The sequence below is a fragment of the Pseudomonas sp. SK genome, assembly GCF_012975065.1.
Taxonomy (GTDB): Bacteria; Pseudomonadota; Gammaproteobacteria; order Pseudomonadales; family Pseudomonadaceae; genus Aquipseudomonas; species Aquipseudomonas anuradhapurensis.
This window is the reverse complement of record NZ_CP051857.1, coordinates 1313878-1541579: the sequence shown is the minus strand read 5'-3', so window position 1 is coordinate 1541579 and position 227702 is coordinate 1313878. Positions and strand designations below refer to the sequence as shown.

The following is a 227702-nucleotide window of genomic DNA, read 5'->3' as shown; positions in this document are numbered from 1 at the left end:
CAAGGTGCAGGGTGAGGAAGGTGTAGTACGGCCCGTGGCTGAGTTGCATCAACGCCACGCAGGCATAGAACGCGATCACCCCGGGGGCACGCAACTGCTGCAGGAAGCCGCCGGCGCTGCGGCGCTCGCCCTGCTCCAGCGGCTGTGCATTGGGCACCCACAGGCTGGCGGCGACGATCCCGGCCATGATCGTGACCAGGGCCACCGGGTAGATATCCAGGCTCAGCCACTCGAACAGCCGGCCCAGGCCGACCACGGTGAGGATGAAGCCGATCGAGCCCCACAGGCGTACCTGGCTGTAGCGGGCGGTTTGCCCGTGCAGGTGGGCCAGGGTAATGACTTCGAACTGTGGCAGCACCGCATGCCAGAAGAACGCATGCAGGGCCATGACCAGCGCCAGCCAGGCATAGCTCTTGCCGAAGAAGATCAGGGCGAAGGTGGCCAGGGTCGACAGCGCGCCCAGGCGCACGATCAGCAGGCGCTGGCCGGTGCGATCGCCCAGCCAGCCCCACAGGTTGGGGGCGACGCAACGCATCAGCATGGGGATGGCCACCAGCTCGCCGATGCGCGCCGCGGAGAAGCCCAGGTGGTCGAAGTACAGCGCCAGGAACGGGGCGGTGGAACCGAGCAGGGCGAAGTAGAACAGGTAGAAGCTGGACAGGCGCCAGTAGGGGATTGGTTGCTGCATGGGATGCCCTTGTGGGGACCTGTGCCGGCCTCTTCGCGGGCGCGCCCGCTCCCACAGGGAACCCACAGATTCTGAAAGCGTTGATGAACCTGTGGGAGCGGGCATGCCCGCGAAGAGGCCGGTACTGGCGAATCAGAGCTGGCCCAGCACCGGGGTATTCACCTTCACATCGGCATTCTGCGCACGGTGGCGCAGCAGGTGGTCCATCAGTGCAATGGCCATCATCGCCTCGGCGATCGGCGTGGCACGGATACCCACGCACGGGTCGTGGCGGCCTTTGGTGATGACGTCCACCGGGTTGCCGTCGATGTCGATGGAGCGGCCCGGGGTGGTAATGCTGGAGGTTGGTTTCAGCGCCAGGTGGGCAACGATCGGCTGCCCCGAAGAGATGCCGCCGAGGATGCCGCCCGCGTTGTTGCTGAGGAAGCCTTGCGGGGTCAGCTCGTCACGGTGCTCGGTACCGCGCTGGGCCACGCTGGCAAAGCCGGCGCCGATTTCCACGCCCTTGACTGCGTTGATGCTCATCAGCGCGTGGGCCAGCTCGGCATCCAGGCGGTCGAAGATCGGCTCGCCCAAGCCCGGCATCACCCCTTCGGCGACCACGGTGATCTTGGCGCCTACCGAGTCCTGGTCACGACGCAGCTGGTCCATGTAGGCCTCCAGCTCCGGCACCTTGCTCGGGTCGGGGCTGAAGAACGCGTTCTGTTCCACCGACTCCCAGCTCTTGAACGGAATCTCGATCGGCCCCAGCTGGCTCATGTAGCCACGCACGGTGATGCCCTGGGTGGCCAGGTACTTCTTGGCGATGGCACCGGCGGCCACGCGCATGGCGGTTTCGCGGGCCGAGCTGCGGCCACCGCCGCGATAGTCGCGGATGCCGTACTTGTGGTGATAGGTGTAGTCGGCGTGGGCCGGGCGGAACAGGTCCTTGATCGCCGAGTAGTCCTTGGACTTCTGGTCGGTGTTGCGGATCAGCAGGCCGATCGAGCAACCGGTGGTACGGCCTTCGAACACGCCGGAGAGGATCTCCACCTCGTCGGCTTCCTGGCGCTGGGTCGTGTGCCGGCTGGTGCCGGGCTTGCGCCGGTCGAGGTCGTGCTGCAGGTCGGCCAGGGAAATTTCCAGGCCCGGTGGGCATCCATCGACAATGGCGACCAACGCCGGGCCATGGCTCTCGCCAGCGGTGGTGACAGTGAACAGCTTGCCGTAGGTATTGCCGGACATGGACGCTCCGCGAGATCTGCCTGAAGTGAACGAAAGCGGCAGTATACAGATGGATTGCCCGCCTGTGCTGGGCATCGTGAACCCGTGGCAGCGGGTTTACCGGCGAAGAGGCCGAGCCTGCCCTGCACAGGCCGAGAACCTTCCCGTGGACATAGGGTCAAACTGACATCTCCCCACTGTAGTACCGCATGATGTCGCGCCTCGTCGCTTTGTTGTTCCTGCTGTGCACCAGCCTGGCCCAGGCCGCCCCCACCGTGCTGCAACGCCCGATCGACCTCGATACCGGCCAGGGTGTGCTGCACGGCAGCCTGCTGCTGCCACTGCAGGCCACCCCGCCGCCAGTGGTGCTGATCATCGCAGGCTCGGGCCCCACCGACCGCGACGGCAACAACCCGGCCTCGGGCCGGGTCGACAACCTCAAGCGCCTGGCCCTGCTGCTGGCCAACGAACACATCGCCAGCGTGCGCTACGACAAGCGCGGGGTCGCTGCCAGCCAGCCGGCCACCCCCGACGAGCGTGACCTCAGCGTGGAGCGCTACGTGGCCGACGTGGTCGCCTGGAGCCACAAGCTGAAGGCCGACCCACGCTTTGGCCCGCTGATCCTGGTCGGCCACAGCGAAGGAGCGCTGATCGCCAGCCTGGCCGCCGAACAGGCCGGTGCCAGCGCGGTGATTACCTTGGCCGGCAGTGGCCGGCCGCTGGCCGAAGTGCTGCGCGAACAGCTGGCCCAGCGCCTGCCGCCAGCGCAACTGGCCGGTGGCAGCGCCCTGCTCGACCGCCTGCAGGCCGGGCAAACCAGCCTGGAAGTGCCGGCACCGCTGCGCCAGGTGTTCCGCCCCAGCGTGCAGCCCTACCTGATTTCGCTGTTCCGGCAGAACCCGGCCGCGGCGTTTGCCCGCCTGCCCATGCCGGCACTGATCGTGCAGGGGCGCAACGACGTGCAGGTGGACGTGGACGACGCCGAGCGGCTGAAGGCGGCCAAGCCGGATGCCCAGCTGGTGCTGATCGACGGCATGAACCATATGTTGCGCATCAGCCCCAAGGGCATGAGCCAGCAACGCGACAGCTACCTCAACCCCGAGCTGCCGCTGGCGCGCGAACTGGGTGAGCGGATCGTGACGTTCATCCAGCATTTGCCTTCGGCATGAGGTAAACGGGCTCAGGTCTCGGGCATGCCTGCCGATACAGCGGGCATAGCCGAGGACAAGCCCTGATGACCACCACCCCCGCCGCCGCAGAGCCGGCCGAAGAATCCCAGGAAAGCCCGGCCCTGCCCTGGGCCGAGCTGACCATCGAACACTTCCAGCTGCTGCGCCTGGCTGCCCTGCCTACCGATCGCAGCACCGGCGCACGGCCGCTGCGCTTCGTGCAGTTCGGCTATGCCGAGCGCCACGATAAGGCCCACAGCCTGCTGCGCATGGAAATAAAACTGCCAGGCCAGAAGGTGCACAAGGAACAGAACCGCCTGGACATCCGCGTCGACCATGGCGAACGCCTGGTACGCATTGGTGCCGAAACCGGCCTGCAACTGGAACCCTTGAACCGTGGCCTGGGCCGCTTCCTGCTGGCCCAGGCCGTGCAGTGGCTGCAGCGAAAGTGGTCGCATTACCGGGTCGAGGGCATGGCGCTGCCGAGCAAGGATGCGCTGAACGAAGACTCGCGCCTGCGCCGCGACCACTGCCTGCGCGGGGTCGGCATCGAGGTGGAGTATGAAGACGGCCAGCACCTGAAAGGCCGTACCGTGGAAACCACGGTGAGCCAGCTCAAGGGGGCCTGGAACAGCGAGCACGTGCAGCGGGTGGAGATCCTCGATGCGGCCAGCCTGCTGCAGCAGGCGGACCAGCAGTTGCAGGAAAAGGAAGCGCAACTGCGTGAGCGCGACGAACGCGTTGCCAAGTACCAGCGCGAAGACAGCGGCTTGCGCTTTACCATCACCTGCCTGGTGGCCTTTGCGGTGTTCCAGGCGGGGTTGCTGATCTGGATTGCCACGCGCTGACAGCGCGCCGCCTGGCCTTGGCGCTCGGTGGAAATTGGGCCGCTTTGCGGCCCATCGCGACACAAGGCCGCTCCTACAGGAGACCGCGTAGCACCGGGATGACGGTATCCCTGCAGGAGGAATTGGGCCGCTTTGCGGCCCATCGCGCCACAAGGCCGCTCCTACAGGAGACCGCGTAGCACCGGGATGACGGTATCCCTGTAGGAGCGGCCTTGTGTCGCGATGGGCTGCAACGCAGCCCCAATGAATCAGACCCGGGCCTTGAACAGCTGCTGATGCTGGCGGCACTGCTCGGCAGTCAGCATGAACACCCCATGCCCGCCGCGCTCGAATTCCAGCCAGGCGAAGTCCACCTCAGGGTACAACGCCTCGACATGCACCTGGCTGTTGCCCACTTCGACAATCAGCAAGCCCTTGTCGGTCAGGTGGTCGGCCGCTTCGGCCAGCATGCGCCGCACCAGGTCCAGGCCGTCGTTGCCGCACGCCAGGCCCAGCTCGGGCTCATGGTGGTACTCGGCCGGCATGTCGTCGAAATCCTCGGCATCGACATACGGCGGGTTGGACAGGATCAGGTCGAAACGCTGCCCTGGCAAACCGGCAAAGCCATCGCCCTGCACGGTGTACACGCGCCCGTCCAGGCCATGCCGCTCGATGTTCTGGTTGGCCACTTCAAGCGCATCGAACGACAGGTCGGCCAACACCACCTCGGCGTCGGGGAACACATCGGCGGCAACGATACCGATGCAGCCAGAACCGGTGCACAGGTCGAGAATGCGTGCCGGCTCGCTCGCCAGCCACGGTTCGAAGCGTTTCTCGATCAGCTCGCCAATCGGCGAACGCGGCACCAGCACACGCGGGTCGACGATGAACGACATGCCGCAGAACCAGGCCTCGCCCAGCAGGTAGGCAGCCGGCACGCGCTCTTCGATACGGCGCTTCAGCAGGTGCTGCAGGCGCACCCGCTCATCGTCCTCGAGGCGGCAGTCCAGGTAGCTGTCGGCCACCTCCCACGGCAGATGCACTGCGCCCAGCACCAGCAGGCGGGCCTCGTCCCAGGCGTTGTCGGCACCGTGGCCGAAGAACAGGTCGTGCTCGTGGAAGCGGCTGACCGCCCAGCGGATGTAGTCGCGCAGCGTGCGCAGACGGGATGTGATCACGGGGTACTCCTAATTCAGACCGGACAAAAGTCTAACAGCCCCGACCGCACATTTGTTCCCTTGGATCGCCTGCCGGCCGGCCACAGGCCAGTAATCATGCCGCTTGCATTGTCAACCATTCCCATTGGCGCCAAGGCAGGGGAGAATAGGTATACAAAAGCCCTATCCAAGGAGCCCTTGATGTCCGTTCCAACCACGATGTTCCGCCTCACTGGCCGCGATTACCCGCCGGCCAAGCTGAGCCACGCCAGCCTGATCATCATCGATGCGCAAAAGGAGTACCTCAGCGGGCCCCTGGCGCTGTCGGGCATGGACGAGGCCGTGGCCAACATCGCCAGGTTGCTCGACGCCGCGCGCAAGAGCGGCCGTCCGATCATCCATGTTCGCCACCTGGGCACCGTCGGTGGCCGCTTCGACCCACAGGGGCCGGCCGGCCAGTTCATTCCGGGGCTGGAGCCGCTGGAAGGCGAAATCGTCATCGAAAAGCGCATGCCCAACGCGTTCAAGAACACCAAGCTGCACGAGACCCTCCAGGAACTGGGCCACCTGGACCTGATCGTGTGCGGTTTCATGAGCCATTCCAGTGTCAGCACCACCGTGCGCCGGGCCAAGGACTATGGTTACCGCTGCACCCTGGTGGAAGACGCTTCGGCGACCCGCGACCTGGCATTCAAGGATGGGGTGATCCCGGCCGCGCAGATTCACCAGTGCGAAATGGCCGTGATGGCCGACAACTTCGCTTGCGTGGCCCCTACCGCCAGCCTGATCTGAACGCGATAAAGGGCCCCAGGTCGAATTCCGGATATCCACAGAGGAGAGCGGAATGAAGCTCAAAGGCAGTTTCGACGCCAAGCGCCTGCGCCCACGCGAACCGCGTAACTGGGGGGCGCGGCTGGCGGCCGGCCTGGCGGCCCTGTTGGCCACCCTGGGCGTGCTGCTGGCAATGGCCGGTGTCGCCGGCCTGCTGGGCAACTACCCTGCCCTGGCGGAACTCAATGCCAACAAGCCGTTGTCCGGCGTGTTGAGCATGGCTGGCTTGCTGTTGCTGTGGCTGGGCGTGCGCTTCTGGCGCCGCAGCCGCATTCGCCTGCGGCGTGGGCGCGAGCTGAACCTGGCGCCACACCTGATGAAAAAGCACGATTGACCACCACGCTACGTACGCGGCCTGTGTAGGAGCGGCCTTGCGTCGCGAAAGGGCCGCAACGCGGCCCCGCAGATGTAAGCGCGAAGCTGGATTCCCGAGGGGCGCTTCGCCCCCTTTCGCGACGCAAGGCCGCTCCCACAAAAGGCCAGGCAGGCGCGACATGGCTGCATACCGCTCTGCAGTCGCGTAAACTACGCCGCCCATGTGGAGGCATCATGCAAGACGACGATTTTTCCCTGTTCAAGGCCGAAGTGCGCGGTGTGAAGCCGATCCGGCACGACCGCGCCGACGTCGGCAAACCCAAGGCCGACCGCCAGCAGCTGGCCGGCCTGCGCCAGGCGGCGACGGTGCGCAGTGACAAGGCCCTGGTGATCGACGGCATGTCCGACCAGTTCGTCATCGACGTTGGCGCCGAAGACGAATTGCTGTGGCGTCGCGACGGTGTGCAGGAAGGCCAGTTGCGCAAGCTCAAGCTGGGGCAGATTGCGTTCGAAGGCAGCCTGGACCTGCATGGCATGACCGTGGAAAAGGCCCGCGAAACCCTCTGGGACTTCATCGCCGAAGCCACCAGGCTGGAAGTGCGCTGCGTACGCGTTACCCACGGCAAGGCCGCACGCCTGGACGGCAAGCGCCCGATGATCAAGAGCCACGTCAACACCTGGTTGCGCCAGCACCCGCAGGTACTCGGTTTTGCCTCGTGCAGCGCCCGCCACGGCGGCACCGGCGCGGTGTATGTGATGCTCAAGCGAACCATGCTCGAAGGCCGCGACGAATAACGCCGCGCTTGCAGCGCCGCCCTCGCCGCCGTACCCTTCGTTTTTGCGATTTTTTCCCACAGGTAGATCCATGTCCCTGGAACAGAACTACACCGAGATCCTCAGCCAGCTGGGCGAGGACGTCTCCCGTGAGGGCCTGCTCGACACGCCCAAGCGGGCTGCAAAGGCGATGAAATACCTTTGCCGCGGTTATGAGCAAACATTGGAAGAAGTCACCAACAACGCGCTGTTCAGCTCCGACAACAGCGAAATGGTGCTGGTCCGGGACATCGAGCTGTATTCGATGTGCGAACACCACATGCTGCCGTTCATCGGCAAGGCCCACGTGGCTTACCTGCCCAAGGGCAAGGTCCTCGGCCTGTCGAAGGTGGCACGCATCGTCGACATGTACGCCCGCCGCTTGCAGATCCAGGAAAACCTCAGCCGCCAGATCGCCGAGGCCGTGCAGCAGGTCACCGGTGCGGCAGGTGTCGCCGTGGTCATCGAAGCCAAGCACATGTGCATGATGATGCGCGGTGTCGAGAAACAGAACTCGACCATGATCACCTCGGTGATGCTGGGTGAATTCCGCGAAAACGCCGCCACCCGCAGCGAGTTCCTCAGCCTGATCAAGTGATTGGCTGTCGCCCCCAAGCCGACCCTGCGGGTCGGCTTTTTCATGTTCAGGAGTTGCCCATGATCGTCAAAGCCCTGCGGGTTGGCCTCGGCCAGCTCATCGTGTTCGCCGACTGGCTCAGCCGCCCGGCCAAGCGCAAGCGCGACGCCGCCGCCCAGGCCCGCGTCGAACAAGCGGCCAAGGGCCTGGCGCTGTACCAGTTCCATGCCTGCCCGTTCTGCGTCAAGACCCGCCGCACCCTGCACCGCCTGAACGTGCCGGTGGCGCTGCGCGATGCCAAGCACGACCCGGTACACCGCCAGGCCCTGGCAGAAGGCGGCGGCCGAGTGAAAGTGCCGTGCCTGCGCATTGAAGAAGCCGGCAAGGTGACCTGGATGTATGAGTCCAAGGCCATCATTGCCTACCTGGACGAGCGGTTCGCTGCCCTGTAGGAGCGGCCCTGTGTCGCGAAAGGGCCGCAAAGCGGCCCCGACAATCTACGCGGCGAAGCTGCAAACCCGGGGCGCTTCGCCCCCCTTTCGCGACACCAACCGCAGTTCACGGGCAGGCACAGCCTTGGCGCAGGTCAACCCACCATCGGCACATGCCGCGGGTGGCTGCTGACCCGCTCCAGCCAGGCCCTCACTGCCGGGTAATCGGCCAGGTCGAAGCCACCCTGATGCGCCACGTGGGTATAGGCATACAACGCCACATCGGCAATCGAGTACTGCTCACCGACCAGGTACGGCGTCATCTGCAACTGCCGCTCCATCACCCTCAGCGCCTTGTACCCGCCCTTGTGCAGCTTGCGGTACTCCTCCACGCGATCATCCGGCAAACCGAGGTAGAACTGGATGAAACGCGCCACGGCAATGTACGGCTCATGGCTGTACTGCTCGAAGAACTGCCACTGCAACACCTGGGTACGCAGGCGCGGCTCGACCGGCAGGAATTCGCTGCCATCGGCGAGGAAGTTGAGAATGGCATTGGACTCCCACAGGTAGCTGCCGTCTTCCAGCTGCAGTACCGGCACCTTGCCGTTGGGGTTCATGGCCAGAAACTCGGGCGTTTCCGTCTCACCCTTGAGAATGTCCACCGGGTGCCACTCATACGGCCGGCCCAGCAGGCTCAACATCAGCTTGATCTTGTAGCAATTGCCCGACTGGTAGTCGCCATAGACCTTGTACATCGCCCCTTCACTCCCCAAGCAGTTGTGCATTCGCGCCCAATAGTTGGCGACTGTACGGCTAAAAGCAATGGCCGCTGTATGGCAAGGATCAATCTTGCTCGCTGTAGTCTGAAAAAACTGCTTACACCTTTACAAGGATTTTGTTCATGACCGATGCCACTTCCGCTCGCCTGCGGCCACTGGCGGACAGCTCCCCGTCGGCGATTGTCGCCGGCTTCATCGCCATGCTCACCGGCTATACCAGTTCGCTGGTGCTGATGTTCCAGGCAGGCCAGGCGGCCGGGCTGACCAGCGCGCAGATTTCCTCGTGGATCTGGGCGTTGTCGATCGGCATGGCGGTATGCAGCATCGGCCTGTCGCTGCGCTACCGCACGCCAATCACCGTGGCCTGGTCCACCCCGGGTGCCGCCCTGTTGATCACCAGCCTGGGTGGGGTGAGTTATGGCGAAGCGATCGGCGCCTACATCACCTGCGCTGTCCTGGTGCTGATCTGTGGCCTGACCGGCAGCTTCGAGCGCCTGGTCAAACGCATCCCGGCTTCGCTGGCGTCGGCGCTGCTGGCGGGCATCCTGTTCAAGATCGGCAGCGAAATCTTCGTGGCCGCCCAGCACCGCACCTTGCTGGTGCTGGGCATGTTCTTCAGCTACCTGCTGGTCAAGCGCCTGTCGCCGCGCTACTGCGTGCTGGCCGCGTTGCTGGTGGGTACGACATTGTCCGGCGCCCTGGGCCTGCTGGACTTCAGCGGCTTCCGCCTGGAGGCTGCCACGCCGGTGTGGACCACGCCGAGCTTCTCCCTGGCGGCGACCATCAGCATCGGCATTCCGCTGTTCGTGGTGGCCATGACTTCGCAGAACATGCCTGGCGTGGCCGTATTGCGCGCCGATGGCTACCAGGTGCCGGCCTCGCCGCTGATCTCGGCCACCGGCTTTGCCTCGCTATTGCTGGCGCCATTCGGCTCGCACGGGGTCAACCTGGCGGCGATCAGCGCGGCGATCTGCACCGGGCCACATGCCCATGAAGACCCGGCCAAACGCTACACCGCGGCGGTGTGGTGCGGGATTTTCTATGGCATTGCCGGGGTGTTTGGGGCGACCTTGGCGGCACTGTTTGCGGCGCTGCCAAAAGAGCTGGTGCTGTCAATTGCGGCGCTGGCACTGTTCGGCTCGATCATGAACGGGTTGACCGTGGCCATGAGCGAGGCGCGTGAGCGGGAGGCGGCGTTGATCACCTTCATGGTCACGGCTTCGGGGTTGACCTTGTTCTCCATCGGCTCGGCGTTCTGGGGGATTGTGGCGGGGGTACTGACCTTGATGATCCTCAACCCGCGCAGGGCCTGAAGGTATTTGTTGCCTGTACCGGCCTCTTCGCGGGCACGCCCGCTCCCACACTGCCCTCAGGTTCAGTGATACCCCTGTGGGAGCGGGCATGCCCGCTCCCGCACTGCCCTCAGGTCCAGTGATATCCCTGTGGGAGCGGGCATGCCCGCGAAGAGGCCGGTATAGGCAACACAAGCCCCAAGCCCAGATCACAACCTGAAATGCCCCACCATCCCCTTCAGGTCGGTGCCCAACTGCGCCAGCTCGACACTCGACCGGGCATTGTCCTGCATTGCCAGGGCCGCCTGGTCGGCACTGCTGCGAATCTGCGTGACGCTGCGGCTGATCTCTTCGGCCACTGAACTCTGCTGCTCGGCCGCCGCGGCAATCTGCTGGTTCATCTGCTGGATCAACGACACCGCTGCAGCAATGCTGCCCAGCGCGCTTTCGGTCTGCAATGCATCGGCAACTGCCAGGCGCACCAACTCGGTACTGCCCCGGATCTGCGCCACCGACTGCTGGGCATTGCCGCGCAGGCTGGCAACCAAGGTCTCGATCTGCTCGGTAGACTGCCGGGTACGCCGCGCCAGCGCACGCACCTCATCAGCCACCACGGCAAAACCACGCCCCTGCTCACCTGCACGGGCCGCTTCGATAGCCGCATTGAGCGCCAGCAGGTTGGTCTGCTCGGCCACGCTCTTGATCACTTCCAGTACGTCGCCAATGGTGTGAATCTCGGCGCTGAGGCTGTCGATACCGGCGCTGGCGGTTTCCGCCGCCGCCGCCAGCTGCTCGATGCGCTGCATGCTCTGGCGCACCACCTGCTGCCCGGAATCGACCTTTTCGTCCGCAGCCTGGGCCGCCTGGGCCGCCTCCTCGGCGTTGCGCGCGACATCGTGGACGGTGGCGGTCATCTGCTGCATGGCGGTCGCCACCTGTTCGGTTTCGTCCTTCTGGCTACCCACCTCGCGGTTGGTCTGCTCGGTTACCGCCGACAGCGCCTGGGCATTACCGGCCAGTTGCTCGATACCCTGCTGCAAACCGCTGACGATTCCCGACAGGCCCTCGGCCATCTGCTGCATGGCCTGCATCAGCTGCCCTACTTCATCACGGCGTGGCGCCTGGGCGTCGAAGCCCAGCTCACCGGCGGCAATGCGCTGGGCGCGGGCAATCACATGCCTGAGCGGGCCGACCACGGCGCGGGTGATCAGCCAGGCAGCCAGCACACCGACCAGCAGCGCCAGCGCCGTCGCCACGCCAATCGCCACGGCGTTGCGCTGCAGTTCACCCTGCAGCGCCTGCTCCTGCCCCAGGTAGGCCTGGTCGACGCGCCCGGTGACCTGCTCGGCACTGGCCTGCAACTGCGCCTTCAAGCCCTGCTCGCGGGCCAGCTGGTCAGTGTATTCGTTGAGTTTCTCCGAGAAGCTGCCGATGTGCCCCGCCACTTCGCCCAGCACGCTCTGGTAACCAGCATCGCTGACCGCGCCCTGCAGCTGGCCGACCAGGCTGGCGGCCTCGACGGTCTGGGCAATGCGCTCCTGGCTGACGCCTTCTTCACCCTTGCGGCTTTTTTCCAGGCGTACCCGCGCTTCGTCCATGGCCTGCAGCATCAGCCGCGAAACCTGCGCAACTTGCGCGGCCTGCTCCAGGAACTCGCCGCCCTGCTGCCCCTGCGACTGCTTGAGGGTGTACACGCCATCATCGGCCAGCCCGGCCTGCAGCACATCGAGGTTGTTGGCCACGCTGGACACCGACCAGCTGGCCATGTCCAGTGCCAGCTCCTTGGCCTGCACCGCCTCGACAAAGGCCTCGAACGCTTGCCCATAGGCGGTCAGCTCGGCTTCCGTCGCGGCCAGCGCCGGCAGGCCGCGGGCGCGTTCGACCAGGCTCTGCAGGCCGCTGCGCAGGGCCTCGGCCTGCTGTATGTCGGAACGCAGGGCAAACGCCTGCTCGTGCTGGCGCAGGCGCAGCAGGTCGGTATTGAACTGGCCCAGCTGGCGCAAGCTGTCGAAGCGCTGGCTGACACTGTACAGCGCAGCGATGCCAATGGCCGCCACCGCCAGGGTCAGCACCAGCACCAGGGCAAAGCCCAGGCTGAGTTTGCGGGCCATGCCCAGGTTGGCCAGCACACCGTGCTTGCTCGTGCCCATGCCGATTCCCCTTCTGCTGGCGAGGTTATCTGGAAGGCCAAGGGTGGCAACGTTGCCAGCCACTGAACAAGGGCCTGACGCCAGAATAGTGTCAAATAGCTACGACGGTGTCGCTATCAGCTTTGCGGAGGTCGCCCTGCGTGCTGAAGGAAGGCCTGGGCGCGGGCGTCCTGCCCATAGGCGACATTGATGCGCAGCCAGGCGCTGGCAGCGCCCTGGTAATCGAAGGCACTACCTGGCGTGAGCAGCACCGCATGCTGCAGCGCCAGGTGCTCCAGGCAGGCGAAATCGCGGCCCGGCACGCGGGCCCAGACGAACATGCCGCCGTAGGGTTCGCAGAACACCTGCCAGCCCGCCAGTTCCAGCTGGCCAAGCAACCGCGCCATGTGCTGCGCCAGGCGTACGCGCAGACGCTGCATGCTCTTGCGGTAACTGCCATTGGCCAGCATCTGCCCTACTACCTGCTCGGCAAAACGCGAGGTGCCGATACCGCTGACCATCTTCAACTCGGCCAGGCGCGCGACCAATGCCGGGTCGGCGACCAGATAGCCGACCCGCAGCGAGCTGCTGAGGGTTTTCGAGAAGCTGGCCATGTAGATGACCCGCTGCTCACTGTCGAGGGTGGCCAGGCGGGTGGCCGGCCCTTCCTGGAAATCGGCGTAGATATCGTCCTCGATGATGCGCAGGTCATGCTCGCGGGCCAACTCCAGCAGACGGTAGGCGACCTTGGGCGTCAGGCTGGTGCCGGTGGGGTTGTGGTACAGGCTGTTGATGAACAGGCAACGCGGCTTGTGCCTGGCCAGTAGCGCTTCGAGGGTCGCCAGGTCCGGGCCCTCGGCGCCACGGGGCACCGGCAGCATGTGCACCTGGTGCTGGCGCAGCAAGTTGTACAGGTTGTAGTAACCGGGGTTCTCCACCAGTACCGTGTCGCCCGGGCGCAGCAAGGTGCGCACCAGCAGGTCGAGGCCATGGCTGGCACCCTGGGTAGTGAGGATGCGCTCGGGGCCGGCGACAATGCCCTGCTGCGCCAGGCGCTTGTGCAGCTGCTGGCGCAGGCTGGCCAGGCCCAGCGGCGGGCAGTAATCGAACAGGTCCTGCGGGTTGCCGCGGCTGACCTGGCGCACCGCCTGGGCCAGCTCGGTGGTGGCGCGCCAGCTGCTGGGCAGCCAACCGCAGCCCAGCTTGAGCAGTTCGTCATGACCCTCGCGGAATTGCCGCCAGCTACCGTCTGCGGCTTCCCCCCAGGGCTGGGTGTCGTCCGCGGCCAGGCCGGGTTTGCGCTCGGCCACGAAAAAGCCGGTGCCATGCCGCGCCTCCAGCCAGCCGCTGGCAACCAGCCGGTCGTAGGCCTCGATCACGCAGGACGCGCTGACCGCCTGGCTGCGGGCCAGGGCGCGGATCGACGGCAGGCGCGCGCCTGGGCGCAAGCGTTGCCGGTCGATCCAGGTTTGCAGTTGGTCGGTGAGTTGCTGCACCAACGGCGTAGCACTGGTGCGGTCGAGGGTAAGGTGCATGAGGTTGACTGTTTGCCGATTTTGAGCGAACAGTTAAGCATAAATGCGCTGAGGGTGTGTCTGGTGAGTGGAATGGACGCCCATCAGAGTAGGCAGGGCTGGCTCTTTCGCGGGTAGTGCACGGCTCTTGGGTTTGGATGCGAACCCTGTGGGAGCGGTTCACCGGCGAAGAGGACGGCACACACACTACAACACCAGGACCCAACCCATGCCCTTCGCTCCGGCCCGCCTGGCCTTCGCCCTCTGCCTGATCACCCTGGCTGTCAACCTGCCGGCCCCGTTGTATATCGCTTACGCCGACCTTTCCGGCCAGGGCGCCGGTGCCACGGCGGTAGCATTCGCCAGCTATGTGCTCGGCGTTTTGCCCGTGCTGCTGGCCCTGGGTGGCCTGGCCGACCGGGTCGGGCGCCGGCCGCTGATCCTGGCCGCCCTGGCCCTGTCGATGCTCGCCACGGGGCTGCTACTGCTGGCCCCCAGCCTGCACACGCTGGGCCTGGCGCGGGCGTGCCTGGGCCTCGGCACCGCCCTGGCCACCGCCACGGCGACCGCCTACATGGGCGAGCTGATGGGCAGCGAGCACGGCCCTCGCGCCGCCAACTGGGTGACCGCCAGCACCTCGCTGGGTTTTGGCCTGGGCGCAGCGCTGACCAGCCTGTTCCTGCTGCGTGGCCCCAGCCTGACCCCGGGCAGCTTCTACTGGCAACTGCTGCTGGCGGCAGTGGCCATGGCGCTGGTATGGCGCCTGCCGGACCCACGCCCGGCACAGCGCACCCGCATGCTGCGCCTGCCTTGCTACCCGCGTGGCAGCGTCGGCTATGGCCTGGCCATCCTGCTGGCATGGGCCTGCTCGGGGCTGGTCATTGCCTTGTTGCCAGGCATCCTGCGCCAGCATGGGCTAAGTGTCTGGTCGGGGTTCTCGACCTTTTGCGTGATCAGTTGCGGGCTGGTGTTCCAGCCGATGGCGCGGCGTCTGGACAGCCGTACGGCCACGCTGCTGGGGCTGTTGATATTGCCGTGCAGCTATGCCGTGCTGGCCTGGGGAGCAGACAGCGGCAGGCTCGGGGCGGTGTTGCTGGGGGCGGTAGCAGCCAGCAGTGCGTGCTACGGGTTTATCTACCTGGGCGGGTTGGCGGCGGTGAACCAGCTGGCCGGCAGCGAGAAAACCCGGGCCAGTGCCGGGTTCTTTCTGCTGGCCTACCTGGGGTTCAGCTTGCCGGTGATCTTCACTGGCTTGCTGAGTGACCGGCTGGGGTCGGGGTTGGCCTTGCTGGTGTTTGGTGGGGTACTGACAGTGGCATGTGTGGCGCTTGGGCTGGCGTTGCTGTCCGGTTCGGTGAAAACCGCACAGGCGGCACGCTCGGTGTAGGCGCGGCCTTGTGTCGCGAAAGGCGGCGCAGCGCCGCCCCTGCCTCGCCGAATGAATTGCCGCATGAATTGCCGGGGCTGCTGCGCAGCCCATCGCGACACAAGGCCGCTCCTACACCCAGGTTCAGGGATATGGCTGCGCTCAGTGATTGCCCTGCGAGAGCGGTTCAGATCGCCGTCGCCCCACCATCCACCGTCAGGCAGTGCCCGGTGGTAAACGCTGCGCCGTCGCTGCACAAGTACAGTACCGCGCTGGCAATTTCCTCGACCTTGCCAATACGCCCTACCGGGTGCATGGCAGCGGCGAACTCGGCCTTGCGCGGGTCGGCCTGGTAGGCGCGGCGGAACATCTCCGTGTCGATCACCGCCGGGCACACCGCGTTCACGCGGATGCCCTTCTTGGCGTACTCGATGGCCGCCGACTTGGTCAGGCCGATCACGGCGTGCTTGGAGGCACTGTAGATGCTCATTTTCGGCGCCGCGCCCAGCCCTGCGACCGAAGCGGTATTGACGATCGCGCCAGCGCCTTGGGCCAGCAGCAACGGCAACTGGTACTTCATGCACAACCACACGCCTTTGACATTGACGCCCATGATGGCATCGAACTCTGCTTCGCTGCCCTCGGCCAGGCGGCCCTGCTCTATCTCGATACCGGCGTTGTTGAAGGCATAGTCCAGCCGGCCATAGGCGCCAAGCAGGCGCTCGTGCAACTGGCGCACCTCGGCGTCACGGGTAACGTCGCAGGCGATGAACAGCGCCTCGCCACCTGCCGCGCGGATCAACGCCACGGTGGCCTCGCCGCCGACCGCGTCGAGGTCGGCCACCACCACCTTCAGGCCCTGCTGGGCGAACGCCAGGGCGGTTGCCCGGCCGATGCCGGCGGCAGCGCCGGTAACCAGGGCGACCTGGCCGGAAAAGGTCATGCTCATCGCGTGCTCCTGAGAGTGCTGGGTGGGGTGCAAAGCATAGTCAGCCACCGTCTGGCCGGGCAGCATCATCACCCCTCCGGTTGGGCTACCATGCTTGTCAGTGATGTTACGGACCTGCCTCCATCAACAAGGTAGATTTAACGCCCGATTCCTCCACTGCCCACAAGGACCTGCCATGACCCAGACCAACCGCCGCTTCCTGCTCGCCAAACGCCCGGTCGGCGCCGTGCGCCGTGACGATTTCAGCTTCGACAGCGTTGCCGTCGAACAACCCGGCGAAGGCCAGGTACTGGTGCGCAACCTGTACCTGTCGCTGGACCCCGCCATGCGCGGCTGGATGAACGAAGGCAAGTCCTACATCCCACCCGTGGGCCTTGGCCAGGTAATGCGCGCGCTGGGCGTTGGCGAGGTGGTCGCGTCCAACCACCCCGGCTTCAAGCCGGGCGACCATGTCAGCGGCGCCCTGGGCGTGCAGGACTACTTCACCGGCGATGCCCAGGGCCTGCACAAGATCGACCCCAGCCTGGCGCCCCTGCCCCGCTACCTGTCGGCACTGGGCATGACTGGCATGACCGCCTACTTCGCCCTGCTGGAAGTCGGCCAGCCCAAGGCTGGCGACACGGTGGTGATTTCCGGTGCGGCGGGTGCGGTGGGCAGCATCGTCGGGCAGATTGCCAAGATCAAAGGCTGCCGCGTGGTCGGCATTGCCGGCGGTGCCGAGAAGTGCCAGTACCTGAAGGACGAACTGGGCTTTGACGGGGTGATCGACTACAAGGCCGAGGACGTGCTGGCTGGGCTGAAGCGCGAATGCCCGAAAGGCGTCGATGTGTATTTCGACAACGTGGGTGGCGACATCCTCGATGCCGTGCTGACCCGCATCAACTTCAAGGCCCGCATCGTGATTTGCGGCGCAATCAGCCAGTACAACAACAAGGAAGCGGTGAAAGGCCCGGCCAACTACCTGTCGCTGCTGGTGAACCGTGCGCGCATGGAAGGCTTTGTGGTGATGGACCATGCCAAGGACTATGGCAAGGCCGCGCAGGAAATCGCCGGGTGGCTGGCCAGTGGGCAGGTGAAGAGCAAGGAGGATGTGGTGGACGGGCTGGAGACCTTCCCCGAGACGCTGCTGAAGCTGTTCAGTGGGGAGAACTTTGGCAAGTTGGTGCTGAAGGTTTGATTGCGGGGTTGGGCTTGCAGCTGTAGGCCTTGGGAGGATCAGCGCTGGGTAGATCGAGCGCCGCGTGGGCGGCGCTCGATTTCGCCGGCACTAGGGCGCTCAAGGCGAGCACCTCACGCAGGCATCTTACCCACGAATCTCTGCCACCACCGCGGCCAGTGCCTGCGCCGGGTCGGCGGCCTGGCTGATCGGGCGGCCGATCACCAGGTAATCCGAACCGGCATCCAGCGCCTGGCGCGGGGTGAGAATACGGCGCTGGTCATCCTGCGCGCTGCCCGCCGGGCGAATGCCCGGGGTGACCAGCTGCAGCGCCGGGTGCGCCGCCTTCAGCGCCGGGGCCTCCAGCGCCGAGCACACCAAGCCGTCCATGCCGGCCTTCTCGGCCAGCGCGGCCAGGCGCAGCACCTGCTCTTGCGGGTCGATATCCAGGCCGATACCGGCCAGGTCTTCACGCTCCATGCTGGTCAGCACGGTCACGCCAATCAGCAACGGTTGCGGGCCGCTGCGCTTGGCCAGTTCCTCACGGCAGGCCGCCATCATGCGCAGGCCACCGGAGCAGTGCACGTTGACCATCCACACGCCCATCTCGGCCGCCGCCTTCACCGCCATGGCAGTGGTATTGGGGATGTCGTGGAACTTGAGGTCCAGGAACACTTCGAAGCCCTTGTCGCACAGGGTTTCGACAATGCCCGAAGCACTGCTGGTGAACAGTTCCTTGCCAACCTTCACCCGGCACAGCGCAGGGTCAAGCTGGTCAGCCAGCTTCAGGGCGGCCTCACGGGTAGGGAAATCCAGGGCGACGATCAGGGGCGTCTGGCAGGCGGACATGGCAGGGTCTCTTGGCAAGTCGAAAACGGCGCGCATTGTAAACGATGTGACGCAGGCTTTGGGGCCCGCAAGTCACGGAATTGGCCCGGCACGGCCTGGCTCCTATAATTGAACCAACGGAACGGGTAATTGCTCAAATTTCGTACAAGCGCTGCCCATCATCGGTAAAAGGAGAACGACCATGCCCTGGTATGCCTGGCTGATACTCATCATAGCCCTTGGCTCGATCGTCGGCGGGCTGATGCTGCTGCGCGACACGGCGAAGAAACTGCCGCTGACCGAAGAGCAGCTGCGCAAGGTGCATGAGCGCAACGCCGAAGCGGATGCCAAGGATGCGCAAGACCGCTGAAGGGCCAACGCCCAAGAGCGGTCTTGTATCGCGACGGGCTGCACCGGCAGCCCAGGTTCCAGCAGTCCAGCTCAAGCCGAGAGGCTGATGCTGCTGCCAAGCCTACTCCACCATCAGCTTGTCCCGGTTACGCTCCAGCAAGGCGTTGCCAATGCCTTTGATCTCCAGCAGTTCATCCACCGAAGCAAACGGCCCATTGGCCTCCCGGTAGGCCACGATGGCCTCGGCCTTGGCCTTGCCAATGCCGTTCAGCTCCTTCTGCAACGTCAGCGCATCAGCGGTATTCAGGTTCAGCCGCTGCGCTTGCTGGGCCGGTTGCTGGCTTACCATCGGCACCGGCTCGGGCATTCCCGTGGCGCTGCCCGGGGCGGCGCTGACGGAAAAGGACAGGCTGGCGAACAGGGGGAGCAAAAGGTACGACAGAACGTTGTTACGCATGGGGAAGATTCCTTGGGTTGGTCATTTTCCAGCAGCCGGTTTCCTTCGGCTGTGCAATCAACCCTAGCGGCGAAACCCAGACCAAAACAGCCACCACCCGCAGCGAATGATTGCCAAATCAGTCAGCCACCGGCTCAACTTCGCCAACCCAAAAATCGATCACCGTCCGCCAACTTTGCCTGCGGCCCAATAGCATTGGCGGCGTACCCCATCGCCTGTAGGCAAAACCCTGCTGGTCCGTGACTGCCTTTACAGCGGAGGCCGCCCTTATTCCCACAGCCCCCAGCGAACAGGGGCACTCAACCGCACAGTCCATCGGCCAAACTACCGACACCAACTGGCAGCATGCGGCCCGACTGCTAGATTTTTAAGCGTATGGACGCCGTTTGCTTGAAGGACCGAAGCAGCATACCCTGACCCCCGCCGCTCGCCCTCGCACCAAGCCCGTCCAGCTGCCCCACGCTTGCGCACCTGCCCTGCCCGGCCCACTGGCCGACAGCGCCCCCTGTCCAGCAAGAGGATCTTCGCCGTGCCCCTCAAGACCCTCACCGTATTCGGTACCCGCCCAGAAGCCATCAAGATGGCCCCACTGGCCCTGCAGCTTGCCCGCGACGCCCGCTTCGAATCCCGCGTGTGCGTGACCGGCCAGCACCGGCAAATGCTCGACCAGGTACTGGGCCTGTTCGAGATCACCCCCGATTACGACTTGAACATCATGAAGCCCGGCCAGGATCTGACCGGCGTGACCACGGAAATTTTGCAGGGCATCAAGCCGGTGCTGGCCGAGTTCAAGCCCGACCTGGTACTGGTACATGGCGATACCGCTACCACCTTTGCCACCAGCCTGGCGGCCTATTACCAGCAAATCCAGATCGCCCATGTGGAAGCGGGCCTGCGTACCAACAACCTGTATTCGCCCTGGCCAGAAGAGGGTAACCGGCGCCTGACCGGCACCTTGGCCGCGCTGCACTTCGCCCCTACCGCTACCTCACGTGACAACCTGTTAAGGGAAGGCATCGACCCGGCGAGCATTTTCGTCACTGGCAATACCGTGATCGACGCCCTGCTGGAAGTGGTACGCAAGCTGGAGAGCCCGACGCTGAAAGTGCAGTTCGAACAGCAGTTCGATTACCTGGCTGGCCACCGCCGTATGGTGCTGGTAACCGGCCACCGCCGGGAAAACTTTGGCGGCGGTTTCGAACGCATCTGCGAAGCCCTGGTGCAGACTGCACGACAGTTTCCGGATGTGGATGTGGTGTACCCGGTGCATCTCAACCCGAATGTGCGCGAGCCAGTGAACCGGCTGCTGGCGGACGTAGACAACATTCACCTGATCGAGCCTCTGGATTACCTGCCTTTTGTTTACCTGATGAGCCGCGCCTATGTGATCTTGACCGACTCGGGCGGCATCCAGGAGGAAGCCCCGGCGCTGGGCAAGCCGGTGCTGGTGATGCGTGATACCACGGAGCGGCCGGAGGCAGTGGCGGCGGGCACGGTGAAACTGGTGGGCACGGAGGTTGGTTCGATTGTCGGGGAACTGGCCAGGTTGCTGACCGATGAGGGGGCGTATCGGGAGATGAGCTTTGCGCATAACCCGTATGGTGATGGGAAGGCGTGTGGGCGAATTGTCGAGGCGCTGGAGGCGAGATTGGGGTTGGGCTGACTGGTGCAGGTCTTGAGATGTTTGTCGTTCGTGAGATCGAGCGCCGCCCGCGCGGCGCTCGATCTCACAGGCGGCAAATTTCTCAAGCCCCCGCAGACACCATCAGTCAAACAGCTCAGCCTGGCCCAGCGCCTTGCCCAGCTTGTCCTTGGCGGACAGCGTAGGCTCGAAGTCTATCGGCCACTCGATGGCTATTTGCGGGTCATCCCAGGCAATGCAACGTTCGCTCTCGGCCGCGTAAAAGTCGGTGGTCTTGTAAACAAACTCCGCAGTCGCACTCAGCGTCACGAAACCGTGAGCGAAACCCGGTGGAATCCACAGTTGTTTGTGATTATCCGCCGACAACACCGCCCCCACCCATTGACCGAAGGTGGGCGAACTACGGCGGATATCCACGGCTACGTCAAACACTTCACCCTGCACCACGCGCACCAACTTGCCCTGTGCGTGGGGCGGCAGCTGGTAATGCAGGCCCCGCAGCACACCCTTCACCGAGCGGGAGTGGTTGTCTTGAACGAAGTCTGGCTGTAGGCCAATCACTTCATTGAAAACACGTTTATTGAAACTTTCATAGAAAAAGCCACGCTCATCACCGAAAACCGTTGGGCTAAACAGGAACACTTCAGGGATGGCCAATGAAACAGCGTGCATCAAAATACCTTCACTTCAAGCAGGTTCTTCAAATATTGCCCGTAACCATTCTTGAGTAACGGCTGGGCAAGGCGTTCAAGCTGTTCAGCGTTGATCCAGCCCGCGCGATAGCAAATCTCTTCAGGGCAGGCGACCTTGAGCCCCTGGCGCCGCTCCAGGGTGGCGATGTACTGGCTGGCATCCAACAGGCTGTCGTGGGTACCGGTATCCAGCCACGCATAACCACGCCCCATGATTTCCACCTGGAGCTGCTGCTGTTGCAGGTACAGGTTGTTGAGGTCAGTGATCTCCAGCTCGCCGCGTGCCGACGGCTTCAATTGCCTGGCCAGGTCCACGACCTGGTTGTCGTAGAAATAGAGCCCGGTGACCGCATAGTTGGACTTGGGCGCTTTCGGCTTCTCTTCAATCGACAATACCCGACCCTTGTCATCGAACTCGGCGACACCGTAGCGCTCCGGGTCCTGGACGTGGTACGCGAAAACAGATGCCCCGCTCTGCTGCTGGTCCGCGTCAAGGAGCAGCGACTGAAAGTCGTGGCCATAGAATATATTGTCACCCAGCACCAGGGCGGACGCGGCGTTGCCGATAAAGTCCGCCCCGATCATGAACGCCTGGGCCAACCCGTCCGGGCTCGCCTGCACGGCATACGAGAGGTTGATGCCCCACCGGCTACCATCCCCCAGCAATTGCTCGAAGCGCGGCGTGTCCTGCGGTGTCGAGATGATCAGGATGTCCCGAATGCCTGCCAGTAGCAGCGTACTGAGCGGGTAGTAGATCATCGGCTTGTCGTATACCGGCAACAGCTGCTTGGACACGGACAGCGTGGCGGGGTGCAGACGGGTGCCAGAGCCGCCCGCCAGAATGAGTCCTTTACGTGCCATAACAATTCCTAGCGCTGGATTTCGTCCAGCATGCGTTGCACACCCTGTTGCCAAGGCGGCATCTTGAGATTGAAGGTCTCTTCCAGTTTAGCCAACGCCAGCCGAGAATTGCGCGGGCGCAGCGCCGGCAGCGGGTAGTCCTCGGTACTGATAGCGACCAGTTGTTCGGCTGACACCTTCAAGGCAACCCCGCTACGGCGGGCATGCGCCAATACGAACTGGGCATAGCCGTGCCAGCTGGTTTCACCGGCTGCTGCGAGATGGTAGGTGCCTGCCAGGCGACTCGCATCGTGAGCACGGAAGAGACGATGCAAAATATGCGCGGTGACATCGGCAATCAGCTCTGCACCGGTAGGGGCGCCAAACTGATCCGCCACCACCTTGAGCACATCGCGCTCGGCTGACAGGCGCAGCATGGTCTTGGCAAAATTCTGCCCGCGCGCAGCATATACCCAGCTGGTACGTAGCACCACGGCAGCGGCACCGCTGGCCTGGATGGCCAGCTCACCCTCGCGCTTGGTACGACCATAGACAGACAACGGGGCGCTGGGGGCATCTTCTTGCCACTGCCGCTGGCCACTGCCATCGAACACGTAGTCTGTGGAGTAATGAATCAGCCAGGCGCCCAGCTTCGCGGCCTCACGCGCCAGAACACCTGGCGCTTCGGCATTGATCCGGGCAGCCAGGGCAGGCTCGCTCTCGGCCTTGTCCACTGCCGTGTAGGCCGCCGCGTTGACGATTACATCCGGGGCCAGCGAGCGCACTGTAGCGGCCAGGCCTTCAAGATTGGCCAGATCGCCACACAGGCCGCTTTCACCCTGGCGATCGAGCGCGATCAGTTCGCCCAATGGCGCGAGGGCGCGCTGCAGCTCCCAACCGACCTGGCCATTTTTCCCCAGCAGCAAGATCTTCAAACGCGGTCTACCCCATACTGCTGGGCAACCCAGTCGCGATAACTACCGTTCATGACGCCGTCGACCCACTGCTGGTTGGCCAGGTACCAGGCCACTGTCTTGCGGATACCTGATTCAAAGGTTTCGGCAGGCTTCCAACCCAGCTCGCGCTCGATCTTGCGTGCGTCGATGGCATAACGGCGGTCGTGGCCCGGGCGGTCGGTGACGAAACTGATCTGGTTGGCATAGGGCTGACCGTCAGCCCGCGGGCGAAGCTCGTCGAGCAGCGCACAAACGCGCTGGACTATGCCCAGGTTGGGCATCTCGTTCCAGCCGCCGACGTTGTACACCTCACCCACCTGCCCCGCCTCCAGCACCCGGCGGATGGCGCTGCAGTGGTCCTTGACGTACAGCCAGTCACGAATCTGCTGGCCATCGCCGTAGACCGGCAGAGGTTTGCCGGCCAGCGCATTGACGATCATCAGCGGGATGAGTTTTTCGGGGAAATGCAGCGGCCCATAGTTGTTGGAACAATTGGTGGTCAGTACCGGCAGGCCATAGGTGTGATGATAGGCCCGCACCATGTGGTCGCTGGCGGCCTTGCTGGCCGAATAAGGGCTGTTTGGCTGGTATTGATGGGCCTCGGTAAACGCAGGCTCACCGGCCTTGAGCGAACCGTAGACCTCATCGGTGGACACATGCAGGAAGCGGAACGCCGCCCTCTCCTGCGTATCCAGTGATTGCCAGTAGCCGCGCACGGCTTCGAGCAACTGGAAGGTACCCACCACGTTGGTTTCCACGAAGGCCTGCGGCCCGTGGATGGAACGGTCGACATGAGACTCGGCGGCGAAATTGAGCACCGCGCGCGGGCGGTGTTCTGCCAGCAGCTTTTGTACCAACGCCCCATCAGCGATATCCCCCTGCACGAAAACGTGCTGCGGGTTGCCTTGCAGGCTTGCCAGGCTCTGCAGATTGCCGGCGTAGGTCAGCTTGTCCAGGTTGACGAGGGTTTCGCCTGACTGGCTTACCCAATCCAGCACGAAATTCGCACCGATGAAGCCAGCGCCGCCGGTTACCAGGATTGTCATAGGGTTGAACGCTTCTCGCAGAGTGTCGATGGGTGTTGTTGGCGCAATTCTAGACGGGAACGCTGGCAGTGTGTTGCGGTAAGACACCGTTCACGCTTTTGACAGTTGTTCGGGCGTTGACGGCGGGGCAAAATACGAGCCCTTCTCAGGAAAAGCCATCTAGGCTCACAGGGAGTGTCTATGCCTTCTGTTTTTCCCTCGGTCGCTGTTGCGGCCTTGTTTGCTTCCGCGCCTGTCTGGGCACAGTCCACGCAGCTTGCTGACCAAATAGCACCTAGCGCATTTTTGGGGGTAGACCTGCGAGGAAATTTTTTAGCTGATGTGCCCGCGTGTGTCTTGGGAAACGGCACGCCCAGTGAGCCATGCCGTATCGAAACCGATGAACCTGGCCGATTTGAAGTACTTGGACTGCCATACTTGCCCATTTCGCCTGGCTACAAACTGTTTGCCACAGTTGCTAGTGGCTCTGTGAGCCAACTAATGCTAACAGGTAACGCCAGTAAACTATATCTTGTAAAAGAAATGTTAACTGAAGAGCTTGGCAAACCTGCAACAAGTAGCACTCGATGGGTAAAATTAAAGTCAGGAGCTTCTTATGAAACGGAGACTTTTGAATGGAACACTCAAGAATTTTCAGTTAACTTTAAACAAGACCTGGATGATTTCAGCCGCTATTTTGTCACCTTTTCCCCTTTGATTGTAGGTGCGGAGGTAGGCCGGAATGAAACGACACATCCGGGCAATACATCTAATTGGTAGCGCAGCCAAAATTCGCAAAAAAATAGCAGAGCGCCACTGAAGAAACGTCAGAGCTTGGCAGTTAGGAAGAAAGGGTCGACGCAGTCTCATGCCGTTGACGCCTTAAAGCATATGAGTATGCGCAGCCCCCAGCTGCCGCCTACCGCGTGGTAAGCGGGCTCGTTAACTCACTTCTATCTGACATCTGACGAGAGCCGTGTCTATTTGGAGAATCGACCTTAGATTGTATTTCAATTAAGCCGCCCTCGTTCTGCAGATTCGCCCCTAAGCCATGTGGTCGAAGGTGCATCAGTTTTGACAAGGAGAGTAGCTGATAGACCTCCTAACATATTGAAAATTGAATTCAGCCCATGACGCTTTTCCATCGTCGAACCCACGCCGGCATCTACTTGATAATTTTTATAAAAACGTGGTACTAAGAGACCGTCTTCACCTTGCTCAGTTTCGTACGAAACTGAGCAAGGTATAGGATATGCTGGCCAGTCTCCCGCGGGAGCCGTACTGAGAATCAAACCAATAGTCTTCATTGGAGTAATCTCATACTCAATTTATCTTGTACACTGGCCACTATTGGTGCTATATAAATATTACAGATTCCAATATCTCTCACAAGCAGAACAGATCACATTACTCGTCACCTCGATTATATTGGGCTCTGCGCTCTACCATTCCGTCGAAAAACCTTTTATGGGCAGGAGGAAGCTCACAAAGCCGGCTGGTGTAATCGTTGTAGCACTCAATTAGTGCTCTTGCTATTTACGCTTGCAATATAGTTATTGACACAGAAGGGATGAAAATCAGAATCCCCGACGAGCAGTTGAGTTTTGCTAGCGACCCCAAAAGCTATCACATCCAAAATTACGGCGGCCATGGGTATGAACTAAACTCAAAAATTGGCAACTCTTCTGGCCAAGAGATTGCTATCTTTGCTGGTGACAGTTTCGCCCTTCAATATGCATATGGTTTAGATCACACATTGCGCGGAACGGGATTTTATATACAAGGGCAATTCCAACATGGATGTCTTATTTCAAAATCCTACGTTCGGCTTGTTAACAACGCGCCGATTAAAGGATGCAAGGAAACCAACGAAGCTTTAACAAAAGCTCTTGCAGGGAATAAATACCCACTTATTGTGGCCCAGCACTGGAATGGATATAGAGGGCAAATCCAGTACAATGGCGATTCCAAAACAACAAGCCTTGATGATCAAAGTTATACATCCATTCTGCGCGGAGCATTGGAAGAGCTGAGGTCGACCGCCAGCGAGCGCGCCTTGCTGATCGTTGGTAGCCAGCCGATCGGCCCTGCCGGAGCCCCTGGAGAATGCTTACTGAGACGCTGTTTTTTAGATCAGCCGTGCGAAAAACTACTTTCGTTCCGATCTGAAACCTCAAAATCCGAGTTTGTTAATAGTATTTTGAGAGACTTCGCAGAGAGTACGCCTCAAACTTATTTCATTGACCCCGCCAAAGCAATATGCCAAGACGATAACTGCTTCACCTTCGACAATGGAAAGATCTTGTATTCAGACTCCGTTCACTTGTCAAAAGAAGGATCTCTAAAAACCGCAGACTGGCTGTCCGCTGAAATCGAAAAGCACTTAGAATAAAATAACTTTCAAACCATAGCATATTAAAAACACCTGCCCCTAGAAATCAATTATAAAAAAGGGGCAGCTCTATATGCCAAGAAAAGATTATTACCAGCCACCAAACAACCGTATAAAGCTCCTTTAACGAAAGACCGCCCTGCCGCAGCCTCTTCCAACCCAGCCAAACAGCATGACAAGTGCGTAGGAAAAATTTAAGGCTTGGGTGAAGCTGAAGAAAGCGAAGGCCGGTAGCCATATTCATAGCAGTGGCACGAACTGGAGCACCTGCAAGTCGCTTGTACGGTAGACGCTCATAGAACTGGCAGATGCAAGTGCTAATTGATGATACACGACCAGGCCGCAATTAGTACCGAGATAGTGCAGATGATGGATGACCTAGACGGAAAACGACGAAAAGCAATGGATCGGACTATATAGCTCACTGCCAGTCACATCTGAGCAGCCAAATCGTGGGTGTACTATAAGATCGAAAAATATGGAAAATGGTTGGGCTGGATAGGTAGCGCCAGCCTAATGCAAGAGCTCGTAGAAATCTATCACACAATATTAAAAAATATGCAGGTAAAAATGGTGACCAATACTGAGCCTATAAAGTATTGACCGTTGCAAAACTGAACGCCATAAATACACCGCAAAGATCGCTGTCGCAATGAAAAGCCATACTATATAAAATACGCGGATAATATGTAAAAGCAAGTATCCGAAACGCTTTAGGCTGTACGACGGCAGAGCAAACTCTGAATAACCCATACGCACAGCATTAAGCCAATTATGAGATTCAAAAATCAGTAATCTTGGCGGCGCTGCAGATAGACCCAATCAACAATTTCGCCCTGTGGACAATAACCACTAACAAGCTCGCGCAGCAATTGGCGTACTTTTGCAAAATCTTCCTCCTCAATAGCTAACGATAAAGCACTTAGCGAAGCCCTCAAAGCTTCCCAAGACAAATAGTCTTCGTTTGCCGACATAATCATAGGATGTAATGTTGGAGAAACATTATCCCCAATGAGTAATTCTTCATATAATTTCTCACCGGGTCGAAGACCAGTGAACTCAATAGCGATATCACCATTAGGGTTTCGCTCAGACCGAACACTCAAGCCGGAAAGATGGATCATTTTTTCGGCCAAAGTAGCGATGCTGACAGGCTCCCCCATATCTAAAACGAACACATCGCCACCCAACCCCATTGAGCCGGCTTGAAGGACCAATTGCGCAGCCTCTGGGATTGTCATGAAATACCGGGTAATCTTTGGGTGAGTTACGGTTAAAGGACCACCTGCTTTAATTTGCGCGTGAAAAAGCGGAATAACCGAACCAGAAGATCCCAGTACATTACCAAACCTAACCATAGTAAATCGAGTTTTGTTAACTCTAGCGACGTTCTCAGCGTCGCCAAAAAGAACCGGCGCCATTTCCTTACTCAATGCTTGGAGCACCATCTCGGCCAGCCGCTTAGTACTACCCATAATATTAGTAGGGCGCACCGCCTTATCAGTAGAGATCAATACAAAATTTGAAACATTTGCTTGAATTGCCGCTTGTGCTGTGTTTAATGTACCGAACACATTATTTATGACTCCTTCAGCAATATTGTGCTCAACCATAGGGACATGCTTATAAGCGGCAGCATGGTAGACTGTATTAACATGCCACATACTCATTGTCTCAATGAGATGTTTTTGATTACGTACAGAACCAAGGAAAGGTAGCAGACGAACCGCCAACGACTCTCGCTGAACTCGCCGCTCCAATTCACTGTGTATACTATAAAGATTAAACTCGCTATGTTCGAACAAAAGCAGAGTTTTTGGTTTCAGCATTAGAATTTGCCGACAGAGTTCGGAACCGATCGAACCACCAGCTCCTGTTACCATCACTACTTGATCGGTAATACAATGTGCTAGAAGATCTTGCTGCGCAGGTACAGCGTCACGCCCAAGCAGGTCCGCAATATCCACTTCTTGGATATCATCAACTTTTACCCGTCCGCTTGCTAAATCCATTACGCTTGGAACACTACGCACGTGGAGCGGAAACTTTTCTAAAGCACTCAAGACTTCCCGTCGCCGTCCACGGGTTGCCGAGGGTATAGCTAACAGAACTTCGTCAGCTCCAGTCAAGTCGATCATCCGCTGGATATCTTGGCTTCTGAAGACTTGAAGTCCAGAAATTGACCGATCAGCGATCATTTCGTCATCGTCAATGAACGCTACAGGGTGCATTACCCTGCCCATACGGAGTGCAGCCAACAATTGATTACCAGCAGCTCCAGCACCGTAAATCGCTACTTTCGGAAGCCCACTATCGCGACTCGCAAACGGTACATGCTGCCTTGTCGCATACCAATCACCAAGGAAGTATTGACGCATCAAAAGACGCAGCCCACCAATCATTAGGAGACTTAACCACCAATAGTTAAAAACGATTGACCGTGGCACAACTATTTTGTGATTGCTGTACCAGTAAACTATTAATGAAAGCACAAGAGCCGACAGACTAACCGCTTTAAAAATGCTAATCAAAGCATCATTGCCAAAATACCGCATGACCGCGCGGTACATACCGAAGCGAATAAAAATCGGTATGGCTATTATCGGTGCAGAGGTGAATAGCCAAAGGTGACCCACTAATGGGTTATTAAGCTCTTCGAACCCCAATCGCACGACGAAAGCCAACCAAAGAGCCAACCAAACTAGGATGACGTCCGTGGTCACCTGTAAAGCGCGCTTGTAACGGCGAGGCAAACCGAGCAAGTGCTTTCTGAATCTATCCATAAACCCTCTGCGCCTTAGGCATCTATATAGTACAGCGCCCGGCTCACGATTTTCTAAATGTCAGGCCAAGCTTATCAGCCATCAACCGTTTTCGGCTTCCCCTGCCCGGAATTTGAATGCCAGCAAGGCCAACGGTGTATACGCAATGAGCACGGCTACAACCCCTTCAATCATATCCAAAGCTACGGCACAAGCAAGCGGCAGAAGCCAGACGAGATTCATACCCAATATTGCAAGCGTCACTTTCAGATGGCTATTATATCGCCGGGTTGCGAATTGATAGGCGTGGCTACGGTGCGCCTCATAGACTTTCTCTCCGCGAAGGAGACGGCGGAATAGTGTCCAGGTTGCGTCAACCACAAAAACGCCCAGCAAGATGAGCCAGCCGAAAAAAAGCTGAAAGTCAATCCAACCGGCGCTTAAGGAAAGTACGCCTAACGCAAGGCCGAGGAATCCACTACCAGCATCCCCCATGAAAATTTTTGCCGGGGGAAAGTTCCACAGCAAAAAGCCTATGCTCGCAGCAGCTAACATCAGAGGTGCCCAAACCTCTCCTATTCTGTCAGTTAAATAATATAATAATGCACCGCCTAGACTTACGAAGATAGCTTCAAGACTCGCCAACCCATCAATGCCATCCATAAAATTATAGAGATTAAGAAGCCATACCAGATAAAGCACTCCGATAACATTCCCGAGCCAACCCAACTGCACGTTGGAATTGAATACTTCGATGTTAGGAAAGCCGTTGACACAAAACAGAATTAATAACGCAGCGGAAAAATGCCCAACAAGCCGCCAGCGAGCTGCGATGTGTCCATGATCATCTAGGAACCCGAGCAATGCCACACCAACGCCTGGCCCGAGTAAAGCGTATGCAACAGGCGCAGAAACTGAACCCTGGCCCGCTAAGATAGGAATTACCAATAAAAAAGCCGCTACGATTGCGACCCCGCCGCCACGTGGCGTTGGTACTTGGTGTGAGCTTCGTGTATTGGGCACGTCGATAATATTCCGCTTTAGCGCATAACGCCTGAGCAAGCTGGTTGAAGCAAATGATAAAAGAGCCACTAGCAGCATCAGAAAAAAACTTACCATTTACTTCTCAAGCTCCTTGTAGTAGGTCGCAACCGAAGCGAGGCCATCATCAACACTCACTGGCGGATGCCAGTCCAATAGCCGTTGATTTTTTTTAATATCTACCTGTAGCGAGCCACATAACCTCAGGGCGATAGATCGGCGTTTGATTAATCTCGCGAAGACTTCAATCAATGCACTCGGAATGGGTAAAAGCCTAGCAGGACGTCCGAGAGCCGAAGATAACCGGCGCAATAAACTTGAAGTCGACAGATCATGCCCATCACTTGCTAAGAAAACCTGGCCAGCAGCAGCCGGATGCACTAAACAAGTAAAGATTAGGTCAACAAGATTATCAAGGAAGATCAAACTTCTTTTATTATTAATGGCTCCGAATGGCAAAGGAACCCCTCGGTCTAACCACTTCATCATAGAAAGAAAGTTGCCCTTAACACCAGGACCATAAACCAAGACTGGGCGAATTATGACCACCTCCAAACCAGTCTCGTCTGCAATTTTCTTTAAGCCTAATTCCGCCTCATATTTGGAAATCCCATAGGGATCAACCGGCGCAGGTTGACTCTCAGCGGTGAAACTATGACCAACCACCGTTTCCTCCCCATTAACTTTTATTGAGCTAATAAAAACGAATCTCTTTACGCCTGCCGCTGCGGCTTGGCGCGCAAGCGCAAGAGTACCATCAACGTTCACCGTCCGGAATTCAGTCAGGGGGTCCTGGGCAAGATCCTTCATAACATGAACACGAGCTGCCGCGTGTACAACTACCGAAACATCTTCAAGCAAATCATGCCAACAACTATCAGAAGAGAGCCCGGGTGATAAACAGACGTCTCCAGGTACAGAATGCATGGGCCGCTTTCTATATATGCCCCTTACAGGTATGCCTTCTTCCGAGAGGCGCCGTAGTACCGCGCTCCCGACAAAACCACTAGCGCCTGTTATCAGTACCCGCATTTGTACTAGCCCTTTCGCCAAACAGTACGATTAACGTAATCGGTATAGCTCAAAACAACCCGGACTACTTGATGAGAAACCGGACCCCCTTCATAATCTTTAACGACAGGTATGATGCGCTTGTTGTATAGATGTTGTGATGTCACAACTTTTACGGCAGTCATTACCGATTCCTTTTTGAGGCCACTCATAATCAAAGTACCTTCATCCATTCCCTCTGGACGCTCATGAGCGTTTCGCAATGTCACTGCTGGCAAGCTAAGAAGGGATGCTTCTTCAGTTATCGTTCCACTATCTGAGAGAACGCAAAATGCAGACATTTGCAATTTTATATAATCAAGCAAACCGAAAGGTTTGACAAAACGAAGCAGCGGATGCTCAAGCGATTCGCCTAGGTCCTCCAATCGCTTACGCGTCCTAGGATGAGTTGAAACTACTACAGGGTAGTTATATTGATCTGCAAGCTCTCTAAGAGTCTCGATAAGGTCCTTAAGATTATCTGGAGAGTCAACATTTTCTTCACGATGGGTACTTACCAAGAAGAACTTACGCTCCTCAAGGCCACATCGTGCCAAGACATCGGAAGCCTCGATTTTAGGCATATAATATTCGAGTACTTCATGCATATGAGAGCCAGTCTTAATGATAGTTTCAGGCCTCACACCCTCTGCTATCAAATAACGACGAGCATGCTCAGTGAGCACCAGATTGATGTCACTTAGGTGATCAAGGACCTTACGATTCAGCTCTTCCGGAACTCGCTGATCAAAGCAACGATTACCCGCCTCCATGTGAAAAACCGGAATTTTACGTCTCTTAGCAGCGATCACAGCCAAACAAGTATTTGTGTCGCCATACAACAATAGGGCATCAGGCTGTTCCAAAGCAAACACTTCGTCAGCTTTTGCTATAACTTCAGAAATAGTCTGAGCTGCCGTTATTCCGGCAGCACCGAGGAAGTGATCAGGCTTTCGAATTTCTAGATCATCAAAGAAAACCTGATTGAGTTCATAATCATAGTTTTGCCCAGAATGCACCAAAACATGCTGAACCTGCTTATCAAGCTCAGCAATTACACGACTCATCTTAATTAATTCAGGTCGCGTACCAACTAACGTCATTACTTTAAGCATTAATCTGCTCCTGAATATAGTCCAGCTTCAGCAACAACTCCTTGATACTCTCAACATCAAGACGGAAAGTGTTGTGTGATGTATAGTCATCAAGCTCAGAAATACGTTGCTCACCTTCCACGAAGTACTTTTTATAGTTCAAATCTCGATTATCAGCCGGAATTCTATAATAACGCCCCATATCTTCCGCCTTCGCCATTTCCTCGCGAGAGACTAGCGACTCGTATAGTTTTTCGCCGTGTCTTGTTCCAATCACTCGAACACTATTATTCTTTCCAAAAATTTCCTTCAAAGCCTGCGCTAAGTCGCCAACGGTGGATGCAGGCGCTTTTTGTATAAAGAGATCACCTTGCTGACCATGTTCAAAAGCATGGAGAACCAAATCGACGGAGTCTTCCAGCGACATCAAGAAGCGAGTCATGGAAGGATCCGTGATTGTAAGATCTTCGCCAGAACGCAGTTGCTCTACAAAAAGAGGAATCACAGATCCACGGGAAGCCATTACGTTCCCGTAGCGAGTAGCGCATATAACTGTTCCGTTAGTTGGAATCATCCGCGATTTAGCCACCATCAATTTTTCAGCCATGGCTTTAGAGATACCCATAGCATTGATTGGATAGACCGCTTTGTCCGTACTTAAAACAACTACACGTTTGACGTCGCTTGCTATGGCAGCATTTAGTACATTCTCGGTACCCTGAACATTAGTACGTACCGCTTCCATTGGGTAAAATTCGCAGGAGGGAACCTGTTTTAAAGCAGCCGCATGAAATACATAGTCAACACCAACCATAGCTTGTTTCAAGCTATCGTAATCACGCACATCACCAATATAGAATTTAAGCTTATCATTAGCCAATGAAATACGCATATCCTCCTGCTTTTTTTCATCGCGGCTAAAGATCCTTATTTCACGAACTTGGGTATCGAGAAAACGCTTCAATACAGCATTCCCAAAAGAACCAGTCCCACCTGTAATTAAAAGAACTTTATTATCAAACATATTCAACCCTTCACGACAATCAATACACATAAAAACCAAGAACGCATCGCCGCACAGACCTAAACAACAGCGGTATGCCTTGCAGAATGCATGATCCGAACAAGTTCAGGCCAGGCCGGAGCAACGTAACCCGTAGCGGCGGTAAAACGCTCGCTATTCAGGGAGCGGTCCATAACAAATTCTGAGTCGGGTGTGATTTTAATGTTTTTATTATACTCTAGCGCGATCAAATGCAACAGATCCAGCTTGGAAATTGGCGCAGCTGAGACGTGATACAATCCACTGAGCTCGGGATTCGGCAAGACATAGTCTTTGATAACTCGCGCCAGCTCCACAGTAGGCAAGCCAGAGAAGATTGCTCTAGCAAATCCTTTAACTGAAGTACTTTGAGAAAGGAACCAATCAACTAAAGAGGAATTAGAGTTGAGTTCATGACCAATGATTGAGGTTCGAAGAGTAATGGAATGAGCCACATCGTGAAGTTCACCTATAAACTTCGACTTACCATATAGATCGACAGCATTTGATACATCGCTTTCTAAGTAGTTGCCTTTAGAGCCGTCAAACACACAATCTGTGCTGACATGAACCAAACGGGCATTTACCAAACTGCACAAAGACGCCAACTGGTGTGGCAGAATGGAATTAATTGGGAGTACCGTCAGTGGGTTTTTAGATTCCTCAAGTTGCTTTATCAATCCAACACAGTTAACAACAACCTGCGGTCTTACCCTGTCAAATACATTAATAAGGCTCTGAATATCGAGCACATTGACTCCAGTGATCAAACGCTCGCGATCACTCGGCGAAAAATGACTCAGTCCACCTTTATCTCTCAATGTGCCCCAGACTTCGTGAGAGCCGTCTTGATTGAACACTCGGAACACTGCACTACCAAGCATCCCGGTTGTACCTAGTACTAATATACGCAAGTTATTCTCCTTCACTTCGAGTCAACTAGTTTTTTTATTAACCAGTCAACTTGAGTACTCATATCAAAATTTTTCTCGAAGTACTGCCGCCCTCGTAGTCCCATGAGCTCTCTTTCATCCTCGCTTAATGAATACATTTTCATTATGGCTTCGACAAGAGGTTCAACCTGCTCCGCAGGGCATGAAAGCCCTGCCTCGGCCTCGTGCAAAATCCTCGCGCCTTCACCATCTAAGCTAGCAATAATTGGCTTTCCCGCAGCAAGATAAGCTTGTAATTTACTAGGGATTGTTAACGAGAAGATGTCGTCGCGATTTAAACTAACCAACAGAACATCCGCTCGCGCAAAAATCGACGGCATAGCGCTACCAGGATATCGACCAGGTAGGATCAGATTATTCAGTCGATGCAAGTCCTTCTGCTCCTGAAGCCAGTTCAACCGACTTCCAGACCCTACCAATACTAAACGAATGTTAGATATCTCTCTCAGGCGGACGGCTGCCGAAACCAAAGTGCCCAACGCTTGAGCCGTACCAAGATTGCCGGCGAATACCACACAAAAATTTTTGTCGAGTATCTTTCCAAAATCATCGGAAATAGGTGCGCCACCGACCACACCTGACACGTCGTAACTATTGGGATAGTATATTATTTTTTCGCGCCTAGCATATTGTGCAACTGCATCTACGAACGCGAGCGACTGGACAAACAAAGTGTCGCAAGAGGCGTAAATCAGCTTGACCATAAGCCCAACCGCTTTCAATGCAAAGCGATTTTGTATAAATCCAGTGGCTGAAAGACTATCCGGCCAAAGATCTTGAATCCATACCGAAAGGTGAGCGCGCTTTAAATATTTAAGAGGAATCGCAGGAATAACTTGTGTAATAGGGGAAGGAGAGAAAACAAAAATATTATCGAATTCACGACCTCTCAGTAGCCACGGAAATAACAACAGCCCGAAGAATACAAAGGAAAAATAGTTTAATATTAAACCTAGCGCCCCCCCTCGTCCGCGCGCACATAATGGCACCCGTATCACCTTTACTTTATCGAGGTAAGACTCAAATTTTACGCCTGACGAAGTGTAACCTGGATAAATTTCCCCATCTGGGTAATTAGGTTTCCCCGTAGCAACAACCACCTCATGGCCCTTTTCGCACAAATGACGAACTATGTCATTCATGATGAAAGACTCAGGCCAAAAATACTGACTGACAACTAATATTCGCAACTTTTTTTCAGCTTGCATCTTCAATCAACTTAAAAATATTAGACCATGTCTTTTCCGCTGTGATGGACCACTCATATTTGCTTCCCTGCTCCGCGCCAAGCAACGCCAGGCTTGAGGAGTAGCTATGGTCAGATAATACGGAAAACATTGTCTTGGTGATTTCCTCCGGAACAAAGGGAGAGAAATAGGCCACAGCCTCCCCTCCAAACTCTGGCATCGGCATAACGTTTGAGGATATTACGGGCCTGCCAGAACCCAGGGATTCTAGCAATATATTAGGGCAGTTTTCACATGACGATGCGAACACAATCAACTGAGCATGCCGATAAAATGCCGGAAGCTCAGCATATGGCACACCACCAAAAATAATGACCTGATCAGAAATATCTAGACGATGAATCAACTCTCGTACTTTCATTGCTTCTGGCGAATCTGCCTCGCCAATCAAGACTAGTGCAAAATCCTCACGAAGCGCTTTTGGCAGATCAGCATACCCTTGAACCACCTCATAATGATGTTTATAAACATCGAAGCGAGAGACGTATAAAATATAGCGCCTACCCATCAAAGCGTCAGGATAAGGCAAATCCATTCCTAGCCCCCTAAACCGTTGATCAATACCGTGAGGAATTGTAATACCTCTAGGAATGGTAGTCAGCTTCTCAATAACTGATCGTGCATAATCCGAAATAAAGATAGTCATGTCAGCTTGCGACATACTGCGTAACATTGTTTGATAAAGTAATTTGTTACGCAAGCGTTGTAGGCCGAAAGGAATTTTGCTCAAAACAGCTTCGTCGAACGGAATCATGTTCCTGAACATCGTGACGACCTTACATCCACGGGGAGGCGTCGTTGCAACTACCCCCCCCGGACAAAACAAGATATTTGCATTAACTTTTTTTAAGTAACCAGGCAAAACAGTTTTTTCCCACAGGGTTCGTACAAGTGGGTTATCCAATTTTATTTTCGGATAGAAGCGAGTTAGAGCCTTATGCTCGGGAAGCTTCAGGTCGCGCGGCGCCAAAACAATTATCCTAAAATCATCCGACTTAGGAATATAGTTCAATAAGTTAAGCAAGTATGTTTGCCCGCCGCCAAGACGTGCTGAAAGGGCATTGATTACGATGACCATCCACTAAAACCTCATCGGAGACTAGTACCTGTTAGAAACAACGAATCCATTACGTAAAAGCCCTCGCTTGGGCACCTTTTGAATTAACGCCATCAGCAATCGGCGGTGTACCATCTCTAAGACTAATCCTGGCGGCCAATAGTAGTAATGGGCATCCGATCATAAAATATCTAGGTTCAGTAATTGGCGTGAGCAGAAGAACAAGCAGATAGGAAAATATTGCAGCACGCAACACAACAAAATCCCTATAATAGGCTATTCTCCAAGTGCCAACCAGAAATCTTGCATAACCTGGTAACAGGTAAAGCAAATAAACAAAAGTAGCCCCCTGAATGAGCTTCATATAGTCTATGCCGTCATCAGTTTTTATATACAGGCATTCTTGCAAAAACGCTATCACGTAGTGAACAACACGCACCGGATTTAAAAGCAATGAACCCACAAAATACTCTTTGTTCAATGAGTAGACTAGAGAGCTGAACCCTCCAGCAGACCAATCGATATCGTACACCCCAAAAAAATTCGCAATAAAAGCTGAAGCCATTGCACTACACACATAAGCAATAGCAAACCTCAGCCTAAAGTCGGCTTTGAGCATAAACACAAGAAATACCGGAAACAACAAATACTGCATTCGTATCAAACTAATAGCCACCGTCAACAGTAGTAGGGTGAACCACCATCTTTTAAGTACAGCCAATGTTACTGACAGCACCAGCAATATCATGATACCATCTTTATTAATTAGCACGCTAAACAATATAAAAGGAGGAAAAAGCAAAAACCAGACTATAGTAGAGAATTTTGGTTTCAACACTATGCAGAGTTGGGCAAACACAAAACCGGACAACAAATAAACAACCCAATTAATCATAGCGGATATAATTACAATTTGATCATTCAAGTCCTCATCAAGCACGCCCATCAAAGCGACGTACGGAAGGGTGATCCCATAGTTACGCACTAATATTTCGCTCAGGCTGAAACTCGAAAAATCCGTTATGACCTGATAGAAAACCTGATTATCTGGAATGTTGTATGGCAATAAAACGCCACTGACACACTCATCCAATACGCAGTTACCAACCCACATAAAATAGAGGACAAACGTAAATGTTCCCAACAAGGCGGATATTAGGAATAGCGTCAGAACTGTAAAAGTACTTTTTTTCATACATAGCCGCCGATACAAAGTCACCGCCAAAAGTTGGGCCTAAATAATGAGCACCTAGCTACCTAATCTAATATAGCTCTCTCCCACGCTCGAGATATCGTGCTCTATTAGCACCCTACTTACCTCGTCCCAAGAGGCTATCTTAGCACCTTTATTTAGGATGAAGGATGCAACTCTATGAATGTCGTCATCAGAGACTACTGAGCCTATCTCGACAACCATATCGGTCTTGCCATATTTTGCCATTATATCTATCACCCCCGCGTCACCGTTGAAATTAACAATCGGCCTGCCCGTGGCAATGTATTCAACCAATTTGCTTGGTACCATCACACAATTTGAGTTATCAATATTGACTAGACAATCAGCCTTTTTTATTAACTCGATTGCGGTAGCTCTAGATACTGCTCCATGGTAATAAATCGGCGGTTTACAGGTTGAAAAGTCGCACCCATTCGAAGGGCCATAGATGTTTAGCGCGAAACAATTCGGATAGCACTTCACAAGCTGTTCGAAGAATGACAACATAGCACCTGGCTCGCGAATGCCTTTATGGAATCCACCAACATACACCAAGCTTATAATTCCAGCAGTATCGCTACTCTCTAGCAATGGAGGCCCTGCGTAAAAAGTCGAAATATCAACCAAATGCGGAAGAACTACGGCGTTGAATATACCAAACTTTTCCTTATAAGCAGAAAGAGTTTGGTTAGTTGTAAAAACACTACAATCAGCGTTGGTAACTACACTTCGCTCTGCCGCATAATTCAGCTTTCGGTACAACTTTAAGTTATTGGGCGGCATTGTGTCGGATACAGAAAATGGATCACCATAATCAGCAACCCAATTTGCGCATTGTCGCGGGAATAGCTTGCGATATATTAACGTTGCAAGGTGTGCCGTGAATGTTGGAGAGTAACTAACAACAAGATCGTATTTATTCCGACGCAGGCGGTACAGCCCTAGCAGGGCTGCTGGCAGCCAATACCATAAACCATCGGGCCAATAGAGAAAGCGATAGCTCGTCCTCATAGTCGAAATTAGGAATTTCTTACTCAAACTAATCAAATTACCCTGGGCTTTTGTATTTCCTTGGGCTCCTTGCCCTGCACTCCGTGCAATGTTTCCTATCCTAATGATATTCACGCCATCCCGGTTCTCGCGCGTGCTTGCACCTTTAACTACCGACGTGAGCACTGTAACGCTGTGACCTTGTTTAGCCCACAACTGAGCAAGCTGAGCCCATCGGTACGCGTGCGCACCTACCGTAGGTGGGTAATGATAGTTCACGATCAGAATGTTCATTCAAATAGCTCTTTGTTCGGCACTTACATCCAGTATCGACTTTCTTTTCGCTGCAACAAAAATAAAGGAAGCTATAACCACGTATCCTGACAACGCCGCATATGCGATCCCGTATTTTTGAAAGTATAGTTGTAAAAAAATACTAGAAATTACAATCACAAGAAGACCAGCAATCATAGCGATTAAAATTTGCCGGTATGCATGTCTCGCAAGCAAATAATTCACAGAGGCGACTGAAATAAGCGACATCCATGAACATCCCGATAACACTATAAAAATATGTGGCGCATCGGGATATTTTCCACCATCCACATATGGCATAGCTAACGATACGATCAGTGTCACTAAGAAAATAATGGCGGACATTATTGGGATTTTTTTATGCGACGACTTCAAAAATTTTGGACCTTGACCTGATGACACTGCTGTTGAAATTTTTGGAAGAATGACCACGTTGAGAACCTGGATGACGGAAGCAGTCACTGCTTGAAAACGCATTGCGGCGCCATAAGTAGCTACAAGCACATCATTTTCCGATTGACTCACCAACAATACAGCCATATATGGAAGTACTGCAGCCAACAGCGTATAGGAATAGACTTCAAAGTTCCCAGCAATCGCTGAGAAGAGGTCGCGCAATCTGTATTGGCGTATTGCGAGGTATTCAGGTGGCACCTTAGGCATACACAACAGCCCTGCGATGGAGGCAAATACCAGCAAAGTGAGCGCGACCGCAGCTGTTAATTGCCCTACTATATAAAATAGAGTCACCACACTCACAAGCCAGATAGTACTCTTCAGCAAATCAGCAACCACATAAAACCCAAAATATTGGCGCTGCTGATATGTAATGCGACGAAATTGTTGCAAAGAAAGAATTAGCATTGCACCGCAAACAATCGCGTTTTCCAATAAAGATACCATTCCATGCAGATATACCAAAACGGCTACCAAGCATAATGATAGCGATCCGAATAGCGCTTGTCTTGCAAACGGCGCAAAGTTCTCGTGATCGACAATATATAAGCGCTCAGTAGCTGCGCACGCCAGTTGAGTACCGAGCATTGTGAGGCTAAAAAGAAGAGTAAACTGAGCATACTCAGAAACACTCATCATACTTATTAACAACAGATTAACTGCCAACAGTATAGCCTTTGACAGATTTTCGCCAATAAATACCTTGATGAGATCGCGTTTCAAATTTTATCTCCGCCGGGAATAGCCCAGCCAAATCCCGGCATTTCTATCTGTTTATTTTTTCTGCGTGAAGTATTGAACATACCAGGGCATGGCTTTATCTATGCCTTTTTGGATATCATAGCCTGGTTCATAACCTAAAAGCCTCATTGCCTTTGTTATATCAGCTTGAGAATGCCGCACATCACCAGCTCTGAAATCACGGTAAATAGGCTGTCTGTTATAAATTACCCCGCAGTTTTCTAGGCTTTTCCTGATAAATCTAAAGAGTGCGTTAAGGTCTGTCCTGCCATTAACAGCCACATTATAAACTTGACCTTGTGCGCTTTCATTTAATGTTGTCGCAGCGAGCAAGTTCGCTTGGACCGCATTTTCGATAAAGCAAAAATCGCGACTTGTCTGGCCGTCACCATTTATGTATAAATCATCGTCATTTAACATAGCGGCAGCCCATTTAGGTATCACCGCAGCATAGGCACCGTCAGGATCTTGTCGCTTACCAAAAACATTGAAGTATCGAAGGCCAATACTTTTAAAGCCATAGGTTCGTGCAAAAACCTCAGAATAAAGTTCATTTACATATTTTGTAACTGCATAGGGCGAAAGTGGATTTCCGATTACGTCTTCGACTTTCGGCAGCCCCGGATGGTCACCATATGTGGAGCTACTTGCTGCATATGTAAAGCTCTTGACGTTGGCGTCCTTAGCTGCCACCAGCATATTTAGAAAGCCGGAAATATTTGTGCTGTTAGTCGTGATTGGGTCGTTTATCGAGCGTGGCACTGAGCCTAATGCCGCCTGATGCAAAACATAATCCACATTTACGCAAGCGCTGCGGCAATCTTCGAGAATTCGAATATCTCCTTCAATGAAGTAGAAAGAAGACCATTCCTCCACGGACACTAAACCTTTTACTTCTTCCAGGTTGCGCCAATGACCTGTAGAAAAATTGTCTAGGCCGATTACTCGTTGCCCCAGCTTTAGTAGAGTCTCTACCAAATTGGAACCAATGAAACCTGCAGCTCCAGTTACTAACCAAGTGCGCGGATTTTTCGGCAAGGCCTGGAGTAGCTCACTATACCTATTCACATCTACCCCCAAATTTTACGAGGATCAAATTTATAATATTTCATTACAAGCGGAGGTCACTGTCTTCCATGGGGAACAAATACTTCAAGTCGTAAACCAAATGTTCAGGCTTGCCCAGACTCCGAATGTAGTTAATACCCATATTCTTAAACTGCTCATGAGCCACAGCAATAATAATAGAGTCGTACGCATAGCTTTCTAAGGAGCTAACCGGAGTCAAACCGTATTCTTTTTGAGCCTCCTCTTCACCAACCCAAGGATCGTAAACGTCAACTTGGATATTATATTCTTGAAGCTCTTTAATAATATCCACAACTTTAGTATTGCGCAGATCTGGACAATTTTCTTTAAAGCTCAATCCCAAGACAAGAACTCGAGCTCCATCAACATGAATCCTACGTTTAACCATGGCTTTTACGAGCTGTGACACTACATAGGCCCCCATTGCATCATTAAGCCTGCGTCCAGCAAGAATGATTTCCGGGTGATAGCCTATGCTTTGAGCTTTATGCGTAAGGTAGTAAGGATCCACACCAATACAATGCCCTCCTACTAGGCCCGGGCGAAAGGGTAGAAAATTCCATTTAGTGCCTGCCGCCTGTAGAACAGACTCTGTATCAATGTCGAGCTTATTGAAAATAATTGCCAGTTCGTTTATGAGTGCAATATTCAAATCACGTTGCGTATTTTCAATAACTTTAGCTGCTTCGGCCACCTTAATGCTGGAGGCTTTATGAGTTCCCGCAACAATAATCTCCCTATACAACTCATCTACGACTTCGGCAATTTCGTCGTTCGATCCGGAAGTAACCTTTTTTATGTTAGTAACACGATGTTCTTTGTCGCCAGGATTAATTCGCTCTGGACTATAACCTGCAAAAAAATCGTGATTGAACTTCAGCCCGGAAATTCGCTCCAAAACCGGAACGCATACTTCTTCGGTAGCTCCAGGGTAAACGGTAGATTCATAGATCACTATGTCGCCTGGCTTCAGAATAAAGCCAATGGTTTCTGAAGCTTTTATTAGGGGAGTCAGATCAGGCTGTTTATATTCATCAATGGGAGTAGGTACCGTAACGATAAATATTGTGCAAGGACGAAGCTGTTCTATCTCGGCACTATAGCTCAACAGATGAGCCTGGGCGAGCTCTTCACGGCTAACTTCAAGCGTTGCATCAAAACCTTCAAGCAACTCGCCGATTCGAGATTGATTGATATCGAACCCGACAACCTTGCGTTTCTTACCGAATTCGACTGCAAGTGGCAGCCCTACATAGCCGAGACCCACAATACCAATCAGGGCCTGCTGACTTTCAACCTTCTCTACCACCGCATTCATGTCTACCATGCTTTCCCACTCGCATTGAAGTTACATACCCGTCTTGTCACTTGATCGCGGGCCAGTTAATCTTTTTCGATTTCTCTTCAGTCGGCTGATCACTCTTACTGGTAATACACGTCGCCTCACCTATCGAAACGCAAACTCTATCTATTCCCCGGCAGCTGCCTGCCACATAAGCCGATATAGCGAAGCCACAATCATAGAGTGTAAGGCATCCGGGATCCATCGGAGTTTTCCAGCTTTGTAGTACCATTTCTAGATGGCATTGAGACATCATCTTGATCCTCGCTGCCCTAAGCATGTCCCTCTGGCAGCAGTATGCCTTTTACAGTTGGTGTTTCGCCGGTCGAAATTCGCGCCGCTGCACCTTCGATTTGCAGAGTTCGAACCTGACGTTCGTGGTCTTTAAAGGCACCTCGCACCAGGGCTATGACCATACCGAGTAGCACGCCAGCAAACGACGCAATAAGAATGATAATAACTTTGCGAGGCTTTAAAGGTTTGATTGATGCAACAGCCCGCTGATCAATACTGACTAGCTGAAGACCTTGCAAGTTCGTATCTATCGTTTGCAAGCGGGCGCGCTCAACCCGAAGTACTTCAATCCCTTCCAAAAATGCTTGATCATTAGCACGCGATTTGATTGCTTGTATTTTCCGGTTGGTCGAGAGCAAAATTAGTTCTTTCCGAATCTGACCGATTCTCGGCTCAACAAAATCATCGGATGTACGTTTGCGCAAAGCATTGCGCTCAGCTTCAAGTACTTCAGTGCCCATGAAATACAGCGGTGCGGGCCTGCCATTTACTTCAGTACGAATTATATTTCCGTTCCCACCCACCTCGTCAGCCATTAGTGACGGGGTGGACGGCTTCTTTAGACCCAAGCTTCGGGCAATCCCAATCGCTTCATCAAGCTCCGCAAGGCGTGCCTCGCGGCGCATTTTGAGTTGCACGCGTAACGCCTTCAGCTCGTCATTTAACTGAGCACGCGCGATTGCATCGGATTCTTCTAATCGAGCGATATTGCTCTCGTTCCCCGTTCTATATTCTGTCAGTGCAAAATTCAGCTTATCATCGACCTCCGCTAGGCGATTTGCCAAAATAATCTTCATATCGCTGGAGAGTTGAGTGCGCTCTCGCTCAACTGCAAAGTCGACAAAGTCATTCAAAATCGCCGCCCCGTCGACTCCTCTTTCGTAGCGCATTTTCAAGCCGACGAAATCACTCAAACGTTCATTTTTTTTTGGATCGGCCTGCACTACGCTAAGCGCACTACGATTGAAATCATCAAAAGCCTGCTCTAAATTCTGTCCTTCATTCTGAAAGACTTTTACGAGATCAGGCCTTGAGCGAAAAAACTCCAAACGAGCGTTGTACGAGTCCAACGCTGCGCCTACTCTCTTCAACGCATCAACCGGCGGTAAGGAGTAAATTTTTGAACGATTCAGTGCATCCAGCTGATTTAAGGCAACTGGCCTTAAAACCACAGACGCCTCGTAGACAGGCGTCATCGTATAAGCGAACGTCGCGCCTAACGCTGCAAACACCGCTCCGATACCAAGGATTAGGGCACGTCTATGCCAGATGCGGCGAAAAATTTTGAAAAAGTCGATTTCGCCAGAAGCGGTTAGGGAGGGGACACGCGCAACGCTGCTCACAATACTTGCCTACCTACTAACGGTTGGGTTAACCAAGACAGGCAGGGCAGATCAGCGTGTCGTGCTCGCTCTTCCAGCTTTCCATGTCATCGGCGACGAAAGGCTATTGTTACACCTTCCGCAAGCGGCAACAACGCTTAGCGGTACTTTGCGGTCAGGGAAGTTCCCCTCCGTTTGTCGCTTTGCGCCTGCACCATATGTCCCGCCCCAAGGCCATCAACACACCAAGCCCTAACCCAACCAGCGCCGATAGAAACATGATGACGGCTTTTCGCGGCTTGATAGGTTTATCTGGCTGGGAAACCGCGCCATCCTGCTGGTACATTGCAACGAGGGAAGGATCAACCTTCAAGGTGCGCAAGAAACTGAGCTTTTCCTCCTTTTCACGCAAATTCCGGATGAACGGATCGTCCGATGAGCGCGCTTCCAGGTTGGCGATTTCTGCTTCCAGCGCTTTCGTACCGCGCATGTAGGTGAGAGCTCCGCTCATACCGGCAGACACTTCATTGGACAGCGTATCGGAAATGATCGGTGGCTTTTCCAGGCCAATCGACCGCGCTACACGTAACGCCTCCTTGAGCTGGGCAATCTGGTCCACGCGCTGATTGCTGGCGGTGGCGCGCGCGGCCTTGATTTGCTGATCAAGGTTATCAGCCATGATCGATATGTCACTGCGGGTACCGCTCAACAACTCGTTCTTTGCTCGCTCCGCAGCCAACTCGGCGTAATTCGATACCCAAGTCGCCGCAAGGCGCGGGTCTTCCAGGTTCGCGGTCAGCACATAACGATCAGGCATGTCTTTGCTAGTCACGGCCACTTTCAGCATACCGTTGAACTGAGCATACAGGGCATCACGAGAACCGCCCCGCTCTTCTTCGGTCAGCATGGGCAGAAAGGCGCTGCGGAAAAATTTGTCTCGTACTGCTTCAGACTGAAGGGATTTGAGGTAGATGCTGTACACATCCTTGGCACTCAGCGGCGCCAAGCCCGTTCCTTCACCACGACCGTAGTTCAACTGGGCAATCTCGCTCTGGGAAGGAGGCTGTATATACAGCTTCGCCTCATACACCGGCGAAACCAGCATCACATAAGCCAACCCTAAAGCAATCACCGGTACTGCAACCAGTCCTACCCAGATTTTTTGGCGCCAAACACCCTGTACAAGCTCAATTAGGTCAATCTCGTCGCTACCACTCAGGCGCTCGCGTTCATTGCGCATTTAGTCTTTTTTCCTTGGGTCCGTCTGATTGCATCATCTCGGGGCACGCTTCCAACCTGTGCGACACAGCCCCTCGATTCAAGCGTAGCGGCTATTTGCCACTTTGGCCGCCACACCTCCACCTTCACTTCAAGCATCAGTAGAAAGAGCCAGTTCACAAAAGTTCCTTAGATTCGGACAGGCATCACCCCTCCCGCCCAAAGGTCATCTCGCAATTGTGACGCACACCTCATCTCCCCCCTGCGCAAGCGCAGCCCGCAGCGCATCCGCCAACGCCCGCTTGGCCCTCCCCTCCCCATGCACCAACGCTACCCGCCGAGCATTACAACCCAGCGCAAACCGCACCAACCCCGCCTGATCCGCATGCGCCGAATAGCCAGCCAACGTCATCACCTTGGCCCGTATTTCATACATATCGCCATCCAGATCAATCTGCACAAACCCTTCCGCCCCTTCACTGGCCTGTATCACCGCCCCCGGCGTGCCCTTGGCCTGGTAGCCGACAAACATCACCTCATGCCGCGGATCCCCCAGCATCGCCTTGAGGTAGTTGACGATGCGCCCACCCGAACACATGCCATTGCCGGCAATGACAATCGCCGGCCGCCCGGTGCTCTTGAGGTAATTGACCACCTGGTGGTGGCGTGCATGGCTATCGATGCTGATCAACTGGCTGAAATCCAGCGGATCGCGCCCATCGGCAAGGCGTGCCCTGGCCTCGGCATTCCAGTAGTCGTGCAGCTCCCGGTACACCCCGGTGATGCGCTGGGCCAAGGGTGAGTCGAGAATGATCGGTAGTTGCGACCAGTCGACCGGCTCGCCAGCCGGTGACTGGCCGGATTTGCCGAGCAAGGCCTTGCGGTGAAGAATGCCTTCGATGTCGTACAGCAACTCCTGGGTGCGACCCAGGCTGAAGGCGGGAATCAACAGCGTGCCCTGGTCGGCCAAGGCGCGGTCGATGGCGGCTTCCAGGCGCTGCTCGCGGTCTGCCACCGGTGGGTGCAGGCGGTCGCCGTAGGTACTTTCCAAAACCAGCAGGTCGGCCCGCTCCGGCGGCCGCACAGGGCGCAGCAAGGGGTTGCCACAGGCGCCGAGGTCACCGGAGAACACATAGCGGGAGTTGACCTGTTCGTGCTGCATGTCGCATTCGACATACGCCGAACCCAATAGATGACCGGCGCGCTGCAGGCGGATGCGGCAGCTGAGACCGGGGCGCTCGACCAGCGGATGCCACTGCTCGAAAGGTAGCGGCACGATGAGCTTGCGGATGAATTCCAGGTACCTTGCGACCTGGGCGGGCTCGCTGCTGATGCTGAGCTTGTAGGCATCCTCCAGTACCAGCGGCAGCAGCCTGGCAGAGGGTTCGCTGCACAGGATGGGGCCGCGGTAGCCGGCGGCCAGCAGGGCCGGGATGCGCCCTACGTGATCAAGGTGAACATGGGTGATGACCAAGGCCTGGATGCCCTGCACGTCGAAATCGAGCGGCGCGGATGCAGCGCCTGGCGCGGCGTCGTCGCCCTGCGCCAAGCCACAGTCGATGAGCAGGCTGATCGACGGATCGAGATGCAGCTGATGGCAGGATCCGGTGACGCCCTGGGTGCCACCGTGATGGGAAACGACGGGATATTCCATGCTGCACACACTCGCCTGGGCCGAAAATGAAGTGCGCTATTACTCCATGACAGCCGGTACAGACAAAGGTGAGGATTCCTAAGAAGCCGTAGGAAATGTCGTTAATTGCTGCTTAGTGCCGCCTGCCGTGCGGAAGCCCGGATCTTGCGTTTGCTGCGCTGTACGCTGTATGCCCCCAGCAAAGGCCCGATTGCCAGGCCAATCACCAGCGCGGCAAGTACCAGCACCGCAACTGGCATGGCTGGAGCTGCCCAGCCGAACAGGACCAACGAGACGGTTTGCTGGTTTTCCAGGACGAAGAACAGCACCACAGCCGCCAACAGCAGCACGAACACCGCCGCCAGGGCGCGCTTGAGGTTACGCATCAGATTGCTCCTTGTGGAATCAGGTGTGAGCCTCGTGCTCTTCTTCATTGACCCGGTCGCGCAATTCTTTGCCGGGCTTGAAGTGCGGCACGAACTTGCCTTCGAGGCTGACCGATTGGCCGGTCTTCGGGTTACGACCAACACGTGGTGCGCGATAGTGCAGCGAGAAGCTGCCAAAACCGCGGATCTCGATGCGATCGCCGGTGGCAAGGCATTGTGACATCTGTTCAAGCATGGTCTTGATGGCCAACTCCACGTCCTTGGACGAGAGCAGCCCCTGATGGGTGACAATACGTTCGATCAGCTCCGACTTCGTCATATTTTTCCCTTCGTTATCAAGCAGCTAGATCATTGCTTAACCAGTTTGTAGCACGCTGGGAAGGATTTGAACAGGGTGGTTCTTGACTTAATAAAAAAATTCAAGATTGAAGTTCTGTCGGAATGGTCTAGCTGGCGGGGCTTGGCGGGGTGGGGTTTTGGCCGGTTAGCGCGCGGCGCACGGGAGGTGGCACCTGGGAGATCGCCTGCTGCGCGGGCGGCGTTCGGCCTCACAGGCATACCCCCTTACGAGGAACACCCCCTACCCCTCCAAACCACCCAATAGAAGCGCAAAAAAAAGGGTGGCCCGAAGGCCACCCTTTTTACCGATCAAACAGAACTCAGTTCTGCTTGGCCATTGCTTCGCGCAGCAGCGCAGCCATGGTGGTGTCGGCAGCCGCTTCCGGAGCGTTTTTCAGGCTCTGGATGGCTTCGCGCTCTTCAGCATCGTCCTTCGACTTGATGGACAGGCTGATAACGCGGGACTTGCGGTCAACGCTGATGATCTTGGCTTCGATCTCTTCGCCTTCCTTCAGGACGTTACGCGCGTCTTCAACGCGGTCACGGCTGATTTCGGAAGCTTTCAGAGTAGCTTCGATGTCGTCGGCCAGAGTGACGATGGCGCCCTTGGCGTCAACTTCCTTCACGATGCCCTTGACGATGGCGCCCTTGTCGTTGACAGCAACGAAGTTGGAGAACGGATCGTCTTCCAGCTGCTTGATGCCCAGGGAGATGCGCTCGCGCTCTGGGTCAACCGACAGGATGACGGTTTCCAGCTCGTCGCCCTTCTTGAAACGACGTACGGCTTCTTCGCCGGTTTCGTTCCAGGAGATGTCGGACAGGTGAACCAGGCCGTCGATGCCGCCGTCCAGGCCAATGAAGATACCGAAGTCGGTGATCGACTTGATGGTACCGGTGATCTTGTCACCCTTGTTGAACTGGCCGGAGAAGTCTTCCCATGGGTTGGACTTGCACTGCTTGATGCCCAGGGAGATACGACGACGCTCTTCGTCGATGTCCAGAACCATGACTTCCACTTCGTCGCCAACCTGAACGACTTTCGACGGGTGGATGTTCTTGTTGGTCCAGTCCATTTCGGAAACGTGTACCAGACCTTCAACGCCTTCTTCCAGCTCAGCGAAGCAGCCGTAGTCGGTCAGGTTGGTAACGCGAGCCTGTACGCGAGTACCTTCTGGGTAACGGGCAGTGATAGCTACCCACGGATCTTCGCCCATCTGCTTCAGACCCAGCGAAACGCGGTTGCGCTCACGGTCGAACTTCAGAACGCGTACGTCGACTTCGTCGCCAACGTTAACGATTTCCGACGGGTGCTTGATGCGCTTCCAGGCCATGTCGGTGATGTGCAGCAGGCCGTCGATACCGCCCAGGTCCACGAATGCGCCGTAGTCGGTGAGGTTCTTGACGATACCCTTGACTTGCTGGCCTTCCTGCAGGGTTTCCAGCAGGGCTTCGCGCTCGGCGCTGTTCTCGGCTTCCAGCACGCTGCGACGGGAAACGACAACGTTGTTGCGCTTCTGGTCCAGCTTGATGACCTTGAATTCCAGCTCTTTGCCTTCCAGGTGGGTGGTGTCGCGCACAGGGCGGACATCAACCAGGGAGCCCGGCAGGAACGCACGGATGCCGTTAACGTCGACAGTGAAGCCGCCCTTAACCTTACCGTTGATAACGCCCTTGACCACTTCTTCGGCGGCGAAAGCTGCTTCCAGAACAATCCAGCACTCGGCGCGCTTGGCTTTTTCACGGGACAGCTTGGTTTCGCCAAAGCCGTCTTCGACCGCGTCCAGCGCAACGTGAACTTCGTCACCGACCTTGATGGTCAGCTCGCCAGCTTCGTTGTAGAACTGCTCGAGCGGGATGACGCCCTCGGACTTCAGGCCAGCGTGTACGGTAACCCAGTCGCCGTCGATGTCGACAACGATACCGGTGATGATGGCACCCGGCTGAAGATTGAGGGTTTTCAGGCTTTCTTCAAAGAGTTCTGCAAAGCTTTCGCTCATTTTAATTCCTGTAGATTCGGGCGAAACATACGCCCCTCGCCACATTCCAGACAATGTGGGTCTGTTTTAAGTAAAGGAAAGCGGGCAGGACGTTGACTGGTGCCCCTGCCTGCTTTCCTGGCTATCAGAGCAGGTCGCGCAGGGCGAGCTCACTCTTGATACGTTGCAACACCTGCTCGATGGACAACTCGGTAGAGTCCAACTGAATGGCATCGGCCGCTGGTTTCAGCGGGGCCACTGCACGTTGGGTGTCACGTTCATCACGCGCACGAATCTCATCCAGCAGACTCGACAGACTAACATCTTCACCCTTGCCCTTCAACTGCAGATAGCGGCGGCGCGCGCGCTCCTCCGCACTGGCGGTGAGGAACACCTTCAACGGCGCGTCCGGGAACACCACGGTGCCCATGTCCCGACCGTCAGCGATCAGCCCGGGCAGTTCGCGGAACGCACGCTGGCGCTCCAGCAGCGCTTCACGCACCGCAGGCAGCGAGGCAACCATCGAGGCACCGGCACCGACGGTTTCGGTACGGATGACCTGGCTGACATCCTCGCCTTCGAGGATGGTTTGCTGAAGCTTACCGGGCTGGGCGGCAATGAACTGCACATCCAGATGGGCGGCAAGCTTGGTCAGCAGCTCTTCGTTGGTCAGGTCGACGCCATGGTTGGTGGCATTGAACGCCAGCAAGCGGTACAGCGCGCCGGAGTCCAGCAGCTTCCAGCCCAGTTCGCGGGCCAGCAGGCCGGCAACGGTGCCCTTGCCCGAGCCGCTGGGCCCGTCGATGGTGATGACCGGCGCCAGGGTACTCACGACTTGCCCTCTTCCGCCACGCGGATGCCGACCTCGGCGCACAGCGCCAGGAAGTTGGGGAAGGAAGTGGCGACGTTGGCGCAGTCGTGGATGCGGATCGGCGCGCTGGCGCGCAGCGAAGCCACGCTGAAGGCCATGGCGATGCGGTGGTCACCATGCCCATGCACCTCACCACCGCCCAGCTGGCCGCCGTCGATGATGATGCCGTCCGGGGTCGGCTCGCACTTGATGCCCAGGGTGATCAGGCCATCGGCCATCACCTGGATACGGTCGGACTCCTTCACCCGCAGCTCTTCGGCCCCACGCAGCACGGTGCGCCCTTCGGCGCAGGCAGCGGCGACGAACAGCACCGGGAACTCGTCGATGGCCAGCGGCACCAGCTCCTGCGGGATGTCGATGCCCTTCAGGCGGGCGCCACGCACGCGCAGGTCGGCCACTGGCTCGCCGCCCACTTCACGCTGGTTTTCCAGGGTGATGTCGCCGCCCATCAGGCGCAGGATATCGATCACGCCGGTACGGGTCGGGTTGATACCGACGTGCTCCAGCACCAGCTCGGAGCCTTCGGCGATGGACGCGGCCACCAGGAAGAAGGCTGCCGAGGAAATATCGGCCGGCACTTCGATACGGGTAGCGGTGAGCTTGCCGCCGGACTGCAGCGAGGCCACCGGGCCGTTGCTTTCGACGCTGTAACCGAAGCCGCGCAGCATGCGCTCGGTGTGGTCACGGGTCGGCGCGGGCTCGGTGACGGTGGTCTTGCCTTCCGCATACAGGCCGGCCAGCAGCAGGCAGGATTTGACCTGGGCACTGGCCATCGGCAGCGTGTAGGTCAGCGCCTTGAGCTTGTGGCCACCGCGGATGGTCAGTGGCGGACGGCCGTCCGGGCCGGTCTCGACCACTGCGCCCATTTCGCGCAGCGGGTTGGCCACACGGTTCATCGGGCGCTTGGACAGCGAGGCGTCGCCGGTCATGGTCACGTCGAACGGCTGGCCGGCCAGCAGGCCCGACAGCAGGCGCATCGAGGTACCCGAGTTGCCCACGTACAGCGGCCCGGGTGGCGGCTTGAGGCCGTGCAGGCCAACGCCGTGAATGGTCACGCGACCGTGGTTGGGGCCTTCGATGACCACACCCATGTCGCGGAATGCCTGCAGGGTCGCCAGCGCGTCCTCACCTTCGAGGAAGCCTTCGACCTCGGTGGTGCCTTCGGCCAGCGAGCCGAGCATGATCGAGCGGTGGGAAATCGACTTGTCGCCCGGTACGCGAATTCGCCCGGACAGGCGGCCACCCGGTTGGGCCAGGAAAATCAGATCGTTGGCGTTCATAGCGTCCACATAGGCCCGGCGGGCCAGGATTTTACTGAAATGCTCGCGGGCTACCCGAGCGCGGGTGAATACACCCAGCAGCTGGTGCCCGTCCCCTTCAGCGATCGCGTCGCGCAAGGCGTCGAGGTCGCTGCGATATGTATCAAGCGTGCGCAGGACAGCATCGCGGTTGGCGAGGAAGATGTCGTGCCACATGGTCGGGTCGCTGCCGGCGATTCTCGTGAAATCGCGGAAGCCTCCCGCAGCGTACCGGAAGATCTCGAGGTTTTCATTGCGTCTGGCCAGCGAATCGACCAGGCCGAAGGCCAGCAGGTGCGGCAGGTGACTGGTGGCGGCCAGCACTTCGTCGTGGCGCTCGACCGGCATGTGCTCCACATCGGCTTCCAGCGCGCGCCACAGGCGGTCGACCAGGGCCAGGGCGGCCGGGTCGGTTTCGGCCAGCGGCGTGAGGATGACCTTGTGGCGGCGGAACAGGCTGGCGTTGGACGCTTCTACCCCGCTTTGCTCGGAACCGGCGATCGGGTGGCCGGGGACGAAGCGCGACAGGCGTGCACCGCCGTCGTTCACAAACACGGCGCGCGCCTCACGCACCACATTGCCCTTGGCGCTGCCGACATCGGTGATGACGGCGTTGCCGAGGTCGAGCGTGGCCAGGCGGGCGAGCAGTTTTTCCATGGCCAGGATCGGCACCGCCAGCTGGATGACATCGGCACCCACGCAGGCCGCAGCGAGGTCTTCTTCGCAGCGGTCGACCACGCCCATGGCCACGGCCAGCTTGCGCGAGGGGGCGTCCAGGTCGACACCGACCACTTCGCGGCACAGGCCGCTTTCACGCAGGCCCTTGGCGAACGAGCCACCGATCAGGCCGAGGCCGACCACGACCAGGCGGTCGATGATTGGCGCGGGTTTGGTTTTTGCTGCATTTACCACTGGTGCGAACCCTGTTCAGAAATCTAGGCAGTCTTGAGGCCCATGGGGCTGCGTTGCAGCCCATCGCGACGCAAGGCCGCTCCTACAGGGGCCCGTAGCGTTTCGAGGCCTGCACAACACCTGTAGGAGCGGCCTTGTGTCGCGATGGGGCGCGAAGCGGCCCCAACCCTCTCAAATCAAAGCACCGCCTTCGGATACGACCCCAGCACCTTCAGCGCCACAGCCTCCTGGCTGATCTGCTCGAGCACCGCCTTGATCAGCGGGTCACGGTGGTGGCCGACGAAGTCGATGAAGAACACGTAGGTCCACTTGCCGCTACGCGACGGACGGGTCTCGATACGGGTCAGGTCGATACCGTTCTGGTGGAACGGTACCAGCAACTCGTGCAAGGCACCTGGCTTGTTGCTCATCGACACGATGATCGAGGTCTTGTCGTCGCCGGTCGGCGGCACTTCCTGGTTACCGATCATCAGGAAGCGCGTGGAGTTGTCCGGGCGGTCTTCGATCTTTTCGGCCAGACGGGTCAGGCCGTACAGGTTGGCCGCCATGTCGCCGGCGATCGCCGCCGAGTTCCACTCGCCCTTGACCCGCTTGGCCGCCTCGGCATTGCTCGACACCGCCACGCGCTCCACGTTCGGGTAGTGCGCGTCGAGCCACTTGCGGCACTGCGCCAGCGATTGGGCGTGGGAGTAGATGCGGGTGATGCTGTCGGTCTTGGTGTTCTCGCCCACCAACAGGTGGTGGTGGATACGCAGCTCGACTTCGCCGCAGATCACCATGTCGTGCTCGAGGAAGCTGTCCAGGGTATGGCTGACTGCGCCCTCGGTGGAGTTTTCCACCGGCACCACGCCAAAGTTGACGGCACCGGCCGCCACTTCGCGGAACACTTCGTCGATGGCCGCCATCGGCCGGCTGATCACCGCGTGGCCGAAGTGCTTCATGGCTGCGGCCTGGGTGAAGGTGCCTTCAGGGCCCAGGTAGGCGATTTTCAGCGGCTCTTCCAGGGCCAGGCACGACGACATGATTTCGCGGAACAAGCGCGCCATCTCTTCGTTGTCCAGCGGCCCCTTGTTGCGCTCCATCACGCGCTTGAGCACGGCGGCTTCACGCTCGGGGCGATAGAACACCGGCTTTTCGCCTTCCGCCAGCGAGGCGGTCTTGACCTTGGCCACTTCCTGGGCGCAACGGGCACGTTCGCTGATCAGCTCGAGGATCTTCTCGTCGAGGCTGTCGATGCGCACGCGCAGCGCCTTCAGTTCGTGCTCGGACATCAGCCGTGCTCCTTCTCGAATTCGGCCATGTAGGCCACCAGGGCTTCCACCGCCTCGAGGCCCAGGGCGTTGTAGATGGAGGCGCGCATGCCGCCAACCGAACGGTGGCCCTTGAGGTTGAGCAGGCCACGGGCATCGGCGCCGGCGAGGAAGGCCTTGTCCAGGCGCTCGTCAGCCAGGCGGAACGGCACGTTCATCCACGACCGGGCGTTGTGGCTGATCGGGTTGGTGTAGAACTCGCTGCTGTCGATGAAGCCGTACAGGCGGTCTTTCTTGGCGCGGTTGCGCTGCTCCATGGCCTCGACGCCACCCTGCTCCTTCAGCCACTCGAAGACCAGGCCGGAGAGGTACCAGGAGTAGGTAGCCGGGGTGTTGTACATCGAGCCGTTGTCGGCCGCGACCTTGTAGTCGAGCATGGTCGGGCAGCTGCTGCGGGCGCGACCCAGCAGGTCTTCGCGCACGATCACCACGACCAGGCCGCTTGGGCCGATGTTTTTCTGCGCGCCAGCGTAGATCAGGCCGTACTGCGAGACATCGATCGGGCGCGAGAGGATGTCGGAGGACATGTCGACCACCAGCGGTACGTCACCGGTCTCGGGCACCCAGTCGAACTGCAGGCCACCGATGGTCTCGTTGGACGCATAGTGCACGTAGGCCGCGTTCTTGGTCAGGTTCCACTCGTTCTGGCCCGGGATGGCCAGGTAGTCGTAGGGCTTGGCGCTGGCGGCGACGTTGACATTGCCGAAGCGGCGCGCTTCCTCGATGGCCTTTTTCGACCAGATGCCGGTCTCGATGTAGTCGGCGGTGCCGTTTTCCGGCAGCAGGTTCAGCGGGATTTCGGCGAACTGCTGGCTGGCGCCGCCCTGCAGGAACAGCACCTTGTAGTTGGAGGGGACGGACAGCAGGTCACGCAGGTCCTGCTCGGCCTTTTCGGCGATGGCCACGTAGTCGTCGCTGCGATGGCTCATTTCCATCACCGACAAGCCCTTGCCATGCCAATCCAGCATCTCGGCCTGCGCACGCTGCAGAACAGCGTCAGGAAGCGCAGCAGGGCCTGCGCAGAAGTTAAAGGCTCGTTTGCTCACATCCACTCTCGCTCTAATAGATCTAAACAGCTAGTTCTGCGGGAACCCTGTGGGAGCGGGCTTGCCCGCGAACACCGGCAAAGCCGGTGCCATGCATCGCGGCGCCTGATTCGCGGGCTTGCCCGCTCCCACAGGACCAGGCATTGCCCGGCCTGATCAGGCAAACGGGGCGACCTTGGTCGCCCCGTTCGGGTTTTACGCTTACTCCTGCGGGGCCTCTTCGGCGCCAGCAGCTTCGTCATTGTCTGGCGCTTCGGCCGCGACACCCTCTTCGTCCGTCTCGAGCACATCATCGAGCTCTTCCTCGGACGGCTCCTGGATACGCTCCAGGCCTACGAGTGTCTCGTCATTGGCCAGCTTGATCAAGGTCACGCCCTGGGTATTGCGGCCCAGGCTGGACACTTCGCCAACACGGGTCCGCACCAGGGTGCCCTGGTCGGAGATCAGCATGATCTCTTCGCCTTCCTGCACCTGGATGGCACCGATCAGCAGGCCATTGCGCCCTTTGGTGCCCATGGCGATCACGCCCTGGCCACCACGGCCGCGACGCGGGAACTTGGACAGCGGGGTACGCTTGCCGAAGCCGCGCTCGGAGGCGGTGAGGATCTGCGCGCCGGATTCCGGGATCAGCATGGAGATGATCCGCTGGCCCTTGCCCAGCTTCATGCCGCGCACGCCACGGGCGTTACGGCCCATCTCGCGCACCACGCTCTCGGCGAAGCGGATCACCTTGCCGGCATCGGAGAACATCATCACTTCCTTGGCGCCGTCGGTGATGGCCGCCGCGATCAGGGTGTCGCCTTCCTTCAGCTTCAGGGCGATCAGGCCGTTGGAGCGTGGACGGGCGAACTGCACCAGCGGGGTCTTCTTCACGGTACCCGAAGCGGTGGCCATGAAGATGTAGGCGCCGGTCGGCTCGGCCACCCACTCAGGGGTATCGCCGTCTTCCTCGTCGACTTCCTCGGCCTCGACCACTTCGCCTTCGAGCACGGTGTCTTCCGCGTCCTCCAGCTCTTCGTCGGCGCCAGCGCTCTGCTGCAGGGCCTCGAGGTCGATCTGCAGCATGGCGGTGATGCGCTCACCCTCCTCCAGCGGCAGCAGGTTGACCATCGGGCGGCCGCGGGCGGCGCGAGACGCCTCAGGAATGTCGTAGGTCTTCAGCCAGTACACCTTGCCGCGGCTGGAGAACAGCAGCAGGGTGGCGTGGCTGTTGGCCACCAGCAGGTGCTCGACGTAGTCCTCGTCCTTCACCCCGGTGGCCGACTTGCCTTTGCCGCCACGGCGCTGGGCCTGGTAGGCGGACAGCGGCTGGGTCTTGGCGTAGCCGCCATGGGAAATGGTCACCACGCGCTCTTCTTCGGGGATCATGTCGCCGTAGTTGAGGTCGTGGCGCGCATCGAGGATTTCGGTGCGGCGGGCATCGCCGTATTCGGCGCGGATGGCTTCCAGCTCTTCGCGGATCACTTCCATCAGGCGCTCGGCGCTGCTGAGGATGCGGATCAGTTCACCGATCTGCTCGAGGATTTCCTGGTACTCGGCCAGCAGCTTCTCGTGCTCCAGGCCGGTCAGGCGGTGCAGGCGCAGGTCGAGGATCGCCTGGGCCTGTTCCGGCGACAGGTAATACTTGCCTTCACGCAGGCCGTACTGCTCCGGCAGGTCCTCGGGGCGGCAGGAATCGGCGCCGGCGCGCTCGACCATGACCTGCACGGCGCTGGATTCCCAGGCGGTGGACACCAGGGCTTCCTTGGCTTCGGACGGGGTCGGCGAGGCCTTGATCAGGGCGATGACCGGGTCGATGTTGGACAGCGCGACGGCCTGGCCTTCAAGGATATGGCCGCGTTCGCGGGCCTTGCGCAGCTCGAACACGGTACGGCGGGTCACCACTTCGCGGCGGTGACGGACGAACGCTTCAAGCAGGTCCTTGAGGTTGAGCAGGCGCGGACGGCCATCGACCAGGGCGACGACGTTGATGCCGAATACGCTCTGCAGCTGGGTCTGCGAATACAGGTTGTTGAGCACCACCTCCGGCACCTCGCCGCGACGCAGCTCGATGACGATGCGCATGCCGTCCTTGTCGGACTCGTCGCGCAGCTCGGTGATGCCTTCGATCTTCTTCTCTTTGACCAGCTCGGCGATCTTCTCGATCAGGCGCGCCTTGTTCAGCTGGTACGGCAGCTCGGTAACCACGATCTGCTGGCGGCCGCCCACCTTGTCGATGTCTTCGATTTCGGAGCGGGCGCGCATGTAGATACGGCCACGGCCGGTGCGATAGGCCTCGATGATGCCCTGGCGGCCGTTGATCAGGCCGGCAGTCGGGAAGTCCGGGCCCGGGATGTGCTGCATCAGCTCATCGATGGTGACATCCGGGTTGTCGATCAGCGCCAGGCAGCCGTCGATGACCTCGCCGAGGTTGTGCGGCGGGATGTTGGTCGCCATACCCACGGCGATACCGCTGGAACCGTTGACCAGCAGGTTGGGGATACGGGTCGGCATGACCGCCGGGATCTGTTCGGTGCCGTCGTAGTTGGGTACCCAGTCGACGGTTTCCTTGTGCAGGTCGGCCAGCAGCTCGTGGGCCAGCTTGGCCATGCGCACTTCGGTGTATCGCATGGCCGCGGCGTTGTCGCCGTCCACCGAGCCGAAGTTGCCCTGGCCGTCGACCAGCAGGTAGCGCAGCGAGAATGGCTGGGCCATACGCACGATGGTGTCGTAGACCGCAGTGTCGCCGTGGGGGTGGTACTTACCGATCACGTCACCGACCACACGGGCGGATTTCTTGTACGGCTTGTTCCAGTCGTTGCCCAGTTCGCTCATCGCATAGAGGACGCGACGATGCACGGGCTTCAAGCCGTCACGCGCATCGGGCAGCGCTCGCCCGACAATCACGCTCATCGCGTAGTCGAGGTAGGACTGTCTCAGTTCGTCTTCGATATTGACCGGGAGGATTTCTTTGGCCAGTTCGCCCATGAGAAGCCTGATTCCTTTTTCTGGTGAAACTTCGCAGCTCCATCAAGGGCCGAACGAAGCTCGCCGCCGCAGCGCATGTGGTGCGACGACTTACGACAAATCAATGAGTTGTGCCATGGATCTGCGCAATGAAGGCCGCCGTGGTAGGCGGTCCTGGAAACTGCCGGATGTTATCACAAAGGCGGGGGCGGTGGGGAGATGTGGCAGGTGGCCTCGAAGCGCTTTGAATCCGGAAATTCTACCGCCTGTGCCGGCCTCTTCGCGGCTGAGCCCGCCCCCCTGTGGGCGTGGGTTCACCCGCGAAACGGCCGGTACAGGCGAACAGGCATCAGTGCAGGCGCTTGCGGCACAGCAATTGCGCCAGCTTGGCGGTGTCCGGCCGCTCGACGATACCGCGCTCGGTCACGATCACGTCGATCAGGTCTGCCGGGGTCACGTCGAACACCGGGTTGAACACCTCGACATCCGGCGCCACCCGGGTGCCACCGATGTCCAGCAATTCGTCGGCAGCGCGCTCTTCGAGGGGGATGTCCTCGCCAGTGGCCAGGTTGAAATCGATACTGCTGCTCGGCGCCACCACCATGAAACGCACGCCGTGGTGCATGGCACTGACCGCCAGCTGGTACGTGCCGATCTTGCTGGCCATGTCGCCATTGGCGGCAATGCAGTCGGCGCCCACCACGACCCAGGTGATGCCCTTGGTCTTCATCAGGTGGGCCAGCGCCGAGTCGGCGCACAGGGTCACCGGGATGCCTTCGTTGGCCAGCTCCCAGGCGGTCAGGCGCGAGCCTTGCAGCCAAGGGCGGGTCTCGCCGGCGTACACCCGTTCGACCATGCCCTCCAGGTAGCTGGCACGGATCACCCCCAGCGCGGTACCGAAGCCGCCGCTGGCCAGGGCGCCGGCATTGCCGTAGGTAAGCAGGGTCTGGGCGTTGCCCTGGTGGCGGCGAATCAGCTCGATACCGTGCTGGGCCATGGTCAGGTTGGCTTCACGGTCGCTTTCATGGATGGCCACCGCCTCGGCCTCCAGCGCGGCCAGCACGTCCTCGTCGGCGCGCAGGCGCTGCAGGCGCTCACGCATGCGGTTCAACGCCCAGAACAGGTTGGCGGCCGTGGGGCGCGCCTCGGCCAGCAACAGGAAGTCTTCTTCCAGGTCCATCTCCCAGTCGCCGCCCTGGGCCAGGCGCTCTTCCAGCGCCAGCACCAGGCCGTAGGCCACCACGATGCCGATCGCCGAGGCGCCGCGCACGGCCATGTCGCGGACCGCTGCGGCCACCTGCGCGACATTGTCGCAGGCCAGCCAACGCTCCTCCGACGGCAGCAGGCGCTGGTCGAGCAGGTGCAGGACGCCGCCCTGCCAGCGGATCGCGGTCACCTTCTCCGCCGCCAAAAGTCGCTCGCGCATCGCCTCTCCCCGTCGTTCGGATATCAAAAGCCGGCGATTATAGCGACCCTGGGGGCCGAGCGCTCGGGTATACTCCGGCGCAATTTTGCGAAGTTTCAGAGGACTGTTCAATGAGCAACGTCGACCGCGCCGAAATCGCCAAGTTCGAAGCGCTGGCCCACCGCTGGTGGGACCGCGAAAGCGAGTTCAAGCCGCTGCACGAAATCAACCCGCTGCGCGTCAACTGGATCGACGAGCGCGCCAGCCTGGCCGGCAAGAAAGTGCTGGACGTGGGTTGTGGTGGCGGCATCCTCAGCGAGGCCATGGCCCTGCGTGGCGCCACGGTCACTGGCATCGACATGGGCGAGGCACCGCTGGCGGTGGCCCAGCTGCACCAGCTGGAGTCGGGCGTGCAGGTGGAATACCGGCAGATCACCGCCGAAGCCCTGGCCGAGGAAATGCCCGAACAGTTCGACGTGGTCACCTGCCTGGAAATGCTCGAGCACGTGCCTGACCCGTCCTCGGTCATCCGCGCCTGCTACCGCATGGTCAAGCCTGGCGGCCAGGTGTTCTTCTCGACCATCAACCGCAACCCCAAGGCCTACCTGCTGGCAATCGTCGGCGCCGAGTACATCCTGAAGATGCTGCCGCGCGGTACCCACGACTTCAAGAAGTTCATCCGCCCGTCCGAGCTGGGCGCCTGGAGCCGCGTCGCCGGCCTGCAGGTCAAGGACATCATCGGCCTGACCTACAACCCGCTGACCAAGCACTACAAGCTGAGCAGCGACGTGGACGTCAACTACATGATCCAGACCTTGCGCGAGGAATGAGCATGCGTTTGCAAGCAGTTCTGTTCGACATGGACGGCACCCTGCTCGACACGGCGCCAGACTTCATCGCCATCTGCCAGGCCATGCTCGCCGAGCGCGGCCTGCCGGCCATCGACGACCAGCGCATCCGCGACGTGATTTCCGGTGGCGCCCGCGCCATGGTTGCCGCCACGTTCGCCATCAGCCCCGAAGCGGAAGGCTTCGAGGCCCTGCGCCTGGAGTTTCTCGAGCGCTACCAGCGCGACTGCGCGGTGCACAGCAAGCTGTTCGACGGCATGGCCGAGCTGCTGGCCGATATCGAGAAAGGCAACCTGCTGTGGGGGGTGGTCACCAACAAGCCGGTGCGCTTCGCCGAGCCGATCATGCAGCAGCTGGGCCTGGCCGAGCGTTCGGCGCTGCTGATCTGCCCCGACCACGTGAAGAACAGCAAGCCCGACCCCGAGCCGCTGATCCTCGCCTGCAAGACCCTCAACCTGGACCCGGCCAGCGTATTGTTCGTCGGCGACGACCTGCGCGACATCGAGTCTGGCCGCGATGCCGGCACCCGTACGGCGGCGGTGCGCTACGGCTATATTCATCCAGAGGACAACCCCAACAACTGGGGCGCCGACGTGGTGGTGGACCACCCACTGGAGCTGCGCAAAGTGATCGACAGCGCGCTGTGCGGCTGCTGAGTAGCAACGGCTGACGCCAGACTCTGTGGGAGCGGGCAAGCCCGCGAAGCAGGCACTGCGGTGGATGGCACCGGCTTTGCCGGTGTTCGCGGGCGCGCCCGCTCCCACACGGTCTGTCGCGCCATAAAAAGGGAATACGCAATGTTCGACTACACCGCCCGCCCCGACCTGCTGCAAGGCCGGGTCATCCTGGTTACCGGTGCCGGCCGCGGCATCGGCGCCGCTGCCGCCAAGGCCTATGCCGCGCTGGGCGCCACCGTGCTGCTGCTGGGCAAGACCGAGGCCAACCTCAACGAGGTCTACGACCAGATCGAAGCCGCCGGGCACCCGCAACCGGTAGTGATCCCGTTCAACCTGGAAACCGCCCTGCCCCACCAGTACGACGAACTGGCGGTGATGATCGAAGAGCAATTCGGCCGCCTCGATGGCCTGCTCAACAACGCATCGATCATCGGCCCGCGCACGCCGCTGGAGCAGCTGTCGGGTGACAACTTCATGCGCGTGATGCACATCAACGTCAACGCCACGTTCATGCTTACCAGCACCCTGTTGCCATTGCTGAAGCTGTCGGAAGACGCTTCGGTGGTGTTCACCAGCAGCAGCGTCGGGCGCAAGGGCCGCGCCTACTGGGGCGCTTATGGCGTGTCGAAGTTCGCCACCGAGGGCCTGATGCAGACCCTCGCCGACGAACTGGAAGGCGTGGCGCCGGTGCGCGCCAACAGCATCAACCCGGGCGCCACGCGCACGGCGATGCGCGCCCAGGCGTACCCCAGCGAAAACCCGCAGAACAACCCGCTGCCGGAACAGATCATGCCGCTGTACCTGTACCTGATGGGGCCGGACAGCAAAGGGGTGAATGGGCAGGCGTTCGACGCCCAGTGAGCCTGAGCTGGCCTCTTCGCGGGCTCACCCGCTCCCACAGGATCAGCAAGGCCCTTGAAGGCTGCGCCATACCTGTGGGAGCGGGCAAGCCCGCGAAGAGGCCGGTGCAACACTCAGCCCGCCACCAACGCCGGGCGCATGCTCCGCTGCTGGCGACCTTCCAGTTGCATGCAGCGCTCCAGGAACATGTACATGCAGTCATAGCTCCTGCATATCGCCCTGCGCAGCTCGGTACGCAACCCCAGCGTCGGGTTCTCGCCGGCCAGAGTGCAGATGATCTCCAGCGCCTCCCACGGGTGCGCGTCGTCATACTGGGCGTGCATCTTCAGCCACTTCATCGCCCGCTTGCGCTCTTCCTCCGGGAAGCCCAGCGCATAGGTGTCGCTGGAACACACCACCGCCGACCATTCGCCGGTCGCGCCTTCGATGGCGTAATTGGTCGCCGCCATGGAGATGGCCAGGTTTTCGGTGAAACACACGCGCCAGCACCAGTCGTTCAGGCCGTTCAGCTCGGCCGGAACGTTCTGCGCCTGCAATTCATGCAGGTGCACGCCGTGCGCCTGGGCCCAGCTGACCCAATAGTCGGCATGATTGAGCTCGACGCGGATATTGCGCATCAACCAGCGCCGCGCCATATCCTCGCCCTGGTGCCGACCATACCGGGTCTTGGTCAGGTTGTGCGCCATGTACAGCGAGAACTGCTCGACCACCGGCCAGCCACCGATCAGGTACTGGCGGATGGTCGACTGCTTCAACTGGCCATCGCGCAGCCGTGCGTAGAACTCGTGCTCCACGACCCGGCGCTTGCTTTCACGGCAATCCTCAATCAGTTGCTGGGCCCAGTGGGGGTAGCTTGCAGGGTCCATCAGAGGGCCGATACGAACGAATGCATCAATCACTTTGAGCTCCTTGATCCTTGCGATCACTAGCTAACGAAACGTGCCAGGTGCCCGCTGCAACAGAGGCCGGGTGGCGATCCGTTGGCGCTGCAGACTGTCACAGGTGAACACCTGGGGGCGTTCAATCAGGTAGCCCTGGGCGTAATCAACGCCAATCTCCTGCAAGGCCTGCTCGATCAAGGGTGTTTCGACGAATTCGGCAATGGTGCGCTTGCCCATTACGTGTCCTATGTGGTTGATGACCTCGACCATTGCCCGGTTGACCGGATCGTCGAGCATGTCCTTGACGAAACTCCCGTCGATCTTCAGGTAATCCACGGGCAAATGCTTGAGATAGGCGAACGATGACATGCCAGCGCAGAAATCATCGAGCGAGAAGCGGCAACCCAGCCCCTTCAACTCGTTGATAAAGCGGATGGCGCTGCCAAGGTTGGCAATCGCGCTGGTTTCGGTGATTTCAAAACAGATCATCCGCGGCGGGATGGCGTATTCGACGAACAGGCGCTGCAAGTATTCGAGGAACTTGTCGTCGCCAATGCTCGACCCCGACAGGTTGATCGCACACGTCGACAGCGGCCCTTCCCGGCCCTGGTCCAGGCACTGGCGGATGACCACGAATACATTGCGCACCACCCAGCGATCCAGCGCGGTCATCAGGCCATAGCGCTCGGCCGCCGGGATGAAGCTGTTGGGCAGGATGGTGCGGCCGCTTTCGTCGTGCAGGCGCAACAGGATCTCGATATGGCCCGGGCCTTCGAAACTCTTCAGCGGGGCGATTTCCTGGGCGTACAGGCAGAAACGGTTTTCTTCCAGGGCCACGTGCAGGCGCTGGATCCAGGCCATTTCGCCAAAGCGCATGGACAGTTCGCTGTCGTCGGCATGGTACACCTGGACACGGTTGCGGCCCTTTTCCTTGGCCATGTAGCAGGCCATGTCGGCAGCGCGCAGCGAGGCTTCCAGGGTGGTGGGGGCCTGGGCCAAGTGCACCAGGCCGATACTGACGGTGGTGACGAACGGCCGCCCCTTCCACACGAAGTGCAGGCTCTGCACCAGCTGGCGCAACTGCTCGCCAATACGCTCGGCCTGGTCGGGCGGGCAGCTTTCCAGCAGTACGCCGAACTCGTCACCGCCCAGGCGGGCCAGGGTGTCGCCTTCCCGCAGGCCGGATTGCAGCACGGCGCAGATGTGCCGCAGCAGTTCGTCGCCAGCGGCATGCCCGCAGGTGTCGTTGACCAGCTTGAACTGGTCGAGGTCGAGGAACATCAGTGAATGCCGCCCGGCCTGGCGCGCCAGGCCATTGAGTGCCTGCTCCAGGCGGTATTCGAATTCGCGGCGGTTGGCCAGCCCGGTGAGGGCGTCGTGGGTCGCCTGCCAGGACAGGTTGGCGATGTACTGGCGCTCCTGGGTCATGTCGTGCAGCACCAGCACGATGCCGCTGACCTCGCCGTCATTGACGATCGGCGAGCCGACCAGGTTGATCGACACGGTACTGCCATCCAGGCGCTGGATCAGCCGGGGATGCTCGGCGCCGCCTTTGAGGCTGCCGCTGAGCACCTGCTCGACCAGGCTGCGGCCATCTTCCTCGGCCTGCTCGTCCACCAGGCTGAACAACGCCGACAATGGCAGGCCCTGGGCCTGGCCGGCCTGCCAGTGGGTCAGTTGTTCGGCGGCGGGGTTCATGTAGCCGATCATGCCGTCTACATCTGCGGTGATTACCGCATCGCCGATGGCCTGCAGGGTGATCTGCGCCCGCTCCTTTTCCACCTGCAGAGCGCTGGCAAAGGCCTCGCGCTGGGCCAGCAGCTTGCTGGAGCGGCGCCAGGCAATGGCAATCAGGAACATCGCCGTCATCAGGTTGGTGATCAACAGCACCCGCAACAGCATGCGCGAGCCCTCGCCGAGGGCATCGCTGAACGCCTTGGAGGCCGGGGTGACCCCTTCATTGATGGCAACGATGCGCGCCTTCCACTCGCTGATCGTACGGGCGTCTACCGGGCCGGCGGCGAAGCGGCTGCGCATTTCGTTGGCCAGCGTATCCAGCTTGGCCAGGTAATCGTCGCCGATATTCCAGTAATCGATCGCCGTCTGCATGTAGCTGAGGTTGCGAAAGTTGCGATAGAACCAGATGATCCGTTCGACATCGTCGGGGTGATTGCCGCCATCCAGTACGGCCTGGCGCGCAGCGTCAAGGTCGGGGACGGGCTGGTCGAGCACCTCGCGCAAGCGCTGGTCGCCGCGGGGCACGATGATCGCCTGGCGATAGTGCTGGTAGGTACTGTCGTCGCGGGTTTCGGCATACAGGTCAAGGTAATAGATCGCGTCTTTCTGGGCCTTGGACCAAAGGCTTTCACCGGCGACATAGGCGCGCACCGCCGAGAGCGCATAGAAACTGAGGCTGCCCAGGGCCACCTGGAAGACCACAACGGCGATGAAGGGCCAGGTGATACCAAGCAGCTTGGGCGCTTCGAGTGTGCGATGTCCCTTCATGGAGTCCCTGTCACAGAGCAGATGAGGCGCAGATCAACCCAGACAAGCACAGCGTAGGCCAAATGCCATCGCCGCGGCAGGGTTTTTCATGACAGAAAATCGGTGACTTTGTATAAGTTCAACTTTGTTGCAGATGCCCATAAAGCTTGGCATACAACCCGCCTTCTGCAATCAGCTGCTGATGGTCACCATCCTCTGCCACATGCCCACCATCGAACACCAGCACCCGGTCGGCCTGTTTCACCGCCGATAGGCGGTGGGCAATGATCAGCGTGGTTCGGCCGCTGAGAAAGCGCGCCAGGGCCTGGTGCAGGTTGTATTCGGTGGCGGCATCCAGGGCCGAGGTCGCTTCGTCGAGGATCACCACCTTAGGCTCGGCCAGCACCATGCGGGCAATCGCCAGGCGCTGGCGCTGGCCACCGGACAGGCGCACGCCGGAGCGCCCCACCACACTGTCCAGGCCCTGCGGCAAGGCGGCGATGGTGGCATCCAGCTGGGCGATGCGCAGCGCTTGCCAGCAGGCCTCGTCGCTGCAGTCGCGGCCCATGGTCAGGTTGGCGCGCACGCTGTCGTTGAACAGCGATGGGTGCTGCAGCACCACCGCGACGTTCTCGCGCAGGGTTTCCAGGCCGATTTCCTGCAGGCTGGCACCGCCAAAGCGGATAGTGCCGGCCTGGGCGCTATAAAGGCCTAGCAGCAGCTGCACCAGCGTGCTCTTGCCGCCGCCGCTGGCACCCACGATGGCCACTTTCTCACCCGGGGCAATGCACAGGTCGAGGTGCTCGAGCACCGGCTCGTCGGCATAGGCAAAACGCAGGTCGCGCACTTCGATGCCAACGGTCTGGCGGCCGGCAAACGGGTCGCTGGCGGCCGCATACTGCGGCTCGTCGGCACGCGCCAGCAGCTCGTTGAGGCGGCTCAGCGCGCCGCCGGCGGCATAATAGGCGTATTGCAGGTTGAGCAGTTGCTCCACCGGGCCGATCATGAACCACAGGTAGCTGAACACCGCCAACATCTGGCCGATCGAAAGGTCGGAAAACAGCACGGTGAGCATCGCCGCGGCGCGGAAGATATCGATACCGAACTGGAACAGCAGGCCACTGGCGCGGCCACTGGCATCGCTTTTCCATTGCGAGTCGACGGCGTAGTCGCGCACTTCGCGGGCGCGCAGGCCGAGGCGCCCGAGGAAGTAACCCTGGCGGTTGCCGGCGCGGATTTCCTGGATGGCGTCGAGGGTTTCCGCCAGCGCCTGGGTAAACCGTGCGGTACTGTCGTTCTCGAGCTTCTTCAGGTGCTTGACGCGCTTGCCCAACTGCACGGTGAGGTAGATGACCAGCGGGTTGAACAGCAGAATCAGCAAGGCCAGCTGCCAGTGCATCCAGATCAGGATGGCTGCGGTGCCGGTCAGGGTCAGCATGGCCACCAGGAAGCGGCTGAGGGTTTCGCCAACGAACTTGTCGAGGGTATCCAGGTCGGTGACCAGGTGGGTGGTGACCGTACCGCTGCCCAGGCTTTCGTATTCCTTCAGCGAAATCCGCTTGAGCCGCTCGATAAGGCGGATGCGCAGGCGATAGACGATGTCCTTGGCCAAGCCGGCGAACAACCTGGCCTGGATGACGTTGAACGCCAGGGCGGCCAGGCGCAGGCACAGGGTCAGCAACAGCATCAGGCCGATGTAGCCGGCGGCCACCTGCCAGCTGGCCGGCAGCAGGTGGTTCATCCACTGCAGCGCGGCATCGCCCTGGCCCAGCAGCACCTCGTCCACCAGCAGCGGCAGCAGCAACGGGATGGGCACGCTGCAGCAGGCTGCCAACACGGCAATGAGGTTGGCGGACCAGAGGTTTTTCTTGTGATGCAGGGCCAGGCGGCGGATTTCCGCCCAGCTCAGTCGGTCGGCCGCCGTGCAAGGCTTGCCCGGCACCGGGTCGGGTGACCCAGGCAGATCAAGCACAGGCGGCCTGCTGCAGCCAGCGGCCGAGCAAGGGTTGCAGGCGCTCCAGCGGCTGGTAGCCGTTGGTCAGCAGGGCCAGCTGGCCATTGCGCTCGGCCAGCAAGGTCGGAAAACCGGCGATGCCCAGGTCCTGCGCCCAGGCGAAATCGGCCGCAGTGGCGGCGCGGGTGTCGGCCTGGGCAAAGGCCTCGGCGAACACCGCACGGTCGAAGCCCGCCTGCTCGGCCAGTTCGACCAGATGCGGAGCAACGGTCACATCCACCCCCTGCTCGTAGAACGCGCGCTGGATCAGCGCCAGCAGCGGCCAGACGCGCTCGGCGTCCAGCTCGCGGGCGGTGACCAGGGCCCGGCAGGCCGGCTCGGTGTCGTAGACGAAGCCGTCGGGCATGGCCCCCTCGAAGCGAAACGGCTGGCCAGTGGCTTCGGCCACCGCTTGCCAGTGTTCGAGGATGTACTTGCGGGTGGCGCTATCCAGCGCGCTGCCGCCGCTGCGCAAGCCGCCGGTGACCAGGCGGGTCGGCACGCCTGCTGCACGCGCCTGGGCGATCAGGGCCGCGGCCACGGGTGCGAAGCCCCAGCACCAGGAGCACATCGGGTCCATCACGTAGATCAGGCGTGCAGACATGCATCAAGCCTCGGCTTTGTAGTTGTAACCGATCGGATGCGGCAGGTTGCGGGCCTTGGCCAGTTCGATCTGCTTCTGCCGGTCGATGGCGCTGCGCCGGGTCTTCTCGCTCAGGGTGTCCCAGCAATGCGGGCAGCTCACCCCTGGCGAATAGTGCTCGGACGCACGCTCCTGTGCATTGATCGGGTGGCGGCAGGCGTGGCACTGGTCGTACTCGCCCTCGCTCAGGTCATGGCGCACCGTGACGCGGTTGTCGAAGACGAAGCAGTCGCCGTCCCACAGGCTTTCTTCCTGAGGCACTTCCTCGAAGTATTTCAGGATGCCGCCCTTAAGATGATAGACCGCTTCGAAGCCTTCACCGAGCATGTAGCTGGAGGCTTTTTCGCAACGGATACCGCCGGTGCAGAACATCGCAACCTTCTTGTGCTTGCTGGGGTCGAAGTTGGCCTTGATGTAGTCGGGAAACTCGCGGAAGGTTTCGGTCTTCGGGTCGATGGCGCCCTTGAAGGTGCCAATGGCCACTTCGTAATCGTTGCGGGTGTCGATCAGCAGCACTTCCGGGTCGCTGATCAGCGCGTTCCAGTCCTTGGGCTCGACATAGGTGCCGACCGCCTTGTTGGGGTCCACGCCGGGTACGCCGAGGGTGACGATCTCTTTCTTGAGCTTGACCTTGGTGCGGTAGAACGGCTGTTCGTCGCAGTACGATTCCTTGTGGTCGACGTCGGCCAGGCGCGGGTCGTTGCGCAGCCAGGCCAGCAGGCCGTCGATGCCTTCGCGGGTGGCCGAGACGGTGCCGTTGATGCCTTCGTGGGCCAGCAGCAGGGTGCCTTTGACGTTGTTGTCGAGCATGCTCTTGAGCAGCGGCTCACGCAGCTCGACGTAGTCTTCCAGGGTGACGAACTTGTACAGCGCCGCGACGACGATGGGTTGGGACATGAAGCAGAATCTCCAGGTGGTTGCCCTCGTAAGGGGCGGACCGGGTTTGACAGGTGTAAAAAAAAGCATGGGGGCGCGCCTTGCGCCCCTTTCGCGACACAAGGCCGCTGCTACAGGGGAATCGCATAACCTGTAGGCGCGGCCTTGTGTCGCGAAAGGGCCGCAAAGAGGCCCCCGGATCTTGCAGGATTCTACCAGAACAACCGAATGGTTTCAGTGCCCGCCGCCCGCGCACACCGGCGAAGCTGGTGCCACGCCGACCTTGGCCCACTCCTCGGCGGTGTAGGTATGGATGGCCAGGGCGTGGATCTCGCCCATCAGTTCACCCATGGTGGCGTACACCTTCTGGTGGCGCTTGACGCTGTTCAACCCGGCAAACTGCTCGCTGACGATCACTGCCTTGTAGTGGGTCTCCTGACCACGACTGTGCATGTGGCTTTCGTCAAGCACTTGCAGGTGTTGCGGCGCCAGGGCGGCCAGCTGCTGTTCGATGCGCTGTTGCATGCTCATCGCGGCGTACTCACTTCTTCGCCGGGGCGACAGCCTTGCCGGCGTTCGGGTCCAGCTCCTTGGTCATGTCGTCCAGCAGCTTGTTCACCACCGGTACCGCAGGCTCCAGGCTCTGCTGGGTCAGCTGGGCCGACTGCTGGGTGACCTTGGGCATTTCACGCAGCACTTTCTTGCCCAGCGGCGATTCGTAGAACTTGACCAGGTCGTTCAGTTCCTGCTCGGTGAAGGTCTGGGTGTACAGGTCGACCATCTTCGGCTTCAGCTTTTTCCAGCCGATGGCGTTGTCCAGAGCGGCGTTGGCCTTGGCCTGGTAGCTTTCCAGCACCGACTGCTTGGTGGCCGGGGCCTTGGTCTGGGCAAAACGCTGGGCGAACATCTGCTGGACCTGCATGTATACCGGCGTCCCCAGCTTGTCGGCGTTGGCCAGGGTCAGGAATTTCTCGGCAGCAGCATTGTGGCTGGCGGTGGCAGCGAGTACCTGGCCGCTGGCGCAAGCCAGGGCAACGGCGGCACAAAGGACACGGAGACGGGTCATTGCATTTCCTTCAGAAGAGACGGAGGCGGGTACCTCAGAGTAGAGCATTCTGCGCCGTGGTGGCGATGTGCTCAAGTGGCACGACGAGCGACGGAACCGCTCGGTCGAATCAGGGCCTAAACTGCGATTTCGAACTACACAGGAGTGAGTACAGAATGAGCCGCATCGAGACAGACAGCCTGGGCCCGGTCGAAGTTCCTGAGGACGCCTACTGGGGTGCGCAGACCCAGCGTTCGCTGATCAACTTCGCCATCGGCAAGGAGCGCATGCCCATTGCGGTGTTGCACGCCCTGGCGCTGATCAAGAAGGCCGCAGCACGCGTCAACGACCGCAACGGCGACTTGCCAGCCGACATCGCCCGGCTGATCGAACAGGCTGCCGACGAAGTGCTGGACGGCCAGCACGACGACCAGTTCCCGCTGGTGGTCTGGCAGACCGGCAGCGGCACCCAGAGCAACATGAACGTCAACGAGGTGATCGCCGGGCGGGCCAACGAACTGGCCGGCAAGGGCCGTGGCGGCAAGGCGCCGGTGCACCCCAACGACCACGTCAACCGTTCGCAGAGCTCCAACGACTGCTTCCCCACCGCGATGCACATCGCTGCAGCCCAGGCGGTACACGACAAGCTGCTGCCGGCCATCGCCGAACTGTCCTCGGGGCTGGCCGAGCTGTCGGCACGCCACCATCAGCTGGTGAAGACCGGCCGCACGCACATGATGGATGCCACGCCGATCACCTTCGGCCAGGAGGTGTCCGCGTTCGTCGCCCAGCTCGACTACGCCCAGCGCGCCATCCGCGCCAGCTTGCCGGCGGTTTGCGAACTGGCCCAGGGCGGCACCGCCGTGGGCACCGGGCTGAACGCCCCGCATGGTTTTGCCGAAGCCATCGCGGCCGAGCTGGCGGCGCTGTCCGGCCTGCCGTTCGTCACCGCACCGAACAAATTCGCCGCCCTTGCCGGGCATGAGCCACTGACCAGCCTGGCCGGGGCCCTGAAGACCCTGGCTGTGGCCCTGATGAAAATTGCCAACGACCTGCGCCTGCTGGGGTCCGGCCCGCGTGCCGGGCTGGCTGAAGTGCGCCTGCCGGCCAACGAGCCTGGTAGTTCGATCATGCCGGGCAAGGTCAACCCGACCCAGTGCGAAGCCTTGTCGATGCTGGCCTGCCAGGTGCTGGGCAACGACGCGGCGATCGGCTTTGCCGCCAGCCAGGGCCATTTGCAGCTGAACGTGTTCAAGCCGGTGATCATCCACAACCTGCTGCAGTCGATCGAACTGCTGGCCGATGGCTGCCGCAACTTCCAGCAGCATTGCGTGGCGGGTATCGAACCGGATGCCGAGCAGATGGCGGCGCACCTGGAGCGCGGGTTGATGCTGGTAACGGCGCTGAACCCGCACATCGGCTATGACAAGGCAGCGGAAATTGCCAAGAAGGCCTATGGCGAGGGCAAGACCTTGCGCGAGGCGGCACTGGAATTGAAGTACCTGACCAATGAACAGTTCGACCAGTGGGTGCGGCCGGAGAACATGCTGGCCCCAGGCGGAAAAGGCTGAGATCCGGGACACCGCGCCCTGTGTGGGCGCGGCCTTGCGTCGCGACGGGCTGCGCAGCAGCCCCAAAATTCATGTCTCTGCCGACAGTTCTGGGGCTGCTGCGCAGCCCGTCGCGACGCTAGGCCGCTCCTACACGGAGCGGGCGACTTTGCGGAATTTGCGGGCCCGCCAGCTAGCCACCAGCGATGGTCCCAGCGCTACTAGCGCCGACCCCAGCACCACCGTCACCGCCCCGACATAACCCAGGGCATTGATGTCCTCGGCATGCACGTAGTCGGGCCACAGCAAGGCCGCCAATGCCACCGCGACGAAGGTCACCAGCGGCGTCAACGCCAGCGTGGCACTCACCCGCGATGCCTCCCAGTGCGCCAGCGCCTCGGCAAACGCGCCATAGGCCACCAGCGTGTTCAGGCAGCAGGCCAGCAGCAACCAGCCCTGCACCGGGGTCAGCTGCAATGCCTGCAACGGGTGGACCCATGGCGTGAGCAACGCGGCGCAACCGAGGTAGATCACCATCATCACTTGCTGCGAATTCCACACGGTCAGCAGCTGCTTCTGGCTCAATGCGTAGAACACCCAGATCGTGGTGGCCAGCAGGATGGTCAGCACGCCAGTGGTATAGGTGCCGAGCGAGGTCAGCAGCTCTTCCAGGCGCTGGTTGAAGAACAGGCCAAACCCCGCCAGCAGGATCAGCAAGCCCATGCCCTGCCCCAGGCTGAAGCGTTCGCGGAACACGAACACGCTGGCCACCAGCAGCAACACCGGGCCAAGCTGCACCACCAGTTGCGCGGTACCCGGGCTCAGCAGGTTCAGGCCGATCAGGTACAGCACATAGTTGCCCATCAGGCCAAGCACGGCCACCAGCACCAGCCCCTTGCCCCTGGGCGTCAGTTGGCGGATGGACGGCAAGCGGCGCTGGGCCGTCAGCCAGGCGAACAGCAGCCCACCGGAAACCAGCAGGCGGTACCAGGTGACGGTGACCGGGTCGACCACCTGCAGCACCTGCTTGAGCTTGATCGGCAGGATGCCCCAGAGCAACGCCGTCAGAAGCGCCAGGAACAGGCCATAGCCCCAGCGGCCGGAAGTGGTGTGCATAAAGTCCTCGATCAAGCCCGTGGTGGGGGTGGTTGAATTCTAAAGGCTTGGAGGGCCGGGCCGGGGGCGAGTGCCGAGAAAAGAATTCATCAGGTCATTCTTCTATGGCATGCCTGGGTGACGAGTTGTCTGTGCCGGCTTGTTCGCCGGCAAACCCGTTCGCCCAAGACCCCAGGCTTCAGCCATGGGGTACTGCTGTGGGAGCGGGCGTGCCCGCGAAAGGGCAAGCACAGGCAGCATCGATTCGGCTATTTCTTGTCCTTGGCAAACGCCGCCTCGAGCGCCTGGTTGATGGTGCGCAACACTTTCACCCGTGCCCAGCGCTTGTCGTTGGCCTCCACCAGCGTCCATGGCGCAATCTCCGTGCTGGTGCGGTCGACCATGTCACCCACCGCCTGGACATAGTCGTCCCACTTCTCGCGGTTGCGCCAGTCATCCTCGGTGATCTTGTAGCGCTTGAACGGGATCTGCTCGCGCTCCTCGAAACGCTCCAGTTGGGTCTGCTGGTCGATCGCCAGCCAGAACTTGACCAGCACCAGGCCGGCATTCACCAGCTGTTCCTCGAAATCGTTGATCTCGCTGTAGGCGCGCATCCAGTCGGCCGGGCTGCAGAAGCCTTCCACCCGCTCCACCAGCACCCGGCCATACCAGGAACGGTCGAAGATGGTGAACTTGCCGCGCGCCGGAATATGCCGCCAGAACCGCCACAGGTAGGGCTGCGCGCGCTCTTCTTCGGTGGGCGCGGCAATCGGCACGATGCGGTACTGGCGCGGGTCCAACGCTGCCGCCACGCGGCGGATGGCGCCGCCCTTGCCAGCTGCGTCGTTGCCTTCGAACACCGCCACCAGGGCATGCCGGCGCATGCGCTTGTCGCGCAGCAGGCCGGCCAGGCGGGCCTGCTCGGTGACCAGCTGTTCCTGATAATCGGCCTTGTCCAGGCGCAGGGTCATGTCCAGCGCGCCGAGCAGGCTGCGCTGGTCGATGCTGCGGCCCAGCGGCGCGACGTTGCCCCGGTGCTTGGCTTTGGGGTCGCTGGCCAGTGCTGCTTGCAGGCTTTCCAGCAGAACGCGCCCGACCGCCAGGCTGCGGTAGTTGGGGTCAACGCCTTCGATGATGTGCCATGGCGCATAGTCGCGGCTGGTGCGGCGCAGCACGCGCTCACCGAAGCGCACGAAACGGTCGTAGGTTTCCGACTGCTGCCAGTCCAGCGGGCTGATGCGCCAGCTGTGCAGCGGGTCGTCCTTCAGCGCCTTGAGACGCGCCTTCATCTGCTTCTTGGACAGGTGGAACCAGAACTTGATGATCAGCGCACCTTCGTCGCAGAGCATTTCCTCGAGCCGCTCGGCGCCGGTGATGGCCTGGTCGAGCACGGCATCCTTGAACAGGCCATGTACCCGCCCCTGGAGCATCTGGCTGTACCAGTTGCCGAAGAACACGCCCATCCGCCCCTTCGGTGGCAAGGCCCGCCAATAGCGCCAGGCCGGTGGCCGGGCCAGCTCTTCGTCGGTTTGCTGGTCGAAGGTGAGCACGTCGATCAACCGCGGGTCCATCCACTCGTTGAGCAACTTGACCGTCTCGCCCTTGCCGGCGCCTTCGATGCCGTTGATCAGCACGATCACCGGAAAACGCGCCTGCTGCTTGAGTTCGTACTGGGCTTCGAGCAGGGCCTCGCGCAAAGCGGGTACCTCGGCGTCGTAAGCCTCCTTGTCGATGCTGTGGCCGATTTCTGCGGATTCGAACATGCACTGGCTCCTTCAATGGATAAGCAAGACTAGCGGATTTGTGTGTGGGCTGTACCGGCCCTGTCGCTGGCAAGCCAGCTCCCACAGCCGGTGCCAGCTGACGCGTCGGCTGCTTCGCGGATAAATCCGCGCCTACAATCGACGTTGTACCTGTGGGGGCTGGCTTGCCGGCGACAGGGCCGGTACGGCAAGCGCAAAATCATCAGATGGCATAAAATCCGTCGATCCGCTGCAACCGAGCCAACCATGTCCACCCTCCTCCAGCACGCCCAGATCGACTGGGACGACCAGGGCCGCCCGCACTCGCGCCAATACGACGACGTCTACTTCGCAGTCAACGAAGGCATCGAAGAAACCCGTCATGTGTTTCTCGGACAAACCCGCCTGGCAGAACGTTTCGCCGCCCTCGCCCCGCATGCCTGCCTGGTGATCGGTGAAACCGGCTTTGGCACCGGCATGAACTTCTACTGCGCCTGGCAGCTGTTCGAGCAGCATGCCGGCGCCGAAGCCCGCCTGCATTTCGTCAGCGTCGAGAAGTACCCGCTCGGCCGCGACGACATGGCCCGTGCCGTGCGCCTGTGGCCGGAGCTGGCGGCCTACAGCGAGCCCCTGCTGGCGCAGTACGTGGCGCTGCACCCTGGCTTCCAGCAGTTCACCTTCGCCAATGGGCGGGTCACCCTCACCCTGCTGGTCGGTGACGTGCTGGAGCAACTGCCGCAACTCGATGCGCAGGTCGATGTGTGGTTCCTCGACGGCTTCGCCCCGGCCAAGAACCCCGACATGTGGACCCCGGCGCTGTTCGCGCAGCTGGCGCGGCTGTCGCACCCCGGCACCGTGCTGGGCACGTTCACCACCACCGGCTGGGTACGCCGCAGCCTGGTCGATGCCGGCTTCGCCATGAAGAAGGTGCCGGGCATCGGCAAGAAGTGGGAAGTGATGAGCGGCGCCTACGTCGGCACCCCGCCTACCCCCTGCCCCCCTTGGTATGCACGCCCGACAGCCGCAGCAGGACCACGCGAGGCCCTGGTCATCGGTGCCGGGCTGGCCGGCAGTTGCAGCGCCGCCAGCCTGGCCCGGCGCGGCTGGCAGGTGACCGTGCTGGAACGCCACGACGCGCCAGCACGGGAAGCATCAGGCAACCCGCAAGGGGTGCTGTACCTCAAGCTGTCGGCCCATGGCACAACGCTGTCACAGATGATCCTGTCCGGTTTCGGCTACACCCGGCGCCAGCTGGAGCGCTTGCAGCGCGGCCGCGACTGGGATGCCTGTGGCGTGCTGCAGCTGGCCTTCGACAACAAGGAAGCCGAGCGCCAGGGCAAGTTGGCAGCGGCCTTCGCCCCTGACCTTCTGCATCCGCTGCAGCGTGATGAAGCCGAAGCCATGGCCGGTGTGGCGTTGCCGGCCGGCGGGCTGTTCTACCCCGAGGGTGGCTGGGTGCACCCGCCGGCGCTGTGCCAGCAGCAGTTGCAGCACCCTCGCATTCGCCTGGTGACACATCAGCCAGTGCTCGACCTGCGCAAGGTCGGCGAGCAATGGCAAGCCTGGGCCGGTGAACGGCTGCTGGCCAGCGCGCCAGTGGTGGTCCTGGCCGGGGCCGCCGAAGTGCGGCGCTTCGAGGCGTGCGCGCAGCTGCCGCTCAAGCGCATCCGCGGGCAGATCACCCGCTTGCCAGCCACTGCCGGCAGCCGCGCGTTGCGCACCGTGGTGTGTGCGGAGGGCTACGTGGCCCCACCCCGCGGCGATGAGCATACCCTGGGCGCAAGCTTCGACTTCCACAGCGAAGACCTGGCACCGACGCTGGCCGAGCACCAAGGCAACCTGGCATTGCTGGATGAAATTTCCCCCGACCTGGCCGAGCGCCTGGGCACCGCCGAGCTGGACCCGGCACAGTTGCAGGGGCGCGCGGCATTTCGCTGCACCAGCCCGGACTACCTGCCGATCGTCGGGCCGCTGGCCGATGCCGAGGCGTTCAACGAAGCCTATGCGGTGCTCAGCCGGGATGCGCGGCAAATGCCGCAGGTGGCCTGCCCATGGCTCGGTGGCCTGTACGTGAACAGCGGGCATGGCTCGCGCGGGCTGATCACCGCCCCGCTGAGTGGCGAGCTGGTGGCCGCCTGGGTGTGCGGGGAACCACTGCCGGTGCCGCGGGCGGTGGCGGAGGCCTGTCATCCGAACCGGTTTGCCTTGCGCAGGTTGATTCGTGGGCGGTGACAGGGCCGGGGTATGCCGTTGGACGTGTAGCGCCTGGGAGATCGAGCGCCGCGTAGGCGGCGCTCGATTTACGCCCCAACCCAAAAACCAAGCCCCCCCCACCGCCCCACCCCATATAACAGATCGATCTAAAACTCTCGCAAACCGCACGGGTCAGTTCCTTAAGGTGCCCTAATCCGGGGCACTCCCTCCCCAACGGAAAAACCGGTAAGGACCTATGTGCGGATTAGCAGGAGAGTTGCGTTTCACCCCGATCGACCAAGCCCCTCGCCCAGCCGACCTGGCTGCGGTAGAGCGCATCACCCATCACTTGGCGCCGCGCGGCCCGGATGCCTGGGGCTTCCATAGCCAGGGCCCGATCGCCTTGGGCCACCGGCGCCTGAAAATCATGGACTTGTCCGACGGCTCGGCGCAGCCGATGGTCGACAACACCCAGGGCCTGTCACTGGCGTTCAACGGCGCCATCTACAACTTCCCCGAATTGCGCCAGGAGCTGCAGGCGCTGGGCTACACCTTCTGGTCCGACGGCGACACCGAGGTGCTGCTCAAGGGCTACCACGCCTGGGGCGCCGCCTTGCTGCCCAAGCTCAACGGCATGTTCGCCCTGGCCATCTGGGAGCGTGACAACCAGCGCTTGTTCCTCGCTCGCGACCGCCTGGGCGTCAAGCCCTTGTACCTGTCGCGCAACGGCGAGCGCCTGCGGTTCGCCTCGACCCTGCCGGCGCTGCTCAAGGGCGGTGACATCGACCCGGTGCTCGACCCGGTAGCGCTCAACCACTACCTGAACTTCCACGCGGTGGTACCAGCGCCACGCACCCTGCTGGCCAATGTGCAGAAGCTCGAACCCGGCACCTGGATGCGCATCGACCGCCATGGCGAAGTGGAACGCCAGACCTGGTGGCAGCTGCATTACGGCGCCACGCCCAACGAGCGCGAGCTGGACCTCGAAGGCTGGACCACCCGGGTGCTCGACGCCACCCGCGAGGCCGTGGCCATCCGCCAACGTGCCGCGGTGGACGTGGGCGTGCTGCTGTCCGGCGGGGTCGACTCCAGCCTGCTGGTCGGTCTGCTGCGCGAAGCGGGCGTGGACGACCTGTCGACCTTCTCCATCGGTTTCGAGGATGCCGGCGGCGAACGCGGCGACGAGTTCCAGTACTCCGACCTGATCGCCCGGCATTACGGCACCCGTCACCACCAGTTGCGTATTGCCGAGCATGAGGTCATCGAGCAACTGCCGGCGGCGTTCCGCGCCATGAGCGAACCGATGGTCAGCCACGACTGCATCGCCTTCTACCTGCTGTCGCGGGAAGTGGCGAAGCACTGCAAGGGCGTGCAAAGCGGCCAGGGCGCCGATGAACTGTTCGCCGGCTACCACTGGTACCCGCAGGTAGACGGCGCCGAGGACCCCTTCAGCGCCTACCGCGAGGCCTTCTTCGACCGCAGCCACGCCGAATACCGCGACACCGTGCAAACGCCCTGGCTGCTGGAAACCGATGCTGCGGGCGAGTTCGTGCGCGAACATTTCGCCCGCCCCGGTGCCCCCGATGCGGTCGACAAGGCGCTGCGCCTGGACAGCACGGTGATGCTGGTCGACGACCCGGTCAAACGGGTGGACAACATGACCATGGCCTGGGGCCTGGAGGCACGCACGCCGTTCCTCGATTACCGCCTGGTGGAACTGTCGGCGCGCATTCCCGCACGCTTCAAGCTGCCCGACGGCGGCAAGCAGGTACTCAAGCAAGCCGCACGACGGGTGATCCCGCACGAGGTGATCGACCGCAAGAAGGGCTACTTCCCGGTACCGGGCCTGAAGCACCTGGATGGCGCCACCCTTGGCTGGGTGCGGGAACTGCTGACCGACCCCAGCCAGGACCGCGGGCTGTTCAACCCGGCCATGCTCGACCGCCTGCTGAACAACCCGCACGGCCAGTTGACCCCGCTGCGCGGCTCCAAGCTGTGGCAGCTGGCGGCATTGAACCTGTGGCTGACCGAACAAGGACTCTGAGCGATGAAAGCCCACGAAACTGCCTACGGCCAGCGCCTGCTGCGCGGCCAGGCGCCCTCCTACGAACGCCTGCAGGCGCGCCTGGCCGGTGATGGCAGCCAGCCCCACGACCAGCCACGCGCCGTGCATTGCGGCTGGGGCCGGCTGCTGATCGGCCATACCTACGCCGACCCGGCCAAGCTGGCCGAGGACCTGCTGGGCGAGTGCCCGGGCGAACGTGACATCGCGTTGTACGTGGCCGCGCCCCAGCAGGTGCTGGCCCATGCGCCACAACAACTGTTCCTCGACCCGTCCGACACCCTGCGCCTGTGGTTCACCGACTATCGGCCGGCACAGCGGGTGTTCCGTGGTTTCCGCGTGCGCCGGGCACAGAACGCCGGTGACTGGCAGGCGATCAACACCCTGTACCAGGCGCGCGGCATGTTGCCGGTCGTCCCCGAGCTGCTCACCCCGCTTGACCAGGGCGGCCCCGTCTACTGGCTGGCCGAAGACGAAGACAGCGGTGCGGTCATCGGCAGCGTCATGGGCCTGAACCATGCCAAGGCGTTCGACGACCCCGAGCACGGCAGCAGCCTCTGGTGCCTGGCGGTGGACCCGCAATGTACCCGCCCCGGCGTCGGCGAAGTGCTGGTGCGCCACCTGATCGAGCACTTCATGAGCCGCGGCCTGGCCTACCTGGACCTGTCGGTGCTGCACGACAACCGCCAGGCCAAGCGCCTGTACCAGAAGCTGGGGTTTCGCAACCTGCCGACCTTCGCGGTCAAGCGCAAGAACGGCATCAACGAGCAGCTGTTCCTCGGCCCCGGGCCGCAGGCCGACCTCAACCCGTATGCGCGCATCATCGTCGACGAGGCCCTGCGCCGGGGTATCGAGGTGCAGGTCGATGATGCCGCTGCCGGGCTGTTCACCCTCAGCCTGGGCGGGCGCCGCATCCGCTGCCGGGAATCGCTCAGCGACCTGACCAGCGCCGTGACCATGACCCTGTGCCAGGACAAGCGCCTGACCCGGCAAGCCCTGCACAACGCCGGGCTCAAGGTGCCGGCACAGCAGCTGGCCGGCAATGCCGACGACAACCTGGCGTTTCTCGAAGAGCACGCGGCGGTGGTGGTCAAACCGGTCGATGGCGAGCAGGGCCAAGGGGTTGCCGTCAACCTCACCAGCATCGATGACATCACCCGCGCCGTCGAACAGGCACGCCAGTTCGACAGCCGCGTGTTGCTGGAAAGCTTCCATGCCGGGCATGACCTGCGCATCGTGGTCATCGGTTATGAAGTGGTGGCGGCCGCCATTCGCCACCCGGCGCAGGTGGTGGGCGATGGCAAGCACAGCATTCGCCAGCTGATCGACGCCCAGAGCCGACGGCGCCAGGCGGCCACCGGGGGCGAGAGCAGGATCCCCGTGGACGAAGAGACCGAACGCACCCTGAGCACCGCTGGCCATGGCTACGACGATGTCCTGCCTGCGGGCCAGCACCTGGCCGTGCGGCGCACCGCCAACCTGCACACCGGCGGCACCCTGGAAGACGTGACCGAACGCTTGCACCCGGCACTGGCCGAGGCCGCCGTGCGGGCAGCGCGGGCACTGGAGATCCCGGTGGTGGGGCTGGACTTCATGGTGCGCGATGCCGAGCAGCCGGAGTACGTGATCATCGAGGCCAACGAGCGGGCCGGGTTGGCCAACCACGAACCGCAACCGACCGCCGAGCGTTTCATCGACCTGCTGTTCCCGCATAGCCGGCCGTTGGCGTAACGACTGATGGCCTCTTCGCGGGCACGCCCGCTCCCACAGGGGCAGCGCAATTCCTGAGACTTGTGGGGGCTCTGTGGGAGCGGGCGTGCCCGCGAAGAATCAATGCAATTTCCAAGGAGTACTCATGTCCGAACGACTCCCCGAACCCGATCTCGACTACCTCAAACGCGTGCTGCTGGAGATGCTCGCTATCCCCAGCCCCACCGGTTTCACCGACACCATCGTGCGCTACGTGGCCGAACGCCTGGAGGAGCTGGGCATTCCCTTCGAGCTGACCCGCCGCGGCACCATCCGCGCCACGCTCAAGGGCCGGCAAAACTCGCCGGACCGCGCCGTGTCCGCCCACCTCGACACCATCGGCGCCAGCGTCCGCCAGTTGCTCGACAACGGTCGCCTGGCCCTGGCGCCGGTCGGCTGCTGGTCGAGCCGCTTCGCCGAGGGCAGCCGGGTCAGCGTGTTCACCGACACCGGCGTGTTCCGTGGCAGCGTGCTGCCACTGATGGCCAGCGGGCACGCCTTCAACACCGCCATCGACCAGATGCCGATCAGCTGGGAGCATGTGGAAGTGCGCCTGGACGCCTACTGCGCCACGCGCGCCGATTGCGAGGCGCTGGGCCTGAGCATCGGTGACTTCGTCGCCTTCGACCCGCTGCCCGAATTCACCGAAAGCGGCCACATCAGCGCCCGCCACCTGGACGACAAGGCCGGTGTCGCCGCGCTGCTGGCAGCGCTGAAAGCGGTGGTGGAAAGCGGCCGCCAGCCACTGATCGACTGCCACCCGCTGTTCACCATTACCGAGGAGACCGGCTCGGGTGCGGCCGGGGCGCTGCCCTGGGACGTCAGCGAATTCGTCGGTATCGACATCGCCCCGGTAGCGCCCGGCCAGGCTTCCAGCGAGCATGCCGTGAGCGTGGCCATGCAGGACTCGTCGGGGCCTTACGACTACCACCTGTCGCGGCACTTGCTGAAACTGGCCGGCGACCACGACCTGCCGGTGCGCCGCGACCTGTTCCGCTATTACTTCAGCGATGCCCATTCGGCGGTGACCGCCGGGCACGATATTCGTACCGCGCTGGTGGCATTTGGCTGCGATGCCACCCATGGCTACGAACGCACGCACATCGACAGCCTGGCGGCGCTGAGCCGGTTGCTGTCGGCGTACCTGCTCAGCCCGCCAGTGTTTGCCAGCGACTCGCAACCGGCCAATACCTCGTTGGAGCGCTTCAGCCACCAGTTGGAGCATGATGCGCAGATGGAAAGTGATACACGGGTGCCGGCGGTGGATAGCCTGGTCGGTCACAAGGCTTGAGGCCAAGGGCTGCGTTGCAGCCCGATCGCCGGCAAGCCAGCGCCCCCAGAACAACGCAGTGCCCGAGGCCTGAGGGCGCCGTCCAGCCGGCGATCGGGTCGCAACGCGGCCCCAAAAGGCCAGGTGTTTCGCGTAGCATGCGCCCATCAATTCCCTAGGCTCCGCCCACCATGCTGATCCCTTACGACCAACTGCAAGCCGAAACCCTGACCCGCCTGATCGAAGACTTCGTCACCCGCGACGGCACCGACAACGGCGACGATACCCCGCTGGAAACCCGTGTGCTGCGGGTGCGCCAGGCCTTGGCCAAGGGCCAGGCGTTCATCCTGTTCGACCCGGAAAGCCAGCAGTGCCAGCTGCTGGCCAGGCATGATGTGCCGCGCGAGTTGCTCGACTAGCAGGCCAGGGTCGGCGCCATCAGGCTTTGCCTGGCTTGGCCTCCTTGATGCGCTTGTACACCTCGGACCGATGCACCGGCACCTCGCGCGGTGCATCCACGCCAAAGCGCACCATTCCGTCCCGCGTTTCCACCACCATGAGCCGAATGTCATCGCCAATCACGATGACCTGCCCCACTTCGCGTCCAATTACCAACATGCTCCAGTCCTCCAGCGAAAGGGAAAACCGGAGCCTGCCTTGCTGGCATTTGGCTACTCAATAGTTCCGCTGATAATCAGAAGCGCCCTACATTTCTAGGTAATTTCCCTTACAGATCAATCAGCGGGAATGGGCTTTGGCGCGCATTTTCACCGCCATGTCGGCCATCTCGTCATACAGCCGCTCGGGCGCCTGGCGCTTCAGTTGCCAAGCCTGGCGCCCGGCCTCGTGGGGCAGGATCAGGAACTCGCCGGCGCTGACCTGCTGATGGATGTAGTCGGCAATGTCCGCCGCATTGATCGGCGAGCCTTCCAGCAGTTTGCCCACCTGCGCCTTCATCGCCGGGTTCGGCCCGCGGAACGAATCCAGCAGGTTGGCCTGGAAGAACGACGGGCACACCACATGCACCGCAACCTCGAGCTGGCGCAGCTCCACCAGCAGGCTCTCCGACAAGGCCAGCACGCCGGCCTTGGCCACGTTGTAGTTGCTCATGCCCGGGCCCTGCATCAGCGCGGCCATCGAGGCGATGTTGATGATGCGCCCCTTGCTGCGCTCCAGCAGCGGCAGGAAAGCCTTGCAGCCCTTGACCACGCCCATCAGGTTGACCGCGATCTGCCAGTCCCAGTCTTCCAGCGACAGTTCGGCGAAGAACCCGCCCGAAGCGACACCGGCATTGTTGACGATCACATCGATGCCGCCGAACTGCTCGCTGCAGGCCTGGGCCAGGGCGGTGAGCTGGCTGTAGTCACGCACGTCGCAGCGCTGGACGAAGCCGTCGCCGCCGGCCTTGCGCACGCCTTCCAGGGTATCGCGCAGGCCGCCTTCGTTGACGTCGGCCAACGCCAGGCGCCAGCCCTCGCGCGCCCAGCGCAGGGCGATCTCGCGACCGAGGCCGGACCCGGCGCCGGTGATCATGATGCGGTTTTGCATGGTGGCTGGCCTTGTTTGCATGAAGAGTGACTGGAGTCTAAACAAGGGCCTGGGTAACGGCAGGGTTCATCAGGGTAGTGAATGGGGCAGCATGCGTCCGTGGCCAGCACTGTCCGTACACCAATGGAATCTTTCCCAAGCGGCGTCGGTCCCAATTTACAAGAGGCCAGCAGTCCGAGGCCCTTGACCCCCAACCACGCAAGGACTCCGTCATGACCACGATTCTGATCATCATCCTGATTCTGCTGTTGATTGGTGGCTTACCGGTCTTCCCACATTCACGCAGCTGGGGCTACGGCCCGTCCGGCATCATCGGCGTGGTGCTGGTGATCCTGCTGGTGTTGTTGCTGCTAGGCATGATCTAGCGCCGCAGACATGAAAAAACCGCGCCGAAGCGCGGTTTTTTCATTGCCGTGAGGATCAGTGCGAAACAGCGCCCGATGCCCCCAGGCCAGTCTGCGAACGCACGAACTGCGGGAAGAACAGCGCACGTTCGTCTTCGGCAGCCTTGGACTTGTCGGTGATCGAGAAGAACCAGATACCGATGAAGGCGATCAGCATCGAGAACAGTGCCGGATACTCGTACGGGTAGATCGGCTTCTCGTGGCCGAGGATCTGTACCCAGATGGTCGGGCCGAGGATCATCAGCGTCACTGCACTCACCAGGCCCAGCCAGCCGCCGATCATGGCACCGCGGGTGGTCAGTTTCTTCCAGTACATCGAGAGCAGCAGTACCGGGAAGTTGCAGCTGGCGGCGATCGAGAACGCCAGGCCGACCATGAAGGCGATATTCTGCTTCTCGAACAGGATGCCCAGGCCGATCGCCAGTACGCCCAGGGCGACGGTGGTGATCTTCGACACACGGATCTCGTCCTTGTCGTTGGCCTTGCCCTTGCGCCATACGCTGGCGTACAGGTCGTGGGACACCGCCGAGGCACCCGCCAGGGTCAGGCCGGCGACCACCGCCAGGATGGTGGCGAAGGCCACCGCCGAGATGAAGCCGAGGAACACGCTGCCGCCTACGGCATCGGCCAGGTGCACCGCGGCCATGTTGTTGCCACCCAGCAGGGCGCCGGCGGCGTCCTTGAAGGCCGGGTTGGTGCTGACCAGCAGGATGGCGCCAAAGCCGATGATGAAGGTCAGGATGTAGAAGTAGCCGATGAAACCGGTGGCATACAGCACGCTCTTGCGCGCTTCCTTGGCGTCACTGACGGTGAAGAAGCGCATCAGGATATGCGGCAGGCCGGCGGTACCGAACATCAGCGCCAAGCCCAGCGAGAAGGCCGAGATCGGGTCCTTGACCAGGCCGCCCGGGCTCATGATCGCTTCGCCCTTGGCATGCACCTTGATCGCTTCGGAGAACAGCGTGTTGAAGTCGAAGCCCACGTGCTTCATCACCATCAGCGCCATGAAGCTGGCCCCGGACAGCAGCAGCACCGCCTTGATGATCTGTACCCAGGTGGTGGCCAGCATGCCGCCGAACAGCACGTACAGGCACATCAGGATACCCACCAGGATCACCGCCACGTGGTAGTCCAGGCCGAACAGCAGCTCGATCAGCTTGCCGGCACCGACCATCTGCGCAATCAGGTAGAACGCTACCACCACCAGCGAACCGGACGCCGACAGGGTGCGGATTTCCTTCTGCCCGAGGCGGTACGAGGCCACGTCGGCAAAGGTGTACTTGCCCAGGTTGCGCAGGCGTTCGGCGATCAGGAAGAGGATGATCGGCCAGCCGACCAGGAAGCCGATCGAGTAGATCAGGCCATCGTAGCCGGAAGTGAACACCAGCGCGGAAATACCCAGGAACGAGGCCGCCGACATGTAGTCACCGGCAATCGCCAGGCCGTTCTGGAAGCCCGTGATCTTGCCACCGGCGGCGTAGTAGTCAGAGGCCGACTTGTTGCGCTTGGAGGCCCAGTAGGTAATGCCCAGAGTGAAGGCGACGAAGGCCACGAACATGGCGATGGCGGAAACGTTCAGCGGTTGTTTCTGCACCTCGCCGGTCAGGGCATCGGCGGCCCACACGGCGGGTGCGAAGGCGCCGCAGGCCAGTACGGCCAGGGTTTTGGCATGACGAATCATTGTTGCGCCTCCTTCAGGATGGCCTTGTTCAGCTCATCGAACTCGCCGTTGGCGCGGCGTACGTAGATGGCGGTCAGCACGAATGCCGAGACGATCAGGCCGACGCCCAGGGGAATACCCCAGGTAATCGAGGAGTCGGGGCTGAGCTTGGTGCCGAGGATCTGCGGACCGTAGGCGATCAGGAGGATGAAGGCGCAATACAGGCCGAGCATGATCGCCGAGAGAATCCAGGCGAACCGTTCGCGCTTGGTGACCAGCTCCTTGAAACGGGGGCTGTTTTGTATCGAGAGGTAAATGCTGTCGTTCATTGTTTTTGTCCTAGCAGCACAGATAGGGGTGGTACCCACGACCCCTACTTTATGCGGCTGTCGGACGCCAACCAGACGACCTTAGTCTTAGATGCAACGGTGTTTTACCAGTTGCGTAACAAAGTGAAGGCCCATTCGCGGGCACGCCCGCTCCCACAGGATTTTCGCTGCCCTTGAAGTCGGTGCAGTTCCTGTGGGAGCGGGCGTGCCCGCGAAGCAGCAAAACTGGCCCTGACGGGTTGTTACTTGCCGGTCCACTCCTTCACGCGCTCAGGGTGCTTGGCCACCCAGTCCTTGGCCGCCGCTTCAGGCTTGGCCCCTTCCTGGATCGCCAGCATCACCTCGCCAATCTCGTCCTTCGACTGCCAGCTGAACTTCTTCAGGAACTCCGCCACTTCCGGCGCCTTGCTCGCCAGTTCCTTGCTGCCGATGCTGTTCACGGTTTCCGCAGCGCCGTACACGCCTTTCGGGTCTTCGAGGAACTTCAGCTTCCACTTGGCGAACATCCAGTGCGGTACCCAGCCGGTCACCGCGATCGACTGCTGCTTGTTGTAGGCACGGCCCAGTTCTGCCGTCATCGCCGCGCCGGAGCTGGCCTGCAGCTTGTAGCCGGTCAGGTCGTAGTCCTTGATGGCCTGCTCGGTCTTGAGCATGACGCCAGAGCCGGCGTCGATGCCGACGATCTTCTGCTTGAAGCTGTCGTCGGTCTTGAGGTCGGCGATGCTCACCGCCTTGACGTACTCGGGGACGATCAGGCCGATCTTGGCGTCCTTGAAGTTCGGGCCGTAATCGACCACGTTGTCCTTGTTCTTGGCCCAGTATTCGCCATGGGTCACCGGCAACCAGGCCGACAACATGGCGTCGAGCTTGCCGGTGGCCACGCCCTGCCACATGATCCCGGTGGCCACAGCCTGCAGCTTGACGTCGTAGCCGAGCTTCTGCTTGATCACTTCGGCGGCCACGTTGGTGGTTGCCACGCTGTCGGCCCAACCATCCACGTAACCAATGCTTACTTCTTTAGCCATTGCCTGTGCAGCGCCCATGGCCATTACCAGGGCGGTGCCCACACCCAGGAAACGTCGCATTTTTCTCAAAGCAGCCATCAAAGCATCCCCTCGTCAGGTCTAGGAGATTGCATCATCTTCCTGCCACACCGGGCGACCTGCTCCACGTGCGACCTGTACCCGCCCATATGCGACAGCACTATGCCATTAGCGCCATCCGCCAGTGCCGACCTGCGCGATCCTTGCATGCCAAAGGTTTGGCGTCAGGCTACTATCTAGCCTTTTGCACCTGACGATGGACCGCCCGATGCCCCGCTCTGCCCGCCTGCTGTTGCCGTTGTACCTGTTTGCCTGCCTGCTTGCCCTGCTGGGCCTGGGAGGGCTCTGGTACGGGCTCGGCAAGCCGGTGCAGCTGCCCGATGCCGCCAGCCCGACACACAAGCTGCAATGCGCCTCGTACACACCGTTCGACAAGGACCAGTCGCCCTACGACCGGCCGTTCCGCCTGCGCCCGGCACGCATGGACGCCGACCTGGCATTGCTCGCCGAGCGTTTTCAGTGCATCCGCACCTATTCGATGAGCGGCCTTGAGGCAATTCCGGCGCTGGCCCGCAAACATGGACTGAAGGTGATGCTCGGCGCCTGGGTCAACGCCCACGCGGCCGACACCGAGAAGGAAATCGAGCTGCTGATCGCCGCCGCCAACGCCAACCCCGACGTGGTCAGCGCGGTGATCGTCGGCAACGAGACGCTGCTGCGCAAGGAAGTCACCGGTACACAACTGGCCACGCTGATCGCCCGGGTGAAAAGCCAGGTAAAGGTGCCGGTGACCTACGCCGATGTGTGGGAGTTCTGGCTGCAGCACCCGCAAGTGGCGCCGGCAGTGGACTTCCTCACCATCCACCTGCTGCCGTACTGGGAGGACGACCCGCGTGGTATCGATCAAGCCTTGGCCCACGTCGCCGACGTGCGCCGGGTATTCGGCACGCGCTTCGCGCCCAAGGACATATTGATCGGCGAAACCGGCTGGCCCAGCGAAGGCCGCCAGCGCGAGACCGCGGTACCGAGCCGGGTCAACGAGGCGCGCTTCATCCGCGGCTTCGTCGCCATGGCGGAAAGCAACGGCTGGCACTACAACCTGATCGAGGCGTTCGACCAGCCATGGAAGCGCGCCAACGAAGGGGCGGTCGGCGGTTACTGGGGGCTTTACGATGCCGACCGGCAGGACAAGGGCGTACTCGAAGGGCCAGTGAGCAACTTGCCGCACTGGCCGCAGTGGTTGCTGGCCAGTGCGCTGCTGGCGGCGGCCATGCTGGTGTTTGCCGGGCGCCCTGCTACACCGGCAACCGCCTTGCTGCTACCGCTGCTGGCGGCGTTTGGCGCAGGTTGCCTGGGGCTGTGGGGCGAGTTGATGCGCACCCATGCGCGGTTTGCCGGGGAATGGCTGTGGGCGCTGTTGCTGGCGGGGCTGAACCTGCTGGTGCTGGCCCATGCCGTGCTGGCCCTGGCACGGCGCGCCGGCTGGCGCGAGCGCCTGTTCGCCTGGCTGCAGGCACGCGCGGGCTGGCTGCTGCTGGCGGCGGGCTTTGCCGCGGCGGTGAGCATGCTGGCAATGGTGTTCGACCCACGCTATCGCAGCTTCCCCAGCGCAGCGCTGGCCTTGCCGGCGCTGGTGTTTGCGCTGTGGCCGGTAGCGGCGCGGCGGGCGGAAGTGGCGTTGCTGGCGTTCATCGTGGGTGCCGGGGTGGCGCCGCAGTTGTTCGTGGAAGGGCTAGAGAACCAGCAGGCCTGGCTGTGGGCGCTGGTCAGTGTGCTGATGACGGCGGCGTTGTGGCGCAGCTTGCGGATTACGCGCAAGGCCTGAAAGCAGATACCCGGTAGGAGCGGATTTATCCGCGATGCAGGCGACGCGGTGGATGGCACCGGCTTTGCCGGTGATCGCGGCTGAAGCCGCTCCTACCGGGACGGCGTGGCCTCAGCGTCTCGCACCAAGCGCAGCCCCGCCAGCACCAGCGCGAACACGGCAATGCTGGCGGTATACAGCACCAGTGCCGGCACTGCGAACACCAACGCCACCAGCGCCAGCCACCAGCCGCCGCGGCCGCCAACTACCTGCGCCAGCAGCGCCAGCCCGAGCCCGCCCCAGGCCAGCACCTGATGATGGATGCCCAACCCCAGCAACGACCGCACCTCACATTGCCAGTAAGCCGCCGGCGCCGTGCACAACCCCACCCACTGGCCATCCTCCATCAGCCCATAGCGCACGCCATAACTGGCAGCAAGCCAAAGCCCCAGAAACAACACAAGCAGCGCAAGCGGCAGCGACCGAGACATCCAGTTCTCCAATAGCGGTAATCGAAAGCATCCATGATCGCTTATGGCTTGTTGTAAGGCAAAATCACAACCCTGCAGCTATGTTGCAGATAACAAGCACACAAAAGGCCACCACGCCTGGCAACTTTGCCCGGCCCGCTGTGGTCCTAGCCTGCACACTGCTCGACCTTGCGTTCTTTTGGGGGATTACATGCTTCGATCTATGCGCCTCGCTGCCTTGCTTGGCGGCCTGCTCCTGGCTGTGGCCGCTTCGGCGCGGGATATCGACGCCGCGAGCTATGGCTACCCCTTGACCAACCCGTTCGAGGCGACCATCGCTACCACGCCGCCGGACCAGCGCCCCAGCCTGCCCGGCGACGACGAAATCAGCCAGTCCGACTACAGCCTCAACCTGCGCCCGGACCGCGAGTTCAGCCTGCCCGACAACTTCTGGGCGGTGAAGAAGCTCAAGTACCGCCTGGCCCGCCAGGACCGTGAAGCACCGCTGATCTTCATCATTGCCGGCACTGGCGCGCCCTACACCAGCAGCATCAACGAATACCTGAAGAAGCTGTTCTACCAGGCCGGCTTCCACGTGGTGCAACTGTCCTCACCCACCAGCTACGACTTCATGAGCGCCGCTTCACGCTTCGCCACCCCCGGCGTCAGCCAGGAAGACGCCGAAGACATGTACCGGGTGATGCAGGCCGTGCGTGCCCAGCACCCGCGCCTGCCGGTCAGTGAGTTCTATCTCACCGGCTACAGCCTGGGGGCACTGGATGCCGCCTTTGTCAGCCACCTGGATGAAACCCGCCGCAGCTTCAATTTCAAGCGCGTGCTGCTGCTGAACCCACCGGTCAACCTGTACACCTCGATCAACAACCTCGACAAACTGGTGCAAACCCAGGTCAAGGGCATCGACCGCAGCACCACCTTCTACGAGTTGATGCTGGCCAAGCTGACCCGCTACTTCCAGGACAAAGGCTACATCGACCTCAATGAAGCCCTGCTGTACGACTTCCAGCAGTCGCGCCAGCACCTGTCCAACGAACAGATGGCCATGCTGATCGGCACGTCGTTCCGCTTCTCCGCAGCCGACATCGCCTTCACCTCCGACCTGATCAACCGCCGCGGCCTGATCATTCCGCCGAAGTTCCCGATTACCGAGGGCAGCAGCCTCACGCCGTTCTTCAAGCGCGCGTTGCAGTGCGATTTCGACTGCTACATGACCGAGCAGGTGATCCCCATGTGGCGCGCCCGCACCGACGGCAACAGCATCCTGCAGCTGGTCAACCAGGTCAGCCTGTATGCCCTGGAAGACTACCTGCGCAGCAGCGACAAGATCGCCGTGATGCACAACGCCGACGATGTCATCCTCGGCCCGGGCGACATCGGTTTCCTGCGCAAGGTGTTCGGCGACCGCCTGACCCTTTACCCGCACGGCGGCCATTGCGGCAACCTCAATTACCGCGTCAACAGTGACGCCATGCTGGAGTTCTTCCGTGGTTAACAAAGTCCTCCTCGCCACTGCCCTGTTCGCCGCCGGCCATGCCCTGGCTGCCGAGACCGCCCCGCGGGCCAGCGTGATCGAGGCCGACCCGCAGGTGACCGCCGCGCCGCTGGCGCCGGAAGCCGATGGTTTTACCGACCCGCTGCGCGAACTGAAATTCAACCCAGGGCTGGACCAGCGCGAGTTCGAGCGCTCCACCCTGGAAGCGCTGAACGTGTACGACCCGCTGGAGTCGATCAACCGGCGCGTCTATCACTTCAACTACCGCCTCGACCAATGGGTACTGCTGCCACTGGTCAGCGGTTACCAGTACGTCACGCCGCGCTTCGTGCGGACCGGTGTGAGCAACTTCTTCAATAACCTGGGCGATGTGCCGAACCTGTTCAACAGCGTGTTGCAGCTCAAGGCCAAGCGTTCGGCGGAGATCACTGCACGGCTGATGTTCAACACCATCATTGGCGTGGGTGGGCTGTGGGACCCGGCGACCAAGATGGGCCTGCCGCGCCAGAGCGAGGACTTTGGCCAGACCCTGGGCTTCTACGGCGTGCCGGACGGCCCGTACCTGATGCTGCCGGTGTTGGGGCCGTCGAACCTGCGCGACACCACCGGGCTGGTGGTGGACTATGCCGGCGAGCAGGCGATCAACTACCTGAACGTGGCCGAAGCCAGCAGCGACCACCCGGAAATCTTTGCCCTGCGCGTGGTGGACAAGCGCTATACCACCAACTTCCGCTACGGCCAGCTCAACTCGCCGTTCGAGTATGAAAAGGTGCGCTATGTGTATACCCAGGCGCGCAAGCTGCAGATAGCCGAATAACAGCGCTCTCGCCCCTGTCGCCGGCTTGCCGGCGACAGGATTTGAACAGGCAGCATCAAATACCGAGGAACTGGCACAACTCGCGTTTCTTGGCCAAGGCATCCCTGCGCCCCAGTTCGATCAGCTCGCTGCAATAGCTGGCCTCGAACAGCAGGTAACTCAACACCCCCGCGCCGCTGGTCCGGGTCGCCCCCGGCCCGCGCAGGAACACCCGCAACGCCGCCGGCAACTCGCGCCGGTGGCGTGCGGCGATCTCGTCCAGCGGCTGGCTGGGCGCCACCACCAGCACGTCGATGGGTGCCAGCCCCAGGCGCCGGGCATCGAGGTGCGCCGGCAACAGGCGGCTGAGGTGGTTGAGGCGTTGCAGCAGTTCGATGTCGTCTTCCAGGCTGTCGATGAACGTGCTGTTGAGCATGTGCCCACCGATCTGCGCCAGGCTCGGCTGCTGCCCGCTGAATATGCGCTGGGCCGGCAAGGGCGGCGCTGGCCGCTGCGGGTTGCCGCTGACCCCGACCACCAGAACGCGGCTGGCGCCCAGGTGCAGGGCCGGGCTGATCGGCGCCGACTGGCGTACTGCGCCATCACCATAATACTCATCGCCGAGCTGTACCGGAGCGAACAGCAATGGGATGGCCGCGCTGGCCAACAGGTGGTCGATGGTCAAAGGCGCCGGCATGCCGATGCGGCGGTGACGCAGCCAGGCCTCGATGGTGCCGCGGCCCTGGTAGAAGGTCACCGCCTGGCCGGACTCATAGCCGAACGCGGTCACCGCGACGGCCCGCAATTGCTCGGCGGCGAGGGAATGGGCGATCCCGTCCAGGTTCAGGTGCGCCTGCAGCAGCTTGCGCAATGGGCTGCTGTCGAGCAACGCCACCGGCCCCGGGTGGCCCAGGCCCAACAGGTTGTGGGCAACGAAGCGACTGGCCTGGCGGACCACGCCAGGCCAGTCGCTGCGGATGACCAGGTGGCTGCGGAAGTTCTGCCAGAACGCCGTGAGCTTTTGCACGGTGTCATGGAAGTGCGTCGCGCCACTGGCCAGGGTCACGGCGTTGATGGCCCCGGCCGAAGTGCCGACGATAACCGGGAACGGGTTGGGCGCGGCCGTGGGCAACAACTCGGCGATGCCGGCCAGCACACCGACCTGGTAGGCGGCACGGGCGCCGCCGCCAGAAAGGATGAGACCGGTTACCGGGGGTGGAGCCATACGAGTCCTTCCTGGAATTGATGTGCTGTCAGTGCCGGCCCTTTCGCGGGTAAACCCGCTCCCACAGGGATTGCACAGCTTTCAAGGCCTGTGGAGAACCTGTGGGAGCGGGTTTACCCGCGAATAGGCCGGCACAGGCATAGCAGGCTCAGCGCTTCTTCTTGTCATACAGCCGCGGCGCCCCTTCGGGCCGCGACTTGAAGCGCCGGTGCGCCCACAGGTACTGCTCGGGGCATTCACGCAACACGCGCTCGACCCACTGGTTGATGCGCAGGCAGTCGGCCTCCTCGCTTTCGCCGGGGAAGTCCGCCAGCGGCGGGTGTATCACCAGACGATAGCCGCTGCCATCCTCCAGGCGCTTCTGGGTGAACGGAATCACCTGCGCCTTGCCCAGCCGGGCGAACTTGGTGGTGGCGGTCACCGTCGCGGCCGGGATGCCGAACAGCGGGACGAAGATGCTCTGCTTGGCACCGTAGTCCTGGTCCGGTGCGTACCAGATCGCCCGGCCCGAACGCAGCAGCTTGAGCATGCCGCGCACATCCTCGCGCTCCACCGCCAGCGAGTCGAGGTTATGCCGCTCGCGGCCGCTGCGCTGGATGAAATCGAACAACGGGTTGCCATGCTCGCGGTACATGCCGTCGATGGTGTGCTGCTGGCCCAGCAGCGCGGCGCCGATTTCCAGGGTGGTGAAGTGCACCGCCATCAGGATCGCGCCCTGCCCCGCCTGCTGGGCGGCCTGCAGGTGCTCCAGCCCCTCGACATGCGCCAGGCGCGCCAGGCGTGCCTTGGGCCACCACCAGCTCATGGCCATTTCGAAGAAGGCGATGCCGGTAGAAGCGAAATTGGCCTTGAGCAGACGCTGCCGCTCGTCGACCGACAGCTCCGGGAAACACAGCTCCAGGTTGCGCGCGGCAATGCGCCGCCGTTCACCGGCAAAGCGGTACATCACCGCCCCCAGCGCGGCACCGACCTTCAGCAGCACCCGGTACGGCAGCTGGACCACCAGCCACAGCAGGCCCAGGCCCAGCCACAGGCCCCAGAAACGAGGGTGAAGGAAATAGGGACGAAAACGCGGACGTTCCATTGAAGCTTCCGGAAAGACAAAGGCCGCGCATTCTACAACGGATCAGCGCATGTTGCGGGCAACCGGTCTTATCGTTATAAGTCAGGGCACTTTTTTCGCAACAAGCCGTCTATGCAGACCATGAGCCCAAACCACACACCCGACTCCGCCTCCGTGTTCCAGCTCAAGGGCAGCATGCTTGCCATTACCGTACTGGAACTGGCGCGCAATGACCTTGAGGCCCTTGACCGCCAGCTGGCGGCCAAAGTCGCCCAGGCACCGAACTTCTTCAGCAACACGCCGCTGGTGCTGGCGCTGGACAAGCTGCCGGCCGACGTGGGCGCAATCGACCTGCCTGGCTTGATGCGGATCTGCCGCCACCACGGCCTGCGCACCCTGGCCATCCGCGCCAACCGTATCGAGGACATTGCCGCCGCCATTGCCATCGACCTGCCGGTGCTGCCGCCGTCCGGTGCCCGCGAACGGCCGTTGGAGCCCGAGCCCGAGGTGAAGAAGCCCGAGCCGGCCCCGGTGCCGCCGCCGATCCTCGAACCCGAGGTGCGCCCGACCCGCATCATCACCGCGCCGGTGCGTGGCGGCCAGCAGATCTACGCCCAGGGCGGCGACCTGGTGGTGACTGCCTCGGTCAGCCCGGGGGCGGAACTTCTGGCCGATGGCAATATCCATGTGTACGGCGCCATGCGCGGCCGCGCCCTGGCCGGCATCAAGGGCAATACCAAGGCGCGGATCTTCTGCCAGCAGATGACCGCCGAAATGGTCTCCATCGCCGGCCAGTACAAGGTTTGCGAAGACCTGCGCCGCGACCCGCTGTGGGGCACCGGGGTGCAAGTCAGCCTGTCTGGCGACGTGTTGAACATCACCCGTCTTTAACGGATACTTGCCAGCATTTTTAGTGCAACTTTTTTGTCGTTGCCAATTATTTGTATTTTTGCAGGGACTTGCGTCCCGATTATTTTAGGGGTGAAACACCTTGGCCAAGATTCTCGTGGTTACTTCCGGCAAGGGGGGTGTGGGCAAGACCACCACCAGCGCCGCCATTGGTACCGGCCTCGCACTGCGTGGCCACAAGACTGTCATCGTCGACTTCGACGTCGGCCTGCGTAACCTCGACCTGATCATGGGCTGCGAACGCCGCGTGGTGTACGACTTCGTCAACGTGGTCAACGGCGAAGCCAACCTGCAACAGGCCCTGATCAAGGACAAGCGCCTGGAGAACCTGTACGTGCTGGCGGCCAGCCAGACCCGTGACAAGGACGCGCTGACCCAGGAAGGCGTGGAAAAGGTACTGATGGAGCTGAAGAAAGACTTCGAGTTCGTCATCTGCGATTCGCCAGCCGGCATCGAGAAAGGTGCGCACCTGGCCATGTACTTCGCCGACGAAGCCATCGTGGTGACCAACCCAGAGGTTTCCTCGGTACGTGACTCCGACCGCATGCTGGGCATCCTGTCGAGCAAGTCGCGCCGCTCCGAGAACGGTGAAGAGCCGATCAAGGAACACCTGCTGATCACCCGCTACCACCCGGAGCGCGTGGAAAAGGGCGAAATGTTGAGCATCGCCGACGTCGAAGAGATCCTGGCGATCAAGCTCAAGGGCGTGATCCCGGAATCCCAGGCCGTGCTGAAGGCTTCCAACCAGGGTATCCCGGTCATCCTCGACGACCAGAGCGATGCCGGCCAGGCCTATAGCGATACCGTCGACCGTCTGCTGGGCAAAGAGAAGCCCCTGCGGTTCATCGAAGTGCCGAAGCAAGGATTCTTCGCGCGCCTGTTTGGAGGCAAGTAAACCATGAACCTTTTTGACTTCTTTCGTGGCAGACAGAAACAGACCAGCGCGTCGGTAGCGAAAGAGCGTCTACAGATCATCGTGGCGCACGAGCGCGGCCAACGCAGCGAGCCGGACTACCTGCCAGCGCTGCAAAAGGAACTGCTGGAAGTAATCCGCAAGTATGTGAACATCGGCAACGATGACGTGCATATCGAACTGGAAAACCAGGGCAGCTGCTCGATTCTGGAGCTGAACATCACGTTGCCGGATCGCTGATCCGCGCAATCAGCCATTGGGGCTGCTGTGCAGCCCATCGCGACGCAAGGCCGCCCTGCCGGGAATGCCTACCCCAGTGCAGGAGCGGCCTTGCGTCACGATGGGCCGCAAAGCGGCCCCAACGGCTTTCCCTCGTTTCAACAGAGACCTCGCAATGCCGCTGTCCAACATCCAGATCCTGCACGAAGACGCCGCCATCCTGGTAATCAACAAACCGACCCTGCTGCTGTCGGTACCGGGCCGTGCCGAGGACAACAAGGACTGCCTGATTACCCGCCTGCAGGAAAACGGCTATCCCGATGCGCTGATCGTGCACCGCCTGGACTGGGAAACCTCCGGCATCATCCTGCTGGCCCGCGATGCCGATAGCCACCGTGAACTGTCCCGCCAGTTCCATGACCGCGAAACCGAAAAGGCCTACACCGCACTGTGCTGGGGCCAGCCGGCGCTGGACAGCGGCAGCATCGACCTGCCACTGCGCTACGACCCGCCGACCAAGCCACGGCATGTGGTGGACCACGAACTGGGCAAGCATGCGTTGACCTTCTGGCGCATCATCGAGCGCTGTGGCGACCATTGCCGGGTCGAGCTGACGCCGATTACCGGGCGCTCGCACCAGTTGCGCGTGCACATGCTGTCGATCGGGCACCCGCTGCTGGGCGACCGCCTGTATGCCAACCCCGAGGCGCTGGCGGCCCATGAGCGGCTGTGCCTGCATGCGTCGATGCTGAGCTTTACCCACCCGGTTTCCGGGGTGCGGATGAAGTTCGAGTGCCCGGCGCCGTTCTGATTTTGTGCTGCCTGTACCGGCCCCTTCGCGGCTGAAGCCGCTCCTACAGCCCTCGAGAGCGGTACGATGCCTGTGGAAGCGGCTTCAGCCGCGAAGCGGCAAGCACAATTCGTCGACCTAATACGCTAAACTCGCGCCACTGCTGTCTGGAGTGAGCTATGCGCGACGCACTGAATTCTGGCCTGATCGACTTCCTCAAGGCCTCCCCTACGCCCTTCCACGCCACCGCCAGCCTGGCCCAGCGCCTGGAAGCTGCCGGCTACCAGCGCCTGGACGAACGCGACAGCTGGGCCACCGTGCCTGGCGGCCGCTACTACCTCACCCGTAACGACTCGTCGATCATCGCCATCAAGCTGGGCAAGCAAGCGCCGCTGCTGAACGGCATCCGCATGGTCGGCGCGCACACCGACAGCCCGTGCCTGCGGGTCAAACCGCAGCCCGAGCTGCAGCGCCAGGGCTTCCTGCAGCTGGGCGTCGAAGTGTATGGCGGCGCGCTGCTGGCGCCATGGTTCGACCGCGACCTGTCGCTGGCTGGCCGGGTCACCTACCGCCGTGACGGCAAGGTCGAAAGCCAGTTGATCGACTTCAAGCTGCCGATCGCGATCATCCCCAACCTGGCCATTCACCTCAACCGCACCGCCAACGAAGGCTGGGCGATCAACCCGCAGAACGAACTGCCGCCGATCCTGGCCCAGGTAGCCGGTGACGAGCGCATCGACTTCCGCGCCCTGCTCACCGAGCAGCTGGCCCGCGAGCACGAACTGATCGCCGACGTGGTACTGGATTACGAACTGAGCTTCTACGACACCCAGGATGCCGCGCTGGTCGGCCTGAACGGCGACTTCATCGCTGGCGCGCGCCTGGACAACCTGTTGTCGTGCTACGCCGGCCTGCAGGCCCTGCTGACCGCGGACAGCGATGAAACCTGCGTGCTGGTGTGCAACGACCACGAAGAAGTCGGCAGTTGCTCGGCCTGCGGCGCCGACGGCCCGATGCTGGAGCAGACCCTGCAACGCCTGCTGCCGGATGGCGATGCCTACGTGCGCACCATCCAGCGCTCGCTGATGGTGTCGGCCGACAACGCCCACGGCGTGCACCCCAACTACGCCGACAAGCATGACGGCAACCACGGGCCCAAGCTCAATGCCGGGCCGGTGATCAAGGTCAACAACAACCAACGCTACGCCACCAACAGCGAAACCGCCGGGTTCTTCCGTCACCTGTGCATGGCCGAAGAGGTGCCGGTGCAGAGCTTCGTGGTGCGCAGCGACATGGGCTGCGGCTCGACCATCGGCCCGATCACCGCCAGCCACCTGGGCGTACGTACGGTCGACATCGGCCTGCCGACCTTTGCCATGCACTCCATTCGCGAACTGTGCGGCAGCCATGACCTGGCGCACCTGGTGAAGGTACTGACGGCGTTCTACCGCAGCCGCGAGTTGCCGTGATCCGCGGCAGGGCCCGCCTCGAGTGCCGCGGCGGGCTCTGTTTTCGACGGGTCAAGCAGGGCTTCGAGGTTGAGGCGGCCTTTGGGGTCCCAGTTGATGTATTTCCACAGCGAGAAACCTTCGGGGAGGCTGCCAGTTTCTTTCTGGGCATGTGCCAACCGTTCAGCCACGCGTTCGTGCTCGTTATCCGGATAAGCAAGACGTTCTACAGGCGTAAGGTTATCGAGGTATTCGAGGTATCCCCTGAATAAAACCCTTAGATCCCTGGTACTGTCGGTGTAGGCAAAAATGCGGCCAAAGTAAGCCTGATCAAGTTCGTACTTGGCACGCCCGGCTGCCGCACGCTCCATCTCGGTAAAATTGCCTTCGTCTTCCTGTATGGCGACCAGTGTATCCCTGCCCAGACCGGCAAACGGGTTGTTTTTCGGATATTTCCCATCCGCAACGTCAACCATATACTGCACGGATTTGTAGAATAACTCGGTGCGCTCGGCAGAGTAGTTTTCTGGCAAATGCCGTTTGACATAATTCTCATGCCCGACCCTGTCGTATTCTATATTCACGCGGTCATCCAGCGTAGGAGTGCCATAGATGCGCTGATAGCTGGCTCTCGTCTCATTCGAATGCGCAGCCAGATCCCGCCCTTCTTCAGACAGTCTCACACTGGTCGAGGCCGGTCGTGGTAATGGCTCTGTCTTCTCGAGCGCCACGGAAGTTCGCATGGGCAAGATATTGGCAGGAATACCAGTAATTTTCATTCTGTTCTCCAGAAGGAATGTGCGCGAGCGTTTGCAGCAGTATCCGTCAGGATTACTGGATGGTGAACTTGACGGTGTAATCGTAAGGTGGCTGCGCCGACACGCGCTGCAGAACTACCGAACACCTCGCTGTGGATGAGCCAATGGAGCGAGCGTCCTTGTTCCAGACAGGCGTATTACCTGTGCCAGAGGTATGTGAAGCCGAAAACCGACAAGCCTTCGCCCCGGACGTGTAGGTGAAGCGCATGCCCGATACCAAGGGCGAATAACTGGTCACTTTTGAAGTGCTGGCTTGTTTTCTCTGCACAGCCGAAAACATTGGATTGGCAGTCCCCACCAGATGTTCAAACGTAAACTGGGCAGTTGAATCCGTCTGATTATCGACGGTCACGGTTGCAACGTTGTTCTGTGCGTGTGCAAATCCGCTGAAGGTCAGCGTTACCATCGAAAAAACAACGAGTACTGGTAGCTTCATGAAGCGCTCCCCAAAATGACGTGAAAGACATACAACGTGTCCCTCAAGCCATCGGCGGAACCGCTAAATTCTTTGTAGGAAGTCGGTCTGATAAACAGGTAGGAAAAATCCACAAACCCTACTTGAAAATTTCTGTGATTCAGATCAACCCTGCTTTAGCCCGGCGCGAACTATACTCAACGCAACCGCTCTCATCGCCGAAGGACCACTGCCATGTCCCCGTTCCTCTCCTTGTTCGTGCCGGTGTTCCTGTTCCTGTTGCTGCTGACCGTCGGCTTCAGCCTGCGCGAGCGCAACCTCGGTGTGGTAATGATGTGGGTCGGCACACTGGGCATCTTTGGCCTCACCTGCTGGAAGATCCTGGAGCAGCTGCCGTCATAAACCTCTACACTCGGTCAATCGTTTGACCTGAGGTAGTTTTACCCGTGCCCGCCTTCCTGCGTTGCCTGTTCCTGCTGCTGTTGCTGTTCCTCCCTCCGGTACAAGCCGCCGGCCTGCCTGGCCTGCTTGGCGGTAGCGCGCCCGCGCAAGCGGAAGCCAGCGAACCGCTGGGCAAGTCGCTGGACGAGGTGATCAAGAACCTGGAAAACGACCAGCAGCGGGCCAAGCTGCTGGCCGACCTGAAAAAGCTGCGCGATGCCACCCAACAATCGCAACCCAACGTCGAACAAGGCGTGCTCGGCCTGATCGGCGGCGCCCTGCATGATCTCGAAAAGCAGTTCAGCGGCGATGCCAGCCCGTTCCACCGTTGGGCTGCGGAAATCGAACAGGCCCAGGCCGAACTGGCCGAGCTGGTGGTGCCGGTGCACCAGTGGCCGGCCATCCTGTTCGGCTTCGCGGCAGTCATCGCCGTATGGAGTGTGCTGGCCTATGCCTTCAACTGGGTCGGCCACCGGGTACGCCTGCGCTTTGGCTTGAGCGAGGAGCTGCCGCAGCATCCCCGCACCTGGGACCTGGTGCGCTTTGCCCTGCGCAAACTCGGTCCATGGCTGGTGGCGCTGGTGTTTACCGTATACCTGAGCTTCGTGCTGCCGCCGTCGCTGGGCAAATCGCTGGCCATGGTGCTGGCCTATGCGTTGGTGGTGGGCACCTGCTTCTCGGCGATCTGCGTGATCGCCTTTTCGCTGCTCGACGGCCCGCACCGCCACCGCGCCCTGTACATCCTGCGCCACCAGGCATTCCGCCCGCTGTGGCTGATCGGCAGTTTCGCCGCGTTCGGCGAGGCGATGAGTGACCCCCGCCTGACGGTCGCCCTCGGCACCCACCTGGCGCATGCCCTGGCGACCCTGGCCAACGTGATTGCGGCGCTGTGCACCGGGCTGTTCATCCTGCGTTTTCGCCGCCCCATCGCCCATCTGATCCGCAACCAGCCGCTGTCACGGCGCCTGACCCGGCGCACCCTCAGCGACACCATCGAAATCCTCGGCAGCTTCTGGTTCGTGCCGGCGCTGATCCTGGTGGCCATCTCGCTGTTCGCGACCTTCGTTTCCGCCGGCGACACCAGCACCGCCCTGCGCCAGTCGCTGATGTGCACCGTGCTGGTGGTGGTGTGCATGGTGCTCAACGGCCTGGTGCGCCGCCATGCCGCCAACCCCAAGCGGGCCACCAAGCGCCAGGCGGTGTACGCCGAACGCCTGCGCAATTTTGCCTACCTGCTGGTGCACCTGTTCATCTGGCTGGTGTTCATCGAACTGGGCCTGCGCGTGTGGGGCCTGTCGATGATCAGCTTCGCCGAAGGCGAAGGCCACGACATAAGCCTGCGCCTGCTCGGCCTGGCCGGCACGCTGATTGTCGCCTGGCTGGTGTGGATTCTCGCCGACACCGCCGTGCACCACGCCCTGGTGCGTTCACGCCGAGGCCTGGCCAACGCCCGTGCGCAAACCATGATGCCGTTGATCCGCAACGTGATGTTCGTGGTCATCTTCATCATCGCGGTCATCGTCGCCCTGGCCAACATGGGCATGAACGTCACCCCGCTGCTGGCCGGTGCCGGGGTGATCGGCCTGGCCATCGGTTTTGGCGCGCAATCGCTGGTGGCCGACCTGATCACCGGGCTGTTCATCATTATCGAAGACTCGCTGGCCATCGATGACTACGTGGATGTCGGCGGCCACCTGGGCACGGTCGAAGGGCTGACCATCCGTACCGTGCGCCTGCGCGATATCGACGGCATCGTGCATACCATCCCGTTCAGCGAGATCAAGAGCATCAAGAACTACTCGCGCGAGTTCGGCTACGCGATCTTCCGCGTGGCGATCCCGCACAGCATGAACATCGACCAGGCGATTAGCCTAGTTCGCGAGGTGGGGCAGAAGCTGCGCAACGACCCGCTGATGCGCCGCAATATCTGGTCGCCGCTGGAGCTGCAGGGCGTGGAAAGCTTCGAGTCGGGGTCGGCAATCCTGCGGGCGCGGTTCAAGACCGCGCCGATCAAGCAGTGGGAGGTGTCGCGGGCGTTCAACCTGGCGTTGAAGCGGCAGCTGGATGAAGCGGGGCTGGACCTGGCGACGCCGCGGTTGTCGGTGCAGGTGGTGACGGCGGCGGGTGGCACGATGGCGGATGGCAACGCCGTATCGAACTAGCGCCGCTTCGCGCCCCATCGCGACACAAGGCCGCTCCTACAGCAGCCCCAAAAACCATGATCAACCCACCTGGGCACGAATGCGGATGGCATCATGCCGCCAATACTCCAGGTCGCAGTCGATCAGGTTTCCATGCTGGTCGCTGTTGACCCGGGTGATATGCAACCCGGGGCTGCCCGCCGACACTTTCAACGCACTGGCCGCCTCCACCGGCAACGCCGTCGGCCAGATCTCGAAGCACACCTGCCCATACTGGATGCCATACACCCGCCCATAGATCTCGGTCAGCGACTGGGCCAGGTCCTGTTCGAGGATCGCCGGGAAATACCGCGGGTTGAGGTAATGCTCGGCATACAGCACCGCCCGCCCGTCGATCCGCCGCAACCGGCAGATGCGCACCACGCTGGACAACGCCGGCAACTGCAGGCGCGCACAAATGGCGGCCGAGGCCGGCTGCAGTCGCGCGGAGAGCAATTCGGTACTGGCCACCCGCCCTTGGTCACGCACCATGGCGTGGAAGTGGCTGCGCTGGATCAGGTCGTAGGTCAGCCGCTCGGGCGCGACGAACCAGCCGCGCCGCTCTTCGCGGTAGATCAGCCCCTGGGCTTCCAGCTGCACCAACGCTTCACGCAAGGTGATGCGGGTGGTGTCGAACACCTCGCTGAGCCTGCGTTCCGCCGGCAGCTTGCCGCCCGGCGCCAACAGGCCGTGCTCGATCTGCTCCTGCAGGGCATGGCAGATGGCTGTTACCGCACGCGGAGGCATCGACTGCATCAAAGGTTACCTATCTGGACTAGTCCAGCCCCATAACGGGGCATCTGGAGAATAGTGCAAGCCTAGGCAGGGCTGATGAACATCCTGTGACAAAGCTGCACCAGACGCACTGCCAGAATCGGGCCAGCCCCGCAAAACCGGGGACTGGCCATGGTCTACGCTGTACTGCCAGGAACCCGCTTACACCGGCGCGGGCTTTGCCCTACATCAAATTGTCACGCAAGCGGCCTACCTTGGCTCAAGGTTTGCTGACCTAGACCAAGGGGTCTCAGGCAACGGCTTTACTCATAACAACGATTCGCAAGGCACTCACCCAAAGGAGCTTCGGATGAAAAAGTTCTTCATGGCGTCACTGCTCGGTTCGGCCATCGCCCTGTGCACCACGGCCATGGCCGCCGGTACCGACCTCAAGGCCCTGGAAGACGCGGCCCGCAAGGAAGGTAACGTCAACAGCGTGGGCATGCCCGATGCCTGGGCCAACTGGAAAGGCACCTGGGAAGACCTGGCCAGCAAGTACGGGCTCAAGCACAGCGACACCGACATGAGCTCGGCCCAGGAAATTGCCAAGTTCGAAGCCGAGAAGGACAACGCCAGCGCCGACATCGGCGACGTCGGTGCCGCGTTCGGCCCGATCGCCGTGACCAAGGGCGTGAGCCAGCCCTACAAGCCCAGCACCTGGGAGCAGGTACCGGCCTGGGCCAAGGACCAGGACGGCCATTGGGCGCTGGCCTATACCGGCACCATCGCCTTCATCATCAACAAGGACCTGGTCAAGGAAAGCGAGCGCCCGAAAACCTGGCATGACCTGGAAAAAGGCAAGTACAAGGTCGCTATCGGCGATGTCGGTACCGCCGCCCAGGCCGCCAACGGCGTGCTGGCCGCGGCCATCGCCTACAAGGGCGACGAGAACAACGTGGCGCCGGGCCTGCAACTGTTCACCAAACTGGCCCAGCAGAAGCGCCTGTCGCTGGCCAACCCGACTATCCAGACCCTGGAAAAGGGCGAGGTGGAAGTTGGCGTGGTATGGGACTTCAACGGCCTCAGCTACCGCGAACAGATCGACCCCAAGCGTTTCGAAGTGCTGATCCCATCGGACGGCTCGGTAATCTCCGGCTACACCACCATCATCAACAAGTATGCCAAGCACCCGAACGCGGCCAAGCTGACACGCGAGTACATCTTCAGCGATGCCGGGCAGATCAACCTGGCCAAAGGGCATGCGCGGCCGATCCGTGCCGAGCACCTGAAGCTGCCGGACGATGTCCAGGCCAAGCTGCTGCCCAACGAGCAGTACAAGGCGGCGCAGCCGATCAAGAATGCCGAAGCCTGGGAAAAGACCTCCAAGGCACTGCCGCAGATGTGGCAGGAGCAAGTGATCATCGAGATGGAGTAAATGGCTAGCTTTTGCAGTGCCTGATCCGGCCTTTTCGCGGGCACGCCCGCTCCCACAGGACCTCTACAGGTTTGAGGCTTGTGCAGTACCTGTGGGAGCGGGCGAGCTCGCGAAGAAGCCAACGCGTATATGACTGGAGCCACCATGCAACACAACGTCATCCTGGTCCTGCTCGACGGCCTCAACTACCAGGTCGCCCACCATGCCATGGGCCACCTGCATGCCTATGTCGAGGCTGACCGCGCCGCGCTGTACCGCGTGGAATGCGAGCTGCCATCGCTGTCGCGGCCGCTGTACGAGTGCATTCTCACCGGTGTGCCGCCGATCGACAGCGGCATCGTGCACAACAAGGTCAGCCGCCTGTCCAGCCAGCGCAGCGTGTTCCACTACGCCCGCGAAGCCAACCTGAGCACTGCTGCGGCGGCCTACCATTGGATCAGCGAGCTGTACAACCGCTCGCCCTTCGACCCGCAGCGCGACCGCCACACCCACGCCCCCAAGCTGCCGATCCAGCATGGGCTGTTCTACTGGGACGACCGTTACCCCGATTCGCACCTGCTGGCCGATGGCGAATACCTGCGCCGCCGCCATACCCCCAACTTCCTGCTGGTGCACCCGATGAGCATCGACGATGTCGGCCACCATCATGGCCTGGACAGCAGCCAGTACCGCAACGCCGCGCGCAGCGCCGATATCCTGCTGGCCGACTACCTGCCGGGCTGGCTCGCCGAGGGCTACCAGGTGCTGGTCACCGCCGACCACGGCATGAACAACGACCGCTCGCATAACGGCCTGCTCGCCGAGGAGCGCGAAGTACCGCTGTTCGTCTTCGGCGATGCGTTCAGCCTGGACCCGGCAGCCAAGCCGCTGCAGACCGAGCTGTGCGGGACCATCTGCGAGCTGCTGGGTGCGCCGCATGACAAGAGCGTCTGCCGGGAGTTGCTGAAGTGATTGCCCCCAAGCGCAGCAGCAACCGTGGCCGCTACCTGGCCCTGCTCTGCCTGCTACCGTTCGCCGTGTTCTTCGTCATCTTCCAGATCGCCCCGCTGGCCTGGGTGGCGATCAATAGCCTGCAATCGGAAGCGGGCTGGGGCGTGGCCAACTTCAGCAAGGTGTTCGCCTCGAAGTTCTACCTGCAGGCCCTGCAACGCAGCCTGGAGATCAGCTTCTGGTCGAGCCTGTTCGGCATCGTCATTGCCACCCTCGGCGCCTACTCGCTACGCCAGGTGGACTCGAAGCTGCGCGACTTCGTCAGCGCCTTCGCCAACATGACCAGCAACTTCGCCGGGGTGCCGCTGGCCTTCGCCTTCATCATCCTGCTCGGCTTCAACGGCGCGTTGACCTTGCTGCTGAAGCAGGCCGGCCTGCTGGAAGACTTCAGCATCTACTCCAAAAGCGGGCTGATCCTGGTGTACACCTACTTCCAGATCCCGCTTGGCGTGCTGCTGCTGTACCCGGCGTTCGACGCCCTGCGTGAAGACTGGCGCGAGTCGGCCGCGCTGCTGGGCGCCAGCCACTGGCAGTTCTGGCGGCACATCGGCCTGCCAGTGCTGACCCCGGCACTGCTGGGCACCTTCGTCATCCTGCTGGCCAATGCCCTCGGTGCCTACGCCACCGTGTACGCGCTGACCACCGGCAATTTCAACGTACTACCGATCCGCATCGCTGGCCTGGTGGCCGGTGACATCAGCCTCGACCCCAACCTGGCCAGCGCCTTGGCCATGGTCCTGGTGGGGCTGATGACGCTGGTCACGGTGGTGCACCAATGGCTGCTGAAAAGGAGCTACCATGCACGCTGACACGCGCTCCGGCGGCTGGTATCACCGCGCCGTGGTCTACCTGCTGTTCCTCATCCTGCTGTTGCCTCTGGCCGGCACCCTGCTCTACTCGCTGGCCACCAGCTGGTCGGCCAGCCTGCTGCCCAGCGGGCTGACCTTCAAGTGGTACCTGGCGCTGTGGAGCGAACCGCGCTTTCTGGCCGCCTTTGCCCAGTCATTGCTGGTGTGCGTGGGCGCACTGCTGCTGTCGGTGGTGCTGATCCTGCCGCTGCTGTTCGTGGTGCACTACCACTTCCCCAGGCTCGACGCGCTGATGAACATCCTCATCCTGCTGCCGTTCGCGGTACCGCCGGTGGTGTCCTCGGTGGGGCTGCTGCAGCTGTACGGCAGCGGGCCCATGGCGATGGTCGGCACGCCCTGGATCCTGATCGGCTGCTATTTCACCATCGCCCTGCCGTTCATGTACCGGGCCATCACCAACAACCTGCAGGCGATCAACCTGCGCGACCTGATGGACGCCGCCCAACTGCTCGGTGCCAGTACCTGGCAGGCGGCGCTGCTGGTGGTGCTGCCCAACCTGCGCAAGGGCCTGATGGTAGCCCTGCTGTTGTCGTTCTCGTTCCTGTTCGGCGAATTCGTGTTTGCCAACCTGCTGGTCGGCACCCGCTACGAGACCTTGCAGGTGTACCTGAACAACATGCGCAACAGCAGCGGCCATTTCAACAGCGCGCTGGTGATCTCGTACTTCGCCTTCGTGCTGGTACTGACCTGGGTCGCCAACCGCCTGAACAAGGACAAAACCTGACATGAGCTTCGTCAGCGTACAGAACCTGCAAAAAAGCTACGCCGGCAGCCCGGTGTTCGAGAACATCGACTGCCATATCGAACGCGGCGAGTTCGTCACCCTGCTCGGCCCGTCCGGCTGCGGCAAGTCCACCCTGCTGCGCTGCATTGCCGGGCTGACCCCGGTGGACGGCGGCAAGATTGTTCTCGATGGCCAGGACATCGTGCCGGTCAGCCCGCAGAAGCGCGGTATCGGCATGGTGTTCCAGAGCTATGCGTTGTTCCCCAACATGACCGTTGAGCAGAACGTGGCCTTCGGCCTGCGCATGCAGAAGGTCAAGGCCGATGAAAGCCAGCAGCGTGTGCGTGAAGCACTGGAGCTGGTGGAGCTGGGCAACTTCTCCGGGCGCTACCCGCACCAGCTGTCCGGTGGCCAGTGCCAGCGCGTGGCCCTGGCCCGTTCGCTGGTCACCCGCCCGCGCCTGCTGCTGCTCGACGAGCCGCTGTCGGCGCTGGATGCGCGCATTCGCAAGCACCTGCGCGAGCAGATTCGCGCCATCCAGCGTGAACTGGGCCTGACCACCATCTTTGTCACCCACGACCAGGAAGAAGCGCTGACCATGTCCGACCGCATCTTCCTGATGAACCAGGGGCGCATCGTCCAGAGCGGCGATGCCGAAACCCTCTACACCGCGCCGGTGGACCTGTTTGCCGCCGGCTTCATCGGCAACTACAACCTGCTCGACGCCGACAGCGCCAGCCGCCTGCTGCAGCGCCCGGTGGCCAGCCGCCTGGCGATCCGCCCGGAATCGATCACCCTGGGCCGCGACGGCGCACTGGACGCGGAAGTGCGCAGCCACAGCCTGCTGGGCAACGTGATTCGCTATCGGGTCCGGGTGCGCGAGGTCGAGCTGGTGGTCGACGTGCTCAACCGCTCGGCGGCCGACCTGCACGCGGACGGGCAGCGGGTAAGCCTGTCGATCGACCCCACGGCGCTACGGGAAGTGGCCTAAGGAGAGTTACCCATGGCACTGGCAATTTTCGATCTGGACGAAACCCTGATCCACGGCGACTGCGCGTCGCTGTGGAGCGAGCAGATGGCCCGGCTGGGCTGGGTCGACGGCAAGGCCTTCCTGCGCCGTGACCATGAACTGATGGAGGCCTATGGCAGAGGCCACCTGAGGATGGAGGAGTACATGGCCTTCAGCCTGGAACCGATTGCCGGGCGCACCCTGGAAGAGGTCCAGCACCTGGTCGAGCCGTGGGTCGAGGAAGTGATCGAGCCAATCATCTATGGCGATGCCTGCCGCTGCATTGCCGAGCACCGCCAGCGCGGGGACCGGATCCTGATCATTTCCGCTTCGGGCACGCACCTGGTCGGGCCGATTGCAGCGCGGCTGGGCGTGGACGAGTACCTGGCGATCGAGCTGGAGGCGGTGAACGGGGTGTATACCGGCCAGACCCATGGGGTGCTGACCTACCGCGAGGGCAAGATCACCCGGCTGCTGGAGTGGCTGGATCAGGAACAGGAGAACCTGGAAGGGGCGAGTTTCTATTCCGACTCGCGCAATGACTTGCCGTTGTTGCTGAAAGTGGACTTCCCGCATGCGGTGAATCCGGATGCGGTGTTGCGCGAGCATGCCGAGATCAATGGCTGGCCGATTCTGAGCTGGACCTGAAGATTTGCGTGGGCCTCTTCGCGAGCTCGCCCGCTCCCACAGGAATCACCACAACTTGAATATTCCGGGGTGCCTGTGGGAGCGGGCGTGCCCGCGAAAGGGCCGGGCCTGCTTACACCAGGCTCGGGTCGATGACCATCACCAGCTTGCCTGACACCTGGTTGCTCTCCAGCTCGGCATACGCCGCCTGGGCGAACTCCACCGGGTAGGTGTCGACCAACTGGGGCGACAGGCGCCCTTCGGCAAACAGCGGCCACACCTGCTGCTGCAGCTCACGCAGCAGCTCGGCCTTGAAGCCGTCATCGCGGTTGCGCAGCGTGGACCCTGTGATTTCCAGACGCTTGCCCAACACCTGTGCCAGGTCCAGTTCAAACTTGCGCCCGCCCATCAGGCCGATGATCACCCAGCGGCCATCACGTGCCAGCAGCTTGAGGTTGAGCTCACCGTAGCTGGCCCCCACCGGGTCGAGAATCACATCGAACGGGCCGATTGCTTCCAACGCCTCCAGGTTCTCGTTGCGTACCACACCACCGGCAGCCCCCAGCGCCTCGCAATAGGCCAGGCGGTCCTGTGAACCGACGCTGACCCACACCGGGCTACCGAACGCCTTGCACAGCTGGATGGCGGCCGAACCAACGCCACTGGCGCCAGCGTGCACCAACACCTTCTCGCCAGCCTTCACCCGACCAAGCTGGAAAATGTTCAACCAGGCGGTGGCGTAGACCTCTGGCAACGCTGCAGCTTCATGCAGGCTCAGGCCCTCGGGCACCGGCAGCACGTGGCGAGCGTCCACCACCACTTCTTCGGCCATGGCGCCGCTGGCCAGCAGCGCGCAAACCCGGTCGCCAACCCGCCAGTCGGCGCCCGCCCCCACTTCGCTGACCACCCCGGCGCACTCCAGGCCCATGTACGGGCTGGCCCCTGGCGGCGGCGGGTACAGGCCCTTCATCTGCAGCAGATCGGCGCGGTTCAGCCCCGCTGCGGCCACGCGAATGCGCACTTGGCCCGCGTCACAGGCCGGGCGTTCGGCCTCGACCCAGGCCACATGTCCGTCAACGCCTTGCAATGCCTTCACAGTGCCTCCATAGTTGAATCATATGACCGAGCCTGGGAATGCTATGTCCCAGGCTTTTTGCAGTATGCGTCCGGTTTTTTGCAACCGGCGAACGGAAAAGACGGCCTACTATGCGTGATCAATTGCCTCCACGTCGAATCAGCATGAAGCATTTCCTCCCAAGCACCGCCCTGGCGCTGATGATCGGCCTGGGCAGCCTCACGCTCGGCGGCAATGCGGCGGCCGCCAACAAGTGGGACAGCCTGCAGCCGGACCGTGACGAGATCGTCGCCAGCCTCAACGTGGTGGAATTGCTCAAGCGCCATCACTACAGCAAGCCGCCGCTGGACGATGCCCGTTCGGCCATCATCTATGACAGCTACATCAAGCTGCTGGACCCGGCGCGCAGCTACTTCACCGCCGCCGACATCGCCGAATTCGACAAGTGGAAAACGCAATTCGACGATTTCCTCAAGAGCGGCAACCTGGACCCGGGCTTCACCATCTACAAACGCTACCTCGACCGCGTTAAGCAACGCCTGGACTTCGCCCTGGCCGAGCTGGACAAGGGCGTGGACAAGATCGACTTCAGCGCCAAAGAGACCTTGCTGATCGACCGCAAGGACGCCCCATGGCTGAAGGACCAGGCCGCGCTCGACGAGCTGTGGCGCAAGCGGGTGAAAGACGAGGTGCTGCGCCAGAAGATCGCCGGCAAGGAACCCAAGCAGATCCAGGAAACCCTGACCAAGCGCTACAAGAACCAGCTGGCGCGCCTGGACCAGACACGTGCCGAGGATATCTTCCAGGCCTATATCAATACCTTCGCCCAGTCCTACGACCCGCACACCAACTACCTGTCGCCTGACAACGCGGAAAACTTCGACATCAACATGAGCCTGTCGCTCGAAGGCATCGGCGCGGTACTGCAAAGCGACAACGACCAGGTCAAGATCGTGCGCCTGGTACCGGCAGGCCCAGCGGCCAAGACCAAGCAGGTGGCCCCGGCCGACAAGATCATCGGCGTGGCCCAGGGCAACAAGGAAATGGTCGACGTGGTCGGCTGGCGCCTGGACGAAGTGGTCAAGCTGATCCGTGGCCCGAAAGGTTCGGTGGTGCGCCTGGAAATCATCCCGGCCAGCAACGCACCTAGCGACCAGACCAGCAAGATCGTCTCGATCACCCGCGAAGCGGTGAAGCTCGAAGAGCAGGCGGCGAAGAAGTCGGTGCTCAAGCTCAAGCAGGATGGGCGTGACTACAAGCTTGGCATCATCGAGATCCCTGCCTTCTACCTGGACTTCAAGGCCTACCGCGCCGGTGACCCGGAATACAAGAGCACCACGCGTGACGTGAAGAAGCTGCTCACCGAACTGCAGAAGGAAAAAGTCGACGGCGTGGTCATCGACCTGCGCAACAACGGCGGCGGCTCGTTGCAGGAAGCCACCGAACTGACCAGCCTGTTCATCGAGAAAGGCCCTACCGTGCTGGTGCGCAACAGCGACGGCCGTGTCGACGTGCTGGAGGATGAAAACCCCGGCGCCTTCTACAAGGGCCCGCTGGCCCTGCTGGTCAACCGCCTGTCGGCTTCGGCGTCGGAAATCTTTGCCGGCGCCATGCAGGACTACCACCGGGCCCTGATCATCGGTGGCCAGACCTTCGGCAAAGGCACCGTGCAGACCATCCAGCCGCTCAACCATGGCGAACTGAAGCTGACCCTGGCCAAGTTCTACCGGGTTTCCGGGCAGAGCACCCAGCATCAGGGCGTGCTGCCGGATATCGACTACCCGTCGATCATCGACACCAAGGAAATCGGCGAGAGTGCGCTGCCCGAAGCCATGCCGTGGGACACCATCCGCCCGGTGGTCAAGCCGGCGGCCGACCCGTTCAAGCCGTTCCTGGCCCAGCTCAAGGCGCAGCATGAAGCGCGCAGCGACAAGGACGCGGAATTTACCTATATCCGCGACCGCCTGGCCCTGACCCAGAAGCTGCTAAACGAGAAAACCGTCAGCCTCAACGAACAGGACCGCCGCGCGCGCCATGATGAAATCGAGGCCAAGCAGCTGGCGTTGGAAAACATCCGCCGCAAGGCCAAGGGTGAAGAGCCGCTGAAAGAGCTGAAAAAAGAGGACGAAGACGCCTTGCCGACCGAGGATGAAAACACCAAGCCGGAAGACGACGCCTACCTGGCGGAAACCGGCCGCATCCTGATCGACTACCTCAGTGCAAGCACCAAGGTGGCCAAGAAGTAAGCAACGGCAGCAATGATGGCAAATTAATGTGACCTGTCATCAAACAGTCATCGCGCTGTCGTGAAATAGAGGGGCCGGACGTGCAAGCGTCCGGCCCTTTCATTTTCAGGAATCCATCATGACCGTCGCCGAACAGCTCAGTGCCTTGAGTGCCATCCTGGCTCAACGCAGCATTCACAGCCTGTTCCAGCCGATCATGCGCCTGAGCGAGCAACGGGTGTTCGGCCACGAAGCGCTGAGCCGCGGCCCGTCCAACAGCCCGCTGCACGCCCCGCTGAACCTGTTTACCATCGCCCGCCAGGCCGGGCGCCTGACCGAGCTGGAGGCCGCCTGCCGGGAGTCGGCCTGTCGCCGGTTCAGCGAACAGCAGTTGCAAGGCCAGCTGTTTCTCAATGTTTCGCCGGAGTCGCTGCTGGAGCCGGACTACCCGTCCGGCCAGACCCTGAAACTGCTCGAGCAGGTCGGCCTGGCGCCCAGCCGGGTGGTGATCGAGCTGACCGAACATACCCCGACCGACGACTTCCAGCTGCTCTCCAATGCCCTGCACCACTACCGTGACATGGGCTTTTCGATCGCCCTCGACGACCTCGGGGCAGGCTATTCCAGCTTGCGCCTGTGGTCGGAACTGCGCCCGGAATACGTGAAGATCGACCGCCACTTCATCGACGGCATTCACCGCGACCCGCTCAAGCGCGAGTTCGTCGGTTCGATCCTGCAGATTGCCAGGGCATCGAAGGCGCAGGTAATTGCCGAAGGGATCGAGCTGGCAGAGGAGCTGGCGGTGCTGGTCGAGATGGGTGTGGACCTGGTGCAGGGCTATCTGCTGGGGCGGCCGCAGGAGGTGGGAGTGCGCGAAAGCCAGGCGCTACCGGTGGCGATGAGTGTACGGCTGGCCGAACAGCCTAGCGTGCAGCTGAATGCGACGATCGGGCAGTTGCTGGAGTTGTTTGGTCGCCACCAGCACCTGGATGCCTTGCAAGTGGTGGATAGCGAAGGCAGGGCTTGTGGCCTGATTCACAGGTATGCACTGCCTGTGCAGGCGATAGGGCCGGCACAGGTAACCAATCAGGCCGTTTCGGGGTAGCTGTATTCGAATACCCGAACGACTTCGGAGGCATGCCAGGAGGCTGCCTCCATGCCATCGACCGGCCCGGAAAAGCGCCCCAGGCGCTCCACGCATTCGAAAAAGCCGGTACGCGGCAAGCGGCTGGCGCCCTGGCTGATGACCAGCGAACTGCGCAAGGGCTGCTCGGCGCGGGCATCCAGCACTGCCAGGTACTCCAGCGCCGCAGTCAGCGTCTGCATGGCCGGGCTGGGCAGTTGCAAACGCTCGATCAGCGCACGGTAGGTCAACAAGTGACGTTGACGGCGGGCCAGATCAAGCTCACCCAGCAGGTTATCCCAGTGCTGACGGCTGATCCTGACCTGGCTCATGATGGCTCGCTCCAGCCAGCCACGCCCAGGTGCCAGGCCAGGGCGCGGCGGATGGCCGCGTCCGGTTGGCGTTCGCCCGCTTCGATCATGGCCAGGTACGCCGGGCTTACACCGACATTGCGCGCCAGTTGCTCAGGGGCAATGCCCTTGGCCTGGCGAATCTGCGCCACCTCACTGAATGCCGGCAATGGCGCGCTGGCAGCGGCGCTGCCCGGGTCACTCGCAGCCGCCTCGGCAGGCGCCTGCCCCGCTGCCTTGAGCAGCGCCTGGTATTGCTCCCAGGGAACCACGGCGTACTCGGGTTGACCGTCCCGGCTGATGACCTGAATACCCATACAACCCCCTCAGTAAGGATTACTGCATGTAATCCGTAGGCATAACCCTTATGCCAATTATATTACCAACTCTGGGGTCTGTGCAGTCGCGCTGCAACCGAGGTGTCGTTCAGGCCGGTTTCACTGCGTCTTGCGCTCCAGCTGCAAGGCTTGCGCCGTGGCCGGCAGGCGCTCGACCACGCGCAGCCGCTCCGGCGCCTGGCTGTCGCGCCAGGCCTTGAACCGCGCCAGCTCGTCAGACACGGTCTTCAGTACCCAGCCCAGCACGGCGATGTCGTCGAGCAAGCCCACTCCCAGCAGCCAGTCCGGTATGGCATCGATAGGGCTGACGAAATACAGCAGGCCGGCGACGATGGTGACCAGGGCCTTGGCGCTGATGGCGCGGTACTCGCCACGCCACCAGGCCAGGCACAGCGACTGCAACAGCTTTACATCTTCCCGCAACTGGCCGAGGCGTGGGCCTTTGCGGGCCACCGCGAACAGCAGGGCCGGTAACCGGCCACGGCTGAGCAGGCGTTCGGCCAAGGGCAGGAAACGGGCAAAATTCCAAGGTGCGCTCATGGAGCCTCCAGGCGGATAAGGTTATCCACATTTATTGTGGATAACCTTGTGAACAGGGCGACGTTTCCGACCGCAGGTGCCTGCCAGGCAAGGGCCCCGGTCAGATCGGGCGTTTTTTACACAGTGGTTTCAAACCCTGTGTACGGTGCACCGCAAACGATTTGCACCACCAGCGTACAGCTTCTTCACGCTGCAATTTCTCGGACAGTATCAGCAGGTGCAGGTTCGTCCAACCATCCCGGCACAAACGAAAACGCCCCGTCGGGACGGGGCGTTTTGTGCAGGGCCAGCCGGTATTACTTGGCAGGCGCTTCGGCAGGGGCTTCGGCGCCCGGCTCGGCGCCTTGCAGCTGGGCCGGGTCCTTGATGGCGATCAGTTCCAGGTCGAACACCAGCACCGAGTTGGCCGGAATCAGCGGGCTTGGGCTTTGTGCGCCGTAGGCCAGTTCCGCTGGGATGAACAGCTTGTATTTCTCGCCAACGTGCATCAGTTGCAGGGCTTCGACCCAACCCGGGATCACGCCGCTGACTGGCAGGTCGATCGGGCTGCCGCGCTCGACGGAGCTGTCGAACACCTTGCCATCGATCAGTTTGCCTTCATAGTGCACGGTGACCACGTCGGTCGGCTTGGGTTGCGGGCCGTCAGCCTTCTTGACCACTTCATACTGCAAGCCCGAGGCAGTGGTGACCACACCTGGCTTCTTGGCGTTTTCCTCGAGGAATTTCTTGCCGGCAGAGGCGGCTTCTTCGCTGGCCTTGGCCAGGCGTTCCTCTGCGCGTTTCTGCAACGCGGTGAAAGCCTCTACCAGCTCTTCATCCTTGATGCGCTGTTCTTTCTTGCCGACGGCGTCTTCGATGCCGAGGGCAACAGCTTTCGAATCAAGGTCTTCCATGCCTTCCTGAGCAAGGCTCTTGCCCATGTTCAGGCCGATACCGTAGGAGGCTTTCTGCGCCGGAGTCTTCAGCTCGGGGCTGCTGGTCTGTTGATCACAGCCAGCCAGTACCAGGCCTACCAGGGCAACCGCAGCCGCCAAACGATGCTGTTTCATGTGATTTCCTTGTTCATGCGCCATAAGGGCAATCAGGGTAGAAGCCGCGAGCTTATCAGGCGTCCCCAACCGATGGCTACCGGCATAAGAGCGGGCAGACATGGATTAGTTCCACAGCCTTGCGCGCGGCAGAAAGGCCTTGATTGGATGCGAAAGATGCTTCGTTACGTTTCGCTCGACCAAGATATACCATAACGCCATTATCCGCCGCTGCGGGGATACTGATCCGCGCATGGCCAGGCTATCGGAAACAGGCTTCAGGGACGCCTGATGAGAGAATCAGGGCAATGAGCGTTGCTGATTACTGACAGGGCTCCACCGGCCAGACGGCAACCCAACCCGGGTCGCCTGCCCTGCTGTTCAAGGGTAGGCGCCCTCGCGGTACTGCCCGGCCACCTCGCGCAGCACCTCGCATACCCACTGCCCCGCAAGGCTCTGTGGCAAGGCCGCATTGCGGCAGATGCCAACCGAACCACCTGGCTCGCGCACGCCCAGGTCGAGTTCGGCCAGCTCGCCGCGCCGCAGGTCGAGCAGCACCGCGTCGCGCGGTGCCACCCACAGCGCATCGCTGCCCAGCAGGTAACGCCGGCTGAGGGCCAGCGACAGGGTTTCCAGGCGCTGTGCCGGCATCTGGATGCCGCATTGCACGAACAGGCTGTCGGCATGCTGGCGGATGGTTGTGCCGGCTGGCGGCAACACCAGTGGGTAACGCCCGACCTGGGCCCGCTCGACCGGCATGCTGGCCAGCAGCGGGTGGCCCGGGCGCACCACCAGGCTCATCGACTCGCTGTACAGGTGCTCGAACGACAGGCCCTGGATCTGTGGGCTGTCGGTCATGCGCCCGACCACCAGCTCCAGCTCGCCCAGGCGCAGTTGGCCGAGCAACTGCGCGCTGACCCCGGTAACCACACTGACCACCAGCGCGTCATGGCGCTGATGCAGGCGGCACAACACCTCGGGCATGAGCAGGCCTTCGACCGTGGACAGCACGCCGATGCGGACCTGCGAAGGTGCCCGCGCTTCGCCACGCAGGCTGCTGACGCCATCGCGCAGGGCTTGCACGCTGGGCCCGGCATAGCGCATGAAGCGAGTCCCGTCTGCAGTCAGCTCGACGCCCTGGCGGCTGCGCGCGAACAGCCGCGTTTCCAGCAGCGCTTCGAGTTCCTTGAGGGTCTTGGAGATGGCTGGCTGGCTGATCGCGAGCACGTCGGCAGCCCTGGCCAGGCTGCCCTGCCGGGCAATCTCCAGGAAGCACAGCAGGTGGCGGTACTTGATGCGGGTGTCGAGGTTCATGGGCGCAAGCTTAACCCATTGCGCTGGTCGCGGTATTTTCGCCGTATTGGCGATCGAGCGCCGCCCGCGCAGCGCATCGCGGATAAATCCGCTCCTACATTTTTTGCAACGTGGCCATGCCTGACAGGCCATGGTTGTCCGCCGGTTTGCAAGGCTGTAGGAGCGGATTTATCCGCGATGCGCTGCACGAGCGGCGCTCGATCTCACAGGCGACAACCCCCCCATCAATCCACCGCCAACTCCACCGCACGCCCCCTCAAGCGCACCGGCCAAACCCGCAAGCGCTGCGCCGAATCCTCCAGGCATTCCCCGCTGTGCAGGCTGAAATGCTGTTTGTACAACGGCGCCGCTACCACCAACTCGCCCTGCAACGTGCCCACCAGCCCACGGCCGATGACATTGGCCCCGGAACGCGGATCGCGGTTGTCCACCGCGTACAGCGGTTGGGCCTGCTCCGGCAGGTAGAACAACGCCACCTGGGCACCATCGAGCCATACCACCACCCCGGAATCGGCTATCAGGTCGTCGGCCTGGCATACCGTTTGCCAGTTCACCTGGGTTTTCATTGCAGCATTGGACAGGTTCATCACACAGCCTCCTCGACGGTTGGGATCAGATGCAGCGCTGCCACAGGCCGACGCTGTTCGCGTTCGCGCACGAAGTGCACGTCCGGGTCAGCGCGGCGATCGTTGACGAAGGTGCGGAAGCGCTTGAGTTTCTCGGGGTCGTTGAGGGCGTTGGCCCACTCGCATTGGTACTGGTCGACCACATGCTGCATCTGCGCCTCCAGCTCGCCAGCCAGGCCCAGGCTGTCGTCGATGACCACCTGTTTCAGGTAGTCCAGGCCGCCCTCCAGGTTCTCGCGCCACACCGAGGTGCGCTGCAGCTTGTCGGCGGTGCGGATGTAGAACATCAGCACTCGGTCAATCAGGCGCACCAGGGTTTCGTCGTCGAGGTCGGTGGCGAACAGTTCGGCGTGCCGCGGGCGCATGCCGCCGTTGCCGCACACGTACAGGTTCCAGCCTTTCTCGGTAGCGATCACACCGATGTCCTTGCTTTGCGCCTCGGCGCATTCTCGCGTGCAGCCGGACACTGCGAACTTGAGCTTGTGCGGGCTGCGCAGGCCCTTGTAGCGGTCTTCCAGGCGCAGGGCCATGGCGACACTGTCCTGCACCCCGTAGCGGCACCAGGTGCTGCCCACGCATGACTTCACCGTGCGGGTCGACTTGCCATAGGCGTGGCCGGTTTCGAAACCGGCCTCGATCAGCTCGCCCCAGATCAGCGGCAGTTCGTGCAGCTGCGCGCCAAACAGGTCGATGCGCTGGCCACCGGTGATCTTGGTGTACAGGTCGTACTTCTTCGCCACCTGGCCGATCACGATGAGTTTGTCGGGGGTGATTTCCCCGCCGGGGATGCGTGGCACCACCGAGTAGGTACCATTCTTCTGCATGTTGGCCATGAAGGTGTCGTTGGTGTCCTGCAGCGGCACCAGCGCCGGGTCCATGATCGGCTGGTTCCAGCACGAGGCGAGAATATTGCCCACCGCCGGCTTGCAGATGTCGCAGCCAACCTGCCCCTTGCCATGGCGTGCGAGCAGCTCGTTGAAGGTGCGGATGCCCTCTACCCGCACCAGCCCGTACAGTTCCTGGCGGGTGTAGGCAAAGTGCTCGCACAGGCTCTTGTCCACCACCACGCCACGGGCGCCCAGTTCGTGCTCGACCACCTGCTTGAGCAGGGCCGCGCAACCACCACAGCCAGTCGCGGCCTTGGTGCAGCCCTTGACCGCGGCAAGGTCGCCACAGCCACTGTCGATGGCGGCACACACCGCGCCCTTGCTGACGTTGTGGCAGGAGCAGAGGGTTGCGCTGTCGGGCAGCGCATCGGCGCCCAGGGCCGGCGCCGCGCCACCTTGCGGCAGGATCAGCGCTGCTGGGTCGGCCGGCAGGGTGATGCCATTCTGTGCATACTGCAGCAAGGTGTCGTAGTAACTGTTGTCGCCAACCAGCACCGCACCGAGCACGCGCTTGCCGCTGGCGTCCACCACCAGCCGGCGGTAGGCGCTGTTGGCTTCATCGATGAAGCGGTAGCTGCGCGAGCCTGGGGTGGCGCCGTGGGCATCGCCGATCGAACCGACATCCACACCCAGCAGCTTGAGCTTGGTCGACATGTCGGCACCGGTGAATTCGCCAGCGGCTTCCCCCATCAGCAATGCCGCCAGGTTGCGTGCCATGCTGTAGCCCGGGGCGACCAGGCCGAATACGCTGCCGTTCCACGATGCGCACTCGCCGATGGCAAAGATGCGTGGGTCACTGCTGCGGCAGTGGTTATCGATCACCACCCCGCCACGCGCCGCGATGTCCAGGCCGCAGGCTCGGCCCAGGGCATCCTGCGGGCGAATACCGGCAGAAAACACGATCAGGTCGGTTTCCAGGTGTTCGCCGCCATCGAAGTTCATCCGGTAGCGGTAGTCTTCACCGGCACTGATCGACTGGGTGGCGCGCGACAGGTGCACACCCACACCCAGGGCTTCGATCTGGGCCTTGAGCGCGGCACCACCCTCGCCGTCCAGTTGCACCGGCATCAGCCGTGGGGCGAATTCCACCACGTGGGCTTCCAGGCCCAGCGACTTGAGGGCGTTGGCCGCTTCCAGGCCGAGCAGGCCACCGCCAACCACCACGCCACGGCGGGCATTGGCGGCTGCAGCGCGAATGGCGTCGAGGTCATCGAGGGTGCGATAGACCAGGCGTGCGTTGCCGCTGGAGCCTTCGATCGGCGGTACGAAGGGGTACGAGCCGGTGGCCAGCACCAGCTGGTCATAGCCGTAGCGCCCCTCGGCGGTGACCACTTCGCCGCGCGCGCGGTCGATTTCCAGCACTGCTTCACCGAGGTGCAGATGCACGCCGCTGGCGCTGTAGAAGTCCTGCCCGCACAGGGCCAGGGTTTCGGCGCAGCTGCCACCGAAGTACTCGGACAGGTGCACGCGGTCATAGGCGCGTTGCCGCTCGTCGCCAAACACGTGCAGCTCGAAGCGCTGCAGGGCGCCACGGCTGACCAGTTGTTCGACGCAATGATGGCCGACCATGCCGTTGCCGACGATGACCAGTCGCTGTCGTTGCCCGCTGCTCGCTGTTGCCTTCATAAGCCGATCCTCGATCAAAAAAAAAGCGCCTGGAGCCGAAGCTCCAGGCGCCTTTGCCTGTATTCATCACGGTAGGGGGCCCGGGTTGATCGCCGTTGATCAGTGGGCTTTGTTGTAACCGGGTTAAAGCAGGGACTGTGCCAAAGCTGTTGCCACGACTTGCCCTATCGCCGCCAAGCCAGCGTCTACAAGGCCTGGCACAGCTTCACAGGGCGGTGAGATAGCTGTGGAAACTGGCTTGCCGGTGATAGCGCCAGCGCAGTAAACGCACATTCCAAGTGCATCACTCCCCATCTTGGCGCATTCAATACACATCCCGCCGATACCGCTTGGCCTTGCCCAGCGCCTCGACATAAGCCGCAGCTGCCGCCGCATCCATGCCCCCATGCTCGGCCACGATCACCCGCAACGCCGCCTCCACATCCCTGGCCATGCGCTGCGCATCACCGCACACATAGAAGTAAGCCCCCGCCTGCAGCCACTGCCAGAGCTCCGCGCCGCGCTCCAGCATGCGCTGCTGCACATAGATTTTCTGCGCCTGGTCCCGCGAGAAGGCCGTGTCCAGGCGCAAGTGCCCTGTGGCCTGCCAGGCCAGCAACTGCTCCCGGTAATAGAAATCGGTGGCCGCGTACTGTTCACCGAAGAACAGCCAGTTGGCGCCTTTGGCTCCGCGCGCCTCGCGTTCCTCGAGGAAGGCCCGGAACGGCGCAATGCCGGTGCCGGGGCCGACCATGATCAGCGGCACACTGTCGTCCTCGGGCAGCCGGAAGTGCTTCGACACCTGCGGGAAGATCGCCACCTTCAGTGACTGCGCGCGGTCGGCAAGGAAGCTTGAGCACACGCCTTTGCGTGACCCATAGCGCACCGTGGACACGGTCAGGTGCACTTGGCCAGGGTGCGCCAGCGGGCTGGAGCTGATCGAGTACAACCGCGGCTGCAGCGGTTTGAGCAGCTCGAGCCAGCTGGCCAGCGGCAGTTGCTGCGGGAAGGCATGCAACACATCGACCAGTTGCCGGCCCCACAGCCAGTCCTGCAGCTCGGCCTTGCACTCGGGCTGCAGCAGCCGCTGCAGGTCCGGGGCATTGCCGGCAAAGGCCTGCAACTGTTGCGGGGTGACCTTGGCGATTTCCAGGTGCGCTTGCAGGGCTTCTATCAACGGCATGGGAGGCTGGTTTTTCAGCTCGATCATGGCTTGGCCATCGAGCTGCATCAGCGCCAGCAGTTCGTCGACCAGAGCCGGGCAGTTGCGCGGCCACACCCCCAGGGCATCACCCGGGGCATAGCTCAAGCCGCTACCGCTCAGGTCGAACACCAGCTGACGGGTTTCCTTGCTGGCGCCCGCGCCGTTGAGCAGGCGGTTCTCCAACACGCTAGCAGCCCAGGGTTGCTGCTTGCTGCAGGCCACCGCCGGTGCGGCTTCGCTGCGCGGCTGCGGCGCAGCGACATTGCCCAGGGTTGGCAGCAGCGCATCGAGCCAGGCAGCGAAGGCATCGTCGAAATCCGGCTCGCAATCGACCCGTGGCAGCAGGCGTCGCCCACCCAGCTCGGCCAGGCGCTGGTCGAGCTTGCGGCCAAAACCGCAGAACTGCTGGTAACTGGAATCGCCCAGGGCCAGCACGGCATAGGGCAGTTCGGCACAATGGGCGCCCTCCTCGCCTTGCAAGGCACGCCAGAACGCCGCTGCGCTATCCGGCGCATCGCCATCGCCGAAGGTACTGGCAATCAACACCACGCTGGCAGCGCCTTGCAGTTGATGTGGGCTGACCGCATCCATGCAATCGAGCTGCACAGCGAGGCCAGCAGCGCGCAGGCGCTCGGCACAACGCTCGGCCAGCCGCTCGCCATTGCCGGTCTGCGAGGCCCAGAGTACCTGGTGGCGAGGGGCTGCCGGCGTGGCTTGGTGCCCTGGCGCAGGCTGGGCGAACAGCCCGGCCAGCAAGCCATCGACGAACAGCCGACTGTTGCCGGCCAGCGGTGCACTGGCTGGCAGGCACGGCACAGCCTCGCTAGCGGCCTGCTCCAGGCCCAGCAGGAAGCCTTGCAGATAGTGGCGTTGTTCCTCGGCCAGCACCGGCACTGGCAGCGTGTCCAGGCCAAGCACACGGGCCAGGACGGCGGTCGGCCTGCAGGCTGGCTGTGCGATGGCAGTGTCCAGTTCAAGCGCCTCGATGCGTTCACCGGCGACCCGCTCCAGCAGCACGGCACAATGCTTGAACGCCGGCTGTAACGACAGTGGATCGACCGCATCGCAGGTGACGGCATTGATCGCCAACTGATCGCCAACCAGGTCGCTCCAATGGAACGGCGCAAAGCAGTTGCCCGGCATCACCCGGTCGCTGATACGCGCAGGCAGCACGGCTTGCCCCCGGCGCGAGCGGATGGCGACCTGGTCGTTTTCGGTGATGCCCAGCCGCGCGGCATCTTCGCGGTGGAGCTCGACGAAAGGGCCAGGCTCGAGTTTGTTCAGCGCCGGCACCTTGCCGGTCTTGGTCAGGGTGTGCCACTGATGCTGCACACGGCCGGTATTCAGTACCATGGGGTAATCAGCATCGGGCAATTCCGCCGCTGGCAGCCAGGGCCGGGCGAAGAAGCGCGCCTTGCCGCTGCTGGTGGCAAAGGCCAGTGCCGGGCGTTCGCCGTGGGCATCGTGCACCAGCGCCTGGCTGCTGCCATCGTTGCAGTAGCGTAACGGGCTGCGCGGGTTGTCGCGGCCTGGCGCGCAGGGCCACTGGCGCGGTTGCTCGCGCAGTTCGGCATAACCGATGCCACGCAGGTCGTAGCCGGTTGCGGGGTTGTGGAAGCGGCGGATCTCTTCGTACACCGCTTCGGCATCGGGGTAGTCGAAGGCCTCGGCGTAGCCCATGGCGCAGGCGACCCGGGCAATGATCTGCCAATCCGCCAGGCTCTGCCCGGGTGGCGCGACAGCGCGCGGCATCAGGGTCAGGTTGCGCTCGCTGTTGATCATCACGCCCTCGCCTTCGGCCCACAGCGCGGCTGGCAGGAGGATGTCGGCATAGCGGTTGGTTTCAGTGTCGAGAAAGGCGTCCTGGGCGATCACCAGTTCGGCCTGGCGCAAGCCCTCGATCACTTGCTGGCGATTGGCGACGCTGGCCACCGGGTTGCTGCAGATGATCCAGCAGGCTTTGACTTCACCCGCCTTCATCTGCTGGTACAGGGCGATGGTACCCTCGCCTTCCTCTACCCGCAGGCTGCCAGGCGCCAGGCCCCATTGCCGCTCGACGAAGGCCCGGTCTGCCGCTACCAGCGCCGAGCGCTGGCCCGGTAGCCCGGCGCCCATGTAGCCCATCTCGCGGCCACCCATGGCATTCGGCTGGCCGGTCAGCGAGAACGGCCCGCTGCCGAGGCGGCAGATGGCACCGGTGGCCAGGTGCAGGTTGCACAGCGCGTTGCTGTGCCAGGTGCCGTGAATGCTCTGGTTCAGGCCCATGGTCCAGCAACTCATCCAGTTGTTGGCGGTACCGATCCATTCGGCAGCCTTGATGAGGTCGGCCTCGGCCAGGCCGGTGATGGCGGCCACGCGTTGCGGGGTGTAGTCGTCGAGAAAGCCGACCAGTTCGTCCCAGCCTTCGGTATGGCGGGCGATGAAATCGGGGTCGGTATGGCCGTTGCGCTGCAGCAGGTGCAGCAGCCCGTTGAGCAAGGCCAGGTCAGTGCCGGGGCGCACCTGCAGGAACAGGTCGGCCTTGTCGGCGGTGGCACTGCGCCGCGGGTCGACGACAATCAGCTTGGCGCCCGCCTTGACCCGGTCGAGCAGGCGCAGGAACAGGATCGGGTGGCAGTCAGCCATGTTGGCGCCGATCACCAGGAACACATCAGCGTGGTCGAAATCCTGGTAGCTGCCGGGCGGGCCATCGGCGCCGAGCGAGAGCTTGTAGCCACTGCTGGCGCTGGCCATGCACAGGCGTGAGTTGGACTCGATGTGACGGGTGCGGATGAAGCCCTTGGCCAGCTTGTTGGCCAGGTATTGGGCCTCCAGTGACATTTGCCCGGACACGTACAGCGCCACGGCGTCAGGGCCGTGCCGGTCGAGGATGCCGCGCAGGCGTGCGGCGGCCTCGGTAATGGCCTGGTCGATGCCGGTACGTGCCGGCTGCTGGTTGCGCTGCTGGCGTACATAGGCGTCGGCCAGGCGACCGGCGGCGCTCAGCGGCAGGTGTGCGGTAAGGCCCTTGGTGCACAGGCGGCCGAAATTGCTGGGGTGCTGCTTGTCGCCGCTGATCTTGGCGACCTTGCCATCGACAACGCTCATGACGATGCCGCAACCAACGCCGCAATAGGGACAGACGCTGCGTACTTCGCTGTTGGCCATGGGGCGGGCTCCTGTTGGAACGCAAAAAGGCGCCGGCTGCCCGGCTTGCTTGGCAAGCGGGGCAACACGGCGCCTTTGTCGTGAAATGTTGTGGGCTGTCGACGTTGATAGCCCAGGATGGAGGGGAAACAGCAATTTGTGGGCCAGCTGTGCCGCCCTTTCGCGGGCATGCCGGCGCGCCCCAGGATTTCGCAAGGCCTGGGGGCGCAGCAGCACTGTGGGGGTGGGCTGGGCGGCGAAGATGCCGCTACTGGTGGCGCACCATGCAATGGCACGCGCGGGCATCCTGGCGCCATGCTGGAGCACATTCATGCTGATGGCAGCGGGTAGACTAGCTTTTGCAACGCTGGAAGCGTTCTACTGCGCTGCAACCCGTGAGCCGCTACTTTTCCAATCCGAGGCTAGTGTCTGCGCCATGACGACCGCCCCCGCCGCTCAGGCATCACGCGCTGAGTACACACGACGCATGAATCGCGTGCTCAACTATATCGATGCTCACCTGGAGCAACCTTTGGATGGCGCAGCACTCGCCGACGTCGCCAATTTTTCACGTTTTCATTTTCATCGGCTCTTCGCTGCCTGGATGGGCGAGACCCTGGGCAACTACATCCGGCGCAGACGGCTGGAGAATGCAGCCCTGCGCCTTTCCGCCAGCGGCCATGAAACAGTGCTGGAGACCGCCCTGGCTTCTGGCTTCAATTCGGCTGAGGCATTCGCACGGGCCTTCAAGCTCAGGTTTGGCTGTACGCCATCGGACTGGCGGGCCAATGCTCCGCAGCGAGCAGCAGCGCTGGTTGCAGTCATTGGCCAGCATCGCGCTGATGGAGAGAGCAATCCTGATCAGGTTGCGAGCAATGTGGATCAGGCACACCAGGGCGCATTCGCTGATGCTGTCGTCTCCTGTCCATTGGCAAAGGATCCCGCCATGAATGTACGCATCATCGATTTACCGGCAACGCGCGTGGCCTACCAACGTTTGATCGGCCCCTACGGCCCCGCCATCGGCGAGTTCTGGCGCAACAAGATGACGCCCTGGATGTACTCGCACGGTTTCAGCGAAGGCGTTTGCTACGGTATCGGTCATGACGACCCGTCCATCACCCCCGCCGACAAGTGCCGTTATGACGCTTGCGTCGAGGTGCCAGCCGATTTCGTCAGCAGCGGTCAGGCAGACATCCAGACCCTGCCGGGAGGGCGCTATGCGCTGTCGAGCTTCAAAGGGAGGGTGGAAAACATCGCTGACGCCTGGACGCGGCTGCTTCGCGAGTGGATGCCGTCCAACGGCCTGCAGTGTGACGACCGCCCGTGCTTTGAAAGATTTTACGCCGCTACGGCATTCAACCCGCAAACCGGTGAGTTCAGCTGCGACATCTGCATTCCGGTGAAGGCGCTGTAGAAGCGCAGAAACAAAAAAAGCGACCCTAAGGTCGCTTTCTTTGTGACTTCCGGGTGTTCAGTAGGCCCTGGAAGTGGAATATGGCGCAGCGGACGGGACTCGAACCCGCGACCCCCGGCGTGACAGGCCGGTATTCTAACCGACTGAACTACCGCTGCGCTAAACATCGAGTGGTGGGTGATGACGGGATCGAACCGCCGACCCTCTGCTTGTAAGGCAGATGCTCTCCCGGCTGAGCTAATCACCCATGTGTCTCGGTGTGGCGCGCATTCTACGGACGACTTCGCGCTGTGGCAAGCACTTATCGATTTTTTTGCAAATTTCGATATACACCAAAAAACAGACACAAAAAAAGCGACCCTAAGGTCGCTTTCTCTGTTGCTTCCGGGTGTTCAGTAGGCCCTGGAAGCGGAATATGGCGCAGCGGACGGGACTCGAACCCGCGACCCCCGGCGTGACAGGCCGGTATTCTAACCGACTGAACTACCGCTGCGCTAAACATCGAGTGGTGGGTGATGACGGGATCGAACCGCCGACCCTCTGCTTGTAAGGCAGATGCTCTCCCGGCTGAGCTAATCACCCTTCGTCTCGGTGTGGCGCGCATTCTACGGACGGCTTGCTACCCTGGCAAGCGTTTTTTGAACTTTTTTCAAAAAAAATTCCAGATCTTTCAAAGACCTAGCGCTGCCGGGCATTTTCCTGGCATGCAGATAGCTGCTGGCCCTCTGATAGGGTTGGCCTCGGAGCACCGCTCGGAGAATAATGCCCGCCTTATGCATTAAGGAGAGATTGCCCCTCATGTGGTTCAAGAACCTGCTGACCTACCGCCTGACCCAGGAAGTCCCGTTCGAGCCTGAAGCGCTGGAAGCGGCCCTGGCCAGCAAGCCGGCCCGCCCCTGCGCCAGCCAGGAGCTGACCACCTATGGTTTCGTCGCGCCATTCGGCAAGGGCGAAGACGCTCCCCTGGTGCATGTCAGCGGCGAGTACCTGCTGATTGCCGCGCGCAAGGAAGAACGCATCCTGCCCAGCAGCGTGGTCAATGACGCGGTCAAGGAAAAGGTCGAAGAGATCGAGACCGAGCAGATGCGCAAGGTCTACAAGAAGGAACGCGACCAGATCAAGGACGAGATCATCCAGGCGTTCCTGCCGCGCGCGTTCATCCGCCGCTCGATGATCTTCGCCGCCATCGCCCCGCGCCTGGGCCTGATCCTGGTCAACTCGGCCAGCGCCAAGCGTGCCGAAGACCTGCTGTCGACCCTGCGCGAAGTGATGGGCTCGCTGCCTGTGCGCCCGGCCACGGTGAAGATCGCGCCAACCGCCACCATGACCGACTGGGTCAAGTCGCAGCAGGCCGCCGAAGGCTTCTACGTACTGGACGAATGCGAACTGCGCGACACCGCCGAAGACGGTGGCATCGTGCGCTGCAAGCGCCAGGACCTGACCGGCGAGGAAATCCAGCTGCACCTGAGCACCGGCAAGGTGGTCACCCAGTTGGCCCTGGCCTGGCAGGACAAGCTGTCGTTCGTGCTGGACGACAAGATGGTGATCAAGCGCGTGAAGTTCGAGGAGCTGCTGCAGGAGCAGGCCGAACAGGATGGCGGCGATGAAGCTGCACAGCAGTTCGACGCCAGCTTCCAGCTGATGATGATGACCTTTGCCGAGTTCCTGCCGGCGCTGTTCGAGGCGCTGGGTGGCGAGGAGATTCCGCAAGGGGTCTGACGGCCATGGAATGCCGGTGCTGGCATGGGGAAGATCCTCGGACAGCACCGGCCCAAGCGCCGGCAAGCCCGCTGCCACAGGTACGGCACAGGTCTGAATACTGGGCCGTACCTGTGGCAGCTGGCTTGCCGGCGATTGGGCCCTTGAAAATTACAAAGCCATAACAAAAAGGACTTGCCCCATGCGTGCCCTCGCCGCCCTCAGCCGCTTCGTCGGCAACACCTTCGCCCTGTGGGTACTGGTATTCGCCGTGCTGGCCTTCCTGCAACCACAATGGTTCGTCGCCCTCAAGGTGGCCATCGTGCCGCTGCTGGGCCTGGTGATGTTCGGCATGGGCCTCACCCTCAAGCTCGACGATTTCGCCGCCCTCGCCCGTCAGCCCTGGCGGGTGATGCTGGGCGTGGTCGCGCACTTCGTGATCATGCCGGGCATGGCCTGGCTCCTGTGCCAGCTGTTCCAGCTGCCGCCGGAAATCGCCGTAGGCGTGATCCTGGTCGGCTGCTGCCCGAGCGGCACGGCGTCGAACGTGATGGTCTGGCTGTCACGGGGTGACCTGGCGTTGGCGGTGGCGATTGCCGGGGTGACTACCCTGCTCGCGCCGCTGCTGACCCCGGCACTGATCTGGTTCCTCGCCTCGGCCTGGCTGCCGGTGTCCTTCATGGACATGTTCTGGTCGATCCTGCAGCTGGTGATGGTGCCGATCGTGCTCGGCGTGCTGGCCCAGCGCCTGCTCGGCAGCAAGGTGCAGGCAGCGGTGCAGGTGCTGCCGCTGGTGTCGGTGGTCAGCATCGTGATGATCGTCTGCGCAGTGGTGGCGGCCAGCCAGGCGAAAATCGCCGAGTCCGGGTTGCTGATCATGGCCGTGGTAATGCTGCACAACAGCTTCGGTTATTTGCTCGGTTACCTGACCGGCAAGCTGTGCAAGCTGCCGCTGGCCCAGCGCAAGGCGCTGGCGCTGGAGGTGGGCATGCAGAACTCCGGCTTGGGCGCGGCCCTGGCAGCGGCGCATTTCTCGCCATTGGCGGCGGTGCCGAGCGCGTTGTTCAGTGTTTGGCACAATATTTCCGGGGCGCTGCTGTCGACCTGGTTCCGGCGCATGGGTGAGCCTGTGGCTGAAGCTGAAGCTGGGGAGCCTGCCAGGCATTGATGTTGCCCGCGCTGGGCCGCTTCGCAGGTATCCGCGCGAAGAGGCCCAGCGCAGGCTTGCCCAGAGAACTGTCTGCGTGCACCATGGTGCCCACTGTGAGGACGACCTCACGACGCAGCGCGTGATCATCCCGGGGACGGCCCCATCCTTCGCAACGATGGAGCCGCACCATGTCCTGGATCATCCTGTTCTTCGCCGGCCTGTTCGAGGTCGGTTGGGCGGTCGGCCTGAAATACACCGATGGCTTCAGCAAGCCGCTTCCCACCGTACTCACCGTCGCCGCCATGGCCATCAGCCTGGGCTTGCTGGGCCTGGCCATGAAGGAACTGCCGCTGGGCACCGCCTACGCCATCTGGACCGGCGTCGGCGCGGTCGGCACGGTGATCGCCGGCATCCTCCTGTTCGGCGAGTCGATGGCCCTGGTACGCCTGGTCAGCGTGGCGCTGATCATTGCCGGCCTGGTCGGCCTGAAAGTCAGCGCCAGCTGACACCCGCCACTAGCGCAGGTCGCCGCGCAGGCGGCTGACCTGCTCACGCAACGCTTCTGGTTGCGCGGCCTCCACCGGGATGGCGGCGCCTGCCACGATGGTTACCCGTGACCACAGGCGCTTGAAAAAGCCCTTGCCAGGGTCACGGCTGAAGAAGCTGCCCCACAGCCCCTGCAAGGCCAGCGGAATCACCGGTACCGGTGTTTCTGCGAGGATGCGGTTGACGCCGCCCTTGAACACATCGATTTCACCATCCCCGGTCAGCTTGCCCTCCGGGAAGATGCACACCAGCTCGCCATCCGCCAGGTACTCGGCAATCCGGCTGAAGGCGCGCTCGTAGGTGGCCAGGTCTTCGTTGCGCCCGGCAATCGGGATGGCACGTGCAGTGCGGAACACGAAGTTGAGCACTGGCAGGTTGTAGATCTTGTAGTACATGACAAAGCGGATCGGCCGACGGATCGCCCCACCGAGCAGCAGCGCGTCGACGAACGACACGTGGTTGCACACCAGCAATGCCGCGCCTTGCTCGGGAATGCGCTCGAGGCCGCGGTGCTGCACGCGGTACATCGAATGGCTGAGCAGCCAGATCAGGAAGCGCATGGTGAACTCGGGCACGATCCTGAAGATATACACGTTCACCGCGATATTGAGCAGCGACACCACCAGGAACAGCTGCGGGATGGTCAGCTTGGCCAGGCCCAGCAGGGCAATGGTGAGCAGCGCCGATACCACCATGAACAAGGCATTGAGGATGTTGTTGGCGGCGATCACCCGGGCACGCTGGTCCTCGGCAGTGCGCGCCTGGATCAGCGCATACAGCGGCACGATATAGAAGCCACCGAACACGCCAAGGCCGACGATCGACAGCAGGATCCACCAGGCCTGGCCCATGCCCAGCAGCGCCAGCCAGTCGTGCGCTGCCGCGGCGGCCGGCACATCGCCGGAGTGCCACCACCACAGCAGGCCGAACAGGCTCAGGCCGAACGAGCCGAACGGCACCAGGCCGATTTCCACCTTGCGCCCGCTCAGCCGCTCGCACAGCAGCGAGCCCAGGGCGATGCCGACCGAGAACAGCGTCAGCACCAGGGTCACCACCGTACCGTCACCGTGCAGCCAGTCCTTGGCATAGGCCGGGATCTGGGTAAGGTAGATGGCCCCGACGAACCAGAACCACGAGTTGCCGACGATCGACCGCGACACCGCCGGCGGCTGGCCCAGACCCATGCGCAGGATCGCCCAGGACTGCCTGAAGATGTTCCAGTCCAGTGGCATTTGCGGCGAAGCGGCGGCAGCGCGCGGGATCCAGCGGCTGGCCAGGTAGCCCAGCAGCGCCGTGCCGACCACGCCGCCGGCCACCACCGTGGCATAGCTGTCGGCCGACATCATCACCCCGGCGCCGATGGTGCCGGCGAGGATGGCCAGGAAGGTACCGGTTTCCACCAGCCCGTTGCCGCCGACCAGTTCTTCTTCGCGCAAGGCTTGCGGCAGGATCGAGTATTTCACCGGGCCGAACAGCGCCGAATGCGTGCCCATGCCGAACAGCGCCACCAGCATCAGCGCCAGGTGGTTGGTGATGAAGCCGAGCGCGCCGACCGCCATGATGGCGATCTCGGCCAGCTTGATCGCGCGGATCAGCGCGTCCTTGGCGAACTTCTCGCCAAACTGCCCACCCAGCGCCGAGAACAGGAAGAACGGCAGGATGAACAGCAAGGCGCACAGGTTGACCCAGATCGAACGGTCGCCGTCGCCCAGGCTGAGCTTGAACAGGATCGCCAGGATCAGCGACTGCTTGAACAGGTTGTCGTTGAACGCACCCAGCGACTGGGTGATGAAAAACGGCAGGAAACGCCGCTTGCCGAGCAAGGTGAATTGCGAGGAGTGACTCATCGTCCTTGGTCCTGGGGGCTTTTCGATTGGAGGCTTGCCACGCGCGGCAAGCCACAAATCTGCATGGGAAATGGGTTGGCTGGCAAGCGCCGGCTAAACATAGCCAAGTGCCATTATTTTTGCGCTGCACGATCAAGGTTGCGTCGCACCCGCCGACAATTCATATAGATGACTATATCCGACAGAAAAAACAGACCTCCGGTCTCCTCCAATACACAAGAAAGGGGCTCAGCAGTTTATGTTTACCTGGTTCGGCGACCTGAGAATCGCCAATAAGCTCTTCCTCGGTTTCGGTCTGGTGCTGTGCCTGACCTTAGCCCAGTCGCTGATTGGCTGGGACGCGCTGGGCAGCCTGGTGCGCCGCAGCCAAGTGGTCAGCGATGTATCCGCCCTCAACGATGCACTGGGCGACTTACGCGTAGCGCGCCTGCGCCATGCCATGGCTAACGGCGACGAAAACGAAGGCAAGGCACTGCAGGCGGCACTGGATGCTTTCCAGAAACCGTTGGACAAACTGCGCAGCACGTTGGTGAAGCCGCAAAACCTGGCGCTGCTCGGCCAAGCTGACCAGGCCCTGCAGGCGTATGCCGGCAACCAGGCGCTGAGCTTCGCGTCCTACCAGAAAATGCGCACCGCACAGAAGGACATGGGCGTGCTGGCCACACAGTCGTTCAGCAGCATCGAGCGCATTCGCGAGCAGGTCCGCGCCCTGCCCGATGCCGAACTGCGTTTTGTGCGCAGCGAAGCGATCAACCAGATTCGTGAAAACCTGATCCTTCTGCGCTACCACGTGCGTGGCTACACCGGGAACACCAACACCGATACCGAAAAGCTGATGAACGCGCAGGTCGCCACCACGGTAAACGACCTGCCTGGACTGGTAGCCACATTCAACGGTCAGTTCGCCGGGGAATTCGACCAGTTGATCCGACAGGTGCGCGCCTATGCCGACGCCGTGGAAACATTCCGTGGCGAGGTGAGCAAGCTGGTGGCCTACCGTACGGCGATGGGCAATGACGTGGAAACGCTCAATGGCTTGATCGGTCAATTGCTCGATGCCCAGGCTACGTCGGTGGTCGAGGACAGCCAGTTCGCCAAGACCCTGCAGATCGTCACCACCCTGCTCGCCCTGCTGGCTGGCGGGTTGGCCGCAGTACTGATCGCCCGCCAGGTCAGCGCGCCGTTGCGCCAGGTGCTGAAGGCCATGGAGCAGGTGGCTGCGGGCGACCTCGGCGAACAGCCGAACAGTACCCGCCGCGACGAGGTGGGCCAGTTGCAGAACGCACTGCAGCGCATGACCGGCAACCTTCGGGCATTGATTACCCACGTGCGCGACGGCATTTCGCAGATTGCCAGCGCTACCGAAGAGCTGTCGGCCATCACCGAACAGACCAGCGCCGGCGCCAACAACCAGAAAGTCGAAACCGACCAGGTGGCCACCGCCATGCAGGAAATGGCCGCCACCGTGCATGAAGTGGCAAGCAATGCCGATGAAGCTTCGCAGGCCGCCAGCGCTACCGACGACGAAGCCCGCGCAGGCGACAACGTGGTCAGCCGCGCGGTGGCGCAGATCGACCGCTTGGCCAACCAGGTAGGCGCCACCGGTGAGGCGATGAATGCGCTGCGCAGCGAAAGCCAGCGTATCGGCAAGGTCATGGATGTGATCAAGGCAGTGGCCGAGCAGACCAACCTGCTGGCGCTGAATGCTGCCATCGAAGCGGCCCGGGCGGGTGAAGCCGGGCGTGGTTTTGCGGTGGTGGCAGATGAGGTACGCAGCCTGGCCCAGCGCACCCAGGCGTCTACCGAGGAGATCGAGCAGGCGATCGGCAGCCTGGAACAAGGCACGCGTTCGGTCAGCGAATTGATGGAAGAAAGCCAGAGCTTGACTGCGAGCAGTGTTGCGCTGGTGCGCGAGGCGGGGCAGGCGCTGGAAGGGATAACCCAACGGGTTTCCGGGATCCAGTCGATGAACCAGCAGATTGCCGCAGCATCAGCGCAGCAGAGTGCGGTGGCTGAAGGGATCAGCCGCAGTGTGGTCAGGGTGCGGGATATCTCCGAGCAGACGGCGGAGGCGAGCCAGCAGACATCGGCGTCCAGCGTGGAACTGGCGCGCCTGGGTGGCCAGTTACAGCAGATGATCAGCCACTTCAGGCTGTAAGCTGCGAATCGCTGTAGGTTTTTGCAGGAACGGCCTGGTGTCGCGAAAGGCCGCTCCTGCGCGGACCGTACTGCTCAAGAGGTAGCAGTCAACCGCCTACTCGAAACCAAACAAAGCCCGCGCGGTGTCCCCCAACAGGGCTCGACGCAATTGCGCCGAGCAGCCCAAGGCCTCGAACTGTTCGACAGCAGTACCGAAGCTTACCGCCGATTCATGCTGGGTATGCGGCCAGTCACTGCCCCACATCAAGCGCTGCGCACCATAATGCGCCTCCAGCGCACACAGTGCCGAACGGGCAAACGCCAGATTTTCCTCGGCCGAGCCTTCCAGCCGATAGATGCCCGAAACCTTCACCCACACCTTGCCCTGCCCTCCCAGGGCCAGCAGTTCGGCAAATCCAGGTTGCCCCAGCCCACGGCGGGCATCGGGCCGGCCGAAGTGGTCGATCACGATGTCCAGGCCATAAGGTTGCAGCGCCCGCACCAACGCCGGGATATCGGCTATCTGCCGGTGCAGCTCCAGATGCCAGCCCTGCTCGCCAATGCGCTCGAGCAACGGCCGCCATCCGGCGTCGGTCAAGTCAGGCAGCGTCTGGCCCATGAGGTTCAGGCGTACACCACGCACCCCCAGCCGGGCCATTTCATCCAGGCTCTCACGCTCGACGTCACGCTCCAGCATCACCACCCCGCGCAGCTGCCCCGGCATGGTTTGCAGGGCACTGAGCAGATAGCGGTTGTCAGTACCGAGGAAGCTGGGTTGCACCAGCACGCCATGGCTGAAACCATGAACCTGCAACTGGCTCAGGTAGTCACCCAGCGGCGCATCGTAGCTGGGCGCGTAGCGCCGCTCGCTGGCAAGGTTCAGCCAGCGGCTGAAGACATGGGCGTGGCTATCGATGGCGGTGAGGTATGCAGCAGGAGCGTCGGGCATGGTTCTCATATAGACAATGTCAGGTTACTTGGCGACCGCGCCGGCCATTTCCGGAGCGGGTGTGGATTCGAGGTTGCGACCACGAGTCTCCGGCAGGCACAGGGCGGCAATCACGGCCACGCCATAGGCGATACCGGCGTCGATGCCGATGGCACTGCCCAGTGGCATCGACTCGCTCATGTGGCCGACCAGGAACGGGAACACCGCCGACAGCACACGGCCGAAGTTGTAGCAGAAGCCCACCCCGGCACCACGCACTTCCGCCGGGTAAAGCTCGTTGAAGAACGCGCCCAGGCTGGCCGGGATGCCGGCGGCGAAGAAACCCAGCGGGAAGCCGAGGAACAGCATCTGCGTGTTGCTCAGCGGAAAGAACACGTAAGCCTGCACGGTCAGCACGCAGCACAGGGCGAACAGCAGGATGTTCTTGCGGCGGCCGATGCGGTCGATCAGCAGGCCACTGACCACGCAGCCACACCAGAAGGCCACGATGATCACTGCCAGGTAACCCCCGGAGTTCAGCACCGAAAGGTTGCGCTCGGTCTTGAGGAAGGTCGGCAGCCAGGTCATCACCGCGTGGTAGCCACCGTGGGCACCCAGGCCAAGCAAGCCGCCGAGCAGGGTCACGCGCAGCAGTTCCGGGCGGAAGATGCCGGCCATGGAGCGGAAGAAGCTGGTGGGGATGGCGTTTTCTTTCTGCAAACGCTGGAAGCTGTCCGGCTCAGGCACATTGCGGCGCACCCAGATGATCAGCAACGACGGCAGCAAGCCGACGAAGAACATCACCCGCCAGGCGAATTCCTGCGGCACCAGCGAGTAGATCAGCGTGAACAGCGCCACCGCCAGCCCCCAACCTACGGCCCAGGCGCTCTGTACTGTACCCATGACCTTGCCGCGGTATTTCGGGTTGATGGTTTCAGCCATCAGCACTGCGCCAGCAGCCCATTCGCCACCGATGCCGAAGCCTTGCATGGCCTTGACGAACAGCAGTGGGTAGAAGCCGGTGACGAACGCCGAGAGGAAGGTGAAGGACGAGAACCAGAGAATCATCCACTGCAAGGTGCGCACGCGGCCGTAGCGGTCGGACAGGGTGCCGCCCAGCCAACCGCCGATTGCCGAAGTCACCAGGGTCAGGCCGCTGATCAGGCCGGCGTCGCCCTTGGTCAGGGAGAACGCGGCAATCAGCGCGGGGATGGCCAGGCCGAACATCTGCACTTCCAGCGCATCGAGCGACCAGCCGCCGAAGCAGGCCCAGAATGTCTTGCGCTCCCGTGAGGTGATCTGACGATACCAACTGAACATGATTGTTATCCTTCTGGTTGTGTGTGTTACGGCCGGGCGTGCACAAGCGCTGGCGACCGCGCAGGCAAAGCTACTGCGCCGTGGCAGCGCGGCGCAGATGGGGTAACCGGGTGAAGCGGCCGGCTTAGCGGATGTCGATGCGGTAGCGGAAGTGCTGCGCATGACCACGCGAGCGGCGCCATTCCAATGGCTTGCCGGCGTAGTCACGGGCCAGGCGCTCGATCACCACCACCGGGCTATCGACCGGTAGTTGCAGCAGGCGGCCATGCACCGCGTCGACCGCCTCGGCGGTCAGGGTTTCTTCGGCGTAGGCGACCAGCTGCCCGCACAGCTCCTCGTAGATCGGGTATAGCAGCGGGCCCTTGCTGTTCAGGTCAACGTCGAGCAGCGGCTGGAAGGTCTGGCGCGGCAGCCAGATCTCTTCGGCCAGCACCGGCTGGGCGCCGAGCAGACGGGTACGGACGATGCGGATCACTTCGGTTTCCAATGCCAGCCCCAGCGCTTCGGCAACCGCCGAGGGTGCGGCCAGCGGCTCGATGGAAAGGATGCGGCTTTCTGGCACCACGCGTTCGCCATTGACGGCTTCGAAGCGGAAGAAACGGAAGAGCGAAGACTGGAACTGCGGCCGGCGGATGAAAGTGCCGCGCCCCTGCTGGCGCTCCAGCACGCCTTCGGCGACCAGCACATCGACAGCCTTGCGCACAGTGCCGACCGACATGTCGAACTCGTTGGCCAGGGCTGCTTCGGTCGGGATCGCCTCGCCCGGGCGCCAGCGGTTGTTGGCAATCTGCGCGACCATATGGTCGCGCAGTTGTTGGTAGCGGGGCAGTCGAGCATCACCGGTCAGTGGGTGCATGGGTCTCGCTCTCGTCTTGTTATATAAACATATATATGAATTTTGCCAGAGTATTCCCCTTAGCTGACGGGCTGTCAATGCTCCACCTGTCGCCGGGGCCGTCGATGCTGATCGGCAACTTGAGGCACGCTTACCAGGATCGCGTACACCTCGCGATATTGCTTATGCTTGTGCCCGGCATACACCAGCACAACAAGGATGTGGCAATGCTCGCCGCCATAAAGCGCTACCCGCACACCGTTCGCCTGCTCCTGCTCACTACCTTCACGCTCACCGTCGCTCGCGCCCTCACCCTGCCCTACCTGGTGGTCTACCTGGCCGACAACTTCCAGTTGCCGATCAGCCAGATCGGGCTGCTGATCGGCGGTGCGCTGATTGTCGCCTCGCTGTTGAGCCTGTATGGCGGCCACCTGGTCGATACCTTGCGCAACCACACGCTGGTCAGCGCTTGCACGCTGCTGTTCGCGTTGGCATTCGTCGGTGCCGTTGCCAGCCGCGCAGCGATGCTGTTTTTCATCTGCCTGGTGCTGATCAACCTGGCCCTGGCAGTGGTCGACATCGCCGCCAAGGCGGGCTTCTGCGCGTTGCTGCCAGTGGAAGAGCGGGCCGAGGTGTTCGCCATCAAGTACACCCTCAGCAACATCGGCTACGCTGCCGGGCCGCTGCTGGGCGTGGCCCTGCTGGAGCTGGACGGCCACCTGCCATTCATCGCCTCGGCCCTGCTTGGCCTGGGCATGAGCCTGGCCTACTGGCGCCTGGGCGACCGCGGTCTGCAGGCCAGCGCAGCGGACCAACCCGGCGCTGGCTTCGGCCAGGTGGCACTGGGCCTGGCCGGTGACCGTCGGCTGGTGTGCTTTACCCTCGGCGGGGTGCTGAGCGCGGTGGTGTTCGGCCAGTTCACTGCCTACCTGTCGCAGTACCTGGTGGTGACCAGCAGCCCGGGCGAGGCGGCACGCCTGGTCGGTTACCTGGTGACCACCAACGCAGTGACGGTGATTGCCTTGCAGTACCTGATCGGCCGACGCATCAGCCGCCAGCGCCTGATGCCCTGGCTGCTGGCCGGGATGGGCCTGTTCATCGCCGGGCTGCTGGGCTTTGCCCTGGCCGGGTCGACGCTGATGTGGTGCCTGGCGATGCTGGTGTTCACCCTGGGCGAAATCATTGTCATCCCCGCCGAATACATGTTCATCGACCTGATCGCACCGGAGCACTTGCGCGGGGTGTATTACGGCGCGCAGAACCTGTCCAACCTGGGCGCAGCGCTGGGGCCGGTGATGGTGGGATTTGCCCTGGTGCAGCTGTGGCCAGGGGCGATCTTCTACCTGCTGGTGTTGTCGGTGATACTCGCGGGGGTGTTCTATTGGCTGGGTACCCGCCGAGGGTGACGATGCCTGTACCGGCTGCCACGCGGGTACCCTCGAACAGGAGCAGGAGCAGGAGCAGGAGCAGGAGCAGGCGCAGGCGTCGGCACAGTTTGCAGCTGCACCCTGCGACCACCTGCCACTGCGACCATGGTCTGCGCTGACGAAGCGGCACCTGCGTGCCAGACTGGTTGATCGGGACCGCGTTATTTTTTTTGCTTCGGAGTCTTCATGTCGTTGTCCAGCGGGCTGATCGCCGTGGTCGCCCTGGCCTATATGGCCATCATGTTCGCCATCGCCTTCTATGGCGACCGCCGCAGCACGCCGTTGCCGCCGAAACTGCGTGCCTGGGTGTACAGCCTGTCGCTGGCGGTGTACTGCACCAGCTGGACCTTCTTCGGCGCGGTCGGCCAGGCCGCCGAACAGCTCTGGGCGTTCCTGCCGATCTACCTGGGCCCGGTGCTGCTGTTGATCTTCGCCCCATGGGTGCTGCAGAAGATGGTGCTGATCAGCAAACAGCAGAACATCACCTCGATCGCCGACTTCATCGCCGCACGCTACGGCAAGTCGCAGACCCTGGCGGTGGTGGTGGCATTGATCTGCCTGGTCGGCGTGTTGCCCTACATCGCCTTGCAGCTGAAGGGCATCGTGCTGGGCGTGAACCTGCTGATCGGCGCCAGCGCCGACGCCACCGGCACCCGCGTGCAGGACACCGCGCTGGTGGTGTCGCTGGTGCTGGCACTGTTCGCCATCGTTTTCGGTACCCGCAGCCTGGACGTGACCGAGCACCACCGTGGCATGGTCCTGGCGATTGCCTTCGAATCGCTGATCAAGCTGCTGGCCTTCCTTGCCGTGGGCGTGTTCGTGGTGTTCAACCTGTACGACGGCTTCGATGACTTGTTCAGCCAGGCCCGCCAGTCAGTCCACCTGCAGGACTACTGGCAGGAGACCATCAACTGGCCGTCGATGGTGGTGCAGACCGCCGTGGCGATGATGGCGATCATCTGCCTGCCACGGCAGTTCCACGTCACCGTGGTGGAGAACATCGAACCCCAGGACATGCGCCTGGCGCGCTGGGTATTCCCGATGTACCTGGCGTTGGCCGCGCTGTTCGTGGTGCCCATCGCCCTGGCCGGGCAGATGCTGCTGCCGGGCACGGTGATTTCCGACTCGTTCGTCATCAGCCTGCCACTGGCCGAGGCCCACCCGAGCCTGGCCCTGCTGGCGTTCATCGGCGGCGCCTCGGCCGCCACCGGCATGGTCATCGTCGAGGCCGTGGCGCTGTCGACCATGGTTTCCAACGACATGCTGCTGCCCTGGTTGCTGCGCCGGACCAACGCCGAACGGCCATTCGAGGCGTTCCGCCACTGGATGCTGTCGGTACGCCGGGTGACCATCGTGGTGATCCTGCTGCTGGCCTACGTCAGCTACCGCCTGCTGGGCTCCACGGCCAGCCTGGCGACCATCGGCCAGATCGCCTTCGCTGCCGTGACCCAGCTGACCCCGGCCATGCTCGGCGCGCTGTACTGGAAGCAGGCCAACCGCCGCGGCGTGTTCGCCGGCCTGGCGGCAGGCATCTTCCTGTGGTTCTACACCCTGGTGCTGCCGATTGCCGCGCACAGCGTGGGCTGGTCGCTGCAGCTGTTTCCGGGGCTGGCGTGGCTGCATGGCAACCCGCTGAACCTGCCGATCAGCCCGCTGACCCAAGGCGTGGTGCTGTCGCTGGCGGGCAACTTCACGCTGTTCGCCTGGGTCTCGCTGTTGTCGCGCACGCGGGTGTCCGAGCACTGGCAAGCCGGCCGCTTCATCGGCCAGCAGACCAGTGCCCGCCCCAGCAGCAAGCCGCTGCTGGCGGTGCAGATCGACGACCTGCTGACCCTGGCCTCGCGCTTTGTCGGCGAAGAGCGCGCGCGGCAGAGCTTCATCCGCTTCGCCTACCGCCAGGGCAAGGGCTTCAACCCCAATCAGAACGCCGACGGTGACTGGATCGAACACACCGAACGCCTGCTCGCCGGGGTGCTCGGCACCTCATCGACCCGCGCCGTGGTCAAGGCCGCCATCGAAGGCCGCGACATGCAGCTGGAAGACGTGGTGCGCATCGCCGACGAAGCCAGCGAGGTGCTGCAGTTCAACCGCGCCCTGCTGCAAGGCGCCATCGAGAACATCAACCAGGGCATCAGCGTGGTTGACCAGAACCTGCACCTGGTGGCCTGGAACCGTCGCTACCTGGAGCTGTTCAACTACCCCGACGGGCTGATCAGCGTCGGCCGGCCGATTGCCGATATCATCCGCTACAACGCCGAACGCGGCCTGTGCGGCCCCGGCGAAGCCCAGGTGCACGTGGCCCGCCGCCTGCACTGGATGCGCCAGGGCCGCGCGCATTCTTCGGAACGCCTGTTCCCGAATGGCCGAGTGATCGAACTGATCGGCAACCCGATGCCGGGCGGCGGCTTCGTCATGAGCTTCACCGACATCACCCCGTTCCGCGAGGCCGAGCAGGCCCTGCGTGAAGCCAATGAAAGCCTGGAGCAACGGGTTGCCGAACGTACCTACGAGCTGTCGCAACTGAACCAGGCATTGTCCGAAGCCAAGAGCCATGCCGAAGCCGTGAGCCAGTCGAAGACCCGCTTCCTGGCGGCGGTCAGCCATGACCTGATGCAACCGCTGAACGCTGCACGGCTGTTCTCCGCAGCCCTGTCGCAGCAAGCCGAAGGCATGAACGAAGAGGCCCGGCAACTGGTGCAGCACATGGACAGCTCGCTGCGCTCGGCCGAAGAGCTGATCAGCGACCTGCTGGACATCTCGCGCCTGGAAAACGGCAAGATCACCCCGGCCCCCAAGCCCTTCGCTCTCAACGAACTGTTCGACACCCTCGGCGCCGAGTTCAAGGTGCTGGCCGCCGAAAAAGGCCTGGAATTCCGCCTGCGCGGCAGTCGCCTGCGGGTGGAGAGCGACATGAAGCTGCTGCGGCGGGTGCTGCAGAACTTCCTGACCAATGCCCTGCGCTACGGCAAGAGCCCGATCCTGCTGGGCGTACGGCGCCAGGGTGAACGCTTGTGGCTGGAAGTGTGGGACCGTGGCCCGGGTATCGCCGACGACAAGCTGCAGGTGATTTTCCAGGAGTTCAAGCGCCTGGACAGTCACCAGACCCGCGCCGAGAAAGGCCTGGGCCTTGGCCTGGCGATCGCCGACGGCCTGTGCCGGGTACTCGGCCACACGCTGGAAGTGCGCTCATGGCCGGGCAAAGGCACGGTGTTCCGCGTCAGCGTGCCGATTGCCCGCCAGGCTGCACCGGTTGCCAGTGCCCCGGCGGAACAGGCCGGTCAGCCGCTGGCCGGGCTGCACGTGCTGTGCGTGGACAACGAAGACAGCATCCTGATCGGCATGAACAGCCTGCTCAGCCGCTGGGGCTGCCAGGTATGGACCGCACGCAACCAGGCCGAATGCGAAGCCTTGCTGGCCAAGGGCATGCGCCCGCACCTGGCGCTGGTGGACTACCACCTGGACGATGGCGAGACCGGCATCGGGCTGATGGGCTGGCTACGCGCGCGCCTGGGCGAACCGGTGCCGGGTGTGGTGATCAGCGCCGACGGCAGCAAGGAAACCCTCGCCATGGTCCACGCTTCGGGGCTGGATTACCTGGCCAAGCCGGTCAAGCCAGCGGCCCTGCGTGCCCTGCTCAATCGCCATCTGAGCCTGGTTCAGTAAGCACTTCTTCGGGCAATGCTTCGTTGGACAGCGCCCGCTCCAGCAAATCGGCCGGCAGGCTCTTGCTGGCGCGCGCCCCGAGCATTTTCAGCTGTTCGCTGCGGCTGACCAGGTTGCCGCGCCCTTCGCACAGTTTGTTGCGCGCGGCGGCATAGGCCTTGTCGACCTGCTGCAGGCGGCTGCCCAGCTCGTCCAGGTCCTGGATGAACAGCACGAACTTGTCATACAGCCAGCCGGCGCGCTCGGCGATCTCGCGGGCGTTCTGGCCCTGGCGCTCCTGCTTCCACAGGCTGTCGATCACCCGCAGGGTAGCGAGCAAGGTGGTCGGGCTGACGATCACGATCTGCCGGTCGAAGGCTTCCTGGAACAGGTTCGGCTCGGCCTGCAGGGCGGCCGAGAAAGCCGCCTCGATCGGCACGAACAGCAGCACGAAATCCAGGCTGTGCAAGCCTTCGAGGCGGTTGTAGTCCTTGCTCGACAGGCCTTTGACGTGGCTGCGCAGCGACTGCACATGCTGCTTCAGCGCAGCGTCGTCGTTGCTGGCGACGAACTGCTGATAGGCAGTGAGGCTGACCTTTGCATCCACCACCACTTGCTTGTCGCCGGGCAGCATGATCAGCACATCGGGCTGGAAACGCTCGCCGTCGCTGCTCTTCAGGCTGACCTGGGTCTGGTATTCGCGGCCCTTTTCCAGGCCGGCATGCTCCAGCACCCGCTCGAGGATCAGCTCTCCCCAGTTGCCCTGGGTCTTCTGCCCCTTCAGGGCCTGGGTCAGGTTGGTGGCTTCGTCGGACAGGCGCAGGTTGAGCTGCTGCAGGCGCTCCAGCTCCTTGCCCAGCGAAAAGCGTTCGCGGGCTTCCTGCTGGTAGCTTTCCTCGACACGCTTTTCGAACGCCTGGATGCGCTCCTTGAGCGGGTCGAGCAACTGGCCGAGGTGCTGCTGGCTGGTCTGGGCGAAACGCTGCTCGCGCTCGTCGAAGATTTTCGTGGCCATGTCGGCAAACTGTGCGCGCAAGGTATCACGGGCTTCCTGCAGGTCTTCCAGACGCTGCTGGTGGCTTTCCTGCTGTTCACGCAGTTCGGCGTCCAGGCGCGCAGTCTGGGCTTCCAGGCGGCGCAGTTCGGCTTCGCGGTTGGCGCGCTCAAGGCTCCAGGCGTGGGCGGCATCACGGGCGTTGTCACGGTCGATCTGGAGCAATTCCAGCTCACGGCCCTGGGCGGCCAGCTGGGCCTGCTTGACCGTGTTGGCTTCGCTGAGGTCACTGATCTCATCGCGGCTGGCCTCCAGCTGCGCCTGCAGGCCAGCCTGGGCCAACAGAGCGGCATTGAGGCGTTCTTCAAGCAACGCCTGTTCGGCCTGCCGCGCGCCTTGGCGGCGCTGTAACTGCATGATCCACCCCAGACAGGGCAAAGCCCCTGCCACCAAGCCCAGCAGAATGCTGGCCAGATCCACTGTCATGCCTACCCCGAATGATGCTGGATGATTGCTGCGCAGCTTATCAGCAATCGCTAACGGCGCGGGTTTGGCGCAGCCACTCGATTTCTTGCATTCCGGCAAGGCGTTTGCGGCAAAATCCAAAAAATTTTCAGCGATCTTTTCTTGACGTTCTCAAGTGAATGACTTGAGGGCCCATTGGAACCTGTCGATTGTCGGACAGTTCATTATATTGCTGGCACGCCCGTCCTAGAGCAAGCGCTTGGGACAATCCACAGTTCCTGTGGATAACTCGGTGGACAACCCCCTACTATCCCCCGCAAACCCGCGTAGATCGGGGCTTTGGCTCAAACTGACGATTTTTTCACCAGCTGAAAATAGTGTTTTTTTTCATTGACTTAACCGCCCAGTCAAGGCATTGGCGAGTCCGTCATAGCGTGTTGCCAAGTCGTTACAAGCGCCGCACCGACTGTGAACAAGTGCACCCCGAACCCTCATTTGAGTGCACGAAAACGGAACATCCAGCCGATTGCAGACCGTTTGGCCCCTCTTCCCAGCACGCTCATTACGCGCGATACTGTTCGGCTCGCCTGAGCAAAGCGGTAAAGCTTGCCAAGCGTTGGCATTTCCGGTAAGGTGCGCCTCGTTAGTACCAAGCTGAAAGTCAATTCTGGCCTCAAGCGTCCTTGCAGACCCGCTCCTCCCAAGAGTGGCACTGCTGAAACCAGGACGGGCCCATTCGATGATTCACTCGCCAGCCTTGCGCTGTTCAAGCACGAATCACGTGACAGATTGATCAGGATCCCACCCCGACGGCCTAGAACCTTGGCCCCGGCGTGCTGCCTGCCTTCCGAAGTACCTACCAGTCAGCCCAAGCGCCCACTTTTGATTGCGCCCCCTCTGGCTGCCCTGTTCCAGTCAGGTTCGTTCGTCCCTTAATAAAGGCGTCACTGGAACGTTTCTATCATGCACGGATCCTAACTCCGTGTTTAAAGCAGGAACCTCCAAACAATATGCAAACTCATCATCAGATTCAGGCTGCCATTGGCACCCTTTCCCAGGCCTTCTCGCCGTTGAAGTGCCTGATCGTCGCCCCACGCAAGGGCAGCTTCAGCTTCACCCTGGTGGACGAACATGGCGTCGCCTGCCACACCGAGCGCCTGTATCCGGAGCAATACAGCCGCAGCGAACCGCTGCAAGCGGTTATCGCCCGTACCCGTCAGTCGCTCACCGCGTGAACCCTGAATGGTGCGCTATTCAAGCACTGAATGGCTCCATCGCAAGCCTGCCTGAACCGGCCTGGCGTAATTGCCTTAAGGCATATAGCCCGGCACGTCAGGCAGCAATCGATTTAAAAACAGCCTTTTACATCATCATTATCACACTACACTTCAACACGAGCGGCACCTGCCGCTTCCGGCGGGCCTGATCCTTCACCAGCTGCCAAGCTCCAGCGCCCGTCCGGCCCTTAACTGCTCGAGGGCATCATGGGTATCGCGGCGAATGAATTGTGTCAGTATGTGATCCGACCCACCCTGGTCTACCTGAACCGTCACAGTGCCAGCGCCGAAGCCTTGTTGCTGGGTATCGCCGCTAGCCAGTCGGCCTTGGGCGCGGCCTTGCATGACCGACGCGGGCATGGCCTGTACCGCATCGGCGAGCATCGTCACCAGGCACTGTGGGACGATTACCTGGCCCGCGACCCCGACCTGGCCAGCCTGGTCCGCGGCCTGGCCAGCCAACACGCCTTCCTCGGCGGCCCGCACCTGGAACTCACGGTCAACCTGCGCTATTCCACCGCCATTGCCTGGATGCTCGTCGAAGAGCAGGCCACCTCCTTGCCCGCCGCCGACGACCTGCTGGCATTGGCGCGCATCTGGCGACAGATTTTCAACCCGCAAGGCCGTCTGCGCGACTTCACCCACGCCTGGCACACCTGCATAGACCAGAAATTGCCGCAAGCATCTTAAGAGGGGTCCTACAAAATACCCGGAAAAAAAGGAATTTTGGTCGGATTGTCCTACAAAACCGCGCTATCTCCGGCGATCTAGGCTATAGCGCGGCGCGTGATTTGTTGGTAGCGTTTCGCCCCGGAGATCCCAAGGAGTTTTCTAATAATGAAAAAAGTAATGCTCAAAACCTCCCTCGGCATTGCCGTTGCTCTTGCATCCAGCCAGCTGCTCGCCGCCGGGTTCGCGCTGAACGAACAAAGCATCAGCGGCATGGGAACCGGTTTTGCGGGGCGTTCGTCTTCTGCCGAAGATGCCAGCACGGTGTATGGCAACCCTGCCGGCATGTCACGCCTGAAGCGTGAACAGGTCACCGTGGGTGGCGCAGCCGTCATTGCCAAGACTGATATTTCGGGCCGTGGTAGCAATTTCGGGGGGGAAACCGATGGCGACATGGTCCCGGTCGTGGGCGTACCCATGGGTTACTACGTCAAGCCGATCGATGATCACTGGAGCGTGGGCTTCGGCGTTTACGTGCCATATGGCCTGATCACCGACTACGGTAGCGATGACGCGGCACGCTACTGGGGCAAGAAGAGCAAGGTCGAGGTCGTCACCTTCCAGCCAACCATCAGCTATGCCTTCAACGACAAGGTGTCGATCGGCTTTGGCCCGACCATCAACCGTATCAAGGGTGAGCTGGGCTCGAACTTGAACAGCCAGAGGTTCCCTGCATTTTTGGGCGGCGGCCCTGATGGCGAAATCAAGATCAAAGGCGACGACACCGCTGTCGGTTACAACATTGGTGTTCTGGTGCAGGCTACAGACCGTACCCGCCTGGGCCTAACCTATCACTCGATGGTTGACTACAAGCTTGAAGGCGATACCCGTGTGTCCTACCCGGTTGGTCTTGCTGGCCTCAGCGGCAAGTTCGACGCCAGCCTGAAGATCAAGACGCCAGAATCGGTGGACTTCTCGGTCACCCATGAACTGGATGACAACTGGACACTGTATGCAGGTAGCACTTGGACGCGCTGGAGCCGCCTGGAAAGCATCGTCGTCAAGAACGAAGCACCGGCGGGTTATCCGCTGCAGACCATCACCGAAGAGCAGAACTGGCATGACACCTGGGCCCACGCCATTGGTGCAGCCTACAAGGTCAACAAGGAGTGGACCCTGCGTGCAGGCTTCTCGGTCGACCAGTCGCCCACCAACAACCACGATCGCTCGCCACGCATTCCGACTGGCGATCGTAAAGCGGTCAGCTTTGGTGCCGGCTGGAGCCCGAACGATGACATGACCATCGATGTGGCCTACTCGTACCTGTGGGAAGAGGATACCAAGGTCAACAACGTGTCGGGCTCGCCGGCCCAACAGGCGCTGAAAGGCACCTACCAGGCTAAATACGAGAACAGCGCTCACGGTATTGGTGCTTCCCTCACCTACCGCTTCTGATTCGTACGCGTTACATGAAAACCGCCCGCGTGGCGGTTTTTTCATGCCTGCAATTGCCAGCTGTCACCCAGGCATTCGCGCAGGTAGTCCATGAACACACGCACTTTCGCGGTCATGGCAAAACGGTCGGCCAGGCACAGGTAGATATCCATTGGTTCAGTCTGGGCATAGGCCTGGCCCTTGTCGCTGTATTCGAACAACGGCACCAGCGCGCCGGAGGCCAGGTGCGGCCGCACGATGAACTCGGCCAAGCGGGTGATGCCACCATCGTGCAGTGCCATCTGGGTCAGGGCATCGATGTCATCGCTGATCAATACGCTACCGAACTCGGCCTCGAAACGCAGCCCGTCACGCATGAATCCCCAGCGCAGGAAGCGCCCATCCACCGGGTAGCGGAACACCAGGCAACGGTGATCACGCAAGGCTTCGGGCGTGGCTGGCACGCCGGCGCTGCGCAGGTAACCGGGTGAGGCACAGCAAATGAACGGTATACGGGCAATGTGGCGGGCCAGCAGTTGGTCTTCCAGCTGTGGAGCAATGCGCAGGCTTACATCCACGTCTTCCCGCGCATGGTTGACCCGGCGATCAGTCGTTACCAGTTCTATCGACAGCAAGGGGTAGCGGGCACTGAACGCGGGTATCAGCGGTGCCAGCACGTGGCGGCCGAAGGCGGAGGTCGAGGCAATGCACAAACGCCCCTGGGGCTCGCTGTCGGGGGTAGTAATGGCTTGTTCGGCCAGGGCCAGGTCGCGTTCGATGTGCCTGACACGCTCGTAGTACTGGGCGCCGGCGGGGGTCAGCGCCATGCTGCGGGTGGTGCGGCTGAGCAGGCGTACCTGAAGGTGGCCTTCCAGGCGTGCCAGGTTCTGGCTGACTGCAGCCGGGCTCAGGCCCAGGTTGCGGGCGCCGGCGGCGATGCTGCCGGCTTCGACCACCTTGATGAAGTTGCGGATGGCATTGAGCAGGTCCATGCTTGGCCCTTGGATTCGTAAGAATCTCTTTATAAAGAACTCAATACGGCTGGTCTACAGCGGCTGCCAGGTACGTTGCTAACCTGCGCCTCCCACCCAACCTTGAGGAGTTCGCATGAGCAACCTGTCGCAGGCGCGCGGCCGACGCAAACTACATTCGGGAGCCACGCCCTATGTTTTTGCCTTCTACATGTCGTCGATCATGGCGCTGTTGATGTGCTTCGTGATTACTGCGGCGAATGCGGGGGTCAACCCGGAGTACCTGAGTAATGTGCTGAAGGCCTATCGATTGGCGATGCCGGTGGCGTTCGTTTGCGTGTTGATGGTCAGGCCGTTGGTAGTGCGGTTGGTGGCGATGACGGTGCAGGCGAAGTAACACGCCACCCGGGCACATAACCCGCTTTTGACTTTGCTCTTGCTCTTGCTCTTGCTCTGCTTTTGATCTTGATCTTGATCTTGATCTTCGCGACTTCAGGAGGCCGAACGCAGGCCTTGCGGAGGGAGGTGACGGGCATGGATGCCCGTCAAGCGCTGAGGCCCCATGGATGGGGCCTGCAGCGCGTCCTCCCGGGAGCAAGGCCGGAGTGAGGGAACCCCGGAGCGCAGCGGAGGGGCCGGATGATGGGAGCGCAGCGTTTTTTGGTTACTTTTTGCCGCGTTTGGCAAAAAGTGACTCGCCGTAAGGGCGAAAAGGTGAGTCAGCGTCGCCATCGCCAATGGACTTTGCGCGCGATAAAAACCAGCGCTATCCCGCTTCAATCTTTTCGCTTTTCGCTTTTCGCTTTTCGCTTTCAAGCGTGGGCTTCAACAATGAGGTCAACATTCGTTTTCAAAGGCGGCGCTTAGTCACCTTTCCGCCCTTACGGCGGGTCACTTTTTGCCAAACGCGGCAAAAAGTAACCAAAAAACGCTGGCTCCCATCATCCGGCCCCTACGCTGCGCTCCGGGGTCCCCTCGCTACGGGCTTGCTCCCGGGAGGACGCGCTGCAGGCCCCATCCATGGGGCCTCAGCGCTTGACGGGCATCCATGCCCGTCACCTCCCTCCGCAAGCCCTTCGCTCGGCCTCCTGAAGTCGCATTCGGCGGCGCCTGGACTACTGCGCGCTTAGAAGCAAGAGCAAGAGCAAGAGCAGTTACATTACTGTTGCGAAGCGATGGCCTTTTCAATGGCAGCGCGGAATTCTGGGTCATCCGGTTTGGTCAGGCTGGAAAAGTTGCCGATCACCCTGCCCTTGCGATCGATAACGTACTTGTAGAAATTCCACTTCGGCGCACTGCTCTGGCTGGCCAATTCGACGAACAGCGGAATCGCATCCTTGCCCCGCACCGGCTGCGCCTTGGTCATGGTGAAGGTGACACCATAGTTGGCATAACAGACCTTGGCCGTCTTCTCGCTATCGGCATCTTCCTGCTTGAAGTCGTTGGAGGGCACACCAAGCATTTCCAGGCCCTGCTGGTGATACGCCTTGTATGTCGCCTCCAGCCCCTCGAACTGCGGTGCAAAACCGCAATAGCTGGCCGTATTGACCACCACCAGCGGCTTGCCGGCAAAGCGCTGGCACAGGTCGACCTGCCCCTTGCCCCGCAATTCCGGCAGGCTGCCTTGCAACAAGGCCGGGCAATCGGCAGCCCAGCTCGAAGCGCTGCCAAGCAGGGCCAGCACCAACACCGTCAACCAATGTGCACGCATGGTTCGTTTCTCCTGCAAAACAATCCTTGAGCTTGCAGGGTAGCGCCTAACAAACACCCATGCCCAGTTGCATCAACGCCATCCCGCCCTGGTGCCAGCCCCACCAGACCAACACCAGCAACAACAACGCGGCAACGGCCAGCAGCCCGCGGGCCAGGTAGCGGTTCATGCGGCCTGGGCCTGCAGGCGGGCGACCGGCCGCTCACGCACAGGCCAGCTCAGGGCGGCGGCCAGCAGGCTGAGCAGGATGGAAATCTGCCAGACCAGGTCGTAGCTCCCGGTACGGTCATACACCACCCCGCCCAACCAGCCCCCCAGAAACGCACCCAGCTGGTGGAACAGGAAGACGATACCGCCAAGCATGGACAGGTTGCGCACGCCGAACAGCGTGGCCACGGTACCGTTGGTAAGCGGCACCGTGGACAGCCACAACAGGCCCATGGCAATGCCGAACAGGTAGGCGCTGAACGCACTCACCGGTGCCCAGAGGAACAGCACGATGACCACCGCACGCAGCAGATACAACCCGGTCAGCAAGCGCGGCTTGGACATGCGCCCGCCCAGCCAGCCCGCGGTGAACGTACCGACGATGTTGAACAGGCCGACCAGCGCCAGCACCGTAGTCCCGGTGGTCGCGGGCAGATGCTGGTCAACCAGGTAGGCCGGCAGGTGCACGCCAATGAACACCACCTGAAAACCGCAGACGAAGAAGCCCAGGGCCAGCAGCCAGAAGCCGGAATGCGAACACGCTTCGTGCAAGGCCTGGCCCAGGGTCTGTTCCGTGCCATGGCTGGGCAACGGGCGGTCGCGCAGCATGCCGACGAAAGGCACGATCAGTGCAACCAGCAGGCCCAGCACCAGCAGTGCAGCGGACCAGCCCAGCCACTGGATCAGGCCAAGGGTCCCCGGCAGCATGGCGAACTGGCCGAAAGAGCCGGCGGCGCTGGCAATCCCCATGGCCATGCTGCGCTTGTCTGCCGGCACGGCACGCCCGACGACACCGAGAATGACCGAGAACGAAGTGCCGGACAGGCCGATGCCGATCAGCAAGCCAGCACTCAGCGACAGCGACCAGGCCGAGTCGGCCATGCCCATCAGGACCAAGCCGGTGGCGTAGAGAATACCGCCGATGATCACCACCCGCGCCGCACCTAGGCGGTCGGCCAGCGCACCGGCAAAGGGTTGGGCCAAGCCCCAGATCAGGTTCTGCAAGGCGATGGCAAAGGCGAACACCTCACGCCCCCAACCGAAGTCGGCGCTCATCGGCGCCAGGAACAGGCCGAAGCCATGCCGCACACCCAAGGACAGTGCCAGGATCAACGCCGCCCCCAACAGTACCCACCCGCTGGTTCGCCACACCGAAGTCATTGTCGTTATCTCCAGCACATCGCAAGGTTTTACGGGTATATACCCGCTTAAGGTCGTATCAATTCAAGCCAGTAGGCCCAGCAAGCGCACCAGTTCATCCCGCTGCCCTGCTCCCAGGCGTTCCACCAGTTCGGCCTGGGCTCGCTCCCAGGCCGGATAGGCGGCGCGCAGCAGCTGCGTAGCGGCGTCGGTCAACAACACGACGCGGTTGCGCTGGTCATCACCATCGGCCAAGGCTACCAACCCTTCAGCCTCCAGCACCCGCAAGTTGCGGCCCAGGGTACTGCGTTCCAGGCCCATGGCTTCGGCCAGGGTGGTAATACTAGGCCGGTCGAGCCGCTGCAGATGACGTAGCAGGGAAAACTGCGCGACATTGATCCCGAAGCCGGCAAGGGCCTCGTCGTAATGCCGGCTCACCCCACGGGCGGCACGACGCAGATGGGTACAGATGCATTCACTGGTCAGCATGGATAGGTGTATATACCCGCATAATGAGCGTTGCAAGATATTTCGTAGTTTGCCGATGATCCTCAGTCCCGGTTCAAGCGTTTGCGGATCGGTTCAAATTCCGCGCTGGCCTTGGGAGGGCAATGGGTCCGGAGCCCCCTGTTCGATCGCCTGCCAGTAACGCCACGGGACCTTGGCCGGCAGCTGTCTTCACGAAAACTGTAGAACGCCCAATGCAACCGGTTGTGCTCCAGCATGCCGAGCACTTCTTCCAGTATTGCTGGCACCCCGGCACCTTCTGCCAAGCTTTTTCAGGAGGTACCGCCACGTTCAGCTCAGAAAGCGCCTAAAAACGCCTTGGGCGCTACTACAGGCCCAACGCCAATCCCAGCACAACGCCCAGTTCGAGCAACTCCAGCAACGCGCCAGCGGTATCTCCGGTGGTGCCACCGAGGCGCCGACACATCAACTGCCGCAGCCAACCGAATATGGCCAGCGCCAGCACCACGATCCACCCGCTCAGGACCAGGCAGAAGAGCGCACAACCCAGCAGCACCCAAGCGGCCGCCGCCCGGGGCAGATGCTCGGCCAGCGCTTGTCCCAGACCGCCCGGGCGCACGTAGGGCGTACTCAGGAACAACCCGAGCATCGCCGCCCGCCCGATCAGCGGTGCCAGCAGCAACTGCGCCCCGCTACCCTGCTCGACCAGTACCCACAGGGCACAGAACTTCAGCAATAGCACCAGGACCAGGGTGACCACGGCAATCGGCCCGCTGCGCGGGTCTTTCATGATCTGCAGGGTACGCTCGCGGTCGCCGAAACCGCCCAGCCAGGCATCGGCGCTGTCAGCCAGCCCATCCAGGTGCAAGGCACCGCTGAGCAGCACCCACAATGTCAGCAGCAAAGCTGCATGCAGCGGTGCCGGGGTCGCCTGCAGCAGGTGGCTGGCCAGCCACAGCAACAGGCCGAACAGCAACCCTACCAGCGGGTAGCACAACAGCGAACGCCCCACTTCACGCGGTGCCGGCATGCCCGGCAGGCGCACCGGCAAGCTGCTGAGAAACTGCAAGGCAATCCAGAACGGCAACATCTCAGCGCCCTTCGATCCAGTGGCCGTCATCACCCGGCAGCAGCCGCATCAATGCAGCGTGGCCGACCTCTACCTGCAGCAGCTGGGCCCTTGGCAAGCCACGGGCACGGGCCAGCAACAGCCGCATCACGCCGCCATGGGTGATCAGCAGCACACGCTTGCCGGCATGCTCATGGCGCAGCCGCTCGACAGCCGCCAATACACGCTCGGCAAACACCGCGACCGGCTCACCATTAGGCGGGGTAAACCCGTATGGGTCTGCCCAGAAGCGCCCCAGTGCATCCGCCTGGTGTTCCATGATCTGCGCCGCGCTGCGGCCTTCCCAGTCACCGAAATGCAGCTCCTGCAGGGCCGGCTCAAGCTGCACCGGCAGGTTCAAGCGGGCACCCAGTTCATCGGCAAAACGCGCACAACGCTGCAGCGGCGAACTGACCAGCACCTGCCATGGGCCGGCTTCGGCCACGGCACTGCGCATCTGCGCCCAGCCCTTGTCGGTCAGGGCATCATCGAGGCTGCCACGCAGGCCGCCGTGCGCTGTTTCACCATGGCGCAGCAGGTCGAGGATCATGCCGGGCGGTCCGCCACTGCTGCTTCGGCAAAGGTCGCCATCTGCCCGTGCAGGGCACAGGCCAGGCGCAACAACGGCACCGCCAGGGCCGCCCCACTGCCCTCGCCCAGGCGCAGGCCCAACGCCAGCAACGGTTCGGCCTGCAATGCAGCCAGCAGCGCCTTGTGCCCAGGCTCCGCGCCCTGGTGGGCGAACAGTAGCCAGGCCCGGCACTGCGGGTTCAGGCGCACCGCCAGCAGCGCGGCAACACTGCAGATGAAGCCATCCACCAGCACCGCGATACCGGCCTGTGCACAGCCCAGGTAGGCACCCGCCAACGCCGCGATTTCGAAGCCCCCCACGCAGCCCAGTGCCTGCAATGGCGCTTCGGCGCGCAGGCCATGCAGACGCAGTGCCCGTTCGATGACCTCGGCCTTGTGCCGTACACCAGCGTCATCCAGGCCGGTGCCTGGGCCGCTCAGCTCGATGGCCGGGCAGCCCAGCAGCACGCTGGCCAAGGCTGCAGCGGCGGTGGTGTTGCCAATGCCCATCTCGCCACCGATGAACAGCTGCGCGCCCTGTTCGGCAGCGCGCAGCGCGCTGTCGCGGCCGGCCTGCAGAGCCGCCTGCAACTGGCCATCGGTCATCGCTGGCTGGCGGGCGAAGTTGGCCGTGCCGGCGCCCAGGCGCAGATGGCGTACGCCAGGCAACTGCAGATGCGGGTCGATGGTACCCAGGTCGATCACTTCCAGGCTGGCCTGCAGCTGGCGCGCCAGCACGCTGATTGCCGCGCCGCCGCCGACGAAGTTGCGCAGCATCTGCCCGGTCACCGCTTGCGGATAGGCCGAGATACCTTCTTCGACCACGCCGTGATCACCGGCAAAAAGGCTTATGGCAAGCTGCTCCAGGCTTGGCCGTTCACGCCCTTGCAGGCCCGCCAGCTGAATGGCCAGGCCTTCCAGCTGGCCGAGTGAACCGGCAGGCTTGGTCAGCTGCTGCTGGCGGGCGCGGGCCTGGTCCATGGCGGCGGTGTCGAGGGGTTGGCAGGCGTCACGCCACCAGGCTTGAGTCATAGTGCAGGTCCTTTGAGCATTAGGGGCAGGCCAGCCACGGTGAGCACCACGCGCTGACAGCGTTCGGCCACGGCCTGGTGCAGCCAGCCGGCCAGGTCGACATAGCGCCGGGTCAGCTCGCCCATGGGCACCACGCCCAGGCCGGTTTCGTTACTGACCAGGATGACAGTGCCCGGCAGTTGCTCCAGGCAGGCCAGTAGCGCATCACGTTCCTCGGCCAGGCGCTGGTCGTCTTCGAGCATCAGCAGGTTGGTCAGCCACAGGGTCAGGCAATCCACCAGCAGGCAGCGCCCTTCGGCCGCTTCGGCGCGCAGCACCGCGGCCAGGGCCAGGGGCTCTTCGATCAGGCCCCAGTCTGCCGGGCGCCGCTGGCGGTGCAACTGCACACGGGTATTCATTTCACCGTCGAGCGGCTGGCTGGTGGCGATGTAGGTCACCGGCAGGCCGCTGCTGCTGGCCAGTTGTTCGGCCAGGCGGCTCTTGCCGGAGCGGGCACCGCCGAGGATCAGGTTACGCATGTCAGGCCACTCCACACAGCTGGCGCAGGCGCGCGGTGTCCAGGTGGTTTTCCACCAGGTCGGCCAGGCGCTCGATGTCGCGTTCGCGCAGGGCCTGGTAATCGATGCTCTGCACGTCCTCCAGGCCAGCCCAGCGCAGCAGCGCCGCACACGACTGGCTGCCTTCGAACAGGCCGTGCAGGTAAGTGGCCAGCACCTGGCCGTCGGCACTGACAGCACCATCGCAACGGCCGTCGGCAAGCTGCACGGCAGGCTGCTCCAGGGCAGGCCCGCGGGTGACGCCGGCGTGAATTTCATAACCGGCAACCGGAGCTGCTTCAAGGCTCAGCGTACCGGCAACGTTGCGCAGTTGCTTGTCGGCTTCGAGCACCGTGGCGTAATCGAACAGGCCAAGCCCGGGGCTCGAGCCGGCAGCGCCTTCGAGGCCGAGCGGGTCATGCACTTCGCGGCCAAGCATCTGCAGGCCGCCGCAGATTCCGATCAGCTTGCCGCCATAGCGCAGGTGCCGCTCGATGGCCTTGTCCCAACCGCGTTCGCGCAGTTGCGCCAGGTCGCCGCGCACGCTTTTCGAGCCTGGCAGGATGATCAGGTCGGCAGCCGGGATCGGCTGGCCCGGGCCAACGAACTGCAGGTCCACTTGCGGGTGCAGGCGCAGCGGGTCGAAGTCGGTGTGGTTGCTGATACGTGGCAGCACCGGGACGATTACCTTGAGCACGCGCCCGGCCTTGGCCGCCTGGCGTGCATCGATGCCGTCCTCGGCTTCCAGATGCAGGTCGCTGACATACGGCAGCACACCCAGCACCGGCTTGCCGGTGCGCTGCTGCAGCCAGTCCAGCCCCGGCTGCAGCAAGGCGATGTCACCGCGGAAGCGGTTGATGACGAAGCCCTTGACCCGCGCCTGTTCGCTGGGCGACAGCAACTCCAGCGTACCCACCAGGTGGGCGAACACGCCGCCGCGGTTGATGTCGGCGACCAGGATCACCGGGCAGTCCACCGCTTCGGCAAAGCCCATGTTGGCAATGTCGCCGGCACGCAGGTTGATTTCCGCTGGCGAACCCGCGCCTTCGACCATGACCACCGGCCAGGCAGCGCTCAGGCGTTGGTGCGAGGCCAGCACCGCCTGCATGGCGATGGCCTTGTACTCGTGGTACGCCACCGCGTTCATGCTGGCGACGGCACGACCATGAATGATGACCTGGGCGCCGCTGTCGCTGTTGGGTTTGAGCAGCACCGGGTTCATGTCGGTGTGCGGCTCCAGCCGGCAGGCCTGGGCCTGCACTGCCTGGGCCCGGCCGATTTCACCGCCGTCGGCGGTCACTGCGCTGTTCAGCGCCATGTTCTGCGGCTTGAACGGCACCACGCCGACACCCTGGCGCAACAGCCAGCGGCACAGCGCAGTCACCAGCGTGCTCTTGCCCGCGTCGGAGGTGGTGCCTTGCACCATGAGGGTGGTCATGCCGTTTCCTTCTGATAGGCCGCCAGGGCCTGGGCCAGGCGCAGTTCATCTGCTTCACAGGCAGGCAGCCCCAGGCGTATCGCCGGTGGCTGCTCGAACAGGCGTACCAGGATGCCACGGCGGGCGAGAAAATCATGCAGTTGCGCAGCGCGCTCGCAGCGCACGTACTGGAACAGGTCGCAAGCGCCGCTGGGCGCCAGCCCGGCGTGCTCCAGCATCGCCGCCAGGCGCCGACTCGCGGCGGCACAGCGTTCAACCTGCAGGCGCTGGCTGGCGTGGTCAGCCAGGCTGGCCTGGGCCAGCACCCGGGTCGGGCCATTCACCGTCCATGGGCCAAGCAACTCGGCCAGGCGCAGCAGCAGGCTGCGTTCGGCGGCAACAAAGCCCAGGCGCACGCCCGCCAGGCCGAAGAACTTGCCGAAGGAGCGCAGCACGATAAGGCCCGGGCGCTCGGCATGGCCAATCACACTGTCGGCCGGGGTGTTGTCGATGAACGCTTCGTCGACCAGCAGCCAGCCATTGCGGGCCGCCAGGCGCGCGTGCCAGGCCAGCAGGCGTTCTGCTGGCACGCGGTGGCCGGTTGGGTTGTTCGGGTTGACCAGCACCAGCACGTCGAGGCTGTCGAGCGCCGCCTCGACCTTGGCTTCGTCCAGCTCCAGCAACTGGTGCCCCGCCCGCTGCCAGGCGTACGGGTGCTCGGCATAGCACGGGGCAAGCACCCCCACCCGGCAAGCGCTGCGTAGCAACGGCAAGGCCTGGATCGCGGCCTGGGAACCGGCTACCGGCAGCAACTGCCCGGCGCCGTAATAGGCGCGCGCCGCCTGTTCCAGGCCGTCCTCGGTTTCTGGCAGGCGAGCCCAGGCCTGCAGCGGAATCGGCGGGATCGGGAAAGACCACGGCGCAATGCCGCTGGAGAGGTCCAGCCAGTGTTCCCGGGCGATGCCATATTGCCGCACTGCACGGAGCAGGCGGCCACCATGTTCAAGCATTGATGTAAGCCCCCAGGCAGATCACCAGCAGCCACAGCCACACCCCGCGCTGCACCAGGCCCCAGCCACGCTCGATGGCCTCGGCATCGGCCGCTGGCCCGTCCCCCAGGCGCGGTCGCTCGTGCAGCTCACCGTGGTACACCGCCGGCCCACCCAGCTCCACGCCCAGCGCGCCCGCACCGGCGGCCATCACCGGCCCGGCGTTGGGGCTGTCCCACAGCGGGCCCTGCTGGCGCCAGCAGGCCAGGGCCAGGCGGGTCTTGCCCAGCAGTGCATAGGTCAGCGCCACCAACTTGGCGGGCATATAGTTGAGCACGTCGTCGACACGCGCCGCGCACCAGCCGAAGCGTTCGAAACGTTCGTTGCGGTAGCCCCACATGGCGTCCAACGTGTTGCTCAGGCGATACAGCACCACGCCCGGCGCGCCGGCCACGACGAACCAGAACAGTGCGGCGAACACCGCATCGCTGCCGTTTTCCAGCACCGACTCGGTAGCCGCGCGGGCCACGGCGGGCTCGTCCAGCTCACGGGTTTCGCGGCTGACCAGAAAACCCACGCGGCGCCGCGCCTGTTCCAGGTCACCCTGGCGCAAGGCGTTGGCTACCGGCAGCACGTGTTCGCCCAGGCTGCGCAGCCCGACGGCGCAGTACAGCGCCAGCACGTCGACCAGCCAGCCGATATACGGCAACCAGGACAGGATCAGGGCCACCAGGGTCAACGGGACCACCGCCAGGAACCATGCGCTCACCCCGTGGCTGCGCCAGCCGCGCCCAGCGGCATTCAGGCGCCGCTCGAGGCTGCCGGCCATGTTGCCAAAGGCCACCAGCGGGTGGCGCCGCTGCGGCTCGCCCAGCAAGGCATCCAGGGCCACTCCGGCCACGGTCAGCAAGGCCACGCTCATGGGCGCTCTCCCCATTGGTTCTCGAACAGCATTTCGCTCAAGGGCCGTTCTTCAGCCCAGTTTTCCAGCACCAGCATCGGTGCCGGGTAGAACTCGGTCACCGGGCCCAGGCACAGCACCGCGACCGGCTTGGCCCCGGCCGGCATGCCCAGCAGCGCGGCCAACGCCTGGGGGTCGAACAGCGACACCCAGCCCATGCCCAACCCTTCGCCACGGGCCGCCAGCCACAGGTTCTGGATGGCGCAGGCCAGCGAGGCCAGGTCCATTTCTGGCAGGGTGCGGCGGCCGAAGATATGCGGTTCACGGTTGTCCATCAGCGCCGCCACCAGCAATTCGGCGCAGTCGTTGATGCCTTCCACCTTCAGCTGCATGAAGGCGTCGGAGCGTTCGCCCAGGGCCTCGGCGGTCCGCACCCGTTCGGCCTCCACCAGCGCCTGGATATCCGCGCGCAGGTCACGCCGGCTGATGCGGATGAATCGCCAGGGTTGCATCAGGCCTACGCTGGGTGCCTGGTGCGCAGCCGCCAACAACCGCCCGAGCAGTTCCGGGGCTACCTCGCCACCGGCGAAATGGCGCATGTCGCGGCGCTCGCCAATGGCGCGGTAGATCGCGGCGCGCTCGGCGTCGCTGTAAGCGTGTTCATTCATGGTTGCAACAGCGCCGCCACCGCGCCTGGGTTGGAGGGGAAGTAGAAATGCACGTAGGAAGCCGTCAACCGCCCCAGGCGGTATACCGCTTCATTGCCGCGCCCACCGTTGGGGCTCAGGCCACGGGCGATCGGCTCCAGCGCGGTACGGGTCAGCGAATGGTGATAGGTGTGCCCGCGCAAGGTGCCTTCGGGAAGTTCCACCGCCTGCAGCGCCAGGGCCGCCAGGCGCTTCTGCATGGTCGCTTCGCCGGGCAGCAGGCCGAGCAACTCGGCACGCTCGCCTGCCACGTCGGTCAGGGCATCGAGTAGGTACAGCATGCCGCCGCACTCGGCCAGCAACGGTTTGCCCTGGGCGTGATGAGCCCGGATCGCCGCGTTCATCGGCACATTGGCGGCGAGGGCGTGGTGGTGCAGCTCCGGATAACCACCCGGCAGGTACAGGCTGTCCACCGTCGGCAGTTCGCGGTCATGCAACGGCGAGAAGAACTCGAGTCGTGCGCCAAGGTTGCGCAGCAAATCGAGATTGGCGCCATAGATGAAGGCAAACGCTTCGTCCCGCGCCACGCCGATACGCACGCCCGCCAGCGAGGCGGTGCCGGCGCACGGCGCGGGCTCGGCAAACGCCACCGGCGGTGGCAAGGCAGCATCGCAGCTTGCGCCGAGTGCTTCGGCAGCGGCGTCGAGACGGGCATCCAGGTCATTCAGTTCACTGGCCTGGACCAGCCCCAGATGGCGGCTGGGAAGTTCGATGCCGCGCTCGCGGGACAAACCGCCATACCAGCGCAAGCCTTCGGTCAGGCTACCTTCGAGCAATTGTGCGTGGCGCAGGCTGCCCACCCGGTTGGCCAGCACACCCGCGAAAGGCAGATCGGCCTGGTAGCGTGCCAGGCCCAGGGCCAGGGCACCGAAGGTCTGGGCCATGGCCGTGCCGTCGATCACCGCCAGCACCGGGACACCGAAGTGACGGGCCAGGTCGGCGCTGGACGGGGTACCGTCGAACAGCCCCATCACCCCTTCGATGAGGATCAGGTCGGCCTCGGCGGCTGCCTCCCACAACAAACGGCGACTCTCCTCGGCACCGATCATCCACAGATCCAGCTGGTAGACCGGCGCACCGCTGGCCCGTTCGAGGATCATCGGGTCGAGGAAATCGGGCCCGCACTTGAACACCCGCACCTTGCGCCCGAGGTTGCGGTGCAGGCGGGCCAGGGCGGCGGTGACGGTGGTCTTGCCCTGGCCGGAGGCCGGTGCCGCGATCAATACGGCAGGGCAATGACGGGGCTGGCTCACAGTTCGACGCCCTTCTGTGCGCGGATACCGGCCTGGAACGCGTGCTTGAGCATGCCCATCTCGGTCACGGTGTCGGCCAGTTCGATCATTTCCGGCTTGGCGGCGCGGCCAGTCACGATCACATGCTGCATCGGCGGGCGCGCCTGGATGTCGGCCAGCACCTGGTCAAGGTCGAGGTAGCCATGCTTGAGGGCGATGTTCAGCTCATCCAGCACCACGAACTGTACGCCCGGGTCCTGCAGCAACTGACGCGACACGGCCCAGGCTGCTTCGGCGGCGGCAATGTCGCGTTGGCGGTCCTGGGTTTCCCAGGTAAAGCCCTCGCCCATCACGTGGTAACGCACCTGCTCCGGAAAGCGCCGGAAGAACAGCTCTTCGCCGGTGCTGTTGCGGCCCTTGATGAACTGCACCACACCGCACTGCATGCCATGGCCCAGGGCGCGCGCGAGCATGCCGAAGGCCGAGCTGCTCTTGCCCTTGCCATTGCCGGTCAGCACCAGCAGCAGGCCGCATTCGTTGGGGGAATTGGCGATACGTTCGTCGATGATCGCTTTCTTGCGCTGCATGCGCGCCAGGTGGCGTTCGTCGCGTTCGGTAGTCTCGCTCATCAGGGTTCTCCGCTGGCTGGCACCCCGGCAACGCGCGGCGACAGGTAATAGGCGGGCAAACGGAGAACGCGCAGGAGCCATGGCCGTCAGCCACGGTGCACCGCGCATCACCCTCCGTGATGCCGTTGGCAGTATCAGGCCGGTCTCCGGGCTTGTGAGCGGGCCTCGGCCCAGGCCTGCGCGCCTTCCCGGGTGCTGGCACCCAGTGGCCCTGCGCGGCCGCGTCTCACCTACCGTTGCGGGGGCAGCGCCGGACTTGCACCTGGCTGGCGCTCACCGGCTTCCCAGTTTCACCCTGCCCAGACAGCGCTGGCAGGACACCTGAAACACGCGCGAAGGTTAGTGGGTTGCATCAGGAGCGTCAATCGAAGCGGGCTGCTTTGCAGGCGAACAGGTACCGCCCGGGTAATGGCCAATTCAGCGGGTTGTGCTGTACTGCACTCAGTGATATCAGATAGCCATCATTTGTAGCCAAATGCGATTACAACAACAACAGGAGAGTGCCGCATGCGAGGCCAGATCATCAGAAACCCGCGCCTTGAGTTTCTAAGCCCTGTGCTGGAGCGCTGGGTTGACTGCATTGACCGTTTCAACCAGTTTGCTGGTGATGCCGAAGCGCCGCACTGGCATGGCGCAGCGGCCAATGCCGGGTTGTTGGCCGCGGCGGCTTGGCAGGCCGAGCTGGCGGCGCTGCAGCAGTTTGCGGGGAAGAAGCAGCGTGATGAAGGGGAATTCGAAGGGCGCTGCGACCTGTTGATCCGCGGTGCCGACGAAGCGTTGTACCTCAGTGTCAGCCAGCGCTGGCCAAAAATTGCCCGGCTGGACATGGCGGGGCCCCTGCAGCAGACCGCCGCTGTTGCCCACCAGGTAGCCGGCCCCAGTCAGTTGAGGGCTGGGGCGCTCTTCGTCAGCCCATGGAAGGCTGGCCAGCATGCCAGCCCGGAGGAACTGCAGGACTTGGTCGACGACTTGCAGAAACACACCGCTTGCGCGATTGCCTGGTACTTCCCGTATGCCTTGCGCAAGCTGCATAACGATCTGGGGCAGTATTTTCCGGGTGTAGCGCTGCTGATCAAGCAGGTTTGATCTGTACTGATCTCAGCCGGAAAGCAGCATTCGGCCCAACGCAGGGAGTGGAGCTGCGTCCGGTAACCGAGTTCTGTGGGTACGCCCTGCGCCACGAGGTGCCTGTCAGCCGTTCAGCTCAGAGACATACTCTCGCTCTCGCTCTCGCTCTCGCTCTTGCTCTTGCTCTTGCTCTTGCTCTTGCTCTTGCTCTTGCTCTTGCTCTTGCTCTTGATCTTGATCTTGATCTTGATCTTGATCTTGATCTTCGCGACTTCAGGAGGCCGAACGCAGGCCTTGCGGAGGGAGGTGACGGGCATGGATGCCCGTCAAGCGCTGAGGCCCCATGGATGGGGCCTGCAGCGCGTCCTCCCGGGAGCAAGGCCGGAGTGAGGGAACCCCGGAGCGCAGCGCAGGGGCCGGATGATGGGAGCGCAGCGTTTTTTGGTTACTTTTTGCCGCGTTTGGCAAAAAGTGACTCGCCGTAAGGGCGAAAAGGTGAGTCAGCGTCGTCATCGCCAATGGACTTTGTGCGCGATAAAAACCAGCGTTATCCCGCTTTAATCTTTTCGCTTTTCGCTTTTCGCTTTTCGCTTTCAAGCGTGGGCTTCAACAATGAGGTCAACATTCATTTTCAAAGGCGGCGCTTCGTCACCTTTCCGCCCTTACGGCGGGTCACTTTTTGCCAAACGCGGCAAAAAGTAACCAAAAAACGCTGGCTCCCATCATCCGGCCCCTACGCTGCGCTCCGGGGTCCCCTCGCTACGGGCTTGCTCCCGGGAGGACGCGCTGCAGGCCCCATCCATGGGGCCTCAGCGCTTGACGGGCATCCATGCCCGTCACCTCCCTCCGCAAGCCCTTCGCTCGGCCTCCTGAAGTCGCATTCGGCGGCGCCTGAACTATCGCGCGCTTAAAAGCAAAAGCAAAAGCAAAAGCAAAAGCAAAAGCAAAAGCAAAAGCAAAAGCAGCATCAGCATCAGCATCAGCATTAGTTGAATGGTTGCCGGAACCCGAGGCACTTCGCCGATTTCTCAGTTCCATAGGCCTTCTCCGGAGAATTGCCGTCCATGAAACACCTGATGCCCTGGCTGTTCGTCGCCAGCCTGACCGCCTGCGGCGAAACCGCTCTGTTGGATGTACACGATGGCAGTGGCCCTACCCCTCAACTGCCTGCTCCAACCAAGACGATCCTGCCCACCGTAAATATCGCCCCAGCAGTGGGATGGCCCAACGATGTCAAGCCTGAAGCAGCACCAGGCACTCAGGTGAAAGCGTTCGCCAGCGGTTTGGACCACCCCCGCTGGCTTTTTCTACTGCCCAACGGCGACGTCCTGGTAGCCGAAACCAACGCTCCTCCCAAGCCCGAAGACGCCAAGGGTCTGCGTGGCTGGGCGATGCAGAAGGTGATGAAACGCGCAGGCGCAGGCGTGCCCAGCGCCAACCGCATTACCCTGCTGCGTGATGCCAATCATGACGGTATCGCAGAGATCCGCAGTACTTTCATCGAAGGCCTGAATTCACCGTTCGGCATGGCATTGGTGGGCAAGGACTTCTACGTAGCCGATACCGACAAGTTGCTACGTTTCCATTATGAGCCAGGGGCAATGCAGATCACCGGCGAGGGTCATGTGGTGACGGAGTTGCCCGGCGGCCCGCTGAACCATCACTGGACCAAGAATGTGATCGCCAGCCCCGACGGCAAGAAGCTCTATGTCACGGTGGGCTCCAACAGCAACGTGGGTGAAAACGGCCTGGACAAGGAGCAAGACCGTGCCGCGATCTGGGAAGTAGACCCTGCCAGTGGCCAGCACCGCCTGTTCGCCACCGGCCTGCGCAACCCCAACGGGTTGGCCTGGGAGCCACACAGCGGCGTGCTGTGGACGGCGGTCAATGAGCGCGACGAGATCGGCAGCGACCTGGTACCGGACTACATCACTTCGGTGAAGGAAGGTGGCTTCTACGGCTGGCCCTATAGCTATTACGGCCAGCACATTGACGAGCGTGTGCAACCACCTGACCCCGACAAGGTGGCCCAGGCGCTGGTACCAGACTATGCCGTGGGTCCACACACGGCATCGCTGGGGCTGACGTTCGCCGAGCCAGGTGGGCTACCAGCGCCCTTCGAACAGGGCGCATTCGTTGGTCAGCACGGCTCGTGGAACCGCAAGCCGCACAGCGGCTACAAGGTGATTTTCGTGCCGTTCGACGCATCGGGAACACCCTCGGGGCAACCCGTAGACCTGCTCACCGGGTTTCTCAATGCCCGTGGCGAGGCCATGGGGCGCCCGGTGGGGGTGATCAATGACGGGCGCGGCGGAGTGCTGGTAGCCGATGATGTCGGCAATGTGATCTGGCGGGTGAGCAAAGCCCGATGAGCCCTGCCAGGTGTGAACCAGCGCCGGCACCTGGCGCGCCCCTACAAGGAGCGCGCCAGGCTGGCATTCACGGATTCTGCGCCAGGTGGCCCGAAGGGATCACCCGCTTGGCCTGCAGATAGGCCTTGGCCCAGTAGCTGTTGGACAGGTAGTCCAGGCGCACCGTGCCGCCTGTGGAAGGTGCATGCACGAAGCGCCCCTCCCCGACATAGATGCCGGCATGACTGACCTGCGAACCACCACCGGTGGCAAAGAACACCAGGTCACCGGACTGCAGCGACCCGGCATCGACTGTCGGCGCCCGCATGACAATCATCTCTCGCGTCGAACGCGGCAAGCTGATGCCAGCCGCATCCCGGTAGACATACTTGATCAAGCCACTGCAGTCGAAGCCGGAGTCCGGGGTATTGCCGCCCCAGCGATAAGGCGTGCCCACCAGGCCGATGGCACGTATCAACACGTCGTCGGCGATTGGCGATGGGCTGGGCTGACTGTAGGTGACCTGTGGTTGCACCACAGGGGCCGGCGCAGGCGCGCGGCTGGAGCAGGCAGCCAGCAAGGCCGCCAGGGAGATCAATGCGAAGCGCGCCATTTTTACCATGGCCAGAACATCCTGTCTGAGGTCGCGGGGCCGCAGCCGAAAAGAGTTGAGAATTTAGATTAGACGCTTTCTATAAATGCGCACGGCGGCGAGCTTTTTTCAAAGCATCGCCGCCGCGGCAGGGTACATCATTTTGCTATCAGTTGCGCGCGATATTGGTCGGCGCCATGGCCAAGGCACGCTTGGCTTCGATGAAGGTCTTGCTCCAGTAGCGGTCACCGAGGCTGTCGATGCGCACGCCACCGCTGCGGCGGCTGCTGGAGTGGATGAACTGGTTGTCACCCAGGTAGATGCCGGCATGGCTGACGCGGCCACGGCCGTTGGTGCTGAAGAACAGCAGGTCGCCTGGCTTGAGCTTGTTGCGCGCCACTTTCGGGGCATCGACGTTGATCATTTCCCGCGTCGAACGCGGCAGGGTCACGCCCGCCTCTTCGCGGAACAGGTAGCCGATGAAACCACTGCAGTCGAAGCCGGATTTCTCCGAGGTGCCGCCGAAGCGGTAGCGGGTGCCGATCAGCGACATGCCACGCTCGAGAATGCTGTCAGCCAAGACTGGCAACTGGTAAGGCTTGCTGCTGGAGAACGCCTCCAGGTCATCTTCGGTGGCCAGCTCTTCCGGCTCGCCGAATACCGACGAGGACGAGGCTTTGGCCTTGAACGCCGATTCTGCGGCGATCGGGGTGTGATCCTGGGGCTGCTGCTCGGAATGAGAAGCCGGGCCATGGGCCGCACAGCCAAAAAGCAGGGTCATGAGTGCGAGTGGCACGAGGGGTGCGAAGCGCTTCAGCATGGGCACGACCGTGTCTGTAATCCTTTAGAAGGATGAGACTATGCCCTCTATCATGGCCATTTGCAAATTTTATCGAAAAAGATGTGACTTTTTTGTTTTGCCGCTCTGGCCCAGCGTTTTCGGCACTTACCAGCCCAGGGTTTCCTTGAGGAACGGGATGGTCAGCTTGCGTTGCGCCTGCAACGAGGCCTGGTCGAGGCGTTCGAGCAGGTCGAACAGGGCGCTCATGCTGCGTGCGCCACGGGTAAGGATGAAGTGGCCGACTTCGTCGGTAAGGTGCAGACCGCGGCGCGAAGCACGCAATTGCAGGGCGCGCAGCTTGTCTTCGTCGGACAGGCCACGCATCTGGAACACCAGGGCCAGGGTCAGCCGCGACTTCAGGTCGGGCAGCTTGATCGGCAGCTCGCGCGGCGACGCCGAGGCCGCCAGCAGCAGCCGTCGACCGCTGTCACGCAGGCGGTTGAACAGGTGGAACATGGCCTCTTCCCAGTCAGCCTTGCCAGCGATCACATGCAAGTCGTCGATGCACACCAGTTCGTACTGGGCCAGGTAATCGAGCAACTCGACGCCGCGGTCGAGCAATTGTGCCAGGGGCAGGTACACGGCAGGCTCGCCGCGTTGCTGGAAGCGGTGGGTGGCAGCCTGCAGCAGGTGGCTACGGCCAACACCCTGCTTGCCCCACAGGTAGATAAGGCTCTCGGTCCAGCCGGCGTCGGCTTCGCATAGCCGCTCGACGTAACCCAATGCCGCAGCATTGGCGCCCGGATAGTAGTTGATGAAGGTGGCGTCATCGCGCAGGCGCACACCCAGGGGCAACTGGATCGGTGGTTTCATGCTCGCGGGCGGTCGCAGGACCGCAGGGGGCCTTTGGTGAACAATCTGCAAAGTCTATACCCGCAACGCGGGGTGCACAATCGCGGCAACGGATAGCACAAGCAAAATCAAGGAGTTGCGTGCCAAATAGGGTCTGCGCGGCGTGTAGGAGCGGCCTTGTGTCGCGATGGGCTGCACAGTAGCCCCAGGATCTTCGCTCAAGCACAAATAGCCGGGGCTGCTGCGCAGCCCATCGCGACACAAGGCCGCTCCTACAAGGGCCTGGCTTCAAAGCTCCGGGTCCACGCCCCCGGCGTACATCTCCGATTCCTTGTACAGGTCATGCACATGCCGCAGCAACACCATGATCACCGCCGCCACCGGCAGCGCCAGCAGCACGCCGGTGAAGCCGAACAGTTCACCGCCGGCCAGGATGGCGAAGATCACCGCCACCGGGTGCAGGCCGATGCGGTCACCCACCAGCAAAGGCGTCAGCACCATGCCTTCCAGCGCCTGGCCGACCATGAACACCGCAACGATGCCCAGCATCGGGTACCAGTCGCCACCGAACTGGAACAGGCCCGCCACCAGGGCCGCGCCGATGCCGATGACGAAGCCCATGTACGGCACGATGGCCGCCAGCCCGGCGAGCATGCCGATCAGCAGCCCCAGCTCCAGCCCCACCAGCATCAGCCCGGCCGAATAGATGACCCCCAGGGCCACCATCACCATCAATTGCCCGCGCACGAACGCCCCCAGCACTTCATGGCATTCGCCCGCCAGGCCCATCACTTGCGGCTCGCGCTGGCGTGGCAGCAGGCCACGCAGCTTGGCCATCATCAGGTCCCAGTCGCGCAGCAGATAGAAACCCACTACCGGAACCAGCACCATGTTGGCCAGCCAGGCCATCAGCGCCAGCCCTGAAGCAGTGGCGTGCGACAGCAGCATGCCGACCATATCGGTGGTCTGGCCCATGTGGCTGCCGATGGCGGCCTTGATCCGGTCGAATTTCCAGAAACCGTCAGCCAGGCCCAGGCGGCTCTGCACCCAGGGCAGGGCCACGTGTTCGAGCCAGTCGAGCATCTGTGGCGCCAGCTCGTAGAGGCGCACTAGCTGCTTGGCCAGCAGCGGCACCAGCACCAGCAACAAGGCCAGCAACAGCAGGGTGAACAAGCCGAACACCACGATCACGCCCCAGGTGCGTGACAGCCCCAGGCGTTCGAGGCGATCGACCAGCGGGTCGGCCAGGTAAGCCAGCAGGATACCGATCAGGAATGGGGTGAGGATGTTGTGCAGGCTATAAAGCAGCACGGCAACCAGCAAGGCAATGCCCAGCCAGATCCAACGACGTACGTCGGTCATGGTATGTGCATCCCCTTACCAGCGAAAACGCAGGCCGTCGAACGGCGCCAGCGCAGGCTGGGCCGGCGCGGCGGCTGGCACACCCGCCCCCGCGGCCGCAGCTGGCGGGGCTGGCAACGCCGGTGCCTGTTCGGCCGGTAGCTCCTGCAGCCTGGCCAGGCCAAGCTGGGCCCGCAGCTGTTCGCGGTTGGCCGTCACCGCATAGGTCAGGGTGCTGCCCTCGGCCATCTGCAGGCGTGGGCCGTAGGGTTCGAGCACACGTGCCAGCTCGGCGTAGCGCTGCAAATTCATCCCCTGCACCTGCACCTGCAACTGGCTGCTGGCGCCGGGGCGCGTGACGTAGCGCGGCGCCAGGCGGACGCTGACCGCCTGCATCACGGCGTCGGCCAAGGCTGCCGGGTCGGCGCCCTCGGCGGTGCCTTGCTCGCGTTGGTCGCCCAACCACAACTGCCATTTGCCTTGCCACTTGCCGTCGGCTTCGCGAGCATGCACCGCCAGCAGGGCATCGGCGCCGTAGCGCTCGGATGCTTCGCGCAGCGGTGCCGGGTCGCCGCCCTCGATATGCTCGGCGTTGGCCACCAGTTGCTCCTGCAGGTCGGCCAGCGGCAGGCGCAGCGGCAAGCCACGGTGCTGGGCGGCGCGGCGCAGCGGTTCGGCGCTGGCCTGGCCGTCGCCAACCAGGCTGCTGCCTTCGGCACTGTCGTTCAGCCACCAGCCAAGGACCGATGGCCGGTTGCTGCCCCACAAGGCCAGGCCGGCCTTGCGTAGGGCCCGCTCGGTACTGCCGGGGTCGAACTCGACCAGCACCGACTCGGGTGGCCCGGCTTCGCTGGCGACCTGGTTGATGATTTGCTGCGGGTCCTTGCGCAGCTCGGCCAGTGCCGGGTTCTGTGCCGCCTTGGGGTCGCCGGTCAGGCGCAGCACCAGGGTGTCGAGCGCCTTGGCGGTAGCCGCTGCGCGGGCTTCGGCGCCCGGCCCGGTGACCGGTTCGCGTACCTGGTAAAGGCCAGCGACATTTTCAGCCTGGACGGTGGCCGAGATCAGGGCCAGGCAACCGGCTGCCAGAATATTGAACAAACGCATGGAGGATTCCTGTCCAGTCGAGCATCAGGCCGCAAGCCTGATGCTGCAAGAAAAAGCAGGCCGAGCGCCAGGCTGGCGTGTCGCGCAGCGTGAAGCCCGTTGCTTGCAGCTTATACATATGCAACCGCATCAACCACCCTCAGGCTTTTTTCAACAATTACCGCCCTGCCCGTCGGCCTGAGGATGGCCGCTGCCCGGCAACCCTGATAAAATCGCGCGCCTTCACAGACCACTGACGTTTCAGGCAGCCGCCGCCTACCAGCCGGCCTTGGCCGTCATGGTCGTTTTTTTAGAATCCCTCCCTCCTAAAGGCCTGGATCAATGAGCAAGCAACCCTCCCTGAGCTACAAGGACGCCGGTGTAGACATCGACGCCGGCGAAGCACTGGTCGAACGCATCAAGGGCGTGGCAAAACGCACCGCACGCCCTGAAGTCATGGGTGGCCTGGGCGGCTTCGGCGCCCTCTGCGAGATCCCGGCCGGCTACAAGCAACCGGTGCTGGTCTCCGGCACCGATGGCGTCGGCACCAAGCTGCGCCTGGCGCTGAACCTGAACAAGCACGACAGCATCGGCCAGGACCTGGTCGCCATGTGCGTCAACGACCTGGTGGTGTGCGGTGCCGAGCCGCTGTTCTTCCTCGACTACTATGCCACTGGCAAGCTCAACGTCGATGTCGCTGCCACCGTGGTCACCGGCATTGGCGCCGGTTGCGAACTGGCTGGCTGCTCGCTGGTCGGCGGTGAAACCGCCGAGATGCCGGGCATGTACGAAGGCGAAGACTACGACCTGGCCGGCTTCTGCGTCGGCGTGGTGGAAAAGGCCGAGATCATCGACGGTTCCAAGGTCGCCACCGGCGACGCGCTGATCGCCCTGCCCTCCTCGGGCCCGCACTCCAACGGCTATTCGCTGATCCGCAAGATCCTCGAAGTGTCCGCCACCGACATCGAGAACACCCAGCTGGACGGCAAGCCGCTGGCCGACCTGCTGATGGCGCCGACCCGCATCTACGTCAAGCCGCTGCTGCAGCTGATCAAGAACACCGGCGCGGTCAAGGCCATGGCCCACATCACCGGTGGTGGCCTGCTGGACAACATCCCGCGCGTACTGCCGGCCAACTCCCAGGCGGTCATCGACGTGGCCAGCTGGCAGCGCCCGGCGGTGTTCGACTTCCTGCAGGAAAAAGGCAACGTCGACGAGCATGAAATGCACCGCGTGCTGAACTGCGGCGTCGGCATGGTCATCTGTGTCGCCCAGGACCAGGTAGAAGCTGCACTGAACGAACTGCGCGCCGCCGGCGAGCAGCCATGGGTGATCGGCCACATCGCCGAAGCCGCCGAGGGCGCTGCCCAGGTCGAGCTGCAGAACCTCAAGGCACACTGATGCCAAGCAAGACCTGCAATGTAGTGGTACTGCTGTCGGGCTCCGGCAGCAACCTGCAAGCGTTGATCGACAGCTGCCAAGGCCAGGACAGCCCGGTATGCATCCGCGCGGTGGTTTCCAACCGCGCCGACGCCTACGGCCTGCAACGTGCTGCGGCAGCCGGCATCGACAGCGTCGTGCTCGAGCACACCCAGTTCGACAGCCGTGAAGCCTTCGATGCCGCGCTGATGGCGCGCATCGACGGCTTTGCCCCGGACCTAGTGGTGCTGGCCGGTTTCATGCGCATCCTCAGTGGTGACTTCGTGCGTCACTACCAGGGCCGCCTGCTCAATATCCACCCGTCGCTGCTGCCCAAGTACAAGGGCCTGCATACCCATCGGCGGGCGCTGGAGGCAGGCGACGCCGAGCACGGCTGCAGCGTACACTTCGTGACTGAGGAACTCGATGGCGGCCCATTGGTCGTACAGGCTGTAGTGCCGGTGGCGTCTGACGACACCGTCGAAAGCCTGGCCCAGCGGGTACACCGCCAGGAACATCTGATCTACCCGCTGGCGGTGCGCTGGTACGCTGAAGGGCGCTTGCGTCTTGGCGAACACGGCGCATTACTGGATGGCCAACCCCTGGCGGCCAGCGGTCACCTGATTCGATCCTAGGAGAATTTATGCGTCGCGCCCTGCTCTTGGCTCTCGCCGTGCTCGCCCTGCCCCTCCAGGCAGCTGATCTGAAGCCTTTCTCGGCCAGCTACACCGCCGACTGGAAGCAGCTCCCCATGAGCGGCACCGCCGAACGCAGCCTGGTCAAGAATGCCAACGGTACCTGGGACCTTAACTTCAAGGCCTCCATGATGATCGCCAGCCTGACCGAGCAAAGCACCCTGCGCATGGACAACGATACCCTGCTGCCGCAGCAGTATCACTTCGAGCGCGGCGGCCTGGGCAAGGCCAAGAAGGTCGACCTGAACTTCGACTGGAACGCCAAGAAGGTCACCGGCAGCGATCGTGGCGATGCCATCAACCTGCCGCTGAACCGTGGTGTGCTGGACAAGTCGTCCTACCAGCTGGCCCTGCAGCATGACGTGGCTGCTGGCAAGAAGAGCATGACCTACCAGGTGGTCGACGGTGACGAGATCGACACCTACGATTTCCGCGTCCTGGGCACCGAAAAGGTCACCACCAAGACCGGCCAGGTCGATGCGGTGAAGGTCGAGCGTGTACGTGACCCTAGCCAGAGCAAGCGCATCACCGAGCTGTGGTTCGCCAAGAACTGGGATTACCTGCTGGTGCAACTGCGCCAGGTCGAAACCGATGGCAAGGAGTACGTGATCGTGCTGCAGGATGGCACGGTCGATGGCAAGCCGGTCAAGGGCAACTGAGCCGCACTGCCTGAAGCACCCGAAGCCCCGCCTTGAGCGGGGCTTTTTTCTGCCTGCCTTGCACCGACGCCTGTAGGAGCGGCCTTGTGTCGCGATGGGGCGCGCAGCGGCCCCAGGATCTTTGCCTTGACGCAAGATTGCCGGGGCCGCTCTGCGGCCCATCGCGACACAAGGCCGCTCCTACAAAAGCGCAGCAGCAGGCCCAGCGGCTGTTGATGAAACTTGTTTCATGGCGGTTTTATTTACTTAGCCTGCTAACAAACTCTATAAAGAGGACGTGCGACAGCTTGTCGCAGCCAACTCAAGCAGTGGAGTTTACCGATGACAGTCCAAGTAACCGAACGCGACGAATCGAAAATGTCCCACGAAGGCCTGGCCGCTGGCGTGCGGATCTGGGATGTGCACCAACAAGGCCAACTGGTAGGCATGTTCCACAACGAGCACGAAGCGCACCAGTACCGGGCCGAGCTGGAAAACCTGGAAAACCAGCGCACCACGCAGTGACCCCGCTACCCATGAAAAACCCCGCCAAGGCGGGGTTTTTGCTGTTTACCACATCAGGTCGTCCGGGATCTTGTAGGCCGCATACGGGTCGTCCTCGTCCGCTTCCTCGACATGGGTGTTGAGCAGCAGGATACGGCTGGGGTCACGCTCCTGGATCTTCACCGCCGCTTCGCGGGGAATGACCTCGTAACCACCGCCAAACGACACCACGGCCAGCGCACCGTTGCTCAGCTTGGTGCGCATCAGGGCGTTGACGGCAATACGCTTGACCTTCTTGTCGTCGACGAAGTTGTAGTAGTCCTCGGTGTTCAGTTTGGGCAGGCGGGTGGCTTCGATCAGTTGCTTGATCTGCGCCGCCCGGGCCTTCTGCTCGGCTTTTTCCTGCTGCTGGCGGTTCAGCTCCTGGTCCCGCTTGGCCTTCTCGGCCATGGCTTCCTTGGCCAAGCGCTGCTGGCTGTCGTCCACCTCGACCTGGCCTTTATGCTCCAGGCGTTTCTGTTTCTTCTCGGCCTTGTTGGCCTGGGAAACCTGTTTCTGGTTGACCAGACCGGCTTTGAGCAATTGGTCGCGAAGGGAAAGGCTCATGAATGTTCACTCACTTATGCAACAGCTCAGCCGCAGCTGGGCAGGTTCTTTTCCTGACGCTTGGCTTCACCCCAGAGGGCGTCCAGCTCGTCAAGGCTACAATCTTCGATGGGGCGCCCACTGTCGCGCAACACCTGTTCGATGAAGCGAAAACGCCGTTCGAACTTGCGGTTGGCGCGGCGCAGGGCATGTTCCGGGTCGTGCTTGAGGTGGCGGGCCAGGTTGACGGTGGCGAACAGCAGGTCGCCGATTTCATCTTCGAGCGCATCGGCGTCGCCGTCGGCCATGGCCTGCAGCACTTCGTCCAGTTCCTCGCGGACCTTGTCCAGCACCGGCAATGCCTCAGGCCAGTCGAAACCGACGGTGGCCGCGCGCTTTTGCAGTTTGGCGGCACGCGACAACGCCGGCAATGCCGCGGGTACATCGTCGAGCAGCGACAACTGTTCGGGCTGGCTCTTTTCCGCACGCTCTTCGGCCTTGATTTCTTCCCAGCGTGACTTGACCTGGGCCTCGCTCAAGCTGGGGGTGTCCACCGGCGCATACAGCTCACCGGTGGGGAACACATGCGGGTGGCGGCGGATGAGCTTGCGGGTGATGCTGTCGACCACGCCAGCGAACTCGAAGCGCCCTTCTTCGCGGGCCAGCTGGCTGTAGTACACCACCTGGAACAGCAGGTCACCCAGTTCACCTTGCAGGTGCTCGAAATCGCCGCGCTCGATGGTGTCGGCGACCTCGTAGGCCTCTTCGATGGTGTGCGCGACGATACTCGCGTAGTTCTGCTGCAGGTCCCATGGGCAGCCGTACTGCGGGTCGCGCAGGCGGGCCATGAGGTGCAGCAGGTCGTCAAGGGTGTAGGTCATCTAAGCAGGTCCTTCGGTGGTGGCTGCTTCGCGGATCAACCCACCCCGCGAAGCAGGCGCCGCAGTCTCAAGGCGTACGATTACGCCGCGTCTCGATGATGTTCGGCAACTGCGAGATCCGCCCCAACAGGCGCCCCAGCGCGTCCAGGCCGGGAATCTCGATGGTCAGCGACATCAATGCGGTGTTGTCTTCCTTGTTCGAGCGGGTATTCACCGCCAGCACGTTGATCTTCTCGTTCAGCAGCACTTGCGACACGTCGCGCAGCAGGCCCGGGCGGTCGTAGGCTCGTATCACGATATCCACCGGGTAGGTCTGCACCGGGATCGGCCCCCAGCTGACCTGGATCATGCGCTCGGGCTCCTTGCCCGCCAGCTGCAGCACCGAGGCGCAGTCCTGGCGGTGGATGCTTACGCCACGGCCCTGGGTAATGTAGCCGACGATGGCGTCGCCCGGCAGCGGCTGGCAGCAGCCGGCCATCTGCGTCAACAGGTTGCCGACCCCCTGGATCTGGATGTCGCCACGCTTGCCGGTGCGCGGCCCGGTAGGCTTGCGCGGCACCAGTTCGATCTGTTCGATGCGCTCAGGCTCAAGCAACTGCTGGGCCGCGTTGACCAGGTGGGCCAGGCGCAGGTCGCCGGCGCCGAGCGAGGCAAACATGTCTTCGGCGGTCTTGACGTTGGTCTTCTCGGCCAGGCGCTCGAAGTCCACTTGCGGCAGGCCCAGGCGGCTGAGTTCACGCTCGAGCAGGGTCTTGCCGGCAGCAACGTTCTGGTCACGTGCCTGCAGCTTGAACCAGTGCACGATCTTGGCCCGCGCACGCGAGGTCGTGACGTAGCCCAGGTTGGAGTTCAACCAGTCACGGCTGGGGTTGCCGTGCTTGCTGGTGATGATCTCGACCTGTTCGCCGGTCTGCAGGCTGTAGTTGAGCGGCACGATGCGCCCGTTGATCTTGGCGCCGCGGCAGTTGTGACCGATTTCGGTGTGCACGCGGTAGGCGAAGTCCAGCGGGGTGGCGCCCTTGGGCAGGTCGATGGCGTGGCCGTCAGGGGTGAACACGTAGACCCGGTCCGGCTCGATATCGACCCGCAACTGCTCGGCCAGGCCACCGATGTCGCCCAGTTCTTCGTGCCATTCCAGCACCTGGCGCAGCCAGGAGATCTTCTCTTCGTAATGGTTGGAGCTGGACTTGACGTCGGTACCCTTGTAGCGCCAGTGGGCGCAAACCCCGAGCTCGGCTTCCTCGTGCATGCCGTGGGTACGGATCTGCACTTCCAGCACCTTGCCCTCGGGGCCGATCACCGCGGTGTGCAGCGAGCGGTAGCCGTTTTCCTTGGGGTTGGCGATGTAGTCGTCGAACTCCTTGGGAATGTGTCGCCACAGCGTGTGCACGATACCCAGTGCGGTGTAGCAGTCGCGGATTTCCGGCACCAGCACGCGCACTGCGCGCACGTCGTAGATCTGGCTGAACTCCAGGCCCTTGCGCTGCATCTTGCGCCAGATCGAATAGATATGTTTTGCCCGCCCGCTGATGTCGGCCTTCACGCCGGTGGCCAACAGCTCGTTCTGCAGCTGGTTCATCACGTCGCTGATGAAACGCTCGCGGTCCAGCCGCCGCTCGTGCAGCAGCTTGGCGATCTGTTTGTACTGGTCGGGCTCGAGGTAGCGGAAGGACAGGTCTTCCAGCTCCCACTTGATGTGGCCGATGCCCAGGCGGTGCGCCAGCGGCGCATAAATGTCGAACACCTCGCGAGCAACACGCAGGCGTTTCTCGTCGTCGGCGGCCTTGACCGCACGGATCGCGCAGGTGCGCTCGGCCAGCTTGATCAGCGCCACGCGCACATCATCGACCATGGCCACGAGCATCTTGCGCAGGTTCTCGACCTGCGCCTGCGAACCCAGCACCAGCGACTGCCGCGGGCTGAGGCTGGCGCTGATGGCCGCCATGCGCAGCACGCCGTCGATCAGCTTGGACACTACCGGGCCGAAACGCTGGCTGACCTCGGCCAGGGTCACCTTGCCCTCGCGCACCGAGCGGTAGATGACCGCCGCTACCAGGGAATCCTGGTCGAGCTTGAGGTCGGCGAGGATTTCGGCGATTTCCAGGCCTGCCTGGAAGCTGGACGTCCCGTCCGCCCAGGAATGCTTGGCCGGATTGCCTTTTTTCTCGACTTCATGGGCGAACTCGCAGGCCTCTTTCAGCGCTGCGCGATCCAGTGCCGAATCGACGCTCACCACATGGTCCAACCATGCTTCGAGATTGATACTGCCGTCAGTGTTGACCGGCTGGTGCACTCTCACCTGTACCATCTTTGTTTTACCTTTCCATACAGCGCACCACGCGGGCGCGCTGGCGATCACCGTGCGGCTGCCATTCCCTGAAAGCCGCACCAAGGGGCCAGTCAGCTAGCCCGCTTCGAATAACGCCATGGCCTCGACATGCGCCGTTTGAGGAAACATGTCGAGAATCCCGGCCCTTTTTAACCGGTACCCCTGGCCGACCAGCACCTGGGCGTCTCGCGCCAGCGTGGCCGGATTGCACGATACGTAGACCAGCCTTCTGGCCTTGAGGCGGGCGATGCCTTGCACCACCTCGAAAGCACCGTCGCGCGGTGGATCCAAGAGTACCGCAGAAAAGCCCTCGGCGGCCCATCCGGTGCCTGCCAAAGGCTGCGATAAATCGGCCTGAAAAAACCGTGCGTTATGCACATTGTTGTTCCGGGCATTGGCTGCGGCCCGATCGACCATGGCCTGCACGCCTTCCACTGCCACCACCTCGCGCGCCTGGCGCGCCAGCGGCAAGGCGAAGTTGCCCAGGCCGCAGAACAGGTCCAGCACACGCTCGTCGGCCTGCGGTGCAAGCCAGGCCAGGGCCTGCTCGATCATCGCCGTGTTGACCTGGGCATTCACCTGCACGAAGTCACCCGGGCGCCAGGCCAGTTCCAGCTGCCATGGCGCCAGGGCGAAGCCCAGTTGCGCAGCCGGCTGCAGCGGTGCCGGCTCACCTTCGCCTTGCAGCCACAGTTGCGCCTTGGCCTGCTCGCAGAACGCTTGCAGCCTGGCCAGGTCTTCTGCTGGCAACGGCGCGACATGGCGCACCAGCAGCGCCTCGGCAGTGCCGCTGAACAATTCGACATGGCCCAGCGCCTGCGGCTTGCTCAAGGAACGCAGCACAGTCGGCAGATGGCGCAGAATCGACTGCAAGGGCTGTACCAGCACTGCGCAATCGTCGATGGCAATGATGTCCTGGCTGGCTTCGGCGCGGAAGCCCACCTGCAGTTGGCGTGCCTTGGCATCCCAGCGCACCGCCACGCGGGCGCGGCGACGGTAGCCGAATTCCGGCCCGCTCAGCGGCGGCGCCCACTCTTCGGGTTGCACGCCGGCGACCCGCTGCAGTTGCTCGGCCAGGGTGCGCTGCTTGAGCGCCAGTTGCGCCTCGTGCGGCAGGTGCTGCAGGTTGCAGCCACCACAACGGTGGTAATGCCGGCAAGGGGCCTCACGGCGCTCCGGGCTGGCCTGCAGCAGCCGCTCCAGGCGGGCCTCGATCACTTTGCCGCGGGCATTGAGCACCCGCGCCTCCACGGCTTCGCCGGCCAGGGCGCCACTGACGAACCAGGTGCGCCCCTCGAAAAAGGCGATACCCCGGCCGTCACCCGCCAGCCGCTCGATGTCCAGCCGCTGCTTCTTGCCCACGGGTACCTGGGCGGTACGGTTACCACCGGCCGGCTGGAAACGCAGGCCGCTGTTGCTTTTTTTCTTGGACATTTAGCTCAGGTCGAACAGGCCGGTGGACAGGTAACGGTCGCCACGGTCGCAGATGATCGCGACCATCGTGGCGTTTTCCACCTCACGGGACAGGCGCAGCATCGCCGCGACCGCACCACCGGAAGACACGCCGCAGAAAATGCCCTCTTCACGGGCAAGGCGGCGGGTGGTGTCTTCGGCTTCCTGCTGCGACATGTCGACCACACGGTCGACGCGGGTGGCGTCGAAGATCTTCGGCAGGTACTCCTCGGGCCAGCGGCGGATACCCGGGATGGCCGAACCTTCCATCGGCTGCAGGCCGATGATCTGCACCGCCGGGTTCTGTTCCTTGAGGTACTGCGAGCAGCCCATGATGGTCCCGGTGGTGCCCATGGAGCTGATGAAATGGGTGATGCTGCCCTGGGTCTGCTGCCAGATCTCCGGGCCGGTGCTGGTGTAGTGGGCGATCGGGTTGTCGCCGTTGGCGAACTGGTCCAGCACCAGGCCACGGCCTTCGGCCTGCAGCTTCTCGGCCAGGTCACGGGCGCCTTCCATGCCCTCTTCCTTGGTCACCAGGATCAGCTCGGCGCCGTAGGCGGTCATGGCGGCCTTGCGTTCGGCGGTGGAGTTGTCAGGCATGATCAGGATCATCTTGTAGCCCTTGATCGCCGCCGCCATCGCCAGGGCGATGCCGGTGTTGCCGGAGGTGGCTTCGATCAGGGTGTCGCCGGGCTTGATCTGGCCGCGCAGTTCAGCGCGGGTGATCATCGACAGTGCCGGGCGGTCCTTCACCGAGCCGGCAGGATTGTTACCTTCGAGCTTGAGCAGGAGGGTATTGCTGGTTTCGCCAGCGATGCGCTGCAGGCGAACCAGAGGCGTATTGCCGACGCAATCGGCGATGGTTGGGTACTGCAAGGTCATGGCGTATTTCACAATCCGGACGGCAGGGGCGCCTATCATACCGGCAAACCCTTCGCGGCCATATCACGCAATCTGTGATGAATATAGCTACAGGCTATATGCGCCTGTTGTGCCGCCTGCAGGAGCGGCCTTGTGTCGCGATGGGGCGCGCAGCGGCCCCGGCAATTCGAACGGCGAAGCGGCAACCTTGGGCCGCTGCGCGCCCCATCGCGACACAAGGCCGCTGCTACAGGGAAGGCGCTGGCTGTTGGGCCACCGCTGCATGTAACGGCAAGCGCATCCACAACCGCAGCCCGCGTTTGCCATTCTCCGCCCACAAGGTCCCGCCCTGGCGCTGAATGGCACTGCGGGCGATGCTCAACCCCAGGCCGAAGCCCCCATCCCCAGGCCGTGAGCCGTCCAGCCGAGAGAACGGCGCAAAGATTCGCTCCAGGTCGTCTTCACCTACGCCACCACCTTCATCCTCCAGCCACAGCCGCCAATAGCTGCCGTCACGCTGCCCGCCCAAGCGCACCACACCCTCGGCCGGTGAATGCCGAATGGCATTGCGCAACAGGTTCTCCAGCGCCTGGGCCAGATGATTGAGGTTGCCCAGCACCCAGCAGCCGGCCGGCACCTCGCAGCGCAACCGCGCCAGCGACCAGCCGCTCTCGTAACTGGCGTTCTCGGCCAGCAGCTCCCACAAGGCATGGACCTCGATCGGCTCCAGGTTCATCGGCGCGCGCTCGGCATCCTGCCAGGCCAGTTGCAGGGTATCTTCGACCAGCTGCTGCATGCAGCCCAGCTCCCGTGACAAGCGTTCACGCAGGCGTGGCAGGTCGGTTTCGCTCTCGCAGGCCACGCGCAGCCGGCTAAGCGGCGTACGCATTTCGTGGGACAGGTCGCGTAGCAACTGCTGTTGCATCGCCACCGTCCCCTGCAAGCGCTCGGCCATCTGGTCGAAGGCGCGGGCCAGCTCGCCGAGTTCGTCGTGGCGGGCGATGGTACGTGAGTCGAGGCGCGCCGACAGCTGGTCGGCGCGCCAGGCGTTGGCCTGCTCGCGCAACTGGTTCAACGGCACGATCAGCATGCGGTAAAGCCCCACGCACAGCAGCAGGGTGAACAGGCCAGGGATGATGCCGTTGGTGACGAGCCGCCATAACAGCCGGTGCTGGCCGGGGTTGAAGCGCTGCGGCAGTTCGATCACCAGCAGGCCCTGCTCCGCTGCCCCCGGAAACGGTATGCGCAGCCACGGCTGCCCCACGGTGCGCTGACTCATCGGCCAGTCGACACCGCGCAGGCGGGTCAAACGTTGCATGGTCTGCGGGTCGAGGCTGGCGCTGTCGAGTGGCCGCAGGTTGAGGTCGAACACGCCAACCCAACCGCGTTCGCGCTGGCGCATCGCCGCCAGCCAGCGGTCCAGCCCTGCCCGCCCGCCACTGCGCCAGGCCTGCTCGGCCTCGCTGGCATAGCCCTGCAACACCTGCCGCGCCGGCACCGAAAGAAAGGCGTCCTGGGTTTCCATGTGCCGGCCCCAGGTGTAGCTGAGGCCGATCATCAGCAGGCAGAAGCCCACCAGCAGGATGGCCAGCTTCCAGAACAACGAGTGACGGTCGAGCATGGGTCACTCCAGCTCGCTGGCGCTGAGCACGTAGCCCTTGCCCCACACGGTACGCACCTGCCGTGCGTGATAACCGATGGCCTTGAGCTTGCGACGGATCTGGCTGACATGCATGTCCAGGCTGCGGTCATGCCGTGAATAGCCCCGTTGCAATACCTGCTGGTACAGGAACGGCTTGCTCAGCACCTCGTCTGGGTTGCGGTTGAGGATATCGAGCAGACGATATTCGCTGGGGGTGAGGCCGGCCAGGCGGCCGTCCAGGCGTACATCGCACAGGCCCTCGTCGTAGTGCAATCCACCGCTGGCGGGCTGCACCTGCGGGGTGCGGTGGCGACGTTCGAGGGCGACCCGGCGCAGGATCGCCTCGATGCGCACGCGCAGTTCGGCGATGCTGAACGGCTTGGGCAGGTAATCATCGGCGCCACGCTGGAAACCGTTGATGCGGTCGGCCTCGGCACCCAGTGCCGACATCAGGATCACCGGCGTGGCGCTGCGTTGGCGCAACTGCGCCAGGGCATCCAGGCCATTGAGCCCGGGCAGCAGGATGTCCATCAGCACCACATCGAAGGCGCGGCGCCCTGCTGTTTCCAGGCCCTCCAGGCCATTGCGGCACCAGGTCACCTGGTAGCCGCCGCGCTGCAGCTGTTCGTGCAGATAGGCACCCAGGACCGGGTCATCCTCGATGGCGAGGATATTGGAGTTGTGAACAACTTCAGGATTCATTGGCAACTGTCATGCATTCTCAATTGCGCAATTATTGGGCATCCTGCGCCTGCCGGGCAACCGCCCCGCCCGCAATACGCCGCCACGGGTGCAAAACACGTACTAAACAGGTGCAATAGCACGGCGGGCGGAGTAACTTCCCGCCTTGGCCGTCCTCGCTTGACGGCGTCCAGGCACATGACAGGAGGCGAGTGTGCTCGATCGCTTGGGAATTCGCAGCCGGGTCCTGCTGCTGGCGTTGTTGCCGGCCGGCCTGATGGCCCTGGTGCTGGGCAGTTATTTCACCTGGCTGCAGCAAAATGACCTGCGCACCCAGTTGCTGCAACGCGGCAAGATGATTGCCGAGCAGCTGGCGCCACTGGCCGCGCCCGCCATGGCCAAGCTGGCACCGGCGCAACTGGAGCGCATTGCCGCGCAAACCCTGGAGCAGGCCGATGTGCGCGCCGTCACCTTCCTCGCCCCGGACCGCACCCGCCTGGCCCACGCTGGCCCGAGCATGCTCAACCAGCCGCCAAGCGGCGGTACCGGCATGCAGCTGCTGCAGCGCAGCGGCAATGACGCCACGCGCTACCTGATGCCGGTGTTTGGCCACCACCGCGACCTGGCCACCGAAGCCGTGCCGGCCGAAGCCGAACGCCTGCTGGGCTGGGTCGAGATCGAGCTGTCCCACGACGGCACGCTGCTGCGCGGCTACCGCAACCTGTTCACCAGCCTGTTGCTGATCCTCGCCTGCCTGGTGCTCAGCGGCTTGCTGGCCTTGCGCATGAGCCGCACCATCAACGACCCCATCGAGCGGATCAAGCACGCGGTCAACCAGCTCAAGGACGGCCACCTGGAAGAACGCCTGCCGGCCCTCGGCAGCCATGAGCTGGACGAACTGGCACGCGGTATCAACCGCATGGCCGAAACCCTGCACAACGCCCACGAAGAACTGCAGCACAGCATCGACCAGGCGACCGAGGACGTGCGCCAGAACCTGGAAACCATCGAGATCCAGAACATCGAGCTGGACATGGCGCGCAAGGAGGCCCTGGAGGCCAGCCGCATCAAGTCGGAATTCCTGGCCAACATGAGCCATGAAATCCGCACCCCGCTCAACGGCATCCTCGGTTTTACCCACCTGCTGCAGAAAAGCGAAATGACGCCGCGCCAGCTGGACTACCTCAGCACCATCGAGAAGTCCGCCGACAACCTGCTGGGGATCATCAACGAGATCCTCGACTTCTCGAAGATCGAGGCGGGCAAGCTGGTGCTCGACAGCATCCCGTTCAACCTGCGTGACCTGATCCAGGATACCCTGACCATCCTCGCCCCGGCCGCCCACGCCAAGCAGCTGGAGCTGCTCAGCCTGATCTACCGCGACACGCCGTCGTCGCTGATCGGCGACCCGCTGCGGCTCAAGCAGATCCTCACCAACCTGGTCAGCAACGCCATCAAGTTCACCCGCGAAGGCACCATCGTCGTGCGCGCCATGCTCGATGACGAGCATGAAGACAGCGCGCAGTTGCGCATCAGTGTGCAGGACACCGGTATCGGCCTGTCGCCGCAGGATGTGCGCACGCTGTTCCAGGCGTTCAGCCAGGCCGACAACTCGCTGGCGCGCCAGCCCGGCGGCACCGGCCTGGGCCTGGTGATTTCCAAGCGCCTGATCGAGCAGATGGGCGGCGAAATCGGCGTTGACAGTACCCCGGGCGAGGGTTCGCAGTTCTGGATCAGCCTCAACCTGCCCAAGGCCCACGACGACCTCCAGGAGCAGCCACTGCAACCGCTGCTGGGCCGCCGCGCGGCGATTGTCGATGGCCACGAACTGGCCCGCCAGGCGCTGGAACATCAGCTGGAAGATTGCGGCCTCAGCGTCAGCCTGTTCACCTCCTACGACCAGTTGCTGCAGGCTGTGCAGGCCGCCAGCCAGGCCGGCCAGCCGTTCGAGTTCGCCGTGCTCGGGGCCAACCTGGGCAACCTGTCGCCCGAACAACTGGGCCATTACCACCAGCAGCTGGAACGTTACCATTGCCAGTGCGTGGTGCTGTGCCCGACTACCGAGCAGGCGCTGTACCATCCCTACCTGCCCAATGGTCATGGCCAGCTGCTGTCCAAGCCGACCTGCACCCGCAAGCTGCGGCGCCTGTTGCTGGAGCTGGTGCAACCGCGCCGCACGCACGGCGAGGCAACCAGCGTCAACGGCCAGCGCCAGCCGAAGATCCTGTGTGTCGACGACAATCCGGCCAACCTGCTTCTGGTGCAGACCCTGCTCGAAGACCTGGGGGCCGAGGTGCTGGCCGTCGACAACGGCTATGCCGCGCTGCAGGCGGTGCAGAGCGAGCCCTTCGACCTGGTGCTGATGGATGTGCAGATGCCCGGCATGGACGGCCGCGCCTGCACCGAACAGATCCGCCTGTGGGAAAACACCCAGAGTGGCAACCCGCTGCCGATCGTCGCCCTCACCGCCCACGCCATGGCCAACGAGAAACGCGCGCTGCTGCACGGTGGGATGGACGACTACCTGACCAAACCGATCAGCGAACGACAGCTGGCCCAGGTGGTGATGAAATGGACCGGGCTGAGCCTGGGCGTGCCTCAGCAGGAGCGCCTGGTCGAACAACTGGCCGGCGGCGACGAACTGCAAGTGCTCGACCCCGAGGAAGGCTTGCGCCTGGCGGCCGGCAAGGCAGACCTGGCGGCGGACATGCTGAGCATGCTGCTGGCCTCGCTGGACACCGACCGCGAAGCCATACGTGCCGCCCGCGAGGCCGACGACCGCACCACGCTGATCGAGCAGGTGCACCGCTTGAATGGCGCCTCGCGCTATTGCGGTGTACCGCAGCTGCGTGCCGCCTGCCAACGCAGCGAGACCCTGCTCAAGCAGGAGCACCCGCAGGCGCAGCAGGCACTGGACGAGCTGGATGCGGCAATCAACCGTCTGGCCGCCCAAGCCCGATTGAGCGCCTGAGCGCCTCCGGGCTGGGTTGAGATAGGCGATGTGGGTGAGATCGAGCGCCGCCCGCGCGGCGCTCGATCTCACAGGCAACCGCTAGCCCAAGACATTCACCACAAAGGAAGCCCACCATGCGCGCCCTGTTGTTCAGCAGCCAGCACTACGACCAGGAAAGCTTCACCCGGGCCGCCAACGGCACCACCCTGGACCTGCATTTCCAGCCCGCCCGCCTGACCCTCGACACTGCTGCGCTGGCCGATGGCTACGAGGTGGTCTGCGCCTTCATCAACGACGAACTCGACGCCCCGGTGCTGCAGCGCCTGGCCACCGGCGGCACGCGCCTGATCGCCCTGCGCTCGGCCGGCTACAACCATGTCGACCTGGCCAGCGCCCAGCGCCTGGGCCTGACCGTGGTGCGGGTGCCGGCCTATTCGCCGCATGCCGTGGCGGAACACGCCGTCGCGCTGATCCTGGCGCTCAATCGGCGCCTGCATCGGGCCTACAACCGCACCCGCGAAGGTGATTTCACCTTGCACGGGCTGACCGGCTTCGACCTGCACGGCAAGACCGTCGGCGTGGTCGGTACCGGCCAGATCGGCGCTGCGTTCGCCCGCATCATGGCCGGTTTCGGCTGCCAGCTGCTGGCCTACGATCCCCACCCCAACCCGGAGCTGCTGGCCCTGGGCGCCCGCTACCTGCCGTTGCCCGAGCTGCTGCGCGAAGCCCGTATCATCAGCCTGCACTGCCCGCTGAACGAGCACACCCGGCACCTGATCAATGCGCATAGCCTGGCCCAGCTGCAACCCGGTGCCATGCTGATCAACACCGGCCGCGGCGCGCTGGTCGACACCCCGGCGCTGATCGACGCGCTCAAGAGCGGCCAGCTCGGCTACCTGGGCCTGGATGTCTATGAAGAAGAGGCCCAGCTGTTCTTCGAGGACCGTTCCGACCTGCCGCTGCAGGACGACGTGCTGGCCCGCCTGCTGACCTTCCCCAACGTGATCGTCACCGCCCACCAGGCCTTCCTCACCCGTGAGGCACTGGACGCCATCGCTGCGACCACGCTGGACAACATCAACCGCTGGGCGGCAGGCAAACCCCAGAATCTGGTCATGGGTTAGTGCTAGGATACGCGGCATTTCTGGAGGACCCATGGTCGAGCACGATTTCCGCTACACCCTTTTCAACCCGCAACACACCTTGATCGAGTGCCGCGCGCTGGTGCCGGGCCGTTACCAGGTCACCGGCAACGGCGGCTCGATGCACAAAGGCGATACCCTGCTGGTCACCCTCAAGGGCAGCAAGGACCTATCGATGCGCCTGACCGTGGAGAGCGTGCGCCACCTGATCAACCCTCGCGGTCAGTGGGTTGCCGTCGCCAGTGGCCCGGTATTCAACGAGCTGGAAATCCTCACCTGGCAGGTCGCCTGCGACAGCTGCGACGCCGTGCTCGACTTCGAGTTTGCAGTGGATGCCAAGCTGGGCAAGAAAGCCCGCCAACCTGCCGCCAGTGCACGTATCACCGAGCTGGGCTGGGCCAGCCGTGGCGAGAAACACCTGTGCCCGCGTTGCCAGGAGAGCGCCGAGTGAAGAATCTGCTGACCGGCGTGCTGATTGCCTCCGGCCTGCTGGGCTGCGCCGCTGAACCTGCCAGGCTGCAGCAGGAGCGCAGCTACGTACTGGAGTGGATTGGCGAACGGCCGCTGATCGATTACAGCCACCTGACCCTGACCCTCGCCAGCGATGGCCGTGCCTACGGCAATGGCGGCTGCAACCATTGGTTTGCGCCGTACACGCTGGAAGGCCAGCAGCTGAGCTTCGGCAAGGTCGGCAAGACCCGCAAGCTGTGCGCGCCGGCCTTGATGGAGCAGGAAAAACGCTACTTGCAGGCGCTGGAAACCGTGCAACGCTGGGACGTGTCGCCGATCGAGCAGATACGCTTCTGGCCGGCCGAGGGCAAGCCATTGCGCTTCTGGCCTGAGGAAGGCTGAAAATGCCGGGGCCGCTTTGCGGCCCATCGCGACACAAGGCCGCTCCTACAGGGGATGCGATCTGAGCTGCCCCTAATGGTGGCAGGTGCCCAACATCTGGGGCGCAGCTCAATCTCCTGTAGGAGCGGCCTTGTGTCGCGATGGGCTGCAACGCAGCCGCAAAATGCATCAGGCGCCCTTCAGGGCCTTGATCCTGGCCTGCAGCCCTTCAAGGGTCTGCTCGCCCATCAACTGCTCACGCACCTTGCCCTTGTCATCGATGATGTAGGTCACCGGCAGTGCCTCGCTGCGCGGCAGGTCATAGCGCTCGGCCGGGTCCTGGGCCAACACGGTGAAATCGATGCCCAGGGTTTCGCTTGCCTGCTTCAGGTCCTGCCCCTGCAAGCCATCGAAATTCACCCCCACCACCTTGATGCCGTCGCCCGCCCATTGCTTGGCTGCCGCATTCAGTTGAGGGATCTCGGTACGGCACGGCCCGCACCACTCGGCCCAGTAGTTGAGCACCAGCCAGTGCCCGTCGAGCTGTTCGGCCTTAACCGTATTACCGTGTTGGTCCACGCCATAATCGGCACCGCAACCACCGAGCAACAGGCTCGCGGTGATGGCCAGTACTGCTGCCAGACGCCTTGCCATGGGTCAATCCTTCTCGAGTTTTCAAGCAAATGTGTCAGTCGCTGCGGTTAGAATAGCCGCCACACCCTGCTGGATGCGACCCGACATGACCGACCTGACGCTCTATCATAACCCGCGCTGCTCGAAATCCCGCGGCGCGCTGGAACTGCTCGAAGCCCGCGGCCTGGCACCGACCATCGTGCGCTACCTCGAGACCCCGCCTGACGCGGCCACCCTCGCGGCCTTGCTCGGCAAGCTGGGCATCGGCCCGCGCCAGTTGCTGCGTACCGGCGAAGACGAATACAAGGAGCTGAACCTGGCCGACCCGGGGCTGACCGATGCGCAGCTGATCGAGGCCATGGCCCGCCATCCCAAGCTGATCGAGCGGCCGATCCTGATCGCCGGTGACAAGGCCGTGGTCGGCCGCCCGCCGGAGAAAGTGCTGGAGATCCTGCCGTGACCACGCCCTATATCCTGGTGCTGTATTACAGCCGCCACGGCTCGACCAGCGAGATGGCCAGGCACATCGCCCGCGGCATCGAGCTGGCCGGCCTGGAGGCTCGCCTGCGCACGGTGCCGGCGATTTCCACCGAATGCGAAGCGGTAGCCCCGGACATTCCGCCCAGTGGCGCGCTGTACGCCACCCTGGACGACCTGCGCCACTGCGCCGGGCTGGTACTGGGTAGCCCGACCCGCTTCGGCAACATGGCGGCGCCGCTCAAGTACTTCCTGGATGGCACCAGCAGCCTGTGGCTGGGCGGTGAGCTGGTCGGCAAGCCGGCGGGCGTGTTCACCTCCACCGCCAGCCTGCATGGTGGCCAGGAAACCACCCTGCTGTCGATGATGCTGCCGCTGATGCACCACGGCATGCTGGTCATGGGCCTGCCATACAGCGAGTCGGCATTGCTCGAGACCCGCGGTGGGGGCACGCCGTATGGCGCCAGCCACCATGCCGGGGCCGATGGCAAGCGCGAACTGGACGCCCACGAGATCGCCCTGTGCCGCGCCCTTGGCCAACGCCTGGCGAGCACCGCCAAGGCCCTGGAGGCCGCACGTGGCTAGAAAGCCCAAGGTATTGCCAGCGCTGGAGTGGCTGGCCCCGCGCCTGCGCCTGACGCGGGCATTGAGCCTGGCGTTGTTCTTCGGCCTGATCGTCCTGCTGCTGGTGAACATCCTGGGGTTCGCCAACCTGCATGGGGCCCGGGTCGAGGTCATTCTGGCGATCGAACTGGTGCCGCTGCTGCTGTTGCTGCCGGGCATGCTGGCAGGCAGCGCCCGGGCGCATGCCTGGACCTGCTTCGTGGTGAACATTTACTTCATCAAGGGCGTGCTGGCGGCGTTCGACCCGGCGCGAGCGGTGTTTGGCTGGCTCGAGGTGCTGGTGAGCCTGGGGCTGTTCATCGCCGCGTTGCTGTATGTGCGCTGGAAGTTCCAGCATGAGCGGCGCCTGGCGGGCGAAGGCGGCTGATTTCAGGGCTGCTTTGCAGCCCTTTGGCAACACAAGGCCGCCCCTACAGGGGATCGCCTGTTCCTGCAGGAGCGGCATTGTGTCGCGAAGGGCTGCAAAGCAGCCCCGGGATCTCAATGATTGACGGTATGCGCCAGCATCACCGACAACTGACACAGCGGCCGGCCACTCTCGGCCTGCCACTGGTTGAACGCCTGCTGCACCAGGGCCAGGTCACGCTGGCTGGTCGGCGGCTTGTCGATCACCTTCTGCGCAATCAATGCCGCCGCCATGTCATCGGTAGGGATGAAGGTATCCTTGCCGACCATGCGCAGGAAGCGCGGCGCCGATAACCCGCCCAACTGGTTGCCGTGCTTGGCCAGGTACTTCCACAGCCCGACGATATCGGTCACCGGCCAGTCGGCGATGAACGCGCCAAAGCTGCCGTGCGCCTTGGCGATATCCAGCACCAGCTGTGCATTGCGCGGCACGCTCTTGAGCTTGCCCAGGTGGCGAATGATGCGCTCGTCCTGCATCAGCCGCTCCAGGTGTTCGGCGCCCATCAGCACCACCTTCTCCGGGTCGAAGCCGAAGAACACCTGTTCGAATGCCGGCCACTTGGCATCCACCAGGCTGTGCTTGAGCCCGGCGCGGAACACGCGCAGGGCCAGGGTCGACAGGTAGCGGTCGTCGCTGATGTCGCGCAGTTGCGCCGGCGTGCGCGGCTGCGGCAGGAAGGCCTCCAGGGCCTGGGCCGAGCCGAAGCGGTTCAGGCAGTACGCGTGCAGCCACTGGTAATCGCGCATGGGCTCAGATGTTCAGCACGTCAAGGAAACGCGGCGTGGCGTTTTCGTCGATCTTCAGGCTGGTGAAGTCGAACAGGTTGCGGTCGGCCAGCTGCGACGGTGCCACGTTCTGCAGGGCGCGGAAGATGCTCTCGGTACGGCCCGGGTGCTTGCGCTCCCACTCCACCAGCATGTCCTTGACCACCTGGCGTTGCAGGTTTTCCTGCGAGCCGCACAGGTTGCACGGGATGATCGGGAATTCCTTCATGTCCGAATAGGCCTGGATGTCCTTCTCGCTGCAGTAGGCCAGCGGGCGGATCACCACGTTGCGGCCATCGTCGGCACGCAGCTTCGGCGGCATGCCCTTGAGCGCGCCGTTGAAGAACATGTTGAGGAAGAAGGTTTCGACGATGTCGTCGCGATGGTGCCCCAGCGCCATCTTGGTCGCGCCGATTTCGTCGGCGAAGGTGTACAGGGTGCCACGGCGCAGGCGCGAGCACAGCGAACAGGTGGTCTTGCCCTCGGGTACCAGCTCCTTGACCACCGAGTAGGTGTCCTTCTCGACGATGTGGTACTCGACGCCCAGCGCCTTGAGGTAGGCCGGCAGCACATGCTCGGGGAAGCCCGGCTGCTTCTGGTCCATGTTCACCGCGACGATCTCGAACTTGATCGGTGCCACCTTCTGCAGGTGCAACAGAACGTCGAGCATGGTGTAGCTGTCCTTGCCGCCGGACAGGCAGACCATGACCTTGTCGCCATCCTCGATCATGTTGTAGTCAGTGATGGCTTCGCCGGCGAGACGACGCAGGCGTTTTTGCAGTTTGTTCTGGTTGACCGAGAGGGTGCCCATAGCGCTTGGATCCGCGAGGTGTGACAAAAGCCGGCTATTTTACGCACAAACGCGACCGGGCTGTAGGCATTCCCGATAAAGACTTCAAGGTAATCAGCAGCCACCCCTACAGCGCGATTTGCTCTAAAAAGCACGATTTATGTGGGTAACGGCTTCCTATACTGCGAAATAGGGCCACATTACCGCTTGCTTCGGTGTTCGGGCCTGGGGCCGCTGCGCTCCATCTGGGGGGCGTCTGGCAACATTGAGAGGAGTGATCGGCATGATTCATCACGTTGTGGGGCTGTTTACCCATCCCGACCAGGAATGGCGGGAGATTCGTGGCGAAGAAGAAACCATCAGCCACATGTACCTGACGCACACCCTGATCCTGGCTGCGATCCCCGCCGTTTCGGCGTTCATCGGTACCACCCAGGTCGGCTGGGTGATCGGTGATCGACCGGCGGTGATGCTGACCATGGAAAGCGCCATCTGGATGAGCATCATGTCGTACCTGGCAATGCTCGCCGGGGTGGCGGTAATGGGTGCATTCATCCACTGGATGGCCCGCACCTACGATGCCAACCCATCCATGGCACAGTGCATCGCCTTTGCCACCTACACCGCCACGCCGTTGTTCATCGGTGGCCTGGCGGCGCTGTATCCGCACCTGTGGCTGGGCATGCTGATCGGCACCGCAGCCATCTGCTACACGGTGTATCTGTTGTATGTGGGTTTGCCCACGTTCATGAACATACCGTCCGACGAGGGCTTCCTGTTCTCCAGTTCGGTGCTGGCGGTGGGCCTTGTGGTGCTGGTGGCCATCATGGCGGCCACGGTCATCATCTGGGGCCTGGGCGTGGGGCCCGTGTACACCAACTAGAACTTGACCAACACTGGGCATCGCCAGGGGCCGCCGCAAGGCGGCCTCTGGCTGTGCGCTGACCGGTGGCTCGGCAGGCTGCCCGGGGTTGCGGCATAATGCTCGGCCAGGAGAACCATCCCGCCATGCCCGAGCTGCTCAAACAACGCGTCGAAACCTGTTACCAGCAAGCCGAAACCTTCTTCAAACGTACCTTCCCGCGCCCGGAAGTCAGCTTCAAGCTGCGCGGGCAAAAAGCCGGGGTCGCCCACCTGCACGAAAACCTGCTGCGCTTCAACCTGCAACTGTATCGGGAGAACCAGGAAGACTTCCTGCGCCAGACCGTGGCCCATGAAGTGGCACACCTGGTGGCCCACCAGCTGTTCGGTGACCGCATCCAGGCCCATGGCGAGGAGTGGCAGCTGATCATGCGTGGCGTGTATGAATTGCCGCCCAACCGTTGCCACAACTATGAAGTGCAGCGCCGCGTGGCTACCCGCTATATCTACCGCTGCCCGTGCCCGCAAAGCGATTTCCCGTTCACCGCGCAGCGGCACAAGCTGGTGCGCCAGGGGCGACGCTACCTGTGCAAGCAGTGTCGGGGAATACTGGTGTACAGCGGCGAGACGCGCGTCGAATAGGGTGGACAGCGCCGGAGCAGCACGCACAGGAATTCCAGGCAGAAGAAAGGCGACCCATCGGTCGCCTTCTTTGTACCTGGCTACGCCTTACTTCTCGACGAAGGCACGCTCGATCAGGTAATCACCCGGCTCGCGCATGCGCGGGGAGATCTTCAGGCCGAAGCTGTCCAGCACTTCGCTGGTCTCGTCGAGCATGCTCGGGCTGCCGCAGATCATCGCGCGGTCGTCCTGCGGGTTGATCGGTGGCAGGCCGATGTCGCTGAACAGCTTGCCGCTGCGCATCAGGTCGGTCAGGCGCCCCTGGTTCTCGAACGGCTCACGGGTCACGGTCGGGTAGTAGATCAGCTTGTCGCGTACCGCCTCACCGAAGAACTCGTTCTGCGGCAGGTGCTCGGTGATGAACTCGCGGTAGGCCACTTCGTTCACGTAGCGCACGCCGTGCACCAGGATCACTTTCTCGAAGCGCTCGTAGGTTTCCGGGTCCTGGATGACGCTCATGAACGGCGCCAGGCCAGTGCCGGTGCTCAGCAGGTACAGGTGCTTGCCGGGGTTCAGGTCGTCGAGGACCAGGGTGCCGGTGGGCTTCTTGCTGATGATGATCTCGTCGCCTTCCTTCAGGTGCTGCAGCTGCGAGGTCAGCGGGCCATCCGGCACCTTGATGCTGAAGAACTCCAGGTGCTCTTCCCAGTTCGGCGAAGCGATGGAATAGGCGCGCATGAGCGGACGACCGTTGTCCTGCTGCAGGCCAATCATCACGAACTGACCGTTCTCGAAGCGCAGGCCCGGGTCGCGGGTGCACTTGAAGCTGAACAGGGTGTCGTTCCAGTGGTGCACACTGAGGACACGTTCGTGGTTCATGTTGCTCATCGAATGGGGCTCCTGAAGAAAGACGCGGCGCGCGCATACGCGCAGTTGCGCGATAGTTTAGGGGCAGCGACAATATCTGTTAACTGGATTATCAAGATATGTGTTATCGGTTATATCGATATGCGATTCACACTTCGTCAACTGCAGGTCTTCGTTGCCGTGGCGCAGCACCAGAGCGTCTCCCGGGCCGCCAGCGTGCTGGCGTTGTCGCAATCGGCCGCGAGCACCTCGATCACCGAACTTGAGCGCCAGTCCAGCTGCCAGCTGTTCGACCGCGCCGGCAAGCGCCTGAGCCTCAATGCCTTGGGCCAGCAACTGTTGCCGCAGGCCGTCGCCCTGCTCGACCAGGCCAAGGAAATCGAAGACCTGCTCAATGGCAAGTCCGGTTTCGGCTCGCTGGCGGTCGGCGCCACGCTGACCATCGGCAACTACCTGGCCACCTTGCTGATCGGCAGCTTCATGCAGGTGCACCCGGAGAGCCAGGTGAAGCTGCATGTGCAGAACACCGCACATATCGTGCAACAGGTTGCGCACTACGAAATTGATCTAGGTCTGATCGAAGGCGACTGCAACCACCCCGATTTGGAAGTTCAGCCCTGGGTCGAGGACGAACTGGTGGTGTTCTGCGCGCCGCAGCATCCGCTGGCCAAACTGGGCCGCGCCGATGTGCAGACCTTGTCCCAGGAGGCCTGGATCCTTCGCGAACAAGGCTCCGGCACGCGCTTGACCTTCGACCAGGCGATGCGCCACCAGCGCACCAGCCTCAACATTCGCCTGGAACTGGAGCACACCGAAGCCATCAAGCGCGCGGTGGAGTCAGGCCTGGGTATCGGCTGCATTTCCCGCCTGGCCCTGCGTGACGCCTTCCGCCGCGGCAGCCTGGTTGCGGTGGAGACCCCAGAGCTGGACCTGAGCCGCCAGTTCTACTTCATCTGGCACAAACAGAAGTACCAGACTTCGGCCATGCGCGAATTTCTCCAACTGTGCCGCAACTTCACCGCGGGCTTTACCCGCAGTGACGAAATCGTGCTGCCGCCGATCGCTTAAAGCAGGATCACGCCCCACACCAGCGCCACCATGGTCAGTGCCACCAGTTGTGCGGCGCTGCCCATGTCCTTGGCGTTTTTCGACAGCGGGTGGCGCTCCAGCGAAATGCGGTCGATGGCCGCCTCGACTGCCGAGTTGAACAACTCGACGATCAAGCCCAACAGGCATACGGCAATCATGATCGCCCGCTCCGCACGGCTGACCGGCAGCCAGAAGGCTATCGGCACCAGCAGCACGTTGAGCAGCACCAGCTGACGGAACGCGGCCTCGCCCTTGAAGGCGGCGCGCAGGCCGTCCAGCGAGTAGCCAGCGGCGTTGAAGATGCGTTTGAGGCCGGTCTGGCCCTTGAATGGCGATGTCATGTGAGTCACTTCACAACCGAAAGGCCAGCAGCCTAGAGCGGCAAGGGTCAAAAAAGCGTGAATCGATGCGCAGTCAGTTGCTGGCAACCGATTCAAGTTGTTGCAGCAACAACGCGGCCTGGGTGCGGGTGCGCACGCCAAGCTTGCGGAAGATTGCGGTCACGTGGGCCTTGATGGTTGCTTCCGACACATTCAGCTCATAGGCGATCTGCTTGTTCAGCAAGCCTTCGCAGACCATGGTCAGCACGCGGAACTGCTGCGGCGTGAGGCTGGCCAGGCCTTCGCTGGCGGCCTTGGCCTCGGCCGAGACGTCAACCTTTTCGAACGCCTGCGGCGGCCACCAGACTTCGCCGTCGAGCACCTTGCGTACCGCATCCTGGATCACTTCCAGGGTGCTCGACTTGGGGATGAAGCCGCTGGCACCAAACTCGCGGGACTTGACCACCACGGCGGCCTCTTCCTGCGCCGACACCATCACCACCGGGATCTGCGGGTATTGCCCACGCAGCAGCACCAGCCCGGAAAAACCGTAGGCACCCGGCATGTTCAGGTCCAGCAGCACCAGGTCCCAGTCGGCTTTTTCGCTCAGGCGGGTTTCCAGTTCGGCGATGCTGGCAACCTCCACCAGGCGCACATCCGGGCCCAAGCCGAGGGTAACGGCCTGGCGCAGGGCACCACGGAACAGCGGGTGGTCATCGGCAATCAGGATTTCATAAGTGGCCATCGATCTAGGGATCCTGTTCTGTGTCGGGCACTCGGGTAGGCTCATTATGAACCAAAGCAGGGGTTGTGCCCCTTGGACTATAGGAAGGTATGCAAACGCTGATGGGTGTCGTCCTGCTCGTCCAGCGGCAGGCGCCGCTTGCCACTGAGGTAATGCAGGCTGAACACGTCCAGGTAGGCGTCCAGCGCCTGCGAGGCCTGGCTATCGCCGGCCAGGTCGAGGCACATGGCAGCCACTTCCGCCGTGCAGAAGTGATCATCGCGCCGCGAGCGGCGCAGGCGGTAGCGGGACATCTGCTCGGCGGCCAGGCTCAACACCGGGAAGCGATCAAGATACGGGCTTTTGCGGAACATCTTGCGGGCTTCGGTCCAGGTGGCATCCAGCAGGATGAACAACGGGCGCTTGCCCGGCTCACGCACTACCTCGCTGACTACCCGCTGCTGGGCAACGAATTCGCCAGGAAAGACGATATAGGGCTGCCAGCGCGGGTCGTCCAACAGGGCCAGCAAGCGTTCGTCGACCGAAGTGCGCAGCCAGCCGAAGGCGGAGGTGTCTTCGATCAGGTCGGCGATCAGCCATCCGGTATTGGTGGGTTTCAGCGGTTCGGTGTCATGCATCAGCAGGCACACGCCGGATTCAGCCTGCACCCGTGGCTTCCAGGCGCACAGGCAATGGCTGGCGATGACCCGGCAATCCGGGCAACGTTCGGCACGCGAGCCACGGGCGATGAAGGGCTTGTTGCTGCGCGCCAGGCGTTCGGCACGCAGACGCGCTACCGCATGGCTCATGCCGGCAGGCCTCTGGACAGGTTGGGAATGGACACAAGGGTTGCTCGGTAAAAACAAGGCCGCCAGTCTACCAGAACAGGGGGCAATTGCTGTGCAGCTGGCAAGGCGGTCCTTATAATCGGCGTCTTACCGTGCCCTGACCTCGCACCTTCGCGATATTCATGGAACGCCGTCGACCCGCGCATGTCAAAGCGCCAGTCATCGAACCAGGAGAGATTCATGCTGCGCCGTATCGCCCCCGTCCTGAGCCTGATGCTCGCCCTGCCCCTGGCCGCCCAGGCTGCCTCCAAGCAGGATTACGACTTGAACAACATGCTGCAGAAGGTGGCCAAGGAGAGCAGTGTCGGTACCCCGCGGGCCATCAACGAGGACATCCTCGACCAGGGTTACACCGTGGAAGGCAAGGCGCTGATCAACCACCTGAGCGTGCGCCAGAGCCACGCCGAGCGCATGCAGGCCAACCCGGAACAGGTTCGTAGCCAGCTGGGTGACAGCGTGTGCCGCAACACCGGTTTCCGCAACCTGATGTCCAAAGGCGCGGTCATGGTCTACCGCTTCACGGTCTACAAGACCAACCAGCCGATCATGGACCAGGCCTTCGACAATGCCAGCTGTGTGGCTGGCAACAAGAAGAAGTAGCGATAAGCTGCAATCGCTACGCCTTTTCGTCTTCACGGACGCGCCAATGGCCTTCAGCGGCATCGGCGCGCATTTCTGCCAGCAGCGCCTGCAAATACTGCGACTGGCACTCCAGCCCCGACAGCCTGCGTCGGCACTCGGCCTCCAGGCTCAGGTGGTGTACCTGGGCCGCCTTTTCCAGCCGCTGATACAGCTGCCGGTCCACCTCGATGATCAAGCGATGCATACCGCCACCTCCTGCATCGACACGTTTCGCTCTACCAGTTAACCAAACCCGCATCGCCAGTGGCTGCGTGCCGACGGGCGGGCGCATCAAACACCCCGGCACGATCGATCGCAAGGGTCTAGATTGAGGTCAGAGGTATTGGTGCAGAAGGAGACGTTGCATGCCTTACCAATCGAATGAACTGCTGTTCAGTCACTTCCGCGACAACAACATCGACCTGAGCAACATCGACGCACAATTGCAACTGGTGGCACCGGACAGCCCCAACCTACCGCTGTACCGCGACATGATGCTGACCATCCTGCGCATGGCCCATGACGACACCGACCGCTGGAGTGCCAAGATCACGCTGCAGGCCCTGCGGGAACTGGACCACTCGTTTCGCGCCCTGGAACGCTACAAGGACCGGCGCAAGGTAACCGTGTTCGGCTCGGCACGCACCCCACTGGAACACCCGATGTACGCCTTGGCCCGCGAACTGGGCGCGACGTTGGCGCGCTCCGACCTGATGGTCATCACTGGCGCCGGCGGCGGCATCATGGCGGCAGCCCACGAAGGCGCTGGCAGCGATCACAGCCTTGGCTTCAATATCACCCTGCCCTTCGAGCAACACGCCAACCCCACGGTGGACGGCACCGACAAGTTGTTGCCGTTCCACTTTTTCTTCATCCGCAAACTGTTCTTCGTCAAGGAAGCCGATGCCCTGGTGCTGTGCCCAGGCGGTTTCGGCACCCTGGATGAAGCGCTGGAAGTGCTGACCCTGATCCAGACCGGCAAAAGCCCATTGGTGCCAGTGGTACTGCTGGACTCACCGGGTGGCAGCTTCTGGCGCGACTGCCTGGACTTCGTCAGCCGCCAGCTGGAAGAAAACCGCTACATCCTGCCCAGCGACCTGAAGCTGTTACGCCTGGTGCACAGCGCCGACGAGGCGGTGGAGGAAATCAACCAGTTCTACAGCAACTACCACTCCAGCCGCTGGTTGAAGAGCCAGTTCGTGATCCGCATGCACCATCCGCTCAGCGAAGCCGCGCTGTATGACATCCAGGAAGGCTTCGCCGACTTGCGCCTGAGCGGCAAATACCACCAGCAGCCTGACAGCAGTGCCGAGCACGAAGTGGGCAATTTCAGCCACCTGACCCGTTTGTCATTTGCCTTCAATGGCCGCGATCAGGGTCGCCTGCGCGAACTGGTGGACTTTATCAACCTGCCGGAGAACTGGGCCAAGCCGCAACCCATGCATACCACACAGCGGGCCCGGGAGGCGTTGAAAGCCAGTTGATACCGTGTTGCTAGCCTTTGGGGCGCCCTGCCCCCCTGTCGCGACACAAGGCCGCTCCTACAGGAACGGCGCAAGCCCTATGGCCGGCGCCATTCCTGCAGGAGCGGCCTGGTGTTGCATTTAGTAGTCGTCGAGATCGCGCCCACTGAGCAGGCGGCCGATCATGTCCATCGGGAAACCCCGGTAAGCAAGAAACCGGGTCTGCTGGGCACGGCTACGCGGGTCGTGGGGACGCTGGCCGGCAAACTTGCGCTGCCACACCTCACGCATGCGCTCGCTCCACTCTACCCCGCTGTCGCGCAGCGCCTGCTCGATGTCCGCCCGCGCCAAACCGCGCTGGCTCAGCTCCTCGCGAATTCGCGCAGGGCCATAGCCGGAGCCGGAACGATAACGGATGAAGCTTTCGAGATAGCGGGCTTCGCTGAGCAGCCCTTCTTCGGCAAGCCGATCAAGCTCGGGCTCGATCAGCTCATCCGAAGCGCCGCGCTGACGCAATTTGCGCGTCAGCTCGACGCGACCGTGCTCACGTCGCGCGAGCAAGTCCATGGCTGTCCGCCGGATAGCGACGGGGGTGTCGAGTTCGGCGGACATGTTCGGCTATCCGTGCAATCAATAACCGGCGTCAGCGTCGGCCATGTCATCGGCATCAGCTTCGGCCGCAGCAGCCTTCCCGGCGGCCGCAACAGCACCAGCGGTCAGCAGCTTCTCGCGGATCTGCTTCTCGATCTCGGCGCCGATGGCCGGGTTCTCAGCCAGGTACTTGGCAGCATTTGCCTTGCCTTGACCGATTTTGTTGCCCTGGTAGGCATACCAGGCACCGGACTTCTCGACCAGCCCCTGGGCCACACCCAGGTCGATGATCTCGCCATTGCGGTAGATGCCCTTGCCGTAGAGGATCTGGAACTCGGCCTGACGGAACGGTGGCGACACCTTGTTCTTGACGATCTTGACGCGGGTTTCGCTGCCGACCACCTCGTCGCCTTCCTTGACTGCACCGGTACGACGGATGTCCAGACGCACCGAGGCGTAGAACTTCAGGGCGTTACCACCAGTGGTGGTTTCCGGGCTGCCGAACATCACGCCGATCTTCATACGGATCTGGTTGATGAAGATGACCAGGCAGTTGGCGTTCTTGATGTTACCGGTGATCTTGCGCAGCGCCTGGGACATCAGGCGAGCCTGCAGACCCACGTGCATGTCACCCATCTCGCCTTCGATCTCGGCCTTGGGTACCAGGGCGGCCACGGAGTCGACGATGATCACGTCAACGGCATTGGAGCGCACCAGCATGTCGGTGATTTCCAGCGCCTGTTCGCCGGTGTCCGGCTGGGAAACCAGCAGGTCATCGACATTGACACCCAGCTTGCCGGCATATTCCGGGTCGAGCGCGTGTTCGGCGTCGACGAAGGCACAGGTGGCGCCGTTCTTCTGGGCTTCGGCGATGACCGACAGGGTCAGCGTGGTCTTACCCGACGACTCCGGGCCGTAGATTTCGACGATACGGCCTTTCGGCAGGCCGCCGATACCGAGGGCGATGTCCAGGCCCAGGGAGCCGGTGGAGATGGCAGGGATCGCCTGGCGCTCATGGTCGCCCATGCGCATGACCGCACCCTTGCCGAATTGGCGTTCGATTTGACCCAGGGCCGCAGCCAAGGCGCGCTTCTTGTTGTCGTCCATTGAAATCCTCACGTGTTCGACTTGGCCCTGACGGCCGGAATACCTGTATAAGTAGCCAGTATTATTCCACAGGCAAGCGCGCGAGCAAACCCCTGTTGTCGATTTACTCGGCACCAAGCTGTAACAAGCCGTCTAACGCGGCGATCACCGTCTGTCGGCGCACGGCTTCGCGGTCGCCCTCGAAGTGCCGGCGTTCGCTGGTTACATGGTTGCCATCGGCCCAGGCCAGCCACACGGTGCCCACCGGTTTGGCCGGCGACCCGCCGTCGGGCCCGGCCACGCCACTGACTGCCACGGCGAAGCGCGCACCACTGGCGGCCTGGGCACCACGGGCCATGGCCTCGACCACCTCCTGGCTGACTGCGCCAACCTCGGCGAACAACGCCGCCGGCACGTTCAACTGACGGGTTTTCTGGGCATTGGAATAGGTCACGTAGCCGGCCTCGAACCAGGCAGAGCTGCCAGGGACCCGGGTGATGGCTTCGGCGATACCACCGCCGGTGCACGATTCAGCAGTGCTGACCTGGGCGTTGAAGCGGCGCAGATGTTCGCCGAGACGGCTGGCGAGGACGGTGATCGGGTCCATGTCGGGTTCCTTGAAGGGCATGCAGACAACGTAACATTTTTGCGCCTGTCGCGTGCATGGCTCGCAGGCGCCAGATGCGTCCGGGCCTGCCTCAAGGCCCGCCACGCACCTCCCGCACGTAAGCCTGGCAAGCCCGTAACGCAATCAACCCCCGGTCGCCTTCATCGGTGATGGCGACAATTCGTCGAGCATGCGCCGGCTCAAGTCCGGCACGTACGGTTGCATGATCCAGGCGGGTGGCGCTGGTGGTGGTGGCGGGCACTGCGCCAGGGAGGGTGTCGCGTTCGACCAGGACCGACAGGCGCAGATCGGCAGTAGCAAGACGATCACGCAGGCGAGCCTGAGACTGCTGGACATCGGCAAGTTCCTTGAAATGACGGGTTTCACTTTCTTCCAGGCGTCGTTCGAGCAGCTGACGCCGTTCACGTTCGGCCAGCAGCCGGGCAGCCTCGGCTTGCGCCTGGGCTTGCGCCAGTTGCGCCAGCTGCCGGCCATAGCGCCAGCCCTGAACCTGCCAGGCCAGGGCCATGGACAGCATCAGCAGGCAGCCAGCGAGCGCCAGCTGCCACCGGCTCAACACAACACCTCGCGCGCCCGCGCCCAGAGCTTGAGCCGGTCCTCCAGGCCATTGAGCCCACCATTGATATGACGCGTGATGCGGTTGAACTCGCCGCGGTCTGCCAGGGCATTGAGCCCACGCGAATGCCAGAACCACGCCGCCGACTCACAGGCCCAGCGTGGCTGTTCGAGCAGTTGCGGCTGCGCCAGCAAGCGCTCGTCGCCGAACAACGCGCGGCTGCAGGCCTGGTAATTGTTGCGCCCGGTCACCTGGATCAGGCCGCGCCCACAGTACCGCTGGCCATCGCCATCGGCCTGTGGCGTATTGCCCAGGCGCAAGGCCAGGCTGCCAGTGTCGTAGCGCGCCAGGTATTGGTCGTTGCCGAGTTCCTTCACATACCGGAACTGCCCGGACTCATGGCCAACCTGGGCGATGAACGCCGCCACGCGCTTGGGGTTGTCGATTTCCCAGCGCGGCAGGCTGAGGTTCAGTGCCGAAAGAAAAACGCCCGCTACCGGGCGGGCGTTCGGCAAGATCTGTAGCAATTGTGTTTCAGTGAGCATGGATGACTTTTCTCCCTGTATCGCTGCTCAAGCCTTGATCGCGGCCTGACGACGCGGTGCCGCGCCCTTGGCCTGTACCTTGCCCGCCTTGCCAGCATTGCCCTGCACGGTGGTGCGCCAGCCCGAGCTGGTGAACACCTGCTCCACCGAGTCGATCTGGTATTGCCCGTCGAGGCCATCGACAAAACCGTGCAGGTCGATGCTGCGTTCGGCGAACAGGTCGGTACGCCCCGGCATGTCCAGGCGCACCTGGGCGGTAGCGCGGTTGAAGCTGGCCAGGCGGGCCCTGGCTGCCTGCTCGGCGGCAGCGCGGTTGGGGTAGAGATGGCGGTCGGTATGCACCGGCCGCTGCCCCCCGGCGGCGTCATCGTTGCCCAGCTCGATGGTCCTGGCCTCGCCACTGGCTGCGTCGAAATGGCGGGTACGCACGGCCTTGCGCGCGGCCTTGTCGTCAAGGCGAAAGTGCCACTGGCTGACCTCGCCACGGGTAATGCCGACCACGCCCAGGGGCGTCCCGCTGGCGCTCTGCCCGCCCTGGCGTGGCAATACCAGCAGTTGGCCATTGGCAAGTTTGGCAGTGCTGTCGTATTGGCGCGCCAGGCGGGTGATGAAGTTGAAGTCCGATTCGTTGACCTGGTCGACCCGAGGTACCTGTGTGAGCACCGGGCAGATTGCCTGCCAGCCATTGCGCGCGCCGATTTCGGCGACGATGCGCTGCAAGGGCACGGCCTCCCAGCTGCCGCTGCGGACGCTCCGGCCACTGCCGCGCAGGTCGCTGGCCTTGCCGCGAATCACCAAGGTATCGGGCGGGCCGGACACCTCGACTTCATCGACGGTGTAGCGCCCCAGCCGGGTCAGCGGTTGGCCGGCGTAACCCAGATGCAGCTCGATCAGTGCACCGCGAGCCGGCACGGCCACGGTCCCGTCCCGGGCATCGATGCGCAGCTCGAAGTCATCCGCTTCCATGCCCGGTTTGTCGGTGGTGCGCAGCAGCAACAGGCGATCGTTGATCAGTGCAGTAATGTCCTTGCCATCGGCCTGGATGCGAAATTGTGGCTGCATGGCATCAGCTCCACAGCTGCACGACGTCAGCCGCTGCCAGCGCCAGTGCCGGCAAGCGGAACGTCACGCCGCTGCGAAATGGCTGCGCCTCATCGGCCAAGCCCTGGTTGGCTTGCAACACCGCTTCGACGCTGCCATCGAGATGCCCGTAATACTGCTGGCAGAGGGTGTCGAGCAGGTCACCCTCAGACGTTTTGCAGGTCTTGTCCATAACTGACGAACTCCAGTGAGAAACCTTGTTTGCGTGGAATGCCGCCAGCCAGCAAGGTGCCCTGCTCTTCCTCGATGCGGGTCAGGCACCAGGTGCCGAGCACTTCGCCATAGCCGGTGGTCAACGACAGCGGCAGCAGCTGGCGGCCGATGCCACGCAGGGCCTGCAGCTGGCCCAGCCCGCCCTTGAAGCCCGGGTAGATCGCGCCACGGATGGTGATGCTCTCTTCACCCTGGCTCACCGCCTGCTGGGCATGCTCGCGGCCCAGGCGCTCTTGCCCGGCCCAGCGAAAGCGCGTTTGCCGGCGCAGTTGGTCGAAGGCGGCGGTGTCGAGGTTGAAGTAATACGGCGCGCTGTTGGCCTGCAGCGGCTGCAGTACCAGCAGGTGCGGGAACGGCTTGATCGCTTGCGCCGTCGGCGTTGCATCCGGGGCGAAGCCGAAGGTCGACAACACGCCGCTGGCGACCGAGCGCACATCCCCGATCACCCGCCGCACAGCCGCGCCGGCCTTGCCCAGGTGCTCGGTGAAGGCCTCGACGCGGGCGCGCACCTTGCGCACCACATCGAGGGCCTGGTCGTACTTGGCAATCACCTTGTCGACGCGCTGCCTGGCCGCGTCGATGGCGCGCAGGGTGCGCTGCAGGCGTTTGCCGATTTGCGGGCCGATCCATGGCAGGGCTTCGAGCTCGGCGGCTGCCTCCCTGGCATGGCCGACCGCCTGGTTCATCGGGTCGAGCATGGCGTCGGCACGCCGACGCCCCGCCTCGCCCGCCTTGACCAGTGCATGCAAGCCGCCTTGCAACTGTTCCAGGTAGGTCATGGGTGCTCCTCATGGCTGTGGTTGATCGACCATCTGCACCGCGCGCGCCTGACGCATCAGGTCGTCGAGCACGCGCCGAGCGATGGTTTCCAGTTGTTGCAGGGTGGTCGGGTCATCGAAGCTGTTGTGCAAGGTCACCGGCATATTGGCGGTGAAGGTGAATTGCTGGTTGATGGCGGGTGGAGCCATAGCCGGGGACGGCGGTATCGAAACAGCAGGCGACGGCGTGGGCGGGCCGACGTTTTTCGACAATCGGGTCGCCTGCTCGGGGAAACCGGCAACCTCCTGGTTCGCCTGCGGCATAGCCGAGCCGGCGACAGCTTGCCCGGCCTTGCCCGACGCGTCGCCAATGAGCTTGGCGCCCATGCCACCCAGGTAACTGCCACCCAGGCTGCCCAGCAGGCCACCGACCGCGGCGCCGATCACGGTTCCGATACCCGGTACCACCGAGCCGATCATCGCACCGGCTGCCGCACCACCGAGCCCACCGGCCGATGAACCGGCCAAGCTGCCAACCAACTGCGCTGTCGCAGTGGCAGGCAACGGTGCAGGTGTGCTGACGCCTTTCTGCAAGCGGCTTGGTTGTTCCGGGGAAGCGGCAATATCCTGGCTCGCCGCTGGCGCATCGGAGCCGACGACGGCTGCCACGGCCTTGCCCAACGCGCCCCCGACCCATTCACCGCCGATGCCGCCCAGATAACCGCCACCCAGGCTGCCCAGCAGGCCGCCGACCGCGCCGCCGATCACGGTTCCGACACCCGGTACCACCGAGCCAAGCATGGCACCTGCTGCCGCGCCACCGAGCCACCCGGCCGAGGTGCCGGCCAGGTTGCCACCCAAGCCGCCGAAAACCTCGCCATAGCCTTGCAGCTTTTCCGCGGCAGTGCCGTCACTCTGGTAGATGTCGGCCACCTGCAACGAGGTATCCAGCACTGCCGTCAGTGGCACGCGCTTGAACAGTGTTCCTGCCAATGGCAGCTGTTTGCCTGTGCCGAGCGAAGGTAGGGAAGAGACGCCCTGGGCAATGGCTTGCGCCTTCTCCAGCACAGGCACCTCGCTGCTTTGCGGCGCTGGCTTTTCCTCCTGCGTGATCCAGTTGAACAGCGCACCGCCGGCCTCCCCTCCCGCAGCCTCGCCCACCTGGCCGCCGAATTTGGCCCATTGCTCCTGCGCGGCCTCCTCCTGCGTTTTCTCTGCTGCGTTTCCAGCCGCCTGCTTGCGGGCCGGGTCTTTTTGCGCCTTGAGTTCAGCCTTGCGCTTGCTCTGACGCCTGCGCTGGCGACGTCCCCTGCTCATGCCGCTGCTCGAGGCTTTGCCCAGCGCTTTGCCTTTACCTTTGAACAGCAGGGGTGCCATGGCGCCCAGCATGCGACCGCCGATTTCACCGACGGCAGCGCCGACGCCACGTGCCCTTTCTTCGCCATCCTCGGCGGTGATGACCGCCTTGGCGACCTTGCCGAAGGTTTCGACACGGTTGTCCTGCCACTCCTTGGCAACACGCTGGCGTATCGCGCGCTGTCTTTCCGGGGGCAGTTTGCGCACGACGCCAGCGATAGCAGCCCCGCTACCGCCAGCGACCATCGCAAGGCCCCGGACAAGGTTGCCCGTGTCGTCACCGGCATCCGCGCCGGGAGCCTGCCTGGAGGCCGGCGCAGGCACTGGCGCCTTGCCTGGTGCGGCTGCGCCTTGCCCCTGCACCACCGAGTGCCATTGTTGAAAGACATTGACCGTCATCTGCCCCGGCAGCGGCTTGAGCTGCGCCAGCCCGGCAATCACCCGGTCCAGCATCAGGTAATGCCGGCGCAAACGCTCAACGGCATCGGCTTCATCCAGCAGCCCGGCGATCGCCTGTTGGTCTTGCTGTGCCTGGTCCAGCGCCAGCTGGCGCTCGACCTGGCGTAGCTTGCCGAGCTCCAACCCCAGCCGGATCACTTCGCCGACGAGCCGGCCAAGCCGGGTGCCGTCAGCCTGCCTGCGCAGGCGTTCGACATCCCGGCGCAGCAGCTCGATGGCCTGGCCCAAGGGGTTGATGGCGGTGACGCCGAGCCCGAGCGAGAACAGCTGTGTGTTCGCCATAGGTTCCTCCTTGTCACGGGGCGAGCCACCAGACCATGTCGCTGTACGACATGGTCATGATTTCGCTCGCGGAAAAATTCAGCTCCTTGGCCAGCCGCAGGGCGGCGGCCTTTTGCCGGGCCGGGTCAAAGCTCGTCGTCCTGCACCAGGCGAAAATAACCGCTCTGCAAGCGGCTATAGTCCTTCAGGGTGAGGCCTTCGAGGTCCTTGATGCCGACTTCGGCCAGCGACGCGAACAGGTTCAGTTCGCGCTGCTCGTCATCGTCCACGCCGCCAGCCTGGGCATTGCGGATATCACGCACGGTCGGCGCCCGCAGCGACAGGCTGTCGACCTGGACGCCATTGGCTTCGCTGGGGCGTGACAGGCGCACGGTGACGCGGTCGGCGCTCAGGGTCAGCCATTGGGGCTGCTTGTTCACGTGAGCCATGGTCATCTCCTTACAAGCCAAGCGCGGCGCGCTGGGCGGCCAGTTGGTCAACGCCATCGATCACACGCTTCATGCCCAGCGCGTCGATCTCGTAGACCAGGCGGCCATCGACTTCGAGTTTGTAGTAGGTCAGGCCGACGCTGTGCTTGATCTCGGCCTTGTCACCGGACTTCCAGTCGCCCATGTCGATTTCCTTGAGCGTGCCACGCAGGGTGACCACTACCGGGTTGATCTTGCCCTTGAGGCCCTTGAAGGCGCCGCGGAACGTGCCGTTGAAGCCGCTGCCGTCGGCCAGGCCGAAGAACTTCAGCGCTTCGCGGCGCACGCCGGTGGTGGTGAACGCCGCCTCCTGCTTCTCCATGCCCAGGTCCATCTCGACCGGCATGTCCATGCCGCCAGGGCGGTGCTCTTCCATCTTCAGGGTGAGTTTGGGCAGGGTCAGGCTGGGTACATCGCCCTGGAAGCTGACGCCATCGACGAACAGGTTCAGGTTGGCCAGGGTTTCGGGAATCATTGCCATGTGGATGCGCTCCTTAAGCGGCGGAATCGAGGACTTCGGTCAGCCACTGGTTGGTGACTTCGACGCGGAAATTGGGGTTTTCGGCAGGTGGCACATCGGTGAAGCGGATGTTCCAGTACACCTTGCCCTGCTCGAGCTGGCTGGCGGTGTTGAGCTCCGGGTCGGCGAAGACCTCGAAGTTGATGATCGCGCCCTGGTTCTTCAGGTCGCGCATGAAGGCCTGCAGGCCCTCGGTGACGTCCTTGACGTAGGTGGCGGTGATGGCGCGGTCGACGGCCCACTTGTGGCCGTAGAGGATCGCGTCCATGACGATGTCCATGGTCCGTACGCGGGTGACGAACGCCCATTTCGGGTCGCTCGACAGAGTACGGTTGCCCCACAGGCGGAAGCCGTCGTCGCGGATGATGGTGGCGATGTTGGCGTTGTTCAGCAGGTTGGCGCGGCAGCTGTCATCGCCATCGAGGAACTCCACCGGGCGGGTGGTACCGGTGATGCCGACGAACTCCTTGTTCGAGGGCGAGGCCCAGAACCCGTATTCGCGGTCGGTCCAGGCGAACAGGCCGGCGACCCAGGCCGAACCGGGTGCATCGACGGTGGCTTGCTCGCCGTTATCCCAGTACTGCACGCCCGGGTCGACCAGGAAGGCGCGTTTGGCGCCGAAGTTCTTCGCGTAGTCGATGGCCGCCTGGTCGGTGCTGTTGGGGCCGTCGATGATGGCGATGCCGCGCAGCTTGTCGGCCAGGGCCACCAGTGCCGTGCCCACCGCCTGGGTGGCGCTGTGGCGCGGCGCTGCCAGCAGGCGTGGCTGGGCGTTGAAACGGCTCTTGCCGTCCAGCAGCGCCTGCAGGCCGGTGCGTTTGCCGTCGGCCTGCACCGCGCCGATGATCGCGGCGGTCTGCTCCGCTGCATCGTCCAGCTTGGCCACGCCGCAGGCGACGATGACCGCCTTGGCGCGGGTGTAGATGGCGCGGCAGGCCTTGGTGATGGCGGCGTTTTCGCCGAACGCGGCGACCGCTTCACGCTCGCTGGTGATCAGCACCAGGTCGTTGGCCTTGGCCGTGGCGTCGGCGCCCTCGGTGAAGGTGTCGACCAGGCCGATGATCGAGGAAGAAGGCAGCGCGATGCTGCGGGCACCGGTGTCGACGTTTGTTACGGTGACGCCGTGGAAGAATCCAGCCATGTTTACTCCAGATATGAAAAGGCCCCGCAAAGCAGGGCCAAGTGGTACAGCGGAAAAGAAAACGCCCCGTCGGTGCGGGGCGTTATTGGGTGTACAGGTCAATCCATTTTGGGGCCGTCGGTCGCTGCCGGGAGTCTGGGAAGGCTTCGTACTGAGGCCAGTCGCGCAGCGACTGAAGGTAGACAAGCAGCTCGGTGAACTGCTCATTACTGAGCGTGGTAGGCCGTCCCAGGTCTTGTTCGTCGCGGTGACGCTCACGCAGCCATTGCCGAGCCGCCAGCTCAACGTCGCGCCTTTGCCTCTCAGCTTGGCGGCTCTCTTCCTCGCTTTCGACCTTTTCAGCAAATACGCCATCAGCGTACAGCCAGCCAAGTTGAACTTGGGCGGAACAGGCGCGCCATTTAAGGTCGGGGTGATAGCGCCCCTCTGGGTCAATATCCGTCGTTTCTACTACTACGCCATTTTCTAAACGTGCCCACATAGTTATCACCACTGAATAATCACGCAGCCAGCGGCGCCACTGCCGCCAGGTTGGCCAGGGTACGCACCCGAGCCCCCACCGCCCGAATCGAGCGCCATATTGCCCGCTACGGCACTTTGTGTAGCGCGCGGACCTGGCCCGCCGCCCGAGCCACCGTTCATTCCGTAATTTGGAGCCCCGACGCCCAGGGCAGAATTGTAATCGCCGCCGTTGCCTCGCCCGCTATTGCCCGGGGCGTTGCCAACCGTGCTGTTGCCACCACCGCCTACACCTCCCGTTGCGGACAGATAAGCACCAAAGGATGACGTTCCCCCGGAGCCTCCGGCGGTGCTGATGGCTGTTGCACCCGCCCCCCCAGCTCCCACTGTTACCGAAACGCTCGTGACTCCGGTCAAGTCAACCAGTCGCTGCGATATGCCGCCACCGCCGCCCCCAGCCGAGCCAAGGTTAGTTGCAGGGTCCGAGCAACCACCACCGCCCCCAGCACCCGTTACGGTCACCCAAACCTTTCTTACTCCCGCGGGGACCGTCCAAGTGGATACCCCCGCCGTTTTGTAGCTTTGCACCCCACGGAATGGCAGCTGCGAAACCTGGGTGATTTCAGTCCACATCGGCTGCTCACCTGCCGTTACTTTTACACCAACAAAAACCCGGGTGGCCGCGTAAGCGTTGAGAATGGCAAGGAACGTCTTATATCCGCTCGTAATGTAGCCACCGCCCACAAGGACTGACATTGATGTGTTCCCGGTGTCCGGCGGGCAGCCAATGGATGCCTGAGGGCTACCCGAAGTGAAGGCCCGATAAAACCCTGGCCGCAGATCGAGGCTGAAATCCGTAATAAGCGGTGTATCTGCAGTCGCCGCTCCAAGCCCGAATGCCCCTACCGTCAGCATGGCGCCTGCCGTGTCGTCGATAGCATTAGCTTGCTTCGGGGTGTTCAGGGCATCCCAGGCCATGACCCAGTCCGTCCACGTGCCAGAACCCAGCCGAGAACGTCTGAAACTCAGACCCATCACTCCACCGCCAGGCGCAGCCACGCCCGAACTAATCGACTCCCACAACTGGAAAGCCGAGTTAGTGCCATCGCGCTCCACATGCAGCACCATGCCGCCGATAATGTCTGCGCCAGTAGTCGGATTCTTAGGTAAGGTGCCGGTGGTCGATGCGTAGGTACTGTAGATGCCTGTTTCCTTGATCTGATCAATGTTTCCAGCAAAGAAATAGGCGGTTGTCCCAAGGCCATAACGCGCCATCAGTGCCCGGACGAAGGCTGTTGTAGCCAGCGATGTGCCGTTATCCGAAATAGCCGGTGTCTGCGCCTTGGGGGCGCCGGTAAAGGTCGGACTGGCCAAGGGCGCTTTGAGCGCTAAGGCGTTGGTCATGGTTGTGGCGAAGTTCGGGTCATTCCCCAGTGCCGCCGCCAGCTCGTTCAGCGTATCCAGGGCTGCCGGCGATGAAGCCACTAACGAAGCGATGGCGGCTTGGACAAAAGCCGCCGTCGCCAGCTGCGTGGTATTGGTACCCGCCGCTGGCGTCGGCGCGGTCGGCACCCCTGTCAGTACTGGGCTGGCCAGGGGTGCCTTGAGTGCCAGCGATTGGTCGATCTGCGTCTTGGTATACACATCCGTCAGCCCATACCCCGCCACCGTAGTCGGGTTGGTCGCAGCGATGACGCGGCCGTAAGTATCCACCGTGACGCTGCGGTACGTGCCGCTAGCCACACCGGTACGTCCAAACGCCATTTCATACGCCAGGGCAGTAACCCCCAGGGTAATCGGCGCATCGGTCACCAGCTGCCACGCACTGTCACCGTTGACCATGCCGCGTTCGACCAGCACCAGCATGCCAGGGGTTACCTTGGCGCCACTGTCCGCATCGGAACAGCGGGTCCAGGCGCCGCCGGCCACCAGATACAGGCCATTATCCTTGGCTGCGGTCTGGTTCTTCACCAACACCCGCGCCCCGGTAGTCAGCGCCACGCCATCAACCGTCTGCAACCCGGTCAAGGCAATGTTCGCCGTAGTCGCCGCCAGCACCGAATGCTTGAAATCCTGCCTGGCCAGTTCCTCGGTAACCCACTCCCGAGTCGCCAGCACCACCGCCGGATCGATCTTCAGCTGGACATTGCTGGCACTGCTGACCACCAGGTTCATCCGCACCACCTGGGTCCGGCCCGAGCCCTGGCTCAACAGCGGCTTGTAGGTCGGCGCGCAGTTGGCCACGGCAACCATGTCGCCATCGGCATCGTAAAGCGCGATCTCGCGAATCCACTTGCCGCCGACGTCAGCCGGGATGACCTGTTCGGCAATGATGATCGCGCTGTTCTTGTCATCCACCTTCAGCTGGTTCAACGGCGCGCGGCGCCATTCGTTGATCAGGCTGATCTGGGTGGCATTCGGGGTAGGGTCGCTGCCGTTGGCATCGCCGACACCCATCTGGGTGATTTTCCAGGCAATGCCCAAGGCATCGGCATTGGCCTGTTTCGCCGCACCCACGTTGGTGAGGATGGCGTAGAACTGAGAAGTCTGGTCAACCATGTGCAATGTCCAAGGTATCGATTGTGTGTTCACGGCCGCCACGCCCCACCACGCCGCTGACTTCGATGTCACGGGGCGCCAGCGGGTAGATGTCCAGTTCGTCGCCGTCCTGGATCGCGCAGCCGAAATGAAGGGCGCCACGGCTTTCGAGGCTGATCACCAGGCCGGTCAGGTGGCGGCTGACCGGGCGGGCGTCGTCGACCAGCGCAGACAGCTCCTGGTAGGTGCCTTCGCTGATGCCGGAATCGGAAACACCGATCTTCAGCGCAAAGGTGCCCGCCGGGGCCGGCGGTGTGGTTTGCCACCATTCCTCTACCTCGATCAGGTAGCCGAACGGCTCCACTACCCGCCGCAGTGCACCCAAGGTGCCTTTGTGGGCATGGACGAAGAACGCCGAGCGGATCACCGAGCGTTTGATTTCATCGCTCCAGCTGTCCTCCCAACGGTCCACCGACCAGGCCCAGGCCAGTTGGTACAGAAGGTGCGCCGGGCAGGTAGCGGGGTTGTAGAGTTGGCGCAGGCTGACCTTGAGGTCCTCGTCGGCAGCCACTTCGATGGCCCGCTCCAGCGCAGTGCGGTTGAGCGGCAACAGGCTGTGCATGTCAGCTCCCCCGCTTCAGGGTGAAGCCGCTGCACCAGGCCGCCTGCGCCTTGCTCGGGCGAATGTCGGCCCAGCCATTCAACTCGACCCGGCTGACCCCATCGATGTGCAGTTGCGCATCGATGCCAGAGCGTGCCACTTCCACCCCCAGGCGTCGGCGCGGGTTGATCCAGGCCTGCAGGCGGCGTTGGCACTCGGCGAGAATCGCTTCGTACTCGGGGCCGCTGTCGGCCAGGTACAGCACGGCATCGATGCGGTATGGCAGCACTTCGGCACTGCGTACGTTGACCCGGTCGGCAACCGGGCGGATATCGTCGTCGTTGAGGTAAGCCGCTACCTGCGCCAGCAGCTCGGCACTGGCTTCGCCGTTACCCTCCAGGCTCAGCACGGTGACATCCACCACGGCCGGCGACGGGCTTTCGGCGGTGGCGTCAGCCACCTGGCCCGAAGCGTTGCGGGCATGCAGGATGTAGCTGTTGCGCGGGCCGGCCGTGGTCAGGCCTTCATAAACCAGTTGCACCCGCTCACGCAGGGCATCGTCCGCCTCCAGCAGCGCCTCGACCGGCGGGACGCTGGCCAGGTCCTCGGCCTGGATCACCAGGCGCTGCAGGCCGACATTGGCCGCCAGCTGGTCAAGGTCGCTGCCCTGGGCATAGGCCAGCAGCAGTGCCTTGGCGGCATCGTTGATGCGCGCCCGGTTGAGCAGCTTGCGGTAGGCGCCGACCTCGAGCAGCTTGGTGACCGGGTCGCTTTCCAGGTTGGCGGTCCAGGCGTCGCCCAGGTAATCCCGGAAGGTGTCCAGATCGGCCTGGTAGAGCGCTTCGTAGTCCAGGTCCTCCAGCAGCTGCGGGCTGGGCAGTTTCGACAGATCGACCTGGCTCATACGTTCACCTCCAGCAGCGCTTCGTCGCCCAGGTAGCGGCCGCTGAGCGCCAGGCTGACCTGGCCGTCAAGCACCGCGACCACCCGGACCCGCTGCAGCTGCAGGCGCGGCTCCCAACGGCCCAGCGCGCGCGCCACTTCGGCCTGCACGGCGCTCTTCCAGCCCTCGTTGACCGGCAAGTCGACGAAACGCCGCAGCTGGCTGCCGTATTCCGGGCGCATGCGCCGGCTGCCCAGCGGTGTGCCGAGGATGTCTTCGATGGACTGGCGCAGATGATCGATGCCGGCCAGTGGCTGGCCGGTGCGGCGGTCCATGCCGATCATGGTGCACCGCCCTGTTCATGGGTATGCATGGCATTCTCCTGGTATGAAAAAGCCCGCATCGGCGGGCTTGATTCAGTGTTTGTGGTTGGCCGTGTTGCCGGCGGTGTCGATGATCCGCCCGCCGCCGTTGATATCGCCGCTGACCTGCAGCGGGCCATCGACCGTGACGTTGCCGGAAAGGTTGATCGCGGCGGCCTGCAGGCTGATCGCACCGTCACTGACCTGCAGCGTGGCGGCGCCAACCTTGATGGTCGCGCTGCCTGCCGGTAGCTGGATGTCGTAGTGGCTGGCCTGCCAGTCGTAGCTGAGCGAACCGCCGTCGGCGAAACGCCAGACCTCGGTGTGCCCGCGGTTGTCCGCTGCGCCACCGGCATTGCCATACAGGCCGGGCAGGAAGGTGCCCTGGGCCGGCTCGCCACTGGGGCTCAGCAGCACGCCCTGCTCGCCCAGGCTGGGTGCCCGCCAGTGCCTGGCCTGGCCGGCCGCCTGGGCGTGCCAGCGCAGCCAGGCGCTGGTCCAGCCGCTGCCGTCGGACACCCGCACCCGCGCTGCGGCAAGGTCCAGGGCGACCACCCGGCAGGGAATCACCATGCACGCCAGCATGCGGTCATGCATGGCGCTGACGTAGCTCATGACAGATCCTCCGGGGCCACATAGTGCGCTTCGTTACCCAGGCCGATATCGGGTGCAAAGCCCAATGCCAGGCTCCCGGGCGGCTGGTCCGGCCAGTTCCAGCGCGGCTCGCCGAGCAGCACCGGCTGGTCCCAGCGCACGGTCCAGGCGTTGCCCTGGAACTGCGCCTGCAAGTTGCGGCTGGCTTCGACGAATTCCAGTGCCCAATGCTGCTGGCGCAGCAGGTCCATCAGTTGCGCGGCCAGCAGGCTGCCCTGCAGCCGCGCTTCTGGGTTGGCGCTGTCGGCGGTGATATCCGCCTCGAACGTGGCAATCAATACCGAGCGGCCGTCCCGCGGGGCCGCATCCGCCGTCATGCGGACGATGCCGTGGCGCAGCGAAGGCCGTTCGGGGACATTTCCTACGGCGGTATAGGCATCTACCGACGCCAACTCCGGCATTGCCTCACGGATGGTTGCCGTCACTGCGCCATGTAAAGTGGCCAGTTCGCTCATGCGTATTCCTCCTTAACGCTCGTCGCGCTGTGTGCTGTCGCGCAGGCCCAGACGCCGGGTTGCCCAGCGTTCATAAAGGCGCATGGCAACATCGGCGCCGCCTACCGCTGTCATGCAGCCCAATGCACTGGCCGCCCAGATCGACAGGCCGCCGGCATACAACAGCATCACCGTCGACACACCGCAGGCCATGCAGGCCCCGGAGCGCAACAACAGCCGTCGCAGCAGCGACCAACCCGTGGCGCCGGCCTTGTCGGCCCGCCACATTTCGCCGCTCAGACCGCCCAGCAATGCCAGGACGATTACCAGCCAGAGCGGCATCTCGAGTAACGCCTGTTGCTCGTTCGTCACTGTCCTGTCTCCTGTGTAATGCCTGTTGGCGCAGGCCAACAGGTCGGTTATGGATGCTTTGCCTTGAACACCTCGGCATTCCAAAAAGCCCGGCTCGCCAGGCTTTTCAGTAATGCGTTGGCGAACCGCCGGCCACGACTGGTGACGCCGCGCGGTTCCGCTGCTGATTGATGACTCCGACCGCGGCCACCTGCCCGCCGGATAACTGATCGTGGTGCTTTACGCTGCACACCCGGGCCAGTTGCCAACCCTCTGGACAGTGAGGCCTGTCCATCGCTGCCTGTGTAACAACCGGTTTACATCCGGCTTGAGACACAGGCTATGCATTTGTGCATATGCAGTCAATGCATTTCTGAAAATTTCTATGCGCAAGTTTTTGCTGAAATGCATGCAGGCCGTGCACGTCCTGGCTTGTAGTACTTTTCCAAAGGCGAAAAAAAAACCCGCCGAAGCGGGTTTTGCCAACGCGGGGTTGTCAGCGAGCGTACATGCCCCACCAGAATACATGCCCGAGCAAGCTGATCTGCTCGTCCTGCATCTGCTGGAAGCTGTAGTCCTCGTCAGGGTGTTCGTCGCGGTTGAAACTGCGCAGGCGGATACCGGTAGGCAGGCGATAGACCTGCTTCACCCGCAACTGGCCGTTGTGATTGATGGCATAGAGGTCGCCATCGATGATGTCGCCGATCGAGCACTTGCCGGTATTCACCCCGACCGTCGCGCCGTCACGCAGCACCGGCAACATGCTGTTGCCGCGCACGGTCACGCACTTGGCCTGGTCGAACTGCACGCCGTTGTGACGCAGGCTGCGCTTGCCGAAGCGCAGGCGCGCGTGCTCGCTTTCTTCAATGACGAATCTTCCTGATCCTGCTGCCAATTCGACCTCGCGAAGGAAAGGTACCGACACCTCGTCATCCTCGACGGGGGTTTCATCGTCCCACAGGCTGATGTCGCTGAGGTCGACATGGCCGTGGGCCGGCAGCGCGGCCTCGCGAGACTCGCCAAGCGCGGCGCGGCCACGCAATTGCTCGGTGCTCACGCCGAAGTACTCGGCGATCTTCGACACATGTTTGTCGGAGGGGTCGACGATCTTGCCGCCGAGAATCCGCGACAAGGTGGATTGAGGAACACCCGTGCGCCGGTACAGCTCCGTCGGGGACAGGCCGTGGCGGTCGAGCAGTTCTCTGAGTACGGAGGCTACGTTGCGTTTTTGCATAGCGTGCATAATGCAGGCATGCGCGAGGAAATGCAACGCACAGGCAGCGCGATGAAGCATGCAGCGGCGCGCCTGCATCTGCGCGAAAAAGCCTGTACCATTGCCGGTTTCACCAACGCCAACCAGATCACCCGCTGTAAGGCCCTGAATGTCCGATCTTTCCGCACACACCCCGATGATGCAGCAGTACTGGAAGCTGAAGAACCAGCACCCGGACCAGCTGATGTTCTACCGCATGGGCGACTTCTACGAAATTTTCTACGAAGACGCGAAAAAGGCCGCGAAACTGCTGGACATCACCCTGACCGCGCGTGGTCAGTCGGCCGGCCAGTCGATCCCCATGTGCGGGATTCCGTTCCATTCGCTGGAGGGCTACCTGGCCAAGCTGGTCAAGCTCGGCGAATCGGTGGTGATCTGCGAGCAGATTGGCGATCCGGCCACCAGCAAGGGCCCGGTGGAGCGCCAGGTGGTGCGTATCATCACCCCCGGTACGGTCAGCGACGAGGCCCTGCTCGACGAGCGCCGCGACAACCTGATTGCCGCGCTGCTGGGCGACGAACGCCTGTTCGGCCTGGCGGTGCTGGACATCACCAGCGGCAACTTCAGCGTGCAGGAGATCAAGGGCTGGGAAAACCTGCTGGCCGAGCTCGAACGCCTCAACCCGGTCGAGCTGCTGATCCCCGACGACTGGCCACGCGACCTGCCGGCCGAAAAGCGCCCAGGCGCCCGTCGCCGTGCGCCGTGGGACTTCGACCGCGACTCGGCGCGCAAGGCCCTGTGCCAGCAGTTCGCGACCAAGGACCTCAAGGGCTTTGGCTGCGACAAGCTGACCCTGGCCATCGGCGCCGCCGGCTGCCTGTTGCTCTACGCCAAGGAAACCCAGCGCACGGCCCTGCCGCACCTGCGCAGCCTGCGCCACGAACGGCTGGACGACACGGTCATCCTCGACGGCGCCAGCCGCCGCAACCTGGAGCTGGACATCAACCTCGCCGGCGGGCGTGACAACACCCTGCAGTCGGTCATCGACCGCTGCCAGACCGCCATGGCCAGTCGCCTGCTGAGCCGCTGGCTGAACCGCCCGTTGCGCGACCTCAAGGTGCTGCAGGCCCGCCAGGACTCGATCCGCTGCCTGCTCGACGGCTACCGCTTCGAGAAGCTGCAGCCGCAACTCAAGGAAATTGGCGATATCGAGCGGATCCTCGCCCGTATCGGCCTGCGCAACGCCCGCCCACGCGACCTGGCACGCCTGCGCGATGCGCTGGGTGCGCTGCCCGAGCTGCAGAACGCCATGGCCGAGCTGGAGGCGCCGCACCTGGCGCGCCTGGCCGCCATTACCGGTACCTACCCGGAGCTGGCCAGCCTGCTGGAGCGGGCGATCATCGACAACCCGCCGGCGGTGATCCGCGACGGCGGCGTGCTCAAGCCCGGCTATGACAACGAGCTGGACGAGTTGCTGGCGATCAGCGAGAACGCCGGCCAGTTCCTGATCGACCTGGAAGCCCGGGAAAAGGCCCGCACCGGCCTGGCCAACCTCAAGGTCGGCTACAACCGCGTGCACGGCTATTTCATCGAGCTGCCGACCAAACAGGCGGAGCAGGCGCCAGGCGACTATATCCGCCGCCAGACCCTCAAGGGTGCCGAGCGCTTCATCACCCCGGAGCTGAAGGCGTTCGAGGACAAGGCGCTGTCGGCCAAAAGCCGCGCGCTGGCCCGCGAGAAGATGCTCTACGACGGCTTGCTGGAAACCCTGATCAGCCACCTGGCGCCGCTGCAGGACAGCGCCGCCGCACTGGCTGAACTGGACGTGCTCAGCAACCTGGCCGAACGTGCGCTGAACCTCGACCTGAACTGCCCGCGCTTCGTCGACGAGCCGTGCCTGCGCATCGAGCAAGGCCGCCACCCGGTGGTGGAACAGGTACTGACCACGCCGTTCGTGGCCAACGACCTGGGCCTGGACGACAACACGCGCATGCTGATCATCACCGGCCCGAACATGGGCGGTAAGTCCACCTACATGCGCCAGACCGCCCTGATCGTGCTACTGGCGCATATTGGCAGCTTCGTGCCGGCGGCCAGTTGCGAACTGTCGCTGGTCGACCGCATCTTCACCCGTATCGGTTCCAGCGACGACCTGGCCGGCGGGCGCTCGACCTTCATGGTCGAAATGAGCGAAACCGCCAACATCCTGCACAACGCTACCGACCGCAGCCTGGTGCTGATGGACGAAGTGGGTCGCGGCACCAGTACCTTCGATGGCCTGTCGCTGGCCTGGGCTGCCGCCGAGCGGCTGGCCCAGCTGCGCGCCTACACGCTGTTCGCCACGCACTACTTCGAGCTCACCGTGCTGCCAGAAAGCGAGCCGCTGGTAGCCAACGTGCACCTGAACGCCACCGAGCACAATGAACGCATCGTGTTCCTGCACCATGTGCTGCCCGGCCCGGCCAGCCAAAGCTACGGCCTAGCCGTGGCCCAGCTGGCAGGCGTACCGACGGCAGTCATCCAGCGTGCCCGCGAACATCTGGCACGCCTGGAAACCACCAGCCTGCCGCATGAACAACCGCCGGCCCACAAGGCCAAGGATGTGCCACAGGTACCGCACCAGAGCGACCTGTTCGCCAGCCTGCCACACCCGGCCATCGAGAAGCTGGGCAAGCTGCAACTGGACGACATGACCCCGCGTCAAGCTATCGAAACGCTATATCAACTAAAGAACCTGTTATAACGGCGCCCACTACAAGCTGGTAGAATCCGCCGCGGTTTGCTGGTGCTGCAGGTTATTAGCCTGGCCTGCAGCCACATGCCTGTAAACCGCGCGGCCCTGAGAGGAAGGGCCGCCGCCGTCGCCTGAGGAGAGAACTAGAAATGACCTTCGTCGTCACCGACAACTGCATCAAATGCAAATACACCGACTGCGTGGAAGTCTGTCCGGTGGACTGCTTCTACGAAGGCCCGAACTTCCTGGTCATTCACCCGGACGAGTGCATCGACTGCGCCCTGTGCGAACCGGAATGCCCGGCACAAGCCATTTTCTCGGAAGACGAAGTGCCAGCGGGCATGGAAAACTTCATCGAGCTGAACGCCGAGCTGGCGGACATCTGGCCGAACATCACCGAGCGTAAGGACGCTCTGCCAGACGCTGAAGAGTGGGATGGCAAGACCGACAAGATCAAACACCTCGAGCGCTGATGGCGCCGATACGAAAAAGGCCCCTCGGGGCCTTTTTTGCTTTTCCGCAGGCAAAAAAAAGGGGCGGTTTGACCCGCCCACATTTTTTTCCGTAGTCCCTGCTTGTCCCTGACATCATCCTGATGAAATCGCTTCTTGCGATGTCCTTGGCCTTCATCCTGAAAGCCTGTGCATGTCCCTGTGCACAGTTCGAATACTAGCGGCTTGAGCCGGGCCGGCAACTGCGAAATCTCACAGAGTGTTGCCAGTGACACAATTCCTAACGCCTAAATAAACCAGCTATTTCAATGAGTTGGGAATTTACGTTTTTTGGGTGCGACAATGATTTACCTACAGCTACGTAGAAGGCTTACAAAAGAAGTAAGCAAAGGCTTACACGCACTGTTAACAGGGTAGCGCTGTACATAATGTTACGGGCCTCGAACCCGTGCGGCCTGTCGATGCCTGGCGCCACGGCGCAAACAAACAAAAACGCCCCGAGGTCATCGGGGCGTTTCATGCTGCAGGCATTCGCTACTATTGGAATAGCGACTCACTGGACAGCCCGTTCTTCTCAAGGATCTCGCGCAGGCGCTTGAGCCCTTCTACCTGGATCTGCCGCACCCGTTCACGGGTCAGGCCGATTTCCAGGCCGACATCCTCGAGCGTGCTGCTTTCATGCCCACGCAGGCCAAAGCGCCGCACTACCACCTCACGCTGCTTGTCAGTCAGCTCGCCCAGCCACTGGTCGATGCTCTGCGACAGGTCGTCATCCTGCAACAGCTCGCACGGGTCGGTCGGGCGGTCGTCGGTCAGGGTATCGAGCAGGGTCTTGTCCGAGTCCGGGCCAAGCGACACATCCACCGAAGACACCCGCTCGTTCAGGCCCAGCATGCGCTTGACCTCGCCGACCGGCTTTTCCAGCAGCGTGGCGATTTCTTCCGGTGACGGCTCGTGGTCGAGTTTCTGCGTCAGTTCGCGGGCAGCGCGCAGGTAAACGTTCAGTTCCTTGACCACGTGGATCGGCAGGCGAATGGTGCGGGTCTGGTTCATGATCGCCCGTTCGATGGTCTGGCGAATCCACCAGGTCGCATAGGTCGAGAAACGGAAACCGCGTTCCGGGTCGAACTTCTCGACCGCACGAATCAGCCCGAGGTTGCCCTCCTCGATCAGGTCGAGCAGCGACAGGCCGCGGTTCACGTAACGACGGGCGATTTTTACAACCAGGCGCAGGTTGCTTTCGATCATGCGCTTGCGGCCGGCAGGGTCGCCCTTTTGCGACAGGCGCGCAAAGTGCACTTCCTCTTCCGGCGAAAGCAGAGGCGAGAATCCGATCTCGTTGAGATACAGCTGGGTAGCATCGAGCGCCCGGCTGTAATCGATGTACTTGTGTTGCTTGAGCGAAGAGCCCGATTTGGCCCTCGTCCGAACCGAAGATACAGCAGGTTCGTCTGACACCACATCCGTTTCCAAAACGATACCCGTCTCCATCAGGAGGACGTCATCGTCGATGTCAAACTCCGGCACTTCTTTACTGAGAGCCATTGTTATAGTCCTTTGCTGAGTTCGAACTCAGACTCGAGCGGCACCTTTCTCCCTGGCAGCGCTGGAGCCTGTCCCCTCTACATCAGCGGAACAGGCCAGGTACAACAGTCAACGACGTGGCAGGAACTGGAGCGGATCGACGGGTTTGCCCTGGCGGCGAATCTCGAAATGCAGCTTCACCCGATCTGTGCCCGTGGACCCCATTTCAGCAATCGACTGCCCTGCCTTGACCTGCTGCCCCTCCCGAACCAACAGCCTGCGGTTATGACCGTAGGCACTGACGTAGGTGTCGCTGTGCTTGATGATGATCAGCTCGCCGTAGCCCCGCAGCCCACTCCCGGCGTAGACCACTGCACCATCAGACGCAGCAAAAACAGGCTGTCCCAAATCACCGGCGATATCAATGCCTTTATTCAAACTACCGTTTGAAGCGAATTTTCCAATCAGCACGCCATTGGCTGGCCAGGTCCAACCGCCCACCGCGCGCTCCGCAGCGGGCACGCTGGCGACCACCGGGGCGCTGCTGGAGGCTGCCGGCGCGGCCGGTTTGCCAGGGCTGGCAGGTGCCGTGGCGGTGCTGCCGGCAGGCCGCCGGATGACCGTGGTCTTGCTCGACGACGAGGGGCTGGATACCACCGTGGTACTGCCGGACGCACCGCTGCTGAAACGAATCGCTTGCCCCGGGCGAATGGTGTAAGGCGCCGCGATGCCGTTACGTGCGGCCAGCTCCTTGTAGTCCCAGCCATAGCGGAAGGCGATGGAGAACAGCGTATCGCCCGGCTTGACGATGTACTGCCCGGAGGTAACCGCTGGGCGCTTGGGTACGGTGTTGTTGCGGTCGACCACCCGCGCGCTGTTGCTGCTGGTGCTCGAACAACCCACCAGTAGCGTACTCATGGCCAGTGCAATCACCAGAAGCGTGAAACCCGACCCGTCCTTGCGCTGCCGAATGACTGTGTGACCCACCCGCGCTCCCCTCATGGTGCCGAAAACGATATGAAGACAAGAAATGCAATAATGTTGCAATTATAACCAAGCCGGCCGCTCTTGGCAGGCAGGTTGTAAGACTGCTGCAACGCTACGGCGCAAACTGTGCGCCAGCGCTTCACCCCGCCAGATAGACAGGGCGAAGCAACAGGAATTCGCCAGCAGCGCAAAAATACCGCTGGCGCGTGCCCGCAGCGCTCAGGCCAGCGGGCCGTTGAGCAGCGGCACGAAGCGCACGGCCCCCAGCACGCGGCGGGAGAAGCCATGCTCCTCGCGCACGATCAGCATCAGTTGCTGCGTTTCGCCGGCTGGCCCCACCGGGATGACCATGCGCCCGCCCGGTGCCAGCTGGTCGAGCAGTGCCTGCGGGACCTCCGGCGCCACGGCAGTGACGATGATGCCGTTGTACGGCGCCAGCGCCGGCCAGCCCTCGCAACCGTCGCCCCAGCGAAAAACCACGTTGCGCAGGTTCAGTTCCACCAGGCGCTCCTTGGCCCGGTCCTGCAAGACCTTGATGCGCTCCACCGAGAACACCCGCTCGACCAGCTGGGCCAGGATCGCCGTCTGGTAGCCCGAGCCAGTGCCGATCTCCAGCACCTTGTCCAGTGGCCCGGCCTCGAGCAGCAGCTCGCTCATGTGGGCGACCATGAACGGCTGGGAAATGGTCTGGTTGTGGCCGATCGGCAGTGCGGTGTCTTCGTAGGCCCGATGCGCCAGTGCCTCGTCGACGAACAGGTGGCGCGGGGTGCGACGGATCACGTCGAGCACCTTGCTGTTGGAGACGCCCTCTTCGCACAGGCGCTGGATCAAGCGCTCCCGGGTCCGCTGGGAAGTCATGCCGATGCCACGCCGCAGCATATCGTCCTCGCGCATCAGAGCAGGCCCTCCAGCCAACCATCGAGCTGCTCGAAGGCATCACTGAAGGTGCGGTCGAGCTGCAGCGGGGTGATCGACACGTAGCCTTGCATCACGGCGTGGAAATCGGTGCCCGGGCCACCGTCCTCGGCATCCCCGGCCACGGCGATCCAGTAGCCTTCCTTGCCGCGCGGGTTGACCACCTTGGTCGGCGCCGCCGCCCGCGCCCGGTGACCGAGGCGGGTGAGCTGGATGCCACGAATGTGTTCCAGCGGCAGGTTGGGGATGTTGACGTTGAGCACGGTGCGCGGCGGCAAGGCCAGGCGCGACTGCGCCTCGACCAGGCGGCGGGCGATATGGGCGGCGGTCGGCAGGTTGTCCGGCTGGCGCGACAGCAGCGAGAATGCCAGCGAGGTCCCGCCGAGGAAGCGGCCTTCCAGGGCGGCGGCAACCGTGCCCGAATAGAGCACGTCGTCACCCAGGTTGGCACCCAGGTTGATCCCCGACACGACCATGTCCGGCGCCTGCGGCAACAGCCCATTGAGCCCCAGGTGCACGCAGTCGGTCGGCGTGCCGTTGAGGCTGATGAAGCCATTGGCCAAGGTCTGCGGGTGCAGTGGCCGGTCCAGCGTCAGCGAACTGCTGGCGCCGCTCTTGTCTTGATCCGGGGCGATCACCGTGCACTCGGCGTAATCCGCCAGCGCAGCGTGCAGCGCGGCGATGCCGGGTGCGGTAACACCGTCGTCGTTCGAAATCAGAATACGCATGGGCTGTCCGTCTGCCCTGCCGACACCAGATCCACGACTTCGCGCACCACCACGGTGGCGAAGCATCCGGCCGGAAGGACGAATTCCAGTTGCAGGATATCAGGCTCGGGATAATGCCACGTCAGGCCGCCAATAGGGAGCCGCAGAATGCGCCGTTCGTGATCCATGCCCGCCTGGGCCAACCACTGGCACAGTGCCGGCTGGCGCGCGCCGATGGCGTTTTCCAGCTGCCCGGTGGCTGCGCCGGCTGGCGAATCGCCCGCGCCCCACAGCGGGCCGGTCGGGTGCAGGTCCAGGATCGCCAGGCGCGGGTCGGCACATTCGGCCTCCCCCGCCGGGAAGAAACTGCGGCTGTCGGTGAACGCCAGCAGGTCGCCCACCTGCGCTCGTGCCCAGCTGCCATCGGCGACACGGGCGGCCAACAGCTGGTTGAACAGGTAGCTGCGCCCGGCCGACAGTAGCCGCGAACGTACGTTGCGCTGTTCGGGCAGCGCCTTGCGCGCGGCCCAGTCGAGGGCGTCGTGGACATTGCCGCCGGCGTGGCCAAAGCGCTGGCTGCCGAAATAATTGGGCACCCCGTGGTGCTTGAGCTGTTCCAGGCGCGCGTTCACCGCCTGGTGGTCGGCAGCAAGGGCGGTCAGGCGCAGGGTGAAGCCGTTGGCCGAATGCGCGCCACGCTGCAGCTTGCGCTGGTGGCGGACCTGCTTGAGCACACGCAGGCTGGCATCCTCGGCACGCGACAGGTCCGGGTCGGCCTTGCCCGGCAGGTGCAGGCTGAACCACTGGCGGGTCAGCGCCTGGCGGTCCTTGAGCCCGGCATAGCTGATGCTGCGCACCGGCACGCCGGCAGCGCGCGCCAGGCGGCGGGCGGCTTCTTCGGTGTTGAGGTCACGCTTTTCGACCCACAACCACAAGTGCTCGCCCTGCCCCGACAACGGAATGTCCAGCACTTCGTCGACCTGGAAATCTTCGGCCACCGCCTTGAGTACAGCGCTGCCCAAGGGTTCGCCCGATGCGCGCGGGCCCAGCAGTTGCAGTTCGGTCATGCTGGCAGCAGCAGGGCAACCGCATGCACGGCGATACCCTCCTCGCGGCCAGTGAAGCCCAGTTTTTCCGTGGTGGTGGCCTTGACGTTGACCTGGTCGAGTTCGACCTGCAGGTCTTCGGCGATGCGCTGGCGCATGGTCTCGATGTGTGGGGCCATCTTTGGCGCCTGGGCGACGATGGTGGCGTCGATATTGCCGACCTTCCAGCCTTTGGCCAGGACGATGCCGACCACATGGCGCAGCAGCGCGCGGCTATCGGCGCCCTTGTACTGCGGGTCGGTGTCGGGGAAATGTTTGCCGATATCACCCAGCGCTGCCGCGCCCAGCAAGGCATCGCTCAGGGCGTGCAGCAGCACGTCGCCATCGGAGTGGGCCAGGAGGCCGTATTTGTGGGGGATACGCACCCCGCCCAGGGTAATGAAATCACCGTCGCAGAAACGGTGCACATCGAAGCCGTGGCCAATACGCATAGAAAAACGCCCTGAATGAGTCAGGGCGTGATTCTACCTGCTTTAGCCGTTATTGGGGCCGCCATGTAGGCGCGGCCCCAGCGACGGCTATACCCGCCCCAGCGCCACCGCATGATGGCGCAGGTGCTCCTCGATGAAGCTGGCAATGAAGTAGTAGCTATGGTCATAACCCGGCTGCAGGCGCAGGGTCAGTTCATGCCTGCCTTTGCGTGCCGCCTGCTCCAGTGCCTCGGGCTTGAGCTGCTTGTCGAGGAAGTCGTCCCGGTCACCCTGGTCGACCAGCAGCGGCGGGCACTCGCCCGCCGGGGTCTCGGCCAGCAGCACGCTGGCGTCCCATTCGCGCCAGCGCGCGCGGTCTTCACCCAGGTAACGGCTGAAGGCTTTCTCGCCCCATGGGCAATCCATCGGGTTGCTGATTGGCGAGAACGCCGACACCGAGCGGTACCGCCCCGGGTTGCGCAAGGCGCACACCAGCGCGCCATGCCCGCCCATGGAATGGCCGCTGATGCTGCGCTCGGCCGATGCCGGGAAGTGCGCCTCGATCAGTGCCGGCAGTTCCTCTACCACGTAGTCGTGCATGCGGTAGTGCTGCGCCCAGGGTTGCTGGGTGGCATTGAGGTAGAAGCCGGCCCCCAGGCCGAAATCCCAGGCACCATCAGGATCGCCCGGCACCTGCTCGCCACGCGGGCTGGTATCCGGCGCGACGATGATCAACCCCAGCTCGGCGGCCAGGCGCTGGGCGCCGGCCTTCTGCATGAAGTTCTCGTCGGTGCAGGTGAGGCCGCTGAGCCAATACAGCACCGGCAGCTTCTCGCCCTGCTCGGCCTGCGGTGGCAGGTACACGGCGAACACCATGTCACAGCCCAGCACCCTGGAGTGATGCCGGTAACGCTTGTGCCAGCCGCCGAAGCTCTTCTGGCAGGAGATGTTATCCAGGCTCATGGCGCACCTCAGAAGTGGATCACGCTGCGGATGCTCTTGCCTTCGTGCATCAGGTCGAAGGCCTTGTTGATGTCTTCCAGGCCCATGGTGTGGGTGATGAAGGTGTCCAGCGGGATCTCGCCCTTCTCGGACATCTCCACGTAGCTTGGCAGTTCGCTGCGGCCACGTACGCCACCGAACGCCGAACCGCGCCAGACGCGACCGGTGACCAGCTGGAACGGACGGGTGGCGATTTCCTGGCCGGCACCGGCCACACCGATGATCACCGACTCGCCCCAACCCTTGTGGCAGCATTCCAGCGCCGCACGCATGAGCTGCACGTTGCCGATGCACTCGAAGGAGAAGTCCACGCCGCCGTCGGTGAGGTCGACAATCACTTCCTGGATCGGGCGGTCGTAGTCTTTCGGGTTGATGCAGTCGGTGGCCCCCAGCTGGCGGGCGATCTCGAACTTGGCCGGGTTGATGTCGATGGCGATGATCCGCGAGGCCTTGGCCTTCACCGCACCGATCACGGCCGACAGGCCGATACCGCCCAGGCCGAAGATGGCCACGGTGTCACCCGGCTTGACCTTGGCGGTATTGAGCACCGCGCCGATACCGGTGGTGACGCCGCAACCAAGCAGGCAGACCTTTTCCAGTGGCGCTTCTTTCTGGATCTTGGCCACGGAAATTTCCGGCAGCACGGTGTACTCGGAGAAGGTCGAGGTACCCATGTAGTGGAACAGCTGCTGGCCTTTGTAGGAGAAGCGCGTGGTGCCATCCGGCATCAGGCCCTTGCCCTGGGTGGCGCGAATGGCCTGGCACAGGTTGGTCTTGCCCGAGAGGCAGAATTTGCACTTGCCGCATTCCGGGGTGTACAGCGGGATGACGTGGTCACCAACGGCGACCGAAGTCACGCCTTCGCCTACCGCCTCGACGATCGCGCCACCTTCGTGGCCCAGGATCGACGGGAAGATACCCTCTGGGTCAGCGCCGGACAGGGTGTAGGCATCGGTGTGGCAGACACCGCTGGCGACTACCCGCAGCAGCACTTCGCCGGCCTTGGGCATGGCCACGTCGACTTCGACGATTTCCAGGGGTTTCTTGGCTTCGAAGGCTACGGCAGCACGGGACTTGATCATCAAAGGTCTCCAGACAGAGGGTCGATTCAGTCTGGCAGTGTAATTCACAGCCATTTGAGGAATAATCCGGGTCAAGAAAAAACATTATTGCCGTACAGGGATAATCCATGAGCAGCCGCTGGGAAGGCATCGACGAATTCGTCGCCGTGGCAGAAACCGGCCAGTTCACTGCGGCCGCCGAACGCCTGGGGGTTTCTTCGTCGCATGTCAGCCGGCAGATTGCCCGGCTGGAAGAACGCCTGCAGACCCGCTTGCTGTACCGCAGTACCCGGCGGGTGACCCTGAGCGAAGCCGGGCAGACCTTCCTGCAGCACTGCCAGCGCCTGCAGGATGGCCGCGAGGAAGCCCTGCGCGCCATGGGTGACCTGGCCAGCGAGCCCAAGGGCTTGTTGCGCATGACCTGCGCGGTGGCCTATGGCGAGCGCTTCATCGTGCCGCTGGTGACCCGGTTCATGGCGCAGTACCCGCAATTGCGGGTGGACGTGGAACTGAGCAACCACACCCTCGACCTGGTCCACGAAGGCATGGACCTGGCCATCCGCCTGGGCCGGCTGGCCGACTCACGGCTGGTGGCCACCCGCCTGGCGCCACGGCGCATGTACCTGTGCGCCTCGCCGGCCTACCTGGAACGTTATGGGCGGCCGCACAGCCTGTCGGAGCTGGCACGGCACAACTGCCTGGTGGGCAGTTCGGACCTGTGGGCGCTGCAGCAGGATGGCCGCGAAATCAGCCAGCGGGTGCAGGGCAACTGGCGCTGCAACAGCGGGCAGGCCGTGCTGGATGCGGCGTTGCAGGGCATGGGCTTGTGCCAGCTGCCGGATTACTACGTGCTGGAGCACCTGAACAGTGGTGCCCTGGTGTCATTGCTGGAAGCGCACCAGCCGCCGAACACGGCAGTATGGGCGCTGTATCCGCAGCAGCGGCACCTGTCGCCGAAGGTGCGGCGGTTGGTGGACTACCTGAAGGAAGGGTTGGCGGGGTTGCCGGAGTATCGTCTCGGCTGAAGGAATGCGCTGCCTGTACTGGCCACTTCGCGGGCTTGCCCGCTGCCACAGGTACTGCGCATACCTTCAGGCTGGCGCTGTACCTGTGGGAGCGGGCAAGCCCGCGAAGAGGCCGGTGCTGGATTAAAGCTTCAGCGCCGCCCGGCCCAGCGCTGGCGCAACCACTCGAGGTCTTCCGGGCGGGTCACCTTGATGTTGTCACTGCGCCCTTCCACCAGCCTTGGCGCCTGGCCGGACCATTCGATGGCCGAGGCCTCGTCGGTCACCAGCACATCCGACACCAGGCACTCGGCCAGCGCCCGGTGCAGCGCGCCCAGGCGGAACATCTGTGGCGTGTAGGCCTGCCAGATGGTGCTGCGGTCAACCGTGGCGCTGACCCGCCCGTTGGCATCGGCCCGCTTGAGGGTATCGCGCGCCGGCACCGCCAGCAGCCCCCCCACCGGGTCGTCCGCCAGCTCCGCCAGCAGCTTGTCCAGGTCACTGCGCGCCAGGTTTGGCCGAGCGGCATCGTGCACCAGCACCCAGTCGCTGTCCGCAGCCCCTTCGGCATGCAGCATCAGCAAGGCATTGAGTACCGAGTCGGCACGCTCACGGCCACCCGCCGCGCGACGGATACGCGGGTCGCTGGCGCAGCGCAGGGTCGGCCAGTAGGGGTCGTGTTCGGCAATACTGACCACCACGCCGGTGAGCGTCGGGTGGCCAAGAAAACAGTCGAGGCTGTGCTCGAGGATGGTCTGCCCGGCCAGCTCCAGATACTGCTTGGGGCGGTCGGCAGCCATGCGGGCACCGACGCCCGCAGCAGGAATAACGGCCCAGAAGGCCGGTAACGTATCGATCATTTCTGTGGCAACTGGAAGAGGGTTTCGCCCTCTTTGACCATTCCCAATTCGTGGCGAGCCCGTTCTTCAACGGTCTCCATGCCTTTTTTCAGCTCCAGCACTTCGGCGTCGAGCACGCGGTTTCGCTCAAGCAGGCGCTCGTTCTCGGCATGCTGCTCGGCGATCTGCTGCTTCAGCTCGGTCACTTGCGCCAGGCTGCCATTACCCACCCACAGGCGGTACTGCAGACCACCCAGCAGCAGGAGCAGGACAAGAAACAACCAATAAGGACTGCGCATCTAGGTATCCAGGTTAAAAAAGACCGTCGCAGAATGTTCAACTCGGGGTCTCGAATAGCACGAAGCCTGGCCGAGGCCAGGCTTCGTCGACAGAAACCCGTTGGAACGTAGGAATTTCACTATGAAAGCCCCTACAACTCCGGCTGCTGTCTTTTTACCATCTCTTGCTTAGCCGCGAAACTCGGCACGACCACGGTAAACCGCCTTGGCACCCAGTTGCTCTTCGATACGCAGCAGCTGGTTGTACTTGGAAACGCGGTCGGAACGGCACAGCGAGCCGGTCTTGATCTGGCCAGCAGCAGTACCTACCGCCAGGTCGGCGATGGTCGAGTCTTCGGTTTCACCGGAACGGTGCGAAATCACCGCGGTGTAGCCAGCAGCCTTGGCCATCTGGATGGCTTCCAGGGTTTCGGTCAGCGAGCCGATCTGGTTGAACTTGATCAGGATCGAGTTACCGATGCCCTTCTCGATGCCTTCCTTGAGGATCTTGGTGTTGGTCACGAACAGGTCGTCGCCCACCAGCTGCACCTTGGCGCCGATCTTGTCGGTGAGGATCTTCCAGCCAGCCCAGTCGGACTCGTCCAGGCCGTCTTCGATCGAGATGATCGGGAAGCGCTCGGTCAGGCCTTTCAGGTACTCGGCGAAGCCTTCGGCGTCGAACGACTTGCCTTCACCGGACAGGTTGTACTTGCCGTCTTCGTAGAATTCCGAAGCCGCGCAGTCCAGGGCCAGGGTCACGTCGGTGCCAAGCTTGTAGCCGGCTTTCTCGACCGCTTCGGCGATGGCGCCCAGGGCGTCTTCGTTGGAAGCCAGGTTAGGGGCGAAACCACCTTCGTCACCCACGGCGGTGTTCAGGCCACGGGCCTTCAGCACGGCTTTGAGGTGGTGGAAGATTTCCGTACCCATGCGCAGGCCGTCGGAGAAGGTCTTGGCGCCAACCGGCTGCACCATGAACTCCTGGATGTCGACGTTGTTGTCGGCGTGCTCGCCGCCGTTGATGATGTTCATCATCGGTACCGGCATCGAGTACTGGCCTGGGGTGCCGTTCAGGTTGGCGATGTGCGCGTACAGCGGCAGGTCCAGGTCCTGGGCAGCAGCCTTGGCGGCAGCCAGGGAAACGGCCAGGATGGCGTTGGCGCCCAGCTTGGCCTTGTTCTCGGTACCGTCCAGTTCGATCATGGCGCGGTCCAGGGCCTTCTGGTCGGCAGGGTCCTTGCCCAGCAGCAGGTCACGGATCGGGCCGTTGATGTTGGCGACGGCCTTCAGCACGCCCTTGCCCAGGTAACGGCTCTTGTCGCCATCACGCAGCTCCAGCGCTTCGCGCGAGCCAGTGGAAGCACCGGACGGCGCGCAAGCGCTACCGATGATGCCGTTGTCGAGCAGTACATCGGCTTCTACGGTGGGGTTGCCACGCGAATCGAGAACTTCACGACCTTTGATGTCGACGATTTTTGCCATTGTTGTAAGCACTCCAGAATTGACGAAAACAACTTAGCTTGGGAAATCTTGCCGTTCACCGGGCGGACTTGCAGTGGGCAGGCCCCGTGAAGGGAACCCCTGACCGAGTGGTCAGGGGTGGATCGGACGGTACTTTACCCGAGAATCGAGCTTTACGCGGTTTCTACCGTCGGAAAACTTTTCACCAGGTCATCCAGTTGCTTGAGCTGGGCCAGGAACGGCTCCAGTTTGTCCAGGCGCAGGGCGCAAGGACCATCGCACTTGGCGTTGTCCGGATCCGGGTGGGCTTCGAGGAACAGGCCGGCCAGGCCCTGGCTCATGCCGGCCTTGGCCAGGTCGGTGACCTGGGCGCGACGGCCACCGGCGGAGTCGGCACGACCACCGGGCATCTGCAGGGCGTGGGTCACATCGAAGAACACCGGGTACTCGAACTGCTTCATGATGCCGAAGCCGAGCATGTCCACCACCAGGTTGTTGTAGCCGAAGCTCGAACCACGCTCGCAGAGGATTAGCTGGTCGTTACCGGCTTCTTCGCACTTGGTCAGGATGTGTTTCATTTCCTGGGGTGCGAGGAACTGCGCCTTCTTGATGTTGATGACCGCGCCGGTGCGGGCCATGGCCACAACCAGGTCGGTCTGCCGCGACAGGAAGGCCGGCAGCTGGATGATGTCGCACACCTTGGCCACCGGCTCGGCCTGGTAGGGCTCGTGCACGTCGGTGATGACCGGCACGTTGAAGGTGCGCTTGATCTCTTCGAAGATCTTCAAGCCTTCTTCCATGCCCGGGCCGCGGTAGGAGGTTACCGACGAACGGTTGGCCTTGTCGAAGCTGGCCTTGAACACGTAGGGGATACCGAGCTTCTCGGTAACCCGCACGTACTCTTCGCAGACCTTCATTGCCAGGTCACGGGACTCCAGGACGTTCATGCCGCCGAACAGGACGAACGGCTTGTCGTTGGCGATCTCGATGTTACCGACGCGAATGATCTTCTGGGTCATTGATCAGGCCTTGTTCTTCTGAGCCAGGGCTGCCTTGACGAAACCGCTGAACAGCGGGTGGCCGTCACGCGGGGTCGAGGTGAATTCCGGGTGGAACTGGCAGGCGACGAACCATGGGTGATCCTTGGACTCGACCACTTCCACCAGCGCACCGTCTTCGGAACGGCCGGACACCACCAGGCCGGCATCGACCAGTTGCGGCAGCAGGTTGTTGTTCACTTCGTAGCGGTGACGGTGACGCTCGGTGATCACGTCCTTGCCGTAGCAATCGTGCACCTTGGAACCGGCAACCAGCTGGCAGTCCTGTGCGCCCAGGC

General features: G+C 62.3%; 216 protein-coding genes, 4 tRNA genes, 4 pseudogenes and 1 riboswitch (2 of these 225 only partly in view). Of the genes and pseudogenes, 75 read left to right on the top strand and 149 right to left on the bottom strand.

The genetic code is table 11. The annotated features are described in order from the left end of the window. Nucleotides 1–688, bottom strand: the 5' portion of a protein-coding gene (locus HG549_RS07085) for an MFS transporter (protein ID WP_170028847.1). The gene continues 470 nt to the left of window position 1, outside the view; the window shows 688 of its 1158 coding nt (coding positions 1–688); the start codon lies at nt 686–688; the stop codon falls past the left edge of the window. A gap of 132 nt (nt 689–820) precedes the next feature. Continuing rightward, complete coding sequence (aroC, locus tag HG549_RS07080; protein WP_170028846.1) at nt 821–1912, bottom strand: chorismate synthase; 1092 nt, start codon at nt 1910–1912, stop codon at nt 821–823. 188 nt (nt 1913–2100) lie between these two features. On the opposite strand from aroC, the gene HG549_RS07075 reads away from it, so the two are divergent. After that, the gene (locus HG549_RS07075; protein WP_170028845.1) at nt 2101–3060 is read left to right on the top strand and encodes an alpha/beta hydrolase; all 960 of its coding nucleotides are present in this window, start codon (nt 2101–2103) and stop codon (nt 3058–3060) included. Nucleotides 3061–3125: 65 nt separating this feature from the next. Beyond that, nucleotides 3126–3908, top strand: coding sequence for a hypothetical protein (locus HG549_RS07070; protein WP_170028844.1), 783 nt, complete (start codon nt 3126–3128; stop codon nt 3906–3908). A 248-nt stretch (nt 3909–4156) separates the two neighbouring features. On the opposite strand, the gene prmB is transcribed toward HG549_RS07070, so the two are convergent. Then, nucleotides 4157–5065, bottom strand: a complete 909-nt coding sequence (gene prmB, locus HG549_RS07065) for a 50S ribosomal protein L3 N(5)-glutamine methyltransferase (protein ID WP_170028843.1) — start codon at nt 5063–5065, stop codon at nt 4157–4159. Between the two features lie 180 nt (nt 5066–5245). Here prmB and HG549_RS07060 point away from each other — a divergent pair, with 180 nt between their 5' ends. From HG549_RS07060 to HG549_RS07040, 5 genes are all read left to right on the top strand, one after another. Then, nucleotides 5246–5836, top strand: coding sequence for a cysteine hydrolase family protein (locus HG549_RS07060; protein WP_063911663.1), 591 nt, complete (start codon nt 5246–5248; stop codon nt 5834–5836). A gap of 52 nt (nt 5837–5888) precedes the next feature. After that, nucleotides 5889–6209, top strand: coding sequence for a hypothetical protein (locus HG549_RS07055; RefSeq protein ID WP_170028842.1), 321 nt, complete (start codon nt 5889–5891; stop codon nt 6207–6209). A 215-nt stretch (nt 6210–6424) separates the two neighbouring features. Beyond that, nucleotides 6425–6985: a Smr/MutS family protein gene (locus HG549_RS07050; protein WP_170028841.1), complete on the top strand. Its 561-nt coding sequence runs from the start codon at nt 6425–6427 to the stop codon at nt 6983–6985. 70 nt (nt 6986–7055) lie between these two features. Then, a complete protein-coding gene (folE, locus tag HG549_RS07045) occupies nt 7056–7601 on the top strand; it encodes a GTP cyclohydrolase I FolE (protein ID WP_170028840.1) in 546 nt (181 codons plus the stop codon). A 59-nt stretch (nt 7602–7660) separates the two neighbouring features. Next, a complete protein-coding gene (locus HG549_RS07040; protein WP_170028839.1) occupies nt 7661–8032 on the top strand; it encodes a glutaredoxin in 372 nt (123 codons plus the stop codon). 134 nt (nt 8033–8166) lie between these two features. Here HG549_RS07040 and HG549_RS07035 read toward each other — a convergent pair whose 3' ends face one another. Beyond that, a complete protein-coding gene (locus tag HG549_RS07035; protein ID WP_170028838.1) occupies nt 8167–8769 on the bottom strand; it encodes a glutathione S-transferase family protein in 603 nt (200 codons plus the stop codon). A gap of 146 nt (nt 8770–8915) precedes the next feature. On the opposite strand from HG549_RS07035, the gene HG549_RS07030 reads away from it, so the two are divergent. Continuing rightward, nucleotides 8916–10106: a benzoate/H(+) symporter BenE family transporter gene (locus HG549_RS07030; protein WP_170028837.1), complete on the top strand. Its 1191-nt coding sequence runs from the start codon at nt 8916–8918 to the stop codon at nt 10104–10106. A 188-nt stretch (nt 10107–10294) separates the two neighbouring features. Here the strand turns inward: HG549_RS07030 and HG549_RS26230 are convergent, their stop codons facing one another. The 3 genes and pseudogenes from HG549_RS26230 to HG549_RS07020 all read right to left on the bottom strand — a co-directional run bounded on the left by HG549_RS26230 (nt 10295) and on the right by HG549_RS07020 (nt 13749). After that, entirely contained in the window at nt 10295–10999 is a 705-nt protein-coding gene (locus HG549_RS26230) for a methyl-accepting chemotaxis protein (RefSeq protein WP_372241565.1), read from the bottom strand. A 201-nt stretch (nt 11000–11200) separates the two neighbouring features. Beyond that, nucleotides 11201–11683 (bottom strand): annotated as a pseudogene (locus HG549_RS26225) (methyl-accepting chemotaxis protein); the annotation flags it as partial. 668 nt (nt 11684–12351) lie between these two features. Then, nucleotides 12352–13749 carry a PLP-dependent aminotransferase family protein gene (locus tag HG549_RS07020; protein WP_170028835.1) on the bottom strand — a complete coding sequence of 466 codons (1398 nt, stop codon included), beginning with the start codon at nt 13747–13749 and terminating at the stop codon, nt 12352–12354. A 208-nt stretch (nt 13750–13957) separates the two neighbouring features. On the opposite strand from HG549_RS07020, the gene HG549_RS07015 reads away from it, so the two are divergent. Next, on the top strand, nt 13958–15115 hold the full coding sequence (locus tag HG549_RS07015) for an MFS transporter (protein WP_170028834.1): 1158 nt from the start codon (nt 13958–13960) through the stop codon (nt 15113–15115). Between the two features lie 166 nt (nt 15116–15281). Here the strand turns inward: HG549_RS07015 and HG549_RS07010 are convergent, their stop codons facing one another. After that, on the bottom strand, nt 15282–16043 hold the full coding sequence (locus tag HG549_RS07010; protein WP_170028833.1) for an SDR family oxidoreductase: 762 nt from the start codon (nt 16041–16043) through the stop codon (nt 15282–15284). 175 nt (nt 16044–16218) lie between these two features. On the opposite strand from HG549_RS07010, the gene HG549_RS07005 reads away from it, so the two are divergent. Next, nucleotides 16219–17220: an NADP-dependent oxidoreductase gene (locus HG549_RS07005; protein WP_170028832.1), complete on the top strand. Its 1002-nt coding sequence runs from the start codon at nt 16219–16221 to the stop codon at nt 17218–17220. Between the two features lie 126 nt (nt 17221–17346). Here HG549_RS07005 and pyrF read toward each other — a convergent pair whose 3' ends face one another. Next, complete coding sequence (gene pyrF / locus HG549_RS07000; RefSeq protein ID WP_170028831.1) at nt 17347–18048, bottom strand: orotidine-5'-phosphate decarboxylase; 702 nt, start codon at nt 18046–18048, stop codon at nt 17347–17349. 181 nt (nt 18049–18229) lie between these two features. Between pyrF and HG549_RS06995 the strand changes: the two genes are divergently transcribed. Further along, entirely contained in the window at nt 18230–18397 is a 168-nt protein-coding gene (locus HG549_RS06995) for a DUF2897 family protein (RefSeq protein ID WP_010952850.1), read from the top strand. A 102-nt stretch (nt 18398–18499) separates the two neighbouring features. Here the strand turns inward: HG549_RS06995 and HG549_RS06990 are convergent, their stop codons facing one another. After that, the gene (locus tag HG549_RS06990) at nt 18500–18835 is read right to left on the bottom strand and encodes a ComEA family DNA-binding protein (protein WP_170028830.1); all 336 of its coding nucleotides are present in this window, start codon (nt 18833–18835) and stop codon (nt 18500–18502) included. A gap of 529 nt (nt 18836–19364) precedes the next feature. Between HG549_RS06990 and wecB (HG549_RS06985) the strand changes: the two genes are divergently transcribed. Beyond that, nucleotides 19365–20498, top strand: a complete 1134-nt coding sequence (gene wecB, locus HG549_RS06985; RefSeq protein ID WP_170028829.1) for a non-hydrolyzing UDP-N-acetylglucosamine 2-epimerase — start codon at nt 19365–19367, stop codon at nt 20496–20498. A gap of 102 nt (nt 20499–20600) precedes the next feature. Here the strand turns inward: wecB (HG549_RS06985) and rfbC are convergent, their stop codons facing one another. Genes rfbC through rfbB form a run of 4 tightly spaced genes read right to left on the bottom strand, consistent with a single transcriptional unit; the run spans nt 20601 to nt 24011 of the window. Next, nucleotides 20601–21149 (bottom strand): dTDP-4-dehydrorhamnose 3,5-epimerase, encoded by a 549-nt coding sequence (gene rfbC, locus HG549_RS06980; RefSeq protein WP_170028828.1) that lies wholly within the window; start codon nt 21147–21149, stop codon nt 20601–20603. Beyond that, nucleotides 21149–22030: a glucose-1-phosphate thymidylyltransferase RfbA gene (gene rfbA, locus HG549_RS06975; RefSeq protein WP_170028827.1), complete on the bottom strand. Its 882-nt coding sequence runs from the start codon at nt 22028–22030 to the stop codon at nt 21149–21151. Before rfbA ends, rfbC begins: the two co-directional genes overlap by 1 nt. A gap of 8 nt (nt 22031–22038) precedes the next feature. After that, nucleotides 22039–22944, bottom strand: a complete 906-nt coding sequence (gene rfbD / locus HG549_RS06970) for a dTDP-4-dehydrorhamnose reductase (RefSeq protein WP_170028826.1) — start codon at nt 22942–22944, stop codon at nt 22039–22041. Continuing rightward, a complete protein-coding gene (rfbB, locus tag HG549_RS06965; RefSeq protein ID WP_170028825.1) occupies nt 22941–24011 on the bottom strand; it encodes a dTDP-glucose 4,6-dehydratase in 1071 nt (356 codons plus the stop codon). Before rfbB ends, rfbD begins: the two co-directional genes overlap by 4 nt. A 180-nt stretch (nt 24012–24191) precedes the next feature. On the opposite strand from rfbB, the gene HG549_RS06960 reads away from it, so the two are divergent. Together HG549_RS06960 and HG549_RS06955 are read left to right on the top strand one after the other, a co-directional pair. Next, complete coding sequence (locus tag HG549_RS06960; RefSeq protein WP_170028824.1) at nt 24192–24770, top strand: hypothetical protein; 579 nt, start codon at nt 24192–24194, stop codon at nt 24768–24770. 790 nt (nt 24771–25560) lie between these two features. Continuing rightward, complete coding sequence (locus HG549_RS06955; protein WP_170028823.1) at nt 25561–26382, top strand: SGNH hydrolase domain-containing protein; 822 nt, start codon at nt 25561–25563, stop codon at nt 26380–26382. Between the two features lie 788 nt (nt 26383–27170). On the opposite strand, the gene HG549_RS06950 is transcribed toward HG549_RS06955, so the two are convergent. From HG549_RS06950 to mtnA, 25 genes are all read right to left on the bottom strand, one after another. Beyond that, on the bottom strand, nt 27171–29165 hold the full coding sequence (locus HG549_RS06950; protein WP_170028822.1) for a nucleoside-diphosphate sugar epimerase/dehydratase: 1995 nt from the start codon (nt 29163–29165) through the stop codon (nt 27171–27173). Nucleotides 29166–29246: 81 nt separating this feature from the next. Then, on the bottom strand, nt 29247–30263 hold the full coding sequence (locus tag HG549_RS06945; protein ID WP_170028821.1) for a glycosyltransferase family 4 protein: 1017 nt from the start codon (nt 30261–30263) through the stop codon (nt 29247–29249). Further along, a complete protein-coding gene (locus HG549_RS06940; RefSeq protein ID WP_170028820.1) occupies nt 30264–31217 on the bottom strand; it encodes an SDR family oxidoreductase in 954 nt (317 codons plus the stop codon). Between the two features lie 5 nt (nt 31218–31222). Then, entirely contained in the window at nt 31223–32350 is a 1128-nt protein-coding gene (wecB, locus tag HG549_RS06935; RefSeq protein ID WP_170028819.1) for a non-hydrolyzing UDP-N-acetylglucosamine 2-epimerase, read from the bottom strand. Next, nucleotides 32343–33353, bottom strand: coding sequence for a polysaccharide biosynthesis protein (locus tag HG549_RS06930; protein WP_170028818.1), 1011 nt, complete (start codon nt 33351–33353; stop codon nt 32343–32345). The genes wecB (HG549_RS06935) and HG549_RS06930 overlap by 8 nt, the downstream gene beginning before the upstream one ends. Nucleotides 33354–33412: 59 nt before the next feature. Next, complete coding sequence (locus HG549_RS06925; RefSeq protein ID WP_170028817.1) at nt 33413–34285, bottom strand: SDR family oxidoreductase; 873 nt, start codon at nt 34283–34285, stop codon at nt 33413–33415. Nucleotides 34286–34296: 11 nt separating this feature from the next. Further along, entirely contained in the window at nt 34297–35532 is a 1236-nt protein-coding gene (locus HG549_RS06920) for a glycosyltransferase family 4 protein (protein WP_256666078.1), read from the bottom strand. Continuing rightward, nucleotides 35522–36649 carry a glycosyltransferase family 1 protein gene (locus HG549_RS06915; protein WP_170028816.1) on the bottom strand — a complete coding sequence of 376 codons (1128 nt, stop codon included), beginning with the start codon at nt 36647–36649 and terminating at the stop codon, nt 35522–35524. Before HG549_RS06915 ends, HG549_RS06920 begins: the two co-directional genes overlap by 11 nt. Before the next feature lie 49 nt (nt 36650–36698). Next, a complete protein-coding gene (locus HG549_RS06910) occupies nt 36699–37823 on the bottom strand; it encodes a hypothetical protein (protein ID WP_170028815.1) in 1125 nt (374 codons plus the stop codon). A 54-nt stretch (nt 37824–37877) separates the two neighbouring features. Then, a complete protein-coding gene (locus tag HG549_RS06905) occupies nt 37878–39128 on the bottom strand; it encodes a glycosyltransferase (RefSeq protein WP_170028814.1) in 1251 nt (416 codons plus the stop codon). Continuing rightward, nucleotides 39129–40328 (bottom strand): lipopolysaccharide biosynthesis protein, encoded by a 1200-nt coding sequence (locus HG549_RS06900; protein ID WP_170028813.1) that lies wholly within the window; start codon nt 40326–40328, stop codon nt 39129–39131. 51 nt (nt 40329–40379) lie between these two features. Beyond that, nucleotides 40380–41414 carry an NAD-dependent epimerase/dehydratase family protein gene (locus HG549_RS06895; protein ID WP_170028812.1) on the bottom strand — a complete coding sequence of 345 codons (1035 nt, stop codon included), beginning with the start codon at nt 41412–41414 and terminating at the stop codon, nt 40380–40382. Nucleotides 41415–41457: 43 nt separating this feature from the next. After that, nucleotides 41458–42753, bottom strand: a complete 1296-nt coding sequence (tviB, locus tag HG549_RS06890; RefSeq protein WP_170028811.1) for a Vi polysaccharide biosynthesis UDP-N-acetylglucosamine C-6 dehydrogenase TviB — start codon at nt 42751–42753, stop codon at nt 41458–41460. A 296-nt stretch (nt 42754–43049) separates the two neighbouring features. Beyond that, nucleotides 43050–44414 carry a Wzz/FepE/Etk N-terminal domain-containing protein gene (locus HG549_RS06885; protein ID WP_170028810.1) on the bottom strand — a complete coding sequence of 455 codons (1365 nt, stop codon included), beginning with the start codon at nt 44412–44414 and terminating at the stop codon, nt 43050–43052. 154 nt (nt 44415–44568) lie between these two features. Next, entirely contained in the window at nt 44569–45633 is a 1065-nt protein-coding gene (locus tag HG549_RS06880) for an LPS O-antigen chain length determinant protein WzzB (protein WP_170028809.1), read from the bottom strand. Between the two features lie 204 nt (nt 45634–45837). After that, on the bottom strand, nt 45838–47265 hold the full coding sequence (locus HG549_RS06875) for an MBL fold metallo-hydrolase RNA specificity domain-containing protein (RefSeq protein WP_170028808.1): 1428 nt from the start codon (nt 47263–47265) through the stop codon (nt 45838–45840). 101 nt (nt 47266–47366) lie between these two features. Next, entirely contained in the window at nt 47367–47630 is a 264-nt protein-coding gene (locus HG549_RS06870) for a lipopolysaccharide assembly protein LapA domain-containing protein (protein WP_170028807.1), read from the bottom strand. A 19-nt stretch (nt 47631–47649) separates the two neighbouring features. Beyond that, nucleotides 47650–47949, bottom strand: a complete 300-nt coding sequence (ihfB, locus tag HG549_RS06865) for an integration host factor subunit beta (protein WP_013971456.1) — start codon at nt 47947–47949, stop codon at nt 47650–47652. Nucleotides 47950–48289: 340 nt separating this feature from the next. Next, entirely contained in the window at nt 48290–49966 is a 1677-nt protein-coding gene (rpsA, locus tag HG549_RS06860; protein WP_003252673.1) for a 30S ribosomal protein S1, read from the bottom strand. A 124-nt stretch (nt 49967–50090) separates the two neighbouring features. After that, nucleotides 50091–50777, bottom strand: a complete 687-nt coding sequence (gene cmk / locus HG549_RS06855; protein WP_170028806.1) for a (d)CMP kinase — start codon at nt 50775–50777, stop codon at nt 50091–50093. Beyond that, complete coding sequence (locus tag HG549_RS06850) at nt 50774–52993, bottom strand: bifunctional prephenate dehydrogenase/3-phosphoshikimate 1-carboxyvinyltransferase (protein WP_256666132.1); 2220 nt, start codon at nt 52991–52993, stop codon at nt 50774–50776. Before HG549_RS06850 ends, cmk begins: the two co-directional genes overlap by 4 nt. Nucleotides 52994–53202: 209 nt before the next feature. Continuing rightward, nucleotides 53203–54297: a prephenate dehydratase gene (gene pheA / locus HG549_RS06845; protein ID WP_013971453.1), complete on the bottom strand. Its 1095-nt coding sequence runs from the start codon at nt 54295–54297 to the stop codon at nt 53203–53205. Continuing rightward, nucleotides 54297–55382 (bottom strand): 3-phosphoserine/phosphohydroxythreonine transaminase, encoded by a 1086-nt coding sequence (gene serC / locus HG549_RS06840; RefSeq protein ID WP_170028804.1) that lies wholly within the window; start codon nt 55380–55382, stop codon nt 54297–54299. Before serC ends, pheA begins: the two co-directional genes overlap by 1 nt. A gap of 201 nt (nt 55383–55583) precedes the next feature. Continuing rightward, nucleotides 55584–58349, bottom strand: a complete 2766-nt coding sequence (gyrA, locus tag HG549_RS06835; RefSeq protein WP_170028803.1) for a DNA gyrase subunit A — start codon at nt 58347–58349, stop codon at nt 55584–55586. A 328-nt stretch (nt 58350–58677) separates the two neighbouring features. Beyond that, complete coding sequence (gene mtnA, locus HG549_RS06830) at nt 58678–59754, bottom strand: S-methyl-5-thioribose-1-phosphate isomerase (protein ID WP_170028802.1); 1077 nt, start codon at nt 59752–59754, stop codon at nt 58678–58680. Between the two features lie 110 nt (nt 59755–59864). Between mtnA and ubiG the strand changes: the two genes are divergently transcribed. The 3 genes from ubiG (at nt 59865) to HG549_RS06815 (ending at nt 62119) form a co-directional block, all read left to right on the top strand. After that, complete coding sequence (ubiG, locus tag HG549_RS06825; RefSeq protein WP_025338098.1) at nt 59865–60563, top strand: bifunctional 2-polyprenyl-6-hydroxyphenol methylase/3-demethylubiquinol 3-O-methyltransferase UbiG; 699 nt, start codon at nt 59865–59867, stop codon at nt 60561–60563. Between the two features lie 2 nt (nt 60564–60565). Further along, complete coding sequence (gene mupP / locus HG549_RS06820) at nt 60566–61237, top strand: N-acetylmuramic acid 6-phosphate phosphatase MupP (RefSeq protein WP_170028801.1); 672 nt, start codon at nt 60566–60568, stop codon at nt 61235–61237. A gap of 141 nt (nt 61238–61378) precedes the next feature. After that, nucleotides 61379–62119 carry a YciK family oxidoreductase gene (locus HG549_RS06815; protein WP_170028800.1) on the top strand — a complete coding sequence of 247 codons (741 nt, stop codon included), beginning with the start codon at nt 61379–61381 and terminating at the stop codon, nt 62117–62119. A 113-nt stretch (nt 62120–62232) separates the two neighbouring features. On the opposite strand, the gene HG549_RS06810 is transcribed toward HG549_RS06815, so the two are convergent. From HG549_RS06810 to HG549_RS06780, 7 genes are all read right to left on the bottom strand, one after another. After that, a complete protein-coding gene (locus HG549_RS06810; RefSeq protein ID WP_170028799.1) occupies nt 62233–63018 on the bottom strand; it encodes a TenA family transcriptional regulator in 786 nt (261 codons plus the stop codon). A 30-nt stretch (nt 63019–63048) separates the two neighbouring features. Next, nucleotides 63049–65505: an EAL domain-containing protein gene (locus HG549_RS06805; RefSeq protein ID WP_170028798.1), complete on the bottom strand. Its 2457-nt coding sequence runs from the start codon at nt 65503–65505 to the stop codon at nt 63049–63051. A 118-nt stretch (nt 65506–65623) separates the two neighbouring features. Continuing rightward, nucleotides 65624–67456 carry an ABC transporter ATP-binding protein gene (locus tag HG549_RS06800; RefSeq protein ID WP_170028797.1) on the bottom strand — a complete coding sequence of 611 codons (1833 nt, stop codon included), beginning with the start codon at nt 67454–67456 and terminating at the stop codon, nt 65624–65626. After that, entirely contained in the window at nt 67449–68081 is a 633-nt protein-coding gene (locus HG549_RS06795; RefSeq protein ID WP_170028796.1) for a DsbA family protein, read from the bottom strand. The genes HG549_RS06800 and HG549_RS06795 overlap by 8 nt, the downstream gene beginning before the upstream one ends. Before the next feature lie 3 nt (nt 68082–68084). Continuing rightward, on the bottom strand, nt 68085–69017 hold the full coding sequence (locus tag HG549_RS06790; protein ID WP_170028795.1) for a rhodanese-related sulfurtransferase: 933 nt from the start codon (nt 69015–69017) through the stop codon (nt 68085–68087). Between the two features lie 213 nt (nt 69018–69230). Continuing rightward, on the bottom strand, nt 69231–69527 hold the full coding sequence (locus HG549_RS06785; RefSeq protein WP_170028794.1) for a BolA family transcriptional regulator: 297 nt from the start codon (nt 69525–69527) through the stop codon (nt 69231–69233). Nucleotides 69528–69537: 10 nt separating this feature from the next. After that, nucleotides 69538–70062 carry a DUF2059 domain-containing protein gene (locus HG549_RS06780; RefSeq protein WP_170028793.1) on the bottom strand — a complete coding sequence of 175 codons (525 nt, stop codon included), beginning with the start codon at nt 70060–70062 and terminating at the stop codon, nt 69538–69540. A 155-nt stretch (nt 70063–70217) separates the two neighbouring features. Between HG549_RS06780 and HG549_RS06775 the strand changes: the two genes are divergently transcribed. Then, complete coding sequence (locus HG549_RS06775) at nt 70218–71612, top strand: class II fumarate hydratase (RefSeq protein ID WP_170028792.1); 1395 nt, start codon at nt 70218–70220, stop codon at nt 71610–71612. 129 nt (nt 71613–71741) lie between these two features. Here the strand turns inward: HG549_RS06775 and HG549_RS06770 are convergent, their stop codons facing one another. Continuing rightward, nucleotides 71742–72707, bottom strand: coding sequence for a DMT family transporter (locus HG549_RS06770; protein ID WP_170028791.1), 966 nt, complete (start codon nt 72705–72707; stop codon nt 71742–71744). A gap of 248 nt (nt 72708–72955) precedes the next feature. Further along, nucleotides 72956–74449: a polyphosphate:AMP phosphotransferase gene (gene pap, locus HG549_RS06765; protein WP_170028790.1), complete on the bottom strand. Its 1494-nt coding sequence runs from the start codon at nt 74447–74449 to the stop codon at nt 72956–72958. Nucleotides 74450–74695: 246 nt separating this feature from the next. On the opposite strand from pap, the gene mnmC reads away from it, so the two are divergent. From mnmC to HG549_RS06740, 5 genes are all read left to right on the top strand, one after another. Continuing rightward, nucleotides 74696–76660, top strand: coding sequence for a bifunctional tRNA (5-methylaminomethyl-2-thiouridine)(34)-methyltransferase MnmD/FAD-dependent 5-carboxymethylaminomethyl-2-thiouridine(34) oxidoreductase MnmC (mnmC, locus tag HG549_RS06760; RefSeq protein WP_170028789.1), 1965 nt, complete (start codon nt 74696–74698; stop codon nt 76658–76660). 217 nt (nt 76661–76877) lie between these two features. Then, entirely contained in the window at nt 76878–78665 is a 1788-nt protein-coding gene (locus HG549_RS06755) for an N-acetylglutaminylglutamine amidotransferase (protein ID WP_170028788.1), read from the top strand. Between the two features lie 3 nt (nt 78666–78668). Continuing rightward, nucleotides 78669–80414: an N-acetylglutaminylglutamine synthetase gene (gene ngg, locus HG549_RS06750; RefSeq protein WP_170028787.1), complete on the top strand. Its 1746-nt coding sequence runs from the start codon at nt 78669–78671 to the stop codon at nt 80412–80414. Between the two features lie 124 nt (nt 80415–80538). Next, nucleotides 80539–81723: an osmoprotectant NAGGN system M42 family peptidase gene (locus HG549_RS06745; protein WP_170028786.1), complete on the top strand. Its 1185-nt coding sequence runs from the start codon at nt 80539–80541 to the stop codon at nt 81721–81723. Nucleotides 81724–81893: 170 nt separating this feature from the next. Continuing rightward, complete coding sequence (locus tag HG549_RS06740; protein WP_051099660.1) at nt 81894–82121, top strand: YheU family protein; 228 nt, start codon at nt 81894–81896, stop codon at nt 82119–82121. Nucleotides 82122–82140: 19 nt separating this feature from the next. On the opposite strand, the gene HG549_RS06735 is transcribed toward HG549_RS06740, so the two are convergent. Next, a complete protein-coding gene (locus HG549_RS06735; RefSeq protein WP_170028785.1) occupies nt 82141–82320 on the bottom strand; it encodes a carbon storage regulator in 180 nt (59 codons plus the stop codon). 120 nt (nt 82321–82440) lie between these two features. Continuing rightward, the gene (locus HG549_RS06730; RefSeq protein WP_170028784.1) at nt 82441–83250 is read right to left on the bottom strand and encodes an SDR family oxidoreductase; all 810 of its coding nucleotides are present in this window, start codon (nt 83248–83250) and stop codon (nt 82441–82443) included. Nucleotides 83251–83462: 212 nt separating this feature from the next. Here HG549_RS06730 and HG549_RS06725 point away from each other — a divergent pair, with 212 nt between their 5' ends. After that, complete coding sequence (locus HG549_RS06725; RefSeq protein ID WP_003252624.1) at nt 83463–83615, top strand: DUF3309 family protein; 153 nt, start codon at nt 83463–83465, stop codon at nt 83613–83615. Nucleotides 83616–83670: 55 nt separating this feature from the next. On the opposite strand, the gene HG549_RS06720 is transcribed toward HG549_RS06725, so the two are convergent. From HG549_RS06720 to HG549_RS06710, 3 genes are all read right to left on the bottom strand, one after another. After that, nucleotides 83671–85335 carry a cation acetate symporter gene (locus HG549_RS06720; protein ID WP_170028783.1) on the bottom strand — a complete coding sequence of 555 codons (1665 nt, stop codon included), beginning with the start codon at nt 85333–85335 and terminating at the stop codon, nt 83671–83673. Next, the gene (locus HG549_RS06715; protein WP_170028782.1) at nt 85332–85643 is read right to left on the bottom strand and encodes a DUF485 domain-containing protein; all 312 of its coding nucleotides are present in this window, start codon (nt 85641–85643) and stop codon (nt 85332–85334) included. Before HG549_RS06715 ends, HG549_RS06720 begins: the two co-directional genes overlap by 4 nt. A 242-nt stretch (nt 85644–85885) precedes the next feature. After that, nucleotides 85886–86746, bottom strand: a complete 861-nt coding sequence (locus tag HG549_RS06710; RefSeq protein ID WP_170028781.1) for a glycine betaine ABC transporter substrate-binding protein — start codon at nt 86744–86746, stop codon at nt 85886–85888. A gap of 196 nt (nt 86747–86942) precedes the next feature. On the opposite strand from HG549_RS06710, the gene HG549_RS06705 reads away from it, so the two are divergent. Continuing rightward, complete coding sequence (locus tag HG549_RS06705; RefSeq protein WP_170028780.1) at nt 86943–88511, top strand: beta (1-6) glucans synthase; 1569 nt, start codon at nt 86943–86945, stop codon at nt 88509–88511. A 92-nt stretch (nt 88512–88603) separates the two neighbouring features. Here the strand turns inward: HG549_RS06705 and HG549_RS06700 are convergent, their stop codons facing one another. Then, on the bottom strand, nt 88604–88981 hold the full coding sequence (locus HG549_RS06700; RefSeq protein WP_170028779.1) for a hypothetical protein: 378 nt from the start codon (nt 88979–88981) through the stop codon (nt 88604–88606). Nucleotides 88982–89171: 190 nt separating this feature from the next. On the opposite strand from HG549_RS06700, the gene HG549_RS06695 reads away from it, so the two are divergent. Next, nucleotides 89172–90470, top strand: a complete 1299-nt coding sequence (locus HG549_RS06695) for a serine/threonine protein kinase (RefSeq protein ID WP_170028778.1) — start codon at nt 89172–89174, stop codon at nt 90468–90470. A 73-nt stretch (nt 90471–90543) separates the two neighbouring features. After that, nucleotides 90544–91287 carry a VacJ family lipoprotein gene (locus HG549_RS06690; protein ID WP_372241564.1) on the top strand — a complete coding sequence of 248 codons (744 nt, stop codon included), beginning with the start codon at nt 90544–90546 and terminating at the stop codon, nt 91285–91287. A 55-nt stretch (nt 91288–91342) separates the two neighbouring features. On the opposite strand, the gene HG549_RS06685 is transcribed toward HG549_RS06690, so the two are convergent. Next, nucleotides 91343–92491: a patatin-like phospholipase family protein gene (locus tag HG549_RS06685; protein ID WP_170028776.1), complete on the bottom strand. Its 1149-nt coding sequence runs from the start codon at nt 92489–92491 to the stop codon at nt 91343–91345. Nucleotides 92492–92639: 148 nt separating this feature from the next. Beyond that, nucleotides 92640–93575 carry a lipid A biosynthesis lauroyl acyltransferase gene (locus tag HG549_RS06680; RefSeq protein WP_170028775.1) on the bottom strand — a complete coding sequence of 312 codons (936 nt, stop codon included), beginning with the start codon at nt 93573–93575 and terminating at the stop codon, nt 92640–92642. Between the two features lie 111 nt (nt 93576–93686). On the opposite strand from HG549_RS06680, the gene minC reads away from it, so the two are divergent. The 5 genes from minC to HG549_RS06655 all read left to right on the top strand — a co-directional run bounded on the left by minC (nt 93687) and on the right by HG549_RS06655 (nt 97854). After that, nucleotides 93687–94445, top strand: a complete 759-nt coding sequence (minC, locus tag HG549_RS06675) for a septum site-determining protein MinC (RefSeq protein WP_170028774.1) — start codon at nt 93687–93689, stop codon at nt 94443–94445. Nucleotides 94446–94545: 100 nt separating this feature from the next. Next, the gene (minD, locus tag HG549_RS06670) at nt 94546–95358 is read left to right on the top strand and encodes a septum site-determining protein MinD (RefSeq protein WP_019097102.1); all 813 of its coding nucleotides are present in this window, start codon (nt 94546–94548) and stop codon (nt 95356–95358) included. A gap of 3 nt (nt 95359–95361) precedes the next feature. Next, nucleotides 95362–95616: a cell division topological specificity factor MinE gene (gene minE, locus HG549_RS06665; protein ID WP_003252572.1), complete on the top strand. Its 255-nt coding sequence runs from the start codon at nt 95362–95364 to the stop codon at nt 95614–95616. Between the two features lie 154 nt (nt 95617–95770). Continuing rightward, entirely contained in the window at nt 95771–96406 is a 636-nt protein-coding gene (locus HG549_RS06660) for an RluA family pseudouridine synthase (protein ID WP_170028773.1), read from the top strand. Between the two features lie 158 nt (nt 96407–96564). After that, the gene (locus HG549_RS06655; protein ID WP_170028772.1) at nt 96565–97854 is read left to right on the top strand and encodes a M18 family aminopeptidase; all 1290 of its coding nucleotides are present in this window, start codon (nt 96565–96567) and stop codon (nt 97852–97854) included. Here the strand turns inward: HG549_RS06655 and HG549_RS06650 are convergent. Further along, nucleotides 97830–98612, bottom strand: a complete 783-nt coding sequence (locus HG549_RS06650; RefSeq protein WP_170028771.1) for a hypothetical protein — start codon at nt 98610–98612, stop codon at nt 97830–97832. The genes HG549_RS06655 and HG549_RS06650 overlap by 25 nt on opposite strands. A 52-nt stretch (nt 98613–98664) precedes the next feature. Further along, nucleotides 98665–99087 carry a hypothetical protein gene (locus HG549_RS06645; protein ID WP_170028770.1) on the bottom strand — a complete coding sequence of 141 codons (423 nt, stop codon included), beginning with the start codon at nt 99085–99087 and terminating at the stop codon, nt 98665–98667. A 213-nt stretch (nt 99088–99300) separates the two neighbouring features. Between HG549_RS06645 and HG549_RS06640 the strand changes: the two genes are divergently transcribed. Beyond that, nucleotides 99301–99468 carry a hypothetical protein gene (locus tag HG549_RS06640; RefSeq protein WP_170028769.1) on the top strand — a complete coding sequence of 56 codons (168 nt, stop codon included), beginning with the start codon at nt 99301–99303 and terminating at the stop codon, nt 99466–99468. Between the two features lie 44 nt (nt 99469–99512). Beyond that, nucleotides 99513–101669, top strand: a complete 2157-nt coding sequence (locus HG549_RS06635) for a mechanosensitive ion channel family protein (RefSeq protein WP_170028768.1) — start codon at nt 99513–99515, stop codon at nt 101667–101669. Nucleotides 101670–101729: 60 nt separating this feature from the next. Here HG549_RS06635 and HG549_RS06630 read toward each other — a convergent pair whose 3' ends face one another. Continuing rightward, nucleotides 101730–102443: a UTRA domain-containing protein gene (locus HG549_RS06630; RefSeq protein WP_170028767.1), complete on the bottom strand. Its 714-nt coding sequence runs from the start codon at nt 102441–102443 to the stop codon at nt 101730–101732. A gap of 328 nt (nt 102444–102771) precedes the next feature. Between HG549_RS06630 and HG549_RS06625 the strand changes: the two genes are divergently transcribed. From HG549_RS06625 to HG549_RS06600, 6 genes are all read left to right on the top strand, one after another. Then, nucleotides 102772–103836 carry an ABC transporter substrate-binding protein gene (locus tag HG549_RS06625; protein ID WP_170028766.1) on the top strand — a complete coding sequence of 355 codons (1065 nt, stop codon included), beginning with the start codon at nt 102772–102774 and terminating at the stop codon, nt 103834–103836. A 144-nt stretch (nt 103837–103980) separates the two neighbouring features. Further along, nucleotides 103981–104787: an alkaline phosphatase family protein gene (locus HG549_RS06620; RefSeq protein ID WP_170028765.1), complete on the top strand. Its 807-nt coding sequence runs from the start codon at nt 103981–103983 to the stop codon at nt 104785–104787. Then, nucleotides 104784–105635 carry an ABC transporter permease subunit gene (locus HG549_RS06615; RefSeq protein WP_170028764.1) on the top strand — a complete coding sequence of 284 codons (852 nt, stop codon included), beginning with the start codon at nt 104784–104786 and terminating at the stop codon, nt 105633–105635. The genes HG549_RS06620 and HG549_RS06615 overlap by 4 nt, the downstream gene beginning before the upstream one ends. Continuing rightward, complete coding sequence (locus tag HG549_RS06610) at nt 105625–106419, top strand: ABC transporter permease (protein ID WP_170028763.1); 795 nt, start codon at nt 105625–105627, stop codon at nt 106417–106419. The genes HG549_RS06615 and HG549_RS06610 overlap by 11 nt, the downstream gene beginning before the upstream one ends. A gap of 1 nt (nt 106420) precedes the next feature. After that, a complete protein-coding gene (locus HG549_RS06605) occupies nt 106421–107410 on the top strand; it encodes an ABC transporter ATP-binding protein (protein ID WP_170028762.1) in 990 nt (329 codons plus the stop codon). Nucleotides 107411–107422: 12 nt separating this feature from the next. After that, nucleotides 107423–108076, top strand: coding sequence for an HAD family phosphatase (locus HG549_RS06600; RefSeq protein ID WP_170028761.1), 654 nt, complete (start codon nt 107423–107425; stop codon nt 108074–108076). A 112-nt stretch (nt 108077–108188) separates the two neighbouring features. Here the strand turns inward: HG549_RS06600 and HG549_RS06595 are convergent, their stop codons facing one another. Then, nucleotides 108189–109151, bottom strand: coding sequence for an NAD(P)H-quinone oxidoreductase (locus HG549_RS06595; protein WP_170028760.1), 963 nt, complete (start codon nt 109149–109151; stop codon nt 108189–108191). A 143-nt stretch (nt 109152–109294) separates the two neighbouring features. Here HG549_RS06595 and HG549_RS06590 point away from each other — a divergent pair, with 143 nt between their 5' ends. Next, nucleotides 109295–111376 carry a carboxy terminal-processing peptidase gene (locus HG549_RS06590; protein WP_170028759.1) on the top strand — a complete coding sequence of 694 codons (2082 nt, stop codon included), beginning with the start codon at nt 109295–109297 and terminating at the stop codon, nt 111374–111376. 118 nt (nt 111377–111494) lie between these two features. Then, nucleotides 111495–112460 (top strand): EAL domain-containing protein, encoded by a 966-nt coding sequence (locus HG549_RS06585; RefSeq protein ID WP_170028758.1) that lies wholly within the window; start codon nt 111495–111497, stop codon nt 112458–112460. Here HG549_RS06585 and HG549_RS06580 read toward each other — a convergent pair. The 8 genes from HG549_RS06580 to HG549_RS06545 form a co-directional block, all read right to left on the bottom strand. Next, nucleotides 112442–112810, bottom strand: coding sequence for a hypothetical protein (locus HG549_RS06580; RefSeq protein ID WP_013971408.1), 369 nt, complete (start codon nt 112808–112810; stop codon nt 112442–112444). The two genes, HG549_RS06585 and HG549_RS06580, sit on opposite strands and share 19 nt — an antisense overlap. After that, nucleotides 112807–113145 (bottom strand): helix-turn-helix transcriptional regulator, encoded by a 339-nt coding sequence (locus HG549_RS06575; RefSeq protein WP_170028757.1) that lies wholly within the window; start codon nt 113143–113145, stop codon nt 112807–112809. The genes HG549_RS06580 and HG549_RS06575 overlap by 4 nt, the downstream gene beginning before the upstream one ends. Nucleotides 113146–113265: 120 nt before the next feature. Then, nucleotides 113266–113706: a YkvA family protein gene (locus HG549_RS06570; RefSeq protein ID WP_170028756.1), complete on the bottom strand. Its 441-nt coding sequence runs from the start codon at nt 113704–113706 to the stop codon at nt 113266–113268. 296 nt (nt 113707–114002) lie between these two features. Beyond that, on the bottom strand, nt 114003–114755 hold the full coding sequence (locus HG549_RS06565) for an FKBP-type peptidyl-prolyl cis-trans isomerase (protein ID WP_170028755.1): 753 nt from the start codon (nt 114753–114755) through the stop codon (nt 114003–114005). Between the two features lie 360 nt (nt 114756–115115). After that, complete coding sequence (pcaQ, locus tag HG549_RS06560) at nt 115116–116048, bottom strand: pca operon transcription factor PcaQ (protein ID WP_170028754.1); 933 nt, start codon at nt 116046–116048, stop codon at nt 115116–115118. A 224-nt stretch (nt 116049–116272) separates the two neighbouring features. Continuing rightward, nucleotides 116273–116635 carry a nitrite reductase small subunit NirD gene (gene nirD, locus HG549_RS06555; protein WP_170028753.1) on the bottom strand — a complete coding sequence of 121 codons (363 nt, stop codon included), beginning with the start codon at nt 116633–116635 and terminating at the stop codon, nt 116273–116275. Continuing rightward, complete coding sequence (gene nirB, locus HG549_RS06550) at nt 116635–119187, bottom strand: nitrite reductase large subunit NirB (RefSeq protein WP_170028752.1); 2553 nt, start codon at nt 119185–119187, stop codon at nt 116635–116637. Before nirB ends, nirD begins: the two co-directional genes overlap by 1 nt. Before the next feature lie 304 nt (nt 119188–119491). Further along, complete coding sequence (locus tag HG549_RS06545; RefSeq protein ID WP_170028751.1) at nt 119492–123517, bottom strand: bifunctional nitrate reductase/sulfite reductase flavoprotein subunit alpha; 4026 nt, start codon at nt 123515–123517, stop codon at nt 119492–119494. 310 nt (nt 123518–123827) lie between these two features. Here HG549_RS06545 and HG549_RS06540 point away from each other — a divergent pair, with 310 nt between their 5' ends. After that, on the top strand, nt 123828–124913 hold the full coding sequence (locus HG549_RS06540) for a GyrI-like domain-containing protein (protein WP_306092894.1): 1086 nt from the start codon (nt 123828–123830) through the stop codon (nt 124911–124913). A gap of 81 nt (nt 124914–124994) precedes the next feature. On the opposite strand, the gene HG549_RS06535 is transcribed toward HG549_RS06540, so the two are convergent. From HG549_RS06535 to HG549_RS06520, 4 genes are all read right to left on the bottom strand, one after another. Further along, nucleotides 124995–125071 (bottom strand) — tRNA-Asp (locus HG549_RS06535). Between the two features lie 13 nt (nt 125072–125084). Next, nucleotides 125085–125160 (bottom strand) — tRNA-Val (locus HG549_RS06530). Between the two features lie 169 nt (nt 125161–125329). Then, nucleotides 125330–125406 (bottom strand) — tRNA-Asp (locus HG549_RS06525). A gap of 13 nt (nt 125407–125419) precedes the next feature. Beyond that, nucleotides 125420–125495, bottom strand: a tRNA-Val gene (locus HG549_RS06520). Nucleotides 125496–125711: 216 nt separating this feature from the next. Here HG549_RS06520 and rdgC point away from each other — a divergent pair. The 3 genes from rdgC to sugE all read left to right on the top strand — a co-directional run bounded on the left by rdgC (nt 125712) and on the right by sugE (nt 128267). Then, nucleotides 125712–126632, top strand: a complete 921-nt coding sequence (gene rdgC, locus HG549_RS06515; protein ID WP_170028750.1) for a recombination-associated protein RdgC — start codon at nt 125712–125714, stop codon at nt 126630–126632. A gap of 181 nt (nt 126633–126813) precedes the next feature. Further along, on the top strand, nt 126814–127779 hold the full coding sequence (locus tag HG549_RS06510) for a bile acid:sodium symporter family protein (protein ID WP_170028749.1): 966 nt from the start codon (nt 126814–126816) through the stop codon (nt 127777–127779). Between the two features lie 170 nt (nt 127780–127949). Continuing rightward, nucleotides 127950–128267 (top strand): quaternary ammonium compound efflux SMR transporter SugE, encoded by a 318-nt coding sequence (sugE, locus tag HG549_RS06505; protein WP_170028748.1) that lies wholly within the window; start codon nt 127950–127952, stop codon nt 128265–128267. Nucleotides 128268–128276: 9 nt separating this feature from the next. On the opposite strand, the gene HG549_RS06500 is transcribed toward sugE, so the two are convergent. Next, on the bottom strand, nt 128277–130154 hold the full coding sequence (locus HG549_RS06500) for an MFS transporter (RefSeq protein ID WP_170028747.1): 1878 nt from the start codon (nt 130152–130154) through the stop codon (nt 128277–128279). 238 nt (nt 130155–130392) lie between these two features. Between HG549_RS06500 and HG549_RS26220 the strand changes: the two are divergent. Together HG549_RS26220 and HG549_RS26215 are read left to right on the top strand one after the other, a co-directional pair. Continuing rightward, nucleotides 130393–131409: pseudogene (locus HG549_RS26220) on the top strand (methyl-accepting chemotaxis protein); the annotation flags it as partial. 39 nt (nt 131410–131448) lie between these two features. Further along, on the top strand, nt 131449–132312 hold the full coding sequence (locus HG549_RS26215) for a methyl-accepting chemotaxis protein (protein ID WP_372241563.1): 864 nt from the start codon (nt 131449–131451) through the stop codon (nt 132310–132312). Between the two features lie 96 nt (nt 132313–132408). Here the strand turns inward: HG549_RS26215 and HG549_RS06490 are convergent, their stop codons facing one another. The 3 genes from HG549_RS06490 to HG549_RS06480 all read right to left on the bottom strand — a co-directional run bounded on the left by HG549_RS06490 (nt 132409) and on the right by HG549_RS06480 (nt 135397). Next, nucleotides 132409–133242 (bottom strand): amidohydrolase, encoded by an 834-nt coding sequence (locus HG549_RS06490; RefSeq protein WP_170028745.1) that lies wholly within the window; start codon nt 133240–133242, stop codon nt 132409–132411. A gap of 24 nt (nt 133243–133266) precedes the next feature. After that, nucleotides 133267–134541 carry an MFS transporter gene (locus HG549_RS06485; RefSeq protein ID WP_170028744.1) on the bottom strand — a complete coding sequence of 425 codons (1275 nt, stop codon included), beginning with the start codon at nt 134539–134541 and terminating at the stop codon, nt 133267–133269. A gap of 124 nt (nt 134542–134665) precedes the next feature. Next, nucleotides 134666–135397, bottom strand: a complete 732-nt coding sequence (locus HG549_RS06480; RefSeq protein WP_170028743.1) for a GntR family transcriptional regulator — start codon at nt 135395–135397, stop codon at nt 134666–134668. Between the two features lie 206 nt (nt 135398–135603). On the opposite strand from HG549_RS06480, the gene HG549_RS06475 reads away from it, so the two are divergent. Both HG549_RS06475 and HG549_RS06470 read left to right on the top strand, forming a co-directional pair. Further along, nucleotides 135604–136782: an MFS transporter gene (locus HG549_RS06475; protein ID WP_170028742.1), complete on the top strand. Its 1179-nt coding sequence runs from the start codon at nt 135604–135606 to the stop codon at nt 136780–136782. Nucleotides 136783–136989: 207 nt separating this feature from the next. Further along, nucleotides 136990–140466, top strand: a complete 3477-nt coding sequence (locus HG549_RS06470; RefSeq protein ID WP_170028741.1) for a hybrid sensor histidine kinase/response regulator — start codon at nt 136990–136992, stop codon at nt 140464–140466. On the opposite strand, the gene rmuC is transcribed toward HG549_RS06470, so the two are convergent. Then, nucleotides 140438–141811, bottom strand: a complete 1374-nt coding sequence (gene rmuC / locus HG549_RS06465) for a DNA recombination protein RmuC (RefSeq protein WP_170034078.1) — start codon at nt 141809–141811, stop codon at nt 140438–140440. The genes HG549_RS06470 and rmuC overlap by 29 nt on opposite strands. Nucleotides 141812–142914: 1103 nt before the next feature. On the opposite strand from rmuC, the gene HG549_RS06460 reads away from it, so the two are divergent. The 3 genes from HG549_RS06460 to HG549_RS06450 all read left to right on the top strand — a co-directional run bounded on the left by HG549_RS06460 (nt 142915) and on the right by HG549_RS06450 (nt 145305). Then, the gene (locus tag HG549_RS06460) at nt 142915–143139 is read left to right on the top strand and encodes a hypothetical protein (RefSeq protein WP_003257337.1); all 225 of its coding nucleotides are present in this window, start codon (nt 142915–142917) and stop codon (nt 143137–143139) included. Between the two features lie 249 nt (nt 143140–143388). Next, on the top strand, nt 143389–143871 hold the full coding sequence (locus HG549_RS06455) for a hypothetical protein (protein ID WP_170028740.1): 483 nt from the start codon (nt 143389–143391) through the stop codon (nt 143869–143871). Between the two features lie 147 nt (nt 143872–144018). Next, on the top strand, nt 144019–145305 hold the full coding sequence (locus HG549_RS06450; protein WP_170028739.1) for an OmpP1/FadL family transporter: 1287 nt from the start codon (nt 144019–144021) through the stop codon (nt 145303–145305). A 41-nt stretch (nt 145306–145346) separates the two neighbouring features. Here HG549_RS06450 and HG549_RS06445 read toward each other — a convergent pair whose 3' ends face one another. Continuing rightward, nucleotides 145347–146276, bottom strand: coding sequence for a LysR family transcriptional regulator (locus tag HG549_RS06445; RefSeq protein ID WP_170028738.1), 930 nt, complete (start codon nt 146274–146276; stop codon nt 145347–145349). Nucleotides 146277–146391: 115 nt separating this feature from the next. Here HG549_RS06445 and HG549_RS06440 point away from each other — a divergent pair, with 115 nt between their 5' ends. After that, on the top strand, nt 146392–146652 hold the full coding sequence (locus HG549_RS06440; RefSeq protein ID WP_170028737.1) for a DUF2798 domain-containing protein: 261 nt from the start codon (nt 146392–146394) through the stop codon (nt 146650–146652). A gap of 762 nt (nt 146653–147414) precedes the next feature. Here the strand turns inward: HG549_RS06440 and HG549_RS06435 are convergent. The 15 genes and pseudogenes from HG549_RS06435 to cobO all read right to left on the bottom strand — a co-directional run bounded on the left by HG549_RS06435 (nt 147415) and on the right by cobO (nt 158902). Then, nucleotides 147415–147966: a glutathione peroxidase gene (locus HG549_RS06435; RefSeq protein ID WP_170028736.1), complete on the bottom strand. Its 552-nt coding sequence runs from the start codon at nt 147964–147966 to the stop codon at nt 147415–147417. A gap of 46 nt (nt 147967–148012) precedes the next feature. Continuing rightward, the gene (locus tag HG549_RS25935; protein WP_256666072.1) at nt 148013–148135 is read right to left on the bottom strand and encodes a hypothetical protein; all 123 of its coding nucleotides are present in this window, start codon (nt 148133–148135) and stop codon (nt 148013–148015) included. After that, on the bottom strand, nt 148132–149334 hold the full coding sequence (locus HG549_RS06430; RefSeq protein WP_189665877.1) for an MFS transporter: 1203 nt from the start codon (nt 149332–149334) through the stop codon (nt 148132–148134). The genes HG549_RS25935 and HG549_RS06430 overlap by 4 nt, the downstream gene beginning before the upstream one ends. 63 nt (nt 149335–149397) lie before the next feature. Beyond that, nucleotides 149398–149802: a MarR family winged helix-turn-helix transcriptional regulator gene (locus HG549_RS06425; protein WP_170028735.1), complete on the bottom strand. Its 405-nt coding sequence runs from the start codon at nt 149800–149802 to the stop codon at nt 149398–149400. A gap of 62 nt (nt 149803–149864) precedes the next feature. Further along, nucleotides 149865–150082: pseudogene (locus HG549_RS25930) on the bottom strand (glycosyl hydrolase); the annotation flags it as partial. 66 nt (nt 150083–150148) lie between these two features. Beyond that, entirely contained in the window at nt 150149–150871 is a 723-nt protein-coding gene (locus HG549_RS06420) for an adenosylcobinamide-GDP ribazoletransferase (protein WP_170028734.1), read from the bottom strand. 1 nt (nt 150872) lies between these two features. Continuing rightward, nucleotides 150873–151439 carry an alpha-ribazole phosphatase family protein gene (cobC, locus tag HG549_RS06415; RefSeq protein ID WP_170028733.1) on the bottom strand — a complete coding sequence of 189 codons (567 nt, stop codon included), beginning with the start codon at nt 151437–151439 and terminating at the stop codon, nt 150873–150875. Then, complete coding sequence (gene cobT / locus HG549_RS06410) at nt 151436–152491, bottom strand: nicotinate-nucleotide--dimethylbenzimidazole phosphoribosyltransferase (protein WP_170028732.1); 1056 nt, start codon at nt 152489–152491, stop codon at nt 151436–151438. Before cobT ends, cobC begins: the two co-directional genes overlap by 4 nt. Beyond that, nucleotides 152488–153009, bottom strand: coding sequence for a bifunctional adenosylcobinamide kinase/adenosylcobinamide-phosphate guanylyltransferase (gene cobU, locus HG549_RS06405; RefSeq protein ID WP_170028731.1), 522 nt, complete (start codon nt 153007–153009; stop codon nt 152488–152490). The genes cobT and cobU overlap by 4 nt, the downstream gene beginning before the upstream one ends. Nucleotide 153010: 1 nt before the next feature. Continuing rightward, entirely contained in the window at nt 153011–154465 is a 1455-nt protein-coding gene (locus HG549_RS06400; protein ID WP_170028730.1) for a cobyric acid synthase, read from the bottom strand. After that, a complete protein-coding gene (gene cobD, locus HG549_RS06395) occupies nt 154462–155454 on the bottom strand; it encodes a threonine-phosphate decarboxylase CobD (protein ID WP_170028729.1) in 993 nt (330 codons plus the stop codon). Before cobD ends, HG549_RS06400 begins: the two co-directional genes overlap by 4 nt. Beyond that, nucleotides 155447–156355 (bottom strand): adenosylcobinamide-phosphate synthase CbiB, encoded by a 909-nt coding sequence (cbiB, locus tag HG549_RS06390; protein WP_170028728.1) that lies wholly within the window; start codon nt 156353–156355, stop codon nt 155447–155449. The genes cobD and cbiB overlap by 8 nt, the downstream gene beginning before the upstream one ends. Continuing rightward, the gene (gene bluB / locus HG549_RS06385; protein WP_170028727.1) at nt 156352–157002 is read right to left on the bottom strand and encodes a 5,6-dimethylbenzimidazole synthase; all 651 of its coding nucleotides are present in this window, start codon (nt 157000–157002) and stop codon (nt 156352–156354) included. The genes cbiB and bluB overlap by 4 nt, the downstream gene beginning before the upstream one ends. Next, a complete protein-coding gene (locus tag HG549_RS06380) occupies nt 156999–158294 on the bottom strand; it encodes a cobyrinate a,c-diamide synthase (protein WP_170028726.1) in 1296 nt (431 codons plus the stop codon). Before HG549_RS06380 ends, bluB begins: the two co-directional genes overlap by 4 nt. After that, nucleotides 158291–158902, bottom strand: a complete 612-nt coding sequence (cobO, locus tag HG549_RS06375) for a cob(I)yrinic acid a,c-diamide adenosyltransferase (RefSeq protein WP_170028725.1) — start codon at nt 158900–158902, stop codon at nt 158291–158293. The genes HG549_RS06380 and cobO overlap by 4 nt, the downstream gene beginning before the upstream one ends. Nucleotides 158903–159021: 119 nt before the next feature. Further along, nucleotides 159022–159242: riboswitch (cobalamin riboswitch) on the bottom strand. A gap of 167 nt (nt 159243–159409) precedes the next feature. Between cobO and HG549_RS06370 the strand changes: the two genes are divergently transcribed. After that, nucleotides 159410–159988 carry a hypothetical protein gene (locus HG549_RS06370; protein WP_170028724.1) on the top strand — a complete coding sequence of 193 codons (579 nt, stop codon included), beginning with the start codon at nt 159410–159412 and terminating at the stop codon, nt 159986–159988. Between the two features lie 113 nt (nt 159989–160101). Here the strand turns inward: HG549_RS06370 and HG549_RS06365 are convergent, their stop codons facing one another. Beyond that, nucleotides 160102–160287, bottom strand: a complete 186-nt coding sequence (locus tag HG549_RS06365; RefSeq protein ID WP_170028723.1) for a hypothetical protein — start codon at nt 160285–160287, stop codon at nt 160102–160104. A 747-nt stretch (nt 160288–161034) separates the two neighbouring features. On the opposite strand from HG549_RS06365, the gene HG549_RS06360 reads away from it, so the two are divergent. Next, on the top strand, nt 161035–162342 hold the full coding sequence (locus HG549_RS06360; protein WP_170028722.1) for a sorbosone dehydrogenase family protein: 1308 nt from the start codon (nt 161035–161037) through the stop codon (nt 162340–162342). Between the two features lie 67 nt (nt 162343–162409). Here the strand turns inward: HG549_RS06360 and HG549_RS06355 are convergent, their stop codons facing one another. From HG549_RS06355 to HG549_RS06335, 5 genes are all read right to left on the bottom strand, one after another. Next, on the bottom strand, nt 162410–162943 hold the full coding sequence (locus HG549_RS06355) for a C40 family peptidase (protein ID WP_170028721.1): 534 nt from the start codon (nt 162941–162943) through the stop codon (nt 162410–162412). A 139-nt stretch (nt 162944–163082) separates the two neighbouring features. Next, complete coding sequence (locus HG549_RS06350) at nt 163083–163733, bottom strand: C40 family peptidase (RefSeq protein WP_170028720.1); 651 nt, start codon at nt 163731–163733, stop codon at nt 163083–163085. 126 nt (nt 163734–163859) lie between these two features. Beyond that, nucleotides 163860–164567, bottom strand: a complete 708-nt coding sequence (gene hda, locus HG549_RS06345) for a DnaA regulatory inactivator Hda (protein ID WP_003252443.1) — start codon at nt 164565–164567, stop codon at nt 163860–163862. Nucleotides 164568–164834: 267 nt separating this feature from the next. Next, the gene (locus HG549_RS06340) at nt 164835–165908 is read right to left on the bottom strand and encodes an AI-2E family transporter (protein ID WP_170028719.1); all 1074 of its coding nucleotides are present in this window, start codon (nt 165906–165908) and stop codon (nt 164835–164837) included. A 15-nt stretch (nt 165909–165923) separates the two neighbouring features. After that, the gene (locus HG549_RS06335) at nt 165924–166991 is read right to left on the bottom strand and encodes a DUF2066 domain-containing protein (protein ID WP_170028718.1); all 1068 of its coding nucleotides are present in this window, start codon (nt 166989–166991) and stop codon (nt 165924–165926) included. Between the two features lie 321 nt (nt 166992–167312). Between HG549_RS06335 and purM the strand changes: the two genes are divergently transcribed. The 4 genes from purM to HG549_RS06315 all read left to right on the top strand — a co-directional run bounded on the left by purM (nt 167313) and on the right by HG549_RS06315 (nt 170247). Then, a complete protein-coding gene (purM, locus tag HG549_RS06330) occupies nt 167313–168371 on the top strand; it encodes a phosphoribosylformylglycinamidine cyclo-ligase (RefSeq protein WP_170028717.1) in 1059 nt (352 codons plus the stop codon). Continuing rightward, nucleotides 168371–169024 carry a phosphoribosylglycinamide formyltransferase gene (gene purN, locus HG549_RS06325; protein WP_170028716.1) on the top strand — a complete coding sequence of 218 codons (654 nt, stop codon included), beginning with the start codon at nt 168371–168373 and terminating at the stop codon, nt 169022–169024. Before purM ends, purN begins: the two co-directional genes overlap by 1 nt. 8 nt (nt 169025–169032) lie before the next feature. Beyond that, on the top strand, nt 169033–169743 hold the full coding sequence (locus HG549_RS06320; RefSeq protein WP_170028715.1) for a DUF3108 domain-containing protein: 711 nt from the start codon (nt 169033–169035) through the stop codon (nt 169741–169743). A gap of 321 nt (nt 169744–170064) precedes the next feature. Further along, on the top strand, nt 170065–170247 hold the full coding sequence (locus HG549_RS06315; RefSeq protein WP_170028714.1) for a hypothetical protein: 183 nt from the start codon (nt 170065–170067) through the stop codon (nt 170245–170247). 45 nt (nt 170248–170292) lie between these two features. Here the strand turns inward: HG549_RS06315 and HG549_RS06310 are convergent, their stop codons facing one another. The 7 genes from HG549_RS06310 to HG549_RS06280 all read right to left on the bottom strand — a co-directional run bounded on the left by HG549_RS06310 (nt 170293) and on the right by HG549_RS06280 (nt 178678). Further along, complete coding sequence (locus tag HG549_RS06310; RefSeq protein ID WP_170028713.1) at nt 170293–170832, bottom strand: DUF2058 domain-containing protein; 540 nt, start codon at nt 170830–170832, stop codon at nt 170293–170295. A 26-nt stretch (nt 170833–170858) separates the two neighbouring features. Beyond that, on the bottom strand, nt 170859–171692 hold the full coding sequence (gene mazG / locus HG549_RS06305; RefSeq protein ID WP_170028712.1) for a nucleoside triphosphate pyrophosphohydrolase: 834 nt from the start codon (nt 171690–171692) through the stop codon (nt 170859–170861). Between the two features lie 67 nt (nt 171693–171759). Further along, nucleotides 171760–174000 (bottom strand): GTP diphosphokinase, encoded by a 2241-nt coding sequence (relA, locus tag HG549_RS06300; RefSeq protein WP_085626475.1) that lies wholly within the window; start codon nt 173998–174000, stop codon nt 171760–171762. A gap of 96 nt (nt 174001–174096) precedes the next feature. Then, nucleotides 174097–175455 carry a 23S rRNA (uracil(1939)-C(5))-methyltransferase RlmD gene (gene rlmD, locus HG549_RS06295; RefSeq protein WP_170028711.1) on the bottom strand — a complete coding sequence of 453 codons (1359 nt, stop codon included), beginning with the start codon at nt 175453–175455 and terminating at the stop codon, nt 174097–174099. Continuing rightward, entirely contained in the window at nt 175456–176355 is a 900-nt protein-coding gene (cysM, locus tag HG549_RS06290) for a cysteine synthase CysM (protein ID WP_170028710.1), read from the bottom strand. 226 nt (nt 176356–176581) lie between these two features. After that, complete coding sequence (locus HG549_RS06285; protein ID WP_170028709.1) at nt 176582–177955, bottom strand: sensor histidine kinase; 1374 nt, start codon at nt 177953–177955, stop codon at nt 176582–176584. Between the two features lie 3 nt (nt 177956–177958). Next, nucleotides 177959–178678 carry a response regulator transcription factor gene (locus tag HG549_RS06280; RefSeq protein WP_170028708.1) on the bottom strand — a complete coding sequence of 240 codons (720 nt, stop codon included), beginning with the start codon at nt 178676–178678 and terminating at the stop codon, nt 177959–177961. Nucleotides 178679–178871: 193 nt separating this feature from the next. Between HG549_RS06280 and HG549_RS06275 the strand changes: the two genes are divergently transcribed. The 4 genes from HG549_RS06275 (at nt 178872) to HG549_RS06260 (ending at nt 183604) form a co-directional block, all read left to right on the top strand. After that, on the top strand, nt 178872–181628 hold the full coding sequence (locus tag HG549_RS06275; protein ID WP_170028707.1) for a response regulator: 2757 nt from the start codon (nt 178872–178874) through the stop codon (nt 181626–181628). A 116-nt stretch (nt 181629–181744) separates the two neighbouring features. Continuing rightward, nucleotides 181745–182734: a 2-hydroxyacid dehydrogenase gene (locus tag HG549_RS06270; RefSeq protein WP_170028706.1), complete on the top strand. Its 990-nt coding sequence runs from the start codon at nt 181745–181747 to the stop codon at nt 182732–182734. Nucleotides 182735–182765: 31 nt separating this feature from the next. Continuing rightward, nucleotides 182766–183203, top strand: a complete 438-nt coding sequence (locus HG549_RS06265; protein ID WP_170028705.1) for a hypothetical protein — start codon at nt 182766–182768, stop codon at nt 183201–183203. Further along, on the top strand, nt 183200–183604 hold the full coding sequence (locus HG549_RS06260; RefSeq protein ID WP_170028704.1) for an META domain-containing protein: 405 nt from the start codon (nt 183200–183202) through the stop codon (nt 183602–183604). Before HG549_RS06265 ends, HG549_RS06260 begins: the two co-directional genes overlap by 4 nt. Before the next feature lie 168 nt (nt 183605–183772). On the opposite strand, the gene HG549_RS06255 is transcribed toward HG549_RS06260, so the two are convergent. Next, the gene (locus HG549_RS06255) at nt 183773–184237 is read right to left on the bottom strand and encodes a TlpA disulfide reductase family protein (RefSeq protein WP_170028703.1); all 465 of its coding nucleotides are present in this window, start codon (nt 184235–184237) and stop codon (nt 183773–183775) included. A gap of 85 nt (nt 184238–184322) precedes the next feature. Between HG549_RS06255 and arsC the strand changes: the two genes are divergently transcribed. From arsC to HG549_RS06240, 3 genes are read left to right on the top strand one after another with little or no spacing between them, the layout of a single operon-like run. Continuing rightward, complete coding sequence (gene arsC, locus HG549_RS06250) at nt 184323–184676, top strand: arsenate reductase (glutaredoxin) (RefSeq protein WP_170028702.1); 354 nt, start codon at nt 184323–184325, stop codon at nt 184674–184676. Beyond that, on the top strand, nt 184673–185278 hold the full coding sequence (gene wrbA / locus HG549_RS06245) for an NAD(P)H:quinone oxidoreductase (protein ID WP_170028701.1): 606 nt from the start codon (nt 184673–184675) through the stop codon (nt 185276–185278). Before arsC ends, wrbA begins: the two co-directional genes overlap by 4 nt. Further along, a complete protein-coding gene (locus HG549_RS06240) occupies nt 185271–185684 on the top strand; it encodes a DUF2069 domain-containing protein (protein WP_170028700.1) in 414 nt (137 codons plus the stop codon). Before wrbA ends, HG549_RS06240 begins: the two co-directional genes overlap by 8 nt. 113 nt (nt 185685–185797) lie before the next feature. Here the strand turns inward: HG549_RS06240 and HG549_RS06235 are convergent, their stop codons facing one another. Both HG549_RS06235 and ttcA read right to left on the bottom strand, forming a co-directional pair. Next, nucleotides 185798–186469 (bottom strand): DNA-3-methyladenine glycosylase I, encoded by a 672-nt coding sequence (locus tag HG549_RS06235; RefSeq protein WP_170028699.1) that lies wholly within the window; start codon nt 186467–186469, stop codon nt 185798–185800. A gap of 4 nt (nt 186470–186473) precedes the next feature. Then, nucleotides 186474–187298, bottom strand: coding sequence for a tRNA 2-thiocytidine(32) synthetase TtcA (ttcA, locus tag HG549_RS06230; RefSeq protein WP_170028698.1), 825 nt, complete (start codon nt 187296–187298; stop codon nt 186474–186476). Nucleotides 187299–187560: 262 nt separating this feature from the next. Between ttcA and HG549_RS06225 the strand changes: the two genes are divergently transcribed. Both HG549_RS06225 and HG549_RS06220 read left to right on the top strand, forming a co-directional pair. Next, nucleotides 187561–188160 (top strand): Yip1 family protein, encoded by a 600-nt coding sequence (locus HG549_RS06225; RefSeq protein WP_003252385.1) that lies wholly within the window; start codon nt 187561–187563, stop codon nt 188158–188160. 125 nt (nt 188161–188285) lie between these two features. Next, complete coding sequence (locus tag HG549_RS06220) at nt 188286–188780, top strand: SprT family zinc-dependent metalloprotease (protein ID WP_170028697.1); 495 nt, start codon at nt 188286–188288, stop codon at nt 188778–188780. A gap of 87 nt (nt 188781–188867) precedes the next feature. Here HG549_RS06220 and fpr read toward each other — a convergent pair whose 3' ends face one another. Next, a complete protein-coding gene (gene fpr / locus HG549_RS06215) occupies nt 188868–189647 on the bottom strand; it encodes a ferredoxin-NADP reductase (protein WP_023381933.1) in 780 nt (259 codons plus the stop codon). Nucleotides 189648–189767: 120 nt separating this feature from the next. Between fpr and finR the strand changes: the two genes are divergently transcribed. Then, complete coding sequence (finR, locus tag HG549_RS06210; RefSeq protein ID WP_170028696.1) at nt 189768–190694, top strand: LysR family transcriptional regulator FinR; 927 nt, start codon at nt 189768–189770, stop codon at nt 190692–190694. On the opposite strand, the gene HG549_RS06205 is transcribed toward finR, so the two are convergent. The 3 genes from HG549_RS06205 to HG549_RS06195 all read right to left on the bottom strand — a co-directional run bounded on the left by HG549_RS06205 (nt 190691) and on the right by HG549_RS06195 (nt 192568). After that, nucleotides 190691–191056, bottom strand: a complete 366-nt coding sequence (locus HG549_RS06205; RefSeq protein ID WP_004375479.1) for a diacylglycerol kinase — start codon at nt 191054–191056, stop codon at nt 190691–190693. The two genes, finR and HG549_RS06205, sit on opposite strands and share 4 nt — an antisense overlap. A 73-nt stretch (nt 191057–191129) precedes the next feature. Further along, entirely contained in the window at nt 191130–191780 is a 651-nt protein-coding gene (gene erdR / locus HG549_RS06200; protein WP_016715442.1) for a response regulator transcription factor ErdR, read from the bottom strand. Nucleotides 191781–191857: 77 nt separating this feature from the next. Next, nucleotides 191858–192568, bottom strand: coding sequence for a tRNA-uridine aminocarboxypropyltransferase (locus tag HG549_RS06195; protein ID WP_170028695.1), 711 nt, complete (start codon nt 192566–192568; stop codon nt 191858–191860). 219 nt (nt 192569–192787) lie between these two features. On the opposite strand from HG549_RS06195, the gene HG549_RS06190 reads away from it, so the two are divergent. After that, on the top strand, nt 192788–193207 hold the full coding sequence (locus HG549_RS06190; RefSeq protein ID WP_170028694.1) for a quorum-sensing-regulated virulence factor family protein: 420 nt from the start codon (nt 192788–192790) through the stop codon (nt 193205–193207). Nucleotides 193208–193223: 16 nt separating this feature from the next. On the opposite strand, the gene HG549_RS06185 is transcribed toward HG549_RS06190, so the two are convergent. Further along, nucleotides 193224–193433, bottom strand: a complete 210-nt coding sequence (locus HG549_RS06185; RefSeq protein WP_170028693.1) for a hypothetical protein — start codon at nt 193431–193433, stop codon at nt 193224–193226. Between the two features lie 160 nt (nt 193434–193593). Here HG549_RS06185 and HG549_RS06180 point away from each other — a divergent pair, with 160 nt between their 5' ends. After that, nucleotides 193594–194712: an LOG family protein gene (locus HG549_RS06180; RefSeq protein WP_170028692.1), complete on the top strand. Its 1119-nt coding sequence runs from the start codon at nt 193594–193596 to the stop codon at nt 194710–194712. 120 nt (nt 194713–194832) lie between these two features. On the opposite strand, the gene recX is transcribed toward HG549_RS06180, so the two are convergent. The 22 genes and pseudogenes from recX to HG549_RS06075 form a co-directional block, all read right to left on the bottom strand. After that, entirely contained in the window at nt 194833–195303 is a 471-nt protein-coding gene (gene recX / locus HG549_RS06175) for a recombination regulator RecX (RefSeq protein ID WP_170028691.1), read from the bottom strand. Nucleotides 195304–195321: 18 nt separating this feature from the next. Then, nucleotides 195322–196389 carry a recombinase RecA gene (gene recA / locus HG549_RS06170; RefSeq protein WP_170028690.1) on the bottom strand — a complete coding sequence of 356 codons (1068 nt, stop codon included), beginning with the start codon at nt 196387–196389 and terminating at the stop codon, nt 195322–195324. A gap of 103 nt (nt 196390–196492) precedes the next feature. Next, nucleotides 196493–196975: a CinA family protein gene (locus tag HG549_RS06165; protein WP_170028689.1), complete on the bottom strand. Its 483-nt coding sequence runs from the start codon at nt 196973–196975 to the stop codon at nt 196493–196495. A gap of 91 nt (nt 196976–197066) precedes the next feature. Further along, a complete protein-coding gene (locus HG549_RS06160; RefSeq protein ID WP_256666070.1) occupies nt 197067–197555 on the bottom strand; it encodes a lysis system i-spanin subunit Rz in 489 nt (162 codons plus the stop codon). Next, nucleotides 197549–198097: a glycoside hydrolase family 19 protein gene (locus HG549_RS06155; RefSeq protein ID WP_170028688.1), complete on the bottom strand. Its 549-nt coding sequence runs from the start codon at nt 198095–198097 to the stop codon at nt 197549–197551. The genes HG549_RS06160 and HG549_RS06155 overlap by 7 nt, the downstream gene beginning before the upstream one ends. 27 nt (nt 198098–198124) lie before the next feature. Further along, entirely contained in the window at nt 198125–199159 is a 1035-nt protein-coding gene (locus HG549_RS06150) for a phage late control D family protein (protein ID WP_170028687.1), read from the bottom strand. A gap of 4 nt (nt 199160–199163) precedes the next feature. Then, nucleotides 199164–199370, bottom strand: a complete 207-nt coding sequence (locus HG549_RS06145) for a tail protein X (protein WP_170028686.1) — start codon at nt 199368–199370, stop codon at nt 199164–199166. Further along, complete coding sequence (locus tag HG549_RS06140) at nt 199345–200190, bottom strand: phage tail protein (RefSeq protein ID WP_170028685.1); 846 nt, start codon at nt 200188–200190, stop codon at nt 199345–199347. The genes HG549_RS06145 and HG549_RS06140 overlap by 26 nt, the downstream gene beginning before the upstream one ends. A gap of 9 nt (nt 200191–200199) precedes the next feature. Further along, complete coding sequence (locus tag HG549_RS06135) at nt 200200–202266, bottom strand: hypothetical protein (protein WP_170028684.1); 2067 nt, start codon at nt 202264–202266, stop codon at nt 200200–200202. Between the two features lie 125 nt (nt 202267–202391). Next, nucleotides 202392–202694, bottom strand: a complete 303-nt coding sequence (locus HG549_RS06130; protein ID WP_170028683.1) for a phage tail assembly protein — start codon at nt 202692–202694, stop codon at nt 202392–202394. A 10-nt stretch (nt 202695–202704) separates the two neighbouring features. Further along, nucleotides 202705–203214: a phage major tail tube protein gene (locus HG549_RS06125; RefSeq protein WP_170028682.1), complete on the bottom strand. Its 510-nt coding sequence runs from the start codon at nt 203212–203214 to the stop codon at nt 202705–202707. Nucleotides 203215–203227: 13 nt separating this feature from the next. Continuing rightward, complete coding sequence (locus tag HG549_RS06120) at nt 203228–204394, bottom strand: phage tail sheath family protein (protein WP_170028681.1); 1167 nt, start codon at nt 204392–204394, stop codon at nt 203228–203230. Between the two features lie 82 nt (nt 204395–204476). After that, the gene (locus tag HG549_RS06115) at nt 204477–204875 is read right to left on the bottom strand and encodes a phage tail assembly chaperone (protein WP_170028680.1); all 399 of its coding nucleotides are present in this window, start codon (nt 204873–204875) and stop codon (nt 204477–204479) included. Between the two features lie 5 nt (nt 204876–204880). Beyond that, on the bottom strand, nt 204881–205486 hold the full coding sequence (locus tag HG549_RS26210; protein WP_372241562.1) for a glycine-rich domain-containing protein: 606 nt from the start codon (nt 205484–205486) through the stop codon (nt 204881–204883). 855 nt (nt 205487–206341) lie between these two features. Beyond that, nucleotides 206342–207412: pseudogene (locus HG549_RS25925) on the bottom strand (phage tail protein); the annotation flags it as partial. Continuing rightward, nucleotides 207405–208013 (bottom strand): phage tail protein I, encoded by a 609-nt coding sequence (locus tag HG549_RS06105; protein ID WP_170028678.1) that lies wholly within the window; start codon nt 208011–208013, stop codon nt 207405–207407. The pseudogene HG549_RS25925 and the gene HG549_RS06105, both read right to left, overlap by 8 nt. Before the next feature lies 1 nt (nt 208014). Then, a complete protein-coding gene (locus HG549_RS06100; RefSeq protein WP_170028677.1) occupies nt 208015–208896 on the bottom strand; it encodes a baseplate J/gp47 family protein in 882 nt (293 codons plus the stop codon). Beyond that, nucleotides 208893–209219, bottom strand: a complete 327-nt coding sequence (locus HG549_RS06095; RefSeq protein WP_170028676.1) for a GPW/gp25 family protein — start codon at nt 209217–209219, stop codon at nt 208893–208895. Before HG549_RS06095 ends, HG549_RS06100 begins: the two co-directional genes overlap by 4 nt. 72 nt (nt 209220–209291) lie before the next feature. Continuing rightward, complete coding sequence (locus tag HG549_RS06090) at nt 209292–209852, bottom strand: phage baseplate assembly protein V (RefSeq protein WP_170028675.1); 561 nt, start codon at nt 209850–209852, stop codon at nt 209292–209294. Further along, nucleotides 209849–210346, bottom strand: coding sequence for a hypothetical protein (locus tag HG549_RS06085; protein ID WP_170028674.1), 498 nt, complete (start codon nt 210344–210346; stop codon nt 209849–209851). The genes HG549_RS06090 and HG549_RS06085 overlap by 4 nt, the downstream gene beginning before the upstream one ends. Before the next feature lie 12 nt (nt 210347–210358). After that, nucleotides 210359–210697 carry a phage holin family protein gene (locus HG549_RS06080; RefSeq protein WP_170028673.1) on the bottom strand — a complete coding sequence of 113 codons (339 nt, stop codon included), beginning with the start codon at nt 210695–210697 and terminating at the stop codon, nt 210359–210361. 475 nt (nt 210698–211172) lie between these two features. Further along, nucleotides 211173–211919, bottom strand: a complete 747-nt coding sequence (locus HG549_RS06075) for a S24 family peptidase (RefSeq protein WP_170028672.1) — start codon at nt 211917–211919, stop codon at nt 211173–211175. Nucleotides 211920–212058: 139 nt separating this feature from the next. Here HG549_RS06075 and mutS point away from each other — a divergent pair, with 139 nt between their 5' ends. Together mutS and fdxA are read left to right on the top strand one after the other, a co-directional pair. Continuing rightward, nucleotides 212059–214632: a DNA mismatch repair protein MutS gene (gene mutS, locus HG549_RS06070; protein ID WP_170028671.1), complete on the top strand. Its 2574-nt coding sequence runs from the start codon at nt 212059–212061 to the stop codon at nt 214630–214632. Between the two features lie 140 nt (nt 214633–214772). Then, the gene (gene fdxA / locus HG549_RS06065) at nt 214773–215096 is read left to right on the top strand and encodes a ferredoxin FdxA (protein ID WP_170028670.1); all 324 of its coding nucleotides are present in this window, start codon (nt 214773–214775) and stop codon (nt 215094–215096) included. Between the two features lie 516 nt (nt 215097–215612). Here the strand turns inward: fdxA and rpoS are convergent. From rpoS to HG549_RS06025, 8 genes are all read right to left on the bottom strand, one after another. Next, on the bottom strand, nt 215613–216620 hold the full coding sequence (gene rpoS / locus HG549_RS06060) for an RNA polymerase sigma factor RpoS (protein WP_170028669.1): 1008 nt from the start codon (nt 216618–216620) through the stop codon (nt 215613–215615). A gap of 108 nt (nt 216621–216728) precedes the next feature. Further along, entirely contained in the window at nt 216729–217586 is an 858-nt protein-coding gene (locus tag HG549_RS06055) for a peptidoglycan DD-metalloendopeptidase family protein (RefSeq protein ID WP_170034072.1), read from the bottom strand. A 219-nt stretch (nt 217587–217805) separates the two neighbouring features. Further along, entirely contained in the window at nt 217806–218444 is a 639-nt protein-coding gene (locus HG549_RS06050) for a protein-L-isoaspartate(D-aspartate) O-methyltransferase (RefSeq protein ID WP_170034070.1), read from the bottom strand. A gap of 35 nt (nt 218445–218479) precedes the next feature. Further along, nucleotides 218480–219229, bottom strand: coding sequence for a 5'/3'-nucleotidase SurE (gene surE / locus HG549_RS06045; protein ID WP_170028668.1), 750 nt, complete (start codon nt 219227–219229; stop codon nt 218480–218482). Continuing rightward, the gene (truD, locus tag HG549_RS06040) at nt 219217–220275 is read right to left on the bottom strand and encodes a tRNA pseudouridine(13) synthase TruD (protein WP_170028667.1); all 1059 of its coding nucleotides are present in this window, start codon (nt 220273–220275) and stop codon (nt 219217–219219) included. The genes surE and truD overlap by 13 nt, the downstream gene beginning before the upstream one ends. Next, nucleotides 220272–220745: a 2-C-methyl-D-erythritol 2,4-cyclodiphosphate synthase gene (ispF, locus tag HG549_RS06035; protein WP_170028666.1), complete on the bottom strand. Its 474-nt coding sequence runs from the start codon at nt 220743–220745 to the stop codon at nt 220272–220274. Before ispF ends, truD begins: the two co-directional genes overlap by 4 nt. 87 nt (nt 220746–220832) lie before the next feature. After that, a complete protein-coding gene (fghA, locus tag HG549_RS06030; RefSeq protein ID WP_170028665.1) occupies nt 220833–221687 on the bottom strand; it encodes an S-formylglutathione hydrolase in 855 nt (284 codons plus the stop codon). An 8-nt stretch (nt 221688–221695) separates the two neighbouring features. Then, a complete protein-coding gene (locus HG549_RS06025) occupies nt 221696–222808 on the bottom strand; it encodes an S-(hydroxymethyl)glutathione dehydrogenase/class III alcohol dehydrogenase (protein WP_016712915.1) in 1113 nt (370 codons plus the stop codon). Nucleotides 222809–222915: 107 nt separating this feature from the next. On the opposite strand from HG549_RS06025, the gene HG549_RS06020 reads away from it, so the two are divergent. Then, nucleotides 222916–223812, top strand: coding sequence for a LysR substrate-binding domain-containing protein (locus HG549_RS06020; protein WP_170028664.1), 897 nt, complete (start codon nt 222916–222918; stop codon nt 223810–223812). A gap of 131 nt (nt 223813–223943) precedes the next feature. On the opposite strand, the gene ispD is transcribed toward HG549_RS06020, so the two are convergent. From ispD to HG549_RS05995, 5 genes are all read right to left on the bottom strand, one after another. Next, entirely contained in the window at nt 223944–224651 is a 708-nt protein-coding gene (gene ispD, locus HG549_RS06015; RefSeq protein WP_170028663.1) for a 2-C-methyl-D-erythritol 4-phosphate cytidylyltransferase, read from the bottom strand. Then, the gene (gene ftsB, locus HG549_RS06010; RefSeq protein ID WP_004375443.1) at nt 224648–224929 is read right to left on the bottom strand and encodes a cell division protein FtsB; all 282 of its coding nucleotides are present in this window, start codon (nt 224927–224929) and stop codon (nt 224648–224650) included. The genes ispD and ftsB overlap by 4 nt, the downstream gene beginning before the upstream one ends. 168 nt (nt 224930–225097) lie before the next feature. After that, nucleotides 225098–226387 (bottom strand): phosphopyruvate hydratase, encoded by a 1290-nt coding sequence (gene eno / locus HG549_RS06005; protein ID WP_170028662.1) that lies wholly within the window; start codon nt 226385–226387, stop codon nt 225098–225100. A 152-nt stretch (nt 226388–226539) separates the two neighbouring features. Further along, nucleotides 226540–227385 (bottom strand): 3-deoxy-8-phosphooctulonate synthase, encoded by an 846-nt coding sequence (gene kdsA / locus HG549_RS06000; RefSeq protein ID WP_170028661.1) that lies wholly within the window; start codon nt 227383–227385, stop codon nt 226540–226542. A 3-nt stretch (nt 227386–227388) separates the two neighbouring features. Next, on the bottom strand, nt 227389–227702 hold the final stretch of the coding sequence (locus tag HG549_RS05995) for a CTP synthase (protein WP_170028660.1). Its footprint extends 1315 nt past the window's final position; 314 of the gene's 1629 nt are visible here — the last part of the coding sequence; the start codon falls outside the window, past its right edge; its stop codon occupies nt 227389–227391.

Coding starts and splice junctions, on each gene's coding strand:
- aroC (WP_170028846.1), bottom strand. CDS start 1,912: ATGTCCGGCAATACCTACGGCAAGCTGTTCACTGTCACCACCGCTGGC.
- HG549_RS07075 (WP_170028845.1), top strand. CDS start 2,101: ATGATGTCGCGCCTCGTCGCTTTGTTGTTCCTGCTGTGCACCAGCCTG.
- HG549_RS07070 (WP_170028844.1), top strand. CDS start 3,126: ATGACCACCACCCCCGCCGCCGCAGAGCCGGCCGAAGAATCCCAGGAA.
- HG549_RS07060 (WP_063911663.1), top strand. CDS start 5,246: ATGTCCGTTCCAACCACGATGTTCCGCCTCACTGGCCGCGATTACCCG.
- HG549_RS07055 (WP_170028842.1), top strand. CDS start 5,889: ATGAAGCTCAAAGGCAGTTTCGACGCCAAGCGCCTGCGCCCACGCGAA.
- HG549_RS07050 (WP_170028841.1), top strand. CDS start 6,425: ATGCAAGACGACGATTTTTCCCTGTTCAAGGCCGAAGTGCGCGGTGTG.
- folE (WP_170028840.1), top strand. CDS start 7,056: ATGTCCCTGGAACAGAACTACACCGAGATCCTCAGCCAGCTGGGCGAG.
- HG549_RS07040 (WP_170028839.1), top strand. CDS start 7,661: ATGATCGTCAAAGCCCTGCGGGTTGGCCTCGGCCAGCTCATCGTGTTC.
- HG549_RS07035 (WP_170028838.1), bottom strand. CDS start 8,769: ATGTACAAGGTCTATGGCGACTACCAGTCGGGCAATTGCTACAAGATC.
- HG549_RS07030 (WP_170028837.1), top strand. CDS start 8,916: ATGACCGATGCCACTTCCGCTCGCCTGCGGCCACTGGCGGACAGCTCC.
- HG549_RS26230 (WP_372241565.1), bottom strand. CDS start 10,999: ATGACCGCCACCGTCCACGATGTCGCGCGCAACGCCGAGGAGGCGGCC.
- HG549_RS07020 (WP_170028835.1), bottom strand. CDS start 13,749: ATGCACCTTACCCTCGACCGCACCAGTGCTACGCCGTTGGTGCAGCAA.
- HG549_RS07015 (WP_170028834.1), top strand. CDS start 13,958: ATGCCCTTCGCTCCGGCCCGCCTGGCCTTCGCCCTCTGCCTGATCACC.
- HG549_RS07010 (WP_170028833.1), bottom strand. CDS start 16,043: ATGAGCATGACCTTTTCCGGCCAGGTCGCCCTGGTTACCGGCGCTGCC.
- HG549_RS07005 (WP_170028832.1), top strand. CDS start 16,219: ATGACCCAGACCAACCGCCGCTTCCTGCTCGCCAAACGCCCGGTCGGC.
- pyrF (WP_170028831.1), bottom strand. CDS start 18,048: ATGTCCGCCTGCCAGACGCCCCTGATCGTCGCCCTGGATTTCCCTACC.
- HG549_RS06995 (WP_010952850.1), top strand. CDS start 18,230: ATGCCCTGGTATGCCTGGCTGATACTCATCATAGCCCTTGGCTCGATC.
- HG549_RS06990 (WP_170028830.1), bottom strand. CDS start 18,835: ATGCGTAACAACGTTCTGTCGTACCTTTTGCTCCCCCTGTTCGCCAGC.
- rfbC (WP_170028828.1), bottom strand. CDS start 21,149: ATGCACGCTGTTTCATTGGCCATCCCTGAAGTGTTCCTGTTTAGCCCA.
- rfbA (WP_170028827.1), bottom strand. CDS start 22,030: ATGGCACGTAAAGGACTCATTCTGGCGGGCGGCTCTGGCACCCGTCTG.
- rfbB (WP_170028825.1), bottom strand. CDS start 24,011: ATGACAATCCTGGTAACCGGCGGCGCTGGCTTCATCGGTGCGAATTTC.
- HG549_RS06960 (WP_170028824.1), top strand. CDS start 24,192: ATGCCTTCTGTTTTTCCCTCGGTCGCTGTTGCGGCCTTGTTTGCTTCC.
- HG549_RS06955 (WP_170028823.1), top strand. CDS start 25,561: ATGAAAATCAGAATCCCCGACGAGCAGTTGAGTTTTGCTAGCGACCCC.
- HG549_RS06950 (WP_170028822.1), bottom strand. CDS start 29,165: ATGGATAGATTCAGAAAGCACTTGCTCGGTTTGCCTCGCCGTTACAAG.
- HG549_RS06945 (WP_170028821.1), bottom strand. CDS start 30,263: ATGGTAAGTTTTTTTCTGATGCTGCTAGTGGCTCTTTTATCATTTGCT.
- HG549_RS06940 (WP_170028820.1), bottom strand. CDS start 31,217: ATGCGGGTACTGATAACAGGCGCTAGTGGTTTTGTCGGGAGCGCGGTA.
- wecB (WP_170028819.1), bottom strand. CDS start 32,350: ATGCTTAAAGTAATGACGTTAGTTGGTACGCGACCTGAATTAATTAAG.
- HG549_RS06930 (WP_170028818.1), bottom strand. CDS start 33,353: ATGTTTGATAATAAAGTTCTTTTAATTACAGGTGGGACTGGTTCTTTT.
- HG549_RS06920 (WP_256666078.1), bottom strand. CDS start 35,532: ATGCAAGCTGAAAAAAAGTTGCGAATATTAGTTGTCAGTCAGTATTTT.
- HG549_RS06915 (WP_170028816.1), bottom strand. CDS start 36,649: ATGGTCATCGTAATCAATGCCCTTTCAGCACGTCTTGGCGGCGGGCAA.
- HG549_RS06910 (WP_170028815.1), bottom strand. CDS start 37,823: ATGAAAAAAAGTACTTTTACAGTTCTGACGCTATTCCTAATATCCGCC.
- HG549_RS06905 (WP_170028814.1), bottom strand. CDS start 39,128: ATGAACATTCTGATCGTGAACTATCATTACCCACCTACGGTAGGTGCG.
- tviB (WP_170028811.1), bottom strand. CDS start 42,753: ATGAATGCGGTGGTAGAGAAGGTTGAAAGTCAGCAGGCCCTGATTGGT.
- HG549_RS06880 (WP_170028809.1), bottom strand. CDS start 45,633: ATGCGCAATGAACGCGAGCGCCTGAGTGGTAGCGACGAGATTGACCTA.
- HG549_RS06875 (WP_170028808.1), bottom strand. CDS start 47,265: ATGGAATATCCCGTCGTTTCCCATCACGGTGGCACCCAGGGCGTCACC.
- HG549_RS06870 (WP_170028807.1), bottom strand. CDS start 47,630: ATGCGTAACCTCAAGCGCGCCCTGGCGGCGGTGTTCGTGCTGCTGTTG.
- ihfB (WP_013971456.1), bottom strand. CDS start 47,949: ATGACGAAGTCGGAGCTGATCGAACGTATTGTCACCCATCAGGGGCTG.
- rpsA (WP_003252673.1), bottom strand. CDS start 49,966: ATGAGCGAAAGCTTTGCAGAACTCTTTGAAGAAAGCCTGAAAACCCTC.
- pheA (WP_013971453.1), bottom strand. CDS start 54,297: ATGTCCGAGCACGAACTGAAGGCGCTGCGCGTGCGCATCGACAGCCTC.
- gyrA (WP_170028803.1), bottom strand. CDS start 58,349: ATGGGCGAACTGGCCAAAGAAATCCTCCCGGTCAATATCGAAGACGAA.
- mtnA (WP_170028802.1), bottom strand. CDS start 59,754: ATGCGCGAGCGACTTTTGGCGGCGGAGAAGGTGACCGCGATCCGCTGG.
- ubiG (WP_025338098.1), top strand. CDS start 59,865: ATGAGCAACGTCGACCGCGCCGAAATCGCCAAGTTCGAAGCGCTGGCC.
- mupP (WP_170028801.1), top strand. CDS start 60,566: ATGCGTTTGCAAGCAGTTCTGTTCGACATGGACGGCACCCTGCTCGAC.
- HG549_RS06815 (WP_170028800.1), top strand. CDS start 61,379: ATGTTCGACTACACCGCCCGCCCCGACCTGCTGCAAGGCCGGGTCATC.
- HG549_RS06805 (WP_170028798.1), bottom strand. CDS start 65,505: ATGAAGGGACATCGCACACTCGAAGCGCCCAAGCTGCTTGGTATCACC.
- HG549_RS06795 (WP_170028796.1), bottom strand. CDS start 68,081: ATGTCTGCACGCCTGATCTACGTGATGGACCCGATGTGCTCCTGGTGC.
- HG549_RS06790 (WP_170028795.1), bottom strand. CDS start 69,017: ATGTCCCAACCCATCGTCGTCGCGGCGCTGTACAAGTTCGTCACCCTG.
- HG549_RS06785 (WP_170028794.1), bottom strand. CDS start 69,527: ATGAGCATGCAACAGCGCATCGAACAGCAGCTGGCCGCCCTGGCGCCG.
- HG549_RS06780 (WP_170028793.1), bottom strand. CDS start 70,062: ATGACCCGTCTCCGTGTCCTTTGTGCCGCCGTTGCCCTGGCTTGCGCC.
- HG549_RS06775 (WP_170028792.1), top strand. CDS start 70,218: ATGAGCCGCATCGAGACAGACAGCCTGGGCCCGGTCGAAGTTCCTGAG.
- HG549_RS06770 (WP_170028791.1), bottom strand. CDS start 72,707: ATGCACACCACTTCCGGCCGCTGGGGCTATGGCCTGTTCCTGGCGCTT.
- pap (WP_170028790.1), bottom strand. CDS start 74,449: ATGTTCGAATCCGCAGAAATCGGCCACAGCATCGACAAGGAGGCTTAC.
- mnmC (WP_170028789.1), top strand. CDS start 74,696: ATGTCCACCCTCCTCCAGCACGCCCAGATCGACTGGGACGACCAGGGC.
- HG549_RS06755 (WP_170028788.1), top strand. CDS start 76,878: ATGTGCGGATTAGCAGGAGAGTTGCGTTTCACCCCGATCGACCAAGCC.
- ngg (WP_170028787.1), top strand. CDS start 78,669: ATGAAAGCCCACGAAACTGCCTACGGCCAGCGCCTGCTGCGCGGCCAG.
- HG549_RS06745 (WP_170028786.1), top strand. CDS start 80,539: ATGTCCGAACGACTCCCCGAACCCGATCTCGACTACCTCAAACGCGTG.
- HG549_RS06740 (WP_051099660.1), top strand. CDS start 81,894: ATGCTGATCCCTTACGACCAACTGCAAGCCGAAACCCTGACCCGCCTG.
- HG549_RS06735 (WP_170028785.1), bottom strand. CDS start 82,320: ATGTTGGTAATTGGACGCGAAGTGGGGCAGGTCATCGTGATTGGCGAT.
- HG549_RS06730 (WP_170028784.1), bottom strand. CDS start 83,250: ATGCAAAACCGCATCATGATCACCGGCGCCGGGTCCGGCCTCGGTCGC.
- HG549_RS06725 (WP_003252624.1), top strand. CDS start 83,463: ATGACCACGATTCTGATCATCATCCTGATTCTGCTGTTGATTGGTGGC.
- HG549_RS06720 (WP_170028783.1), bottom strand. CDS start 85,335: ATGATTCGTCATGCCAAAACCCTGGCCGTACTGGCCTGCGGCGCCTTC.
- HG549_RS06715 (WP_170028782.1), bottom strand. CDS start 85,643: ATGAACGACAGCATTTACCTCTCGATACAAAACAGCCCCCGTTTCAAG.
- HG549_RS06710 (WP_170028781.1), bottom strand. CDS start 86,746: ATGGCTGCTTTGAGAAAAATGCGACGTTTCCTGGGTGTGGGCACCGCC.
- HG549_RS06705 (WP_170028780.1), top strand. CDS start 86,943: ATGGACCGCCCGATGCCCCGCTCTGCCCGCCTGCTGTTGCCGTTGTAC.
- HG549_RS06700 (WP_170028779.1), bottom strand. CDS start 88,981: ATGTCTCGGTCGCTGCCGCTTGCGCTGCTTGTGTTGTTTCTGGGGCTT.
- HG549_RS06695 (WP_170028778.1), top strand. CDS start 89,172: ATGCTTCGATCTATGCGCCTCGCTGCCTTGCTTGGCGGCCTGCTCCTG.
- HG549_RS06685 (WP_170028776.1), bottom strand. CDS start 92,491: ATGGCTCCACCCCCGGTAACCGGTCTCATCCTTTCTGGCGGCGGCGCC.
- HG549_RS06680 (WP_170028775.1), bottom strand. CDS start 93,575: ATGGAACGTCCGCGTTTTCGTCCCTATTTCCTTCACCCTCGTTTCTGG.
- minC (WP_170028774.1), top strand. CDS start 93,687: ATGCAGACCATGAGCCCAAACCACACACCCGACTCCGCCTCCGTGTTC.
- minE (WP_003252572.1), top strand. CDS start 95,362: ATGAACCTTTTTGACTTCTTTCGTGGCAGACAGAAACAGACCAGCGCG.
- HG549_RS06660 (WP_170028773.1), top strand. CDS start 95,771: ATGCCGCTGTCCAACATCCAGATCCTGCACGAAGACGCCGCCATCCTG.
- HG549_RS06655 (WP_170028772.1), top strand. CDS start 96,565: ATGCGCGACGCACTGAATTCTGGCCTGATCGACTTCCTCAAGGCCTCC.
- HG549_RS06650 (WP_170028771.1), bottom strand. CDS start 98,612: ATGAAAATTACTGGTATTCCTGCCAATATCTTGCCCATGCGAACTTCC.
- HG549_RS06645 (WP_170028770.1), bottom strand. CDS start 99,087: ATGAAGCTACCAGTACTCGTTGTTTTTTCGATGGTAACGCTGACCTTC.
- HG549_RS06640 (WP_170028769.1), top strand. CDS start 99,301: ATGTCCCCGTTCCTCTCCTTGTTCGTGCCGGTGTTCCTGTTCCTGTTG.
- HG549_RS06630 (WP_170028767.1), bottom strand. CDS start 102,443: ATGCAGTCGATGCCTCCGCGTGCGGTAACAGCCATCTGCCATGCCCTG.
- HG549_RS06625 (WP_170028766.1), top strand. CDS start 102,772: ATGAAAAAGTTCTTCATGGCGTCACTGCTCGGTTCGGCCATCGCCCTG.
- HG549_RS06620 (WP_170028765.1), top strand. CDS start 103,981: ATGCAACACAACGTCATCCTGGTCCTGCTCGACGGCCTCAACTACCAG.
- HG549_RS06610 (WP_170028763.1), top strand. CDS start 105,625: ATGCACGCTGACACGCGCTCCGGCGGCTGGTATCACCGCGCCGTGGTC.
- HG549_RS06605 (WP_170028762.1), top strand. CDS start 106,421: ATGAGCTTCGTCAGCGTACAGAACCTGCAAAAAAGCTACGCCGGCAGC.
- HG549_RS06600 (WP_170028761.1), top strand. CDS start 107,423: ATGGCACTGGCAATTTTCGATCTGGACGAAACCCTGATCCACGGCGAC.
- HG549_RS06590 (WP_170028759.1), top strand. CDS start 109,295: ATGAAGCATTTCCTCCCAAGCACCGCCCTGGCGCTGATGATCGGCCTG.
- HG549_RS06585 (WP_170028758.1), top strand. CDS start 111,495: ATGACCGTCGCCGAACAGCTCAGTGCCTTGAGTGCCATCCTGGCTCAA.
- HG549_RS06580 (WP_013971408.1), bottom strand. CDS start 112,810: ATGAGCCAGGTCAGGATCAGCCGTCAGCACTGGGATAACCTGCTGGGT.
- HG549_RS06575 (WP_170028757.1), bottom strand. CDS start 113,145: ATGGGTATTCAGGTCATCAGCCGGGACGGTCAACCCGAGTACGCCGTG.
- HG549_RS06570 (WP_170028756.1), bottom strand. CDS start 113,706: ATGAGCGCACCTTGGAATTTTGCCCGTTTCCTGCCCTTGGCCGAACGC.
- HG549_RS06565 (WP_170028755.1), bottom strand. CDS start 114,755: ATGAAACAGCATCGTTTGGCGGCTGCGGTTGCCCTGGTAGGCCTGGTA.
- pcaQ (WP_170028754.1), bottom strand. CDS start 116,048: ATGAACCTCGACACCCGCATCAAGTACCGCCACCTGCTGTGCTTCCTG.
- nirD (WP_170028753.1), bottom strand. CDS start 116,635: ATGAACCTGTCCAATGCTGCAATGAAAACCCAGGTGAACTGGCAAACG.
- nirB (WP_170028752.1), bottom strand. CDS start 119,187: ATGAAGGCAACAGCGAGCAGCGGGCAACGACAGCGACTGGTCATCGTC.
- HG549_RS06545 (WP_170028751.1), bottom strand. CDS start 123,517: ATGGCCAACAGCGAAGTACGCAGCGTCTGTCCCTATTGCGGCGTTGGT.
- HG549_RS06540 (WP_306092894.1), top strand. CDS start 123,828: ATGCTGATGGCAGCGGGTAGACTAGCTTTTGCAACGCTGGAAGCGTTC.
- rdgC (WP_170028750.1), top strand. CDS start 125,712: ATGTGGTTCAAGAACCTGCTGACCTACCGCCTGACCCAGGAAGTCCCG.
- HG549_RS06510 (WP_170028749.1), top strand. CDS start 126,814: ATGCGTGCCCTCGCCGCCCTCAGCCGCTTCGTCGGCAACACCTTCGCC.
- sugE (WP_170028748.1), top strand. CDS start 127,950: ATGTCCTGGATCATCCTGTTCTTCGCCGGCCTGTTCGAGGTCGGTTGG.
- HG549_RS06500 (WP_170028747.1), bottom strand. CDS start 130,154: ATGAGTCACTCCTCGCAATTCACCTTGCTCGGCAAGCGGCGTTTCCTG.
- HG549_RS26215 (WP_372241563.1), top strand. CDS start 131,449: ATGACCGGCAACCTTCGGGCATTGATTACCCACGTGCGCGACGGCATT.
- HG549_RS06490 (WP_170028745.1), bottom strand. CDS start 133,242: ATGCCCGACGCTCCTGCTGCATACCTCACCGCCATCGATAGCCACGCC.
- HG549_RS06485 (WP_170028744.1), bottom strand. CDS start 134,541: ATGTTCAGTTGGTATCGTCAGATCACCTCACGGGAGCGCAAGACATTC.
- HG549_RS06480 (WP_170028743.1), bottom strand. CDS start 135,397: ATGCACCCACTGACCGGTGATGCTCGACTGCCCCGCTACCAACAACTG.
- HG549_RS06475 (WP_170028742.1), top strand. CDS start 135,604: ATGCTCGCCGCCATAAAGCGCTACCCGCACACCGTTCGCCTGCTCCTG.
- HG549_RS06470 (WP_170028741.1), top strand. CDS start 136,990: ATGTCGTTGTCCAGCGGGCTGATCGCCGTGGTCGCCCTGGCCTATATG.
- HG549_RS06460 (WP_003257337.1), top strand. CDS start 142,915: ATGCAAACTCATCATCAGATTCAGGCTGCCATTGGCACCCTTTCCCAG.
- HG549_RS06455 (WP_170028740.1), top strand. CDS start 143,389: ATGGGTATCGCGGCGAATGAATTGTGTCAGTATGTGATCCGACCCACC.
- HG549_RS06450 (WP_170028739.1), top strand. CDS start 144,019: ATGAAAAAAGTAATGCTCAAAACCTCCCTCGGCATTGCCGTTGCTCTT.
- HG549_RS06445 (WP_170028738.1), bottom strand. CDS start 146,276: ATGGACCTGCTCAATGCCATCCGCAACTTCATCAAGGTGGTCGAAGCC.
- HG549_RS06440 (WP_170028737.1), top strand. CDS start 146,392: ATGAGCAACCTGTCGCAGGCGCGCGGCCGACGCAAACTACATTCGGGA.
- HG549_RS06435 (WP_170028736.1), bottom strand. CDS start 147,966: ATGCGTGCACATTGGTTGACGGTGTTGGTGCTGGCCCTGCTTGGCAGC.
- HG549_RS25935 (WP_256666072.1), bottom strand. CDS start 148,135: ATGAACCGCTACCTGGCCCGCGGGCTGCTGGCCGTTGCCGCGTTGTTG.
- HG549_RS06430 (WP_189665877.1), bottom strand. CDS start 149,334: ATGACTTCGGTGTGGCGAACCAGCGGGTGGGTACTGTTGGGGGCGGCG.
- HG549_RS06425 (WP_170028735.1), bottom strand. CDS start 149,802: ATGCTGACCAGTGAATGCATCTGTACCCATCTGCGTCGTGCCGCCCGT.
- HG549_RS06420 (WP_170028734.1), bottom strand. CDS start 150,871: ATGTTGCCGTTCTGGATTGCCTTGCAGTTTCTCAGCAGCTTGCCGGTG.
- cobC (WP_170028733.1), bottom strand. CDS start 151,439: ATGATCCTCGACCTGCTGCGCCATGGTGAAACAGCGCACGGCGGCCTG.
- cobT (WP_170028732.1), bottom strand. CDS start 152,491: ATGACTCAAGCCTGGTGGCGTGACGCCTGCCAACCCCTCGACACCGCC.
- cobU (WP_170028731.1), bottom strand. CDS start 153,009: ATGCGTAACCTGATCCTCGGCGGTGCCCGCTCCGGCAAGAGCCGCCTG.
- HG549_RS06400 (WP_170028730.1), bottom strand. CDS start 154,465: ATGACCACCCTCATGGTGCAAGGCACCACCTCCGACGCGGGCAAGAGC.
- cobD (WP_170028729.1), bottom strand. CDS start 155,454: ATGCTTGAACATGGTGGCCGCCTGCTCCGTGCAGTGCGGCAATATGGC.
- cbiB (WP_170028728.1), bottom strand. CDS start 156,355: ATGAGCGTGGCCTTGCTGACCGTGGCCGGAGTGGCCCTGGATGCCTTG.
- bluB (WP_170028727.1), bottom strand. CDS start 157,002: ATGAATGAACACGCTTACAGCGACGCCGAGCGCGCCGCGATCTACCGC.
- cobO (WP_170028725.1), bottom strand. CDS start 158,902: ATGAGCGAGACTACCGAACGCGACGAACGCCACCTGGCGCGCATGCAG.
- HG549_RS06370 (WP_170028724.1), top strand. CDS start 159,410: ATGCGAGGCCAGATCATCAGAAACCCGCGCCTTGAGTTTCTAAGCCCT.
- HG549_RS06365 (WP_170028723.1), bottom strand. CDS start 160,287: ATGCCCGTCACCTCCCTCCGCAAGGCCTGCGTTCGGCCTCCTGAAGTC.
- HG549_RS06360 (WP_170028722.1), top strand. CDS start 161,035: ATGAAACACCTGATGCCCTGGCTGTTCGTCGCCAGCCTGACCGCCTGC.
- HG549_RS06355 (WP_170028721.1), bottom strand. CDS start 162,943: ATGGTAAAAATGGCGCGCTTCGCATTGATCTCCCTGGCGGCCTTGCTG.
- HG549_RS06350 (WP_170028720.1), bottom strand. CDS start 163,733: ATGCTGAAGCGCTTCGCACCCCTCGTGCCACTCGCACTCATGACCCTG.
- hda (WP_003252443.1), bottom strand. CDS start 164,567: ATGAAACCACCGATCCAGTTGCCCCTGGGTGTGCGCCTGCGCGATGAC.
- HG549_RS06340 (WP_170028719.1), bottom strand. CDS start 165,908: ATGACCGACGTACGTCGTTGGATCTGGCTGGGCATTGCCTTGCTGGTT.
- HG549_RS06335 (WP_170028718.1), bottom strand. CDS start 166,991: ATGCGTTTGTTCAATATTCTGGCAGCCGGTTGCCTGGCCCTGATCTCG.
- purM (WP_170028717.1), top strand. CDS start 167,313: ATGAGCAAGCAACCCTCCCTGAGCTACAAGGACGCCGGTGTAGACATC.
- purN (WP_170028716.1), top strand. CDS start 168,371: ATGCCAAGCAAGACCTGCAATGTAGTGGTACTGCTGTCGGGCTCCGGC.
- HG549_RS06320 (WP_170028715.1), top strand. CDS start 169,033: ATGCGTCGCGCCCTGCTCTTGGCTCTCGCCGTGCTCGCCCTGCCCCTC.
- HG549_RS06315 (WP_170028714.1), top strand. CDS start 170,065: ATGACAGTCCAAGTAACCGAACGCGACGAATCGAAAATGTCCCACGAA.
- HG549_RS06310 (WP_170028713.1), bottom strand. CDS start 170,832: ATGAGCCTTTCCCTTCGCGACCAATTGCTCAAAGCCGGTCTGGTCAAC.
- mazG (WP_170028712.1), bottom strand. CDS start 171,692: ATGACCTACACCCTTGACGACCTGCTGCACCTCATGGCCCGCCTGCGC.
- relA (WP_085626475.1), bottom strand. CDS start 174,000: ATGGTACAGGTGAGAGTGCACCAGCCGGTCAACACTGACGGCAGTATC.
- rlmD (WP_170028711.1), bottom strand. CDS start 175,455: ATGTCCAAGAAAAAAAGCAACAGCGGCCTGCGTTTCCAGCCGGCCGGT.
- cysM (WP_170028710.1), bottom strand. CDS start 176,355: ATGACCTTGCAGTACCCAACCATCGCCGATTGCGTCGGCAATACGCCT.
- HG549_RS06285 (WP_170028709.1), bottom strand. CDS start 177,955: ATGCTCGACCGTCACTCGTTGTTCTGGAAGCTGGCCATCCTGCTGGTG.
- HG549_RS06280 (WP_170028708.1), bottom strand. CDS start 178,678: ATGAATCCTGAAGTTGTTCACAACTCCAATATCCTCGCCATCGAGGAT.
- HG549_RS06270 (WP_170028706.1), top strand. CDS start 181,745: ATGCGCGCCCTGTTGTTCAGCAGCCAGCACTACGACCAGGAAAGCTTC.
- HG549_RS06265 (WP_170028705.1), top strand. CDS start 182,766: ATGGTCGAGCACGATTTCCGCTACACCCTTTTCAACCCGCAACACACC.
- HG549_RS06255 (WP_170028703.1), bottom strand. CDS start 184,237: ATGGCAAGGCGTCTGGCAGCAGTACTGGCCATCACCGCGAGCCTGTTG.
- arsC (WP_170028702.1), top strand. CDS start 184,323: ATGACCGACCTGACGCTCTATCATAACCCGCGCTGCTCGAAATCCCGC.
- HG549_RS06235 (WP_170028699.1), bottom strand. CDS start 186,469: ATGCGCGATTACCAGTGGCTGCACGCGTACTGCCTGAACCGCTTCGGC.
- ttcA (WP_170028698.1), bottom strand. CDS start 187,298: ATGGGCACCCTCTCGGTCAACCAGAACAAACTGCAAAAACGCCTGCGT.
- HG549_RS06225 (WP_003252385.1), top strand. CDS start 187,561: ATGATTCATCACGTTGTGGGGCTGTTTACCCATCCCGACCAGGAATGG.
- HG549_RS06220 (WP_170028697.1), top strand. CDS start 188,286: ATGCCCGAGCTGCTCAAACAACGCGTCGAAACCTGTTACCAGCAAGCC.
- fpr (WP_023381933.1), bottom strand. CDS start 189,647: ATGAGCAACATGAACCACGAACGTGTCCTCAGTGTGCACCACTGGAAC.
- finR (WP_170028696.1), top strand. CDS start 189,768: ATGCGATTCACACTTCGTCAACTGCAGGTCTTCGTTGCCGTGGCGCAG.
- HG549_RS06205 (WP_004375479.1), bottom strand. CDS start 191,056: ATGACATCGCCATTCAAGGGCCAGACCGGCCTCAAACGCATCTTCAAC.
- erdR (WP_016715442.1), bottom strand. CDS start 191,780: ATGGCCACTTATGAAATCCTGATTGCCGATGACCACCCGCTGTTCCGT.
- HG549_RS06195 (WP_170028695.1), bottom strand. CDS start 192,568: ATGAGCCATGCGGTAGCGCGTCTGCGTGCCGAACGCCTGGCGCGCAGC.
- HG549_RS06190 (WP_170028694.1), top strand. CDS start 192,788: ATGCTGCGCCGTATCGCCCCCGTCCTGAGCCTGATGCTCGCCCTGCCC.
- HG549_RS06185 (WP_170028693.1), bottom strand. CDS start 193,433: ATGCATCGCTTGATCATCGAGGTGGACCGGCAGCTGTATCAGCGGCTG.
- HG549_RS06180 (WP_170028692.1), top strand. CDS start 193,594: ATGCCTTACCAATCGAATGAACTGCTGTTCAGTCACTTCCGCGACAAC.
- recX (WP_170028691.1), bottom strand. CDS start 195,303: ATGTCCGCCGAACTCGACACCCCCGTCGCTATCCGGCGGACAGCCATG.
- recA (WP_170028690.1), bottom strand. CDS start 196,389: ATGGACGACAACAAGAAGCGCGCCTTGGCTGCGGCCCTGGGTCAAATC.
- HG549_RS06165 (WP_170028689.1), bottom strand. CDS start 196,975: ATGGACCCGATCACCGTCCTCGCCAGCCGTCTCGGCGAACATCTGCGC.
- HG549_RS06155 (WP_170028688.1), bottom strand. CDS start 198,097: ATGCTCACTGAAACACAATTGCTACAGATCTTGCCGAACGCCCGCCCG.
- HG549_RS06150 (WP_170028687.1), bottom strand. CDS start 199,159: ATGCAGCCACAATTTCGCATCCAGGCCGATGGCAAGGACATTACTGCA.
- HG549_RS06145 (WP_170028686.1), bottom strand. CDS start 199,370: ATGGACAAGACCTGCAAAACGTCTGAGGGTGACCTGCTCGACACCCTC.
- HG549_RS06140 (WP_170028685.1), bottom strand. CDS start 200,190: ATGACCTACCTGGAACAGTTGCAAGGCGGCTTGCATGCACTGGTCAAG.
- HG549_RS06135 (WP_170028684.1), bottom strand. CDS start 202,266: ATGGCGAACACACAGCTGTTCTCGCTCGGGCTCGGCGTCACCGCCATC.
- HG549_RS06130 (WP_170028683.1), bottom strand. CDS start 202,694: ATGGCTCACGTGAACAAGCAGCCCCAATGGCTGACCCTGAGCGCCGAC.
- HG549_RS06125 (WP_170028682.1), bottom strand. CDS start 203,214: ATGGCAATGATTCCCGAAACCCTGGCCAACCTGAACCTGTTCGTCGAT.
- HG549_RS06120 (WP_170028681.1), bottom strand. CDS start 204,394: ATGGCTGGATTCTTCCACGGCGTCACCGTAACAAACGTCGACACCGGT.
- HG549_RS06115 (WP_170028680.1), bottom strand. CDS start 204,875: ATGTGGGCACGTTTAGAAAATGGCGTAGTAGTAGAAACGACGGATATT.
- HG549_RS26210 (WP_372241562.1), bottom strand. CDS start 205,486: ATGTGGACTGAAATCACCCAGGTTTCGCAGCTGCCATTCCGTGGGGTG.
- HG549_RS06105 (WP_170028678.1), bottom strand. CDS start 208,013: ATGCACAGCCTGTTGCCGCTCAACCGCACTGCGCTGGAGCGGGCCATC.
- HG549_RS06100 (WP_170028677.1), bottom strand. CDS start 208,896: ATGAGCCAGGTCGATCTGTCGAAACTGCCCAGCCCGCAGCTGCTGGAG.
- HG549_RS06095 (WP_170028676.1), bottom strand. CDS start 209,219: ATGATCGGCATGGACCGCCGCACCGGCCAGCCACTGGCCGGCATCGAT.
- HG549_RS06090 (WP_170028675.1), bottom strand. CDS start 209,852: ATGAGCTACGTCAGCGCCATGCATGACCGCATGCTGGCGTGCATGGTG.
- HG549_RS06085 (WP_170028674.1), bottom strand. CDS start 210,346: ATGAGCGAACTGGCCACTTTACATGGCGCAGTGACGGCAACCATCCGT.
- HG549_RS06075 (WP_170028672.1), bottom strand. CDS start 211,919: ATGCACGCTATGCAAAAACGCAACGTAGCCTCCGTACTCAGAGAACTG.
- mutS (WP_170028671.1), top strand. CDS start 212,059: ATGTCCGATCTTTCCGCACACACCCCGATGATGCAGCAGTACTGGAAG.
- fdxA (WP_170028670.1), top strand. CDS start 214,773: ATGACCTTCGTCGTCACCGACAACTGCATCAAATGCAAATACACCGAC.
- rpoS (WP_170028669.1), bottom strand. CDS start 216,620: ATGGCTCTCAGTAAAGAAGTGCCGGAGTTTGACATCGACGATGACGTC.
- HG549_RS06050 (WP_170034070.1), bottom strand. CDS start 218,444: ATGACTTCCCAGCGGACCCGGGAGCGCTTGATCCAGCGCCTGTGCGAA.
- surE (WP_170028668.1), bottom strand. CDS start 219,229: ATGCGTATTCTGATTTCGAACGACGACGGTGTTACCGCACCCGGCATC.
- truD (WP_170028667.1), bottom strand. CDS start 220,275: ATGACCGAACTGCAACTGCTGGGCCCGCGCGCATCGGGCGAACCCTTG.
- ispF (WP_170028666.1), bottom strand. CDS start 220,745: ATGCGTATTGGCCACGGCTTCGATGTGCACCGTTTCTGCGACGGTGAT.
- fghA (WP_170028665.1), bottom strand. CDS start 221,687: ATGAGCCTGGATAACATCTCCTGCCAGAAGAGCTTCGGCGGCTGGCAC.
- HG549_RS06025 (WP_016712915.1), bottom strand. CDS start 222,808: ATGATCAAGTCCCGTGCTGCCGTAGCCTTCGAAGCCAAGAAACCCCTG.
- HG549_RS06020 (WP_170028664.1), top strand. CDS start 222,916: ATGAGCAGCCGCTGGGAAGGCATCGACGAATTCGTCGCCGTGGCAGAA.
- ispD (WP_170028663.1), bottom strand. CDS start 224,651: ATGATCGATACGTTACCGGCCTTCTGGGCCGTTATTCCTGCTGCGGGC.
- ftsB (WP_004375443.1), bottom strand. CDS start 224,929: ATGCGCAGTCCTTATTGGTTGTTTCTTGTCCTGCTCCTGCTGCTGGGT.
- eno (WP_170028662.1), bottom strand. CDS start 226,387: ATGGCAAAAATCGTCGACATCAAAGGTCGTGAAGTTCTCGATTCGCGT.
- kdsA (WP_170028661.1), bottom strand. CDS start 227,385: ATGACCCAGAAGATCATTCGCGTCGGTAACATCGAGATCGCCAACGAC.